We start from the raw sequence: 230,686 nt of genomic DNA on the forward strand, positions 1-230,686 counted from the left end.
AAAATAATCGCTCGTAAAATCGAGATAATTCCCGTATATTATAAACTTTGCTTTTGTTTAATCAACCAAAATCTTACAACTATGGTATATGGGTATATTCGTGTCAGCACGGACAAGCAAACGGTAGAAAATCAGCGTTTTGAGATCAATCGTTTCTGCGAGAACCACACGATGGTCGTTGACCGATGGATCGAGGAGACGATCTCCGGGAATAAGGATGTGGATAAACGGAAACTCGGTATCATTTTGGGTTCCATGCAGAAAGACGACATCCTGATTTGCGCCGAATTATCGAGGTTGGGCCGCAATCTGTTGATGATTATGGCCATCCTCAATCAATGTATGAAGCAGGAGGTGCAAGTATGGACGATCAAAGACAATTATCGTCTCGGCAGCGATATCAATTCCAAAGTGCTGGCTTTTGCATTCGGACTTTCTGCCGAGATCGAGCGCAATCTGATCTCGCAACGCACCAAAGAGGCATTGGCGCGTAAAAAAGCGGAAGGGGTCATCCTCGGTCGTCCCAAAGGAAGCAAATCCAAAATCCGGAAATTGACCGGGCGTGAAGCCGAAATTCAAGAATTGTTGGATAAACGAATTTCCAAAAGCGCGATCGCCCGTATTTTAGGGGTGCATCGACTGACTGTTGCCGGTTATCTCAAAACCATGCGAGCCAATTAAATAGATGAATCGACGTTGCGTATTTGCGCAACGTCGGTTCTATGATTAGGATTCGACATGTTTTTTGATTTCTGCAATGAATCGTTCGCCGAATCGCATATATGTACTGATAGTAATTCCTTTTATATCGATAAACTCTTCGCGGGTCAGCGGTCTGTCCGTTGCCAAGAGCACCAACACGGAATCGTACATGATGCGAGACGCTGCCACTCCGTTCTCTTGTGCGATTGTTTGTCTTAGAGTTCGCAACTTGGCGAGCAGTTGCATGTCGGTAAGTATGTCGCCATTCGCATCTACAAGCACTTTGAATCCGTCTTTCTCAATCATCCGTTCCGAATAACCGATTGTGTGTACCGCAGCACTTTTTCTCGCGGAACCCGTTTTCGCCGGAATCATCTCGGGAGCAGGCGAGTTCCCTGCGGAAGATTCAGGAATACGGAAGTAAGTAGGTCTATCTTTCGACGGATCTTCCATGCCGAAGTCGTCCTTTCTCCATGCACGATAATGTTCCTGACTGAGCAGTCGGCCGCATCCCGATTTATCCGGCTTATAATTCGTACATCCTAAAATATATTCCGTTCGTCCTTTCTTAACGACCAAATACCCATCTTTGCACCAGTCGCATTTCTGAATGGAAAGTTCGCCACCACGCTTATCGTTAGTCATAAATCCGCAGATTTCTTGATCGTTGGTGCAAATCCATAGTCTCAACCCATAATTCTTATTCCATCGCAGTTGCATCGGATAGCCGCAGATCGGGCAACGATCTTTCACGATGTTCGAGATGGAGAGGTCGGTTTTCAACTCTCCTTGCAACGTAACGTTGGGATAGCTTTTCGGATCACTCAACAGTTCCTTGATGAACTCCGAGGGGCGTTTTTCGGGAGTAACGATAAACACCCGATTCTTGGTTCGGGTCAGTGCTACATAGAACAACCGCCTCTCTTCGGCATAGTTATACGAGGTATCGTTCGATACGACCAAGTTAAGCACCGGATCGTCGTCCACTTTCGACGGGAAACCATAGATTTCATCCTTTGCATTGATGATAATTACGTTATCGGCACTCAACCCTTTCGAACTGTGGGCCGTCAAAAATTGGAGCTTGATTTTGTTCCCGTATTTTACCGAATAAACTTTCCCCGTTTTCTCGTCGTAGTTGAATTGTTTGGAATAGCAGAGATTCCTCGCGTCGAACCCATAGCGACCAATCAACAGGATGGATGCGATTCGGGATTTTCTTTCGGCCGCATTATACTCCAATATTTCTTCGATAGCTTTGTTTACTGCGATTCCCAGATAGTGGTATTTGCCGCCTTCCGGCCGCTCCTTTCCTTTATCGAAAGTTTCGACATACGGGTAAATGATAACCGGATTGATGATTCGCTTCGGAGAGACAAGCTCCTTTTTGATTTGCGCCGAATTTTTCTGTACGAATGTTCCGGCAATGTCGATTATCTCCTGAGCATTACGGTAAGTGCGTGTGATTTTCAACTCTTGCCCATAACCGACGGCTTCGCAAAATCGGGTGAACAGCGGTAGAATTGAGCCGCTGAAAGCATAGATCGACTGCCAGTCGTCGCCTACTGCCATGATTTTGGCATTGCACAACTGCGACAACTCTTTGATCAGGTTATAACGCTGCCGTGAAATGTCCTGATATTCGTCTACAATGATATATCTGTAATCGAGCTGTTCCTTGCCGACACGCTTTTGGCGTATCAACTCGGCAGACTCGTTTATCATGTCTTGGAAGTCGATGCAATGTTGCTCCTCCAATACCTTTTGGTACTCATAAAAGCATACTTTGCAGATGTCGAGAAACAACTTGGTGCGGACATTCTTATTCGCAGCCTTGAACTCTGCGAATTTCTCCAATCCATAGCCTTGCGTCTTGAAGTTGTTGATAAAGGTGCAGATCAAAAAGGTCAGCCGTGTAATGTATTTGCTCTCCTCCGTTTCAATCAGCTTTTTATAGACTTCCGCCGTCGAGCGTTTGTTCAGTTCATACCCGCGCGCAATAAGCTGTTCGCGCAGATGAAGCAGATAATCCCGACCGTCGGCATATTGCGAGTAGGTATATATCAAATCGGTCTTATGCTTCGCGTGCACTTGCTTTTTGTCGTCGATTCGAGAAACATACTTCTCTAACTCCTCTTGCGTATAACGATCGCTTCGATGATCTTCTGTAATTCCGAAATGTTCGATATACGAAATCTTGTCGCCTTGTTTTATGCGGAAGTCGGGCGTATAGGGCTTGTTCGCATCGAGGATAGGATACTGGTATATCGGCTCATATTCGTATTCTATCTGATACATATATAGAAAGTTAGCAATCCGCACTTCTTCCATCGACCGCAGTATTTCATTGTTCAATGTCTGCGTTTTCAAGGTCTTGCGATCGACGATTCGTTGAACGTATTCGTGCAGATTGCCTTTCAGGGTCGAATAGTCCGCTTTGGCAACGAACTGAAAATATTCGTTGAGTTTTTCACCTTCGTAGGGTGCAGTGAAATAGGAGCCGAAGAATAGAATCAATTTGTCTACGACCTCCGGATTACGCAGTACGGACGATTTCAGATAATTATTGATTACCGTGTACATATATCCGCCCTCGACAATTTTTTTGCGTTCTTCTTCACCTTGACGCAAAATCGTATAGCCGATGGAGTGAAACGTACTGATGGGACAAGGTATTCCCAAATTGCCGTTTATGCGTCCTCGGAGCTCCTCTACGGCCTTATTTGTAAAGGAGATGACCAAAATTTGAGTTGGATCAATGCCTCGTTTTTCTACAAGATACCGCACTTTGGCTGCTACCGTTGTGGTTTTGCCGGCTCCAGCTCCTGCGATGACCAACGTATGGTCTTCTTCCGAAAGCACCACTTCGCGTTGTTCACTGTCGAGGGATATAGCCGGATCACAGGCTTTAAGTATGTTATCAAGATAGGATTTCTCCGATTCGATATGGCGCGAAACATAGGCATCGTTATGTTTTCGGATAGTCGGCGATTCCGTTGCAAGGTCAGCCATTTCATCGAATTTCGCCCGAAAATAGCTAATGGCTTCCATATCGAGATTATGTTTGGCAGCATACTCGTTCAATATGTTCGACTGAACAAGAGTTGTATAAAATTGCGATAAGTCACGGTATTGTTCAACAAGGTCTTTGTAGTTGCTCCGCGCAATAAACCGATCTTGGGATAGCAAATCCTTGAATGCCTTGTTAAAAGACATGGCTCTGACGTATTCCACGGGGTAATTCTCCGAATTCGGATTCTTCGGAACCGTAGAACCGCTCTCTTGGTTTTGTCCAATATTTCTCAAAAAGTTTGCTATTCCCATTACTTTCAAAAACCGTTCGCTTTACAAAGATAGACATTAAATCGATTATTGTAATCATCATAATTGAGAATCAAGGTATATCCCTTATTTCAAGATAAAAACAATCGCTCCCCGGTACTACTGTCGGGGAGTGATTTATTGCCTTACATGGACGGCTTTGTGCCGTTTGTATTATTTCAGATCGCGGGCTTTGATACGTACAACTTTGCCATCGCGCACGATAACCAGTTCGCCGTCTTCTTTCCGGGCTTTCTCTACAAGGCGTTTGCGGGCCAACAGAATGCCCGCATTGATTTTCTCCTGCATCTGTTTGATTTCGATCTCACTCATTGTCCGCAATCTTTTTGTAGGATAACGTATCTTCTATATGGATTGTTGCATCTTTTTCGCCCGATGCAATGATTTTGATTTCACGTCGGCTGAACTATTGCTCTTCCATTGTAGTTTGCAGATTATCGGGAGCGGTCAAAAGGACAATGGCTGTTCGCGTATAGGATTTGTTGTTCGGTGTCGTGTATTCGGTAGGTCTATTCCTTTGGAGATCAGATCATCCTTTGTCTTATACGAGCATAGTTTTTCTATTATCTATTCATCACATTGGGAGAGCTTTTTTCTAACTTTCTCAGCGCGCCTTGCGATTCGGGATAGTGTCTGTTCGACCTTTTCGGGCGTAAATCCGTAGAAGGTTATATGAAACAGACAGCGTGCTGCAATTTCCGCATCGGACAGCTCGACACCTTCGTCCAGCACAATCTCTTTGCCAAGGTTGAGTGGCCAAGGGCAACTCTCGAAATCGTCCTCGTAGAGATCCATCTTGACACGAGGTTTTTCGTCGTAATGTTCCGCATCATAGTAATCCATATAGAACCGAACTGGCTTGTCCGTCTCCTCGGGCTGCATCTGTTGTAAGATGTCGTAAGACTTTTTACGCGTCTGTATTATTTGCCTAATCTTGTTTGGTTCGAACTCTATACCCGCAACAAACGCTCTAATTGCGGAGCGATGTCATCGAACGATACCTTTTGCAACAACTCTTTGAATTTCATACTTGTATTCCTTCGTGGTTAGTATCAACAAGCTATATATAATTCTTAAACAGATCGGATGACATATTTGTGAATCCTTTGATTGTTGACTGCAAAGATACTAAAAATAGAGGGATGGTAGATAAAAGCTATAAAAAATGGATTTGTATTGTCTGTTAAATTGCATTTGTACAATGTTGGTTCTTTAATGAACAAACCGTTTTGTTGCTCTTAATTAGGATACCGAAGCGGTTCAAAAAGTAACAGACTGGGTACTTGTGGTGCAAATGTGGTGCAAAACGGGAATAAAAAATCGCAACTTCGGTTTGCTGGGGTACCCCGGTGTTGATAGGTGCTTTTGGGGGTTGCCTGCAAGTGAGATGGGGTACTTATCTACTTGTATTCCAGTACCTATGTGTCCCAATGTTAAAAATGATGAGGCACCCTGACTGTGGATAGGGGTAGGTACCCACCTACCTACCCCAAAGGGTAGCGAGGGTACGGATTTCTACCCTCGATAAGGTGCAGGTATCGTTTTGAGTTTCGAGTATTAAGAGGACGACTCTTCGCTGTTGTCCTCGTCGATGCGCTTGATAGCTTGGGATGGAAGATGCAGACCTGGTAATCGTCCATGTACTCCGCCAATGGTATCTCGTACACTTCTAATAGCCCTGTTAGGCTTCGTACCCCTCGTAGTAGTAGGATTGTTCGATGCCTTTGAAGATCACTTCCCGGTCGGCTATGCGGTCGGTCAGGGCTGACGAGAGTAAAGCTCGCAGTTCGAGGTCGTTGATCGGGCTGCGTTCCATCGCCGAGAGGTAGGAATCCTTGTCGATCTGTTGCCAGTCCACAACCTTGCCGAGCCGGTTTTTCAGCATCATGTCGAGCCAGATGCGTGTCGCCCGGCCGTTGCCTTCCATAAAGGGGTGGGCGATGTTCATCTCCACGTACTTGGCAACGATTTCTTCGTAGGTGGTTTCCGGCATCCGTTCAATGACCGGCAGGATTTCATTCAGGTAAAGGCTGTTCGCAAAGCGAAACCCTCCTTTGGCTATGTTGAGCGTGCGGATTTTGCCCGCAAAGTCGTACAATCCGCCGAAAAGTGCTGCGTGAATGTCGCATAAGCCCTGCACCGTACCGATTTCGATACGGTCTATCGCTCCGCTCTCGAACAGAGCGCGGGCTTTTTCAAGGCTGGCAGCGTCGATTTCTTGCGTTTTCATCTTTTGTCGGTCGGGGTTTTCTATTCCAATGTTATGCCGCACTGGAAAGATGCCTGTGAGACAAAGGTAGTAAAAATTATGATTTTCTTGTTCGGAGAGGGATTCGCCGCGATGCAAAATCTCCGGAGTTGTGTCTAAATTGTGTACCTGGCCTAAAACGAATCAACCACCTGCATCGCTGCAAGTGGTTGATTTTGAGAGTGACACCGACAGGACTCAAACCTGTAACCTTCTGATCCGTAGTCAGATGCTCTATTCAATTAAGCTACGGTGCCGAATTGCGAATGCAAATGTAGGGCAAAAATCCGACATGCGCAAATAAATTGCGGAAAATTTTACGAAGATTTGCCTGCCGGGCTGCGGAATCCGCAAATAACCGTCGTTAAAACGTTTTAGCAGGCGCCGGGGCAATCCGAATGAAAGGCGGTGTTAAAACGTTTTAATGCAAGGTGCAATTATTTTATTTCGCGGTCGGGGTTCTCGCGCAGGAATTTCTCCCAACTTTGCGACCCCCCTTTCGAGGCCGCTTTCTTGCCGCCCCCGAGCCCTTTCACCCGGGCGTCGCCCAAGGCGGCGTTGAGCGGCGAAGCGGTCGTGTAGTAGTGGCACAGCGCCACGGCCATTCCGTCGGTGGCGTCCAGCCGTTTGGGCGGCTGGTCGATGGTCAGCGTCCGGCAGACGATGGCCGCCACCTGTTCCTTGGCCGAGGAGCCGCGCCCCGTAATCGCCTGCTTGATGCGCATCGGCGCGTATTCCGAAACGCTCAGCCCGCGGCTCAGCGCGGCGGCCATGGCGACCCCCTGCGCCCGTCCCAGCTTGAGCACGGATTGCACGTTCTCGCCGAAAAACGGAGCTTCGAGCGCCACCTCGCGCGGTTCGTACTGGTCGATAAGGGCTCCCACCCGCTCGAAAATATGGCGCAGCTTTTCGTAAGGGTCGGTCAGTTTGTGGAGGTCGATGTCGCCCAGCACCACGGCGCGGACCGTGCGGCCCTCGACCTCCAGCACACCGTAGCCCATGTAGTTGGTGCCAGGGTCGATGCCCATGATGCGGTATGACGGTCGGGATGCCAACGAACGTTCGCTATTTCTTCAGTTCTTCGATCGCCTTTTCGAGGTCGCGCACGCGCTTGTCCAGTTCCGGCAGACGCTTGAACACGGCCGACGAACGGTGATACTGCATGCCCGGGAGTGCCGGATAGCCGAAGCGGATTTCGCCGTCGGGCACGCTCTTGTCGATGCCGCTCTTGGAGCCCACCTGCACGCGGTTGCCTATCGTCACATGGTCCGCCACTCCCACCTGGCCCGCCAGGAAGCAGTTGCTGCCCACCTTCGAGGTGCCCGCAATGCCCGTCTGGGCCGACGAGACGGTGTTGGCACCGATTTCCACGTTGTGGCCTATCTGAATCAGATTGTCGAGCTTCACGCCGTGGCGGATGACGGTCGAATCGGTCTTGGCCCGGTCGATGCAGGTGTTGGCGCCGATTTCCACGTCGTCTTCGATGACGACGTTGCCCAGCTGGGGTATCTTGTCGAAACCGCCATCCGCATTGGGCATGAAGCCGAATCCGTCGGCTCCGATGACCGCCCCCGCGTGGAGGATGCAGCGGGCGCCCACCTTGCAGCCCTCGTAAATCTTCACGCCCGGATAGAGGGTCGTCCCCTCGCCGATTTCCACGCCGGCGCCGACATAGACCTGCGGATAAATCTGGCAGCCGGGGCCGATTTTCGCACCGTCTTCCACTACCGCGAAATCGCCGACGTAGCAGTTTTCGCCCACCGTCGCTTTCTCCGAGACTGCGGCGCGGCTGCTGATGCCCGTGCGGCGGGGTTTGGCCGCGTTGTACATTTCGAGCAGTTTCACGACGCAGGCGCCTGTGTTGTCGACCTTGATGAGGGTGGCGCTTACGGGTTGCGACGGCGTGAACGTGCGGTCTACCAGCACGATGCTGGCCTGGGTGGTATACAGAAAAGGTTCGTATTTCAGATTGGTCAGGTAGGCCAGCGAACCGGCCTTGCCTTGTTCGATGGACGACACGGTGTGCACGGCCGCCGCTTTGTCGCCGACGATTTCGCCGCCCAAGAACCCGGCGATCATCTCGGCTGTGAATTCCATTGCCATAGTATTATAAGTAGTTTGTAATGTCGATTCCGTCCGGCAGAAACTCCTCCACCGAGCGTCCGAACGCCAGCACTTCGCGCACGGTCGACGACGAGATGTCGGCCACGGCCGAGGGGGTGAACAGCATCACGGTCGTCAGCGCCGGGTAGATGCGGTGGTTCGTGGCTTCCATCGTGCGTTCGTACTCGAAGTCGGTGGTGTTGCGTACGCCGCGGATGATGGCGCAGGCACCGACCGCTTCGGCGAATTCGCCCGTCAGCCCCGTGTATACCCGTGCTTCGACACGCGGGTCGGCGGCATAGATGTCGTCGATGAGCCGTTTGCGGTTTTCGACCGTCAGCAGCCCTTGCTTGGCCGTGTTGTTGCCTATGCCGATTACGATGCGGTCGAACAGTTTCAGCGCATCGTCCACCAGCGCCGCATGGCCGCGTGTGAACGGGTCGAACGAGCCCGGGAAGATTGCGATTCTCTCCATGAAAACAAAGGTAGCGAAAAAATTAAAAATGAAAAATTAAGAATTGAAAATCATTCCGTGCAGGCAAATCTGTTTTTGCGAATGCAAGCTGCACCCTCCGAACAGAAGTCGTTGAAAATTGTTGCGGAATATTCCGAACCCGGCTTTTTGAACGTGACGGGCAATGTCCCGGAATGATTCTTAATTTTTCATTTTTAATTACCCGAACAGTTCCTCCATCGCCTTGGCGACGCGTTCGGCGATAAGGGCCATGTAGGGCATCCCCTCGAAGTGGGCCAGCGCCGTGATGCCCCGGTGGTCGGCGTAGAAAAGTTCGTCCATCCGGGGCAGCATTTCCCGCGCAAGGGGTTCTTCGCGCAGTTCCAGCCTTGCCGCTTCGATAGCCCGGAGGGCCAGGGTGCGTTCGACGCTCGGGGGGGCTGGCGTGGTGCAGACCGTCGTGCCGCGGACTGCAAAGAGCGGTGCGTCGTCGGCCGTGTGGCAGATGCCGTCGTGGTCGCAGCGGATTGCCGTTTCGGCGCCCGCGAGTTCGGCCTGACGGCGGGCCAGCAGCGCCGCGGTTTCGCGGGCCGAGGTCGGCAGTTCGGCCATCGGCAGGTCGTAGCAGACTGCGCAGGCGTCGGGCCGCAGGCTGCGCAGGGCATAGCCGTCGTAGTACGATACGCCGCCCCCGCACAGCCGTTCCGCTCCGTCAGCCGTGAGTTCGATGCGGACGAATCCCGAGACCGATTGTGGGTAGCGTTCGGCCTTGGCCGCGGCGGCGATGCGTGCTTCCAGCTGCCGGACGTCCGGCGCGTAGCGGCAGCCGAAGAGCGTCCGGGCCGCTTCCGTCAGCCGGGCCGCATGGGCTTCGACCAGCCGGGGCTGTCCGCCGCAGACGTGGACCGTCTGATAGAGAAAGAGTTCTGTCACAGCAGGAAGATTTTCAGCAGCAGTTCGCGCAGCAGTTCGCCCTCGGGTGCGCCGCCCGTGTTCAGCCCCTTGCTCTTGGCGTCGTATTCGCGCAGCAGCCCCAATATCTGGAATACCTTGCGGTTGTCCCACAGCGCGGCGTGCTGCTTGATTTCGTTGATTACGAAGGTGTTGTTCTTGCGCAGGGTGCGCATCAGTTCCGTGTCCTGCGGGAACGGCTGTCCTTTGTGGCGGGAGAGCCAGCGCAGGTAGTTGACCACGAACAGGTCGCGGAACTGGCCGAAGAGCGCCATGATGGTCAGCAGCAGCGGATTGTCCTTGGGATTGCGGGCGAAGTGGTCGGCAATCATCAGCGCACGGGCCATGTCGCGGGTCATCACCGCCTTGCAGAGCTCGAAGTTGTTGAAGTCTTTCGAGATGCCGATGTTGGCTTCGATGTCGGCGTCGGTTATCTTCGTCGTGCCGGCCGGCAGCGAGACCATGAGCTTTTGCAGTTCGTTGGCTATCTTCGAGATGTTCGTCCCGAGGTGGTCGCTCAGCATCGAGAGCGCCTTGGGGTCGATGCTCAGCCCTTTCTGCTTGGTGAACTGCTGGAGCCACGCCACGATTTCGTAGTCGCGCGGCTGGATGGATTCGAGCACCGCGCCGTTGGCCGTGCAGCCTTTGTAGAACGCCGAACGCTTGTCGACGCTCTTTTCCTTGTGGCAGATTATCAGTATCGTCGTCGGGGAGGGTTTCTGCGTGTAGAGCGAGAGTCTCTCGATGCCCCGCAGCTGCTGCGCTTCCTTGACGATGACTACCTGGTAGGAGCCCATCATGGGCATCTGGCGGCAGAGGTTGATGATCTGGCCCGTTTCCGAATCCTTGCCGTAGACGGTTATCTGGTTGAACGCGCGTTCCGCTTCGCCCAGCACGCCCGTCGCCAGCTGGTCGCACAGGGCGTCGATGAAGTAGCTTTCGTCGCCCATGAGCAGGTAGACGGGGGCATAGCGGCGGGCCGCCACGTCGGCGGTCAGACGTTCGTATTGGGCGACCGTGTCGCGGAAGCGGAGTGCGCTTTTGGCCATGTCAGACGATTTCTTTGGTGATTCGCAGCACGTTTTCGGTCCCGTCGGTCAGCCGGTAGCGGTCGTCGATGCGGCGGCCTACCAGCCAGACGATTTCGTCGCCCGAGACGAGGACGAACTGGCGCTGTTTCGCCGCCGCCGAGACCTTGGCGTCGGTCAGGAAGTCGCTCACTTTCTTGCGGCCCGTCATGCCGAAGGGCACGAACCAGTCGCCCTCCTGCCAGCGGCGCAGCGTGAGCGGGTATTGCAGTTTGTCGGCGTCGATCTGGGCTATGTGTTCCGGTACGCCGAAATCCTTCACGGCGTCGATGTCGGTCCATTCGTAGTAGAGGACCGCATTGCCGCAGTAGCTGCGCGCCGCGCCGTGCGCCACCTGGCATGTGCAGGGGTCGTCGTCGGCAATGGGCGCCACGGCGATGGCGCCCCGGTCGATGCAGGCCATCTTCGTGCGCGAGTAGAAGCGGCGGCCTGTCGCCTGTTGGTCGAGGGCCCGGCACAGTGCGTCGATGACGTCGCTCTTGAAGCCGTAGGCCGCCAGCAGTTCGTAGATGACGAATCCGCGCGGGAACGCCGGGTCGATGCGGTCCGGGCGGATGATGTCGATGCCGTTTTCCGAGGTCACCGCTTCGCCGCGGATGCGTTCGATGCCGTGGTCGATGAAGCGCTGGGCGTCGGTCAGACGGCCGATGTTGCGGCGCATCAGGGAGGTGAACGCCGGGTTGATTTCGCGGATGCGGGGCACGAGGCCCAGCCGGATTTTGTTGCGCAGGTACTTGGTCGAGCGGTTCGACGAATCTTCGCGGTAGGGTATCTTGTTGGCTACGGCATATTCGAGGATTTCCTTGCGCGAGGCGAACATCAGCGGGCGGACGATGCGTCCTGCCTGTTGCGAAATGCCCGTCAGCCCGCGCAGTCCCGTGCCGCGCAGCAGGTTGATGAAGAACGTTTCGATGGAGTCGTCGGCGTGGTGGGCCACCGCAACGGCCGTGTAGCCGTGTTCGAGCCGCAGCTCCTCGAACCATGCGTAGCGCAGGCGCCGCGCCGCCATTTCCATGGATTCGCCCGTGCGTTCCATCTCGGAGAGCGTGTCGAAGCGGCGGTTGTAGCACTCCACGCCCAGCCGGGCCGCTTCCTCGGCCACCAGCGTTTCGTCTTCGTCGCTTTCGGTGCCCCGCAGCTGGAAGTTGCAGTGCGCCACGCCCACCCGGTAGCCGCACCCGGTGAAAAGCCGCAGCATGACCATCGAATCCACACCGCCCGATACGGTCAGCAGCACCCGATCGTCGGGCGTCAGCAGTCCGTTCTCCTTTATATAATGTTCAAACGCTTCGGGAAGAGCCATGAATCGGTCAATTAAAAATTAAGAATGAAAAATTAAAAATTCCGCATTTCTGCTGTCGGGAGCCTCTGCAAGGAATCTGCGACGGCTGCGTTGCCCATAGCCGACAGGCGGGGCTTTCCATGTTAATTCTTAATTTTTCATTTTTAATTATAGAATGTTTACTTCCGTGTCGATTTCCACGCCGAATCTGTCGCGGACGGCGGTCTGTACCTTGCGGGCCAGCGCGATGACTTCGCTGCCCGTGGCGCCGCCCAGGTTCACCAGCACCAGCGCCTGCCGTTCGTGTACGCCTACGCGACCTTCGCGGTAGCCTTTCATCCCTGCCTTGTCGATCAGCCACCCGGCTGCCAGCTTCGCCTTGCCGGGTTCCTGCGCCGGGTAGAGCGGCATGTCGGGCCACTCCGTTTTCAGCCGTTCGGCTACGGGTTGGTCTACTACCGGGTTCTTGAAAAAGCTGCCCGCGTTGCCCAGTTCGGCCGTGTCGGGGAGTTTCGTGCGGCGGATGGCGATGATCGCTTCGCGGATGTTGCGCAGGGTCGCTCCGCCGCGGGCCGCCACTTCGCGTTCCACGTCGCCATAGCCTAAATGGGGCTGCGGCGTGCGTGTGAGGGCGATTTCGACGGCCGTAATGACAACGCGCCCTTTCAGCGCGTGCTTGAAGACGCTTTCGCGGTAGCCGAATTCGCAGTGCGCCGCATCGAGGGTCAGCATCGAGCCGCTCTCCACGCAGTACATTTCCACCCGTTCGATGACGTCCTTGGCTTCGCGGCCGTAGGCCCCGATGTTCTGCACCGGCGCCGCGCCCGCCTTGCCCGGTATGAGCGAGAGGTTTTCGATGCCCCACAGGCCGCGTCGGACGGCCCATTCCACCAGGTCGTCCCATTCGACGCCCGCGTCCACGCGTACGCGCACCCGCTCGCCGTCGTCTTCCGTCACTTCGATTTTCTGCGACACGGGGGTCAGCAGCAGTCCGTCGTAGTCGCACGTGAACAGCACGTTGTTGCCTCCCGCCAGCACCATCCAGCGGTCGGGTATTCCCGCCGCAAAAAGGGCCCGCAGGTCGTCGGCCGTCTCGAATTCGACCAGCCGCGCCGCCCGTTGCTTCACATGGAAGCTGTTGCGGCCGCTCAGGTCGGCCTGTTGAAATTCTTTGGTCATGATGCGCAAAGTTAGAAATAAATTTCGTATCTTCGACAGAAGATGTCGCCGATAAAGCCACCGATTGAAACCTAAATACCTTACAACCATGTTTTCACAAGAAGACCTCCAGCAGATCGCCGGGCATGGGCTGACGCCCGGAGCGGTCGAGCGGCAAATCGCCGATTTCCGGCGCGGTTTTCCCTTTCTCAGGGTCGTGCGGGCCGCTTCGCCCGGCGACGGCATTGCGGTGCTCGGCCCGGCGGCGGCCGATGCGGCCGTGGCCCGTTACGACGCGGCGGCCGCGTCGCGTTCCGTCGTGAAGTTCGTGCCCGCTTCGGGCGCCGCTACGCGCATGTTCAAGGAGCTGTTCGAGTTCGTCAACGACGATAAGCGCGGCAAGGGAATCGACACCCTGCTGCAAAATATCGGGCGTTTCGCGTTCTGGCCCGAGCTCAAGTCCGTGCTGCCCGAGGGGGCCGACGACAAGGCTGTTGTCGGCGCTATCGTGGGGCAGGGACTCGGCTACGGGTCCAAGCCCAAGGGGCTGGTGACGTTCCATGCCTATCCCGACGGGGCGCGCAAGGCTGTCGAGGAACATTTGGTCGAGGCGGCCGCCTATGCCGCTGCCGACGGCGTGGCCCGTATCCATTTCACCGTTTCGCCCGAGCACCGGGCGGGTTTCGAGGCGCTGTTGGCCGAGAAGGTCCCGGCCTATGCAAAACGTTTTGGCATCCGCTACGACATTTCGTTTTCGGTGCAGAAGCCCTCGACCGACACCATCGCCGTCAATCCCGACAACACGCCTTTCCGGCAGGACGACGGGCGACTGCTGTTCCGTCCTGCGGGTCACGGTGCGTTGATTGAGAATCTGAACGAAATCGACGCCGACTTGATTTTCATCAAGAACATCGACAACGTCACGACCGACGCCCTGCGCGCCGATACGGTCCGTTTCAAAAAGGTGCTGGCGGGCGTGCTGCTCGGGTTGCAGGAGCGGGCGTTCGCTTATCTCGAAGCGCTCGACGCCGGTACGGCCGATTCGGAGGAGGTCGCCGCATTCGTCCGCGAGGAGCTGTGCGTGAAGCTGCCCGAGCGTTACGATGCGGCTTTGCTGCGCAGCATCCTCGACCGTCCCATTCGTGTCTGCGGCATGGTCCGCAACGAGGGCGAACCGGGCGGCGGTCCGTTCTGGGTGGCCAATCCCGATGGCACCGAATCGCTCCAGATTGCCGAATCGAGCCAGATTGGGCCCGACGACATGCCGCTGATGAAGTCGGCGACCCACTTCAACCCGGTCGACCTGGTGTGCGGCGTGCGCAAGGCCGACGGCGGCAAATACGACCTGCGCAACTACACCGACCCCTCCACAGGCTTCATTTCGTCGAAGTCGTCGGGCGGCCGCGAGCTGCGCGCGCAGGAGTTGCCGGGGCTGTGGAACGGCGCGATGGCCCGCTGGAACACCGTCTTCGTCGACGTGCCCGTGTCGACCTTCTCGCCCGTCAAGGTGGTGCAGGACCTGCTGCGTCCTCAGCATCAGTAAGTTGCATGCGCTGTTAAGTCCGTGTCCCCGCGAAGCCGAAACCTCGCGGGGGCTTTTTTGTCGTTTTCGGGCGATTTGTTGGCGAAATGGGGATAAATTGTTCGCGGGGCGGCTTGTTGTTCTGAGAATCTTTATTAAATTTGTTGCGCGAATCGGAAAACGAAAATCAAAACAGATAAATCGCTATGGAAAACAAACTTCAACAGTTGACCCGGACGCTCTACGACGAGGGTTTGGAGAAGGGCCGCGCCGAAGCCGAGCGGCTGGTGGCCGAGGCCCGTGCCAAGGCCGACAAGATCGTGGCCGACGCCGATGCGCAGGCCGCGGAGATTCTCCGCAGGGCGCAGGCCAAGGCCGAGGACGTGGAGAAGAACACGCTGACCGAAATCGCGCTGGCCGGCAAGCAGGCCGTGGCCCGCATCAAGTCCGAAATCGCTTCGCTGATCGTCGCCAAGGCTGCCGGGGCGGGTGTCAAGGAAGCTGCCGTCGACCCTGCGTTCATCAAGGAGATGCTGCTCGCCGTGGCCAAGAACTGGAACGGTGCCGATGCCGGCAAGGTCGAACTGCAAGCCTTGTTGCCCGAGGGCGAGCGCGAGAAGCTCGACGCCGCTTTCGAGCAGAGCGCCAAGGAGCTGCTCGCCGCAGGCATCGAAGTGGGTTATTCCAAGGAGGTCCGCACCGGGTTCAAAGTCGGCGCCAAGGAGGGCGGCTACTACATTTCGTTCTCCGACGCCGACATGGAGGCCCTGCTGGGCGAGTACCTGCGCGAGAAAGTTTCCCGGATGCTGTTCAAGGCGTAGGCAAGATGTTCGCGACCAATTACTATACGCTCGTCGCCGGACTTCGCGAGTATGCGCTCGACGCCGATACCAAGGGGTTCGACGCGGCGGCCATCGTCGCCGAGATATTCGAGGCCCTCACGGAGCGCGATGCCCGGCAGGTGCGGCTGCTCGACGCCTACTACGACTGCGAGAACCTGGCCGCGCTGCGTGCCGGGCGTTCGGCGTTCGGTCCGCTGGGCAACCTTTCGCGCGAGGAGCTGGCCGAAGAGCTGAAGCGTCCCTCCCGGCTGCCCGAGGAGCTGGCCCGCGTGGTGCGTGCGTACAACGACCCCGAGGGCGAGGATGCCGAGACGGTCGATACCGCCCGGCGGTTCGAGAAGTCGCTCTTCGCGGCCTATTACGACCTTTGCGAACGCAAGGGCTGCCGCTTCCTGCGCGCATGGGCCGTGTTCGACCGCAACCTGCGCAACCTGACCGCCGCCGTGACGGCCCGGGCCGCCGGACGTCCCGTCGAGGAAGTCACCGTCGGCGGGGGCGACGTCGTCGAGCAATTGCAGCGCAGTTCGGCCGCCGACTTCGGTCTGCGGGGCGAGCTGGGCTATATCGACGCCGTGATCGCGGCCGTGGGCGACGAAGCCAACCTTGTGGAGAAGGAGCGCAAGATAGACCTTATCCGTTGGAACGAGGCGCTCGAACTCGCCACGTTCGATTATTTTGACATCAACGCCGTTCTTTCCTACCTGGTGCGGGTCAACATCGTGGCTCGCTGGACGCTGCTCGACCCTGTGCGCGGACGCGAAATGTTCGCCCGGCTGCTGGCCGAGCTGGACGGCAAGGAACTGATAGAAAAACAATAAAGCATACAAATGAAAACTACTGGACGTGTAAACGGCATCATCTCGAACATCGTCATCGTCAAGGCCGACGGACCCGTGGGCCAGAACGAGATATGTTACGTGTATGCCGGCGATACGAAGATGATGGCCGAGGTCATCAAGGTCATGGGCGATGCGGCCTATGTGCAGGTGTTCGACAGCACGCGCGGTCTGAAAATCGGCGACCGCGTCGAATTCGAGGGTCACATGCTCGAAGCGACGCTGGCTCCGGGTCTGCTGTCGCGCAACTACGACGGTCTGCAGAACGACCTCGAAAAGATGGACGGTCTGTTCATCGCCCGCGGTTCGATGACCGAGCCCGTCGATTTCGGGGCCGAGTGGGAGTTCGCGCCGCTGGCCAAGGAGGGCGACAAGGTGTCGGCCGCTTCGTGGCTCGGCGAGGTCAAGGAGCAGTGGCTCACCCATAAAATCATGGTGCCGTTCACGATGACCGACACCTATACGGTCAAGAGCGTCGCCGCCGCGGGCAAGTACAAGATTACCGACACGATGGCCGTGGTCGTCGACGCCGAGGGCCGCGAGCACAACATCACCATGGTGCAGAAATGGCCCGTCAAGCAGGCGGTCCGCTGTTATACCGAGAAGCCCCGCCCCTCCCGCGTCATGGAGACCGGCGTGCGCGCCATCGACACGTTCAATCCCATGGCCGAGGGCGGTACGGGCTTCATCCCCGGGCCGTTCGGCGCAGGCAAGACGGTGCTTCAGCACGCTATCTCCAAGCAGGCCGACGCCGACGTCATCATCATGGTGGCCTGCGGCGAGCGTGCCAACGAGGTGGTCGAAATCTTCAAGGAGTTTCCCGAGTTGGTCGACCCCCGCACGGGCCACAAGCTCATGGAGCGTACGATTATCATCTGCAACACCTCCAACATGCCCGTCGCCGCGCGCGAGGCGTCGGTCTACACGGGTATGACCATCGGCGAGTATTACCGCGCCATGGGGCTCAAGGTGCTTGTCATGGCCGACTCCACTTCGCGCTGGGCCCAGGCGCTGCGCGAGATGTCCAACCGTCTGGAGGAGCTGCCCGGTCAGGACGCTTTCCCGATGGACCTTTCGGCCATCATCTCCAACTTCTATTCGCGTGCAGGCTTGGTGAAGCTCAGCAACGGCGCCACAGGTTCCGTGACGTTCCTCGGAACGGTATCGCCCGCGGGCGGTAACCTCAAGGAGCCTGTCACCGAATCGACCAAGAAAGCGGCCCGCTGTTTCTACGCCCTTTCGCAGGGCCGCGCCGACTCGAAGCGCTACCCGGCCATCGACCCGCTGGAATCCTACTCCAAATATCTGGAGTATCCCGAAATCAGCCAGTACCTCGACGAGCACATCGGCAAGGGGTGGGTCGACATGGTCTATGCCGGCAAGACGATCGTGCAGCGCGGCAAGGAGGCCAACGACCAGATCAACATCCTCGGCGACGACGGCGTGCCCATCGAGTACCACGAGCGTTTCTGGAAATCGGAGCTCATCGACTTCGTCATCCTCCAGCAGGACGCTTTCGACGACATCGACGCCAACTGCCCCGTCGAGCGTCAGAAGATGATGTATGAGATGGTGCTCGGCATCTGCCGCAGGGATTTCCGCTTCGCCGACTTCGAGGAGTGCTCGCAGTTCTTCAAGGGGCTCATCAACCTTTTCCGCCAGATGAACTACTCCGAGTGGCAGTCGGAGAAGTTCAGCGGCTACAAGCAGCAGATCGAGCAGTATGTACTTGCCAAAACCGAATAAAGCCATGACAACACGCGCATTTCAGAAGATATATACCCGAATCGACAACATCACCAAAGCTACCGTCACACTCCGCGCTTCGGGCGTCGGCAACGACGAGTTGGCCACCGTCGGCGGCAAGCTCGCGCAGGTCGTCAAAATCATGGGCGAGAACGTCACCTTGCAGGTCTTCGCCGGTACGGAGGGCATCGCCACCGATTCGGAGGTGATGTTCCACGGCGAGCCGCCCAAGCTCAAGGTCTCGGACAACCTCGCCGGGCGTTTCTTCAACGCCTACGGCGAGCCTTTGGAGGGCGGCGAGGCCGTCGAGGGCGAAGCCCGCGAAATCGGCGGTCCGACGGTCAATCCGTTCAAGCGTATCCAGCCCTCGGAGCTCATCGCTACGGGTATCGCCGGCATCGACTTGAACAATACCATCGTTTCGGGTCAGAAGATTCCGTTCTTCGCCGACCCCGACCAGCCTTATAACGCCGTCATGGCCAATGTGGCCCTGCGCGCCAAGGCCGACAAAATCATCCTGGGCGGTATGGGTCTCACGAACGACGACTTCCTCTACTTCAAGTCGGTCTTCGAGAACGCCGGAGCCTTGGACCGCATCGTCTCGTTCGTCAACACCACCGAGAATCCGCCCGTCGAGCGTCTGCTCGTGCCCGACATGGCTTTGACCGCCGCCGAGTACTTCGCCGTCGACAAGGGCGAAAAGGTGTTGGTGCTGCTCACCGACATGACCCTCTACGCCGATGCGCTGGCCATCGTGTCGAACCGTATGGACCAGATTCCGTCGAAAGATTCGATGCCCGGTTCGCTCTACTCCGACCTGGCCAAGATCTACGAGAAGGCCGTGCAGCTGCCCAACGGCGGTTCGATCACCATCATCGCCGTGACCACCCTCTCGGGCGGCGACATCACCCACGCCATCCCCGACAACACGGGTTACATCACCGAGGGTCAGCTGTTCCTGCGCAACGACTCCGACACGGGCAAGGTCATCGTCGACCCGTTCCGTTCGCTGTCGCGTCTGAAGCAGCTTGTCATCGGCAAGAAGACCCGCGAGGACCATCCGCAGGTGATGAACGCCTGCGTGCGTCTCTATGCCGACGCCGCCAACGCCAAGACCAAGCTCGAAAACGGTTTCGACCTTTCGGACTACGATGAGCGTACGCTGAAGTTCGCCCACGACTATTCCGAGAAGTTGCTGGCCATCGACGTCAACATCGACATCACCGCGATGCTCGACACCGCGTGGGCCCTTTTCGCCGAGTACTTCTCGCCCGAGGAGGTCGCCATCAAGGAGGAGCTCATCAAGAAATACTGGAAAGCATAGCTTGCCATGGCCATCAAATTCCAATATAACAAAACTTCGCTCGGCGAACTCGGCAAGCAGCTCAAGATGCGGCAGAAGGCCCTTCCGACCATCAAAAGCAAGGAGTCGGCCCTGCGTTCCGAGGTCAAGAAGGCGAAGGATTCCGCGGGCGACTACCGCCGTCGGCTCGACGCCCTGAAAGCCGAGTACGACTACATGGCGGCGCTGTGGGGCGAGTTCGACGACGGGCTGGTGCGCATCGCCGACGTGGAGCTCTCGACGCAGAAAATCGCCGGCGTGCGGACGCCCGTGCTGACCGACGTGAAGTTCGAGGAGAAGCCCTACGACCTCTTCTCCGCTCCCGTGTGGTTCGCCGACGGCGTGGAGATTCTCAAGCGGCTGGCCCGTCTGGCCCTGGAGTTCGAGGTCTACGAGCGCAAGATGGAGCTTCTGGACTTCGCGCGGCGCAAGACCACGCAGAAGGTGAACCTCTACGAAAAGGTGCAGATTCCCGGTTACGAGGACGCCATCCGCAAGATCAAGCGCTTCATGGAGGACGAGGAGAACCTCTCCAAGTCGGCTCAGAAAATCGTCAAAACCAAACAGCAGCAGGCCGGGGAGGGCGCCACGTTATGATAGCAAGAATGTCGAAATACGACTTTGTGCTCTTTGCGGCACAGAGCGCCGATTTTGTCGATAGACTGCGCGACCTCGGGTTGGTCGACATCACCACCGCAGGGTGGGAGCCTTCCGAGGAGGACCGCCAGTTGCTTCTGGACATCGAAGCGGGTACCAAGGCGCTCGATTTCCTCAAGGCGTGGGCCGGAGAATCCGAGCACAAGCAGACCGGGGCGCAGCCCTATGCTTCGGGCGAGGAGACGTTCCGGCAGTATGCGGCCGCCCAGCGGGCCCTTGCCGCTTCACGGACCGAAATCGCGCGGCTCGAAAAGAGCGCCGAGGAGCTCCGGCCGTGGGGCGAGTTCGACGTGGCCCGCGTGCAGAAGCTCGCCGGGCAAGGAATCGTTCTGCGTTACTTCTCCGCTCAGCGCAATACCTACGACAAGATGTCGGCCGAGTGGTCGGAGCAGTACGCCGTTTCCGAAATCAACCGGACCGATTCGACCGTGTGGTTCATCGTGGTGGCTGCTCCCGGGCAGGAAATCAACCTCGATGCGCAGGAGATGAAGACGCCGCAGATGGACGTCCGGCAGGCCGAGGAGGCTATCGCCGCCGAGCAGGCCAAGGTCGTGGCGCTCGATGCGGAATTCGCCCGGGCTGCGGCTTCCCGCGAGTTGCTGGCGGCTTACGTCGCGTCGCTCAAGGAGCGGTTGCAGGGCGTCAAGGTCGAGGCTACGGCCCGGCAGGCGGCCGACGGCACGCTGGTCGTTATGGAGGGTTGGGCCGAGACGGAGACTTCCGCCAAGGTCGACGCCTTGTTGGAGGAGTATCCCAACGTGGTCTATATCAAGAGCGACCCCACACCTGAGGACAACACCCCGGTGAAGCTGAAAAACGGTTGGTTCGCGCGGATTTTCGAGCTCGTGGGCGACATGTACGCCCGGCCCAAGTACGGCACGCTCGACCTCACGCCGTTCTTCGCACCGTTCTACATGCTTTTCTTCGGCATCTGCCTGAACGATGCGGGTTACGGGTTGATTCTGCTCGGCATGGGGCTGTGGCTCCTCCGCAAGAATCCCAAGCCCGGCATGATGCGGCAGGCCGCGTGGTTCGCTACGATGTGCGCCGCGGCGACGATTCTGTTCGGATTGTTCTGCGGGTCGTTCTTCGGCATGAACCTCAAGGATTACTTCCCCTCGATTCCGTTCTTCGACTTCCAGGGGCAGTTCTTCTCCATCGCGCTGGCTATCGGCATGGTGCAGATTCTGTTCGGCATGCTGATAAGCGTGGTCGTGACGGCGCGGACGTTCGGCGTGCGCTATTCGTTGGGCACGATGGGGTGGTTCATCATCCTGCTGGCCGCTTCCGTCGCCGGAGGGCTTCCGATGCTCAACGAAAAGTGGGTCATTCCCGGCTTCACCACCTCGTCGGTGGCGTTCTACGTCGTGTTGGGAATCGGCGCCGTGCTGATGTTGTTCTTCAACACGCCCGGGCGCAATCCGCTGCTCAACCTCGGGTCGGGCGTGTGGAATTTCTACAACAATCTGACGGGGCTGCTCAGCGACGTGCTGTCGTACATCCGGCTTTTCGCCATCGGTTTGTCGGGCGGCGTGCTGGCGCTGGTGTTCAATTCGCTGGCCGAAGGATTCGTGCCCGACGGTGCCAATATCGTCGTGCGGATTCTTATCATGCTGCCGATTCTGCTGATCGGCCACGGCATCAACCTTTTCATGTCGACTATTTCATCGTTCGTACACCCGATGCGTCTGACGTTCGTCGAATTCTACAAGAACGCCGGCTTCGAGATGGCTACGCGCAACTTCGAGCCGCTTCAGAAAGTGAAAAGTGAAAAGTGAAAGGTGAAAGGTGAAAGGTGAAAAGCCGGCTTCCGCAGAAGGAGCGGGCGGCGCTTTCCGGAACTTGTTTCCGGGCGTATCGTTCCGACCGGGTGCGGCATCCGAAACAAAAAGACTGAAAATTCAATAACAAACAAAAAAATCATTCGATTATGGAAACAACAGCTTTGGTAATGGCCTACGTGGGCGTGGCTCTGATGGTAGGTCTGGCAGGTATCGCGTCGGCCGTGGGTACTTCGATCTGCGGTCAGGCGGCCGTCGGCGCCATGAAGAAGAACAACGGCGCGTTCGGTAGCTACATGATTCTCTCGGCGTTGCCCGGTTCGCAGGGTCTCTACGGTTTCGTCTGCTTCTTCATGGTGCAGGGTTTCTTGCAGAACCCCACGATGGTGCAGGCCGCAGCCGTGCTGGGTGCCGGTATCTTGGTAGGTATCGTCAACCTCGCCGCCGCGATTTTCCAGGGCAAGGTCTGCGCCAACGGTATCGCCGCCATCGGCAACGGCCACGACGTGATGGGTAAGACGCTGATTCTCGCCGCGTTCCCCGAGCTTTACGCCATTCTCACCGTCGCTGCTACGTTCCTCATCGCCAACATCGTGCGATAGGTCCGCTGTGCTACAATGAAATCCCGCAAGGCGTCGCCTTGCGGGATTTTTGTTGCCCGGGCCTGGTGTGGGTTAAAAGCAGCCGTGCAGATGCTGGACGCAGCGCACGGAGAGGGCCGCGGCCCGATTGGCGTTGTTCAGCGGGTTCACGTTGCCCGAGTTGAAGTTCAAGTAGCCCGCGTTGCGGTCGCCTGCGGCATAGGACGACGAGGAGTAGACGTAGCCGTTCGTGCCGACATTCGTCAAGGCTCCCGTCGAATTGTTGCGGTAGCCCGCAGCAGGCGGTCGGAGCAATCGCTGGAATGAATGGCAAAAAAATGAATAATGAATAGTTAATAGGGAATAATCAGCCAAGGCATAAGAGCAGTTCAATTATTCACTGTTCATTGTTAATTATTCATTAGCCCAAGTTTTCTGCCAGACTGGGATGTATAGCTGGCGGCGTGCCGTGACGTTTCAGCGGTTTGCTAAAACGTTTTAACGGCCCGGAAATCCCTGCCGCCAGCGGATTGCTGAATCTGCGAACCGCACTGGCACGACCCGTAGCCCGTGCCATTCCGGGTTCTCGGCTGCTTTTGGCGGATTGTGTAGCTGTTTATCTATCGTTAGAATATTTGTTTGAAGTCTATCGTTTTGGCGTAATATTTCGCCCCGCCCAAGGTCAGATGCTTGGTATCCTGACTGATGAGCTTATGATCCGGCGAGAAAGCGGCCACCGAGTTCTTGCCTACTGCCGATATGCTGAGCAAATCAATGTACTTGTCTTGCCACTCCGCTTTCAGAAGATCGTTTATGACGAAGAAGTTGGGATTGATCTTGATGGTCTGCTGGAAGTAGTCGGGCCGGTGCCTGTTCTTGTAGATGGTGCCGGTGCTGTTGCCGTAATTCTTGGTTCCGATACCCCAGACTTCCGCTTCGGGCCGCAGATTTTCCCAAACATAGTAGGGAACGTCGTGTTTCCAGCCGAAGATGAAGATGCGGTCGCTCCGGCGGATTCTGCCGATATGTTTTTTGTCGATCTGATAGGCGTATGACAGGTTTGCCTTGCCGGCCATTTCGGATTCGAGCAGAATGTTTACCCAATCTCTCGCGAAGCTGTTGCCGACGACGAGAACATTGATTTTTCCGTTGTCCTGGGGGAAATCGACGTCGTACGCATATACTCTGTCATTGTATTCGGCAAACATGCTTCTGGACACGTTGTCTTTCTGAACATATAGTTCCGGAATGTCGCGTACTACCCCGGCATGCAGATAGAGAGCCAAGGCAGCTCCGCTGGTCAGGACAAAGGCCAGCAGAAGTACGATTCTCGTTTGCAGGCATAATTTGACTTTCTGTTCTATCCAGCGATAGGTAATGTATGACAGTGTGGGTACTGCGATGACATAGACGAGAACGAAACGCAGCGAAAGGTCGGTCGAAATGTAATAACGATAGAATGCAAGTATCGGCTGATGCCAGATGAAGATGCTGTAGCTGATGATTCCGAGGGTGCAAAATATCCCCCCCCCGGCTTTTTGGAGCCAAGATACCAAGCAACTTTGCGTATTTTCGGAAACAAGGAAGAAGAGGGTCAGTACTACGGTTGTCAGCAATAAGATATTTTGAGGAATAAAGTAATCGCCTGTGTAGGCAGCGCCGCTGTCAAGATTGTATCCAACCGGCTGTTCGCCGATCTGAAACGCTCCGACAAATAGGATGAGCGATAAAATTGCGAAGCAAGCACCGCTAAGCGCTCCGTGCCGGTAGAGCCGCCCTTGCCGATGATCTGCGATCCACATGCCTGCAAGTCCTCCGAATGAGAGCTCGAAGAATCTGTAAGGCAGTAGGTAGAACCGGTCGCCCGTGCTTACTGAAGGATTAAGGTAAAGCAGCACCGAGAGGGTCGAAAGAGCCAGAAGCGTGATGACCGCATATTTGTCGAATCCGAACCCCATTTTTTTCGAGAGCCGTTTCACGGCCATTACGACCAGAGGGAAGAACAGATAGAACTCGAACAGAATGCCGAGGTACCAGGTGTGCATCAGTGGTTTGAATTCATTGACGGTCTCCCAATAGTTTCTTGTTGTAATGGATGCTAAAATGTTGTTCGAGAAAATATTGGTGGCCACTACCGATTGCGCCAGATTTTCGTAGTCGTCGGGCACCATGCCATAGTAGCCGGCCAAAAGCGAAAGGGCCGCTGCAAGGACTGCCAGCGGAAACAGACGGACCGTTCGTTTTTCCAAAAATGCAAAATAGCGAAATTGTCCGTTCGCTATATCACGAACGACTTTGGGTACGATCAGGAAGCCATTGATGACGAAGAACGCATCCACTCCGAGATAGCCGCTCGCAGAAATTCCCATGTGGTAGAGAACGACGGCCATGATTGCGAACCCTTTCAATAAGTCGAGGTCGCTTCTGTATGTTTTGCTAGGTCGGGTCATTATGGATTTTTGTTCCGCATCTGTCGGCTGTCCGGCGATTGTCAATATCGAACAAGTGCCCGAACGGATGCTAAATTATAGACAAAGGTAGCTAAAATTTAGGATAGTCTTCATAAAAGAACTATCGTTTGTGCGGCTGTTCTCGGATAAGTGGCGAAACGGTTATTTTGTTGTTCTTCGTACTGCCTTTTTTGCGCCATAGTGTGGAACCGGGGCATTTTTGAGCGATGTTTTTTTTGTTGCGGGCAGCAGCAGGTCGAAATCGAGCTGCCGTTTCTGGAGGTCGGCGCGCTTGATGCGGATGCGCACGGGGTCGCCCAGGGTCATGCGGAGCCCCGTCGAACGCCCGACTATCTCGTAGCGCTGTTCGTCGAAGTCGAAGAAGTCGCCCTCGACGTCGCGCAGGAACGACATGCCCTCGATATGCGTTTCGTCCAGCTCGACGTAGACGCCCCATTCGGTCAGCCCCGAGATATGGCCCTCGAACTCCTCGCCGATGCGCTCTTTCATGAATTCGACCATCTTGTATTTGATCGAGGCCCGTTCGGCTTCGGCGGCGATTACTTCGCGTTCCGACGCCCGCACGCAGAGTTCTTCGAGCGCCTGCTTGTCGGCCGACTTGCCGCCGCCGAGGTAGCGGGCAAGCAGGCGGTGGACCATCATGTCGGGGTAGCGGCGGATGGGCGAGGTGAAGTGGGTGTAGTAGGGGAAGGCCAGACCGTAGTGGCCGATGTTGTCGGTGGTGTAGAACGCCTTGGCCATCGAGCGCACGGCCATCGTCGTGACGGCGTTTTCTTCGGTCGAGCCTTTGATTTTTGCGAAGAGCTTGTTCATTTCGCGGGCGACGGCACGGCCTTTCGAGGCTTTGAAAAGGATGCCGAAGCGCAGGATGAACTGGCGGAAGCGGTCGAGCTTCTCCTCGCTCGGGGTGTCGTGGACGCGGTAGACCATCGTCCGGGGCGTCCTGCGGCCGTTGGCGTCGACGCGGTGGCTGCAAAATTCGGCGACACGGCGGTTGGCCAGCAGCATGAATTCCTCGATCATCTGGTTCGATTCCTTCTGTTCCTTGAAGCAGACGCCGATGGGGCGGCCCGTTTCGTCCAGCTGGAATTTCATTTCTTCGCGCTCGAAGCTGATGGCGCCGTTCCTGAAGCGCTGGCGGCGCAGTTCTTGGGCCAGCCGGTTGAGGGTCAGCACCTCCTCGGCATAGTCGCCGCGCCCCGTTTCGATGATTTCCTGCGCTTCGGCGTAGGTGAAACGGCGGTCGGAGTGGATGACCGTGCGGCCGAACCATTCGTCGAGAATGTCGAGATTCTCGTTGAGGGTGAAGACCGCCGAGAAGCAAAGGCTGTCTTCGTCGGGCCGCAGCGAGCAGAGTTCGTTGGAGAGCCGTTCGGGCAGCATCGGCACGGTGCGGTCGACCAGATAGACCGACGTGCCGCGTTCGACGGCTTCGTCGTCGATGACCGAGTGCGGCCGGACGTAGTGCGTCACGTCGGCGATGTGCACGCCGATTTCCCACACACCGTCGCGGACGCGGCGCACCGACAACGCGTCGTCGAAGTCCTTGGCGTCGGCCGGGTCGACGGTGAAAGTGGTCGTCGCGCGGAAGTCGCGCCGGGCAGCGATTTCCTGTTCGGTGATGCGGCCGTCGATGGTTTCGGCGGCGTGTTCGACCTCCGGCTCGAAGCGGTAGGGGAGTTCGTATTCGGAGAGAATGGCGTGCATCTCGGTGTCGTTCTGCCCGGCCATGCCCAGCACTTCGACCAGCTCGCCCACGGGGCTCTTGCTGCCGGGCTGCCAGTCGACGATGCGCACGACGACTTTTTCGCCCTCGCGCACGCCGGGGTTTTCGCGCTTGGAGAGGTAGATGTCCATCGGCATCTTGCGCGAATCGGCCCGCACGAATATCTGGTGGGCGCCCACCTCGGCCACGCCGACGTAGGGTTTGCGGCTGCGCTCGACGATGCGGGTGACTTCGCCCTCCAGCTTGCCGTTGTGGCCGCGGTGCATGACGACTATTTCGACCCGGTCGCCGTCGAGTGCGTTGGCCGTGTTGCGCTGGTTCACGAAGACGTCGCTTTCCAGCCCCTCGACCCGCACGTAGAGGGAGCCGCTGGCCGTCATGTCGGCGCGCCCCTCGTAGCGGGGCAGGTGGCAGCGCGTGAGGCGGTATTTCTCGCGGGCGCATTCTTCGACGATGCCTTCGTCGTAGAGCCGGTCGAGGACGGCCAGCGTTTCGCGTCGGCCCTCCTTGGTGGCGCCGCCCGAAGCCGACGCGAGGTGTTTGAGCGAAAACTTATTGTTGGGGAATTCGCGCAGCAGGCTCAGAATCATCGAAGCCCGGTCGCTGTTTTTCGTCCGTTTGGCAGGACGCTGTTTTTTTGTCTGTTTCATGGTTCGTTGAGAATTTGCAGGGCCAGGCTTCGCATGAAGTCCGTGCCCGCTTCGAGCGCCCGTTCGTCGGGCGCGAAAGTGCCCGTGTGGGGGCGTCCGGCCGCGGCGCCTACGCCCAGCCGGTAGAAAAGCGCAGGGTAGCGCCGGCAGTAGAATCCGAAATCCTCGGCCGTGGTGCGCAGGGGCAGCATTTCGGTGTGCAGTCCGAGCGCCGCGGCCTGCGCGGCGGCCAGTCCGACCAGCCGGGAATCGTTGACGACCGGGGGATAGCCGTGGTTGATGTCGACAGCCGTTTTCGTGCCGTGGCGGGCATCGGTGGCGGCGGCGAGTTCGGCGATGCGGCTGTGGGCGGCTGTGCGGTCGGCTTCGTCGAAAGTGCGGAGGGTCCCCTCCATGTATACCTCGTCGGGCACAACGTTGGTGGCGCCCGCCGCTTCGATGCGGCCGATGGAGAGTACGCGCTCCGGTTCGTTGAGGTCCAGCAGCGCCGTTGCGAGTTCGGCGGCGGCCGCTACGGGGTCTTTCAGCTGGCCGCGCAGAGCTCCGTGGCCGCCCGTCCCCTGCACGCAGAAGCGCAGTTCGTCGCTGGCGGCCATGTATTTCCCGGCGCGGAATCCGAGGGTCCCGACTTCCAGCTGCGGCTCCACATGTTCGCCGACGACGGCCCGGACGTCGCAGCCCTCGAACGGATTTTCGGCCAGCACCAGCGAAGCGCCGCCGGGGTTGCACTCCTCGCCGGGCTGGAACAGCCCGAAGACCGTGCCGCAGAAATCGGGTGCGGCGGCCAGCCGGAGCAGCGTCCCGTAGAGCACGGCGGCGTGCATGTCGTGGCCGCAGGCGTGCATGACCCCGGGATTCCCGGACGCGTAGGGCAGCCCGGTCCGCTCCTCGACGGGCAGGGCGTCGATGTCGGCCCGCAGCACCACGGTCCGGCGGTCGTCGCAGGGGATGCGGCCCTCGATGCGTGCAAGAACCCCCGTGCCGGCTATCGGACGATGTTCGATACCTGCGGCGGCCAGCTGCGCGGAAATGAAAGCCGCGGTCTCCCGCTCCCGGAACGAGAGCTCGGGGTGGGCGTGCAGATGACGGCGGAAAGCGACGGTATCCATTTTTCAAAAGACGGTTTTGGCGATTTCGATGATGTTTTCGGCCTTGCCCATCGGGTAGTAGTGGAGCACGGGTACGCCCGCGGCCTTGAGCTCGCGGCTTTGGGCGATGGCCCATTCGGTGCCGATGCGGCGCACGGCAGCTTTGTCGTCCTGGTGGGCCAGCACTTCGCGCCGGAGTTCCTCGGGGATGCGGCAGCCGAAGGTCTCGGGCAGCAGCGTGAGGTGGCGCACCGTGGAAAGCGGTTTGATGCCCGGGATGACAGGGACCGTAATCCCGGCTTCGCGGCAGCGGCGCACGAAGTCGAAGAAGCAGGCGTTGTCGTAGAACAGCTGGGTCACGATGTAGTCGGCTCCGGCGTCGATTTTGGCTTTGAGGAACTGCATGTCGGCTTCGGGCGACGGGGCTTCGGGATGGGTCTCGGGATAGCCTGCCACACCGACCGAGAACCGGGAGTGGTGGCACACCTCCACCTCGCCGTCGACGAATTCGCCGCGGTTCATGCCCGCAATCTGCCGCACGAGGCCGGCCGCGTGGGCGTGGCCCTGGGGGTGGGGCGCGAACCGCTCCTCGCTCTGCGACTTGTCGCCGCGCAGGGCCAGCACGCTGTGGAGCCCCAGGAAATCCATGTCGATCAGGGCGTCTTCGATGTCGTAGCGCGACAGGCCGCCGCAGATGAGGTGGGGCACCGTTTCGACGCCGTACTTCTTGCGGATGGCGGCCGAAATGCCCACCGTGCCGGGACGCCGCCGCACGACATGGCGCTCGGTCCGTCCGTCGGGCAAAAGGGTCTGTTTGAGCCCCTCGCGGTGGAACGTCACGTTGATGTAGGCCGGGTCGAACTCCACGAGCGGGTCGATGGCCGCGAAGGTGCCGCCCATGCCGTCTCCCTTGAGGGGCGGCAGGAGCTCGAACGCAAAGCGGGTTTTGTGCTGGGCCAGCGCGCTGTGGATGATGTCGGTTGCGTTCATAGGTTGTCGGGTATGACTTTGCGCAGCTCGTCGGGTTCGAGCCCGCGGCGCCGGGCGTAGTCGGCGAACTGCTCCTTGTCGACGGGTCCCACGGCGAAATAGTCGGCGTCGGCGAAAAAGAGCCCGCAGAGCGCTTCGCCGGGGTCGATCATGTGGTTTTCGGTGAGCTTCATGGCGGTGGTGACTTCGGCCGCGAGCAGGTCGAAGACCTCGCGTTTGAGCGTGTGGTCGGGCGACGCGGGGTAGCCGAAAGCCATGCGGCGGCCGCGGTAGCTGCCACGGACGACCTGCGCGGGGGCGGGCATCGGGTCGGTTTCGTAACCCCACATTCGGCGCCGGACGAAAAGGTGGACCGCCTCGGCGAAGGCTTCGGTCAGCCGGTCGGCCAGCAGTTTGGCCATGATGGCCGAATAGTCGTCGCCCGCGTCGCGGAACTTGGCGGCGAGTTCCTTGAGCCCGATGCCCGCCGTGAGGGCAAAGCAGCCTATCCAGTCGCCCGAGGGGGCGATGAAGTCGGCCAGCGAGCGGTTGTCGGCGCCGCGCGTCTGGTTGCGCAGCATGGCCAGCCGGTGTTCGCGCCCCTTGGGGTCGGTCACGACGATGTCGTCGCCCTCGGACCGGGCGGGGAAGATGCCGACGACGCCTTGGAGCGTCAGCAGCCGCTCATCGCGGATGCGGGCCAGCAGGGCCTGCGCGTCGGCGAAGAGCTTGCGCGCTTCGGCCCCCTTTTCGGGGTGGTCGAGCACCTCGGGATAGCGGCCCGGGAGGTCCCAGCCTGCGAAGAAGAAACTCCAGTCGATATAGGGTTCGGCGTCGGCCACGTCGAAGTCGGGGAAGACCATGCGCCCCGGGTGGAGCGGCACGACGGGCGTATGGACGGCGGCGGGCCTGTTTTTGCGCGCTTCGGCCAGCGGCAGCAGGTTTCGTGCCTTTTCGGCGCTGCGGAACTGCTCGCGCAGGGTCTCCTGCTCGCTGCGGATGCGGGCTTCGTAGGCGGCGCGGCCGGGACCGAGCAGCGAAGCGAGTATCTGTGTGTTGCGGCTGGCGTCGGGCGAGCGGACGACCGTGCCCGAATAGACCGGGGCGATGCGCACGGCTGTGTGCATGTCGGAGGTGGTGGCGCCACCGATAAGAACGGGGATGCGCGACCCGCGGCGCTCCAGCTCCTCGCAGACGTGCGCCATTTCGTCGAGCGAGGGGGTGATCAGACCGCTCAGACAGATGCAGTCGGCGCCCCATGCTTCGGCTTCGTCGGCGATGCGCTGCGGATCGACCATCACGCCCAGGTCACGGATGGCGTAGCCGTTGCAGGCCATGACGACTGAAACGATGTTCTTGCCGATGTCGTGAACGTCGCCTTTGACGGTGGCTATCAGCACCTTGCCCGCCGAGTGCGACTGCCCGGCGCTCTGCTCGATGTAGGGGGTGAGGGCTGCTACGGCGCGCTTCATCACGCGGGCCGTTTTGACCACCTGCGGCAGGAACATCTTGCCCTCGCCGAAAAGGGTGCCGACCTGCTCCATGGCGGGCATCAGCAGGCTGTCGATGACGGCCATGGGCGAACCCAGCCCGCGGCAGGCTTCGAGCGCGTCCTCCTCGATATGGTCGGCGATGCCCCGGAGCATGGCGTATCCGATTCGTTCCCGGAGCGTTCCGGCGCGCCATGCGTCGGTGGGCTGCGGTCTGGTTTCGGCGTCCTGCCGCACCTGCTGGGCATATTCGGCCAGCCGCTCGGCCGCATCGGGGCGGCGGCAGAGGATGACATCCTCGACCCGTTCCAGCAGCCCGGGCTCGATGTCGCTGTAGACCCGGAGCATCTGCGGATTGACGATGCCCATGTCCATTCCGGCGGCGATGGCGTGGCAGAGGAACGCCGAGTGCATCGCTTCGCGCACGGCGTTGTTGCCGCGGAACGCGAACGAGAGGTTCGACACCCCGCCCGAGACCTTGGCGTGGGGCAGATTCTGCTTGATCCACCGCGTGGCGTCAATGAACGCCTTGGCATAACCGTCGTGCTCGGCGATTCCGGTGGCGACGGCCAGGATGTTGGGGTCGAATACGATCTCTTCGGCCGGGAATCCGCTGGCTGTGAGCAGGTCGTAGGCGCGGCGGGCCACCTCGATTTTGCGCTCGTAGGTGTCGGCCTGCCCGCGCTCGTCGAAAAGCATCACGACGGCCGCGGCGCCGTAGCGGCGGATTTCGCGGGCCCGGCGCAGGAATTCCTCTTCGCCCTCCTTGAGCGAAACGGAGTTGACGATGGCTTTGCCCTGCGTGACTTCGAGCCCGGCCACGAGCACTTCCCACTTGGAGGAATCTATCATGACCGGCACGCGGGCGATTTCGGGCTCCGAAGCCATCAGGTTCAGGAACGTGCGCATGGCGGCCGGACCGTCTATCAGCCCGTCGTCCATGCAGACGTCGATGATCTGCGCCCCGGCTTCGACCTGCGCGCGCGCCACCGAAAGGGCTTCTTCGTAGTTGCCCTCGCGGATGAGCCGCGCGAACTTGGCCGAACCGGCCACGTTGGTCCGCTCGCCGACGTTGATGAAGTTGGCTTCGGGAACGATGCGCAGGGGCTCCAAGCCGCTCAATATGGTCTCGTGTCTGGGCGTGGGCAGGGGGCGCGGCGTGTAGCCGCCCACGATTTTCTGCAACTCGAAGATGTGTTCGGGCGTGGTGCCGCAGCAGCCGCCGACGATGTTGACCAGCCCGCGCCGGAGGTATTCGCCCACGTCCTCGGCGAACATGGCGGGTGTTTCGTCGTAGCCGCCCATGACGTTGGGCAGTCCGGCGTTGGGATGGGCCGAAATGCGGAACGGCGCCACGGCGGCCAGCCGCTCTAAGTAGGGCAGCATCTGTTTGGCTCCGTAGGCGCAGTTGAAGCCCACGGAGAGCAGCCGGGCGTGCGAGACCGAAGCGCAGAAAGCCTCGACGGTCTGCCCCGAGAGGGTGCGGCCGCTGGCGTCGGCCAACGTGCCCGAGAGCATGGCGGGAATGTCGCGGCCCAGCTCCTCGGAGAGCCGGTCGACCGCGTAGAGCGCCGCCTTGGCGTTGAGTGTGTCGAAGACCGTTTCGATAAGCAGGACATCGGCGCCGCCGTCCAGAAGACCGCGCGCCTGCTCGGTGTAGGCGTCGGCCAGCTGGCGGAACGTCACCTCGCGGGCCGCCGGATTGGCCACGTCGGCCGAGATGGAGGCGGTGCGGTTGGTGGGTCCCATCGACCCGGCGACGAACCGGGGTTTCCGGGGGTTGCGGGCCGTGAATTCGTCGGCCGCACTCCGGGCGAGGGCCGCCGCCGCGCGCGAAATCTCGCGGGCGTACTCCTCCAATCCGTAGTCCTTGAGCGAAATGGCGTTGGCGTTGAACGAATCGGTGGTCACGATGTCGGCGCCTGCCGCCAGGTATTTTTCGTGGACAGCCCTCACCGCTTCGGGCTGTGTGAGGACCAGCAGGTCGTTGCAGCCGCGCAGCCGCACGGGCCACTCGCGGAACCGCTCGCCGCGGTAATCTTCTTCGGTGAAACCGTATTGCTGAATCATCGTGCCCAACCCGCCGTCCAAGAGCAGGATGCGCGATTCCAGGAGCTGTTCGAGCGTCGCGGCCATGTTACTTGCGGATGATTTCGATTTCAAAAATCCGGCTCCAGTTCTTGCCCGTCACGAAGATGCGCTTGCCCTCGGCGTCGTAGGCGATGCCGTTGAGCACGTCGGTTTCGGGGCCGTGTTCGGATTCGGGCAGGATGCCTGCGAGGTCGACCACCCCCTCGACGATGCCCGTAGCCGGGTCGATGATGACGATTTGCTCGGTGGTGTAGACGTTGGCCCAGATTTTACCCTCGATCCACTCCAGTTCGTTGAGGTAGTCGACGGGCTGTCCCTTGTAGGTGACGGTCGTGCGCTTCTCGCGCCGGAAAGTCGCGGGGTCGACCGTATGGATGCGGGCCGAACCGTCGGACATGTAGAGCTTCTGCCCGTCGGTGGTCAGTCCCCATCCCTCGCCGGGGTAGCGGAAGTCGCGGAGCTTCCGCATGGTGGCCGCGTCGTAGACGTGGCAGGTGTTGGCGTGCCAGGTCAGCTGGTAGAGCCTGCCGTCGAGCAGGGCGATTCCCTCGCCGAACTCCGAACGCGGCAGGCGCGCCACCGTCCGGCTGCGGCCTGTGGCAAGGTCGGTCTTGCGGACGACCGACTGCCCGTACTGGCCCGTTCCCTCCCAAAGGATGCCGTCGGCGTACTGCAACCCCTGCGTGTAGGCGTCGGTGGGGTGGGGGTAGGCAGCCTTGATGCGGTAAGTGTATTCGGCGGGTTCGCTCTGCCGTGGGGCTGCCGGTGCGGCGGGCGCGGAGCCGCTGCGGGCGGCGCTGCCACCGCAGGCGGCCGGCAAAACAGCCAGCAGGGCGAACATGAAAGTGCTTTTCATCGGTTGAAGCTAATATAAATAATGTGCAAAGGTAAGGATAATCCGGTTAAGATTAGGTACGTTGCCATGGGAAAATGCGGACAAGTTCGCTTTTGCTTGGCTTTTGGTACATTGGCTTTGCCGAGACAGTGCGCCTCGGGAAAATGCAAACAAGTTTGCTTTTCCGCTCGGCTTTTAGTATCTTTGGCCCCGATTGCGAGGAAGAAACGAAAGAAAAATAGATACAATAACCTGACTATGAAGATCGTAAGAGAACAACGCGACGGGGGCAGCTCGCTGCTCCGCATCAAGGTCGGCGAAACCGACTACGCCCAGGAAGTGGAGAAGGCGCTGCGCGACTACCGCCGCAAGGCCAACATTCCGGGCTTCCGTCCCGGCATGGTGCCCATGGGAATCGTCAAGAAGATGTACGGCAAGGGCGTAGTGGCCGAGCAGTCGTACCGCATGGCGTCGAACGCCGCTTTCGACTACCTCCAGAAAGAGAAGATCGACTACCTGGGCGACGTCATCCCGTCGGACGAGCAGGGCGGTTTCGACTTCGAGAACGGCAAGGAATTCGAGTTCGTCTTCGAGTTCGGCGAAGCTCCCGAAATCAAGCTCGACCTGACCGACAAGGACAAGGTGACCTACAACCGCATCAAGGTCGACAAGAAGATGCACGACGACTACCGCTCGAACTTCCTGCGCCGCTTCGGCCGCCTGGTCGACACCGAGAAGGTGACCGCCGACGAAGCGCTGGGCGTGACGCTCGACAACGGCGACATGAACGTGGCCGATGCCTACGTGGGGCTTATCTCGATGTCGGAGGAGGAGCGCAAGCCTTTCATCGGCAAGAAGGTGGGCGACAAGATGGAGGTCAACATCAACGAACTCTACAAGAACCCGTCGCAGCGTGCCGCCGTACTTCAGGTCAAGCAGGACGAGCTGGAGGGCATCAAACCCGAATTCTCGCTCGAAATCACCAAAATCCGCAAGTTCGCCGAGCCGGAGCTGAACGAAGAGTTCTTCAAGATGGCTTTCCCGGGCGGCAACGTGGCCGACGAAGCCGGGCTGGACAAGTTCGTGGATGAAGAAATCGCCAAGGAGCTCGCCCGCGAAAGCGACTACCTGTTCACGCTTCAGCTGCGCGACTATCTGATTAAGAAAGCCGGGCTGAAGATGCCCGAGGAGTTCCTCAAGCGCTGGCTCTACACCATCAACGAGGGCAAGTTCACGATGGAGGAAATCGGCAAGGACTTCGACCAGTTCCTGAAGATGTTCACGTGGAACTACCTCCAGAAGCACTTCATCCAGACGGAGAAAATCGCCGTGTCGAAGGAAGAGGCCGTGGCCGAAGCCAAGGCGCTGGCCGCCGCGCAGTTCGCCCAGTACGGCATGCCCTCGGCGCCGGACGACATGCTGGCCGGCTACGCCGAAAAGATTCTCGCCGACAAGGACCAGGGACAGAAAATCTACGAGAAGCTGTTCGAGACGAAGGTCGTCGAAGCCGTCAAGGGCAAAGTCAAGGTGACGGAAAAGGCCGTTTCTGCCGACGATTTCGCCAAATTGGCAAAGGAGATTTAGTTTTTCGCAGGAAAAACCCATCTTCGGACTTTGCAGGCGTGATGTTTGCAAAGTCCTTTTTTTGAGTGTGAACCGTATATCCAAGCATTATGTCCGAATTCGAGAAATACGCCCGCGGGAAGTGCGGCATCAGTTCGCTGAAACTTCATGACTACCAGTCCGTCTGCGAGGCTTATGTGTCGCCTACCATCATCGAGGAGCGCCAGCTGAACATCGCTACGATGGACGTCTTTTCGCGGTTGATGATGGACCGCATCATCTTCCTCGGCGCCCCCATCTACGACGATGCCGCCAACATCATCCAGGCGCAGCTGCTCTTTCTGGAGTCGGTCGACCCCGAGAAAGACATTCAGATTTATATCAATTCGCCCGGCGGGTCGGTCTCGGCGGGGCTGGGCATCTACGATACCATGCAGCTCGTGGCGTCCGACGTGGCGACCATCTGCACCGGGCTCGCCGCTTCGATGGGCGCCGTGCTGCTCACGGCCGGGGCTCCCGGCAAGCGTTCGGCGCTGCCCCATTCGCGGGTGATGATCCACCAGCCGCTGGGCGGGGCGCAGGGGCAGGCCTCCGACATCGAGATCACGGCGCGCGAAATCATGAAGACCAAGCGCGAGCTGTACGAGATTCTTGCGGCCCATTCGGGCGTCTCGGTCAAGAAAATCGAGCGCGACGCCGACCGCGACTACTGGCTTTCGGCCCGCGAAGCCCGCGACTACGGGCTCATCGACGAAGTGCTCTCCAAACGTGAAAAACAATGACGCAAAACCGACACAACGGCCGCCACGGCGGCGATAACCCCAACGACTGCTGCTCGTTCTGCGGCGCGCGGCGCGACGACGTGGAGCTGATGTTCCAGGGCTCCGACGGTGCCAACATCTGCAACAAGTGCATCGAGAACGGCTACAAGATTCTGGAGGACAACAACCTTTTCGCCGAGCGGCACCAGGGTGCGGCGGCTCCGTTCCGCAGGGAGGACCTGCTGAAGCCTGCGCAAATCAAGGATTTCCTCGACCAGTACGTCATCGGGCAGGACGCCGCCAAGCGTTACCTTTCGGTGGCGGTCTACAACCATTATAAGCGCCTTTTGTTCCCCTCCAAGGAGAACGAGGTCGAAATCGACAAGTCGAATGTCGTGCTCGTAGGTCCTACGGGTACGGGCAAGACCCTCATGGCCCGGACCATCGCCCGGCTGCTGAAAGTGCCTTTCACCATCGTCGACGCTACGGTGCTCACCGAGGCCGGGTATGTCGGCGAGGACGTCGAGAGCATCCTCTCGCGGCTGTTGCAGGTAGCCGACTACAATGTGGAGCTGGCCGAGCGGGGCATCGTCTTCATCGACGAAATCGACAAGATAGCCCGCAAGGGCGACAACCCCTCCATCACGCGCGACGTTTCGGGCGAGGGCGTGCAGCAGGCGCTGCTCAAGCTCCTGGAGGGGACTGTGGTCAACGTGCCGCCGCAGGGCGGGCGCAAGCACCCCGACCAGAAATTCATCCAGGTCAACACGCGCAACATCCTCTTCATCTGCGGCGGGGCGTTCGACGGCATCGAACGCAAGATCGCCCAGCGGCTCAACACCCGGGCCGTGGGCTACGGCCGCAGCGAAAGTTCGCGCATCGACCGCAGCAACCTGATGCAGTACGTCACGCCGCAGGACCTCAAGTCGTTCGGGCTCATTCCCGAACTGGTGGGGCGTCTGCCGGTGCTGACCTACATGCAGCCGCTCGACCGCGAGGCCCTGCGCCGGATTCTGACCGAGCCCAAGAACGCCATCGTCAAGCAGTACGAGCGGCTCTTCGAGCTGGACGGCGTGAAGCTGAAGTTCGACGACGAGGCACTGGGCTACATCGTCGACAAGGCTGTGGAATTCAAGCTCGGAGCCCGCGGCCTGCGCTCGATTTGCGAAGCGGTCATGATGGACGCCATGTTCGACCTGCCTTCGGGCGACCAGTCGCGCTTCACGGTCACACGCCCCTACGCGACGCAAAAAATCGAGCAGGCGAATATCTGCCCGCTCAAACAGGTGGGATAGCCGCGGATTTATTGCCTTCACAAACCCCGGCAGGCTCAAATAAATTTGGTACTGCATCCGATTTGCGTTATCTTTGTTAGCGGAAAAATATCTAACAGCAATAATACCTATGTCTACGAATTCCAAACTTACGCGTGTCGCCGACAACATCCGTGTTCTGTCGGCCGCCATGGTCGAGAAAGCCAAGTCGGGGCACCCGGGCGGTGCCATGGGCGGTGCCGATTTCGTGGCCGTGCTCTTCACCGAGTTCCTGCGCTACGACCCCGACAACATGGCCTACCCCTACCGCGACCGGTTCTTTCTCGACCCGGGCCACATGTCGCCGATGCTCTATTCGACGCTGGCCCTGGCCGGGCATTATTCGGCCGAGGACCTGCAGTCGCTGCGGCAGTGGGGCAGCGTGACCCCCGGCCACCCCGAGGTGGATGTGATGCGCGGAGTGGAAAATACCTCCGGCCCGTTGGGGCAGGGGCATGCCATGGCGTTGGGCGCTGCCATTGCCGAGCGCTTCATGGTGGCCCGTTTCGGCGAGTGGATGGCCCACAAGACCTACGCCTATATCTCCGACGGCGGTGTCGAGGAGGAAATTTCGCAGGGGGTGGGCCGCATCGCCGGGCACCTGGGGCTCGCGAATTTCATCATGTACTACGATTCCAACAACATCCAGCTCTCGACCAAGGTCGAGGAGGTCGACACCGAGAACGTCGCCCAGAAGTACGAGGCTTGGGGTTGGAACGTGCTGACGGTCGACGGGCATGACATCGACAAGCTGCGCGAAGCGCTCGTCGTGGCCCATTCCGAGACCGAGCGGCCGACGCTCATCATCGGCCGCACGACGATGGGCAAGGGGGCTGTGGCCGCCGACGGGTCGTGCTACGAGGACAAGGTTTCGACCCACGGCCAGCCGCTGTCGGCCGCCGGAGCCGATCTGGCCGCCACCATCCGCAACCTCGGCGGCGACCCCGAGCAGCCGTTCGCGTTCTTCGAGGAGAGCCGCGAGGTGTTCGGCGCCCGCCGCGAAGCGCTCAAGACATGGGCCGCCGAGCAGGCCAAGGTCGAAAAGTCGTGGCGTCAGTCGCACAAGGAGCTGGCGCACAAGCTCGATAAGTTCCTCAAGGGCGAGTTGCCCGAAATCGACTACAAGGCGGTCGACATGAAAGCCGACGTCGCTACGCGTGCCGCTTCGGCGACCGTGCTGAGCCTCTATGGCGAGAAAGTCGAGAACATGATCGTCGCTTCGGCCGACCTCTCCAATTCGGACAAGACCGACGGTTTCCTTAAGAAGACCAAGGCTTTCACCAAGGGCGATTTCTCGGGCAAGTTCTTCCAGGCAGGTGTCTCGGAGCTGACGATGGCTTGCGTGATGAACGGTATGGCGCTGCACGGCGGTGTCATCCCCGCTTGCGGAACGTTCTTCGTCTTCTCCGACTACATGAAACCTGCCGTGCGTCTGGCGGCGTTGATGCGCCTGCACGTCGTCTATATCTGGACCCACGATTCGTTCCGCGTCGGCGAGGACGGTCCTACGCACCAGCCCATCGAGCACGAAGCGCAGATTCGCTTGATGGAGCATCTCAAGAACCACCACGGCGAGCGTTCGATGGTCGTTCTGCGTCCCGCCGACGGCGAGGAGACGCTGATGGCGTGGAAGACCGCCATCGAGGAGCACCGCCCCGTGGCGTTGGTGCTTTCGCGGCAGAATATCAAGAATCTGCCGACGCTCAGCAGCAAGACCCGCCGCGAGGAAGCCGCGCAGGTTTCCAAGGGCGGTTACGTGGTCATGGACGCCGCCAAACCTGCCGCCGTGTTGGTGGCTACCGGTTCGGAGGTCGCTACGCTCGTCGAGGGCGCCGAGCTGCTGGCCAGGGAGGGCATCGCCGTCCGCGTGGTCAACGTGCCGTCGGAGGGTCTTTTCCGCGACCAGCCCAAGTCTTACCAAGAAAGTGTGTTGCCCGCAGGTATCGTGCGTTATGGTCTGACTTCCGGCCTGCCCGTCAACCTGCTTGGTCTGGTCGGCGATTCCGGGTTCATCCATGGGCTCGACCACTTCGGTTTCTCGGCGCCTTACAAGGTGCTCGACGAGAAGTTCGGGTTCAACGGTGAAACCGTCGCCGCCGAAGTCAAGAATTTGTTGAAGAAGAAATAGCTCTTCGGCGGCAGCGTCTTTTTAGTGCCGCCGGGGTTGGAAGATAGTTCTTCGGCGGCAGCGTCTTTTTAGTGCCGCCGGGGTTGGAAGATTGGGTTTCGGCGGCAACATTTCTGGGTGCCGCCGATATTCCGGATAGTAAAATCCCGGGCCGTTGAGGTCCGGGATTTTTGTTCGCGTCAGCCTTGTGTCGGCTGTCATTCTGAGCGTTAGCGAAGAATCTAAAACGGGATGCCTACCACACGATAGGTTCCTTTCCTACCGAGCGGAGGTATTCATTGGCGCGCGAGAAGTGGCGGCAGCCGAAGAATCCGCGGTAGACCGAGAGCGGCGAGGGGTGCACGGCCTTGAGAATGCAGTTTCGGGCCGGGTCGGCAATGGCGCCCTTGCGTTGGGCGTAGCTGCCCCAAAGCATGTAGACGATTCCTTCCTTGCGTTCGTTGATGGCCCGTACCACCGCATCCGTAAAGGTCTCCCAGCCGTGGCCTGCGTGCGAGGCCGCTTCGTGGGCCCGCACCGTCAGTACGGCGTTGAGCAGCAGGACGCCCTGTTCGGCCCAGCGGTCGAGGTTGCCTGTCGGGGGTACGGGGGTTCCCGTGTCGTCGTGTACCTCTTGGAAGATATTTTGCAGCGAGGGCGGAAAGGGCACTCCGTCGCCTACCGAGAAGCAGAGCCCGTTGGCCTGCCCGGGGCCGTGGTAGGGGTCCTGCCCGATGATGACCACCTTGAGCCGCTCGAACGGGCATTTGTCGAACGCCCGGAAGATGTTGCTGCCGCGCGGGTAGATGCGGCGCAGGGCGTATTCCTGCCGTACGAAGTCGGTCAGTTCGCGGAAATAGGGTTTCTCGAATTCGGGTGCCAGCAGTTCTTTCCAGTCGGCGGCGATTTTCACGTCCATCTTCTGCGGGTTTGAAATTTCGGTAAATATACTGAAAAGTTCGCAGAATCCTGCTAACTTTGTCTTTGCAATCTTATTTCGCAGTCATGAAAAAATTCCTCCTCGTATTGTGCGCGTCGTTTGCGGCGGCGTGCAGTTGTTTTTCCGACCGGGAGCCCGAAGTGCGCAGCATCATCTACATGATCGGCGACGGCATGGGGTTGGCGCAGGTTTCGTTGTTGCAGATCGCCAGGGATTACGAGCCTACGGCGTTCGACCGTGCGCAGGGCGTCGCCTTGATTGCCACGCGGTCGGCCAACAACCGTGTGACCGATTCGGCGGCTGCGGGTACGGCGCTCAGCAGCGGCTGCAAGACCAACAATGCCTGGCTGGGGCTCGATACGGCCGGGCGGCGGCTGGTTCCCATCGCCGAGTGCGCCCGGCAGCAGGGTATGCGGACCGGACTGGTCGTCACCAGCCACCTCTACCATGCGACGCCCGCCGCGTTCTATGCCCATGTCGCCGACCGCGACAACGTGGCGGCCATTACGGCCGATATGACTGCCAGCGGCATCGACCTGTTGATGGGCGGCGGCCGCAAGGCCCTTTCCGAGCAGCTGCCCGAGGGAGGTTCGCGTCTCGACGAATTCCGGGCCCTGGGCTACCGTGTCGTGCTGGAGCCGGAGCAGATAGATACCTTGTCGGGGTTGCCTGTCGTGGCTGCTGTGGCCGACAAGCATCTGCCCGCCATTGCCGAGCGCGGCGACTACCTGCCGCAGGCTACCCGCAAGGCGCTCGAACTGCTTTCGGCCGACAACGACGAGGGTTTCTTCTTGATGGTCGAGGGGTCGCAAATCGACATGGCCTGCCACGGCCACGACGCTATCCGTTTGTTCAACGAGATGTGCGATTTCGAGCGGGCGGTCGCTGCGGCGATGGACTTTGCCGACAGCCATCCCGGTACGCTGGTCGTCGTCACGGCCGACCACGAGACGGGCGGGCTGACGCTTCCCAGCGGTGAATCGGATTTCACGCTGCCCGATTCGGGCGTGATGGTCGAATTCTCCACAGGCGGGCATTCGGCGTCGATGGTCCCCGTCTACCTCTACGGCACGGGTGCCGACCGCATCCGCGGGCTGATGGACAATACCGGATTGGCGAACCGTATCAAGCAGCTTATCGCCGAGCGCAGGTAGTCTTCCGCCGGATTCCGGCATGAATATAGCCCCGCATTGCTCGAAACAATGCGGGGGCTTGTCCTTACAGCCGGAAATTGAGCGGCAGCGTATATTTGATGTTTACTTTCCGCCCCTCTTGAACTCCGGGTGTCCAGCTTCCGGGCGGAATATGGCTCAGTACCCGAATTACTTCGTGCGTCAGCAGGTCGTGGGGGCTCGACAGCACTTCGATTTGGGTCATCGAACCGTTTTTCGTTACCACGAAACTTACCAAAACCGATCCGCTGATTCCTCGTTTCAAGGCTGCTTGGGGATATTTCATGTGCTGGAAAATCCATGTGCGGAACTTGTTGATGCCGCCACCCTGGAACTTCGGCATCGTCTCAGCCATCAGATAGAGTTCGTCTTCTTTCGATTCTTCGCTTTCGTCCCACGCGGGCGGTATCTTCGGTTTTTCCGTGGCGGCAAGCGTGTCGCAGATCATGTGCGGAGTACCCGACGGCATCCGGATTTCTGCCGCCCGAGCCGTGCAACTGCAAAACAGGCAGAGCAAGATTCCTGTCGACAATAGCAGGGCGTATCTGCCCGGGCGTTGGCCAATCATTATCATTTGTGAGTGTTTTTTTGCGGATGAATTCTCAGCTGCGGCGGGGCCATTCGCCGACCTCCATGTCGCGCATGTCGGCCCCGTCGACGGTGAGCCGGACGGCGGTGCGGACGCGGTGGAACCCGAACTCTCCGGCGGCACCGGGATTGACGGCGAGCAGCTGATAGACCGGGTCGTACATGACTTTGAGGATGTGCGAATGGCCTGCGATGAAGAGCTTGGGCCGCACGGTCTGGATGCGGGCGACGGCGCGGGGGTCGTAGTGACGCGGATAGCCGCCTATATGGGTCATCAGCACCTCCACCTCCTCGCAGCGGAAAGCGGCGAAATCGGGATAGACGCGGCGGGTCAGCCCGCCGTCTATATTGCCCGACACGGCGCGCAGGGGTTTGAATGCGGCGATTTCGTCGGCCAGCGCGAGCGACCCGATGTCGCCCGCATGCCAGATTTCGTCGACGTCGCGCAGGAATTCCCGCAGTTTGTCGTCGAACGTGCCGTGGGTGTCGGAGATGATGCCGATGCGTTTCATCCGGGTCAGAACGTGTAGTAGAAGCCGAACTTGAGGTCGGACGACGAGAATTTCAGTCCGAAACCGTCTCCCCAGCCGCCGTTGTAGAATTCATTGCAGTAGCCTAAGAATCCTGCATGGGCCAAGAATCTGAAACGGTCGTTGATTCTTATGCTCAGTCCGGGCTGGAATCCTATCCGGAATCCGGTCATGTCTCCGCAAGCTACGCTCAGCCCTCCATCGAGAAAAAGCGTCAGTCGCCCGGTGGTGTAGTATTTCCAACGCGCATAAGGTGCAAGTTCAAATACTATGACATCATCCAGACCTGCGAAACCTACGGAGGCGCCTACGGCCCATCGGCTATTGAAGTCGTAGCCTGCTTCAGGTGCTATGGCATAAGTGTTTTCTCCGGCGTCGTACCAATAACCGATTTGCCCGCCGACCCACCAGCCTTTGTCTTTGGGGGCAGGGGCGGGTTTTTCCTGTGCGGAGACGGTTCCGGCGGCCAGCAGCATGGCTGCGGCGAGCGATAGGGCAAGAAGTTTCTTCATGGTCGTTAAGTTTTGAGGTTCGGTTATTTGTATTTGTCTTTCCAGAGCTGCGCCATGCGTTCGGCGATTTTGGCTTCGGCGGCGTTCTGCGGGTCGGGTTCGTAGAATTTCGTGCCCGAAAGTCCCTCGGGCAGGAATTCCAGTTCGGCGAAATGGCCCTCGAAATCGTGGGCGTATTTGTAGCCCCTGCCGTAGCCTGCGCCGCTCATCAGTTTGGTGGAAGCGTTGCGCAGGTGGAGCGGTACGGGGCGGTTGGTCGTGTCGTGTTCGACCTGCGCAAGGGCCTTGTTGATAGCCATGTAGGCCGAATTGCTCTTGGGCGAGGTCGCTAAGTAGATGGTCGTTTCAGCCAGCGTGATGCGGGCTTCGGGCATTCCGATTTTGTGCACCGTGTCGAAGCAGGCGTTGGCCAGCAGCAGGGCGTTGGGGTTGGCCAGCCCGATGTCCTCCGACGCCAGAATGACCAGCCGCCGGGCGATGAAACGCGGTTCTTCGCCCCCGGCCAGCATCCGCGCGAGGTAGTAGATGGCGGCGTTGGGGTCGCTCCCGCGCACCGATTTGATGAAGGCTGAAATGACGTCGTAGTGCTGTTCGCCGTTCTTGTCGTAGAGAGCGATGTTCTGCTGGAGACAATCGGTGACGTATTGGTCCGTGATGGTTACCTCGCCGTCGGTGGCTCCTACTACGATGTCGAGGATGTTGAGCAGTTTGCGGGCATCGCCGCCCGAGAACCGGAACAGGGCTGCGGTTTCCTTGACTTCGATTTTGCGTTCCTTGAGTTCGGTGTCGGTTTGGAGCGCCCGGTCGAGGAGCGTTTGCAGATCCTTGTCTTCCAGCGATTTCAGAATGTAGACCTGGCAGCGACTCAGCAGCGGCGAGATAACCTCGAACGAGGGGTTTTCGGTTGTGGCGCCGATAAGGGTGACTACGCCTTGTTCAACGGCGCCCAGTAGCGAATCCTGCTGCGATTTGTTGAAGCGGTGGATTTCGTCGATGAAAAGAAACGGTGGCTTGCGGTCGAAAAACTGTTGTTTGCGGGCCGATTCGATGACCTCGCGTACTTCCTTCACCCCCGACGTCACAGCCGAAAGGGTGAAGAACGGCCGTTCCAGTTGTGTCGCGACGATTTTGGCAAGGGTGGTCTTTCCTACGCCCGGCGGGCCCCACAGGATGAACGACGGTACGTTGCCCGTCTCGAAGAATTTGCGGAATACGCCGTTCTTGCCCACAAGGTGTTCCTGCCCGATATATTCTTCGATGGTGCGGGGTCGCAGGCGTTCGGCTAAGGGTGCGGACATGGTTGGGGGCGGTTGATTCTTTTTACAAAGGTAGTGCAAGGCGAGAGGAAAAGCAAACGAAGTTTGCATTTTCCCGAGCCGCCGCCTACCTAAACCAAGCGCAGCGCAGGTAAAGTGCAAGGCGAGCGCAATGCCAAATTTATTTGAGCATTGCCGAGCCGTAGCCTGCCTAAACTGCCCCCCCCCGTTTTCTGTAAAGATAGCGCAGGCCGATGCAGTACCAAATGAATTTTGTGTTATCTTTGTTGGCAGAATCCGAATTCAAAAATCGCAATATCATGGAAACAAACATGCAGAAACCGGATAACAATCTGGTGTGGGCCATTTTGGCTACCGTTTTGTGCTGCCTGCCGTTCGGCATCGTGGCTATCATCAAGTCTACGCAGGTCGACAGCTTTTGGGCCGCCGGACGATACGACGAGGCCGTGCAGGCGGCCGCCGACGCCCGCAAATGGTGCTGGGTCAGCGTCATCGTCTCGGTTGTGGTTGTCGTGCTTTATTTTCTGCTGATTGCCGGCGTAGCCGGGTTGGCGGTGGTAGGCAGTCAGTTGTAGCCGTTCCCGTGTCCGGTTTGCGTCATTCCGGTCCGTTCAGCAAATGGGCGGTCGTAGGGCTCCTTGCAGGGCTTGCGGCCGCCTATTACTTCGTCGACCCGGCAGGTTCGGTCTGGATGCCCAAGTGTCCGTTCCGGTTGCTCACCGGGTTGGATTGTCCGGCATGCGGTACTCAGCGGGCGTTCCATGCCGTGCTGCACGGGCGTTGGGCCGAGGCCTGGGGCTGCAACCCTTTTCTCGTGGTCTCCCTGCCGTATCTTTGTCTCGTCGCCTATACGACTTTCCGCCCGCCCGGGCAGGGGTGGCTGCGTTTCGTCCAGCACCCTTACGTCGTCCGGACGTATGTCGTTTTGATTGTCCTTTGGTGGATTTTCCGGAATTTCTTTTTTAGTTAGTCGATCCTGCTGGTCAACAATTTGATGCTGCTTTGGGGACTGACGGACAGCGACTTGGCCGAAGCAGGCACGAGAACGGTTTCGCCCTGGCGGAGGGGCATGGCGGAGCCTTGGTCGTCGGTGAGCGTACCGGAGCCCTCGATGCACATGACCACGAGGAACGAATCGGTCGCCGCGAGGTCGATTTCGCAGGGGCGGGTCAGGTCGTAGAGCGTCGTGGTGAAGTAGGGGCAGGCGACCAGTTCGACGGGTCGGTCCTTGACCGCTTCGTAGCGCGTGCGGTAGTCGGCCTCCACCGAGTAGTCTATCGCTCCTTTGGCCTGTTCGGTGTGCAGTTCGCGCAGATTGCCGTTCGCATCGCGGCGGTTGAAGTCGTAGATGCGGTAGGTGATGTTGGAGGTCTGCTGGATTTCGGCGATGAACGACCCCGCGCCGATGGAGTGGATGCGGCCCGCCGGGAGGAAAAAGACGTCGCCGGGGTGTACTTCGTGGTCGGTCAGCAGGTCGGTGATGGTGTCGTCGGCCACGCTCTTTTCGTATTCGGCCGGGGTTACCTGGCGCGTGAATCCCGAGCGCAGGTGCGCCCCTTCGTCGGCCGCCACCACATACCACATTTCGGTCTTGCCTTTCGAGCGGTGGCGTTCCCATGCCAGCCGGTCGTCGGGGTGTACCTGGATCGAGAGGTCCTCGCGTGCGTCGATGAACTTGATAAGCAGCGGGAATTCGGTGCCGAAGCGTTCGTAGTTGCGGTTTCCCAGCAGTCGTTCCTTGTCGCGTGCGAGCAGTTCGGTCAGCGTCTTTCCGGCGTCCGGACCTTCGGCCACCACCGAGACGTCGCCTTCGACGCCCGAGAGTTCCCAGCTTTCGCCGATTTGCTTGCGGTCGGTGGCAATCTGTTTGTAGGTGGCGATTTTTTCGCCGCCCCAGAGGGGCGATTTGAGGATGGGGATGAATTTATACATGGTCGTTTGGTGTTTGCAGGTTAGGCCTGTGCCCCGAATTCCATCAGGTAGGCTTTGATGAAGGCGTCCAGTTCGCCGTCCATGACCGCTTCCACGGCCGAGGTCTGGCAGCCCGTGCGGTGGTCTTTCACCCGGCGGTCGTCGAAGACGTAGGAGCGGATTTGCGAGCCCCATTCGATTTTCTTCTTCGAGGCTTCGAGCGCCTGCTGGGTGGCCATGCGTTTGTCGAGTTCGCGTTGGTAGAGTTTCGAGCGCAGGATGCGCATGGCGTTTTCGCGGTTCATCAGCTGCGAGCGGGTCTCCATGTTTTCGATGAGGAATTCCACCGGTTCGCCCGTGTCGGGGTCCTTGCCGTGGTAGCGCAGGCGCACGGCCGTCTCAACTTTGTTGACGTTCTGCCCGCCCGCGCCCGACGAGCGGAACGTGTCCCATTCGATGTCGGAGGGGTTGACCGTGATTTCGATGGTGTCGTCCACGGCCGGCGACACGAAGACCGACGCAAAGGTCGTCTGCCGTTTGTTGTTGGCGTTGAACGGCGACAGCCGCACCATGCGGTGCACGCCGTTTTCGCTCTTCAGATAGCCGTAGGCGTATTCGCCCTCGAATTCGAGCGTGCACGACTTGACGCCCACTTCGTCGCCCGCCTGATAGTCGAGTACCTTGACCTTGTAGCCGTGGGCTTCGCCCCAGCGGGTGTACATGCGCAGGAGCATCGACGCCCAGTCGAGCGCTTCGGTGCCGCCCGCCCCGGCGTTGATGTCGAGAATGGCGCCCAGCTTGTCTTCATCGCGGCGCAGCATGTTGCGCATTTCGAGCTGTTCGATGCGTTCCAGGGTCCGGGCGTAGTGTTCGTCGAGTTCCGCTTCGCTCACCACCCCCTCTTTCACGAAGTCGGGCATCAGTTCGAGGTCTTCGACATCCTTGCGCACCGCGTCGTAGTCTTCGACCCACGCCTTGATGGCGGCTACCTTGCGCAGTTGTTCGCGCGCCGCGGCCGGGTCGTTCCAGAAGTCGGGTTCCTGGGTCTTCTCTTCTTCGTTGCGCAGGTCGATGCGTTTCTGTTCGATGTCCAGGCAGCGTTCCAGCACCTCCCGGCGGGTCCCGAGTTCCTTTATCTGTTCGGCAAGTATCATAAGTCCGTTTTCAAGTCGAGTTTCCGGGCCGCGAACCGCAGTATCAGTTCCGCCGTTGCTTCGATGCCCAGCACCGAGGTGTTGGCGCACAGGTCGTAGGTGGCGGCCGCACCCCATGTGCGCATGCTGTAATAGTTGTAGTAGTCGGCCCGGCGCGCATCGCCGTGGGCCATCGTCTGGCGTGCTTCGGCTTCGGTGCAGCCCGTGCGGCCGCAGATGCGGGCCACTCGGTCGGGGTCGTCGGCCGTGAGGAAGATGTTCAGCGAGCGCGGATGGTCGCGCAGGATGTAGTCGGCGCAGCGTCCTACGAAGATGGCCGGTTCGCGCGCCGCCACTTCGCGGATGACGTCGCTCTGTATCTTGAACAGCGCATCGCCCGACAGCACGTTGGCCGTGGTGTCGCCGTCGCCCGCGAAAGGTGCCCGCAGGTAGCCCAGCAGGGTGGCCAGCCGGTTGTGCGATTGCTTTTCGTCGGCCTGCTCGAAGATCTCGGGACAAAGGCCGCTCTCCTGCGCCGCCAGGTTGATGAGTTCCTTGTCGTAGAGTTTCACTCCTAAGCGGCGGGCCAGCGCTTCGCCGACCGATTTGCCGCCGCTGCCGATTTGCCGGCCGATATTGATTGCGAACGGTTGTTCCATCTTACTCTGCGTTTTGAGGTTGTGCCATCATCGCCCGGAACTTGCGCAGCTGGGCCGTCAGCATGAAGAACGTGACCACGGCGGCCAGCAGGTCCGAGAGCGGCATGGCGCACCAGACGCCCCAGCTCCCGTTCCACGGGGTCGCCGCGTCGAAGAATCCGGGCAGCAGCAGCAGGCCCGGCACCAAGAACAGCAGTTGGCGCGACAGCGACAGGAAGACCGCCTTGCCCGCCATGCCGATGCTTTGGAAAAAGTTGGTCGCGACCATCTGGAACCCGATGATGGGGAAGAACGCGAATACGAGCCGCATTCCCGTGGCCGAAAGGCGGATCAGTTCTTCGTCGGTCGTGAACAGCGAGGCGGCCGCTCCCGGCGCCAGTTCGGCGATAAGAAATCCCGTGGTCGTGATGCACGTGGCGCCCATGATCGTCAGCCGCAGTACGCGCAGCACCCGTTCGTATTGGCGTGCGCCGAAGTTGTAGCCCGCGATGGGCTGCATGCCTTGGTTGACGCCCATGACAATCATCACGAAGAAGAATCCCAGGCGGTTGACGATGCCGTAGGCGCCTATCATCAGGTCGCCGCCGTAGCGTTGCAGCCCTTTGTTTATAAGGATGACGATGAAGCACGCCGCGAGGTTCATCAGAAACGGCGACATGCCGATGGCCATGATGTCGCGCACGATGCGTTTCTTGAGCCGGTAGATGCCGCGGCTGAAATGGAGCAGTTCGCGTTTGTCCGAAAGGATGCGGAACTGCCATGCGAGCGACACGACCTGCGCCAGCACCGTGGCGATGGCGGCTCCGCGGATGCCCCAGCCGAAGCCGTAGATGAAAAGCGCATCGAGCACCGTGTTGATGATGACGGTGTTGATGGTCGCATACATGGATTGCTGGGGGTGGCCCGAGGCACGGAGCACGGCGTTGAGCCCTAAGTACATGTGGGTCACCACATTGCCCAGCAGGATGATGGTCATGTATTCGTGGGCGTAGCCTACCGTCGCTTCGCTGCCGCCGAAGAAGTAGAGAATCGGGTCGAGGAATGCCAGCACCACGGCGGCGAACGCCACACCGATGATGGCGTTGAGCACCACCACGTTGCCCAGCACACGCCGGGCCGTGTCGTAGTCGCGTTGTCCTAAGCGCATCGAAATCAGCGTCGCCGCGCCCACGCCCACCAGCGAGCCGAACGCCGCGGCGAGGTTCATCAGCGGGAACGTCAGCGCCAGCCCCGAAATGGCCAGCGGCCCTACCATCTGGCCGATGAAGATGCTGTCGACCATGTTGTAGAGCGACGACGCGGTCATCGCTATGACCGCCGGAACGGCGTATTGCAGCAGCAGTTTGCGGATGCGTTCCGTGCCTAATTCCGCAGCTGCCGACTTGAGTTCTGTCAATTTTCGATAATTAAGAATTAAAAATGAAAAATTAAAAATGATTTTTGATTCCTTTTGTCTGCGAACTTTTCGGCGGCAACGGCGATTTTTAATTTTTCATTCTTCATTTTTAATTTGGAATAATCGGGCCCCGTTTATTCCAGTTCCCAGTCGCTGCCGTCCTTGCGGTCCTTGACACGGATTCCCGCTGCGGCAAGTCCGTCGCGGATGCGGTCCGAGGCGGCCCAGTCCTTGGCGGCCCGGGCTTGCAGGCGTTCGGCCAGCAGCATCTCGACCAGCGGCGTCACATAGTCGCGGCCCGCGGCCGTTCCGGCGGCTTTTTCGTCTTTCAGCCCCAGGATGTCGAAAGCGTATCGGCGAACCGTCGCCGTCAGCGTCTCCAGGTCGGGTGCCGTTATCGTCTGCGCGCCGTCGGCCAGTTGGTTGATGATCCGTACCCAGTCGAACAGGGCCGAGATGACCATCGGCGAGTTCAGATCGTCGTCCATCGCCGCGCGGCAGCGTTTTTCCAGTTCCGACGGGTCGACCGTCGAGGTCGCCGCAGGTTTGATTCTGGCCAGCGCTTCGATGCCTTTCATCAGGCGGTCCAGCCCCTTTTCGGCGGCTTGCAGCGCTTCGTTCGAGAAGTCGAGCGTCGAGCGGTAGTGGGCTTGCAGCACGAAGAAGCGGATCGTCATCGGCGAATAGGCCTGCGCCAGCAGTTTGTGATTGCCCGTGAAGAGTTCTTCCAGCGTGATGAAGTTGCCCAGCGACTTGCCCATCTTCTGCCCGTTGATGGTAATCATGTTGTTGTGTACCCAATAGCGTGCCGAATCGTGGCCCAGGGCGGCCGTCGACTGGGCGATTTCGCATTCGTGGTGGGGGAACATCAGGTCCATGCCGCCGCCGTGGATGTCGAAGCGTTCGCCTAAGTAGCGGGTCGACATGGCCGAGCATTCCATGTGCCAGCCCGGGAATCCGTCGCTCCAGGGCGAGGGCCAGCGCATGATGTGTTCGGGCGAGGCCTTTTTCCACAGCGCGAAGTCGTAGGAGTGGCGCTTGTCGCTCTGGCCGTCCAGTTCGCGCGTGTTCGCCACGATGTCGTCCAGGTTGCGGCCCGACAGGCGGCCATAGTTGTGCTTGGCGTTGTATTTCTCCACGTCGAAGTAGACCGAGCCGTTCGATACGTAGGCGAAACCCTCGTCGAGGATGCGCTGTACGAAAGCTATCTGTTCGATGATATGGCCCGATGCGTGGGGTTCGATGGAGGGCGTTTCCACGTTGAGCGCTTCCATCGCCCGGTGGTAGCGTTCGGTGTAGTAGTGGGCCACTTCCATCGGTTCGAGCTGTTCCAGACGCGCTTTCTTGGCGATTTTGTCTTCGCCCTCGTCGGCGTCGTGTTCCAGGTGGCCGACGTCCGTGATGTTGCGCACGTAGCGGACTTTGTAGCCTGCCGCTTTCAGATAGCGGAATAGCAGGTCGAATGTCACGGCCGGGCGGGCATGGCCCAGGTGGGGGTCGCCGTAGACCGTGGGGCCGCACACATACATGCCCGCACGCCCCGGTACCAGCGGCTCGAATTCCTCCTTGCGCCGCGTGAGCGTATTGTAAAGCGTCAGTTTCGATTCCATCGTCGGAGATATTTTAGGCAAAATTAGCAATTTTCCGCCAATCTGAAAAATTTCGGCGGCCGGCTTCCGTTCGTATGTGCGGTCGGGTCTGCGGCATGCGGCTTTTCCCGCTTCGGCATGGTCCGTTCGGGCCGGGCTGCGCACTCGGCCTGCCGAAGGCCTTGCTATTCTCCGTTAATTGATTACTTTTGCAAGTCGGAAACATATTCTTCTCTTTCAATGAATCTTTTCAAACGTTGGAACAACCTCGTCGGCTGGGCGGTCTTCGCCGTCGCGGCCGTCGTCTACCTGCTGACCATGGAGCCCGTGTCGAGCCTGTGGGACTGCTCGGAGTTCATCGCCACTTCCTACAAGCTCGAGGTCGGCCACCCGCCCGGAGCTCCGCTGTTCATGATGCTCGCACGGCTGGCTACGCTTTTCGCGTTCGGCAATCCCGAGTACGTCGGCATGGCCGTCAACGCCATGAATTCCATCGCCAGCGCCTTCTGCATCCTTTTCCTTTTCTGGACCATCACCCACCTCGCCCGCAGGCTCGTCACGCGCGACGGCCGCGAGCTTTCGGCCGCCAACGTTTGGGCCGTGCTCGGCGCCGGAGCCGTCGGGGCGCTGGCCTACACCTTTACCGACACTTTCTGGTTTTCGGCCATCGAGGGCGAGGTCTACGCCCTCTCGTCCATGTTCACCGCGCTGGTCGTGTGGCTCATGCTCAAGTGGGAGGAGGAGGCCGACCAGCCTCACGCTTCGCGCTGGATCGTGCTGATTGCCTATCTGATGGGCCTTTCCATCGGCGTGCACATCCTCAACCTGCTGACCATCCCCGCGCTGGTCTTCATCTATTACTTCCGTACTACGCCGAGCGTCACCTGGCGCGGCCTGGTCGGCGCCACCTTGATAGCCGGGGCCATTCTGTTGGTCATCAACGGCATCATCATCCCCTATACGGTCTACGTCGGGGCCATGTTCGACCTCTTTTTCGTCAACACGTTCGGCCTGCCCGTCAATTCGGGCATGGTCTTCTTCGCGCTGGCGCTTATCGGCGGTCTGGGCTGGGCTTCATGGGCGACCCACAAGCGCGGCAAGGTGCTTTGGAACGTCGTCTTGCTTTCCACGACCATGATCCTCGTCGGGTTCTCGTCCTACGCGTCGGTCTCCATCCGCGCCGCCGCCAATCCGCCGATGAATTCCAACAAGCCCGACAACCCGCACGCGCTGCTTTCGGTGCTCAACCGCGACCAGTACGGCGACCGTCCGCTGCTCTACGGGGCTTATTATTCGGCGCCGCCTGCCGACTACAAGGAGAAGCACGTCTATTACCTCGACGAGGATGGCAAGTACAAGCCCGCCAGCATCATCACGGGCTACACCCATGCGCCCGAGTTCATGCACCTTTTCCCCCGCATGTGGAACCGTTCCAAGGGCGAAAAGGACTACAAGCAGTGGGCCGCCTACCGCACCAAGACCGACTACGTGCGCGACGACAGCGGCGAGCTTGTGCGCGATGCGCAGGGGCGGCCGCTCCGCCAGGAGGTCGTCGACTTCGGCCGCAAGCGCACGTTCGACGACGGTTACGGCTTGCAGACCATCGTCGAGCCCACGTTCGGCGAGAACCTCAGCTATTTCTTCAACTACCAGCTCTCCTACATGTACTGGCGTTATTTCCTCTGGAATTTCGTCGGGCGGCAGAGCGACATCCAGCCCTCGGCTTCCACCATCACCGACGGCAACTGGCTTTCGGGCATCCGTTTCATCGACGAGGCGTTCCTCGGGCCGCAGGACAACCTGCCGCGCGAGATTGCCGGGAACCGGGGCCGCAACACTTATTATTTCCTGCCGTTCATCCTCGGGCTGATAGGGCTCGTCTACCAGCTCAACCGCGACCAGCGCAATTTCTCGATTGTCATGTGGCTCTTCATCATGACGGGCATCGCATTGGTCGTCTACTTCAATTCGGCGCCCTCCGAGCCGCGCGAGCGCGACTACGTTTACGCCGGGTCGTTCTACGCGTTCTGCATCTGGATAGGCTTCGGCGTGTTGGCCGTGCGCGACTTCGTGGCATGGCTCACCAAGCGCAACAACGTCGCCGCCGCTGCCGTCGCTACGGCGGTCTGCATGGGCGTGCCGACGATTCTTGCTGCGCAGAACTGGGACGACCACGACCGTTCGGGCCGCTACATGGCCCGCGACATCGGCTGGAACTACCTCATGTCGACCCTGCCGAATTCCATCATCCTCAACTACGGCGACAACGACACCTTCCCCCTGTGGAACAACCAGGAGGTCTACGGCGTGCGGCCCGACGTGCGGATCATGAATACTTCGTACCTCGGCGGCGAGTGGTACATCGACGAGATGAAGACCCGGGCCAACGACGCGGCAGGCGTGCCGTTCTCGCTGCCCAAAAGCAAGTACACCTACAACAACGACTGGATTCCCGTCAACAACCGCATCGACCGCGCGGTGGAAATCGGGCAGGTCATCGACTTCATCCGCAGCGACGACCCGCGCACCAAAATCGCCCTCGAAGACGGTACGCAGACCGACTATATCCCCACCAAGCGCATTGCGCTCCCGGTCAACAAGGAGAATGCCCTCGCTGCGGGCATCGTCGCCGAGAAGGACCGCGACCTGATGGTCGACACCGTCTATATCAACCTGCGCAAGAGTGCGCTGGACAAGAGCCAGCTGATGATTCTCGACATGCTGGCCAATTTCGACTGGAAGCGGCCCATCTACATGACGCAGATCTACATCTTCCAGGACCTCGGCCTGCTCGACTACCTCCAGTTCGACGGTTACGCCTACCGTTTCGTGCCGATTCTCACTCCGGTGGATAATCCGTGGGAAATCGGCCGCGTCGACGTCGACTATGCCGTGCCGCTGTTGCGCGACACGTTCCGCTACGGCAATCTGGCCGACCCCGACGTCTACGTCGATTATTTCCTCCAGTACAATCTTTCGGCCTCGCATGCCCGCGACGCTTTCGCCCGGGTGGCCAAGGAGCTGCTGCGGCAGGAGCGGCCCGAAGAGGCCGTCGAATTGCTCGACCTGGGGCTTGAGCGGCTGCCGACTTCGCAGATACGTTTCACCGACACCAACACCTATCCGTTCCTGGAGGCTTACTACGCTGCCGGAGCGATGGGCGTCGAGGGAGCTGTCGAGAAAGGCGACGCCCTGCTGGAGGAGTACGCGCAGACCCTCATCGAGTATATCGAGTATTACCTGCGTTTCGAGGGCGTGCAGGGCGACATGGTTTCGTCCATCGTCGACGACAAGCTCGAAGAGCTGGGCGACCTCTATTACTTAGCGTCCTATGCCGGGCGCCGCGACATCATCGCTCAGCTGAATGCCTACTACCGCACGCTGGGCGTCTCCGAGGATAGCCTGGTCGACGTCGGCGACAAGCCCCGGCAGGCCGATTCCGTGCAGATAGGCAGCTAAAACGTTTTAGCACTTCTGAAAACGCACCGGACGGAATCCGGTGCGTTTTTCGTTCCCGCCCGCCGCCGCAAGAAAAGTCCGGCGGTTATAGGCGACTATTGCTTTTTATTTTGTATTTTTGCAGGCTGGAAAATCAAAAAACGCACACAATACGATGACGCAGGAAGAACTCTTCAAAAAGTTGGTCGCCCATTGCAAGGAGTACGGTTTCGTATTCCCGTCGAGCGAGATTTACGACGGGCTGGGCGCCGTCTACGACTACGGCCAGAACGGCGTGGAGCTCAAGAACAACATCAAGCGCTACTGGTGGGACTCGATGGTCAAGCTCCACGAGAACATCGTGGGCATCGACGCCGCGATCTTCATGCACCCCAAAACGTGGGAGGCTTCGGGCCACGTGGGCGCCTTCAACGACCCGCTGATCGACAACAAGGACTCGAAGAAGCGCTACCGCGCCGACGTGCTCGTCGAGGAGTGGATCGCCAAGCAGGACGAGAAGATCGAGAAGGAGGTTGAGAAGGCCCGCAAGCGCTTCGGCGAGCAGTTCGACGAGGCCAAGTACCGCGAGACGTCGCCCCGCGTCGCCGAGACGCTCGCCCGCCGCAACGAGATCCACGCCCGCTTCGCCGAGGCGCTCAACGCCAACGACCTGGCCGAACTGCGCCAGATCATCCTCGACTGCGAGATCGCGTGCCCCATCTCGGGCACGCGCAACTGGACCGAGGTGCGCCAGTTCAACCTCATGTTCTCCACGCAGATGGGCTCGACGGCCGACGGCGCCTCGACGATCTACCTGCGTCCCGAGACGGCGCAGGGCATCTTCGTCAACTTCCTCAACGTGCAGAAGACCGGCCGCATGAAGCTGCCGTTCGGTATCGCGCAGATCGGCAAGGCCTTCCGCAACGAGATCGTGGCCCGTCAGTTCATCTTCCGCATGCGCGAGTTCGAGCAGATGGAGATGCAGTTCTTCGTGCGTCCCGGCACCGAAATGGAGTGGTGGAACGAGTGGAAGAACACCCGTATGGCCTGGCACCGCGCCCTCGGTTTCGGCGACGACAACTACCGTTTCCACGACCACGACAAGCTGGCCCACTACGCCAACGCCGCTACCGACGTCGAGTACAATTTCCCGTTCGGCTTCAAGGAGGTCGAGGGCATCCATTCGCGTACCGATTTCGACTTGGGCAACCACCAGAAGTTCTCGGGCAAGAAAATCCAGTACTTCGACCCCGAGACGGGCGAAAGCTACGTGCCCTATGTCGTCGAGACGTCGATCGGCGTCGACCGCATGTTCCTGCAGGTCATGTCGGCGGCCTATACCGAGGAGCAGCTCGACGGCGGCGATTCGCGTGTGGTGCTGCGCCTGCCCGCGGCACTGGCTCCCGTCAAGGCGGCCATCCTGCCGCTCGTCAAGAAGGACGGCATGCCCGAAATCGCGCAGAAAATCGTCGATGAACTCAAATACGATTTCAACGTCGTTTACGACGAGAAGGATTCGGTCGGCAAGCGTTATCGCCGGCAGGATGCCATCGGTACGCCGTTCTGCATCACCGTCGACGGTCAGACCGCCGAGGACGGCACCGTGACGGTCCGCCACCGCGATTCGATGCAGCAGGAGCGTGTCCGTATCGACGCCCTCCACGCGATGGTCGAGGAGGAGTGTTCGTACCGCAAGCTCTTCAAGAAGCAGAACCTTTAGTGTCCCGTATTCTTGCCATAGACTACGGCACCAAGCGCACGGGCATTGCCGTGAGCGATTCCCTGCGGCTCATCGCCGGGGGGCTCGTGACTGTCGAAACCCGCCAGCTCGAAAGGTGGCTCGCAGACTATTTTGCCCGCGAGAACGTTGGTACGATAGTTTTGGGTAAGCCCGCCCGGATGGACGGCACGCCCTCCGAGACGTGGCGGTTTATCGAGCCGCTCGCCGCCCGGCTGCGGCAGGCATGGCCCGACAAGGAGGTGGTCTTCCACGACGAGCGGTTCACTTCGGTGCTGGCCCACCGCGCGGTGCTCGAAAGCGGCATCGGCAAGATGGCCCGCCGCGACAAGGCGTTGGTCGACAAGATTTCCGCCACGATTATTTTACAAAGTTACATGGATTCCCGCAAATGATTTATCCGATTGTCATCTATGGCGACGACGTGCTCCGCAAGGCCTGCGAGCCCGTTCCGGCCGATTATCCCGATTTGAAGAAGCTCATCGGCGACATGTTCGCGACCCTCGGCGAGGCCGGCGGGGTGGGGCTCGCCGCTCCGCAGATAGGCAAGAGCCTGCAGCTTTTCATCGTCGACTGCACCCCGTGGGCCGAGGACGATGCGTCGTGCGCCGATTTCAAGCGGGCGTTCGTCAATGCCGAAATCTACGCCTATTCCGACCAGACCAAGACCTACAACGAGGGTTGCCTGTCGTTTCCCGGGCTCTATGCCGACGTGCCGCGGGCGTTGTCGGTTCGCGTGCGTTACCTGGACGAGGATTTGAAGCCCCACGACGAGGAGTTCACGGGTTACAAGGCGTGGGTCATCCAGCACGAATTCGATCATACGCAGGGGCGGGTCTTCGTCGACCGCGTCGCTCCCTTGCGCCGCAACCTCCTCAAAGGCAAGTTGCTCAACCTCGCCAAAGGCAAGTTCCGCTGCGACTACAAAACGCGGTAGGCGATTTTCCGGCACAGCAAAAGCGGCTCCCCGAAAGGAGCCGCTTTCCGTTTATGCCGTTTATGCCGGCAGGTCCGGCATCAGAACTTGTAGGTCGCGCCCAAGCTGATGATGATGGGATTTTTCCAGTTCTTGTGGGTCTGAATCATCCACTTGAATCCGGCCGTGAGGTCCCAGTTGCGGGCTATCGAGAAGTCGGTGCCCGCACCCACGTTGATGCCGCACGACCAGTCGCCGATGTCGTTGGCGCTCAGACCCAGCTGCGGATAGAGTTTCCAGAAGCGGGCCGGGTGGAAGATGTATTGCATGTCGGCGCTGATGTCCACCGAGCAGTGTTTCTTGCAGAGGAACGTCACGGCGGGCTGTATGCGCCATACGTCCGAAATCGAGTAGCGGCTCACGGCGCCCACGCCGAAGATGGCTCCGTCGCCCCCCGTGTTGGTATAGACCCCGATCTGCGGACCGAGGGCCCATTTGCCTTTGTCCTGCGCCGAAGCGGCTCCCGCCATGCAGAGTGCGGCGACGACCGTAAGAAGAATCTTTTTCATTTGCGGTTATTTTAATTTGACAAAAAATGTGCGTCTTCTCTGTTTGCCTGCCAAATATATGGAAAAATCCCGGCGCGGCAAATTCTTTTCAACGAAGTGGCCAGTTTTGACAACGAATGGATTACGCAACACTCGTGCCGTCCTGCGCAAAAAAACGATGCCCGGACTTAAAACTCCGGGCACCGTTCGGTTCGACGAATGTTCCTTGCGGTCCTATTTCTGGTTCAGCGCTGCGTGGGCGGCCGCCAGGCGTGCGATGGGTACGCGGAACGGCGAGCAGCTCACGTAGTTCAGACCGGCGTAGTGGCAGAACTCGACCGACGAGGGTTCGCCGCCGTGTTCGCCGCAGATGCCGCACTTGAGGTTTTCGCGCGTGCCGCGGCCCTTGAAGACCGCTTCGCGGATCAGCTGGCCCACGCCGTTGCGGTCCAGAATCTGGAACGGGTCGTTCTTCAGAATGCCCTTTTCCAGGTAGACCGGCAGGAACTTCGAGATGTCGTCGCGCGAGAAGCCGAGGGTCATCTGCGTCAGGTCGTTGGTGCCGAACGAGAAGAACTGCGCCACTTCGGCGATTTGGTTGGCCGTCACGGCGGCGCGCGGCACTTCGATCATCGTGCCGACCATGTATTCGATCTTGTCGTTGCGTTCGGTGAATACCTGTTCGGCCGTCCGATCGATGATGTTCTTTTGGTAGCGCAATTCCTTGTGGTTGCCCACCAGCGGTACCATGATCTCCACGTGTACAGGGATGCCTGCCGCCTTGACGTTCATCGCGGCTTCGATGATGGCACGGGTCTGCATCTCCGTGATTTCCGGATAGGTGTTGCCCAGGCGGCAGCCGCGGTGGCCCAGCATCGGGTTGAATTCGGCCAGCGATTCGACCTTGGCTACGATTTTGGCCAGCGGTTCGTGCATCTCCTCGGCCATTTCCTTCTGGCCCTTTTCATCGTGCGGTACGAATTCGTGCAGGGGCGGGTCGAGCAGACGGACGGTCACCGGGTAGCCGTTCATCGCCTTGAACAGCCCCTCGAAGTCGCCGCGCTGCATGGGCAGCAGCTTGGCCAGCGCCACACGGCGGCCCGCTTCGTCGTCGGCCAGAATCATTTCGCGGATGGCCTTGATGCGGTCGCCCTCGAAGAACATGTGTTCCGTGCGGCAGAGACCGATACCTTCGGCACCGAATTCGAACGCCTGCGCCGCGTCTTTCGGCGTGTCGGCATTGGCGCGCACTTTCAGCACCGAGTACTTGCCGGCCAGTTCCATCAGTTTGCCGAAGTCGCCGCTCAGGTCGGCCGCCTTGGTGGCTACCTGCCCGAGGTACACTTCGCCCGTCGAGCCGTTGAGCGAAATCCAGTCGCCCTCCTTGACCGTGAAGCCGTTGACCTTGATGGTGCGGGCCTTGTAGTCGATTTCCAGTTCGCCGGCGCCCGATACGCAGCACTTGCCCATGCCGCGGGCTACGACGGCTGCGTGCGACGTCATGCCGCCGCGGGCCGTCAGAATGCCGGCGGCGTCGAGCATGCCCTTGAGGTCCTCGGGCGAGGTCTCGATACGCACCAGCACCGCTTTCTGTCCCGTCTTGGCCAGCACTTTCTCCGCATCGTCGGCGAAGAACACCACCGGACCCGTAGCGGCGCCCGGCGATGCGGGCAGACCCTTGGTGATGACCTGTGCCGTGGCAATGGCTTTCTTGTCGAATATCGGGTGCAGCAGTTCGTCGAGCTTGGCGGGTTCGCAGCGCAGGACGGCGGTCTTCTCGTCGATGAGCCCCTCGCGAAGCATGTCCATGGCGATTTTCACCATCGCGGCGCCCGTGCGTTTGCCGTTGCGGCACTGGAGCATCCACAGCTTGCCGTCCTGGATGGTGAATTCGATGTCCTGCATGTCGGTGAAGTACTGTTCCAGGTGGTGCTGGATCTCGTTCAGTTCCTTGTAGACTTCGGGCATCACCTCTTCCAGCGAGGGGTATTTCGACTTGCGTTCTTCTTCGCTGATGTTCTGTGCCTTGGCCCAGCGCTTCGAGCCCTCGACGGTGATTTGCTGCGGGGTGCGGATGCCGGCTACGACGTCTTCGCCCTGCGCGTTGATGAGGTATTCACCGTTGAAGATGTTTTCGCCCGTCGCGGCATCGCGCGAGAACGCCACGCCCGTCGCCGAGTTCTGGCCCATGTTGCCGAAGACCATGGCCTGCACCGACACGGCCGTGCCCCATTCGGCGGGGATGTTGTTGAGCTTGCGGTAGAGGATGGCGCGTTCGTTCATCCACGAGCCGAATACGGCGCAGATGGCGCCCCACAGCTGGTCCCACGGATTGGCCGGAAATTCTTCGCCGGTTTGTTTCTTGACAGCGGCCTTGAAGTTTCTGACCAGTTCCTTGAGGTCGTCGGTCGTCAGGTCGGTGTCGTTTTTCACACCGCGTTTCTTCTTCTGCTCGTCGATGATCTCCTCGAACGGGTCGTGGTCTTCCTTCGACACGGGTTTCATGCCCAGCACCACGTCGCCGTACATCTGGACGAAACGGCGGTACGAGTCCCACGCGAAGCGGGGGTTGCCCGTGCGCTTGGCCACGGCCTCGACGGCCTGGTCGTTCATGCCGAGGTTCAGAATCGTGTCCATCATGCCGGGCATCGACGCGCGGGCGCCCGAGCGGACCGACACCAGCAGCGGCATCTCCTTGTCGCCGAACTGCATGCCCGTCAGGCGTTCGATGTTCTTCATCGCCTTTTCGACTTCGGGGCGCAGCATTTCGATGACGGCCTGCTTGCCGTGCTGGTAGTATTCGGCGCACACCTCCGTGGTGATGGTGAAGCCCGGGGGTACGGGGATGCCGATGAGGTTCATTTCGGCCAGATTGGCACCCTTGCCGCCGAGCAGTTCGCGCATTTTGCCGTTTCCTTCGGCTTCCTTGTTGCCGAAGGTGTAGACTCGCTTAATGTCTGCCATAATTTTTCGTTGTATTGAGTTGTTCGATTGTTCGCGTTCGTGCCGTTTTTCGCGTCCCGGCAAAGCCCGGCCTGTCGAAAAGGTCCGGATTTCCCGTTGGGATTGCGAATATAACGATTTAATTCCGTTTTTCCAAATTCATTCCAAATAAACATATACGGGCAGGGCGTAGCTCGTGCCTCCCGCGTAGCGGCGGCGCTGATAGGTGGGCAGGGGCTGCGTTCGGGCCGGGTCGAGCAGGAAGCGCCGGATGTAGACTTCGGCGGCGGAGGTCCGCAGGGCCGTGTCGACGGCGATGCGGTCGCGCATCCGCCAGCCTGCGCGGCTGCGGACGTTGCCCCTGCCTGCCCGTTCGGCCCGGGCGTGCGCGTCGTGCAGCCCGTATTCTTCCAGTCCCCGGTCCGGCAGGCGCCCCATGACCACCAGCTTCGCGCCGGGCCGTTCGTCGCGCAGGTCGCCCACGACCCACCGGACCATCCGCTGTTCGCTGCACAGCACCAACCCGAGCGTGTCCGTCCGGAATCGCCGGGTGCGTCCTCGGCCGACAGGGCGGCGCAGAACGCCCTCGACGTAGAGGTAGCGGCGGCCCGGTTCGACGTAGTGCGGGAAAAAGCGGTCGCCGTAGTAGAGCAGGGCGAAATCCATGCCGTCCAGCGAGTTGAGGGTCCGGTGCAGATAGCTGTAATCGCTCTGGCAGGCCGCCGCGATGTCGCGGACGACCGCTTCGTTTTCGACGCTCCACAGGGCGATTATCGGCAGTCCCAGCGAATCGGCCAGCGCCGCTGTCCGGGCGATTTTGCGGCGGTAGCGTTCTGTGTTCCAGCGCAGGGCGCCCCGCGGCGTGTAGTCCGTGTCGTCGTAAAACAGCGAGGGGACGGTGTCGTAGAGGTGGTCGGCGTCGCAGTAGGCGATGCCCAGCGGCTGGGCCGTGGCGGTCGCCGCATGCAGGGCCAGCAGCAGAAGGGCGGTCCGCAGGAGGTTTCCCGGTGTGCGCATGGGTTATTCTGCGATCACTCCCGAGCCGACGAGTTCGTCGCCGTCGTACCACGCGGCGAACTGGCCCGGAGCGATGCCGCGCTGCGGTGTGTCGAACACCAGAAAGGCCCCTTCGTCGCGGATGTAAAGCGTCGCGTCCTGCAACGGTTGGCGGTAGCGTATGCGCACCCGGAACCTCGCCTTGCCGCCTGCCGGAATCGCCCGCGCAGGGTCCAGCCAATGGATTTCGCCCGGTTCGATGCGCAGTGCCGGGCGCCACAGACCCGGGTGGGCGTCGCCCTCGCCTACGTAGATGACGTTCGCGTCGACGTCGGTCGCCAGGATGAACAGCGATTCCTTGCGGCCCCCGATGCCCAGCCCTTTGCGTTGGCCGATGGTGTAGTAGTGGGCGCCGTTGTGGGTGCCTATCTTCTTGCCGTCGCGGACGGTGTAGCGCCACGGGGCTGCCAGCGCCGTCAGTTCTTCGGTCGTCGGTTCGCTCTCGGGCACGGCGGGGCGCAGTGCGAATTTGGGCCACGACGGGAGTATTTCGTGGATGTTGCCTGGTTTGGCGGCCAGCTTCTGTTGCAGGAAAACCGGCAGGTCGACCTTGCCCACGAAGCAGATGCCCTGCGAATCCTTGCGTTTGGCCGTGGCCAGGTGCTGTTCTTCGGCAATGCGCCGCACTTCGGGTTTCAGCAGTCCGCCCACCGGAAACAGCGCGTAGTGCAGCTGTTCCTGCGAGAGCTGGCACAGAAAATAGCTCTGGTCCTTGTTGGGGTCGGTCCCCGCCAGCAGTTTGCAGTGCGTGCGTCCGTCGGCGTCCGTCTCCTCGGCCTTGCGGCAGTAGTGGCCTGTCGCCACGTAGTCGGCGCCTAATTGGAGCGCTTCGCGCAGAAAGACGTCGAACTTGATTTCGCGGTTGCACAGCACGTCCGGATTGGGGGTGCGGCCGCGTTCGTACTCGGCGAACATGTAGTCGACCACGCGCGTGCGGTATTCGGCCGACAAATCGACCACGTGCAGCGGGATGTCCAGCCGCTTGGCCACCAGCTCGGCGAAAACCCGGTCGTCGTGCCACGGGCAGTCGCCCTCCAGGGTCCCCGTCGTGTCGTGCCAGTTGACCATGAAAAGACCGATGACTTCGTGTCCCTGCTCTTTCAGCAGCCACGCCGCCACCGACGAATCCACCCCGCCCGAAAGTCCTATCACTACGCGTGCCATGCTATTCCAACGTTAAAAGTCCGGCGGGCAGGACGAACCGGATGCGCCGCTCCCCGAAGTCAATGCGGGCTATGAATTCCTCCGCGGCGGGGACCAGTACGCGCCGGCCCTCGATTTCCAGCTCGAAGAGCGGATTGGCTTCGCTGTCGTAGTAGTCGGTCAGCGTGCCCGAGCACTTCCGGGGCGTTTCGCCCTCGTCTGCGGCGAGTTCTTCGGCTTCGGCCGCAAAGCCGATGAGGTCTTCGAGGTAGAATTCGTCGTCCTCCTCGTCGCTTTGTTCGATGCGGAATTCCAGCCCCAGCAGTTCCGAGGCCCGGCGGTCGGTGTCCAGGTCGGCGAACGCCGCCACGGCTCCCGTCTGCCCGCGCCGCTCGAAGCGTTCGCACCACAGCGGTACTTCCAGCGCGTCGACGGTGACCAGAAGCGGCACGGTTTCCGGGTCGAAATCCTCCGGAAATCCGGCGTAGAGCGACAGCATTACGCCGCCGTCCGTACCGAACAGTTTGTTGATTCTGCCTGCGGGGATTGTCATGGGAATGTCGTCTTTCGGGGGTTCTGCGGCGGCGGGGCCGCCTCCTGCGAATCGCAGTAAAACAAAACCCGGTAAATCTCCCGCGACGGGAAACTTACCGGGATTCGATATGAATTGAGTGTTCCGTTATTCGGCGGCGGGTGCTTCGGCTTCGGGAGCGGCCTCCTCGGCGGCAGGTGCTTCCTCTGCGCTTTCGGCAGCAGCGGCTTCTTCAGCTTCCTTGGCGGCAGCTTCGGCAGCGGCTTTCTTCTCGGCGATGGCCTTCGCACGGTCTTCGTTCACCTTGGCTTCGGCAGCCAGACGGGCTTTCTCGGCCGACTTGGCATCGGTAGCCAGCTTGTTGGTCTTGGCTTCGATCTTGCCGTTCTTGGCGTCGAGCCACTTGTTGAAGCGGGCTTCGGCTTCGGCCTCCGTGAAGGCGCCTTTGGCTACGCCGCCCAGCAGGTGCTTCTTGTAGAGTACACCCTTGTACGAGAGGATGGCCCGGCAGGTGTCGGTGGGTTGTGCGCCTTTGAGTAACCAACCCAATGCTTGCTCGAAGTTCAGGTCGATCGTAGCAGGATTCGTGTTGGGGTTGTAGGTGCCCAACTTCTCGATGAATTTACCATCACGTGGCGCTCTGCTATCTGCGGCAACGATGTGGTAGAAAGCGTAGCCTTTCTTACCGTGGCGTGCCAGACGAATTTTAACAGCCATTTGCTATAAAATTGTTTGATTTGGTTAATAAAACGCTCAGCCCTTCCGGGTTATCAGCCCGCAAATGTAGACAAAATATTCCGCCCGGCAAAATAAATCGTGCAAAAAAGAGGGTTGCGGGCGGCGAATCCGCTCCGGGAGCCGGAATTATGAAAAACTTTTCGTATCTTCGCACCGCCGGACCGATTGGTTCCGTAGCTCAGTTGGATAGAGCAACAGCCTTCTAAGCTGTGGGTCTTGGGTTCGAATCCCAACGGAATCACTTTTCTGCAATCTGCGACCGAGGTTTTCCCCGGTCGCTTTTTTGTCGGTATCCCGAATCAGCGATAGAACGTTCCCTCCCAGCTGGCTGTGTTGCCCGCCCCGTCGCGCACGGTCAGGCGGACGGTATGCCGGCTGTGGGTGGGCGGGGTGTCGAACGTGTGGAACAGCCGCCCCGTCATGGGGTAGCGTTCGCAGGGGACCCATTGGCCGTCGATGAGCAGCGTGTAGGCGGCGATTCCCGAAAAGTTGTCCGTCGCGCGAAATCCGATTGCGTCGCTTTGCGAGAGGTCGGCATCCTGTCTGAAGTTGGCCGTAATGCGGGGCGGTACCAGGTCGGCCACCACGAACAGCGGGTCGGAGGTGTAGGTCGACGCCGTCACGACACCTTCTTTGCAGGAACCTCCTACGTAGGCGGCCCGGCCTTGGGCCGTCCGGCGTGCAAGAACCGCGTGGGGACGCATCCGGGCGGGGATTTCGGTCCGAATCGAAACGCTCATCGTCTTCCGCAGGGGCGTGGCCGGAGGAAGTGTCCGGTAGGCGAGCGAAAGCGCTACGAGCCCCGTGTCGACCCGGGGTGCCGCCGTCTGTTCGGGGCGGCAGGCAAGAGTTTCGTGCAGGGCTCCGGCGGGTATTCGCGCGGTCATCTTCCCGCAGGTCAGGGTCGCGGCGTGCCCGGGCCGGACGATTCTTGCCAGCGTGTCGGCCGTGGCGCGGAACTCCTCCTCACGGCCCCGGATGTCGAATTCTATCTGCGAGCGGTTGCCGCTGTCGTCTTCGGCTTCGATGCGGATGCGGCGTAGCTGCCCGGGGACGGTGCGGATTATTCCGCGGTCGGTCATCGCCGTGTAGAAGCAGTCGGGGGCCGCTTCGGCCTGCGCCAGGCGGAACGCTTCGTTGCGCGTGGCTATCTGGATGGGGTAGTGGCTCACCGCGTCGCAGCAGCGCGACTGGGCGAACGTGAAGCCGTCCATCCGGTATTCGTAGTAGCGTTCGCCGTCGGCCCATGCCGTCACGCGCCACAGCCCGAAACGGTTGTGCACGCCGTTGCGGCGGTCGGTGATTTCCGCCACGAAATAGCCTTTGCGGCCTGCGCCGAGCGGTTCTTCGCGATTGAGCCGGTATGTTCCCTCGTGGCTGCGCACGGCCGTGTAGCTTTCCGGGGCCTTGCGTGCGCAAAGTCCGCCGGGCAGGGTGTCGATTTCGACGTAGTGGATTTTCACGATGCGCGGCGGCAGCGAATCCACCGGACGGATGATTCCCTCGCGCACCACGTTGTAGAGCCGTTGGGTCCGTGTGTCGCGGATCTCGAAATGGAGGTGCGGGCCCGACGACGAGCCGCTGTTGCCCGAGTAGCCGATTACCTCGCCTTGGCGGACGGGCAGTTTGCTGTGGCCGAAAAAGAGGTTGAGGCTGTTCTTGCCTTGGGCGCGGCGTTCCTGCGCGACGAGTTGTTCGATGTCGTCGCGGAAGCGTTGCAGATGGCCGTAGACGGCCGTCGTGCCGTTGTTCAGCGTCAGGTAGATGGCCCGTCCGTAGCCGCCGGGCGATACCGACAGGCGTGAAACATGGCCGTCGGCCACCGCCACCAGTTCCTTGCCCTCGGTGCCGCCCGTGCGGATGTCCACTCCCGCGTGGAAGTGGCCCGGGCGTATTTCGCCGAAGTTGGACGAGCAGGTGCCGTCGACGTCGCGGATGGGGTAGAGGTAGTCCGCCGGGTCGAGGGCCTGTCCCCGCGCTCCGGCCGTCAGTGCCGTCAGAAGCAGTATGGTCAGAAGTCGTCGCATGATTCCGTGTCGGCCACCAGCGCGGCGACCGTTTCGTGTACGGTTTCGTAGTCGTATCCCAGCCCGAGACCGTAGCGCATCAGTTTGTTTTTCAGTTCGTAGCGTGTTTCGCAGTGCAGCAGCCGGAGTTTGCGTTCGAGCTGCGTGCGCAGCCGTTCGGCCGTTCCCGTGCGGTCGGCCGCGCCGAGGGCTTCCTCGATGGTTTCGCGCGCCACTCCCTTGCGTTGCAGGGCTGCGCGGATTTTGTATTCGCCCCAGCCGCTCAGCCGCATCTTTTCGCGGACGAAAGCCCCCGCATAGCGGCTGTCGTCGATGAAGCGTTCGCTTACCAGCCGCGCCAGCACTCGTTCCGCATCGCCGTCGTTCAGCCCCCAGCCGTGCATCAGCCGCCGGGCGTCGCCCTCCGATTTCTCGGCCCGGGCACAGAGCCGCATCAGCGACGCCAGCGCCTGGTCGGGCGTCTTGGTCCGCCGGGCCGCCGGGTTCGGTTTCAGTTTAGGCGTGCGCATAGCATGCGGGGTTTTCCGTTCATATCTTCGCGCAGGCGGATTGCGCCGTAGCCCTCCTCCGCCAGCAGGCGGTCCAGCGCTCCGGCGGCCGTGTGGTAAATCTCGAAGTAGAGCTTCCCGCCCGGTTCCAGCATGCGACGTCCGGCCCGGGCGATGGCCCGGTAGAAGCGCAGCGGGTCGCCGTCGGGGACGAACAGCGCTTCGGCGGGTTCGTGGTCCCGCACGTTGGGGTGCATCGCCGCGCGGTCGCTCTGCGGTACGTAGGGCGGGTTGGAGACCACCACGTCGAACCGTTCCGGGAAGCGCTCGGCCAGTCCGTTCAGCGCATCGGCCTGCCGCAGGGTCACGGCCGCCCCGAGCGTCCGGCAGTTCTCGGCCGCTGTCGCCAGCGCTTTTTCGGAAATGTCGGCTCCGAACACCTCGGCGCCGGGCAGTTCCAGTGCCAGCGTCGCCGCTATGCAGCCGCTTCCGGTGCCGACGTCCAGTAGGCGGCGGGCCTGCCGTTCGTCGGCGGCGATCCACGCCGCGAGTTCCTCGGTTTCGGGGCGGGGTATCAGCACCCCCTCGCGCACGGCGAAGCGGCGGCCCGAAAATTCGGTGTGCCCTATTATATATTGTACGGGTTCTCCCGCGGCGAGCCGGGCGACCGTCTCTTCCAGCCCTTCGATTTCGAGCGGGGCGCCGGGGTCGGTCAGCAGGGCTGCGGCAGGCAGCTGCGCCAGCTCCGATATGCACAGCAGGGCGATGCTCCGGGCTTCGCGCGCGTCGTAAAGCGGGGTCAGCGCCGCCGCCGTCCGGTCGAGTATGTCGCGCCGTGTCGTCATCTGCGTAGGTCTGCCAGTGCGATGGCTACGGCCGCTTCGACGGCCGCGGCTCCCCGCAGGGCGATGCAGGCGTCGTGCCGTCCGCCGATGGCGAGCGGTTCCGTGCGGCCCGTCGTGCGGTTGTAGGTCGTCTGTTCGCGGGCGATGCTGGCCGTGGGCTTGAACGCGGCGCGGACCACCAGTTCGTTGCCGTTGGTCAGACCGCCGACGATGCCCCCTGCGTGGTTGGTCGCCGTGCGGCCCGCGGCGTCGAGAATCGGGTCGTTGTGCTCCGAGCCCCGCATCCGTGCCGCGGCGAATCCGCTGCCGAATTCCACCCCCTTGACGCCCGGTATGGCGAAGAGCAGGTGGGCCGTCAGGCTCTCGGCCGAATCGAAGAAAGGTTCGCCCCAGCCTGCCGGGATGCCCTCGGCGCGGCATTCGACTATGCCGCCCACCGAATCGCCGTGGGCCGCGGCCGCGCGTACGATTTCGCCGAACCGGGCCGGGTCGGTGCAGCCGCCGATTTCGGCGACGTGCGTGGCGAAGCGGACCGTTTCGGGCAGCAGTTTCTTGGCCACCGCCCCTGCGGCCACAAGGGCCAGGGTCAGCCGTCCCGAGAAATGGCCGCCGCCCCGGGGGTCGTTGAAGCCGCCGGAGCGTTCCCATGCCACGCGGTCGGCGTGCGAGGGGCGGTCGTGGCCCGTGAGGGCCTCATAGTCGTCCGGGCGTGTGTCGCTGTTGGCGAATACGAGGGTCAGCGGGGCTCCGGTGGTGTAGCCTTTATAGATGCCCGCTACGATTTGCGGCTCGTCCTTTTCTTGGCGCGGGGTGGTTCCTGCGGTGCCACAGGAGCGGCGCCGGGCCAGGTCGGCGGCGAAGTCGTCGGCCGAAAGGGCCATGCCCGCAGGCACGCCGTCTATCGTCAGCCCGATTTGCGGGCCGTGCGATTCGCCCCAGAGGGCCAGCCGGAATTGCGTGCCGAACCGGTTCATGCCTTGAGGGTTTTCAGGTCGCCGAAAAATCCGGGGTAGCTTTTGGCCACGCATCCGGCGTCTTCTATCGTCACGGGTCCTGCGGCCCGCAGAGCCGCTACCGCCAGCGACATGGCCATGCGGTGGTCGCCGTGGCTCCGGACCGCGGCCGTACGGATTTCGCCGCCGCGGATGCGCATCGTGTCCTCCTCGCTGAGGTCGACTTCGATGCCCAGCCGTCCGTATTCTTCGCGGATGGCTTCGGCGCGGTTGCATTCCTTGTGCTGCAGGCGCGAGGTGCCGTGCAGGACGCTCACGCCGTCGGCCGCCGCAGCCAGCGCGGCCAGCGCCGGGAAAAGGTCGGGGCAGTGGGTGGCGTCGAACTCGAATCCGCGCAGGGGCCGCCGTGCCGCCGTGATGGAGTGCGGTTCGTCGATGACGGCCGCGCCTGCCCGCACGAGTGCTTCGCAGATGGCCGTGTCGGCTTGTTTGGAGAGCATCGAGACGTTGCGCACGGTCACTTCGCCGGCCGTCGCGCCCGCCACCAGGAGCATCGCAGCAGCGCTCCAGTCGCCTTCGACGGCGAAGTCGGTGCCGCGGTAGCGTTGGCCGCCGGGGATGTAGAATTCGCGGTAGTCGTTGTGGCAGATTTCCACGCCGAACCGGGCGGCGGTGTCTATGGTCATGTCCAGGTAGGGGATCGAGACGGCCCGACGCACATGGAGGGTCGTGTCTTCGGCGGCCAGCGGCAGGGCCAGCAGCAGCCCCGTGATGAATTGCGACGAGACCGAGCCGTCGGCTTCGGCCGTGCCGCCGCACAGAGGGCCGCAGACTTCCATCGGCAGGTATCCGCCGTGGTCCTCCACCCGCACGCCCAATTGCCGGAGCGGCCCGACCATCATCTCCATCGGGCGGCCCAGCAGCGATTTTTCGCCCTCGATTCGGACGGGCGTGCCGCAGAGCGCGGCGATGGGGGTGAAAAGGCGGGTCGCCAACCCCGATTCGCCGACCTCCAGCACCCGGCTGCGGGGGTGCAGCCCGCCGCGGATCAGAAGCGTATGTTCGTCGGTGTGCGTTACTTCGGCGCCCAGCGTTTCGATGCAGCGCAGGGCCGAACGGGTGTCGTCGCAGTATTCGATGTTGTGCAGCACGGTCCGCTCCTCCGAGAGCAGCGATGCCGCCAGGGCGCGCTGGGCATAGCTCTTCGAGCAGGGGGGCGTCAGCGCGCCTCGGACGCTCCCCGGAGGCAGGGTGATCTCCATCACTCGCGCCCTCCCCGGTTTTTCATCTCCTGGGTCAGCTGGTGGCTGCGCTTGAGCTCGAAGTTCTGGCCTAAGTAGACCTTGCGCACCATCGGGTCGGCGGCCAGTTCTTCGGCCGAGCCGGTTTTGAGTATCTTCCCTTCGTAGAGCAGGTAGGTGCGGTCGGTGATGGCCAGCGTCTCGTCCACGTTGTGGTCGGTGATGATGACGCCTATGTTCTTGTGCTTGAGCGTCGCCACGATCGACTGGATGTCTTCCACCGCTATGGGGTCCACACCCGCGAACGGTTCGTCCAGCAGGATGAACGCCGGGTTTATCGCCACCGCGCGCGCGATTTCGGTCCGGCGCCGTTCGCCGCCCGAAAGCTGGATGCCCAGGCTTTTGCGGACCTTTTGCAGGCGGAATTCTTCGATCAGCGCCTCGACCCGTTCGTTCTGGTATTCCTTGGTGTAGTCGGTCATTTCCAGCACCGCCCGGATGTTCTGTTCGACGGTCAGCCGGCGGAAGACCGAGGCTTCCTGCGCCAGGTAGCCCACGCCCAGCTGGGCCCGGCGGTAGACCGGCAGCGAGGTCAGTTCGCTGACCTGCTTTTCGTCGTTTTCCAGGAAGATGCGCCCCTCGTTGGGCTTTATCAGTCCCACGATCATGTAGAAGGTCGTGGTCTTGCCCGCTCCGTTGGGCCCCAGCAGGCCCACGATTTCGCCTTGGTTGACGTCTATCGAGACATGGTTGACCACGGTGCGCGATTTGTATTTCTTGACGAGTTCGCTGGTATAAAGGCGCATGACGGTTTTGTGAATAAAATTTTTTACAAAGTTATGATTTTTTCCGAAAAAATTTTTATCTTTACATTGGATTTTCGGATTTAACGTACAATGACGGCTCAATGAAACAGTTCGACGCATCCCTGCTGCACGCCAAGCTCAAGGAATACTTCGGCTTCTCCTCCTTCAAGGGCAACCAGGAGGCGGTCATCCGCAACGTCTTGGAGCGCAAGGATACTTTCGTGCTGATGCCCACCGGCGGCGGGAAATCGCTGTGCTACCAGCTGCCCGCCCTGTTGATGGAGGGGGTCGCCATCGTCATCTCGCCGCTGATCGCCCTGATGAAGAACCAGGTCGATTCCATGCGTACGTTCTCCGCCGAGTCGGGCGTCGCCCATTTCCTCAATTCGTCGCTCAACAAGACCGCCGTCCAGCAGGTCCGGGCCGACGTCCTGGCCGGGAAAACCAAGTTGCTCTACTTCGCGCCCGAATCCCTCACCAAGGAGGACAATGTCGCGTTCCTGCGTAAAATCAAGATTTCGTTCTACGCCATCGACGAGGCCCACTGCATTTCCGAGTGGGGCCACGACTTCCGGCCCGAGTACCGCCGTATCCGGCCCATCATCAACGAGATTGGCAGTGCGCCGCTCATCGCTCTGACCGCCACGGCCACTCCCAAGGTGCAGCTGGACATCCAGAAGAACCTGGGCATGTCCGACGCCGCCGTGTTCAAGTCGTCGTTCAACCGCCCCAACCTCTATTACGAAATCCGGCCCAAGCACGACGTCGACCGCGAAATCATCCGTTTCATCAAGCAGAACGAGGGTAAGAGCGGCATCATCTATTGTCTTAGCCGCAAGAAGGTCGAGGAGCTCACCGAGCTGTTGATCGCCAACGGCATCAAGGCCCGGGCTTACCACGCCGGGATGGACGCCGCCACCCGTGCGGGCAACCAGGACGATTTTCTCATGGAGCGGGTCGACGTCATCGTCGCCACCATCGCGTTCGGCATGGGCATCGACAAGCCCGACGTGCGCTACGTCATCCATTACGACATTCCCAAGTCGCTCGAGGGTTATTACCAGGAGACCGGGCGCGCAGGCCGCGACGGCGGCGAGGGGCATTGCCTTACCTTTTATAGTTATAAGGACATCCAGAAGCTCGAAAAGTTCATGCAGGGCAAGCCCGTCGCCGAGCAGGAAATCGGCAAGCTGCTGCTCGTCGAGACCGTCTCCTACGCCGAAAGTTCCATGTGCCGCCGCAAGACCTTGCTCCATTACTTCGGCGAGGAGTATGCCGAGGAGAACTGCCAGAACTGCGACAACTGCCGCAATCCCAAGCCGCAGGTCGACGCCAAGGCTGCGCTTCGCATGGCGCTCGAAGCCCTGCGCGACATCGGCGACAAGTTCAAGTCCGATTACCTGGTCTCCGTCCTCATCGGCAAGAATACCGCGCTCATCAAGAGTTACGGCCATAATAAGTCGAAGTGGTTCGGCGCCGGCGAGGAGCACGACGCCCGCTTCTGGGGGGCCGTCATCCGGCAGGCGCTCATCCTGGGGCTCGTCGACAAGAACATCGAGAACTACGGTTTGATTTCCATCAATCCCAAGGGCGAGCAGTTCATTACCATGCCGTTCCCTGTCAATATCACCCTCGACCACAATTACGACCAGGAGGAAAAAGAGGCCGTCGCCGAGGTCCCCATGGGCAAGGGCGGTGCGGCCGACGAGGAGCTTTTCTCCATGCTCAAGGACTTGCGCAAGAAGGTTGCCAAGAAGCACGACTTGCCGCCGTTCGTCATCTTCCAGGACCCGTCGCTCGAAGACATGGCCGTGCAGTATCCCGTCACCCTCGAGGAGATGCAGAACATCACCGGCGTCGGCGTCGGCAAGGCCCGCAAGTTCGGCGAGGAGTTCGTGCGGCTCATCAAGGCCTATGTCGAGGAGAAGGAGATCATCCGCCCGCAGGACATGGTCGTCAAGGGAGTGGCCAGCAAGTCGGGCAACAAGATTTTCATCATCCAGTCCATCGACCGCAAGATGGATTTCGAGGACATCGCCCGGGCGCGCGACCTGGATTTCGACGAGTTGCTCACCGAAATCGAGGGCATCGTCAATTCGGGTACCCGGCTCGACATCTCCTATTATATCCGCGAGTTCATGGACGAGGACAAGGCCGACGACATCTACCTCTATTTCCGGGAGGATGCCGAGAGCGATTCGCTCGACGACGCACTCGCCGAACTGGGGTCCGACTATACCGAGGAGGAGATACGCCTCGTTCGCATCAAGTTCATGTGCGAGCAGGGTAACTGACAAATACGGTTTTGCCTATGAACAAGAAGACTTTTACGCTCGCTTTGTTGTTTTTCTGTCTGACGGCGGTGTGGTTCGGAATCAGTCTTTATTGGTTCTTCACGTGCCGTTCGTGCGTCGGTTGGTTCGACTTGTTGATTGCCGTCTGTTTCGTCGGCGCCGGGGCCGGGATGACCGTCCACGAGTTCCGCAAGAAGAAGCGCATCCACCTCGACGAGGCCAACAGGCATCAGATTCCTTAGGGTAGCTTATGAGCAAGACTTTCTTTTGGCAGGCGGTCCGCTTGGTCGTCATGGTGTTGGCCGTCGCCGGTATCATCTACGCCCTTGAGTTCATGCACGGCGGTATCGCCGTCTGGTTTTGGGTAGCGCTTCTGGGCGTCGGGTTCTTTGGGTTGCTCGTTTCGTTCCGCGCAGCCCGCCGTCGTTCCATCCGGCAGCAGAGCTTCGGGGCCCGCCGCCACAGAAAATCCTGCCGCCGATGACCGAAGTCAGAGCCAAAAAAGCGTTGGGGCAGCATTTTCTCGTCGACCTCAATATTGCGCGCAAGATTTGCGATGCGCTTTCGGGCGGTACGGCCGAAGCGCCCGCCACGGTGCTGGAGGTCGGCTGCGGCATGGGGGTGCTCACGCAGTTTCTGTTGCAGCGCGGCGACCTGACGACTTACGGGGCCGAGATAGACACCGAGAGCGTCGATTACCTGCACGACCGTTTCCCCGCTTTCGCTCCGCGGCTTATTGCGGGCGATTTCCTCAAGATGGATTTGCGCGCGGCGTTCCCCGACGTTTCGGCGCTCCGCATCATCGGCAATTTCCCGTACAATATTTCGTCGCAGATTTTTTTCAAGATTCTGGAGCACCGCGATTTCGTGCCCGAGTGCGTCGGCATGATTCAGAAAGAGGTCGCTGTGCGTCTGGCCGAGCCGCCCGGGTCCAAGGAGTACGGGATTCTGTCGGTGCTCTTGCAGGCGTGGTACGACATCGAGTACCTCTTCACGGTCAGCGAGTCGGTTTTCAATCCGCCGCCCAAGGTCAAAAGCGCTGTCATCCGGTTGCGGCGCAACGGCGTTGCGCAGCTCGATTGCGACGAGCGGCTGTTCGTCCGCGTCGTCAAGGCGTCGTTCGGGCAGCGGCGCAAGATGATTCGCAACTCCCTCCGTGCCGCGTTCGGTGATTTCGGCGGTGCCGAGCATCCTTTCTTCACCTCACGCGCCGAGCAGCTTTCCGTCGGCCAGTTCGTCGAGCTGACCAACTGGGTAAGCGAACATGTAATTAAAAATTAAGAATTAAAAATGGATGTGCCGTTCGGAGATGCAGTTCAGGCATCTTTTATAGTTTGAGGTTTAGATAACAACGCGAACAGCCCCCCCCCGATTTTTAATTTTTCATTTTTAATTCCCGTTTTCTCCCGCCACCACCGTCACCAAGTCTTCCCGGGCCAGGTATTTTTGCGCCAGCCGCTGGACGTCGGCGGGGGTCATCGTGCGGATGCGGCGCAAGTTTTCGTCGATGACGCTGTTGTCCGTTCCGCAGAGGATGTTCTCTATCGTCACGTCGGCTATGCCGAACGGGCCGTCGAGTATGCGCATCATCTCGCCCGCCATGATGTTCTTCACCAGCGTCAGTTCTTCTTCGTCCATCGGTTCTGTCCGCAGGCGTTCGATTTCGGCGTATATTTCGCTCAGGGCCGCTTGCGTCGCTTCGGTCCCCACTTGCGTCGCTATGGCCAGATAGCCCGCCCGGTCGAAGTTCACCATCGCCGCCACCACTCCGTAGGTGTAGCCGTGGCGTTCGCGCAGGTTCTGCATCAGGCGCGAGCCGAAGTAGCCGCCCAGCGCCGCCGCCACGACCTGCATCCCCACGAAATCGGGGTGTTCACGGCCGAACAGCAGCCTGCCGATGCGAATCGACGACTGGACCGCTCCCGCGTGTGCGACTTTGACTTCGTGGGTCGTCTGCGGCGCAGGGAATTCCGGCAGGGCCTTCGCCCCGTGCGGTATCTGTTCCGCAATGGCCGCCACTGCATGCCGTTCGTCGTCGGTAATCCGGCCGCTGCATACCACAAAGCAGTTTTCGGCCGTGTAGTGCGTGCGGTAGAACGTTTCGACGTCGGCCCGCGTCAGCGTGTCGTAGAGTGCTCCGTCGTACGATATGCCGTAGGGGTGCCGTTCGCCGAACAGCGCCCGCGCAAAGGCTTCGCGCGCCCGGACATCCACTTTCTGGCGGTCGATCAGCAGCCGCTGCTTGCGTTTGGCGCAGTAGGTGCGCAGTTCTTCTTCCGGAAATACGGGGTGCAGCAGGATTTCGGCCGCTGCTTCCAGCGTCTCGCGGTAGAATTTCGAGAGGGTCGCAAAACTGATGTAGGCGTAGTCGCGGTCCAGGTTGACATCGTACCACGAGCCGTAGTAGTCCAGCCGTTCGGCCAGTTCGCGGGCCGTGAAGCGCCGGGTTCCTTCGGCCAGCAGGTTGGCCGTCGTCGAGGCCGAGAACGGGACCCGTTGTACCGACGGCCCCGCACGGAATACGAACGTCACGCGCAGGACCTCGAAATCGTTGGCCGGGAGTGTGTAGAGCGCCATGCCGTTCGGCAGCACGCGTTTTTCGGCGGCCTCTATTTCCACGGCCGAGGGGATGGTCAGGGGCGGTTGTGTCATTTGGCGCGGTAGATTAGGGTGGAGCTTCGTTCCGGGCGGAACGTGCGGCGGCTGAAGTCGAGAATGCTGTCGGCCGTCACGGCGCCGTAGGCGTCGACTTCGCGGTTCGCGAGTTCCGCATCGCCCAGCATTTCGTAGAATCCTAAGTTCATCGCCTTGTTCATGACGTTCAGTTCGCCGAACAGCGTGTTCGCCTCGAACTTGTTCTTCACTTTCTGCATTTCGCGGGCTTCGGCCGGTATGCGGCAGAGCGTTTCGATTTCTTCCCGGAACGCTTCTTCGGCCTGCTCGGGCGTCGTCTGCGGCAGCAGTTGCCCCGTGAAGATGAAAAGCCCCGGGTCCAGGTCGCCCGTGATGTAGGCGTTCACCGACGAGAGCAGGCGCCGTTGCTTGACCAGCCGCGTGTAGAGCCGCGACGAGTCGCCGCCTGACAGCAGGTCCGACACCAAATCGGCCGTGTAGAAGTCGGGCGACAGGCGGCCGCCCATCGGATAGGCCACGGTCACCGTCGTCGCCGGGACGTCGCGCTGCACTTCTTCGCGCCGGGCTTCCGTCTGCGGCGGTTCCTGCGGGATGGGGCAGGGGGCTGCCGGCCGGTCCGGCAGGTCGCCGAACCATTTTTCGGCCAGCGCCAGCATCCGTTCTTCTTCTATGTCGGCCGACATGGACAATATCGCGTTCGACGGGTGGTAGTGCGTCCGGTAGAATTCCCGCACGTCGTCGAGCGTTGCCTGCGCTATGTGGTCCGGCGTCAGTCCGATGGCCGCCCAGCGGTAGGGGTGTGTCTTGTAGGCCAGCGCCCGCAGCAGCAGCGTCTGGTCGCCGTAGGGTTGGTTCAGATAGCGTTGGCGGTATTCTTCGATGACCACCTTTTTCTCCGTTCCGAGTTTCTCGGGCGTGATGTCCAGCCCTTCGATGCGGTCGCTTTCGAGCCACAGCGCCGTTTCGATGTTGGCCGCCGGGAGGGTCATGTAGAAGTCCGTGTAGTCGTTGTTCGTAAAGGCGTTGTTGTCGCCCGAGGCCATCTGCACCGGCAGGTCGAAGTTCTCCACGCTGCGCGTGCCGCGGAACATCAGGTGCTCGAACAGGTGGGCGAAGCCCGTGCGCCCGGGGTTTTCGTTGCGCGCCCCTACTTTGTAGAGTATGTTCACGGCCGCCAGTTTCGACTGCCGGTCGCGGTTCGCCAGCACGGTCAGTCCGTTGGCCAGCGTTTTTCGGCGATAGGGAATCATGGAGGACAAAGGTAGCACTTTTCGCTCCAAAAATCGGAATATTGCAGTTCGGATGCCAAAATTTACAGGTTATTTGTACGATTGTGGGGGTCGTTTTTCGTCCGAATTCCGTACCTTTGTCTGCGTCTTGGATACTATGTTCCGGCAGAGGCAAACGATGGTTTGTTTCTGCACTCGACTTTCCGTATCTTTGGCTTCGCCGAAGATACTTCCGCCTCGGAAATGCTCAAATAAATTTGGCATTCCGCCCGGCTTATTCGTGTCTTTGACTTCGCCGAAGATACTGCGCCTCGGCAAAAAAATCGAATGAATTCGTTTTTTTGCTCTCGGCTTATTCGTATCTTTGCATCGCATGTTCCGGAACCGCGGTTCCGGGGCTGTAAAACGTATTCGGAAATACACACAAATATATATTTTCTAAATTCAATTCAATATGGCAGAAAAGAAATTCATTACGTGCGATGGCAACTACGCTGCGGCTCATGTGGCTTACATGTTCTCGGAGGTTGCGGCGATTTACCCCATCACGCCTTCTTCGACCATGGCCGAGCTCGTCGACGAGTGGGCCGCCCAGGGCCGCAGGAACATCTTCGGCGAGACGGTGAAGGTCGTCGAGATGCAGTCGGAGGCCGGTGCCGCCGGCGCCGTTCACGGTTCGTTGCAGAGCGGCGCCCTCACTTCGACGTTCACCGCGTCGCAGGGCCTGTTGCTCATGATCCCCAATATGTACAAGATTTCGGGCGAGCTGCTCCCCGGCGTCTTCCACGTTTCGGCCCGTGCGCTCGCCGCCCAGTCGCTCTCCATCTTCGGCGACCACCAGGACGTCATGGCTGCCCGGCAGACCGGCTTCGCCATGCTCGCCACCTCGTCGGTGCAGGAGGTCATGGACCTCGCCGGTATCGCCCATATCGTGTCGCTCAAGGCGCGTGTGCCGTTCCTCCATTTCTTCGACGGGTTCCGCACTTCGCATGAGATTCAGAAAATCGAGCTCATCGACGAGGCCGCCCTCACCGCCATGCTCGACCGCGACGCGCTCAAGGAGTTCCGCCGCCGCGCCCTCAATCCCGAGCATCCCGTCACGCGCGGTACGGCCCAGAATCCCGACATCTACTTCCAGACCCGCGAGGCGGCCAACAAGTTCTACGACGCCGTGCCCGACATGGTCAGCGACGCCATGAAGCAGATTTCGCAGATTACCGGACGCGAGTACAAGCCTTTCACCTACTACGGTGCTCCCGATGCCGAGAACGTCGTCGTCGCCATGGGTTCCGTCACCGAGACCCTCAAGGAGACCATCGACTTCCTCCTCAAGCAGGGCAAGAAGGTCGGTCTTATCACCGTTCACCTCTACCGTCCTTTCTCCGAGAAGTATTTCTTCAACGTCGTGCCCGCTTCCGTCAAGCGCGTCTGCGTGCTCGACCGCACCAAGGAGCCCGGCGCCGAGGGCGAGCCTCTGTACCTCGACGTCAAGTCGATGTTCTACGGCAAGCAGCTTCAGCCCATGATCATCGGCGGCCGCTACGGTCTTTCGTCCAAGGACACTACGCCCGCCCAGATGCTCGCCGTCTTCGAGAACCTGGCCGCCGCTCAGCCCAAGGACCACTTCACCGTCGGCATCAACGACGACGTGACCAACCTGTCGCTGCCCGTCGGCGAGGAGATTTCGCTCGCCAAGCCCGGTACGTTCGAGGCCCTCTTCTTCGGTCTGGGCGCCGACGGTACGGTGGGTGCCAACAAGAACTCCATCAAGATCATCGGCGGTACCACCAACAAGTATTGCCAGGCTTATTTCTCGTACGATTCCAAGAAGTCGGGCGGTTACACGTCGTCGCACCTGCGTTTCGGCGACCTGCCCATCACTTCGCCCTATCTGGTCACTACGCCCGACTTCGTGGCTTGCCACGTGCCGTCGTACGTCGACAAGTACGATGTGCTGAAGGGTCTCAAGAAGGGCGGTTCGTTCCTCTTGAACTCCGTGCACGACGCCGAGACCACCTGCAAGACCCTGCCCGACCACATGAAGGCTTACCTGGCGAAGAACAACATCAATTTCTACATCATCAACGCCACGAAGATCGCCGCCGAGCTCGGCCTGGGTTCGCGTACCAATACCATCATGCAGTCGGCGTTCTTCAAAATCGCCAACGTCATTCCGTTCGAGAAGGCCGTCGAGGAGATGAAGCACGCCATCCTCAAGTCCTACGGCAAGAAGGGCGAGGACATCGTCAACATGAACTATGCGGCTGTCGACGCCGGCGGTGACGCCGTGGTCAAAATCGACGTGCCCGCCGAGTGGGCTTCCATCGAGGTCAAGGCCGCCGCACAGAGCGTCGACATGTCGCGTCCCGAGTTCGTCCGCAGCATCGTCGACCCCATCAACGCTCTCAAGGGCGACGACCTGCCCGTGTCGGCTTTCAACGGCCGCGAGGACGGTACGTGGGACAACGGTACGGCCGCCTACGAGAAGCGCGGCATCGCCGTCAACGTTCCCGAGTGGCAGATCGACAATTGTATCCAGTGCAACCAGTGCGCCTATGTCTGCCCCCACGCTGCCATCCGTCCGTTCCTCGCCACCGAGGCCGAGGCTGCCGCTTCGGGTGCCGAGTGGAAGCAGGGCCTGGGCGAAACCAAGGAGTACAAGTTCCGTATCCAGGTGTCGCCGCTCGACTGTACGGGTTGCAACAACTGCGTCGACGTCTGCCCCGCCAAGGAGAAGGCACTGGTCATGAAGCCGCTCGAATCGCAGATGAAGCAGGCCGCAAATTGGGATTACATCACCAAGAATATCGGTTACAAGGAGGTCGTCGACAAGACCAAGTCCGTCAAGAACCTCCAGTTCGCACAGCCCTTGTTCGAGTTCTCGGGTGCTTGCGCCGGCTGCGGCGAAACGCCTTATATCAAGGCCATTTCGCAGCTCTTCGGTGACAAGATGATGGTGGCCAACGCTACGGGTTGTACCTCCATCTACTCCGGTTCGGCTCCCTCGACGCCTTACTGCACCAATGCCAAGGGTCAGGGTCCCGCCTGGGCCAACTCGCTCTTCGAGGACAACGCCGAGTTCGGTCTCGGTATGCACGTCGGTATCGAGAAGCTCCGCGACCGTATCCAGGCTGCCATGGAGGAGGCTATCGCCAACTGCACCAAGTGCTCCGACGAGCTCAAGGGCGTCATGAAGGAGTGGATCGCCGCCCGCGGTTCGTCGTCCGCTTCGGCCGAGGTTTCCGCACGGCTCGTTCCCATGATGGAGGCCTGCGGCTGCGATTACTGCTGCAAGATTCTCGAAATGAAAGATTGGCTCGTCAAGAAGTCGCAGTGGATCATCGGCGGCGACGGCTGGGGCTACGACATCGGTTACGGCGGTGTCGACCACGTGCTCGCTTCGGGCCAGGATGTCAACATCCTCGTCGTCGACACGGAGGTTTACTCCAACACCGGCGGTCAGTCGTCCAAGTCGACGCCCGTGGGTGCCGTTGCCAAGTTCGCTTCGAGCGGCAAGCGTATCCGCAAGAAAGACCTCGGCGCCATGGCCATGACCTACGGTTATGTCTACGTCGCCCAGGTTTCGATCGGCGCTTCGCAGCAGCAGCTCTTCAACGTCTTGAAGGAGGCCGAGGCTTATCCCGGTCCGTCGCTCGTCATCGCCTACGCTCCCTGTATCAACCACGGTATCAAGGGCGGCATGACCCGCACGCAGACCGTCGGCAAGGAGGCTGTGGCCTGCGGTTACTGGCACCTGTGGCACTACAATCCCCAGCTTGAGGAGCAGGGCAAGAATCCGTTCGTGCTCGATTCCAAGGAGCCCGACTGGTCGAAGTTCCAGGACTTCCTCAAGAAGGAGGTGCGTTACACTTCGCTCCAGAAAGCGTTCCCCGCCGAGGCCGAGGAGCTGTTCCAGGCCGCCGAGCAGAATGCCAAGTGGCGTTACAACGGCTATAAGCGCCTTTCCGCAATCGAATACTAATCGTTCGGTTGCCGACTTTTCCGACCGCGGTCCCGTGAGGGGGCCGCGGTCTTTTTTGTTCGTTGCCGGAAAATAAGTTATCTTTGCATTCCCGTCGGCATGGCCCGTGATTTGCCGTGTTGCCGGGTAATCGAATTCTAAAACAGAAAGCTATGAAAAAGATTCTGGCAGCCGCTGCGCTGTTTTTCGCGATGACCGCCTGCTGCGGCGCGCACAATGACAAACCGCTGGAAGGCACCGTTTGGAAGCTCACCTCCATGGAGGGTATCCCCGCTTCGGCCATCGACAGCGAGGAGGACGCCTTCACCTTGATTTTCAACGGCGAGGAAATGCTCGTCAGCGGCCGTACCAATTGCAACCGCTTCTTCGGCAGCTATAACGCCGCCGACGGTGCTTTGGCATTCGGCAACATGGGTATGACCCGGATGGCTTGCCCCGACATGCAGTACGAGGACGCTTTCGCGCAGATGCTCGACAAGGTCGACGGGTTCAGCATCAAAGGCGAAACCCTCACGCTCTTCGGTCAGCAGCAGAAGCTCGCTTCGTTCAAGGCCATCGAGCTCAAGAACGATATGGCTCAATAACCGTGCTTCTCGGCCGTGTTTCCACGGCTCCATACCTTTTATATAAAGCGCCGTTTCCCGGCGCTTTTTTCGTGTTCGCTCCTCGCCCTCTTGTCATTCTGAGGACTTCTCCTCCGTCATTCTGAGGAAAGGCATCGCCTTGACGAAGAATCTATAAATTTTGTCATTCCGAAGCGTCAGCGAGAAATCTGCCGTTTCGTCATTGCGAGAGCCTTTAGGCCCGTGGCACCCGACGAACGAAACATGCGCAGAGACCGCTTGCGGGCTATGCCATGCAAGGAGGAGGCCAACAAGCGTAGCGCAGTTAATCTGAAGAGAACTAATAAAAAGTGCATTAAATTCAATAAATTATTGTTTAATGTAGATGATTTTATTATATTTGAAACGAATAACAAACCTTGATTTTTTTAGGTTATGAAAAACACTATTGGTAACATTGCAGTAATTCTGTCAATGTTATCTCTTATCTCCTGTTCGCAGGATGTGGGCGTGGAAGAAGATTATCTTCCGAAAACCCGAACTGTCGAGATGGATGAATACGACGCCAAGGTCTTTTTGATGAATCATCTTCAACTGGATGAATCCGAGAAAATTTATTTCTTGGACATCGATCAGACCGAAGCAGAAAAGGCCGGCATCCCTACAAAAGTCTATAAGCAAGCAATCGAAGACATTACGAGTACGAACCGGATTATCAAAGAAACAATCGAAAACAACAAGTCGGTTGTTCTGACGTCTCCGGCAGCATTGCGAGGAGAATCTGCGAATGTCCGAAACAACATCGTTCCTTATGCTTCTTTTCCATCCGGCAGATTGTCTGTTGATGGAAATGGCGAAGTAGCTCGCGCTTCTTTTTGGCTCCTTATGAACAGGCCGGTGTCAGTTTTCTATGTTTGGCAAAATCCGCGACGGTTTGTATATTCAAATGTCAAACAATCGCTTTATAGTGGATATTAATAGAATACGTATTTTCGTAAAAAGCAGGAACTTTCGGGTTCCTGCTTTTTGTTAGCCAAAATCTATATTTGTCAGAAATAATTAGCATATCTTTCCGAGCCGCAGGCGATGAAAGCCTCCCTCCCCCTCCAATAAAAAAAGACTTCCGGAGAAATCCGGAAGTCTTCTTATCGGTTTTCGCTTGCTTATTCGGCCAGCGGGGTGATGCTTACATAGGATTTGCCTTCGCCTTTCTTGCAGAAAGCCACCGTGCCGTCTACCAGTGCGAACAGCGTGTGGTCCTTGCCCATGCCGACGTTCTCGCCCGGGTTGTGCACCGTGCCGCGCTGACGGACGATGATGTTGCCAGCCTTTGCGAATTGACCGCCGAACAATTTGATGCCGAGCCGTTTGCTTTCCGACTCGCGGCCGTTCTTGGAACTACCTACACCTTTCTTGTGTGCCATGTTGATTCGGTTTTTTGAAGGTTATGCAACGATTTCCTCTACAAGGATCTGCGTCAGATACTGGCGATGACCGTTGCATTTCTGGTATCCCGTGCGACGCTTTTTCTTGAAGACCAGGACCTTGTCGTCCTTCAGGTGCTTCAGGATCTTGCACTTTACCGTGGCGCCTTTCACTACAGGTGCGCCGACTTTGACCTGACCGTCGTTGTCTGTGAGCAGGACCTTGTCGAAACTTACGGACGAGTTTTCTTCGCCCTGAAGACGGTGAACATAAAGTTTCCGACCTTTTTCAGCCTTGAATTGCTGACCTGCAATCTCTACTATAACGTACATCGAATGCGTTTGGTTATGTTTGATAACATAATTCAGGGTGCAAATATACGCATTTTTATCGTATAAGCAACACTCCCGGGAACTTTTTTTCCGCGTCCCGGGCTCTGGCACGGTTTTGGGCTTCGCTGTTGCCGTTCCGGCCTGTTCCGGAGAGTTGCTATGCCACGGATATTGATTGCTTCCGACGACGAGTTCGCTCGCGAATTGGTCCGCCTTGCGCTCGCAGGGGTGGACGCCGAAGTGCGGTGCGCCGGGTGCGGCGCCGAGTTGGAGCGTTTGTGCGCCCGCGTGTTGTTCGACATGGTCATCGTGCTGCGGACCGCTCCCTTTTTCTGCGGGCGCGAGTTGATCGGGCGCTTGCGGCCCGAGGGGTTGCGGCGGCCCGTCGTCTACGTCCTCTCGTGGCAGCAGTGCGAGCAGACGGTCCTCGCTCTGTTGGAGTGCGGCGTCGACCAGTACCTTACTTTTCCCGTCAGTTTGCAGCGGTTGCGGGCCAAGGTCGTCAGCGACCTTGCGGTCAATGGGTTATGAATTTGCTTTTGATTGTCTGTTCGGTTTGTTCCGGCGCGGCCGTCGTCGGGTTGTCGGCCTTGTGGGCCGTCGAAACCTTGAAGGCCCGGCGGCAGGGCGGTTTCCGCAGTGTTCTCCAGCGGCGTTACCTCCATATCGTCATGTCCGCCTTGTATTCCGGCCGGGGCGCCGTGCCGCGGTTCCCCATGTTGCGGCGCGTCGGGTCACGGCTCGTGTTGGCCGAAACGCTGGCCGGGGTCGTTTCCATGACTTACGGACTCGACGTCGGGCTGCTGCGGCAGGTCGTCGCGCGTTACGGGCTCGACAGGTGGCTGTTGCGGCGCGTGCGCTTCGCCCAGGGTTACCGGCGGGCGCGTTACCTCGCTTTGTTGGCTGTCCTGCCCGTCGGCGAGGGGATTCCTCCCCGCATGGCACGTTACGGGCGTAGCCGCAACCGTTACGTCCGGTTCTTCGCCTTGATGACCCGCGTCTCTGCCGAGCCCCTCGCGGCTTTGCGTCGTTTGGCCGACTATGCCGGGCCTTTTTCCGATACCGAGGTGGCCGAAATCATGACTTGGCTGCGGCGCGGCGCGCTGCCCGTCGCTTACGAGCCGCTCGTCGCTTCGCCGTCGTTCAACCTGCGGCGGGTGGGTTTGAGCGTCGTCCGGCAGTTCGGCATCGAGGAGGCCGAGCCGTTGTTGCTGCATTTGCTCGACGGCGAGGAGCCTTACGCGTCGGGTGCCGAGGCGCTTTTTACGCTGTGTGCGTTGCATCGCCCGTTGGTCCGCCGCGAGGTTTCCCGGTGCGTGGCCCGCTTGAACCCGTCCCAGCGGCGCGCGCTGATGCGCTACATGGCGCAGTGCAGTTACTCTCCGCAGGTGCTGTCGCGGCTTTTCGACGATTCCGAATCCGCTTATTACGACACCATCGTGCGGTCTTATAAACGATGCCTGGTATGATTGCGGCGGTTGTTTGTTTCGTGTCGCTGGCCGCCGTCGCCGGGGCCTGCTGGCTGGTTTTGCCCCTCTTGCGGGCGCGTAACAAGCGGTTGCTGGCTGCGCGTATGTTCGGCACCTCCTGCGACGCTTCCGGGACCATCGGTTTCTCGCTCCTTTGCAGCGGCGTGCGGCGGCTCTCGCAGATCGAGAACTTGCTCTCGTCCGAGTACGTCCGTTCGGAAGTCGTCGTCGTGGCCGATGCGTCGCTCCGGCGTGCTTTCTTTGAATCGCTGATAGCCCGTTACCGGATGATTCGCGTCGAATACCTGCCCTCCGACGAATTTCCCGTGCAGCATGTCCGCAGTATGTGGCGGTCGCGCCGGCGGTGTTTTCGGCGGTTGGTGCTGCTCGACCGTTCCGAGGATACTTCGGCCGACGATTGGAACGCTGCCGCTTCGGTCGCTTCCTACGATTGGCTGATTCCCGTGCGCGACGGGCAGTATCTGTTGCCGGGGGTGCTCGAACGGCTCTCGGTCGAGGCGGGGCAGGGGCATCCCGGTGCCGTCGGGGCGCTGCGTTCGTGGGTCGGCGGTTCGTTCGCGCTTCTGAGCCGTGACGCCGTCGCTGTGGCAGGCGGATTCGGCCCCGGGTTTCTGCGGAAGATTCCGCGCCACGCCCGCCGTTGGCTGTGGGAGCCGTTTTTCTATCGGCCCGAGTTCCGCCGGGGGAGTTCGCGGTGGCGGTTCCTGGGGGTGGCGGCACTCGGCTGTGCGATCTTCGCGGCGCTTTGGTATGGCTGGTGGGTGTTGGCGGCGCTTCTGCTCGCCGGGGCTGTCGCTCTGTGTGCCGTCGCCTGTGCGGGGCTTCTGCTCGCCGATATGGCAGGCCGGAAAGTGCCGTGTAAAATTGATGTGAAAAATTTCACAGAATGGTGAATTTTCCGTATCTTTACGATGGCAACCCCGAAAACCGACCTTAAACCCTCTGTCTCGATGATAAACGACAAGGTGAGGATGTACCTGCTTCCTCCGCTTTTCAATGCGGCCGTGCGTGCCGGAGCCTCCATCATGCAGGTCTACAAGAACCGCGACGATTACGACATAAGCCTCAAGAGCGACCGTACCCCCATCACCATCGCCGACCGCCTGGCCCACAAGGTCATCCGCGAGTACCTCGGGCCCACGCGCATTCCCGTGCTGAGCGAGGAGGGGCGCGAGATGCTTTACGACGAGCGCCGCAACTGGGAGCTTTACTGGTTGGTCGATCCGCTCGACGGCACGGTCGAGTTCATCAAGGGCAACAACGAGTTCACGGTCAATATCGCCCTCATGGAGAACAACGTCTGCATGGGGGCCGTGATTTACGTGCCGTTTTACGAAAAGATGTACGTTGCCGGGCGCAATGCCGGAACTTTCCTCAAAGAGCATGTCGTACCCGACGCCGCGGCCGATTATTCCTACGAGCGTATCGTCGAGGGTTTCCGGCCGCTGCCTTTGGCCGGGCCGCCATCCCGGCCGTTGCGCGTCGCCGTCTCGCGGTCGCACCAGACTCCCGAGACCCACGAGCATATCGCCCGTCTGCGCGAGCGTTTCCCCGACCTGGAGGTCGTCGAGCAGGGCAGTTCCTACAAGTTCTGCATGTTGGCCGAGGGGCAGGCCGATTATTACGTGCGCACTACCCGCACTTTCGAGTGGGACACCGCAGCCGGGGAGCTGATTCTCGCCGAGGCGGGCGGTTCCACCCGTTCGCTTCCCGACGGCCGGGCCCTGCGTTACAACGAGGAGGACCTCCGCAATCCCTGGTTCGTCTGCCGTTCCAAGTTCTGCAAGGTCTGAATCGTTCTCCGTCCGGTTTTTCCGAAAAAGCAGCCCCGTGTAGATGCTGGACGCAGCGTACGGAGAGGCCGAGCGCCCGTCCCGAGAACCCGTTCAGCGGATTGACGTTCCCCGAGTTGAAGTTCAGCCCGGCGGGCGACTTGCTGCCCGCAGCGTAGGACGACGACGACCAGTAGTCGCCTTCCGTGCCGACGCCCGTCAAGGCTCCCGCGTCGCGTGTGCGGTAGCCCGCAGCAGTCGCTTTTCAGCAATCGCTCGGATGAATGACAGAAAAAGTACTCAATGAATAATTAATAATGAATAGTGGATAATTATTCCTTATTAACTATTCATTATTCACTAAAGTTTGTTTTCTGTCAGACTGGGGTGCACAGCTGACGGCAGTTAAAACGTTTCAGCAGCTTGTTAAAACGTTTCAGCGCTCCGGTGGAAATCCCGAAGCGCCGTTGCGTCAGCGGATTGCTGAATCTACCTTACCTCGCTGGCACGCACCGTAGCCCGTGCCATTCCGGGTCGGGGCTGCTTTATTTCTGGCGGAAATAGATTTGCATCGGCACGCCCGAGAAGTCCCAGCGTTCGCGCATGTTGTTTTCGAGGAACCGCCGGTAGGGTTCCTTGATGTACTGCGGCAGGTTGACGAAGAACGCGAACTGCGGCGTCGGGGTCGGGAGCTGCGTCACGTACTTGATTTTGATGTACTTGCCTTTGGTCGCAGGGGGCGGGTAGTTCTCGATGAGCGGCAGCATGTGTTCGTTCAGTTCCGAGGTCGCTATGCGGCGTTTGCGCGCCTGGTGGACCTGCATGGCTGTTTGCAGTACGTCGAGGATGCGTTGTTTGTTGAGTACCGACGTGAAGATGATGGGGATGTCGTTGAACGGCGCCAGCTTCTTCTTCAGAAACTCGGTCCATTCCTTCATCGTGTTGCTGCCCTTTTCGATGAGGTCCCATTTGTTGACCACGATGACGCAGCCTTTGCGGTTGCGGACGATGAGGTTGTGGATGTTGAGGTCCTGCGATTCGAGCCCCTGCTGTGCGTCGAGCATCAGGATGCAGACGTCCGAGTTCTCGATGGCGCGGATGGAGCGCATGACCGAGTAGAATTCGAGGTCTTCCATCGTCTTGCCTTTTTTGCGCATGCCGGCCGTGTCGACCAGGTAGAAGTCCATCCCGAATTTGTTGTAGCGCGTGTGGATCGAGTCGCGCGTGGTGCCCGCTATCGAGGTCACGATGTTGCGTTCTTCGCCTAAGAGCGCGTTGGTCAGCGACGACTTGCCTACGTTGGGACGGCCTACGATGGTGATGCGGGGCAGTTCGTCGTTCTCGTCGGCCGTCGGGTCTTCCGGCAGCGTTTCCAGAATGGCGTCCATCAGGTCGCCCGTGCCGCTTCCCGACATGGAGCTGATGCAGTAGGGGTCGCCCAGTCCCAGCGCATAGAATTCGTGCGACGAGTACATCTGGTCGTTGTTGTCGACCTTGTTGCAGACCAGGAACACTTTCTTGTTGCTCCGGCGCAGGATGTCGGCCATGAGCGCGTCGAGGTCGGTGATGCCCGTCGAGACTTCCACCAGGAACAGGATTACATCGGCTTCGTCGATGGCCAGCAGCACCTGACGGCGGATTTCGTCCTCGAAGATGTCTTCGGAGTTGACCGTGTAGCCGCCCGTGTCGATGACCGAGAATTCCTTGCCGTTCCAGTCGGTCTTGCCGTAGTGGCGGTCGCGCGTGGTGCCGGCCGTCGCGTCCACGATGGCTTTGCGTTGGCCGACCAGCCGGTTGAAAAGGGTGCTCTTGCCCACGTTCGGGCGTCCGACGATTGCTACGAGGCTCATGTTGTCTCCTTGACTTTTGCGGTTTCGAGGGGCAAAGATAGGGAAATTAAAAATTAAGAATGAAAAATCGGGAATCAAAAAGCGAAATCCGGGGAACAATTTTTAATTCTTAATTTTTCATTTTTAATTTTTAATTTTTAATTTTTAATTTTTAATTCTTTATCCTAAGTTCATGTTGAAGATGCCTTGTTGTTCGGCATGTCCGGCCTGTACGGGGTAGACCAGTACGAAGCTGTGGTCCGCCATGTTTTCGTCCAGGTAGGCCGGGATGCGGTACATGCCCGCCTGGTAGGAGATGCGGTCGCGGCGGCTCATGACGACCCACAGACAGTCGTCGTTGCGCAGTTCGGGCAGCAGGGCTGCGGGGTTGTCCCAGGTTTCTTCGCAGACGGCGTATTGTGCGATGTCTTTGCGGCGGCGACGGCCCCGCAGGTGTTCGACGGTTGTTTTCGGGGCGTGGAAAATCAGTTGGGCTCCCGTGTCGTGGGCCAGGTGGCGGATGCGCAGGAGCCATGCCTGGAATCCCGCTTCCAGCTCCGCCTTGCGCGGGACCACTACGTGGTGGCGCCGGATGGTCGGGAGCGGCTGGGCCGAATGATAGATGAACGTCGTCACGGCGCATTGCGCCAGCACGGCTTGCAGGGTCTTGCCCAGCGCGGCGGTCGTCGCGGCGGTCGGTATGCCCGGAATCTGCACGTTGGGCCCCGGCGAATTCTCGTGCATGCCCAGCACCAGGTCCGTGATGTTGCGTTCGCGCACGGCGCTCACGATGGCGTTCACCGTGTTCACATCGTAGCGCAGCAGGCTGTGCATGTGGATGTCGGCCGCGGCCGCGGCCGTCACGGCTGTTTCGAGCAGGCTCTGCGAGCGTTTTTTCAGTTCGGGGTCGTCGCTCTGGTTGTCGATGACGTTCAGCGCGTAGAGACTGCGGTACTTCTGCTTGGTCAGCGCGATGCTCAGCCCCACCAGCTCGGCGATTTTTTCCTGGCGCGACACCGGGATCAGCACGTGTTCGCCCGTCGTGCGTTCACCCGGCCCCTGCGCCCCTTTGATGGCGATGTTGTGGGCGCCGCGCTGCGAGGCGAAGGTCGAAATCGTGCAGGTCGCCAGTATCATCAGAATCGTGCCGTTGAGCACCGCTTCGTTCAGCAGGCGGATGGGTTCGCCCTCGGGCGTGCGGCCCAATACCACGTTGTAGCCCACCATCACTGCCGCCAGCGTCGCCGCCACATGGGCGCTGCTCAGTCCGAAGAGCAGCGTGCGCTGGTCGCGGCTCAGCCGGAAGGTCTTCTGCGTCAGGCAGGCCGCTATGTATTTGGCCGCCGTCACCATGACGATCATGACGATGCTCACTTCGATGCTCTCCCAGCTCTTGAAGAACGCGCGGTAGTCGATGAGCATCCCCACGCCTATCAGAAAGAACGGGATGAAGATGGCGTTGCCCACGAATTCGATGCGGTTCATCAGCGGCGAGGTCCCGGGAATGAGCCGGTTCATGGCCAGTCCCGCCAGGAAGGCGCCGATGATGGGTTCGAGCCCCGCCAGCTGGGCGAGGTAGGCTCCTAAGAATACCATGACCAGCACGAATACGTATTGCGAAACGTTGTCGCTGCACCGTTTGAAGAACCAGCGGCCGATGAGCGGGAACAGCAGCAGAATCGCCGCCACGCACGCCACGACCGAAGCGCCGAAGCGGTACCAGAATCCCGTGTCGGCCTGGCCCGTCGCGAGCCCCACCACCACCGTCAGCACCATCAGCGCCAGGATGTCGGTGATGATCGTGCCGCCTACGGCAATAGTCACGGCCCGGTCGCGCGTGATGCCCAGCCGGCTCACGATGGGGTAGGCGATAAGCGTCTGCGACGCGAAAAGTCCCGCCAGCAGGATGGACGAGTAGAGCGAATACCCTAAAATATAATGGCCCGCCACGATGCCGAACAGCATGGGTACCGCGAAGGTGTAGAGCCCGAATACCGCGCTGCGCCAGCCGTTGCGCTTGAAGTCGTTCATGTCCATCTCCAGCCCCGAGAGGAACATGATGTACAGCAGGCCCGCCGTGCCCGACAGAATGATGCTGCTGTCGCGCAGCACGAGGTTGAACCCGTTGGGCCCGATGACGGCCCCGGCGATGATGAGCCCCAGCAGATAGGGGATTTTCAGCCGGTTGAGCAGCAGCGGCGCGCCCAGCACGATGGCCATGATGAGCATGAACTTGAGAATCGGGTCCTCGAGCGGCAGGGTAATCAGCGGTAGGATGGTTTGCGGTGTCATTCGGTATGGGCGGGCCGGGCGCCGTGGGCCGGCGCGTCCCGCGTTGTCGGAGACAAATATAGCGATAATTGCCGGAACCGCCGCGTCCGCAGGGCGGAAAAATGCGTCGTTGCGCAGCTTCGCCGGACCTTTCCGGCCGGATTTTTGGGTGGTCCGGTACGGGCCGCAGGGCGGATGCCGCAATTTTTTCGGGCTTCGCAGGGTGGTTTTTCCGAAAAAAATGTAACTTTGAATTTCCTAAACGGTTGAAATGAACGACGAAAAGGTAAGCAAACGCCTGCTGGCGCCCGTTCTGGCGGGTTTTTTCATCATGGGATTCTGCGACATCGTGGCTCCCATCAGCGGGCGCATCGCCGCCGGGTTTCCCGCGGCCCGGCAGGAGGCTGTGAGTTTTCTGCCGACGATGGTTTTTCTGTGGTTTCTGGTGCTCTCGGCGCCCGTCGCCGCATTGATGAACCGCATCGGGCGCAAGGCCACCGCTTTGTTGGGCTACGCCTTTACCTGCGTGGGGCTGCTGGTGCCGTTCTTCGCCGGGGAGGGTTGCACGCTGGGCTGGTACTTCGCCGGATTCGGTTTGCTGGGCATCGGCAACACCATCGTGCAGGTGGCGGTCAACCCGTTGCTGGCGACCATCGTTCCCGGCGGGCGGATGACCAGTTATCTGACCGTCGGGCAGATTTTCCGCAACACTTCGCTGCTGTTGCTCGCTCCCATCGTCACCGCGCTTGTCGCCGCCACGGGGTCGTGGCGCTGGCTCCTGCCGATTTATGCCGTGCTGACCGTCGTGGGGGGCGTGTGGTTGCAGCTGACCGCCGTTCCCGAGCCGCAGAGCCGGACCCGCGCCGCCGGGTTGGCCGACTGCTTCCGTTTGCTGCGCAATCCGGCCGTGCTGCTCGCTACGCTGGGCGTCGCCTGTTTCATCGCGGCCGACGTCGGCATCGGGTTCCTCTCCGTGCGGCTTATCGACAACCCCTCGTCCATCCTCACCACCACCGGATTTTACGCCTGCCGCATTGTCGGCACGCTCGTCGGCGCGTGGGTGCTGCTGCGTTATTCCGATGTGAAATACCTGCGCTGGAACATGGCCGGGGCGCTGGCGTTGGTCGTCCTGTTGCTTTTCGTGCGCAACGAGGCCGCGATTTATGCCGCCGTCGGCTTGCTGGGCTTCGCCATGGCCTGCGTCTTCGCCACTTTCTACGCCGTGGCCACCAAGGCCGAGCCCGACCATGCCAACGGAGTGGCCGGACTGATGATCATGGCCATTTCGGCCGGGGCGCTGTCGGGGCCCGTCTGCGGAGCCCTCGTCCGCGCGGCGGGCAATCCTCACATGGGGATGCTTTTCGTCGCCGCCTGCATCGCCTACATGCTTTGGGCGGCATTCAGACTGCGAATTAAAAATTAAGAATTAAGAATGAAAAATGCGATTCCAAGGCACAAGCCGAAGAATCCGTAAAATATCAGTTGCAAAGTTCATCGTTTATGTTACGCAGAATCTTCTTCACTCTTTTGTTCGCTTCGGCGGCCGCAGCCGCTTCGGCCCAGCCGCTCAAAGTGGAGTACGGGGCCGTGGCCGGTATCAACGTCCCCGACTACAAGACCAACATGGCGACCACCGACATCAAGAACAAGCTCGGTTGGCAGGTGGGTATCGTCACTTCGCTCAAATTCGGCTGGGTGTCGCTCGACCCGCAGATTTTCTACGTGCGGCAGGGGTTGCGCATCAAGCCCGAGGGGAGCGACGAAATCGACCTCAAGTCCAATTCGGTCGACATCCCCGTGCTGGTGGCGTTCCGGCCCATCCGTTTCCTGCGCATCTTCGCCGGTCCGGTCTTCACGGTGGTCAACAGCTGCAAGCAGAAGCAAGAGGGCGACCGGCTCGATTTCGGGCGCGTGCGTCCTACGCTCTCTTATTCGGCCGGGGTCGGGGCCACGCTTCTGAAGCACCTGACCATCGACCTGCGCTACAACGGCCAGTTCAAGGGCAAGAGCAACGTCGTTCTGCCCGACGGCAGCCAACTCGACAAGCTGCGCACCTACAACGTTGCGCTCAACGTCGGTTACCTCTTTTAGCCCATGACCGAGGTCGGCAGGGAAATTCCGGTCGAGGGGGTCGACCCCCGCGAGCTCTACGGCCCGCAGAACGTCTATCTGGACCAGATCAAGGCGCTGCATCCGTCGCTGCGGATCGTCGCGCGCGGCTCCACGCTCAAGGTCCTCGGTTCCGACGCCGAGACGGCGCAGTTCCGCAAGCGGTTCGAGGGCTTCACGGCCTATTACCTCAAGTACGGGCACGTTTCGGCGCAGGTCGTCGACCAGTGTTTCGCCGGGTCGTCCCTCTCGCACGAGGGGCCCATCGACAAGGACGTCATCGTCTACGGCAACAACGGCAACATCGTCCGGGCCCGGACGGTCAACCAGCAGCGGCTGGTCGAGCTGTTCGGTCATAACGACCTGCTGTTCGCCGTGGGGCCTGCCGGGTCGGGCAAGACCTATACCGCCATCGCGTTGGCCGTGCGGGCGCTCAAGGAGCGGCAGGTGCGGCGCATCATTCTGACGCGTCCGGCCGTCGAGGCGGGCGAGAAGCTGGGCTTCCTGCCCGGCGACATGAAAGAGAAGCTCGACCCCTACCTTCAGCCGCTCTACGATGCTTTGAACGACATGATTCCGCCTGCGCGGCTTCAGAAACTCATGGAGGAGGGCGCTGTGCAGATCGCGCCGCTGGCCTACATGCGCGGCCGCACGCTCGACAATGCGTTCGTCATCCTCGACGAGGCGCAGAACACCACCTTGTCGCAAATCAAGATGTTCCTTACCCGCATGGGGCGCAACGCGCGCTTCATCGTCACGGGCGACGTCACGCAGATCGACCTGCCGCACAAGACCGACAGCGGCCTGGTCCGGGCCATGGAGATTCTGCGTTCCGTCCGGGGAATCGGCATCGTCGAGTTCGACCGCCGCGACATCGTGCGTCACGAGCTCGTCAAGCAGATCGTCGAGGCGTTCGACCGCTCGGCGAAAAACGAAGAATGAATTGTAAAACCGATACCTTTATGGACAGAAACTTATCCGCGCTCCAACCCGCGCTCGTCTGGAAGCATTTCGCCGAAATCGTCCGCATCCCGCGCCCCTCGTCGCACGAGGAGCAAATCCGCCGTTATGTTCTCGATTTCGCCCGTTCGCTCGGGCTCGAATGCCGCGAGGACGAGGCCCACAACATCTATGTCCGCAAGCCCGCGTCGCCCGGCATGGAGAACCGCAAGGGGGTGATTTTGCAGGCCCACCTCGACATGGTGCCGCAGAAGAACAACGACAAGCAATTCGATTTCACGACCGATCCTATCGACGCCTATATCGACGGCGGGTGGGTCACGGCCGACGGCACGACCCTGGGCGCCGACAACGGTATCGGGGCGGCGGCCATCATGGCTGTCCTTGAGGACGATACGCTCGTTCACGGACCTCTCGAAGCGCTCTTCACCGCGACCGAGGAGACCGGCATGGACGGAGCTTTCGGGTTGAAAGCCGGGCTTTTGCAGGGCGACATCCTGCTGAACCTCGATTCCGAGACCGAGGGCGAGCTGTACGTCGGCTGTGCCGGCGGTCTGGACGCCAACATGACTTTCCGTTACGCCGAGGTTCCTGCGCCTGCGGGCGATTTCAAGGCGGCCCGGCTCTCGGTCAAGGGGCTCAAGGGCGGCCATTCGGGCATCCAGATTGTCGCCCAGCGCGCCAACGCCAACAAGTTGCTTTTCCGGTTGCTCAACGCCCAGGCTGAGAAGTTCGGGGTCGTGCTCGCGTCGGTCGACGGCGGCGGTCTGCGCAACGCCATCCCGCGCGAAGCCGAAGCCGTCGTGCTGATTCCTGCGGCTGGCCATAAGGCTTTCGCCGATGCGGTGGCCGCCTACGAAAAGACCGTCATCGCCGAGTTCGAGGGAATCGAGGATTCCATCGCGGTCCGGCTCGACGCGTGCGATGCGCCCGCCGGGGTCATCCCGGCCGATGCGGCGTCGAAGCTCGTCAAGGCCGTGGTCGGCTGTCCCGACGGCGTGGTGCGCATGTCGGTGGCCATGCCGGGGCTCGTGCAGACTTCGACCAACCTTGCGCGCGTGGTTTCCGACGGCAGGAGCATCCGATTGCAGTGCCTGCTCCGCAGCTCGGTCCGCAGCGAGAAGGAAGCGCTGGGCCAGGCCATCGCCGCCGTCTTTGCGCTCGCCGGGGCCGAAACCGAACTTACGGGCAGCTACGACGGCTGGAATCCCGACATGAAGTCGCCCATTCTCAAGGCGATGACCGCTTCCTACGAACAGCTCTACGGCCGCAAACCTGCTGTTACGGCCATCCACGCCGGACTGGAGTGCGGCATCATCGGCAGCAACTATCCGGGGCTCGACATGATTTCGTTCGGCCCGACGATTTGCTATCCTCACTCGCCCGACGAGAAGGTGGAGATCGCTTCGGTCGGGAAGTTCTACGATTTTCTGGTGCGCACGCTGGCCAACATCCCTCAAAAGTAGCGTTCGGTGGAGAGCTCCGCGAACAAATGGTTCACCATCGTCAATCCCGTGGCCGGAGGGGGCCGCGGGCTCGACCATTTCCCGCAGATTTCCAAGCATCTGCGCGATGCGCACATCCTCTGCGAACCCGTCTTCACGGAACATAAGTTCCACGCCACGGAGCTCACCGTCACGGCCATGCGCGAGGGTTACCGACGTATCATCGTCGTCGGGGGCGACGGCACGCTCCACGAGGTGGTCAACGGGCTCTTCATCCAGCAGGAGGTGCGGCCCGACAAGGTTCTTGTGGCGGTTATCGCCGTGGGCACGGGCAACGACTGGGTCCGCACGTTCGGCATTTCCAACCGTTACTACGACGCTGTGGAGGCCATCCGCGAGGAACATTCTTTTTTGCAGGACGTCGGCGTGGTCTCCTACGAGGAGGCGCAGTACCGCCAGTGCCGCTATATCGCCAACGTCGCCGGGGCCGGGTTCGACGCCCATGTCATCCGCAAGCTCACCCATCTGAAGAAAAAGGGCCACAAGAGCCATTGGCGCTATACGTGGCGGCTCGTGCGCTCTTATTTCGGCTACAAGTCCACAGGCGTCAAGGTGTGGGTCGACGACAAGCTGATTTACAACGACCTGCTTTTTTCGGTCGCCATCGGCATCTGCAAGTACAACGGCGGCGGCATGCAGCCCCTGCCCGAGGCGGTCGCCGACGACGGGATGCTCGACCTGTCGCTCATCCGGCCCATCCATTTCTGGCATATCCTGTTCCGCTTCCGCTATCTGTTCAACGGCGGCATCTACCGCATCCGCCATGTGCTCCAGGCACGCGGCAGCCGCATCCGCATCGAATCATCGCCCGAAGTGTCGGTCGAGGTCGACGGCGAGTTGTTGGGCGAAACCCCTTTGGAGTTTTCGGTGCTCCACAAGGCTGTCCGCATCGTCGTCGGCGCCGATTTCTACAAGGCGCACGCCGGAAATCAATGAATAATTAATAATGAATAGTTAATGATTTTTGCAGTATCCAACCAATTATTCACTATTCATTTTTCGGATTGCGGGTTGTTCGACGATGCCCGTACAGCAATACGGCGGGACCTCTCCAAGAGAGGTCCCGCCGTTCTGTTTTCGGCTGCGGTCGTTCAGTCGACGGTCTCTATTACGTCCACTTCCGTTACCGTCCAGTTGAACAGGTCGTTGGCGCACTGGCTTTCGATGCGGCGGATATGCGAGGTATCGGTCGTGTCGGCCAGCACGGCGTTGAAGAACTGCGTCATCGTCTGGTAGGTGCTGTTGACCTTGTAGGCGAAGCAGTTGTAGAACTGGCGCTGCTGTTCGTGGTCGAGCCCCGCAGGCAGTACGCCCTGCGCTACCAGGTAGGGGTAGGGATAGATATGGCGCATGTTGCGTGCGTCGGCGTTCAGTTCGTCGACGATGGCCGTCACGACCACCATGTCCACCGTGTCGTTGACGCCGGGCATCTGTACGAAGGTCGTGTATACGGGATAGTCGGCTTCCAGGTCGGTGGCCACACCGTCCGTGAAGACCACGTATTCGTCGTCCGTCAGGTCGTTCAGATAGGCCATCTGGCGGTAGTCGCGCAGGGCTTCGCGCATGGCCTTGCGTTCTTCGTGGTTCCATTGGCGGCGTTGCGAGCAGCCCATGAATCCCGCAGCCGCTACGGCCAGCAGGGATGCGCTGAGGAGAATTTTTTTCATTGTTGCCTCGGTTTTTGGTTTTACTTTCCTGCCGTCAGCAATCCGTGTGCCAAAAAATGCTTATTTTTGCCGTATGGACGTTCTGACTTTCCGCGACTACTGCCTGTCGCTGCCCCTGACGGAGGAGAGCACTCCGTTCGACGAAACCACGCTGGTCTACAAGATCGGCGGCAAGATGTACGCCTGCGCCGACATGGTCGATTTCCGGGTCGTCGCCGTGAAGTGCGAGCCCGACGAGGCGCTGCGCCTGCGCGAGTTGTACGCCGAGGTCGGCCCGGCGCGTCATTTCAACAAGCAGCATTGGAACGGCCTGCGCACCGACGGCGACTTGCCCGATGCGTTCCTGCGCGAGCAGATACGCAATTCCTACCGGCTGGTCCTGCGGCAGAATGTCACGCCCAAGGCCCTGCGCGACGAGATTTCGGCTTACGTCGAGCAGCACGGACTGCCCGAATAACGATTTTCGCTCTACAAAACAGCGGCCCGTCCTCCGGAGGACGGGCCGCTTCGTTCATTGGGCTGCCGCCTGCCGCCGCCAGCGCACGTAGCCCGCTACGGCCAGCACCGAATAGAGGGCGTAAAGCCCGGCCGTGACGGGGATGCCCTTGTACAGATAGAGCCCGACGGTCACCGCATCGACCGCAAGCCATACGAGCCATTGTTCGGCCCATTTGCGCGACAGCATCCAGTAGGCTACGATGCAGAGCGCCGTGGTGAGGCTGTCCCAGAACGGCACCGTGCTGTTGGTGAAGCGTACCAGCAGCCAGTAGATCGCCGCATGCAGCCCCGCATAGGCGACTGCCAGCAGGGGCAGTTTCCGCAGCGGCGTGCGGCTGATGGCCAAGGCCGCCGATTTCTTGCGCGGTGCGTTGCGCCACACGGCCCAGCCGTAGAGCCCGGCCAGCACGTAGTATGCCTGCATCGAGCAGTCGGCGTAAAGCCCGGCCTTGTAGTAGAGCACGCCGTGCACCACGGGCATCACGAGCCCCACGATCCACAGCCGGATGTCGGCGCGGTATTCCAGCCACAGGTAGAGCAGCCCGAGCGCCGTCCCGGCGATTTGCAGCAGCAGTTTCCAGTCCATCACTTAGAATCTGACGGTTACGTTGGCCAGTACGTGCAGCGGCGCCTGCGGGAAGTAGTAGGTTGCGTCGACCCGCCGGCCGTCCTCCATGTAGGAATAGCCGTAGCCGTTGCTTTCGTATTGCTGGTCGAAGAGGTTGTAGAGCATCACGCCGAAACGCACGCTCCGCATCTTGCCTGCGCGCAGGGTGTAGCCCAGATTCAGATTCGTGACGCAGTAGGCGTCCATCGAATGCACGTCGACTTGTTCGTTGGTGAAATATTGTTTGCTCACGTAGTTCGTGCGGAGCACGGCCTCGAATCCGCGCACATGGAAGTCCAGGAACGCCCCCGCAATCCAGTCGGGCGAGTAGGCCAGTCTCTTGGTCCCGAGGTCCTGCCCGTAGGTCGGGCTGCCGGCCATCCGGTCGATGTAGTGGCGGAGTTCGTTGCGGCTCCATGTGGCGTTGCCGCCCAGCGTCAGCCAGCGGGTCGCCTGCCAGGCGGCCGAGAGTTCCGCACCGTAGCGGTAGCTCTCCGGGATGTTGATGTTCAGCGCATCGCCGCCGTCGTTGACCATGCCCGTGGGTACCAGTTGGTCCTTGTAGTCCATATAGTAGAGGTTCGCCCCCACGGTCAGGCGCGGCGCACGGTAGGTGTAGCCCAGTTCGTAGTCGCAGAGCAGTTCCGACGAGGGATAGCCGCCGTCGTCCGAGAACATGTAGCGGTCGGTGAAGTCGTTGCGCGTCGGTTCTTTCTGCGCCACGGCGAACGACGCGTAGAGCGTGTGGCGTCCGGCGAAACGGTAGCTCAGCCCCACGTGCGGGTTGACGAAGTGGTATTGCTTGTCGACGTCGATGGGCTGCATTTCAGAGGTGTTCCAGTCGTAGTTGTCGTTGGTGCCCCAAGCCTTGTAGCTCACATAGCGGTATTGCAGGTCGGCAAAAAGGTCCAGCCCCTCGGTCACCGTCCAGTTCGCACGGACAAAAAGATTGGCGTCGTGCTTGTCGACGTCGTTGTCGTACCAGCGGCCGACGATTTCGGAGGGCTGCATGCCGTCGACCCAGTCGAGCGTGCCCCAGTGGGGACAGCTATAATAGCTGTACGAGCCGCCGAACGTCAGGGCCAGCCGCTGCGACGCGTAGTTGGCCGCCGCCTGCACGCCGCCCAGGTGGTTGCGCATGATTTTCCGGCGGATCAGGTCGGCCTGGTCCGGGCCTTCGAGGTTGTTGTAGCCTACGATCCAGGCGTCGTCCTTGTATTGTTTGTAGAAGCCGTAGCCGTAGGTGTAGAAGCCCGTGGCGTTCATCGTCCACCTGTCGTTGAAGCGATGGCTGAACAGCAGCTGGTTGTTGATTTGCAGGTAGTTGTCGGTCTGGTCGGCATAGTAGTCCACATGCGTTCCGTCGGCCAGCACGAACGGCCCGTCGGAGGTGAGGTACTGGCCGCTGGTGTGGTAGCGGCGGCCGTAGAGGGCCATTTCTTCCTTGGTCGCGCCGTTGTAGGTCAGATAGGTTTTGGCCTTGCCGCCGAACGACACGAGCTTCAGCATCGTGTTGCCGCTGTAATATCCGGCCTGGAACATGTAGGACTTCAGGTCCGTCGAGCCGCGGTCGATGTAGCCGTCCGAGCCGATGTGGGTGAGCCGCGCGTCGAGCGCCCAATGGCCGCCCAGCAGACCCGAGGAGAGCTGTACCGCCTGTTTGTTGGTGTTGTAGGAGCCGTAGGAGAGCGCCGCCGTGCCGCCGAAGTCGGTCGAAAGCGCTTCGGTGGTCATGTTGACGGCGCCGCCGAACGCTCCGGTGCCGTTGGTCGAAATGCCCGCGCCGCGCTGAATCTGCATGTCGCCCACGGACGAAACGAGGTCGGGCGTGTCGTACCAGTACATCGAATGCGAGTCGGGGTTGTTCAGCGACACGCCGTTGATGGTGACGCTGAGCCGCTGGGCGTCCGTGCCGCGCAGGCGCACCGACGTGCCGCCGATGCCGATGCCCGTTTCGTTGGTGGCGATCACCGAGGGCGAGAGGGCCAGCAGCGACGGGATGTCGAAGCCGAAATTGTTGCGGGCGATTTCGTCCTGCGTCAGCTGCGAATAGGCCACGGGGGTCGATTCGGTGGCCCGCGTGGCCGTCACTTCGATTTCCTGCAAGCGGTACATGCGCAGCGAATCTTCCGGCCGTGCCGTGTCGGTGGACCGTTCTTCGCGGATTTCGCCGCCCGGCAGCTGTCCGGAGCGGTTCGATGCGCCGTTCATGGCGTTTGCTGTGCCGCACAACGCAAGCACGGCGATGGGTAGTAGATACCTTTTCATGTTGAACCTTTTTAGAAAGTTAACGAACAGAAAAGGGGTATGCGGTGTTGATTACGCTTTGTCCCGGTCTCGGCATTACCCGTATCCGGTTCTATGGGTATAATCTCAGCCTGATAGTAAGGCACCCCTTTGGATTGTCGGGTGCAAAGGTAGAATTAAAAATCAAGAATTAAAAATCAAGAAAGATGTTTTCTTCCGAGCCGCCGCCTCGGTAATTCCGTTGCTAAAACGTTTTAGCAGTCAGTGAACGTTCGCTGCCGAAAAAAAACATTCCGGAGCCGCTGCCCCGGAATGTTTGTCAGTTGCAAGTATGCGGAGGAATCATTTCTTCCACAGCCGCGACATCTCTTCGAGCGTCTTACCCTTGGTTTCGGGCACCCAGCGCCATACGAACAGCGCCGAGAGCAGCGACATCAGGGCATAGATGCAGTAGGTGCCGCCCACGCTCCACGCGCTCAGCGTCGGGAAAGTCGCCGAAACGAGGAAGTTGGAGATCCATTGTGCCGCCACGGCGATGGCCACGGCCTGCGAGCGGATGGTGTTGGGGAAGATTTCGGCAATCAGCACCCAGCAGATCGGGCCCCACGACATCATGAACGACGCCGTGTAGATGATGATGAAGACCAGCGCCGCCGTGCCTATCGAGTCGGTGAACGAGAGCGCCGCCAGCGCGGCCATGCCTATCATCATGCCCGCCGAGCCGATGATAAGCAGCGGTTTGCGGCCCATCTTGTCGACCGTGAAGATGGCCACGACCGTGAAAATGATGTTCACGACGCCCATCACGACCGTCTGAATCATCGACGTGTCGCCCGACGCACCCATGTTCTCGAAGATGCGCGGTGCATAGTAGAGCACGACGTTGATGCCCACGGCCTGCTGGAAGAACGACAGCAGAATGCCGATTACGACCACCGCAACGCCATAGGCGAAGATGTGGTCGCGTTTTTCGTGGACCGTCGCCTTGATTTCGTCCAGAATCGAGCGGGCTTCGGCCGCGCCGTTGATATGGGCCAGAATCGAGTAGGCTTTTTCGTCACGGCCGCGGAGCGCCAGAAAGCGCGGGGTCTCGGGGATGAAAAGCACCAGCAGGCCGAACAGCCCGGCCGGGAACGCTTCGCTCACGAACATGCGGCGCCAGCCGATGGCGTCCATCGCCGTCTGGATGGCTTCGGCCGTCTCGCCCAGCGAGTTGCGGATGAGGTAGTTGACGAAGTAGACCACCAGCATGCCGAAGATGATGGCGAACTGGTTGCACGAAACGAGCGTGCCGCGGATTCGGGCGGGCGATATTTCGGCGATGTACATCGGGCAGACGGCCGAGGCCAGTCCGACGCCCACGCCGCCCAGGATGCGGTAGAAGTTGAAGACCACCAGCAGCGTTTTCGACGCTTCGCCGTAGGGCAGTATCCCGCTTTCGGGCCACCACGAGCCGAGAGCCGAAATGAAGAACAGGATCGCCGCTGTCAGCAGCGAGCGTTTGCGGCCGAAGCGCGAGGCCAGCAAGCCCGAAATCGCGCCGCCGATGACGCAGCCTAAAAGGGCGCTCGACGCCGTCAATCCGTGCCAGCCCGCGGTGTAGAGCTCGCCCAGACCGCTGAGGAAGAAGTTTTCGAGGGCTTTCTCGGCGCCCGACACCACGGCGGTGTCGTAGCCGAAGAGCAGGCCGCCGATGATCGCCACCAGTACGATGGAGAGCAGGTACGTGCGGCTGCCGTGTTCTGTGTTTGAAGTCATTGGTTTCGAGGTTGGTGTATGAAAATGTCGGCCGACGGCGGTGAGCCGTCGGCCGACACGGGATTCCGGTTTAGATGTACATGTTCAGGATGGCTTCGTAGAGTTCCTGCTTGCCGCTGTGCTGGGCGGGTTCGTGGGTGCGTGCGTATTCGGCCGCCTGTTCGAGCGTCAGTTTGCCCTCCTCGAACGCCTTGCCCTCGCCCTTGTCGTAGGAGGCGTAGCGCTCGGCGAGCATCTTTTCGTAGGGCGAGTTTTCCAGCAGGTCGGCTGCGATGAGCAGCGCCCGGGCCATCACGTCCATCGCGGCGATGTGGGCGATGAAGAGGTCTTCGGGGTCGGTCGAGTTGCGGCGCGTCTTGGCGTCGAAGTTCGTGCCGCCGCCTTGCAGACCGCCGCCGCGCACGATGACCATCATGGCCTGCACCATTTCGTAGAGGTCGATGGGGAACTGGTCGGTGTCCCAGCCGTTCTGGTAGTCGCCGCGGTTGGCGTCGATGGAGCCCAGCATGCCCGCGTCGACGGCGCATTGCAGTTCGTGCTCGAAGGTGTGACCGGCCAGCGTGGCGTGGTTCACCTCGATGTTGACCTTGAAATCTTTGTCCAGGCCGTGGGCGCGCAGGAAGCCGATGACCGTCTCGGTGTCGACGTCGTACTGGTGCTTCATGGGCTCCATGGGCTTGGGTTCGATCAGGAAGTTGCCCTTGAAACCTTTCGAGCGGGCATAGTCGCGGGCCATCGTCAGCATCCGGGCCATGTGTTCCTTTTCGCGCTTCATGTCGGTGTTGAGCAGCGACATGTAGCCCTCGCGGCCGCCCCAGAAGACGTAGTTCTCGCCGCCCAGCTCGATGGTCGCGTCGATGGCGTTCTTGATTTGCAGCATCGCGCGGGCCGCCGTGTCGAAGTCGGGGTTGGTCGAAGCACCGTTCATGTAGCGGGCGTTCGAGAAGACGTTGGCCGTGCCCCACAGCAGTTTGATGCCCGTCTCGGCCTGCTTTTGCTTGGCGTAGGCTACGATTTCGCGCAGGTTGGCCTCGTACTTCGCGGGGTCGGGGTCTTCGTCCACCAGGTCCACGTCATGGAAGCAGTAGTATTCGATGCCCATCTTTTGCATGAACTCGAATCCGGCGTCCATCTTGGCCTTGGCGCGTTCGATGGGGCAGGCCGCTTCGTTCCACGCGAACTGCTTCGTGCCGCCGCCGAACTGGTCGGCGCCTTCGGCGCAGAGGGTGTGCCACCACGCCATCGAGAAGCGCAGCCAGTCCTTCATCTTGCGCCCCTTGACCACGCGTTCGGGTTCATAGTAGCGGAATGCCATCGGGTTCTTCGAGGACGTGCCCTCGAAAGCGATTTTGCCCACGGTGGGGAAATACTGTTTTGCCATAGTCGTAAAAGTTTTTGTGTTGTTTTATTGCGTATTTGTCCTTGATTGTGAATTCTTAATTATGAATTGTGAATTATGAAAGTCGCATTTCGAGCGCTTGTTTCCAGCGTTCGTAGCTTGCTTCCAGCGCTTCGCGGTCGGCAGCTTCGGGTTCGATGACTTCCAGTCGCTTGAGCGACGCGAAGGCTTCTTCGCGCGACTTGTAGAGCCCGGCGCCCAGGGCTGCTCCGCGGGCCGCGCCCAAGGCTCCGTCGGTGTCGAACAGTTCGATGCGCGCCCCCGTCAGCGTCGCCAGCGTCCGGCGGAAGAGCGGCGAGAGGAACAGGTTGGCCCGTCCGGCGCGGATGACATCGGGCCGCAGGCCCAGCGAACGCATGATGTCGATGCCGTAGCGGAACGAGCAGGCGATTCCCTCCTGGGCCGCACGCAGCAGGTGGGCCGTCGTGTGGCGGTTGAGGTCGATGCCTTCGATGGCCGTGCCCGTGCAGCGGTTTTCCAGCATCCGTTCCGCGCCGTTGCCGAACGGCAGCATCAGCAGTCCGTCGCAGCCCGCCGGGGCTTGTTCGGCCAGCGAGTTCATTTCTGCGTAGCTTATCTTTTCCTGGGCGATGTGGCGGCGTACCCACGAGTTGAGGATACCCGTGCCGTTGATGCACAGCAAGATGCCGTAGCGGGGATTGGCCGCCGTGTGGTTCACGTGCACGAAGGTGTTCACGCGCGATTTCGGGTCGGCTTTCGGGGTGTCGACCACGCCGTAGACCACGCCGCTCGTGCCGCCCGTCGCTGCGATTTCGCCGGCTTCCATGACGTTGAGCGAAAACGCGTTGTTGGGTTGGTCGCCCGCGCGGTAGCTTATCGGCGTTCCGGCCGGAATGCCCAGCGCTGCTTCCGCCGCCTTGTCGGTGCGGGCGCCGATGCCTATCGAGAGACCCGCGTCGGGAATCATCGTGCGGGGGATGCCGTAGTAGTCGGCCACGAAGTCGGCGCGGCGCTCCTCCTTGAAGTCCCAGAGTATCTGTTCCGAAAGTCCGCTTTCGGTGGTGCCGATTTCGCCCGAAAGACGATAGGCGATGTAGTCGCCCGGGAGCATGAAGCGGTCGATGCGGCCGAAAAGCTCCGGTTCGTTGCGCTTGACCCACGCCAGTTTCGATGCCGTGAAGTTGCCCGGCGAGTTGAGCGCATGCGAAAGGCAGTAGTCGCGGCCGATCCCCTCCAGCGCTTCGGCGCCGATTTCCACGGCCCGCGAATCGCACCAGATGATGGCCTTGCGCAGCGGCCGGCCCGCCTTGTCGAGACACACGAGCCCGTGCATCTGGTAGGTGATGCCGATGGCGCGGACGTCGCTCATAGGGTATTGGGCGGCTATCTGGCGGATTCCTTCCGTGGCGTAGCGCCACCACATTTCGGGGTCCTGCTCGGCCCAGCCCGACCGCAGCGCGTCGATGGGCATCTCCTGCGAGGGATTGGTCGACGAGGCGACGCAGCGCCCGGTTTCGACGTCCAAAAGCGAGACCTTGACCGACGAGGAACCGATGTCTATGCCTAAAGTAGTTTTCATGGATATATGGGTGTTTTTCAGTATCGCCAGTTGTTCAGAAAGCCCAGCCGCATCTTCTCCTTCTGGGCCTTGCGGTAGGCCGCCTTGTCGAACGTGTAGTAGCGTGCGGGCTTGTGGGCCACGCCCTGCTCGCGTTCGTCGGTCAGCGTCAGGAAGCCCGACGCCAGCATCTTCTTGCGGAAGTTGCGGTTGTCGATTTCGATGCCCAGCACGGCCGAATAGAGGTTCTGCAACTCGCGGATGGTGAACTTGCGGGGCAGGAGCTCGAACGCCACGGGCGACTGCTGCATGTCGCGGCACAGGTACCAGAGCGCCGACGAAAGAATCTGCTTGTGGTCCATGGCCAGCCGCTGGATGGATTCGACTTCGACCCATTGGGCCCGCTTCTCGGTCGTGTAGGCGACCACCCGGCGGTCGAGCTTGACCAGCGCATAGTAGCCCACCGTCACCACGCGTTCGGTGTTGATGCCGTGGCTGCGGTTGATCCACTCCAGTTCCTTGCCCGTCACGCGGGCGGGATCGGAGAAGATTTCCATCTGCTTGAGGTAGATTTCCCGCAGTCCCGTCGCTTCGGCCAGCACCCGGCTGGCGGCCGCGGGGAGCGTCTCGTTTTCCAGAATCATGGCGCCCGGCAGCTTGAGCCGGTCCAGATGGGTCCCGGGGTCGTAGTCGCGGCGCTCCACAAGCAGGACTTTGAGCAGCCGGCCGTCGAAGCCGAATACGGCGCAGTCGACCGAAAGCGATTGGTTCATCTGAACGGACATGGCGGGGCGGTTAGGGTGGTGTGGTTGCGATTGTAAAATTAGGTATTATTCCGCGCAATGGCAATTGTTAGTGTCGGTTTTACGCTAAGTCTCCGCCGCTTCGCCTTTGCACCTCTTTGCGGGCTCGCTTTTCATAGGGTCTGTTTTACGCTAACTATGCTCCGGGATGAAAAACGAACGGCGTGTTAAAACGTTTTAGCAGAAGAGCCGGACGGGTAGCGGCGCAACAAAAAAGAGAACCCAGGGGCTCTCTTTTCGCTTAGTACGTTCCGAAGCGGAACACGATTTTCTGACAATACAATTCGTCGGGCCCGAGCAGCGGCGACGGGAATTCGGGCCGGTTCACCGCGTCGGGGAAGTTCTGACACTCGATGGCCACCCCGGCGTAGTCGTCGTAGCGGCCGCCCGACTTGCTTTCGGGAGTGCTGCCCGCCAGCCAGTTGCCCGTGTAGAGCATGACGCTGGGCTGCGACGAGAGGATTTCGACCTGCCGCCCCGTTTGGGGGTCGCGCAGGCAGCCCACCTCGCCCAATATGTTGGGGTGCCAGCCGTCGATGGCGAACGGGTGGTCGTAGCCGTGGAAGTCGCGGATATGGTTGAAATCGGCGTCGATGCCGTCGCGCAGCGGGCGGAAGTGGCGGAAATCCTGCGGAGTGTCTGCGACGGCCAGGAGCTGTCCCGTGGGCAGCTGGCGCGCAGTCATTTCCGGCACGCGGCTGCTGTTGAGCCGCAGTTCGTGGTCGAGCACGGAGCCGCTCGCTTCGCCCGCGAGGTTGAAATAGATGTGGCTCGTGAGGTTCACCGGGGTCGTCCGGCTGGTGCGGGCCAGGTAGGTGATTTCCAGCGCATGGTCGTCGTCGAAGTCGAAGATGGCTTCGACGTTCAGCTCGCCCGGATAGCCCTGGTCGCCCTCCTCCGAAAGCAGGTTCATCACCACGCGGTTGGTCTCCACGCGGCTCTCCCATACGCGGTCGGCGAAGCCTTTCTTGCCGCCGTGCAGGTGGTTGCCGCGGTCGTTGCGTTCGAGCGTATGGCTCTCGCCGTCGACGGTCATGCGGCCGTCGGCTATGCGGTTGGCCACGCGTCCCACCGTCTTGCCGCAGAACGGGCTGTCCGCGAAGTAACCTTCGGGGTGCTTGTAGCCCAGCACCACGTCGGCCATCCGGCCCTCGCGGTCGGGCACGCTCACCGCCACCACGGTAGCCCCGTAGTTCGTGAGCTTCACCTCGGCGCCGCGGGCGCTGCGCATGGTGTAGAGAACGATGGCTTCGCCCTCGGGCGTCATGCCCCACAGGTGCTGTTCGATGTCGGTCATCAGTCGGCAGGATGCAGGGTCGTCAGAATGCGGTCGATGCGCCGCAGGCACTCCTCCTTGCCGATGAACGACGTCACGTCGTACATGCCGGGGCCCTTGCCTGCGCCCACGAGCGCCAGCCGCAGGGTGTTCATGACCTGCCCCATGCCGTAGCCCTTTTCTTCGATCCACGCATGGACGATGCGTTCGGTGTTTTCCAGCGAGAAGTCGCCGATGGCGGCCAGCACCTCGCGCAGTTCGCGCAGGATGGCCGGGTTGTCGCCTTTCCAGTATTTGCGGGTCTGCTTTTCTTCGTATTCCGTCGGCGCCACGAAGAAGAACGACGTGAGGTCCCACAGGTCGGTGATGAACGTGGCGCGCTCCTTCATGATTCCTGCGGCGCGTCCGGCCAGCCCGTCGGAGACCTCGATGCCGTGTTCGCGCAGAATCGGCTGGTAGAGCGCGGCCAGCTCGGCGTCGCTCTTGCGGTGCATGTACTGCGCATTGAACCACTTGGCTTTGTCGGGCTGGAAACGGGCGCCCGACTTGGAGACGCGTTCGAGCGAGAAGTTCGCAATAAGCTCGTCCATCGTGAACAGCTCCTGCTCGGTACCCGGGTTCCAGCCCAGCAGGGCCAGCATGTTGATGAACGCTTCGGGGAAATAACCGTCCTCGCGGTAGCCGCGGGCCGTTTCGCCCGTCGCGGGCGACTTCCAGAAGAGCGGGAAGACTGGGAACCCCATCTTGTCGCCGTCGCGCTTCGAGAGCTTGCCGCCGCCCGTGGGCTTCAACAGCAGCGGCAGGTGGGCGAATGCGGGCTGCGTGTCGCTCCAGCCGAACGCCTTATATAAAAGGTAGTGGAGCGGCAGCGAGGGCAGCCATTCTTCGCCGCGGATGACGTGCGAAACCTCCATCAGATGGTCGTCGACGATGTTGGCCAAGTGGTAGGTCGGCAGCGCGTCGGCCGATTTGTAGAGCACCTTGTCGTCGAGCGTCGAGGTGTTGACCTCGACATGGCCGCGGATCAGGTCGTCCATCCGGACGATTTCGTTCTCGGGCATCTTGAAGCGGATGACCCACTGGTCGCCGCGGTCGATGCGGGCCCGGACTTCGTCGGCGGGAAGCGCCAGTGAAGTGGCGAGCTTTTCGCGCACGGCGTAGTTGTAGGCGAACGCTTCGCCGCGGGCTTCGGCCTCGTGGCGCAGGGCGTCGAGCTCCTCGGCCGAATCGAACGCGTAGTAAGCCCAGCCTGCTTCGACGAGCTGCAAGGCGTATTTCAGATAGATTTCGCGCCGCTCGCTCTGGCGGTAGGGGGCGTGGGGTCCGCCGACACCGACGCCCTCGTCGATTTCGATGCCGCACCACTTGAGCGCGTCCATGATATACTGCTCGGCTCCCGGCACGAAGCGCTGCGAATCGGTGTCTTCGATGCGCAGAATCATCGTACCCTTGTGCTGGCGGGCGAAAAGATAGTTGTAGAGCGCCGTGCGGACGCCGCCGATGTGCAGCGGGCCCGTGGGGCTGGGGGCAAAACGAACTCTTACGGGTTTCTCCATTTCAAAAGAGGTGAAAGGTGGAAAGTGAAAGGTGAAAGGTGAAAGTGGGGGCTGCTAAAACGTTTTAGCTGCCGGTTTTCACTTGATTCTGTATTCGATCCGCATGGTGATGCGGGCTTTCTTGTTGCGCGACGAGGTGTTGAACGAACCTCCGGCCGAGAACTCCTCGTTGGAATTGGCGCCCGTAATCTGGAACACGCCCATGCGGGCCGAGGCCACGCGGCCGATTCTGGCTCCGGCGTTGTCGGCGATCTTCTCAGCGCGCGTGCGTGCGTCGGCCGAAGCGGTTTCGATGAGGCCCATCTTCACGTCGTCGAGTTTGGTGTAGTAGTAGTCGGGTGCGTAGGCTTCGATGGAGACCCCCTGGGCAATCAGCGACGAAATCTCGCGCGAAATGGTCTCGACCTTTTCCACCTCTTTGGATTCGACGGTGAAGCGCTGACGCAGCGCATAGCCCGAGAAACGCTGCCCGGCCCAGTTGCCGTTGGCGTTGTAGACGGGCGAGAACTGCTTGTCGACATTGACGAACTCGAAGACCACGGCTTCGGCGGGCAGGCCTTTCGCGGTGAGGTACTGCTGAACCTTGGCCTTGCTGGCTTCGATTTCGGCGTAGCCCGCGGCGGCGTTCTGCGCTTCGGCGGTCAGCGTGCCCGACCACACGATCAGGTCGGACGAGAATTCGGTTTCGCCCAGCCCCGTCACGACGATGGTGTCCTGCGAACGGAACTTGTAGGTGTAGGCGCGGCCCAGCACAAAGGCGCAGGCGAGGGCTGCAACGGCAATGACGATGTACTTTTTCATGACGTTATGTGTTTTTGGTTCTTATACGTTGAACAGGAAGTGCATGATGTCGCCGTCCTGCACGATGTATTCCTTGCCCTCGATGCCGATTTTGCCCGCGTCGCGGCAGGCTTTTTCCGAACCCAGCGACACGTAGTCGGCGTACTTGATGACCTCGGCGCGGATGAACCCTTTCTCGAAATCGGTGTGGATGACGCCCGCCGTCTGGGGAGCCTTCATCCCGCGCGAGTAGGTCCATGCCCGGGTCTCGTCGGCACCGGTGGTGAAGAACGTTTCGAGGCTGAGCAATTTGTAGGCCGATTTTATCAGACGCGCCACGCCCGATTCCTTGAGCCCGAGGTCTTCGAGGAAGAGCTGCCGCTCCTCGTAGCTCTCCAGCTCGGCGATGTCGGCTTCGGTCGCCGCCGCGATAATCAGCATTTCGGCCTTTTCGTCGGCGATGGCCGCACGCACCGCTTCGGTGTGGGCGTTGCCCGTGGCAGCGCTCTTTTCGTCGACGTTGCAGACATAGAGCACCGGCTTGTCGGTCAGCAGGTTGAGGTCGGCCACCAGCTTGCGGTCCTCCTTGTCGAGCTCGACCGTGCGGGCCGAAAGGCCCTGTTCCAGCACCGACTTGTATTGCAGCAGGAGTTCGACCTGCCGCTTGGCGTTCTTGTCGCCGCCCGAGGTGGCCTGCTTCTGCGTCTTGGCGAGCCGGGCTTCGATCGTTTCGAGGTCCTTGAGCTGGAGCTCCGTGTCGATGATTCCCTTGTCGCGCACCGGGTCTATCGAACCGTCGACATGGGTGATGTTGCCGTTGTCGAAGCAGCGCAGCACGTGGATGATGGCGTGCGTGTTGCGGATGTTGCCCAGGAACTTGTTGCCCAGGCCTTCGCCTTTCGAGGCGCCTTTGACCAGCCCGGCGATGTCGACGATTTCGATGGTCGTCGGGACCACCCGCTTGGGATTGTCGATTTCGGCCAGCCGGACAAGCCGCTCGTCGGGCACCGTGATGACGCCCACGTTGGGCTCGATGGTGCAGAACGGGAAGTTGGCCGCCTGCGCCTTGGCGTTGGACAGGCAGTTGAAAAGGGTCGATTTACCTACGTTGGGCAGTCCTACGATGCCGCATTGAAGTGCCATGCGATTGTTGTTTGCGTTTTGAAGTGCAAAGATACGAATTTCAGGTAAAAGTTGAAAGGTGAAAAGTGAAAGGTGTTTTGAAAATATCTTCGGCAGAGCCGTAATGCGAATTTTTCCGGCGTGCGGTCGTCTTTGCGGACAAAATTCGGGGCGTGCGGCCGCCCGGGCCGAAATAATCGGTTCATTCCTTGATTCAAAACGCATTATTGCCTATCTTTGCACGGGGTTTGTCTTCGCCGCAAAGGCGGCGCGGCGGCCCGCCTGCGAAGCAAAACAGAAGTACGATGAATCTGAAAGAGATAAGGAACGAACTGCGGAAACTTTCGGCCTTGGCCGAGGGGTGGTCTTCGTTGCAGGAGATCGCTCCCGTGGAGCGGGACATGGCGCTCGAAAAGCTGCGCGACCTCTACGAGGCGCTGCGTTTCAGTCTGGTACCCCGTTCGGTCGTCGGCAGGGTGCTGCCCCAGCGGGCGGCTTCCGAGGCGCCGCACCGCGCATCGCGGGTCGTGGCTCCGGGCGTGAGGGTCGCTCCTTACGACGAGGAGGATTCCGAGTTCGAGATGGTCGATCTGAGCGAGGTCCTTTCGCTCGGAGAGGAGGAGCCCGAAGTTTCTGCCCGGGAGGAAGCGGTGTATGCTGCGGAAAGTGCGGCACGTCGCGTCCCTGCGCCCGAAGAAGAACCCGAAGACGCATACGAGGAGGGGCCCGAAATCATCGAGTTCGAGCCCGAACCCGAGCATTCCCGGCCTGCCCGCCGCCCCGTTCGGCGGCCCGTTCGCCAGCCGGAACCCGAACCGTTTTCCGAGGAGTTCCCCGCAGAAGCGGAGCCTGCTCCGGAACCTTTCGAGGAGCCTTTTGTGGAACCGGAGGAGCCGATACGGCGGCATGCCGCCGCGGCCGAAGAACCGATTCCGCATCCGCACGCCGGGCATCCGCATACCGGGCAATCGCATGCCGGACAGCCGCCTGTTGCAGAGCCTGCCGCCCGGCCGACAGCCGCCGGGCAGCCGCAATACTCCCAGCCCTCGCAGCCCGAACCCGTTGCGGCCCAGCCTGCACAACCTTCCGAGCCCGAATCCGAACCTGCGCCTACGCTGTTCGGGGACGAAGACGAGGCCACCCTGCGCCATCGCCACAAGCAGCGTGTCATCCGGGCGCTCTATGATTCGACGCCTGCCGCATCCCCCGCAACTCCGCAGACGGAACCGAAAGCCGCGCCGAAACCGGCTGCTGAGCCGATTGCACCCGTCGAGAAACCGGCGGCTCCCGAACCCGAACCGATTGTTCCTGCCGAAGAACCGGAATCGCTGCAAGCCGGGCCCGAAACCGAAATCGTGCTGCTCGACGCTCTGACCGAAGAGCCGGTCAAGGCGCACCGCGCCGATGCCGAAGCGCCGGAGGAATCCGCGCCGCAGGTTCTGGGCGAGGTCATCAACCACGACATGCAGACCCTGGCCGATACGATTGCGCCGCTCGGAAACGGCTCCGGCCGCTATGCCGCGCCCATTTCGGACCTGCGGCAGGCCATCGGCATCAACGACAAGTTCCTGATGATCCGCGACCTGTTCGGCGGCGACGGGGCTCTTTTCGACAGCACTATCGAAGCGCTCAATGCGCAGGAGACCCTCGACGACTGCATGATTTACATAGCCGAGCATTTCGCGTGGAACTCCGAATCCGACAGCGCGGCGCTCATCATGGAGCTGCTCGAACGCAAATTCGCTTAGCTCCATGGCCAAACTCTATATCGTTCCCACGCCGATAGGCAATCTGGACGACATTACGCTGCGGGCCGTCGGGGTACTGCGCGAGGTGGATTTCGTGCTGGCCGAGGATACGCGGACCACGTCGTTTCTGCTTCGTCACCTCGGCATCGAGAAGAAACTCCATTCGCATCATAAGTTCAACGAACACGCCACCGTGCGGATGGTTGCCGAGAGCATCGCCGCCGGACGCAGTGCCGCTTTGGTCTCCGACGCCGGGACGCCCGGTATCTCCGACCCCGGGTTTCTGCTCGTGCGGACCTGCGTCGAGCAGGGCATCGAGGTCGAGACGCTTCCGGGCGCCACGGCCGCCATTCCGGCCTTGATTCAGAGCGGGTTTCCCTGCGACCGTTTCTGCTTCGAGGGATTCCTGCCTCAGAAAAAGGGGCGGACCAAGCACTTGCAGGCGCTCGCCGACGAGGAGCGGACGATGATATTCTACGAATCGCCCTACCGCGTGGTCAAGTGCCTGGAGCAGCTGGCCGAGGTCTTCGGGCCGGAGCGGAGGGTGTCGGTTTCGCGCGAGCTGACCAAGAAGTTCGAGCAGACCGTGCGCGGCAGCGTGGCCGAGGTGCTGGCCCATTTCCGGGCCAACGAACCCAAGGGCGAGTTCGTCATCGTGCTCGCCGGACGCCCCAAGCCCGGACGCCGGGAGGAGGCGGAGGATTGATCTGACTTTTTGTAAAATGGCATATACGAACAACAACGATACGCACGCCCGGCGGCCTTTCGTCGCCGAGCAGTTCCGGGTCTGGGGCAAGTTCCTGCGCGACCGTTTCAGTCTCGACGAGGACAAGGCCCAGCGCGACGAGGTGGTGGCCGCCATTGCCAAGGGGGTCGAGTTCCGCGGCGTCAATCTGTGGGTGCTGATTTTCGCCACGATGATAGCCTCGCTGGGGCTCAATATCAATTCGGCCGCCGTCATCATCGGCGCCATGCTCGTCTCGCCCATCATGGGTCCCATCATGGGGGCCGGGCTGGCCTTGGGCATCAACGACTTCGAGCTGCTTAAGAAGTCGTTGCGCAACTTGTCGCTGATGTTCATCGTGGCCATCGTCACCTCGACCCTCTATTTCCTTGTTTCGCCCCTGTCGGCCAACAGCAGCGAACTGCTGGCCCGGACCACGCCCTCGATTTACGACGTGCTGATAGCGCTGTTCGGCGGCCTGGCCGGGATGGTCGCCCAGACGCGGCAGGACCGCACTTCGACGGTTATTCCCGGTGTGGCCATTGCCACGGCGCTCATCCCGCCCCTGTGTACCGCAGGATTCGGCATCGCCACCGGGCAGTCGCGGTTTTTCTTCGGCGCGTTCTATCTTTTCTTTATCAATTCGGTCTTCATCGCGATGGCGACCTACCTGGTCGTCCGCTTCCTCAAATACCAGAAGAAGGCTTTCCTCGACCCCGTGCGCGAGCGGAACGTCAAGCGCTCGATGCTCGTCATTTCGCTTGTCACGTTCGTGCCCAGCGTCGTCATCGGCGTGCAGATGGTGCGGGTGTCGGTCTTCGAGGCGATGGCCGACAAGTATGTTGAGCGGGTCTTCGCCTTTCCCCATACGCGGGTCATCGAGGCCAACATGGAGTATGCCCGTCGCGGCGAACCGTCGCGCATCGAGCTGCTGCTGGTGGGCGAGCCGCTCGGCGACGAAGTCATCGACAACGCCCGGGCCCAGCTGCCGGGCTACGGGCTCGACAAAACCGAACTGATTGTCCGGCAGGCTTCTTCGGCCGACAGGGTCGATGTGGCGTCGCTCCAACAAAGCTATTCGGAACTGCTCGACGAGAAGAACCGCCGTATCGAACGGATGAACGCCCTGCTGGACCGCTACAAGGTTACCAACGTCGAAGTGGAGGACATCTCGCGCGAAGCGGGGGCCATGATGCGCAACATAGGCACCATATCGCTCACCAAGGGCATCACGTTCGATGTCGACGGCACCCCGCGCGACACGTCGGTGGTCTGCGTGGTCCGGCCCGCCGACCCGGTCGACACCATCGACCGTCAGACCCTCTCGCGCTGGCTGCGCATCCGCACCAAGGTCGATAACCTCAAACTCTTCGTCGAACCCTGAGCCGCGCCATGGAAACACCGAAGCTGAATCTGTTCCAGCGGCTGTGGCTGGAAATCCTATGGGGCGGAATGCGGCTCTTCGCCATGCTGCCCTATTGGTTCAAGTACTACGTCGTCGAGAACCTGTTTTTCTGCCTGCTCTACTACGTGCTGCGCTACCGCCGCCAGGTCGTGTGGGACAACCTGCGCAATTCGTTCCCGGAGAAGTCCGAGCGCGAACTCTGGATTATCCGTCGCCGGTTCTACCGCACGCTGGCCGAGATATTCGTCGACACGGTCGACCTGGCCCACAAGAGCACGGCGCGGGCCCGCGAAATGCTGGTCATAGCAGACTGCGAGGAGCAGGCACGGCGGGTGCACGGCCACGACTGGATTGCCATGCTGGCTCACTTCGGGTGCTGGGAATATTGTTCGTATTGGGGCCTTTTCGAGCCCTCGCAGATGGTCGTGGCGGTCTATCATCCGCTGCGCAGCCCGGTGATGGAATGTCTCTATCAGCGCCTGCGCAACTCGTCGTATGCCACTACCGTGGCGATGCACGACTGCGTGCGGTTCTACCTGCGCCATCGCGCGACGGGCATCGAGGGCAAGAACATGGTGCTCGGGCTGATTGCCGACCAGAATCCGCCGCGGCGGCCCAACAGCCATTGGTTCCGTTTCCTCAATCAGGATACGATTTTCTTCGACGGCGGCGAAAAGCTGGCCCGGAGGTTCCGGCTTCCGGTCTATTTCGTCCGGATGGACCGGTTGCAGCGGGGCCGTTACCGGATGTCGTTCGAGCTGCTTTACGACGGTGCGGAGGAGGTGGCCGAAAACGAAATCACCGAACGCTATGTCCGGGCTCTGGAGCAGATGATCCGTGAACGGCCCGAACTTTGGATGTGGTCGCACCGCCGCTGGAAGCACAAGCGCTGAAATGCCCTCCGTCAAAATCGTCATACTCAACTGGAACGGTACCGCGCACCTGCGCCGCTACCTCCCGAGCGTCGTTGCGGCGGCTCCCGGGGGCGTCGGCGTGGTCGTGGCCGACAACGGTTCGACGGACGGTTCGGCGGAGATGCTGCGACGCGAATTCCCGTCGGTCGAGGTGTTGCAGCTCGACCGCAACTATGGGTTTGCCGAAGGCTACAACCGGGCGTTGGCGCAGGTCGAAGCCGATTATTATGTGTTGTTGAATTCCGACGTCGAGACCCCTGCCGGGTGGCTCGCGCCGCTGGTGGAGTGTCTCGAACGCAATCCCGGCGTGGCGGCCGCTGCCCCCAAGCTGCTGTCCGACACCGACCGCAGCCGGTTCGAGTATGCCGGGGCGTCGGGCGGTTACGTAGATTATCTGGGCTATCCTTTCTGCCGCGGGCGCATCCTGCGTACCGTCGAGCGCGACGAGGGGCAGTACGACGATGAACGCGACGTTTTTTGGGTGAGCGGGGCGGCGTTCTGTTGCCGGGCTTCGGTTTTCCATGCGCTGGGCGGCTTCGACGCCGACTTTTTCGCCCACATGGAGGAGATCGACCTGTGCTGGCGGATGCAGCTGGCGGGCTGGCGGGTGCGCATCGTGCCGCAGAGCTCGGTCTATCACCTCGGGGGCGGGACGCTGACGGCCGATTCTCCGGCCAAGGTTTTCTACAACCATCGCAACAATCTGGCGATGCTCTACAAGTGCGCCGCACCGGGTCAGCGCCTGCTGGCGGCTGTCGTGCGGCCTTGGCTCGACCTGCTGGCGGCCTTGTCGTATTTGGCGCAGGGACGGTACGACAATTTCCGCGCTGTCTTCCGGGCGTGGCGCGATTTCTTGAAATGGCATCCCGCGTTGGTCGCCAAACGGCGCGCTGTCAGCAAGTCGCGCGTGCCGCAGCCTTGTGTCCGCATCTTCCGCGGTTCCGTGCTCCTGCGCTATTTCTTGGGCCGTCGCACGTTCGGCAATCTGATGGAAAAGTAACGCGGTTTTCCGGATGTGCCGGACGGCATGTCCGGGATTCCGGAGAACGAAAACGGCCGCCCCATGGGGCGGCCGCTGCAATATATATAGGTATTGCTATTTGTTGATTTTGGCCCAGGAATCCTTGAGGGTCACGGTGCGGTTGAACACGAGGTGCCCAGGCGCCGAATCGGTATCGGGGCAGAAGTAGCCGACGCGCTCGAACTGCACGGCCCGACCGACGGGGATGTCGCGCAGCGAGGGCTCCAGGTAACCCGTTACCTTGACCATGGATTCGGGGTTGAGGTTGTCCTCCCATGTTTGGCCCTCCTCGACGTCGTCGGGGTTTTCCTTGGTGAAAAGCGGGTTGAACAGGCGGATTTCCGCTTCGGCGGCGTCCTTGACCGACACCCAGTGGATAACCCCCTTGACACGGCGGCCGTCGCTCGACGAACCGCCCCCGGACATGGGGTCGTAGGTGCAGCGCAGCTCCGTGATGTTGCCCTCGGCGTCCTTGACGACCTCTTCGCACTTGATGAGATACGAGTAGCGCAGGCGCACCTCGCCGCCCGGCTGAAGCCGGAAGAACTTCTTGGGCGGGTTCTCCATGAAGTCGTCGCGCTCGATGTAGATTTCGCGCGAGAAGGGCACCTTGCGTGTGCCGGCCGCTTCGTTTTCGGGGTTGTTGACCGCCTCGAAAAGCTCGGTCCGCCCCTCCTCGTAGTTGGTGATGACCACCTTCAGCGGGTTGAGCACGGCCATGCGGCGTTCGGCGACCTTGTTGAGGTCCTCGCGGACGCAGTATTCCAGCTTGCCCAGGTCGATGACGTTGTCGCGCTTGGCGACGCCCACCATTTCGGCGAAGCTGCGCACCGACGCGGGGGTGTAGCCCTTGCGGCGCAGGGCGCAGATGGTCGGCATGCGGGGGTCGTCCCAGCCCATGACGGCGCCTTCCTGCACGAGTTTCAGCAGCTTGCGCTTCGACATCATCGTGTAGGTGAGGTTCAGCCGCGCGAACTCGTACTGATGCGAGGGGAAGATGTCGAGCGCCTGGATGAACCAGTCGTAGAGCGGACGGTGCACGTCGAATTCCAGCGTGCAGATGGAGTGGGTGATCTTCTCGATGGAATCGCTCTGTCCGTGGGCGTAGTCGTACATGGGGTAGATGCACCATTTGCTGCCCGTGCGGTGGTGCTCGGCGTGGATGATGCGGTACATGATGGGGTCGCGGAAGAGCATGTTGGGGTGAGCCATGTCGATTTTGGCCCGCAGCACCTTCGAGCCGTCGGGGAACTCGCCGTTCTTCATGCGCACGAAGAGGTCGAGGTTTTCGCTGACCGAACGGTTGCGCCACGGCGATTCCGTGCCGGGCACGGAGACCGTACCGCGGTTTTCGCGGATTTGCTCCTGCGTCTGGTCATCGACGTAGGCCAGTCCTTTCTTGATGAGCTCGACGGCCCAGTCGTAGAGCTGGTCGAAGTAGTCCGACGCATAGCGTTCGACGGCCCAGTCGAAGCCGAGCCACCGGATGTCGCGCTTGATGGAATCGACGTACTCGACATCCTCCTTGACGGGGTTGGTGTCGTCGAAGCGCAGGTTGCACTTGCCGCCGTATTTCTTGGCCAGCCCGAAGTTGATGCAGATGCTCTTGGCATGGCCGATATGCAGATAGCCGTTGGGCTCGGGCGGGAAGCGGGTCTGTACGCGCCCGTCGCCTTTGGCAATCGACTCTTCGATGATTTCTTCGAGGAAGTTCAGCGACTTCTCCCGGGGTTCGGTGTTTTCTGCTGCCATTATCTTAGTGCTTCTTTTTGGTTCCTATGTTGAAGAGTTTTTCGATGTCTACCGAGAGCTTCACCACTTGTTGGGTGCCGAGCCCCGTGCCGTCGTAGTGGAACACCATGCCGGCCTCGACCCCCAAGGTGCCCTTGAAGAACGTGCGGTCGTAGCCCACCCACGTGCGGTTGTAGATATGCTTGGTGGTGGCGTAGAAACTTTCGCCCGCATAGAGCCCGTCCTGCCCGTAGGTCAGTCCGGTCGCCGGGTTGGCCGCGTAGTTGCGCAGCGGCTGGAGATTCTCGCCCAGGTAGAGGTTGTTTTCGATTTTGATGCCCCATTTGCGGATCGTGATGTCCAGCTGTCCGCCGCAGGGCTTGCGCCAGAGGTGGTCGACGCTGCGGCCGCGCTGCGGGGCGAAGAGGAAGTTAGCCCGGATGTCGAAGTCGAGATAAGCGTTGAACTCCCAGCCTGCGTAGGGATTGAGCAGCAGGTTGTCGGTCACGTTTTCGTTGCCCTTGCGTCCTGCGAAGTGGAACATCGAGAAGGCATAGCCGAAGTAGAATCCCCGGTCGGCGGTGTAGCGGCCGGCCGAGAGGATGCGGAACATTTCGCGCGAGGCGTGCGAATACATGCCCTCCCAGTCGATGGCCATTTCGACGTAGGTCTTCGGGCGCGAGGCCGGCTGGTAACGCCCCATGAAACCCGACAGCCGGTTGTGGTAGTAGGCCGTCGAATCGCTGAAAAAGGCGCGCGAGTAGTCGCCCATCAGTTCCTTGCGGTCGAAAATACCCGCATTGGCCTGCACGTTTTTCGTGTTGAACTGATAGTAGAGAATCGGGCGCGCCTTGGACAAGAATTTCGTGTCGTCGCCGAAGTTCTGCAACAGGTCGGCACCCACGATCAGGCGGTTTTTCTGCTGCCACTCCACGCCGATGCGGGGCGAGAGCCGGGCGCTGAAGAGCGTCTGGGGTTCGCCGAATTCGTTGGGGGCGTATTCGCGGTTGTCGAAGCGTGTGGAGAAGTCGGCTCCGACAATCAGATTCTGCGCATAGGCCCCCCCCCGCAGGGTAAGGGCGAGGACGAGCAGCAGCGCGGTCTTTTTCAGGGTCATGGAACGATGCGTTTTGAACCCCCAAAAATAGATAAAATATTTTTTATTTGTTACTTTTGGCCCCGAAAACAGCGTGCCGGAGAACGTTATGCGAAAAATTACGAACGAAGAACTGGGGCGTCCGACGCCCGAAGAATATGCCGCCAAGGAAAAACTGCCCGTGCGGGTGGTGCTCGACAACGTGCGTTCGGCGCAGAACGTCGGGTCGTTTTTCCGCACGGGCGACGCCTTTGCGGTGGAACATGTGGCCCTGTGCGGCATTACGGCCGTGCCGCCTGCCCGCGAAATCCACAAAACCGCCCTGGGGGCCGAACTGACCGTGCCGTGGAGCTATCATGCTTCGACCGCGGAATGCGTGCGGCAGTTGCGCGACGAGGGCTACGAAGTGCTCGCCGTCGAGCAGGTCGAGGGGGCTGCGATGCTCGATGCGTTCTGCCCGGAACCCGGGCGGCGCTATGCGCTGGTCTTCGGCAACGAAGTGGAGGGTGTGGCGCAGGAGGTTGTAGACCTTTGCCACGGAGCTCTCGAAATCCCGCAGTTCGGGGTCAAGCACTCCATCAACGTCGCGGTTTCGGGCGGGGTGGTGCTGTGGCGCTTCTTCGAGAAGCTGAAAAATTAAGGGTTGAAAATCGTTGTTCTTTGTCATTCTGAGCGTTAGCGAAGAATCTTGTTTTTCGTCGGGACGGATTCTTTGTCGCGTGCTCCTCAGAATGACGCTTTTCCCCGCTTTTTTCGCCCTGCCGGTATGCGCCGCAAATTTTTCATTTTTGATTCTTAATTCTATCTTTGCCGCCTGTTCAGAAACCCAAATCCGAATAAAATGTCAGTAGAAAGCACTCTGAGGGCCGTGACGACCTACCGTCTCACGGAGATGAAGCAGCGGGGCGAGAAGATCGCCATGCTCACGTCCTATGATTATTCGATGGCCAAGATTGTCGATGCCGCGGGCATCGACGTCATTTTGGTGGGCGATTCGGCCGCCAACGTCATGGCGGGCTACGAAACCACGCTGCCCATCACGCTCGATATGATGATTTACCACGCGCGGTCGGTCGTGCGGGCCGTGGAGCGGGCGCTGGTCGTCGTCGACCTGCCGTTCGGCACCTATCAGGGCAACTCGAAGGTGGCCCTCGATTCGGCCGTGCGCATCATGAAGGAGACCGAGGCCGACGCCGTGAAGATGGAGGGCGGCGAGGAAATCCTCGAGTCGGTGCAGCGCATCCTGTCGGCCGGAATCCCGGTCATGGCGCACCTCGGGCTCACGCCCCAGTCGATTCACAAGTTCGGGACCTACACGGTCCGGGCCAAGGAGGAAGCCGAAGCCGAGAAGCTGGTGCGCGACGCCCATCTGCTCAGCGATGCCGGGTGCTTCGCCTGCGTGCTGGAGAAGATTCCCGCCGCGCTGGCCGCCCGCGTGTCGCAGGAAATCCAGATTCCGACCATCGGCATCGGTGCCGGGGGCGCGTGCGACGGGCAGGTGCTTGTCATCCACGACATGCTGGGCATCAACAAAGATTTTTCTCCCCGCTTCCTGCGCCGCTATGCCGACCTGCATACGGTCATGACCGACGCTGTGACGGGCTATATCCGCGACGTCAAGGAAGGCGATTTCCCCAACGAGAAAGAACAATACTGAGTAAAGGTGAAAGGTGAGAGGTGAAAGGTGAAAGGTGAAAAGTGAAAAGTGAGAGGTGAAACGTTGTTCACGGTTCGCTGTTCGCCTTTTTGTCGGGCGGTTTGTTGAATCGGCTGCCGACAGCTCACGGGACCTTTGGGTGTTTGAAAAACGCGTTGCTTCGGCAGCGCGTTTTTTTTGCGGTTTCGGATCGAGCGGCCCGATGATGGCGGACGTGCGTTTCGGATGACAAAATGTTGATAAAAAACGGACGGAATGCCGCGCAGTTTTAGGCCGTTCGGAAAAAAATGCTTACTTTTGCAGGCAACAAAAATCCGCGTTCTTATGTCGTTTGTCAATGAAAGGGTCCAGCCCGAGGGTCTTACCTTCGACGACGTGCTGCTGGTACCCGCCTATTCGGAAGTGTTGCCGCGGGAGGTCCGCATCGGGACCCGTTTCTCGCGTAATATCAAGCTCAACATCCCCATCGTGTCCGCTGCCATGGACACCGTGACCGAAGCGCCGCTGGCCATCGCGCTGGCACGCGAGGGCGGCATCGGCGTCATCCATAAGAACATGTCCATCGCCGAGCAGGCGGCCCATGTGCGCCGCGTCAAGCGCGCCGAGAACGGCATGATTTACGACCCCGTGACCATTTCGCGCGACAACACCGTGGGCGATGCCCTCGACCTGATGGCCGAGAACAAAATCGGCGGTATCCCGGTCGTCGACGGCGACCGCAGGCTCATCGGCATCGTCACCAACCGCGACCTGCGTTTCCAGCGCGACATGCAGCGTTCCATCGGCGAGGTCATGACCCCCGGCGACCGATTGATTACGACCCGCAAGACCGAGCTGGAGCACGCTTCCGAGGTGCTGCTCGACAACAAAATCGAGAAGCTGCCCGTCGTGGACGACGGGGGCCGTCTGGTGGGGCTGATTACCTATAAGGACATTACCAAGGTGCAGGACCATCCCAACGCCTGCAAGGATGCCAAGGGGCGTCTGCGCGTGGCGGCCGGGGTGGGGATTACGCCCGACGTCATGGAGCGCGTGGCCGCCCTCGTGGCCGAGGATGTCGACGCCGTGGTGCTCGATTCGGCGCACGGCCATTCCAAGAATATCGTCGATGCGCTCCGGCAAATCAAGGCCGCCTATCCGTCGCTCGACGTCGTGGTGGGCAACATCGCCACCGCCGAAGCCGCCCGGTTCCTGGTCGAGGCGGGCGCCGACGGCATCAAGGTCGGCATCGGTCCCGGTTCGATCTGCACCACGCGCATCATCGCCGGGGTCGGCGTGCCGCAGCTGTCGGCCATCTATGCCGCTTCGACGGTCGCCAGGCAGGCGGGTGTGCCCGTCATTGCCGACGGCGGTCTGCGCTATTCGGGCGACATCGTCAAGGCGCTGGCTGCGGGCGGCGACTGCGTGATGATAGGCTCGATGTTCGCCGGGACGGAGGAAGCGCCGGGCGAGACGATCATCTACAACGGCCGCAAGTTCAAGTCCTACCGCGGCATGGGCTCCATCGACGCCATGAAGGCCGGGTCGGCCGACCGCTACTTCCAGAAGGGCTGCGAGGGCAACATCAACAAGCTCGTGCCCGAGGGCATCGTGGCGCGCGTGCCGTTCAAGGGGTCGCTCAATGAGACGGTCTACCAGCTCGTGGGCGGCATCCGTTCGGGCATGGGCTACTGCGGCGCGGCCGACATCCCGGCGTTGCAGCAGGCGCAGTTCATCCGCATTTCCGCTTCGGGCATGCAGGAGAGCCATCCGCACGACGTGACCATCACGCGCGAGGCCCCCAACTATTCGAGCGAACGGTAGGAATCGGTATGATGACCAGTGAAATAGCCGCCTGCGGGCTCTTCTGCGGGGCCTGTCCGCAGAAAAGCAGGGGGAAGTGCCCCGGCTGCCGCGACTACGAAAAGGCCGTGTGGTGCAAGGTGCGCAAATGTTGTCTGGAGCACGGTTGGCAGAGTTGCGCCGACTGCACGACGACGACTTCCGACAAGTGCAAGGTGTTCAACAACTTCTACGCGAAGCTCTTTTCTTTCATCTTCCGTTCCGACCGGCAGGGGTGCGTCGGCCGCATCCGCGAGGTGGGTTACGAGGCGTTCGCTGAGGAGATGCGGCTGGCCGGGCGCATGAACCGGCCCGTGACGAAGAAATAGACACGCGGAGCATGGCCGGAGGCGCCGGACCGCATCCGGCGGCGGGTTCCGAACCGGATTCTTCGGAACCGCCGATAGTTATTTGAAAAACAAACGACGATCATAGATGGAAAAGATCCTTATCCTCGACTTCGGGTCGCAGTATACGCAGCTTATCGCGCGGCGCGTGCGCGAGCTGAACGTCTATTGCGAAATCCATCCGTTCAACAAGGTTCCGGCGCTCGACGCGTCGGTGCGGGGTGTCATCCTTTCGGGCAGCCCCTATTCCGTGCGCGACGAGCACGCGCCGGCTCCCGACCTCGGGCAGATAAAGGGCCGTCTGCCGCTCTTGGGCGTCTGCTACGGGGCGCAGTACCTGGCTTCGGCCTTCGGCGGCGAGGTGCAGCCCGCACCCAGCCGCGAGTACGGCCGGGCGATGCTGACGGTGGGCGATGCCGCCGACCCGCTGATGGCGGGACTGCCCGCCAGGACGCAGGTGTGGATGTCGCACGGCGATACGATCACTTCGGTGCCCGCGTCGTATCGGCTGATTGCCGGGACGGAGGATGTGCGCGTAGCGGCGTTCCGTGTCGAGGGCGAGCCGACGTGGGGCATTCAGTTCCACCCCGAGGTCTACCATTCGACCGACGGCACGCAGCTGCTGAAGAATTTCGTCGTGGGCATCTGCGGCTGCTCGCAAAGCTGGACTTCGGAAAGTTTCGTCGAGACCACCGTGCGCGAACTGCGCGAGAAGCTGGGCGGCGACAAGGTGGTGCTGGGCCTTTCGGGCGGCGTCGATTCGTCGGTGGCGGCCGTGCTGCTGCACAAGGCCATCGGGCGGAACCTCTACTGCATCTTCGTCGATTCGGGACTGCTGCGCAAGAACGAATTCGAGGAGGTGCTCGAATCCTATAAGAACATGGGGCTCAACGTCAAGGGGGTCAAGGCCGGGGCCAAGTTCCTGGGCGACCTGGCGGGCGTGAGCGACCCCGAAGGCAAGCGCAAAATCATCGGCCGCGACTTCGTGGAGGTCTTCAACGACGAGGCGCAGCGCATCGCCGACGTGAAGTGGCTGGCGCAGGGGACCATTTACCCCGACGTCATCGAATCGTGCTCGGTCAACGGTCCGTCGGCCACCATCAAGTCGCACCACAACGTGGGCGGCCTGCCCGAGAAGATGAATCTGCGTATTGTCGAGCCGCTGCGGCTGCTGTTCAAGGACGAGGTGCGCCGTGTGGGCCGTTCGCTGGGCATTTCCGAGCAGCTCATCGGGCGCCATCCGTTTCCGGGGCCGGGGCTTGCCATCCGCATCCTGGGCGACATTACGCCCGAAAAGGTCGAGATTCTCCAGAACGTGGACAAAATCTATATCGACGCCCTGCGCGCTGCGGGCCTTTACGACAAGGTCTGGCAGGCGGGAGCTATTCTGCTGCCCGTCAAGAGCGTGGGGGTCATGGGCGACGAACGCACCTACGAGAGCTGCGTGGCGCTGCGTGCCGTGACTTCGACCGACGGCATGACGGCCGACTGGGTGCACCTGCCCTATGAATTCCTGGCCGACGTGTCGAACGAAATCATCAACCGCGTGCACGGCGTCAACCGCGTAGTCTACGACATCTCCTCCAAACCGCCCGCAACCATCGAGTGGGAATGATGACCGATTTCGCTGCCATCGACTTCGAGACGGCCAACCGCCACCGGGCGAGCGTCTGTTCGGTGGGGGCGGTCGTGGTGCGCGGCGGCGAGGTGGTCGATTCGTTTTACAGCCTGATCCGCCCGCGCCCCAACTATTACAGCCCTTTCACCACGGCGATTCACGGTCTGTGCTGTGCCGATACCGACGAGGCGCCCGAATTCGAGGAGGTATGGCGCGCCCTGGCGCCCCGCATCGAGGGGCTGCCGCTGGTGGCGCACAACGCCCCTTTCGACGAGGGGTGCCTGCGGGCGGCGCTGGACCTCTACGACCTGCCGTGGCCGGGCTATGAGTTTTTCTGCACCTGCCGGGCGGCGCGCCGGTTTTTCGGGCGGCAGCTTCCCAACCACCAGCTGCACACCGTAGCCGCGGCCTGCGGATACGATTTGCGGCATCACCACCACGCACTGGCCGATGCCGAAGCCTGCGCGCATATCGCATTGAAAATCCTTTAGATGTCGATCCCCAGCTGGAGAGCGAAAAACCAGCGGGAATAGGTGTTCTTGGCCGCGTGGCTGCGATGGTTGTAGGAGATGTCGGCCTGCACTTTCAGCGCGTGCCCCACGATGTAGCGCGAAACGGCTGCGGTGGTCTGGCTGCGGCGTTCGTATCCGGCACGGTCCTGCACTTCGGGACGGGGAAAGAGCATCGAACTGCGCAGGGAGACCTCCCATTTGCGGCGGATGATGTAGCCGGCCTGCGCGTTGAAGCCCCAGCCCGTATAAATCCAGGTGCGGGCTTCGTCGTCGAAAACAGGGTCGGAGCAGGTCCGGCCCATGAAGTCGGCGCAGAACGAGAATCCCCGGTATTTGAGCAGGAAATCGGCGTACCAGCTGCCGAAATTGCGGCTTGCGCCGTCGGGCAGGAGATCGCCGCTCTGGCCGTGCGTGCGGACCGCCTTGTGGTTGTAGGAATAGGCGCCCGCCAGCAGTATCTTGACCTGCTCCTCGTGGGCCAGGTCGCCCTCGAACGATTCGCCCTTCTCCTTGAACCGCCCCAGCGGATAGAATTCCAGCCGCCTTGTGTAGACCAGCCCGCCGTTGGACGAACGGCCCCAATTGCGCCCCTCGCCCAAGGTGACGGAGCTTTTGGCCGAAAAGGTGAACCCGTCGCCGCGGGGCAGGTCGTAGCGGATGAAGATGCCGAAATCGCGGTCGGCGCCGAATTCGCGGTTGACGATGCTGCGGTCGACGAACTGCAGCACGCCCGACGAGGTGATTTGGGCGCGTCCTGCCTGTATCTTGGTCTGTCCCAGCCCGAAACTCCAGGCCGGAGCCGGGCGGTAGTAGAGTATGGCGTCGCTGATGATGTTGGAGTTGCTGCGGGCGTTGGCGGCGTGGCCCGTGAATCCCAGCTGGATGGAGTAAACCAGCTTCGGCGAGTAGACGTATCCGTCGAACTTGACTTGCAGGCGCTTGATGCGGGCCTCGATTTCGTCCAGCCCGAAACTGCGGTTGAACGAGAGTGCCACAAGGTCCTGCATCCGCAGCCGCATGGTGAGCGAAAACCCCTCGCCGGGCGAACGGTAGGTGATGCCCTTGCCGATTTCGAGGGCCCGTTTGGTGGGCACCGGGCCGGAGGTGTGTGCCGATGTCGCGGTCGGCGGTGCGATTGCGGGGTGCGGCGGGGCGTCCGGTACGGTCTCGGGAGCCTGTCCCGCCGCCGTGCCGCAAAACAACCCTAAGCATAGTAATACGGAAACTGTTTTCCGGAGGTCTGTCTGCATGCCGAATCCCGGTGCAATTACTGTGCAGGTTTTGCCGGGGTTCTTGAGCGAGAGGGGTATATTAGCGAGAAATATTTGTTTGCAAGAACGAAATTGACCTCGCTGTGCTCGGTCTTTCTCTTTGCCGCCGCAGGCGAAGAACGGGAATCGAAGTGCGCAGCACTCGCGGGGCGACCTATAAAATCGAATATCTCTTCGCCCCGCAACTCGTGTGGTTGTGAGAACCTTGTGAAAAAAACTTGCGATGAGCGCAGCGAATAAAGAATTATCGGCACCAGCATAGGAAAAGCGATTTTCCTGTGGCTGGGCCGATAAAAAAGGCAGAACGAAGTTCTGCCGTCGCAAGTTTTTAGAATTTGCGGAGAGAACGAGATTCGAACTCGTGGTACGGATTACTCCGTACGTCGGTTTAGCAAACCGGTGGTTTCAGCCACTCACCCATCTCTCCGGTCACCCCGGGCGCATTGCCGTACCCGAAAAGGTGTGCAAATATAGAATCTTTTTGGCAAACGACCAAGAAATGCCGCCAAAATTTCTATATTTGTCCTGCCTGAAAAGCGGGAAAAGATGAAAAGAATGTTTCGCAACCTGTTATTGCTATCGGCGGTGGGGGTGGTTCTGCCCCTGCGGGCGCAGCAGCTGGTGTCGGTGCCGGAAGGTCCGGTGGAGTGCCCCGATACGATGGTAATCCCTCCGAAGCCTCCGGTCGTAAGGCATCCGGTGCGGGCCGCGGCGGAGCGGCGGTCGCTGGCGGAGATGCTGCGCCGCGCTGAGACGCAGTTCGGTGTGCGGATTCGCTGCAAGAAGTTTTCGCCCGACACGGTGCGGGTGGCCTTTGCCGATTGGCGCTGGCGCCCCTATTCGCTCGGCGAGACCCTCGACAACCTGCTCGACCCGCTCGACCTGGTGTGGAGCGGCGACCGGAAGATTACGGTCCAGCCCTACGAATATTATCGCCGCACTCCGGCCGACGGCGCGAAACTGCTGGCGTGGCTTTCGGCGCAGTATGCCGACCGGGAGCAGTGGGAGCGGCGCAGGGATGTTTTGCTCGCCGACGCGAAAAAGGCGCTGGCGCTCGAACCTTTCGTCCGGGGGCTTGTTGCGGAGCCCGACGTGCGGCTGGGGCGGAAAGTCCGTCACGACGGTTATACAACCCAGAATTATGCGCTCGAAACCTTGCCGGGGCTTTATGTCTGCGGTACCGTCTATGCGCCGACGGGCGGTAAAAGGCATCCGCTTGTCGTTTCGCCTGCGGGCCATTGGGAGGGCGGCCGCTATCGTCCCGACCAGCAGCTGCGCATGGCGACTTTCGCCCGCATGGGGGCCGTGGCGGTCGACATGGATATTGTCGGCTGGGGGGATTCGGAGCGTCAGATCGGCCGCGATGCCCATACGGCGCCTTATGCCATGCAGCTGCAGGTGCTGTGGTCGAAAGCCGTGACGGATTGGCTCGTGGCCTCGCGCCGCGACATAGATACGGCCCGCATGGCCGCCACGGGCGGTTCCGGCGGAGCTACGCATGCGTTGCTGCTGGCATTGGCCGACGGCCGTTTTGCCGCCTTGGCGCCCGTGGTGCACCTCGTGTCGCACTTCGACGGCGGATGCCCGTGCGAAAGCGGCCGCCCGGTGACGCTGGCCGGGGGCGGGAGCTGCACGCCCGAACTGCTGGCGGCGGCGATGGCTCCGCGCCCTGTGCTGACGGTGAGCGACGGCGGCGACTGGACAGCGACCTATCCGGAACTGGAGTATCCTTTCCTGCGCCGGATATGGGAATTTTACGGGGCGGGGGAGCAGGTGCGCAACGTGCACTTGCCCGACGAACGCCACGACTACGGCCCGAACAAACGCCGGGCGGTCTATGAATTTTTCGCCGACGCGCTGGGGCTCGACCTTTCGCAGGCCGACGAATCGCGCGTGGAGCTCCTGCCCGAAGCGGCGCTGCAAAGTTTCGCCGACGGTCTGCCTGCCGGGGCGATCCGTTCCTGCGAAGAACTGAATCGAACAATCAACAATCTACGATAGTATGAAATCTCTTTTTCTGTTGTTGGCGGCGTGCGCCGTGTCCGGTGCTGCGGAAGCCAAGACCGTAAGCGTGCATTATCGCCTTTCGGCTCCCTACGGCGGCGGCTCGACGTGGGCCGTGGTGCGCGATATTCCGGCCAATGTCCAGGGGGCGACGGTCTACATGCCCAAGACGACCTACGAGGGCGAGTACCTCTATTCTCCGACCGAAATCGTGGAGGTGCCCTCGCAGCTGGACGACCTGGACGGCGACGGCCGTTTCGACGAACTGGTTTTTGCGGTCGGGCTCAATTGTGACGAGCCTGTGGAGGCTTGGGTCGAGTATTCGACGGAGCCGATCGTGCACGATTACAAGCCGTTGGTCAACGCGCAGATGTGGTGGAAGAATCCCGACAAGACGCTTACGGAGAAGTCGCAGCTTGCCTCGGACAAGGACGACATGTACCATAAGCTCCACCACCACGGTCCGGCCTTTGAATCCGAATATGCCGCCTACCGCATCTATTTCGACAAGAAACAGAGCATCGACACCTACGGCAAGAAGCGTCCGGGGCTGGAACTGCGCGAAACAATGTGGTATCCGACCGACGAGCAGCTCGCGGCGGGCTGCGGCCACGACAATCTGCGTGTCTTCGGAACGGTGTCGGTGGGGGCGCTCAAGGGCTGGAATCCCGAGAAGCGCCGCATGGAGCATATCGTCGGCATGCGCCGCCGCGAAGCGACCATCCGTGCCTACGGCCCTCTGCGCACGGTGGTCGACATGCGGGTCGAGGGCTGGAACTACGGCGGCCGCGAAATCGACATGACGTCGCGCTACATTCTCTACGGCGACGGTTCGGTCGTCAAGGCCGAAAACTACATTTCGGGTGCGGGCGCCGATTCGCTGGAGTTCACTACGGGAATCATGAAGATGCGCGACAACCGAACGGCGGTTTGGTATAATCGCGAGGGAGCGTACATGTATCCGGATTGCTGGACGATGCAGAGCGTCGGATGCGACTACCCCGAAAACGACACGCTCCGCTGGGAACGCGAAACGGTGGGGCTGGCCCTGTGGGTTCCGGCCCGGCATGTGGTGTCGCAGACCGACGATTCGCGCAACTACCTCTTTCAGGTGCGGCCCGTGGAGGGGCGCATCGACTATTGGTTCGTCATGGGGTGGCGCAAGAGCGAGGAGAACGGTTTGGCCGATGACTTCGAGACGACGTTCGGGGTCAACTACACTTCGTTCGAGTTTCCGATTCCGGGCAACTATCCCTATGCCGAAGTGATCGTCGAGCGGCTCGAATAGCCCTCTTGCGGGCTGTGGCGAGGGAAAAGGCGAAAGGCCGCATCGGTGAAAAGTCCGTGTTTTGCGTCAAAAATTCCTATTGCGTCCTGCCGCCTTTGCGTACATTTGTACAACAAGCCGACGAAACGATTACGAATCCATAAAATCTACCTTATTATTATGAATCTGAAACATCTGTTGATGCTTCCGGCAGCTGCGGCCCTCGCCGCCGGCTGCTGCTCGTCCGGTGCCCGGAGCGGTTCCCTGCCTGCGGAGATGCCTTTCGAGATGCCTGCCGTCGTGCAGCCTGCCATCCCGGCGCGTTCGGTGAGCGTGGCCGATTTCGGCGCTTCGGGCGACGCCCATACGCTTGCGACCGGGGCCTTTGCGGCCGCCATCGACGCCCTCGCGGAGCAGGGCGGCGGCCGCGTGGTGGTTCCGGCGGGCGTGTGGTACACGGGACCCATCGTGCTGAAAGACAATATCGAGCTGCACCTGGAGCAGAACTCCATGATTGTGTTCAGCGATGACAAGTCGCTCTATCCGCTCGTGCAGATTACTTTCGAGGGGCTCAATACGTGGCGCTGCCAGTCGCCCATTTCGGCCACCCATGCCAAGAATATCGCCATTACCGGCTTCGGCGTCATCGACGGCAACGGCGACGCGTGGCGCGCCGTGAAACGCGGCAAGCTCACCGCCGGGCAGTGGAACGCCAAGGTCAGGAGCGGCGGCATCGTCTCCGAGGACGGCAATACGTGGTATCCGTCGGAGAGTTTCCGCTTCGGTGCGACGTCGGGTTCGGACCAGAACGTCTCGACCTGGGCCCGCACGCGCGAGGATTTCGAGAAGATGAAGGACTTTCTGCGTCCGGTGCTGGTGGCGTTCCACCACTGCGAGAACGTGCTGCTCGAAGGGGTGACCTTTCAGAATTCGCCCTGCTGGCATATCCATCCGGCCATGTGCACCAATCTGACGGTGCGCAACATTACGGTCCGCTGTCCGGACTATGCGCAGAACGGCGACGGCATCGACATCGAATCGTGCAAGAACGTGGTGCTGACGGGTTCGCGCTTCGACGTGGGCGACGACGGCATCTGCATCAAGAGCGGCAAGGACAAGGCCGGGCGCGACCGCGGCATTCCGTGCGAGAACATCTATGTGAACGACTGCATCGTCTTCCACGGCCATGGCGGTTTCGTGGTGGGCAGCGAGATGTCGGGCGGCGTGAAGAACGTGCTGGTTTCCGACTGCACGTTCTCGGGTACGGACGTGGGACTGCGTTTCAAGTCGACGCGCGGCCGCGGCGGAGTGGTCGAGAACATCCATATCCGCAACATCGCCATGAACAACATTTTGCAGGACGCCCTGCTGTTCGACCTTTTCTACGGGGGCAAGTCGGCGTCGGAAGCCGCCGAAGAGGGCGGCGAGCCGACCGACATGGCGCTCAGACCTGCGGACGAGACGACCCCCGCGTTCCGCAACATCCATATCCGGGACGTGTGGTGCCGCGGTGCCCGTCGGGCCATGTACTTCAACGGGCTGCCCGAGATGAACGTCGAGCAGGTCGTGGTCGAGAATGCGTGGATGCAGGCCCGGACCGGCGCCCAGATTTGCGAGTCGACCGACGTCGTGCTGCGCAACGTGACGGTGGTGCCCGAGAAAGGTGCTGCGTTGATTCTCAATAATGTAAAGGATTTCCGGGCCGAGGATTTCTCCTGCCCCGCCGGGCTGAAATGCGCGCTGACCGTGACCGGAAGCCGCAACCGCAATGTGCGGGTTGCTTCGGAGGAGATCGACGCCGCCAATGCCTGCCTTTCTGCCAGGTCTGCGGCTGCCGTGACCATCGAATAGCGGCCGTTTCGGCTTTGCGGCCGAAGCACCCGAACGAAGATAAATAAGCAAGACGAGTGAGGGGGCTCCCTCACTCGTCGTATAACCGTTCCTACCATGAAATTGAAACATATCCTGCCGATCCTGCTGTTCGTCTGCGCGGTGCAGGGCGCCGGAGCGGCGGAAGCCGTGGCCGATACGCTGCGCGTCTACCTCGTCGGCGATTCGACGTGCGCCACCAAGAAGCTCGACAAGCAGAATCCCGAACGCGGGTGGGGCCACATGTTCCAGCCGCTGTTCGACGAAGCGGTAGTCGTCGAGAACCACGCCACCAACGGCCGTTCGACCAAGTCGTTCCGCGCCGAGGGGCGGTGGGCGCGCGTCTGCGACAGGCTGCGACCGGGCGATTACGTATTCATCCAGTTTGGTCACAACGATCAGAAAATCAACGATTCGACGCGCTATTCGACGCCTGCGCAATATGCCGAAAACCTGCGGCGCTATGTGCACGAAGCGCGTGCGAAAGGGGCGACGCCCGTGCTGCTGACGCCGATTGTCCGCCGCCATTTCGTCGACGGCGTGCTGACCGACACCCACACTGATTATCCCGATGCGATGCGCCGGGTGGCTGCCGAGGAGGGCGTTGTGCTGATCGACATGGAGCCCGCGACCCGTGAGTGGGTGGCTTCGTTGGGCGACGAGGCGTCGAAAGCGTATTACATGTGGGTGGCGCCGGGCCGCTGTCCGCTCTATCCCGACGGACGGCAGGACGATACCCATCTGAATGTCCGCGGCGCGCACGAGGTTGCGCGCATGGTGGCCGAGCGCCTTTGTGAGCAGCTCCCCGAGCTGGGGCAGCACTATCGTCCGGCCGATTTCGTGGTCGCCAAGGACGGTTCGGGCGACTTCTTCACCGTGGGCGAAGCCGTTGCCGCCATTCCCGATTACTGCGGCGCGAAAACCCGCATCGTCGTTTGCGGGGGGCTTTACCGCGAGAAGATAGCCGTCCCTGCGTCCAAACGCAACGTGGTGCTCGAAGGGCGCGGCGATGCGACGGTTTCGTGGGGCGCCTATGCCTCGCAGACCGGGCCTACGGGCCATCCGACCGGCACTTCCGGTTCGTCGACTGTCTACTTCGGCGGCGACGGCTGGGAGGTGCGCAGCCTGACGTTCGGGAACACGGCCGGACGCGTCGGGCAGGCGGTGGCGGTGCAGTGCCTGGGTACCGGACTGCATTTTTACAACTGCCGTTTCCTCGGCAACCAGGATACGCTCTACCTACACGGCCGGGGCAACTGCGACGGCCGGAAGGTCGACGGCAATTCGGTCTGCATCTTCGAGGATTGCTACGTGGAGGGGACGACCGACTTCATTTTCGGCTCGGCCGCGGCGCTGTTCGTCCGGTGCGAAATCCGCTCCAAGGCCGATTCCTACATAACGGCCGCTTCGACCTGCATGGGGCAGTCCGCGGGTTTCGTCTTCCTGCAATGCAGGCTCACGGCCGACGAGGGGGTGGATGCCTGCTACTTGGGCCGTCCGTGGCGCGACCATGCGCAGACCTGCTTTCTGTCCTGCGAATTGGGCGCCCATATCCGGCCTGCCGGGTGGCACGACTGGAACAAGCCTCACGCCCGCAAGACGGTGCGCTACGGAGAATTCGGCTGCACGGGCCCCGGCGCTTCAGCGGCCGGACGGGTGAAGTGGGCGCGGAAAATGAACTCCGGCGATGCCGCCGAAGCCCTCCGCTTCTTCGGGCTGCCGGACGGGTTCGCCCGGCGATAAATTTCGTAATTTTGCAACGATGAAACGGCTTTTGATTTTGCTGCTGCTCTGCTGCGGAGCGCCGCGCGTCGGCGCGTCCGAGCCGCCGCAGTGCCTTTTTCAGTTCTACACCACCTTCGACGGGCTCACGCACGACCGCATCGCCGACATCTACACCGATTCGCGGGGCTTCGTGTGGGTCTGCACGTGGTACGGGGTAAGCCGTTTCGACGGGTATGCGTTCCGCAACTTCAACGCCGTGCCCGGCGATTTCTCGCCGCTGTCGCACCACCGTTTCGTCTCGGTGAGCGAGGACGCCAACGGCCACTTGTGGTTCACGACCTACAATCTGCATGTCTACCGTTTCAACCGCTTCACGGAGCAGTTCGAGGACGTCGCGGCCCTCATCGAGGGGTTCGACGCCAAGCACTACCGGACGACCCACTGCCTGCACGACCGTGAGGGCGGCACGTGGGTGGCCATCGCCGGACAGGGCGTGGTGCGGTTCGCCGGGCGGGCCGACGCTTCGCCCGTGCGGGTCGATGCGCTGCTGGACGAGCCTGTGCTGGGCGGCGACGTCACGGCCATGTTCATCGACGCGGGCGGCGCGGCCTGGATTGCCGCGGCCGACGGCCAACTTAACCGGGTGGCGGCGGACGACCGCCGGCGTGTCCGCACCGTGTGCGAACTTCCGGCCCCGGCGTTCGACTTTGCGGCCGATTCGGCGGGGGTCTACTGCGCCACGTCGCGGGGAGTGGTCCGGGCGGACCTCCGGAGCGGCAAGGCAGAGCGGCTGGCTGGCGGCAGCAACATGCTCACGGCCATCGCCGCCGATTCCGTCCGCCGCGAAATCTACGTCGGGTCGCGTTCGGGCGAGCTCTACCGCGTGGCGGGCGGCCGCCTGGCACCCCTGGCCCCGCGGGGGCCCAAACCCCGCCGCATCCGCAGTCTGACGGCCGATTCGCACGGAGTGGTGTGGGTCACAACGACCGAGGCGGGCATCACGCGCTACAACCCGGCTACCGACGACTACAAACATTTCGAGCAGGAACCTTATACGGTCTCTTACAACCTCGACACGCTGACCCGCATTGCCGAGGGCGGGGGACGCCTTTGGGTGAAGATGAACAAATACGGTTTCGGCTACTACGACCGCAAGAAGGACTGCATCGAACCGTTTTACAACGACCCCCGGCGCCCCGACTGCCAGATGACCAACGCCGTGGTCCGCTTCGACGTGCAGGACGATGTGCTGTGGCTCTCGACCTATTACGAGCGCGGCCTGCGCAAAGCCGTGCTGCTGGAGCAGCCCGCCGAGGTCTTCACGCTCGATTCGCCGGGCGGCACCTCCTTTTCGGGCGAAATCCGTGCGCTGCTCAGCGACAGCCGGGGACGGGTGTGGGTCGGCACGCGCGACGGCGAACTGATTGCCTATGGCGGGAACGGGCGGCCGCTCTACCGGCTGCCGCTCAGGAATCCCGGCATGATTTACGCCCTGCGCGAAGACCGGGCGGGCCGTATCTGGGTGGGAACCAAGGGCGAGGGGCTCTACAAGCTGACCCCGCGCGGCGAGGGGTTCGCCGTGACCCATTATGTTCACTCCGAAACCGACCCCTATTCGCTCAACGACGACCGGGTCTACTCGGTCGAGGAAGACGACCGCGGCCGCATCTGGGTGGCGACCTACGGCGGCGGCATCAACGTGCTGGACGACCCGCAGGGCGACCGTTTCATCCATGCGGGCAATCAGCTGACGCACTATCCGCTGGACGAGGCGGGGCGCGTGCGGTGGCTGCTGTTCGACCGTCCGGACCGCATGTTCGCCGCGACGGTCGACGGACTGCTGATTTTCGACCCGGGAGCGGGCTACAAGCAGATGCGTTTCCGGCTGGTGCAGAAGATTCCGGGCGACGCGTCGTCGCTGGGCAACAACGACATCATCCACATGCTCAAGGATTCGCAGGAACGTATCTGGCTGGCGACCTACGGCGGCGGGCTCAACTGCATCGAGCGCTACGATGCCGACGGGACGCCGCGCTTCCGGTGCTACGACCTGTCGGACGGACTGCCGAGCAATATCTGCATGGCCATCGCCGAGGACAGGCAGGGCGACCTGTGGGTGTCGACCCACAACGCCGTGTTGCGCTTTCGTGTCGGGCGGGGCAGTTTCGACGCCTACAATCTTTACGACCGGATGCGCAACGCCATTCTGAGCGAAGCCACGGCGCTGACCTTGCCCGACGGCAGCGTGCTGTTCGGCGGCGGACGCCGTATTTACCGTTTCGAGCCGGACCGCATCCGTTCGGCCCCGGCCGACTGCAATCTGCGCTTTACGTCGCTCGACGTGCGGAACAAGCCGGTGACTGCCGGGCCCCGTTCGCCGCTCGACGTCGCGGCACCCGAAGCGCGGGAAATCGTTCTTCCGCATGACTATGCCAACTTCCGGGTGGGCTTCGCGGCGCTGAACCATGCGGTGCAGCATGCCGTTCGCTACATGTACAAGCTGGAGGGCTACGACAGCGACTGGAACCTTTCGGGCGCTGTCAACCGGGCCTCCTATTCCAATGTTCCTGCGGGCCGTTATACGCTCCATGTCAAGGCGTTCGTAGGTCATGCCGATACGGCCGGAGAGGGCATCCGGCTGGGCATCGAAATTCTCCCCCCCCCTTGGTTATCGTGGTGGGCCAAGACGCTCTACGTACTGCTGGCGCTCGGAATCGCGTTCGTATGCCTGCGGGTCTTCGGATCGGTGGTGCGCATGCGCCGCGCCGCGAGCGTCGAACAGGACATGACCGACCTGAAACTGCGCTTCTTTACCGACATATCGCACGAACTGCGGACGCCGCTGACGCTGATATTGGGCGGCATCGAGGACGTACAGCGTCACGACCAACTCTCGCCGCGCGGCGAAAACAGCCTGACGCTGGCCCACCGAAATGCCAAACGGATGCTGACGCTTATCAACCAGCTGCTCGACTTCCGCAAGATTGTCAAGGAAAAGATGGAGCTGAAGATTTCGCGCGTCGACCTGGTGCCTGTGGTCGAGGATGCGCTCGACGATTTCCGCGAAATGGCGGCCGAGCGGCGAATCGAGCTGCTTTTCACCGTCTCGCGGCGCTCGGTGCTGGTGTGGGTCGACACGGAGCGCATCGAGAGCGTCATCTACAACCTGCTTTCCAATGCGCTGAAATTCACCCCTGCGGGCGGCAAAATCGAGGTCATCATCGCTCAGCGCGACGCCGAGGACTGTGTGACCCTCACCGTGCGCGACACGGGCATAGGCATCCCGCGCGACAAGCAGAATCATATTTTCGAGCGTTTCGTGCAGGCGTCGCGCGCCGTCGACAGCAACATGAAGGGTTCGGGCATCGGTCTTTCGCTCTGCCGCGAAATCGTGGCGCTGCATCATGGCGAAATATCGGTGGAGAGCACCCCGGGCGAGGGGTCGGCCTTTACGGTGAAACTCAAGACGGGCAACGCCCATTTCGGAATGGAGCAGATCGACTTTTCGGGGTCGGCGGGGCCCGACGGCAAGGCTGCCTACATGGTCAGCGACTTCACGTCGGTCGACAGTCAGCGCCGGACCGACGTGCGGCCGCCTGCCGATGCGCAGAAAATCCTGCTCGTCGAGGACAACCGCGAACTGCGCGTCTTCATCTATAATAGTCTCATTGATACCTATGCCGTCATTGAGGCGGACGACGGGGTGGAGGCGCTGGAGAAAATCCGCACCGAAATGCCCGACGTCATCGTGACCGACCTGATGATGCCCCACATGGACGGAATCGAGCTGATCGACAAGGTGCGCCACGACTTCACGATGAGCCACATTCCCATCGTCATGCTGACGGCCCGCCATTCGCCCGACGACCGGCTGAAAGCCATGGAATTCGGCGCGGACGGCTACATCACCAAGCCGTTCAGCATCGAACTGCTGCTGGCCCGTATCGACAACCTGCTCACGCGGCGCCGGACGCTTTTCGAGAAGTACTCCGCCCAGTCGGCCCGCAACAAGATTGCCGAACTGGTGGTGGAAGACGTGGTGGTGACCGACCGCGACGAAGAGTTCCTGAAGGAGGTGATGTCGTGGCTGAGCAAGAATATCGAAAATTCCGACCTGACCATCGACCAGCTGGCGTCGCACCTCGGGCTGGGGCGCACGACCATGTACAACAAGCTCAAGAGCCTGACGGGCAAGTCGCCTGTCGAACTGCTCAAGGAATACCGCATCACCAAGGCCAAGCTGCTGCTGCACACGGGGCAGTTCTCCGTGTCGGAAGTGGCCTACAAGGTGGGATTTTCGGATCCGGGCTATTTCAGCCGCTGTTTCCGCGAGCAGTTCCACATGTCGCCCGCCGAGTATCTGAAAACCCACAATCTCAAACAAAACCAAGACCCCAAATAAGATGAAACGAACCTTGTTCTTTGCGCTTTCTGCGCTGCTGCTTGCCGCTGCTGCCTGCTCGGGACGTCGCAGCCTGCTCGATTCGCCCGTACCGCTGGCCGTGCGGATGGCCGAAAGCGAAATCGCCCGCAACCCGTCGGCTACGTCGCTCGACGGAATCGCCCCGGGCAAAATCAAGTGGAACTACACGACAGGGCTTGAACTGCTGGCCATGATCGACGCGGCCGACGCTTACGACCGCCCCGATTTCTACGAGTATGCCCGGCGCTATTACGATACCATCGTGCGGCCCGACGCGTCGGTGCTGACCTACAAGAAAGAGAAGTACAATCTCGACCATATCTGCCCCGGCCGGCCCCTTTTCATCCTGGCCGAGCGTACGGGCGAGGCACGTTACGCCCAGGTTCTCGACACGCTTTTCTGCCAGTTGCAGGAGCATCCCCGCAACGACGACGGGGGATTCTGGCACAAGCTGGCCTATCCGCACCAGATGTGGCTCGACGGCCTTTATATGGCCGAACCGTTCTATGCCGAATATGCGGTGCGCAAGATGGGCGGAAGCGAGCTGTTCGGGAAACTGAAAGCCGATGTCGTCAGCCAGTTCGTATTGGTCGGCAAGCATACTTATGACCCGGCGACGGGACTTTATCGCCACGCCTGCGACGTTTCGCGCCAGATGTTCTGGTGCGACAAGACCTCCGGACAGACGCCCCACGCATGGGGCCGCGCGATGGGGTGGTACGCCATGGCCCTTGTCGAGACGCTGCAATATTTCGGCGTGGACGAGACGACGCAGCCTATGGCCGATATTCTGAATCATATTTACGAGGTGCTTCCCAAGTTCGCCGACCCCGAAACGGGCATGTGGTACCAGGTGCTGGACCAGCCCGGCCGCGACGGCAACTACCTGGAAGCCACGGGTTCCATTATGTTCGTTTACGCCATGCTGAAAGGCGTCCGGCTGGGCTATCTTCCTGCTGAGATGCAGGAGGAGGCGATGCGGCTGTACGAACGTTTCGTGGAGCGTTTCGTGTGGGAAAACGAGGACGGTACGATTTCCATAACCGACTGCTGTGCTGTGGCCGGGCTCGGCGGAAAGGACATGCGCGACGGTTCGTTCGACTACTATATCTCCGAGCCCATCATCGAGAACGACTGCAAGGGCGTAGGCCCCTTTATCTGGGCTTCGATGGAATACGACCGCGCCCGGGGACGGCTGACGAAAAAGTAGGCGGGGCACTTTGCCCGCTCTCGCGGATATGAAAACCGCCCCGGAATTCCGGGGCGGTTTTATGGTTTGAAAAGTTGAGCCGCTATAAGATATAGCGGATGTCCTCGGCCCGATAGGCGGCGGGCAGATGGTGGTTGTCGACCAGCACCGTGGGAGTTTCGGCGATGCCGATACGCTGGCAATATGCGATTTGCGCCTCCAAGTCCTTGCGGGCCATGGGGTGGACGGTCGCGTCGGACGGCAGGGTGCGGGTTTTGTACCAGCCTGCGATCAGACGGTCGGTCTCGGGCCATGTATCCTGGATTCCGGAAGAAACGATCCGCAAGGCCGCGTCGTAGGAACGGCTGTCGCCTTTGTTGACTAAGAAAATCAGGTCGATACGGCAATTCTGCACCGAGGAAATCGCCCGGTGTACCTTTGCGCAGCTGGGACACGCGGGGTTCATGATGACGGTCAGCGTATGGTCGGCTTCCGCGTAGTTGCTGATAGGCTTGGCCTCCTCGGTATCCGTCTCCATCTTGGGCTGCTGGGCCAGCAGATACCAAAAAGTTTCGGGCGAATTCAGCAACTTTTCGTGCGTGTATTTCAGCTGTTCGGCTTCGCTCTCTTTTTCGGCCGTATCGGTACGTTGCCGGAACGTCAGCAGTCCCAAAGCGGAAAGAAGCCCGAGGGTAACCCAGTCGATGGCTTCGTGTGACCGCAGGACGGTCCAGCCGACCAGCGCGGAAAAGATTCCTGTTACCCAATAACGGGCTTTCCGGTCGATGTGGTCGAGACACTGCCGAAAGAAATAGGCGATGCGGGCCTCGACCCTTGTCCGCTCGTCCTTGCTGACCATCAGCACATTGCCGTCCCAGATGTCGCGGAACTGCTCGAAAGAGAGGACGGAACTCTGCCCCGATGCGTCCCGAAGCAGAATACGCTGCGTAATTTCGTCCGTTTTCTCAACCAGGAAGAACGGGAATTCGTCGTGCCCGGCCATGATAATGACGGGTTTGCCGAGGGCCGTGAACTGGTTGAACTGCAGCCGGCAGATTCTGTTCGGCACCCGCAATTCGTCCAGCGTGTCGCAGAGCGCCCGGATGCTGTGCGGCAGGGGATGCCTCTCATAAATAGTCCGAATCCGCAGTTCGCTGATCCGGATGCCGACACGGGACAACAAAAGATAAAGCAGATAGGACATATTCCGTAGTTTTAGGTTATTGCAATAACAATCTTTCCCGGCGGCATTCGTTCCCGTCCGGGGGAAAATTGGCTGCGGCAAATGTTTGCCGCAGCCATGAAAACATGAAAGAGGAAGCCTTGCGGCCGACTAATTGCGGCTATACTCTCCGTAACCCTTGAAACCGGCTCCTTCCAGTTCAATCCGATAAAAATCGGGGTCGGTCGGTACAATGAGGATGGTCATCGGCTCGAAATCCGTGTTGCAGGTGCAGGCGCTCACGACCTGACCGCAGGAATTCGTTACCGTAACGACCACTTCGCCTACCGGATCATCGAAATAGAAAGCCAATTGGTCAGCGAACAATTCGGCCGTAATAGACGGTTGAGGTACTTCTGAGCGAGGACGTAAATTGGGATCGTGACCTCCAATAAAATTTAGATCAACTTTTGTTTTTTCAGTTTCATCCGGCCCTTTATATTTAGTAGCTCCAAATGTATTAATCCCATTGCTCAAAAATAAGCTTAAGATAAGGATCACGATTTTCTTCATCTTTTATTTGATTTAGATTAGTAAAATTTCCAGTTGCAAAAGTAGTAGTTCGGGACGAAATATGCTACCGAATTCTGTTAAATTTGATATGATAGGGCCTTTTGTAAATGCTTAGCTATAAGTTGTTTGTAAATATATAATCATATAGCTGGATTTTGATTTGCTTTATTTATATGTAATATGCTGAATATTAATATATTACATTGCTTGATATTCGGTTTTTTAGTTATATTATTTGTATCTTGTTGATTTATAGCTTATTGCTTTTTATTATATATTTTGGCCTAATTCTTTCATTGTATGAAGAATGTGATTTTCCAAGTTTTCAGTCTGATTGACCAATCCTAATTTGTGCCGGATTTTACTCCGCATGGTATAAATGCTGTAGACATTCGTATGGTTGTAGAGAATACGGATGCTTTCTGCCGAGAAGCCCAAACAGATAAAACCGCAATAACATAGTTCATGCAGCGAAAGCGCCGGATAATTGTTTTGCAAATGGTCGATGATTCCATGGCATGATATGTTGGCGATGGCAATGACGTCTTCTGCCAGTTCGCGGTTTTTGCCGGATGCAACTTTGATATGTTCCTTGAAATGCTTGTAAAAGTTATCCATGTTTTTCTCGTAGAGCGAAGCCCATTCCAGGAGTTGCTGCAAACTTCTGATCCGGTTGCCTAACAGAGCGAACAAAGCTTGCGACTGCTCGTCCTGTACATGGATGTTCTTTCTGATTTCATTGTATTGCTCCGTCAGTCGGGCATAGTGCTCGTTTCCTTCCTCCACATAACGTTTATACTCTGCGATTTTCCGGTTCTTTTTCCGTAAGGTTCTTCTATGGGAAGCGATAAGAACGCTGCAGCCGCTTAGAATAATAAGAGCGATTAATGCGAAAGAGGCTATTTCATATCGGTGAATAAGTTGTAATGTTGAATATTCTTTTTCTAAGTTTTCAGTTGTGTATCTTTGTTCGTAGTATTGTAGTAAATTATTTTGAAAAATAGTATTGAGAGAATCGGAATATCGGATGTATAATTGTTTATATTCTAATGCTTTTTTGTCATTTTTCGATAGACTCTCTATTTGAGACATGACGGAAAGTATACCTACGTTAAAGTTGGTAATTTCCGGGCATTGCAAATAATAATTGTGATAATACCAACGGGCCGAATCAAGATTTTTCTCCAGAAAATAAGTATAACCGACTGTGGGATAATGGTTGAACGGAATTTTCCCATCGGTATATTTCTCATATAGTTTGAATAAATCATGTTTGTAGGATGACGAGGTTACGCTGTCTGATAGCATTTGTACTCCTCCTAAGGATGACATGATACCTAATAGAGAACTAACATCATTGGCCTGGATAGCGATTTCTTTGGCTTCGGACAAACAAGCGAGAGCTTCGGGCTTTTTGTCGATAAGGCTGAGCGAAACGCCTTTCCGCCGCATGGCATAGAGCAGGTAGAATGTTTGACCGGTATTCTTGAAAGCGTCGACGGCTTCGGAATAGGCCGTCGCGGCATCGCTGAAGCAGAATTGTTCGTAGTAGAGGTTGCCGAGATAGGTGTAAATCAGCGCCTTCATCCGGTCATCGTCGGTTTTGACGACGTGTTCGCGTGCCATAAGCAGCGCCTTGATGGCTGTTCCCGATTCGGCGGCATTGCCTTTGACTACTGCGTAATAGTAGTGGGCTTTCGCCCGTTCGATGTCGTTGCCGCGGCGCGAGTAGTAGCGAACCGCTTGGTCGACAAGCGAATCGTTGTCTACGTCGATATAGTTTTTGTCGAGAGCCTGCGACAGCAGCAGCGCATGGCGGGCTTTCTTTTCGGGTGTTGCGAGGGCCCGGCGGTCCATCGAGCTGAGAATCTCCAGTGCGCTGTCCGGATGGTCGATCATCAGCGCGTCTGCGCGGTCCAGCTGTTGTTTGATATGTCTCTGACCGCCGCAGGCCACGGCCAGCATTGCAAGGAACAATAGGGCTAAAGATTTCTTCATGGTACTAAAGTCTGTAATCCTACTTAATACAAAGATACGAAAAGTCGAGTGCAGAAGCAAACGCCGTATGATTATGCCGAGACGGAGTATCTTCGACGAAGTCAAAGATAGAAAACATATCGGTCTTTTTCAGCTATCGGCATCGCTTTTATTTGCGATTCATTGATAGGTTTGCGGGATTCTTCGGTTTGAAACCCTTTCAGAGAGCACACAGAAGCCGAATAATAACGGAAAAACGGGCTGCCGAAACCGGCAGCCCGTTTTTGCAAAACGACTTTACGTATACGGATTTATTCGTAATACGTATATTTGATGCTGAAGAAACGCAGTCCGTTGCCCGAAGGATAAACATAAACCGGAGTTGCTCCGCTGACCTCTATCTCGAATTCGCAGGTCGTAGGTGCGTTCGACGACGTGCCGCCGACCTGGGTGAAGGTTTCGCCGTTGACGGTAACGCTTACCAGGCGGGTCGCATCTTCGGAAGAACCGGTATTCGATGCCACAACCGTCAGCTTACCCGAGGCGGGAGCCGTAAAGTAGCACGACCGGTCGCCGTTGGCCTTGCCGCTGCCGCCCCATTGGATGAATTTTTTGGATTCTCCGTTGACGGAGGCTGTTCCGTATTTGGTCTTGGAGCCGGTCAGAATCGTGAGACCGTTCCATACCAAATCGGGAATCGTTCCAGTAAGCGAGCCATCGGTGCCCATCTTGTCGCCGATGGCGGTGAAGCTCGGGTCGTCGCAGTCCCATACCAGTTCTTTCTGCGTCGGGCCGGCATCCGGATCGACATAGGTATATTCAAATTGCTTGTAGCGAATACCGCCGCTCGTGTAGATGTAGACTACATCGTTGGCTTTGAGTTCCTCTCCGTCGAAGATGACGACTTCCTTGATGCCTTTGCCGACAAGTTTGCCGGTCAGAATCTTCTCTCCTTCGTTGATATTTGCGGTTATGGTGAGCTCGGTTTCATCGGTCGTGCTTCCGCTCGGGTTCGCTCCGGTTACTTTCAGCGTGCCCGATCCGTTTTTCGGTACCACGAACGATACACGGCGCGAGTTTATTTTGCCGCCACCGCCGGTACGCAGGAACAAGCCGTCGGCTCCGCGGTCTTCAACTTTCAGCGTGCCGCCCAGCGATTCGATATGCAGACCGTTGAAATAGGTGTCTGCGGCATTGTTGTCGGTCGTTCCGATGGCCGCCTTGGCATCTGCGAATGCTTCGTCGTCGAAGTTCCATTTGAGCGAAACCAGACCGCCTGCGATAACCTTTTTAATTTTGAACTTGGCTTCACCCGCTTCGGACGGCGTGTACTTGGTCGAAGTGGAGGTCGGCTGGGCTACTACCGAAATCGTGTATTCGCCGGCGGCCAGCGCGGCAATCGTTGCGGCAGGAATTTCAAACGCGGGTTCGGTGACGTCCGTCGTCGAGCCGTTGAACGTTACGGTGTATTTTTCGGCGTGGGCATTGCGTTCCCAGGTCGCGGTAACAGCCTGCTGGGTTCCCTCATCGATGCTGGTTTCATTAAGCGTCAGCACAGGGGTAGCCAGTGCTGTGACCGTATTCTCCGGGGTGGTGTCCTTGGTCCAGGCGATACGGGTGAACGACGTGTTGGCTGAGCCGGGCAGTACGTAGATGCTGTTTACACCGACGAGGTCGCCCAATACTACCTTGTGGGGTTTGCCGTCGGCGATAATCGAGTAGGTGTCGCCGCCTGCAACGATCTGAACCGTCGAGGTGACGCTCTTGCCCTGTGCAGTCATTTCGATGGACCCGTACCCGTCGGCCTTGAACTCGAATGCGCTGGCGGTCGGTACGCCCTTGTTGGTGATGGTCGCAGCCTGGGCGAAAGAGATGCCCGTGCTCATGACGATTTCGGCAGGGCCGTAGATACGGATGTTCTCGATAATCGTTTGGTTTTCGACCGTTTCGGTGTCGAACTTGGTCTTGTCGGTGAAGTCCCAGGCGGCAGCTTCGGCGATGGGTTCCAGTTCGGTCGGACGTACCACTACGGGTGCCGATGCGTTCCACCAGCGCGGGTCGCCCGCCTTGTTGGCGGCGATGGCACCGTTTTTCAGATACAGCTTGCCTGCGATGGAGTTGGTGCAGGGGTCTTCTGTAAGCATCATACCTCCCTCGGCCAAAGCCAGTTCCTGGGTAAGCGCCTGGCCGTTCAGGTCTTTGGACTTTTGGTTGAGGAAGAAATTTTTCCCGTTCTTGTCCGTGGTGCCGACATTATAGAAATAGTTGCCTGCGCAAATGGGGGCGATATTCGTCTCCTTGGTGCCGGTCAGTTTGACCCATTGCTTGCCGTCCTGCTCGGGCACTTCGTTGGGGTGGTTTTCGTTGAGGAAAACGCACTTGGTCAGATTGACGGCCGCAGGCGTGAATTTCTGCAACTCGAAAATGCCGGAGTTGTTCGACGAGCTGATTGTCGCCGTAACCTGGTTGAACGTGCAGTTGGCAACGTTGACCGTGCCGACCGAACCTCCCTCGCGGCAGCGGAGGAACGTGCGGGCGCATGCGTAGAACGTGGAATTCTTGATCTCTATCGTGCCGTATTTGCTGCCGGCCTTGATACGCAGGTCGATGAAGTCGCCGCCGGCCGAGCCGATGGGGTTGATGTCGTGGGCATAGATGCCGTCATAAATCAGGTTTTCGACGTTGAACTTGTCGGCTCCGCTCCAAAGGCCCTTGGTGAAGCCCGTGAATTCGCAGTTGATGAATTCGGCATTGCCGAGCGTCGCGCCCGTAGTTATGAAGTAGCCGCATTCGTTGCCGCCGTCGATCAGCACATCTTCAAAATGGATGTTCGTATTTTCGCCGGTCACCTTGAACGAACCTTTCACTACGGGTTTCGCTCCCTCGGGGCTCGATTCGCCGTAGATTTCCAGCCCGTAAGCGAACGTGTAGGGGTCGAATTCCGGGCTGTCTGCCGGTTTGGTCATGTTGCTGGTCAGGTCGTATGTTTCGCCTCCGTTGTAGGCAAGCAGGAGTTTCAGATCGCCTGTCGCGCCCGTAATGGCTGCGGCGAAATCGGCGCTGTTCTCGATTTTCGTAGTCCCCTCGGTGCTGGGACGGGTATAGGCCGTGAAGTGGCCGCGCGAACCCGACTTGCCGAACAGCAGCGTGAACTTGTAGTTGGTGCCGGGTTCGAGGTTTTCGATTTTGGCTTCGCAGGCGCTGATCTGTTCGTCGCTGAGCGGCATGACCGTAGCCGTAGCACCCTCGACCGGAACCACCAGCTCGTAGCGGATGGAGGTCAGGTCTTTCGGGTCTTTGGCATTTTGGTCCCACTGCACGGTCACCGTCGTTTCGGTACGTTCCTTGGCTTTGGGGTTGAGTGCCGAGCGGACGGCCGACGTCGAAACGGCTTCGACCAGATAAGCCCAGCGCGAGCTCTCGATTTTGGCGCTGACGCCCTGCACACGTGCCCAGAATGTCTTGTCGACAGCCAGGTTCTTGACCGTGAAAGGCACGCCGTCCTTGGCCACTTCGATGGTTTGATAGGCGTTGCTCGAATCGAAGTTTTCGGGCATTTCGTATATCTCGACTTCCTTGCCGTCTTCTTCTTTGATGGTGGGAACGGCCTCGAAGAGTTCCAGAATGTAGGCGTCGGCGTTCGACACGGCGCTCCACGAGAATTTGATGTCCGTGCCGACCGCAGCGTCGACGTCCGCCTCGAAGTTCAGCGGGGTCAGCACGCGGGTGTACGGAATCTCGTTCATGGCTTCATCGACGTCCGAGCAGGAAGCGGCGAACGCACCCGCGCAGAGCATGAGCCCGAATTTCAGATTTCTGAATATCTTTTTCATAATTGTACTGTATGATGCTTAACCGATTTATTTCTGCGGGTAACCGAAGTCGTTGACCAGCGAGCCCTGCGCATTGCTGAGGTTGTGGGCGAACAGAGGCCACGTCGAACGCGGATAGGGGTCGTCGTAGTCGTTGAAGTAGAAGTACATCCAGCGGTAGGAAGTTTCGGCTTCCCAGAGTGACGGATCCGCCTGGCAGAAGACGCCCTGCGAAAGGAAGTCGAGCCGGTTCCAGCCGCCGTTGTCCGCTTCGCTGTTGTAGTCCGCGGGGGTCTTGGCGATTTCGTCCTTTTCCAGGCCGAAGATTTCGATGCCCTGTCCTTTTTGACGCCAGAAAGCATAGTAGGTCGGGAACGTGGTCAGCACGTTTTTGCCGCTCTTGTCCTTGAAATCCTTGGGTTCGGTCAGCTTGGCGTAGTCAGCATAGGCTCCGCGCATGTAGGCCAGGTCTTTCAGGTCGTTCTTGGCTTCGTCCAGCTTGATTTTGAGCAGGCCCCAGCGGATGAGGTCCTGTTTGCGGAGGAACTCGCCTGCGAATTCCAGCGCGCGCTCGTCGATGATGGCTTTCATGATGGTGCCTTCGGTCTTGCAGTCGTTGATGGCGGCGTCATCGCTGCTGGCGGCCGAACCGATGGTCAGCGCGTCGACATAGGCGTCGACCATGCCTTCGTTGCCTTTGTAGGCACGTTTGCGGACTTCCTTGAGGTAGCGTTGAGCCCGGCTCAGATCACCTTCCCAGGCAGCCAGTTCGGCGGCCATAAGATAGATGTCGGCATAGCGCATGACGATGGGTTTGCAGCCGTCGCCCGTACCGCCCGGATAGTTGTTCATCCATTCGTAGCGATACTTGCCCCAATAGAAGCTCGTGGCGTTGCGCATCTCCCAGCCGCCTTTGGTTCCGTCTTCGTTCTCGACGTCCTGGCTCCAGCGCATGGGCACGCAGGTGATGTCGCGGCGGGTGTCCTGTTTCTCGTATTTCCACCACAGCGTGGGGTTGGGGCCCGTCTGGCCGCCTTTCGACGACTTGTCGCCGATGAAAGGCGAGTTGGCGGTGTGGGGGTAGGCGTGGGCGTAGTTCCAGCGGCCGCGGGCATCGCCGAACGGCTGCACGTAAATCACTTCGCGGGAGCCGCTCACGTGCGAGAAGTCGTTGAATTTGTGCCACAGCTGCTCGAAGTCGGATTCGAGAGCCAGCGAGCCGCTGCCGATGACGTCTTCCAGGTGCCGCAGCGCCTTGGGATAGAGTTCGGCCTTGGACATTTCCTGCTTGGTCGAGAGACGCAGTGAACCGAAGTTGCCGGTTCCGGTCTTGCCGTCGTCGGGACGCCATGCGTAACCTGCGGCGTTGAGTGCGATACGGGCGTAGAGACCTTTGGCGAAAGCCTTGTTGATGCGGTCGGTACGCATGGTCTGCGTTGCTTCATAAGGCCAGTAGAGCATGGGGATGGCTTCCTCGAGGTCGGCCAGCATGGCCTTGTAGAGGTCGTCGCGCTCGGCCTTGGGGTCGTAGAGCGTGGCGGAAGTCAGCGGTTCGAGGTGCAGAGGCACTTCGCCCCACATCTTGATAAGTTCGTAGTAGAAGAACGCACGGTAGGTGAGCGATTCGCCCAGCAGATAGGCCATGTCGCGGTTGTGGGCGACGTTGCCGTACTGCTTCAGTCCCTGGATGGCAAGGTTGGCGCGCTCGATACCGATCATGATCTCGTTATAACCGTTGTTGGTGGTGTTCAACGAACTGTTATCGGTCTTTGTATCGTATTCGGCGAGGTTGCGTTCGTCGACTTTGGCGCCCGAAGCCGTCGACCCCGTTTTGAGCTCGATGTCGGTGTTGTAGCCGTACATGTGGTTCAGACGGGCGTTGTAGGAGTTGGTGTGGGCGAAGATTTCGCTGATGCCGAGTACCGTGTATTCGGCCGTGGTGTAGTTGGCGAATACCTTGGAGGCGTCGAACGACGACTGCGTTTCGACTTCCAGTATGTCGTTCAGACACGAGGTCGCCAAACCTCCCATCAGCAAGAGCGTGGAAATGCTGTATAATATCTTTTTCATATAGGTATGTCTTCTTGAAGTTTTTCAGGCTTTTAGAACGAGAGGTTGAGACCGAATACCCACGAGCGGCTCTTCGGGAACGCCGAGTAGTCGACGCCAGGGGTCAGCGGGGTCGCACGGCGCGTGTCGACCTCGGGGTCGTAGCCCGTGTAGGGGGTCAGGCAGAAGAGGTTGGTGCCCGTTGCGTATACGCGTACGCGGGTCAGCCGGATTTTGCGGGTCAGGTGTTCCGGAACGGTGTAGCCGATCGTCAGCGACGCCAGACGCAGGAACGAACCGTCTTCGATGGCCCAGCTCTGAGCGACGCGTTTGGTCGAGTAGGGGGTCCACATGGTTTTGCCTGCGTTCATCTGTGCCAGCAGGGCGGGGTCGTTCACCAGTTCGCCCGTCGCCCAGTCGATGTTGGTCCAGCGGTTGGAGGGCGCCATGGTGTTCAGTACGTTCTGACCCTGCGTGGTCTTCGTGGTCGAGAATTCGATTTTGTTAGCGTTGTAGATTTCGTTGCCGTAGGAATAGGTGAAGTTGGCGGCAACGTCGAAGCCGTAGGCATAGGCCGTCAGCGAGAAACCGCCGGTGAAGAGCGGCTGCGTGTTGCCGATGCGCGTGATGTCGTTGGTCGTAATCTTCGTGGGGTCGTCGTCGCTCACCTTGGCCAGACGGGGCGCACCCGGACGCAGGCCGTAGTCTTTGCCGAGGATGTCTTCGCTGCTGGCGATACCTTCTTTCAGGGTCCAGGTCTTGCCGTCGTAGTCGAAGTCGTCGACGGTGTACATGCCTTGGCTGACATAGCCGTAGATGTCGCCCAGCGGACGGCCTTTCTTTACGATGTAATCGTAGCCGATTTCGGTCGAGAACATACCTGCCGAGGCGGTGATCTGGTCCAGACCGCCCAGGTCGACTACTTCGTTCTTGTTGAACGAGATGTTGGCGTCGAAGTTGATGCCCCACTTCTCCTTGCGGACCAGCGCGGCGCCCAGCGTTACTTCGATACCGCGGTTCTGCACCTCACCGAGGTTGCGGTATTGTTCCGAGTAGCCGCCCGTGACGGGGAACTTGATCAGCAGGTCCTTGGTGTTCGATTGGTAGAGTTCGACGCTACCGGTCAGACGGCTGTTCCAGAATCCGAAGTCGATACCGATGTTGTGCGAGTAGGTCGTCTCCCACTTCAGGTCGGGATTCGACATCGTCGTGTCGTTGGACCAGATGACCGAACCTTGCGAAATCCACGAGGTCTGCGATGCGCTGAAAAGCGTCTGGGTCTGACCCGAGGGGATGTTGTTGTTGCCGGCCGTACCGAAGCTGTAACGGATTTTGAGGTTGTCGATCCACGTTGCGTCCTTGAGCCATTCCTCGCCCGAGAGACGCCACGAAGCGGCTACCGAGGGGAAATAGCCCCATTGGTTGCCCTTGGCGAACTTCGACGAGCCGTCGGCACGCATCGTGGCCGATACCATGTATTTGCCTTTGTAGTCGTAGTTCGCGCGGCCGAAGAACGAGAAAAGAATGTCGTCGTTGGCGTATTTGTTGGCTACCGACAGCGGGTGCTCGCCCGAGGCCATGAATTTCCAGGCCATGTTCGAGTCGAAGAAGTCGGGCAGACCCTCGACTACGGTGTTCATCGTGTTCTGGCTCGTGCGGAGATACTCCATGCCGACCAGCAAGTTCAGATTGTGGTCCTTGGGCAGCAGTTTCTTGAAGTCGTACTGCAAGGTGTTGGTGTTGCGGATTTTATCGCGGTAGATGCCTTCCCACTCGGCCAGCGGCTTGTTCTGATAGCCCGCCGACGCGTAGCGCGATGCGTAGGACGAAATGCCGTAGAAGCGGTCCTTGACTTGTTTGTAGTCGTCCAGACCGGCTTCGATGCGCAGACGCAGGTTGTCGATGATTTCCCATTGGAAGGCGGCGTTGGCGTTCCACGTCGTGCGGTTGTAGCGCGAATCGTTTTCGCGGACGGCCTGGATGGGATGTACGTAGTTGTTGTAGTCGTCGGGGTTGTCTTCTTCAATGATGGCCGCATAGCGCGGAATCGGCGAGTAGACAATGGCGTTCTTCAGTCGCGAGTTGCCCGACTGCGAGCCGCGGTCGTTGAGACCGTTGGCGCCCGAGCCCGTCACATGAACATCCGAATAGCGCACGTTCACGTCGATGGACACACGCTTCACGGGTTTGAACTGGCCTTTGAAGCTGAGGTTGTTGCGTTTGTAGTCCGAGCCGATCATGATGGTCTTCTCGTCGTGGTGCGAGTAGCTGGCCGTCCACTTGTATTTGTCGCCGTTGCCCGATACCGAAAGGTTGTGATCGAATACCGTACCCGTGCGGCCGAACACCTGTTCCACCCAGTCGTTGGCCGGCATGTTGCGGTAGAGGTCCATGTCTTCCCAGGTGCCGTAGTTGGGTGTGTAGTAGCTCTTCGTGTTGCCTTTGAGTACCGAATATTCGTATTGCGTGCGCACGAAGTCATAGGTGTTCTGCGGAACCAGCGCATCCTTGTTGGCCATGTTTTTCACACCGCCGTAGATGTTGTAGTTGACCGTTATGCGGCCCGATTCGCCGCTCTTGGTCGTGACGATGATTACACCGTTGGCACCGCGCGAACCGTAGATGGCCGTCGAGAAAGCGTCTTTCAGCACGTCGATGGACTGGATGTCCGAAGCCGGAATGTCCGAGATGCTCTCCACCGGGAATCCGTCGACAATGTAGAGGGGCGAGCTGTCCTGCGTGATGGAGCCCGTACCGCGTACACGGATGCGGACGTCGGCGTCGGGGTCGCCCTCGGTTGCGGTCACCTGCACACCGGCCATACGGCCCGACATGGCTTCGCTCACCGAGGCTACCGGCATCTGGGTCAGCGCTTCGCTGTTGATGGACGATACCGAGCCCACTACGTCGCGGCGTTTCACGGTGGCATAACCTACCACCACCACGTCGTCCAGCTGGTTCGAGCTTTCCGAGAGGGTCACTTCGTAGTCGGTCTGCGAGGGTTGGAGCGTCACATAGCTGTCGTCATAGCCGATGAAGCTCACCCGGAGCTGCTTGGCCGAGGCCGGGACTTCGATCCGGAACTTGCCGTTCAGGTCAGTGCTCACACCGAGCGTCGTCCCTTCCACCACGACCGATGCGGCCAGCACGGGCCCCATGGAATCCTTGACGGTGCCGGTGACGGTCCGGCTTTGGGCCGAAGCGCTCCCTGCCGCCAAAGAAACGAACGCCAAAACGAGCGCCAAGCGTAGTGCCGCCGTCTTGGTGAAAGAGTAGAATTTCTCTGTCATAGTCAGAAGTTTTTAGTTAGAGTTTTGGAAAATTTTTATCAATTCGTCGGGTTTCGGTTAACGAAATTAAGGATTCCGGTTCCGGTGGGCAGGTAAATTTTATCAATTGTCTGGTAGATTTTGTCAGCCCTGCCATGACAGACGGACACTCCGTCGGCCGGACAGAGTAGCCGGACGGTGCGTATCTCGTTCGTTTTTAGTCCTTAACTTCGTTTCGGCGACCAAAAACAGGCCGCGGCATCGGCAAAGACAAATTAAATAAATGTCTTTGCCGATGCCGGACCCGGTTCTTACTTGATTTCGGCGTAGGTGCCTGTCGCAGTCTGCGCTTTGGTGATGTCTTTCACCAGGTAGTGGAGGTAGATTTCCAGATTGGTGTAGAGACCTTGCGGGTCGAGCGTCTTTTCGTTGCCGTCGGCCTTGTTGTCGCTGTCCAGACCGAACAGGTCTTCATAGTAGTCCGGTATGCCGTCGCCGTCGGTGTCCTTGATGCGGTCTATCTCTTCTTGGGTAGCCGTCAGCGTCGGATAGCCGCCCTTGTCATTCTGTGAGTCGATGATGCCGTTCCAACTTCTTTTCATGCCTTTGGCGTTGGTCGTAGTGGTATTTTCTCCCGAGGAGCCTGTGCCGTTCTTCACATCGTTCAAAACTCGGCGGTCGGCGTCATCCTTCCGGAGCGAAGCACCGCAGTATTGAACCAGTATATTGAATGCTTCGTCGGCCGTGTGGGTCGTCACGCTGCAAGCTTTTCCGTCGGGGATGGTCTTGACCGGATAGTTCGTGGTATTCCATACCGGGGCCCAAGGGCAGCTACCGCCTTTGCCGCTCGTTGTGCCTGCGATGAATCCGTTTTGGTTGTTGGCTGTAGCCTTTCTGCTGTCGAGATTCGATGCTGTCGAAGGGTCAAGTACGTTGCTGTTGCCGTTGGTGAAGATTTTCGGATTGCCGATGACGCATTTTTCTTCGGTCAGGTTGACGCCGTTTCCGTCATAATAGGTATCGGCCGAGCAGAAATAGTCGCGGTGGCAAGCCTTGTTGCCGCTCTCGATGTTCTTACCCGTGTTTTTGTCGTATTTGTAGCTCGGGCCGCATCCGTTGATCGACGCAGGACCCCACTTGTAATAGTTGCCTACGAAGTTCATCGTAATGTCCACACCTCCGTATGCAGGATAGTTGCAGAAGTTGTAGACTACGTTGTTGCGGAAGTCGAGCAGCCGGTCGGTCCGGTTGATTCCTTTGGCTTTGGCGGTTGCGCCGGGCGTCGGACCGTCGCCGTATTGTTCGGGGCTGTCCAGACGCGGGTTGCGCGAATCGTGGTGGGCCAGAATGTTGTGGTGGAACGACGCCGGAGCACCGCCCCAGATGCCGCCGTAGCCGTGCGAACCCTTGCCGTGGCCGCCGTTGCGGAGCGATTCGTAGGCCAGACAGTATTGCATCGTCATGTTGCGGTTTACATAGAACGAGACGCATTCGTCGGTCGACCACGATAGTGAACAGTGGTCGATGATGATGTTCTGCATGTAGCGGCCGCCCAGTGCGTCCGTTCCGTCGTCGCCGTGTTCATCGCCCGGACGGATACGCAGGTATCGGATGATTACGTTGTCGGCGTTCACTTCCATGCCGCATCCTTTGATGCAGATACCGTCGCCCGGGGCTGTCTGTCCGGCTATGGTCAGATTGCCGTTGGCGATTTTGAGCGTTGATTTCAGCTCGATGGTTCCCGCTACGTCGAAGACGATGGTTCGGGCTCCTGCTCTGCCGATGGCATCGCGCAGCGAGCCTGCGCCGCTGTCGTTCAGGTTCGTGACGTGGATCACCTGTCCGCCGCGGCCGCCCGTGGTGAACATGCCCGCGCCCTCGGCTCCGGGGAACGCGCGGATTATCCCGTCCTGTTCGTGTTCGGGCAGTTCGGCGTCAAAGCCGATGGCTGCCGACGACTTGGTACGGAACTTGACCGGTGCCGATTCGTCGGAATCGCTCATGTAGGGGTCTGTTTCGTCCGCTACGGCACGAAGCGTGAAATAGTAGTCGGTCAGTTCTTTCAGTTCGCCCAAGGTCACGTTCGTCTCGGTAGTTTCGCCCTCTTTCACGGGGGTGCTCTCTACCGTTGCTTCGTAAAGTTTGTAGGCGTATTTCTTCGCTTTCGCGATGTTGGGCCAGTTGACGGTGGCCGATACCGCCGTGCGGTTGCTCACGGTCGCCGTCGGGGTGGCCAGTTTTTCGTGCGCCCGGGTCTTGAAGCTCACGTATGCCGACCACGGCGAGTCGGTCTTGCCCGTTTCTTTCGAGACGGTCATCGCCCGGAAGCGGTATTCGGTGCCTTCGGCCAGGTCGTCGAACGTGACGCTCAGCGCCGTTTCCGAGCCATCCTTGATGATTTCGCCGCTCTTGTCGGCCAGTTGGTACTTGTAGCTGCCCGCTCCCTCGACCTCCTGCCATTCGAGCGTCGCCGAGGTGTCGGTCAGTGTTTTCGTGTCTACGGCGGGTTTCGGAGCCGGGAGCATGTTGCTCGATGCGGTCACATACTCCGACCACTCCGAATCCTTGAATTCCGAGTTGGGGCGTGCTTTCGACATGACGCGGACCGAGTAGAGCGTCTCCTCCTTCATCGTGAACGAGTAGGCCGCGGCGAAGACGGTGCCGGTTTCGACCGTTTCGTCAGCGTCGTTTTTCACTTCCCAGCCGTATTGGTGGGCGTTTTCCACAGCGCTCCAGCGTACCGTCGCCGTGTCGCCGTCTACCGTGACTACCGGGGACGGGGCCGCAAGCGGGGTTCCTCCGTTCATGGGGTCGGTCCCGTCCGAGCCGCACCCTGCCAGCAGGGCCAGCATGCAGGCTCCGAAGAGCCGTTCGATCAGTTTTTTCATAGATTCCTAATAGGTTATTTGTTTGTTTTGTGTTTCGTCCGGAGATTCGCAGAAGTTCGGGCGGCGCCCGGTTGGTTCGGTTTCGCCCTCGGCCCGGGAGCCTTTCAGCTGTACAAAATTATTTATCGCTCCGGCCCGGATATTGGATTTTTTGACGTAAAACCGGGACTTTTTAACGGCGCTCCGAAAGGGCCGCACCTATATATTATATGGTATCGTCGGACGGGGTTCCGTTTTCGGCTGTCGCCGGGGCGCAATTCCGTTTCGGCCGTGCGTTGTTCCGGCCGCAGATTTGCTCGGCCTTATTATGAAATTGCGAATTCATTTCGTACCTTTGCATGTTATTCCGTAGCTATGGCAGAAAACGAAAAAGAGTTGCTGGAGCATATCGGCGGGCAGGAGTACAAGTACGGCTTCACCACGCAGATCGACACCGAGCTCATCCGCAAGGGGCTCGACGAGGAGGTCGTGCGCCTGATTTCCGCCAAGAAAGGCGAGCCGGAGTGGATGACCGAGCGGCGCGTGGCGGCTTTCCGTCATTGGCTTACGCTCGAGCCTCCCACGTGGGCCCACCTGACCATACCCCAAATAGATTTCCAGGATATTATCTACTATGCGGCTCCCAAGCCCAAGAAGCAGTTGGAGTCGATGGACGAGGTCGACCCCGAGCTGAAGCGCACGTTCGACAAGTTGGGCATCCCTTTAGAGGAGCAGATGGCCTTGGCCGGCGTCGCCGTCGATGCCGTCATGGATTCCGTTTCGGTGAAGACCACTTTCAAGGAGACCCTCGCCGGGATGGGCATCGTCTTCTGTTCGATCTCCGAGGCGCTGCGCGATTATCCCGACCTGGTGCGCAAGTACCTCGGGAGCGTCGTGCCCTATACCGATAATTTCTATGCCGCATTGAACGCCGCCGTCTTCTCCGACGGGTCGTTCTGCTACATTCCCAAGGGGGTGCGGTGTCCCATGGAGCTCTCCACTTATTTCCGTATCAATGCGGCCGGCACCGGGCAGTTCGAGCGTACGCTCATCGTCGCCGACGAGGGGGCCTACGTCAGTTATTTAGAGGGTTGCACGGCGCCGCAGCGCGACGAGAACCAGTTGCACGCTGCCGTCGTGGAGATCGTCGTCGAGAAGAACGCCGAGGTGAAGTATTCCACCGTTCAGAACTGGTATCCCGGCGACCGCGAGGGCAGGGGGGGCATCTATAACTTCGTCACCAAGCGCGGCATCTGCCGCGAGAACGCGCGTCTTTCGTGGACGCAGGTCGAAACCGGTTCGGCCATTACGTGGAAATATCCCAGCTGCATCCTCGCGGGCGACAATTCCGTCGGCGAGTTCTACTCCGTCGCTATGACCAACAACCGTCAGCAGGCCGACACCGGTACCAAGATGATTCACATAGGGCGCAATACCCGCAGCCGCATCGTCTCCAAGGGCATTTCGGCCGGTCGCAGCCAAAATTCCTATCGCGGACTCGTCCGCGTGGGCAAGGGGGCCGAGGGGGCGCGCAACTATTCGCAGTGCGATTCGCTGCTCATCGGCGACAGGTGCGGGGCGCATACGTTCCCCGTCATCGATTGCCGCAACCGTTCGGCGGTCGTCGAGCACGAGGCCACCACCTCGAAGATTTCCGACGACCAGTTGTTCTATTGCAACCAGCGCGGGCTCTCGACCGAGGATGCCGTCGGGCTTATCGTCAACGGCTATGCCCGCGAGGTGTTGGCCAAGTTGCCCATGGAGTTTGCCGTCGAGGCGCAAAAATTGTTGGCTCTCAGTCTGGAGGGTTCGGTAGGATGATGCGGGACTCGGAGATGAAAATCGTCGTGTTGAACGGAAGCCCGCGCCGCGGGGGCGTGGTGTCGCAGATGCTGGGGCATGTTGCGGCCCATCTGCCGGAGCAGTGCCGGGCCGAGGAGTTCTTCGTCCACGACTTGCAGGTAAAGCCTTGCACGGGGTGCATGCGCTGCCGCACGCTCGGACGCTGCGTGCTCCCGGAAGACGATGCGCACCGTGTTGCCGAATTGTTGCGCGATGCCGACGCGCTCGTCGTCGGATCGCCTTGTTATTGGGGTAATATGACGGGCGAATTGAAAGTGTTGTTCGACCGGGTGGTCTATGTGATGATGGGCGAGCGGGAGAACGGAATACCCGTGCCGTTGCACCGGGGCAAACGGGCCGTCGTGGTCTCTGCCTGCAATACGGTGTGGCCGTTCAACGTTTGGTTCGGCCAGACCGGCGGTGTGTTCCGTTCCGTGCGCGAGATTCTCAAGTGGAGCGGCTACAAGGTGGTCGGCACCCTGGCCAAGGGCGGTTGCCGCAAGCAGGGCGGGCTGACGCCGCGGGAGATAATGAAATGTAAGAAATTGGCAAAAAAGATATGTTGAGCGTTAAGAATTTACATGCGTCGGTCGACGGCAAGGAGATTTTGCGGGGCATCGACCTCGAAGTCCGGGCCGGCGAGGTGCATGCCATCATGGGGCCTAATGGTTCGGGCAAGTCGACGCTGGCTTCGGTGCTGGCCGGAAACGAGAAGTTTACCGTCACGGAAGGTTCCGCTACTTTCTTGGGGCAGGATTTGCTGGCTATGTCCATCGAGGACCGGGCACGGGCAGGGCTTTTCCTCGGGTTCCAGTATCCCGTCGAGATTCCCGGCGTCACCATGGCCAATTTCATGAAGCTGGCCGTCAACGAGCAGCGCAAGTTCCGCGGCCAGGAGCCTTTGTCCGCCGCCGAGTTCCTCAAGCTCATGCGCGAGAAAAGCGCCGTGGTCGAACTGGACGCCAAGCTCACGTCGCGCGCCGTCAACGAGGGGTTCTCGGGCGGCGAGAAGAAGAAGAACGAGATTTTCCAGATGGCCATGCTCGACCCCAAGCTGGCCATCCTCGACGAGACCGATTCGGGGCTCGACATCGACGCCCTGCGTATCGTCGCTACGGGCGTCACCAAGCTGCATACGCCGCAGAACGCCACGGTGGTCATCACCCATTATCAGCGGCTGTTGGATTATATCGTCCCCGACGTGGTGCATGTCCTCTATAAGGGCCGCATTATCCACTCAGGCGACAAGACGTTGGCCCTCAAGCTCGAAAAGGAGGGTTACGACTGGCTGATAAACGAGTATAAGGAGTAATGGCCGCCCTTACCGATATTCTCAGCGGGTTCCGGTCCGTCGGGAGCGAACGGCTCCGCATCGGGGACGATTCCGACGCAGTGCAGCCTTTCGTCGCCGTCGATTCCGCGAAGTTGCGCGTCGAGGTCGCTGCCGGGGTTTCGGCGCGGCTTGTCGTCGTGCACGAAAAGCCGTTGGCTTCGTCGCTCTCTTTCCTGTTGGAGCGCGGGGCGCAGTTGGAGGTCACCGAGGTCTTTCTGGGCGAGGCTTTCGCCGAGGTCCGGACGGTCCAGGCGGCCGACAGTTCGTGTTGCCTGACAGCCGTACAGCTGGCCGGCGCCAACGTTTCCTATCGGATAGACCTCGACGGTGCGCATGCCGCCAGCAGGGTGGGCGGGCTTTTTCTCGCCGCCGAGAGCGAGCATTGCGTCATGGAGCTGCGCACGGCGCACAACGTGCCGGACTGCACGAGCGATTCGCTCATGAAGGGTATCGCAGGCGGCGATGCCGTCGGCGAGTTCCGAGGGCTGGTCTACGTTGCTCCCGATGCCCAGCGGACCGATGCCCGCCAGCAGAGCCGCAACATCCTGTTGAGCGAAACGGCCCGCATCGATGCCAAGCCCCAGCTTGAAATCTATGCCGACGACGTCAAGTGTTCGCACGGCGCCACGGTGGGGCAAATGGATGCCGAAGCCATTCTCTACATGCGGCAGCGCGGATTGAGCCTGGCGCAGGCGCGGCGGTTGCAGATAGAGGGTTTCGCAGGCGACGTCGTGCGCCGTTGCGGAATCGGCGAGTTGGGCGAGGCGCTCATGGAGGCCGTCGCCCGTAAAATGGAAACCATGTAGCCATGTTCAGCGTCGACGACATACGCCGGGAGTTCCCGGTGCTCGGCCGCGAGGTCTACGGCAAGCCGCTTGTCTATCTGGACAGCGGCGCGACGGCGCAGAAGCCGTTGCAGGTGCTTGACACCGTCGACCGGCTCATGCGGGAACAGAACGCCAACATCCACCGCGGCGTACATTTCCTTTCGGAGGAGATGACCGAGTTCTACGAGGGTGCCCGCGCCCGCATTGCAGGGTGGCTCGGTGCCGCCGAGAAGGAGGAGATCATCTTCACTTCGGGTGCCACCGCGTCGCTCAATACCGTGGCTTACGCATGGGGCGACAAGTTCGTCGGGCCGGGCGACAACATCGTCGTCAGCGAGTTGGAGCACCATTCCAACATCGTTCCGTGGCAGCTGCTCGCCGAGCGCAAGGGGGCCGAAATCCGGGTCCTGCCGTTCGACGACGAGGGTGCGTTAAGAACCGACCTCCTGCCGTCGCTTATCGACAGCCGAACCCGCGCCGTCGCCGTTACGCAGGCATCCAACACATTGGGCACCCGGCCCGACCTGCGGCCCGTGGTCGACGCGGCGCACGCCGCCGGGGCTATCGTCGTGGTCGACGGGTGCCAGGGGGCCGTCCACGGCGGGGTCGACGTCCGGACGCTGGACTGCGACTTCTATGCTTTTTCCGGCCACAAGCTCTACGGACCTACCGGCATCGGCGTGCTCTACGGCAAGCGGGCCCTGCTCGAATCCATGCCCCCGTTCATGGGGGGCGGCGACATGGTCGACCGGGTGACTTTCGCCCGCACCACGTTCGCTCCCGTGCCGCTCAAGTTCGAGGCCGGCACGGCCAATTTCATCGGCGCCATCGGGTTGGGCGAGGCCGTGGCGTTCATGCAGCGGTTCGACCCGGCCGAAATCGAAGCCCACGAAAGCGCCTTGCTGCGACACGCCGAAGCGCGCCTGCGCGAAATCGACGGCCTGCGTATCTACGGCAGCGCGCCCGGCAAATGCGCCATCGTCTCGTTCAACGTCGAGGGGGTGCATCCCTACGACATGGGGATGATCCTCGACAAGCTCGGCATCGCCGTGCGCACGGGCCAGCATTGCGCCGAGCCCGTCATGGACCATTTCGGCGTCACCGGCATGTGCCGCGCGTCGTTGGCCCTCTACAACACTCTCGCCGAAGTCGATGCCTTGGCCGACGGGGTGCGGCGCGCCGTGCGGATGCTGCGCTGACCCGATATACCTTATATATAATAAAGGAAGAATCCCCCATGTTTATCGTTCTCGAAGGTCTGGACGGCGCCGGCAAGTCGACGCAGATAGCTCTTTTGCGCGACTTTTTCGCACGGCAGGGCGTCGAAAGCGCCTATATCCATTTCCCGCGTTTCGACGCGCCCGTCTACGGCGAGCTGATAGCCCGTTTTCTGCGGGGCGAGTTCGGCAGCGCCGGGCAGGTCGATCCTTATCTGGTGGCGCTGCTCTTCGCAGGCGACCGGGCCGACGCCGCGCCGCAGATTCGGGAGTGGATCGCCGCGGGCAAGGCCGTTATTCTCGACCGTTACGTCTTCTCGAACGTGGGGTACCAGTGCGCCAAGCTGCCTCAGGGCGACGGGCGCCGTCGGCTGGCCCGGTGGATTCTCGACCTTGAGTTCGGGCGCAATGCCTTGCCGCGCCCCGATTTGTCGCTCTTTCTCGACGTTCCGTTCGCCTTTACCGAGCGCAAGCTCACCGCCGTGCGCGAGGGCGACGACCGCAGTTATTTGCAGGGTGCCGACGACATCCACGAGGCGTCGCTCGCCTTGCAGCGCAGCGTCCGCGAGGTCTATCTCGACGTCGCCGCTTCCGACCCCGCCTTGCAGGTCGTCGATTGCAGCGATGCGTGCGGCGGCATGGCCGCGCCCGAGACGATTTTCGCCCGGATATGCGATTTGTTGAACCCTCTGCTCCACGCCGATGCGAAGTAACCGGATTTTCAAGTTGTTCGCCCATGTGTGCCGGCTGGTGCTGGCTTGCACTTTCATCTTCTCGGGTTTCACCAAGGTGATCGACCCGTGGGGTACTTCGCTCAAAGTCAACGAGTATCTATCCATCTACGGGTTGGAGCAGCTGCAGGGGGCCAGCATGGCCTTTTCCATCTGGTTGTGCGGCGCCGAGCTGATGATGGGCTGCATGTTGCTTTTCAAGGTGCGCATCCGGCTGATTTCGATTTTCGCCTTGTTGTCGATGTCGTTCTTCACCGTGCTCACCCTGCTCAGCGCGACGCTCATTCCCGTCGAGGATTGCGGGTGTTTCGGCGAGGCCGTCAAGCTCACGCCGTGGCAGACTTTCTTCAAGAATCTGCTTCTCCTGCCTTTGGCGCTGGTCGTCTGGTGGCGTTACAGGCCCGACAAGGTTTTCGCATTCAACGCCGTCGAGATCGCGTTGACATGTTCGTTCTTCATCATGTCCATGTATTTGGGCTATTATTGTTATCGGCATCTGCCGCTCATCGACTTTTTGCCCTACAAGGTCGGGGTCAATATCCGCGAAGCGATGCAGGCCGCCGAGGCCGAGACCGATGCGGCGGAGACCGTACTCGTCTATCGCAACCTCCGTTCGGGCAAGGTGCGCGAGTTTTCGCTCGACGATACCGAGTGGCAGAACGGCGACGAGTGGGAGTGGGTCGACACCCGTACTTCGGGCGGCTTCTCTTCCGTGCGGCTGATTATCGGCGAGTTCGCCTTGCACGATGCCGACGGCGATGCCACGGAGCAGGTGCTTTCCACGCCCGGGCGGCTTTATATGTTGTGCGTCACGCGCTTCGACCGCCTTTCGCGGCGTTGCGCACGGCGCATGGAGGCGCTGGCCGCCGCTGCTGCCGTCGAGGGGGCACAGGTCGTCTGCCTGACACCCGATCCGCTTTACGGCCGGAAGTGGCATGCGTTCGGCGGGCAGCAGGTGCGCTGTTACAACATCGACGCTTCGACCATGAAAACCATGCTTCGGGCCAGCAACGGGTTGGTCGTCCTCGACGACGGAACCATCTCGGCTAAAATGAATTGTCGGGATATTCGTCCGTAGGGGCCGCCGGGTGCGTGTGGTATGAAAGTTGACTTCCGCAGGGGAAGTCAGCTTTTTTCGTATGCGTATTTTCCCCGTTTTGTTTCTCTTGTTGGTTTCGGCCGGGTGCGGCCGTCGGTCGGCCGTTCCCGCCGCGGCCGTGCGTCCGGTCAAGGTCGCCGAGGCTTCCGGCGCCGGGTTTCTGCGTAAGGATTTCGCAGGGATGGCCACGCCCGACGATGCCGTGACCCTCGCTTTCAAGCTCTCGGGCCAGCTCACGGAGTTGCCCGTGGCGCAGGGCGAGCGGGTGCGGCGGGGTACTTTGTTGGCCGAGCTCGACCCCCGCGACGTCGAGTTGCAGGTGTCGGCCACCCGTTCCGCGTTCGAGGAGGCCCGTTCGCAGCAGCAGCGCATGGAGCGGCTGCTGGCCCACGAGGCCGTTTCGCGGCAGGATGCCGAGGCGGCCCGCACCCGTTTCGCGCAGGCCCGGGCGGCTTACAACAATGCGCTCGACCTGCTCAAGGATACCAAGCTCAAGGCTCCTTTCGCGGGCGTCATCGAGGACACTTACGTCGACAATTACGAGCGGGTGCAGGCTGGGCAGGCCATTCTCCGGTTGGTCGATCCGCATACCACCACCGTCAAGTTCACCATGCCCGAGCGCGGGCTCGCCGCGCTGGCCGATTCCTCGACCCGTTTCGAGGTCGTGTTCGACAACTTCCGCGGCATCCGTTTCGCCGCCCGGCTCAAGGATTACGCCCGCACTTCGTCCGATGCGTCGGGTTTTCCCGTTTCGCTCACGTTGAGCGGGACCGATACGCTCCGTTACGACATTTCGCCCGGCATGTCGTGCACCGTCACCATGTTTTCGGCCGACCCCGTGCCCGACGCCGTGTCGGTTCCCCTGTCGGCCATCTATGCCCCTACCGAGGGCGGCACTTACGTGTGGGTCGTCGGGCCCGACAGCCGGGTCGAGCGACGGACGGTCACGCTCGGCGAGTTGTTCGGCAGCGACCGCGTCGTCATCGACAGCGGGGTGGTTCCGGGCGAAACGGTCGTCACGGCTGGGGTGTATCAGCTGCATGCCGGCGACGAGGTGCGGATTCTGAAATGATACGGCCATGACCCTCCCCGAATATTCGCTGCGTTATCCGAAAGTCGTCTGGTTCTTTCTGCTTGTGCTGTTGGCGGGCGGTGTCGCCGGGTTCTTCACGTTGGGCAAGAAGGAGGATTCGGTTTTCGTCATCAAAAGCGCGTCGCTCGTCTGCTCCTATCCCGGAGCCGACCCGCTGGAGGTCGAATCGCTCATCACCGAGCCCATCGAGCGCGAGGTGCAGTCGATGCGCCGCGTCCACAAGGTCACTTCCGAATCCTATTACGGGCTCTCGAAGATTCTCGTCGAGCTCGATCCCGCCACTTCCGCGCGCGAGATTCCGCAGCTTTGGGACGAGCTGCGCCGCAAGGTGCTCAACGTCCAGCCGCGTCTGCCCGCCGGGGCTTCGCCCATCACCGTGGCCGACGATTTCGGCGATGTCTACGGCATTTATTACGCCCTCTCGGTCGACGAGGGGTTCACGTGGAGCGAGCTGCGCGAGCAGGCGCAGCGGCTCAAAACCTTGCTCGTCACCGTCGACGGCGTGCAGAAAGTCGCTCTGTTCGGCGAGCAGAAGCCTGTCGTCAACGTCTATGTCGGATTGGCGTCGTTGGCCAATTTCTCCATCCGGCCCGAGACCATCGTTTCTACCATCCGCCAGCAGAACGCCGTGATCGGCAGCGGCGAGAAGCAGGCCGGCGCGCTCGAAATCCGCATCATCGAGGAGGGTTCCTACCGCAGTCTCGACGACATCGCCGACCAGCTCCTGATTTCTTCTTCGGGCAAGCAGTATCGGTTGGGCGACGTCGCGCGCGTGGAGCGGGGCTACGCCGAGCCGCCGCAGACCCTCATGCGCGTCAACGGCCGCCGGGCCATCGGCATCGGCATTTCGACCGATGCGCAGGCCGATGTCGTGAAGACCGGCGACCGCATCGGCCGCGTCCTCGACGCCGAGACGGCCCGGATGCCCGTGGGTATGGAGCTCACCGTTCTCTATCCCGAGAACCGCATCGCCCGTGAGGCCAATACGACGTTTCTTATCAATCTGGCCGAATCGGTCGCCATCGTCATCGCCATCATCATGCTCGTCATGGGGTTCCGCGCCGGGGTGCTGATCGGCAGTTCGCTGCTCTTTTCCATCGGCGGAACGCTGCTTCTGATGCAGTTTCTCGGCGAGGGGCTCAACCGTACTTCGCTGGCTGGGTTCATCATCGCCATGGGCATGTTGGTCGACAACGCCATCGTCGTCACCGACAACGCCCAGCAGGCGATGCTTCGGGGTGTCGAGCGCAGCCGCGCCATGATCGACGCCGCCATCGCTCCCCGCTGGAGTTTGCTGGGGGCTACCTTGATTGCCATCTTCTCGTTCCTGCCCCTCTACCTCGCTCCGTCGTCCGTCGCCGAAATCGTCAAGCCGCTTTTCGTCGTGCTGGCTTTGTCGCTGTTGCTCAGCTGGGTGCTCGCGTTGACGCAAACCCCGCTGTTCGGCAATTTCATGCTGCGGGTCAAGCCCCGCGAGGGCAATCCCTACGACAGCCGTTTTTACCGGGCGTTCGACCGGCTGCTGGGGCGGCTGCTGCGCTGGCGGTGGGGCGTCATCGTCGGGGTGGTCGCTTTTTTCGTCGTGTCGCTCGTGGTCATGGGGCTTATGCCGCAGAACTTCTTCCCCGCGCTCGACAAGCCTTATTTCCGGGCCGACGTCTTGCTGCCCGAGGGGTTCGGCATCCGCGAGACCGAGCGCAGCCTGCTGCGGATGGAGCGGTGGCTCCGCGAGCAGCCCGAGGTGAAGAACGTCTCGATGACCATGGGTTCCACTCCGCCGCGCTACTATCTCGCCAGCAGCGCCGTTTCGCTCCGTCCCAACTTCGGCAATATCCTCGTGGAGCTGCACGACAAGAAGCAGACGGCCGCCGTCGAGGAGCGTTTCGACGCTTATGTCTCGGCGGAGTTTCCCGATGTCTGGCTCCGGTCGTCGCTCTTCAAGCTCTCGCCCGTGCCCGATGCCGCCATCGAGTTCGGGTTCATCGGCAACGACATCGACACGCTCTGCCGTCTGACCGCCGAGGCCGAGCGAATCATGTGGCATACGCCGGGAGCCGTGCGTATCCGCAACAGTTGGGGCAACCGCCAGCCTGCCTGGATGCCCGTCTATTCGCAGATGAAGGGGCAGCGCATCGGCATCGGCCGCAGCCAAATGGCGCAGGGAATCACCATCGCCACCCAGGGTTATACGCTCGGCGAGTACCGCGAGGGCGACCTGTTCATGCCCATCCTGCTCAAGGACGAGAACATCGGTGCCTACAACCTCACCAACTTGCAGGCCCTGCCCATTTTCAACCCCTCCGGGCGCGTCTTTTCGCTCGGGCAGGCCGTCGAGGATTTCCGTTTCGGGTTCCGCCAGGGGGTCATCAGACGCTTCGACCGCCAGCGCGTCATGAAAGCGCAGTGCGACCCCGGACGCGGGGTCAATACCATGCGGCTGTTCGCCGCCCTGCGCGATTCCGTCGCCCGGCAGGTGGTGCTGCCCGAGGGTTATTCGATGAAAGTTTTCGGCGAGCAGGAGAGCCAGCAGGAGTCCAACGAAGCGTTGGCCCGGTACATGCCCTTGACTTTGGTGCTGATTCTCATCGTGTTGCTGCTGTTGTTCCGCAATTACCGTGAGCCGGCGGTCATCCTGTTGATGATTCCCCTTATCTTCATCGGGGTCGTGCTCGGGCTGGCTGTTTCGGGCAAGGTCTTCAACTTCTTTTCGTTGCTCGGCCTGCTCGGGCTCGTGGGTATGAATATCAAGAACGCCGTGGTCCTCGTCGAGCAGATCGGCGTGCTGCGAAGCGGCGGGGCCACGCCTTACGACGCGGTCGTATCGGCCGCCCGCAGCCGTATCGTTCCGGTCGCCATGGCTTCGGGCACCACCATTCTGGGCATGCTGCCCTTGCTGTTCGATTCCATGTTCGGCGCCATGGCCGCCACCATCATGGGCGGGCTTTTCGTGGCTACGCTTCTGACCGTCTGCGTGCTGCCCGTCGTCTATGCCGTGTTCTACAACATTCGCCAGTCATGAAACGTTTGCTTTTCCTTTTCGGGGCATGCCTTTCGTCGCCCCTCGCTGCCCAAACTCCGCTCGACGATTATCGGCAGACCGTTGTCGATTATAGCTGGCAGCTCAAGGCCGCCGCGGCCCGGAGCGAAGCGGCCGTTCAGACGCTCGGGCAGGCGCGCACGGGTTATCTGCCGCGGCTGGCCATGGAGGGGAGTTTCTCCGCCAACGTACACCATTACGACGGCGTGGAACATTGGACGTTCAGTCTTTTGCCGCAGTTGGTGCAGACCGTCTACGGCGGCGGTTCGGTCAGGGCCGGGGTCGACTATGCCGCGGCGGGTTACGATGCGGCGCTCTGCGACGAGGAGTTTTCGCGGCTGCAGGTGCTCTATGCGGCCGATTATGCTTATTGGAACCTCTCGGCGCTCAATCTCTACGCCGCTGCCATGCGGCAGTATGTTGCGCTGATCGTCTCGCTCAAGGAGGTTGTCGACTGGCGTTTCAAGGAGGGATATATCGCCAAGGGCGATGTGCTGATGACCGATGCCCGGTTGAGCGAAGCCCGTTATCAGTTGGTCACGGCCGAGCAGCGCGCCGAGGTGGCGCTGCATAATTTCAATATTTTGCGGGGTGCCGCTGCGGCCGACAGCGTGCGGTTGGCCGACAGCATCCGCGATTCGCTTCCGCTTCCGCAGCGGGTGCCTTTCGGCGAGGCGCTTTCGCTGCGGCCCGATTATGCCGCCGCCGCGTTCAGGGCGGCGCAGGCCGAGGCCGGGGTGCGGGTCGCACGGGCGCCTTTCAATCCGCAGATAAACGTCGGGTTGGGCGGTTCGTGGAAGCCTTATACGCCCAACCGCACCGGCGCTACCGTGGTCGACGGTTCGGTTTTCGTCAATCTTTCGGTGCCGATCTTCCATGGCGGCGAGCGGCGCAGGGCCATGGGTGCCGCGCGGGCCCGACAGCTCGAAAGCGAGTGGAACGCTGCGCAGATTCGCGACGACATCGAGCGCGAGGAGATGAACGGGTGGACGGCCATCGTCCAGAGCCGTGCGCAGGTCGATGCGTCGGAACGGAGCCTGCGCATCGCCGCCGAGAATCTCGAAATCAGCACCTATTCCTACCGCGAGGGGCTGGTTACGATTCTCGACGTCCTGCAGGCGCAGCTCAGCTGGATTCAGCTCTATACCAACGACCTCACGGCGCGTTACAATTACGCCCTCGCCATTTCCGATTATCGGCGCATCACCGCGGCCGAATAGCGTCGCTGTCCCGTGAGGCCGTCGGGCCGGGGTTATCTTGCCGGTTCCGGTTCGGTGCTCACGATGGCCGTTTCGTGCGATACGGGGGCTATGCGGCGCAGCATCTGCGTCAGTCCGCAGTATTTGTCGTGCGTGAGCGCAATGGCCCGGCTCGCTTTTTCCTGGTCGTCGCCCGTGGCGCATTCGACGTTGTAGACTACATGGAACGAGCGGAACATACTTTCGGGCAGCACTTCGTCGGTGTTCAGGTCGCCCGAGTAGCTTATTTCCAGTCCCTTGGGTTTCATGTGCATCTTTTGCATCAGGTGCATCGCCGTGCGGCCCGAGCATTGCGCCGCCGCATGGAGCAGCAGTTCCTTGGGGTTCATCTCGTCGCATTGCGGCCCGTCGATGGCCCGGAATTTCCCTTCTTCGGTCAGTCGTACCGTTACTTTTTCAATCATTTTCTTTCGTGTTTTAGTGGTGCGTTTCCCTGCACCGGGCAAATTCCGTTCCCGGAAGGCCGGACAAACAGGTAAAATATTTATCTTTGTACCCGGTTAACTGCTGCTTCGGCGGGCGGTTTCCGGTCGCGGCGGCTTTTGCCCCTGCGGACCCGGATGCCCGCACCGCACGGGCGGCTCATTTGGTTACGGTTCCTATGCGAAAATTTCTTTTGCTGCTGGCTTTTTCGGCGTGCGGTTTCTCCGGCGCCGCGGCCGCACCCGGTTCTCCGCGCGAGTTCATCGTCCGCGGGCACGAGTTGTTCGATCTGGGGCGGTGGAGCGAGGCGCGGCACGAATATTTGGCTGCGCGCGACGCGTTGCGTCCCGGGCAGCGGGGCGATGCCGAGGAGATCGACTTCTTCCTGGCCGCCTGCGCCGTCGAGTTGGGCAGCGACGATGCCGAGGGGGCTTTGATGCGCTTTGCGGCCGAGTATCCCCGTTCCGTCTTCAACAACAACGTCCACTTTGCGCTCGGGTCGTTCTATTGCGCCAAGGGCGAAACCCTCTTGGCCCGCGAGGTTTTCCGCAAGACCGATTACAAGGCGCTGAGCGCTTCGCGGCGCGAGCAGTTCGACATCCGCATGGGGTGCGTCGAGTTCGCCGACGGCAATTACGATTTGGCTTACGGTCATTTCGACCGCATCGGTCCGCGCAGCCGGTACTTCGACCACGCGCTTTATTACAAGGCTTATATCGACTACGCCTGCGAGCGTTCGGGACGTGCCAAGAAGGGCTTTTTGCAGTTGGAGCAGAGCGATGCCTACCGCGAGCTGATTCCTTATTACCTGCTTCAGATCGAGTTCCGCGAGGGGAATTACCAGTATGTCGTCGGGCGGGGCGAGGAGTTGGCCCGGCGTTCCGTGCCCGAGCGGCGGGCGGAGTTGGAGCGCATCATCGCCGAGTCGTGGTTCCGGCTCGAAGATTATTCGCAGGCCATCGCGCACCTCGAATTGCTCCGTCAGTCGGGCGGCGAGTTCGACCGCGAAGCCAATTATCTCATGGGTTTCTCGCTCTACCGTACCACCCGTTATCCCGAGGCCGCTGAGTGGTTGCGCAAGGCGTGCGGCCCCGAGGACGCGCTCACGCAGAATGCGTCGTACCATCTGGCCGACTGTTATCTGCGGGCCGGCGACAAGCAGAGTGCCATGCAGTCGTTCGCCATGGCCAACGACGAGCGGTTCAACGCCGTCATCGCCGAGGACGCCTTGTTCAATTACGCCAAGTTGCAGTACGAGTTGGGCGGCGGGGCTTTCAACGGCGCCATCAACATGCTCACCAAATATGTCGAGCGGCATCCCTCGTCGGCCCGTGCCAACGAAGCGCGGACGCTGCTGATAGCCGCCTATTACAATTCGCGCGATTACGATGCGGCTTACAATGCCATCAAGGCTTCGCCTGCGGGCGATTCCGAGGTGCGGACCGCCTTGCAGAAAATCGCTTACTTCCGTGGGCTGAAGGCTTACGCCGACGGGAATCTGACCGAGGCACAGCGTTGTCTCGAGGAGTCGGCGGCCGTGGGTGTCAGTTCCAAATATACCGCGCTCAACAACTTCTGGCAGGGTGAAATCGCCTTTGCCCGGGGCGACAAGGCGGTAGCCGCCGCCAAGTACAACGCCTATCTCAAGCGCGCTCCGCAGTCCGGCCGGGAGTATGCTTTCGCGTGGTACAACCTCGGTTACTGCGCTTTTTCGCGCGGGCAGCTCTCGTCCGCTGGCGAGGCGTTCGCCAAGTTCCTCCGTTTCCATAAGGCCCGGGACCGTTACCGGGCCGATGCCCACAACCGCCAGGGCGATATTTGTTATGCCGAGCGGCTGTTCGAGGCTGCGGTCGAGGAGTACGAAAAGGCCATCGCCATCAATACCGCGCCCGAGAAGCATTATGCCGCCTACAAGCGCGCCATTACGTTCGGTTTGCAGGGGCTCACGGACCAGAAGCTCCGGGCGCTCCGGCAGATTGCCGACGCCCGAACGGGCGAGTATGCCGATGCCGCTTCCTGCGAGTTGGGCCGTTCCTACATCGTCATGGAGCGTTACGCCGAGGGGGCCCGGCAGCTCGAAAAGTTCCTCGCCGATTATCCCGCTTCGCCCCATCGCGTGCAGGCTTGTTCCGACCTCGGGCTCGCTTACCTCAATCTGGGCGACCGTAAGAAGTCGCTGCACTTCTACGAGTTGGTCGTCACGTCGGCGCCCCATTCTCCCGAGGCCCGCGAAGCTCTGCGGGGTATCCGCGAGATTTACGTTTCCGAGGGCGATGTCGACGGTTATTTCAAGTATGCCGCCGAGGCGGGTATGGAGAGCGACGTGACTTCCATTTCGCGCGATTCGCTTTCGTTCGCCGCCGCGCAGAAGCTCTATCTGACCAACCGCCACGAGGTCGCCGCCCGTTCGCTGCGCAGTTATGTGCGCAGTTATCCCAAGGGCAGTTACCGGGCCGATGCCCTTTATTATCTGAGCGATTGTTACCTCCGGCTCGGTCAGCGCAAGGAGGCCATAAGTTCCCTTTCGGAGTTGGCCGCTCTGGGTACCAACAAGTATAGCGTCACCGTTTTGGAGCGCCTTTCCGAGATGACTTGGGCCGACCGTCAGTACGACAAGGCCGCCACGGCCTATCGCAAGCTCTACGACGTCGCGCCCACGGCCGCCGACCGACAGAAAGCCATGACCGGTTACGTCCGGGCTACGGTCGCTCTCGGCGATCCCGCCAAAATCGCCGACATGGCGGCCGACGTCTGCGCCCGTTCCGATGCCGGAGCCGTGGCCTTGCGCGAAGCGCGTTTCGCGTGGGCCGAGCAGTTGCGGACCGACAAGCGGCGCGACGAGGCGGCGAAGCTCTACAAGACGCTTTCTGCCGACGTTCAGACCCGCGAGGGGTCGGCCGCGGCTTATTATCTGATCGAGGATACCTTCGCCGCAGGCGACATGGACCGGGCCGAGAAGGAGATTTTCGCCTTTTCCGAGCGTGAGCCGCAGGCTTACTGGCTCGCCAAGGCTTATATCCTGTTGGGCGACGTCTACGCCCGGCGCGGCGACGACTTCCAGGCCCGCGCTACCTGGCAGAGCGTGGCCGACGGTTATTCGCCTGCCGACGACGGCGTGGTGGCCGAAGCCAGGGCCCGGATTCAAAAAATGAACTGACCATGAAAAAATGCTTCATAGCCGCCGCCTGCATCGCGGCTTCGCTCGGGACTGCTTCGGCGCAGGTCGAAAAGGTGGTCGAGGTGACCAAGACTTACGTGCCCGGGTTGCAGAGCGCCGTCAAGCTCCCGGTCCAGCCCGACATGACCGATACGGTGCTCATGTATCCCGACATCGACTATTCCATCGCGCCGCTGTCCATCGAGACTTCGTTCCGCACGCGGCCCATCCGCCCCGCTTCGGTCACTTATTGGGAGTTCAACCGTCCGCGGAGGTGCTACCTCAAGGCCGGGGCGGGGTACCCGCTCAATTCCGAGCTCGATTTCTACGTTTCGTCGCAGAACCACGATACCGGTTACGCGTTGGGTTACCTCAACCACGCGGGGCGTTATGCCAACATCCGCAACGATTTCGGTTCGGTCTGGAATTCCATCCGCATGACCAACCGTGTCGGTGCTGCCGCAGGGTATTATGTCGGCAAGCATGTTTTCGAGGGCGAGCTCTCCTATGAAAATCGTTTGTTCCATCGCTATGGCCGTCACATCCCCGTCGGCGTGGCTTTCACGGACCTGCCGTCGGCCGGGGCGGTCGTCGATTACGGCGATGCCGACCTCAAGCTGCGTATCGGCGACGATTTTATCGATTTGAGCCGGTTCAATTTCGAGGTCGCGCTCGCAGGGGGTATCTTCTTCGACCATTCGGACGTCGCCCGGCGGGCCAGCCAGAATCATCTCGGGGCTTCGGGGCGTTTGGCCCGGGCGTTCGGCAAGCATTGGTTTTCGCTCACGGCCGGGTACGACCGTTTCGACGGGCGCAAGAATCTGAAAGGCGAGCGGCAGCAGCAGATTCAGGCCGGGGTGCGTTACGGCCACGACGGCGAGGTGCTGCGGCTGGAGGTCGGCGCCGATTACTACCACGACAACAAGAAAGGGGCGGAGAATCAGAACTATATCCTGCCTTTCGCACGCGTCCATTTCACCCTCGGGGCCCGCGAGTTCAAGCCTTTTGTCGAGGCCGACGGCAAGGTTCGCGAGAACAGTTTCCGTTCGCTCACGCGGCAGAACCCCTACGTCGCAGGCGGGGTGCAGACCGACGACGGGCGGGGGCTTTGGCTCGACAAAAGTTCGGTCGACTACAACGCGCGGCTCGGTTTGGGCGGTACGCTTTGGCGCAACCGCTTCGATTACCGCGTCTATGTCGGCTTTTCCATCCGCGACCACCATGTTTATTGGTACGGCGAGTTGGCCGCCGACCGTCAGAAAGAGGGCTTTTCGGGGGCTTTGATGCCCGTCCAGTCGCGGCAGACCGTCTCTTCGCTGCACGGCGAAATCATCTATCGGCCCGTCAGTCAGCTGCGCATCGACCTCGGCGTGCACGGGTTCATCTATAACGACGAGCCTTTGCGGTTCGACGGCCGGCGCATCGGGCTCGGCAACGGCGAGCCGCAGTTCCGGGCCGACGGAGCCGTGAGGTACCAGGGGCGGAAGATCGCTTTCGGAATCCGAGCCCTCGCCGAGAGCAAACGGCTGTGGACCATGTTCATTTCCCGCAACGGCGAACATTCGGCCGGGCGTTACGTCGTGCCGTTCGCCGTCGACCTCGGGGCCGATTTCGAGTGGAAGATTTCGGGCCGCGTCGCCGTTTTCGTCGAGGGCCGTAATTTGCTCGACCGCAAGCTCTACGAATATCCTTGGTATCCCGAGTACCGCGTCAATTTCACCGCAGGGGCCAAGGTCGTATTTTAGCCCGCTTCCTTATAGCGTCAAAGGCGGAATTCCCGAGGGAATTCCGCCTTTGCGTATGGGCATGAAAAAAGGGTGAGCTACTTATATCGCACCGCTGCGACCGCATACCCTTGCTCGATTCCTCGCCTGGGGGATTCTGCAGGAGCTGGTCGTATAAGACTCACCCGACCGCAAAAGTAGGAAAATTTTATATCTTTGCAAAAAATCCGCGGACAATGCGTAAAAAAATCTTTTTCATCCTGGCGGCTTGCGGCGCGGCGGTTCTGCTCGCTGGGGCGGTCGTCTTCTTCCAGTTCAAGGGCAATGCCGTGCGCGCCGAAAGCGAGCTCTTCGTCAGTGCGCAGGCCGATTACGGGCAGCTTGACGATTCGCTGATGCCCCGTATCAGGCACCGCGCCGCGTTCAGGTTCTACGCCCGCCGAATCGGTTTGGCCGACAGCTTCAAGCCGGGTCATTACGTCCTCAGCCGCGGTATGAACGTCATCCGTATCGCCCGCATGCTCAAGCTCGGGTTGGAAACTCCCGTCCGGGTCACCATCAACAACGTGCGCACTCCCGCCCAGCTGGCTCAGAAGCTCTCCCGTCAGCTCGACGCCGATTCCGCCGCCTTGATGCAGGTTTTCACTTCTCCCGAGCAGGCCGCCAAGGTCGGTTTCGACAGCGTCACGTTCTTTTCCATGTTCATCCCCGATTCCTACGAGTTCTATTGGACCGTCTCGCCCGAAGAGTTCGTGCGCGGTATGAAGCGGGAGTACGAGCGCTTTTGGACACCCCGGCGCGATTCGCTGCGCAGGCGCAGCGGGCTGAGCAGGCTGGAGGTCTTGACCTTGGCTTCCATCGTCTACGAGGAGACCCGGCAGTCCGACGAAATGCCCCGCGTCGCCGGGGTCTACGTCAACCGGCTCAACCGCGGGATTCCGCTCCAGGCCGATCCTACCGTCAAGTACGCCATGCAGGATTTCACCCTCCGGCGTATCCTCTACAAGCACCTCCGATTCCCCTCGCCTTACAATACCTATATTAATAGGGGCCTCCCGCCGTCGCCCATCTGCATGCCCGGCAAGAACGCCATCGACGCCGTGCTCAATTTCGAGAAGCACGATTTCATCTTCTTCTGCGCCCGGCCCGAGTTCGACGGTTACCACAATTTCGCCCGCACGTTCGACGAGCATATGAGGAACGCCCGTGCTTACAGCGCCGAGCTCAACCGGCGCAATATCAGGTGACCGGCGGTTCGGTCGACTGAAAAAGCCCGCCTGGAAAGGCGGGCTTTTCGGTTCGGCCGCGGGCGGGCTTCTATTTCCGGACGGTGTCGGAATTTTGGTTGTAGGCTTTCGCCACACACTTCCATTCGCCGTCAATTTTCAGCAGCAGGAGATAGTCGGTGAAGTCGATGCGGCCTCCCCAGCCCTCTTCGAGCACGCGGACGACGGCGAGCGTCTCCTCGACGGCCACAACGTCGATGCGGGCCTTGAACTCCTCGCCGCCGCTGACGCTGTCGACGTTGCGGTAGAATTGTTCGATGGAGCCGCGTTCCAACGCTCCGTCGAGAAAGCCGAACAGCACGGCATCGTCGGTGAAGAGTTCGCGTGCATGGCTGCTGTCGCCCTCGGCCACGCTTCTGACAAATTTCATGGCGGCCGCCTCGACAGCCTCGTATTCCTGGATCGGATTGCGCATGGAGATTGTGTTTTTTGGAGTTTTATGGCTGCAAAGTTAACGGGTGCCGCCGACCGGTGCAAGTACCGAAAAATGATTCGGATACTGAAAAAATTATCGGTATACTTCCCGTATGGAGGAATATCATTATTTTTGTGTCGTAACCCGATTGAACGGCTATGTACGAAAGAAAAATACCCGTCGACCTGAGTTGTCCTCTGCGGCTGACCATGAGTCTGATCAATTCAAAATGGAAGTCGTGCATCCTCGATGAACTGCGGCACGGACCGATGCGCCCCAGCGAACTGCATAAAGCGCTGCCGGAAGCGGCGCCCCGCGTGTTGGATCTCCAACTCAAAGAACTGGCGGAAGACGGTCTGGTTGCGAAAACCATCTTCGCGGAACTTCCGCCGCGTTCGGAATATGCCATCACCGGGCTGGGGCGGTCGCTGCTGCCGATCATAGATGCCATGATTGCCTGGGGTGCGGAGAATCGGCTGCTGTTCAAACGGAAATTTGGGAAAACCGACTGACCGATAGGTTGTCATGTTTGCACCGGCGGGGCATTGTCGTGTTCGGCAGGCGGGCGGACGTTGCTGCAAAGCGTTTTATTTACCGATAGTTGCCCGTTTTTCGCCGTTTTTTACCTATATTTGTCGGCGATGCTTTGTAAAATCTACGGACAGAATCCTTCGGAGCGGGAATTGCAGCGGGTCGTCGGTGCGCTCGGCAGCGACGGCATCGTCATCTATCCCACCGACAGCGTCTACGCTTTCGGCTGTTCGTTGCGTTCGGTCAAGGCCATCGAGCGGCTGCGGCGGCTGAAGGGGAAGAACGAGTTCGCCCTCGTCTTCGCCGACCTTGCGCAGGTCGCCGAGTTCTGCCGCGTCGACAACGCCGCGTTCCGGATTTTGCGGCGCAATCTGCCCGGTCCCTTTACTTTCGTCTTGCCCGCTTCGTCGCGCGTGCCCGACAAGACGCTCGGCAGGCGCAAGACCATCGGCGTGCGGATTCCTGCCCATCCCGTCGCCCGGGCGGTCGTCGGGGCGTTGGGGTGCCCGTTGGTCACGGCTTCGGTCCGCGTGGACGACGAGGTCACGGAATACATGACCGACCCCGAGTTGCTCCACGAGCGTTTCGGCCGCGAGGTTTCGTTGGTCGTCGACGGCGGGGTGGGGGACCTCGTCCCGACTACGGTCGTCGATCTCTCGGACGGCGAGCCCGAAATCCTGCGCGAGGGCAAGGGCGAGTTGCAGTAGTGCATTTATGTAAATTCAGATATTCGACATGAAAAATTCTTTTTGGGGCGATGCCGCCCTTTACGGTGCTTTTCTCGGTTTGGCCGAAATCGGTTTCGTTACGTTGAACCTTGTTTGTCCTTTCAAGGGGCTCGGTCTGTTGCATTTCGTCGTCTTCGTCGCTTTGTTGGTGGTCTTCACCCGGCGCCGGGTCCGGCTTTACGCTTCGGAGGAGCTGGGTTACAGCTACGGCGAGTGCCTGTTGTATATTTTGTGCATGTCGCTTTTCGCCGGGGTGCTCGTAGGGGCTTATACGGCTCTCGCCGCCAATTTCTTCTTCCCCGAAAAGTACCAGGCTTTGGTCGACCAGTCGCTTTCCGTGCTCTCGCAGACCGGGGTTTATAGCACCGACATGCTCCGGCAGATGCAGTCCATGATGCGGCGGATGATTTTCTCGCCGCTTTGGGTGCTCTTTTCCAATGTTTTCGGCTATGCTTTGAAGGGTACTTTCTTCGGGTTGTTCGTCGCGGCTTTCACCAAGCGCAATCCCTCCATGTTCGGTCCCGAGCACACTTCCGGCCATGAGTAATCCCGATATTTCGGTCGTCGTTCCTCTCTACAACGAGGAGCAGTCGCTGCCCGAGCTCGCCGCGTGGATCGACCGCGTGGCCCGCGACCACGGCCTTTCCTACGAAATTATCTTCGTTGACGACGGTTCGTCCGACGGTTCGTGGGACGTCATCGGACAGCTCCGGCAGCAGTTTCCCGCCGTCCGGGCCATCGGTTTCGCCCGCAATTACGGCAAGTCGGCCGCGCTCTTTTGCGGGTTCGAGGCCGCGCAGGGCGAGGTCGTCTTCACCATGGACGCCGATTTGCAGGATTCGCCCGACGAGATTCCCGCCATGCGGCGCATGATCCTCGACGAGGGCTACGACCTTGTCTCCGGGTGGAAAAAGAAGCGTTTCGACCCCGTCGGCAAGCGGTGGCCCAGCAAGTTCTTCAATTGGACCGCGCGCGTTGCGTCGGGTATCCGGCTCCACGATTTCAATTGCGGTCTCAAGGCTTACCGCCGCAAGGTCGTCAAGTCCATCGAGGTCTACGGCGAGATGCACCGTTTCATCCCCATTCTCGCCCGCAAGGCCGGGTTCCGCCGCATCGGCGAGAAGGTCGTCGAGCACCGTCCCCGCAAGTACGGGCAGTCCAAGTTCGGGCTCGAACGCATGCTCAAGGGTTACCTCGACCTCATCACCGTCTTGTTCATGTCCCATTTCGGGCGGTCGCCCATGTATTTCTTCGGCGGGCTCGGCACCCTCATGTTCCTTTTCGGCGGCGGCACTACCGTGTGGGTCATCGCCGCCAAGCTGTGGAAGCAGGCCCATGGTCTGCCGCTCCGGCCCGTCGCCGACCAGCCGCTGTTCTACCTCGCCATGTTGGCGGTAGTCCTCGGTGTCCAGCTCTTTTTGGCCGGGTTTCTGGGCGAGCTCATCAACCGCGGTTCTTCCGACCGCAACAAGTATCTGATCGATAAAAATATGTAGTTATGATACAGCGTATTCAGACCCTTTATCTGTTCATCGTCTCGGCGCTCATGGCCGTCACGCTCTTCGTGCCGTTGGCTTGGTTCGCAGGCGATGCCGGGGAGTTCCGGCTCTGCGCCTTTGCGCTCCGCGAGGTCGGCGGCCAGGCCGTTCAGCCGACCCTCTACATGGGAGTGCTCCTCGCCGTTGCGTGTGCCTTGCCTTTGGTCACTCTCTTTTTGTTCCGGCGGCGGTTGCTTCAGTTCCGGCTGTGCGTCGCCGAGGCCGTCCTGCTGGTCGGGGCCGCCGTCATGGAGGGGGTCTACTATTTCCTCAGCTGGCGGGTCTTCTCCGGGCTGACATTCCATTTGCAGGGTGTCTATGTCTCCATCGCATTGCCCGTCGTCTGCCTTGTTTTCGTGTGGCTCGCCGCCCGCGCCATTTTGCACGACGAGTTGCTCGTCCGCGCTGCCGACCGCATCCGTTGAGGGGCGTTTTCTCCGTTTCGCACCGGTTCGTTTCCGCGAACCGGTGTTTTTTTTGCCCGCCCGGTCCTTTTCCGATATAAAAAAGGTGGCAGGAACTTTGTTCCTAAATAAAAAAAAATTATCTTTGAGGTAGTTTTCTCAGGCCGGGTGCCGAGCTCCGTTTTCGGGTGCTTTGCCAGGGCCGGGAAACCTATATGAATGTGAACAATATTGTTATTATGTAATGGTATTGGTCGTGTGAACGGAATCCTCAAATTGTTTTATTAAAAATTGCGTGTTTATGAAAAATTTTAATTTCTGGCGTTCGCTGTTTTTCGCAGCGTTGGCAGTTGTCGGGTTCGCCGCCTGTTCGGACGACGATGACAACGGCGGAAACAACAATGGCGAAGCTTCGCTTACGGTCAACGGCAAGCAGTCCACGACTATCGGCGTAAAGGCTGCCGCCGGCGATACCGAGGCTGTCGAGGTCGTTTCGTCCAATCCGTGGACCCTCGCTTTCGAGACCGAGCAGGATTGGTGCGTGCCCAGCGTTACGGCTGCCAAGGGCGGTACTTCGTCGCTCAAGTTCACGGTCACCGCTTTGCCCGAGGGCGTCGAGGAGCGTTCCGCTACGGCTATCCTTTCGTCTAACGGCGAGATTCTCGGCGTGCCTTATACGGTCACGGCCAAGGTTACCGTGCGTCAGTCGCCCTCCGGTTCGGCTACTCCCGATACCAACGTCGCTGCCGTTCGCGCCTTGCTTGTAGCCATGAATCCCACTTCGACCAAGACCGACGTCACCGCCGATATCGGCGCTATGACCCTCACGGGTATCGTCGTTTCCAATTCGGAGGGTAAGAACACCGGCAGCGATTGGAATATCGCCATTCAGGATGGTGCCGCCGTTAAGAATTCCGGTCTGACCATTTCCTGCTCGAAGTTCCAGTCCGCTTCCTACGCTCCCGGTACGTGCGTCACGGTTGCTTTGACCGGTGCGCAGGTGCAGCTTTACAACGGGTTGCTCCAGCTCAACATTGCCGACGCTGCCGCCGAGGCTGTCAAGACGGTTTCCACCGACGCTCCGGAACCTGTTGTTATCGCTCCCGATGCTTTGTTCGATTACGAATCCATGCTCGTGCAGGTCGACAATTGCTATCCTACTGCTGGTTATGGTGCAGGTTGGAATACTTCGACCAACAAGGGCAACGTCAATTTCGCTACCGCCGACGGACAGGCTTTCGTTTGCCGCACCGGTTCCAAGGCCGTTTTCAAGGATCAGACCGTTCCCGAGAAAATGGGTTCGTTGGTCGGCATCGCAGGGCGTTACAATAACGATAAGCAGATTTCGCCCCGTACTATCGACGACATCAAGCTCACCGAGGCTATTCCCGAGCCCGAGTATACCGAGACAACTATTGCCGGCTTGACTGCAGGCAACCGCGAAATCAAGGATGCTACCATCGTCGGCGTTCATCAGCAGGCCGTTATGCTTGCTCAGAACAACGACGGTACGGTCAATTACGTGCTTGCTTTCAACAATGCCTGGAAAACGCAGGATGCCAATCCGTTTATTTCGGATGTGGACAAGACGGCTTCCATCAAGGGTATTGCCGCACAGCGTTACGGTCTGTGGCAGTTCTCCGACTTTACGATTACGCCGGGTGCCGCCTCGTCGCTCGTATTGCCCGAGCCTGCAAATTTCGATGCAGCTGCTATCGCAACGTATACTTCCGAAATCGCTGCCGATGTGAACAAGGCTGCGTATAAGTATATCAAGATGACGGGTACGCTTACCATCGAGGTGGGTGCTTCCTATAATACCTACAGACTTCTCGTTCCCGGTTGCCCGACCGAAATCCAGTTCGCCTACGGTCTGAATTCTTATTTCGACGGCCGTGCTTCGGGCGACGTGGTCGACGTGACCGGTTTCGCTCTGGGTTACGATTCGTCGAACAGCCGCATGAACGTCTTGCTTCGTTCGATTAAAGAGAATACTTCGGCACCTTCGTTGCTCTTCACTACGGAGCCCAAAGTTTTCGCCGGTAGTACTCCCGAAGTTCAGAAGCTCAATTTCGTAGCTAAAAATATTCCGAGCGACCAGCTTGTTACCTTTGCATTCTCCGGTACCGATGCCGATAAGTTCAATGTCGAAGCCCAAGATGCTACTTCTGTCACCATCAAGGCTGTCGGCGACAATGCCAGCGGAGCCCCCTATACCGCAAAGCTCGTTGCGTCTTGGAATGGTACGACTTTGGCTGAACTCGCTGTCGAGCAGGAAGCCCAATTGCCTGACGGTGCAAAAGAAGCTACTGTCGTTTGTGCCAATTTGGGTTATGCAAATCAGTTTAAAGTGACATCCATTACTGGCTTCGAACCTTTGGCTTTCTCTATTTCTAAAGCAAGTGGCACAACAGATCCTGCGTTCTATACCTCTACTGGTGCCATCCGCTTCTATGCTGGTACTACGCTTACTATTTCCGGTGCAACTATTCTGAAAGTAGAGTTTACCTTCGTTACGGGTAATTATAATAATTGGAAAACTGTTTCTACGGGTACGTACAGCGGTTCCGAATGGACGGGTGAGGCCCCCGAAGTGGTCTTTACGTCTGACCCGAATAAAAATAGCAAGGGCAAATACGAGCAGACGCGTGTTTTGACGATTAAAGTGACTTATAAAGAATAAGTTTTAAATCGTTTCTACCCTAAACCCAACTCTTGGCGGGAGTAATATCCCGTCAAGAGTTTGGTTTCTTTGAAACTCTTTTTTCTCTTTCGTAATTTCCCGGAATGTCTCTTTTCAAGAATTTCCATTTGCCCGCGTGGTTGTTTGCGGGTGTTCTTTTCCTTTTCGCGGGATGCGGCGGGAGCGATGACGATTCTCTTATCGTCGTGCGGCTCGACGCAGAGACCGTGAATTGCAACACTACATCGAACAGAATCATCGCCGTCGGCGACGCCATGACGTTCGTCGCCACCATCCTCTCGCAGGACGTCGGCGATGCTTGGTGTTCGTTTTCTTCGTTCGATACATTGATCGAACCCCAGTTCTCCAAATCGGGTCTCGTCGGTGTTCCGATGAACCTCTACCTCCTCCGCAACGAGACCGACCAGGTCCGCGAGGCGCTCATCCGCGTAACGTTCGCCAACGGTTTCAGCGCCGATCTCACTTTAAGGCAGGGTGCTTTTTCGCCTACCGCCGACTTCGACCGTCAGTGGGGCGAGCAGCCTTTCTTCCGCGAGGGCGATACTTATATATATAAGACTTATTATACCACCCTTATCCGCGGCGGGTACGTCCGTAATTACTCCGTTTGTTACGATACCCAGAAGCGCGTTTCCCATTGGGTCGCTTATCCTTTGACCCGTAATTACGTCGAGCCTGCCGTCACTCGTACCAACGCCTGGTCTTACGACCCCAACACTCAGTTGCCCGAAATTCCCGTTCAGTACCAGTTCAACGTTGCGAATACTTACGGTACAGGCGATGCCCGCGGTCACCAGCTCCCCTCGGCCGACCGTTACAGCAATAAGGAAACCAATGCCATGACTTTCTATTCGACCAACATTATGCCCCAGAATTCCGATTTCAACGAAGGGGTGTGGGTCGACCTCGAAAATAAAATCCGTGATGTAAGAGCCCGTAACAGCAGGGATACGATTTTTGTCGTGACCGGCACCTATTTCGCCGGCAATCGTTACATTACGGCCCGCGACGGCACCAGAATCGGTTATCCGTCCAATTGTTGGAAGGTCTTGCTGCGCGGTTCCGGCGGCAAGGCTGTTTGGGATTGTTCTGCCGACGAGCTCTACGGCATCGGGTTCTGGTTCGCCAACGATGCTTCCAATACCGCGTCGTTGCGGAGTTACGCCACTTCCATCGCCGACATCGAGCGCAAAACCGGGTTCGCGTTCTTCCGCAACATCCCCGCCGGGGCTGCCGACGCCGTCAAGGCGCAGAACCGTCCCTCCGATTGGAGCCTATAAAATTATTCAATATCATCCGTCATGAAGAAAATCCTTTTCACCGGTCTGTTCGTCGTCTTGTTCGCGGCAGGCATCGCGCAGAAGCCGTACAAAATCGTCTTCTACAACTTCGAGAACCTTTTCGATACGGTCCGCGATCCCGACATCTTCGACGAGGAGTTCACTCCCGGGGGGCTCAAAAACTGGAATTCGGCCAAGTACAACAAGAAAATCGCCAACCTTGAGCGCGTCTTGTTCGACATCGCTGCCGCGGACCGTGATTTCCCCATCGTCATCGGCGTCTCCGAGATAGAGAACCGCAACGTCATGGAGGACGTCATCGCGCAGCCCAAGTTGGCCCCGGCCAATTATCGCATCGTCCATTTCGATTCGCCCGACGCACGTGGCGTCGACGTCGGTTTTTATTATCGGCCCGACAGGTTCAAGTTGGAGGGCAGCGCGCCCATTCCGTTCCACATGCCCGAGTTGCCAAACTTCCGTACGCGCGACTTCGTCACCATGTGGGGGACCATCGACGGCGAGCCCTTTTTCTTCCTCGTCAGCCATTGGCCCTCGCGTCTCGGGGGCAAGGAGGCTTCCGACCCCAAGCGTTTCGCCGCCGCCCGTCAGGTGCGGGCCATCGTCGATTCCGTCCAGCAGGCCAATCCCGCTACCAAGGTCGTTGTCATGGGCGACCTGAACGACGACGCTACCGACGACAGCATCGTCATCGGTCTGAGTGCCAAGGGCAAAATCAAGGATTTGCAGCCCGGCGACATGTTCAATCCCTATATCGCCTTGCTCAAGGCCGGTTACGGTACGTTGGCTTATCGCGATGCGTGGAACCTCTTCGACAACATCATCGTCTCCGGCAACCTCGTCGATGCGCCCGCCGGGACCCTGCGTTTGCTTTCCGTCGGTACTTCCAAGTTCTACGGCGGCATCTTCCGGCGGCCTTACATGCTCCAGCGCGAGGGTCAGTACAAGGGTTATCCCCTGCGTACGTTCGTCGGCAACAATTTCCAGGGCGGGTTCAGCGACCACTTCCCCGTCTTCATCTATATCGGCAAACAACAGTGCAAACAATAACCTTATGAAACTGAAATCTTTACTTCTCCTTCTCTTCGCTGCGGCCGTTTGTTCCGGCGCGTATGCGCAGGACGGCGGTATCCGTGGCAAGGTCGTTTCGCGCGGCAGCCGCGAGGCGTTGGGCAACGTGCGTGTCACGCTCGAATCCACCGGGTTGTCCGCCGTCACCGACAGCAACGGTAATTTCGTCTTCGAGAACCTCCCGCAGGGCGATTACCGCGTCGCGTTCGAGGCTCCCGAGTTCGAGGAGCTCGAGTTGCGCGTCCGCGTCGGGCAGAACATGCGCGATTTGTCCGCGGTCGTCGTCTCGCCGTTGATGACTTCCGACGGTTTCGACGATTCGGTCTTCGCCGAGTTCGACAGCGATTCTTCGGCTTCCGACGAGCAGGCCCTGCCGTCGTCGCTTTCTTCGTCCAAGGACCTCTTCAACAGCGTCGCTTCGTATCGTTTTTCCGAGATGCGTTTCAATGTCCGGGGTTACGATTCGCAGTATTCCGACATCTACCTCAACGGTATCCGCTTCAACGACGCCATGACCGGTTACGGCCCTTGGTCTTTGTGGAGCGGTCTCAACGACGCTACCCGCAACCAGAATACCGTCGCCGGGCTCGCTTCGTCCGATTTCGGTATCGGGGGCATCGCCGGTATGACCAACGTCAACGCGCGTGCTTCCCAGATGCGTAAGGGTTTGCGCGTCAGCGTCTCCAACGGCAATCAGATGTATCGTTTCCGCGCCATGGTCTCCTATGCTTCCGGACAGTTGGACAACGGATGGTCTTACGGTGTTTCCGTCGGTACGCGCCAGGGGGGCAACGGTTACGTCGACGGGGTGTATTACAATTCCTATTCGTATTTCCTCTCCGTCGAGAAGCTCTTCCGCGACAGCCATCGGTTGGCCCTCACCGCTTTCGCTTCGCCTTCGGAGCGCGGTGCCCAGCAGGCTTCGACCGACGAGGCTTACCGGCTCTTCGGCAGCAACTATTACAATCCCAACGTCGGGTACCAGGACGGTAAGCTGCGCAATTCCCGCGTTCGCAATACTCACGAGCCTGTCGTCATGCTCAATTATACGTGGGATGCTTCCGAGCGTACCCGTTTGAACGCCGCCACCGCCCTGCGTTTCGGTAAGAACGGTTATTCCGCTCTTACTTGGAAGGACGCCAGCGATCCCCGCGGCGATTACTACCGTTATCTGCCTTCGTCGCTCCTCAGCCAGATCGTTCCCGGCGTCACGTCGCCCGAGACCGAGTACGAGTACCGTTTCCGCGCCCAGCAGCTCGCGCAGAATTTCACCGGTATGTTGCAGTACGACCGTTTCTTCCGCGAGAACCGTTTCATCGACAATACCTTGGCCGACCAGTTCGCTTCCAGCACGGACGAGCAGTTCAAGAATACCATCGGGACCCAGTTCCGTTCCAACCTCATCCTCGAGGAGCGCCACACCGACCAGCTCGACTATAACCTCGCGCTCGACGTCAACCATCAGATTCGCAATAATATGCAGATTGTCGCCGGGGCCAACCTCCGCGTCAACCGTACTTGGTATTACGACGAGGTGAAAGACCTGCTCGGCGGCGATTATTGGTACGACATCGACAAGTTCGCCGAGCGCGACATGTCGCACAGCGCCGTCAATTACCAGAACGATTTGGATTATTATTACCAGACCGGCCACGCCCGCATCGCCCGCGTGGGGGACAAAATCAGTTACAATTACCGCGCTCACCTGCTCGAAACCAGCGCCTGGGCGCTCTATACCTACGCTGTCGGCGGGTTCTCGATGAATGTCGGCGGTAAGGTCGGTTATTCGTCCATGCACCGCGAGGGTCTGTGGCGCAAGGGTCTGTTCCCCAACAATTCGTTCGGCGATTCCAAGACGCTCGATTTCCTCATTTACAGCGGTAAGCTCAATCTGTCGTACCGTTTCTCCGGCGCCCATTCGCTCGAAGCCGGGGTCGCTTTCATGCAGAACGCCCCCAAGTTCGTCAATTCGTTCGTCTCGCCCCGTACCCGCAATACGACTACGCCGGGCGTTTCCGCCGAGCGGATTTTCGGTACCGACCTTACCTATAACCTCAACCTGCCTTATATCAAGGCGCGGGTTTCGGGTTATTACTCCGCCATGACCGACCAGACCAAGGTCATTTCGTTCTACGACGACGTCGAGCGTTCGTTCACCAACTTCGCCATGAGCGGTATCGACAAGCGTTATTACGGTGTCGAAGCTGCCGTCTCCGTGCCTATCTGGAATGGTATTTCCGCTGTCGGCGCCGTCAGCTGGGGCGATTACACCTATACTTCCAACCCCGACTTCATCCAGACCATCGACAACAGCGAGGTCGTCGCCCGTGGCGACCGCGTCAATTGGAAGGGCATGCACGTCGAGAGTTCGCCGCAGCTGGCCCTCAACGTCGGGCTCGATTACCGCGGCCCGCGCAATTGGTTCGCGTCGGTCAATTTCAATTACTACGACAATCTCTACCTCTCGATGAACCCGTTGTACCGTACTTCTCAGGCGACGCAGTATTATTCCAACATCATCGCCAGCGAGGTCAACAAGCCCGACATGGACATCGCCAAAATCAAGACTGCGGCCAAGGGTATCGAGGAGATGCGGGCCCAGGAGAAGTTCGGCGGGTTCTTCACGCTCAGCGCCAGCGTCGGCAAGAATTGGTACATCCGCCGTCAGTACATGTTGGGTTTCAGCCTCGAGGTCAAGAACATCCTCAACGACCAGGACATCCGCACCGGCGGTTACGAGCAGATGCGTCTGCGCCGCGTCCGCACTCCGGAGGGTGTCAAGTTCTCCCGCTTCGATTCCAAGTATTTCTACATGCTCGGGACCAATTATTATCTGAACGTCTATTTCCGTTTCTAACCTCGTTTAGCGATTCTGCATTATGAAAATCAATAAGTTATTTTTCGTCGCGGTGTTCGGCATCCTGTGCGCGGGGTGTTACAACGATTTCGATACGCCCGCTCCCGCCAAGGTCTGGACCGACGAGGACATGGCGTCGCTCGGGCTCGAACCCATTTCCATCAAGGAGATGAAGAACGTTTTCATCAACGAGTTCGGTTCGTTAGACAATACCGGTTCCAACGGTAGTTGGTCCGATACCAAGACCGTCAAGCTCGGGGCCCCCTCGACGCCCATCGAGGAGGGTTTTTCCAATATAAAGTTCCGCGAGGACATCGGCAACCGTTATATCAAGGGCAAGGTCATTTCCAGCGATGCGCAGGGCAATGTCTACAAGTCGCTCTACATCGACGACGGCACCGCCGCCATCGAGCTCAAGCTCTGCGGTACGCTCTACACTACTTTCAAGCTCAACCTCGGGACCATGGAAAGTACGTGGGTCTACGTCAAGCTCCGTGATTTCTACCTCGGTAATTACCGGATGATGCTTTCGCTGGGCGATGCTCCCTCCAATGCGCTCAATACGGGTCTGGCCGATAAGTATTACGCCAATTCCAATTTCGAGAGCGTCGATATGTGGGCCAACCTCAACAATCCCACTTTCAACCGCGTGCTCGCGGGTGGTCCTTGTCAGTTGGATGCTACCAATATCAAGGTTGTCAATTCGTCCAATTACAACGAGTTGGGGCAGGACGATTACGGGCGTCTGATTCGTTTCGAGGGCGTTACGATTCGTTATGCTGGCGTCAAATATCAGGACTTGCAGCTTGATGAACAGGGCAATCCGATTATGAATCCCGTCTACGGGAAGTTCATTGCCGAGGGTGGCAAGCCTATCTTCGATCGGCAGGGTGCAGTCTGGTATTATAACAAGGCTCATGAGCTTGAGCAGCTTCTTGACGAGAATGATAAGCCGGTCTATGAGTATTTGTGGACCGATGATATTGAGAAGCCAACTATCGGCGACAATCCCTATCCTAATTGGATCGTTACCGATTCGGGTTCGCCCGTCTTCAGTGCTTGGTATCATTGGGCTTACAGCCGCGAGAACGTCAGTCTTTACGGTTCGGTGCTTATGATGTTGAATACCGAAGCTACGGCCACCAACGTTGCTGGTGTTTATGGTATCCGCACCAGCGGTTATTCGCGTTTCGCCATGCGGCCGATTCCCGCAGACGGTAGTGTGGGCAATGTATTGGGTATCTATAGTATCTATTCCAAGAGCGCTACCTATCCTTACGCGCAGTACCAGATTACCGTCAACCGCATCGAGGACCTCGAATTCCCCGAGGAGTCGTTGCTCTCGCAGGAGTGGATCGACCACAATACGCCCGACGCTTCCTACAATCCGCCCGTCAAGGACGGCAGCGGCGAGTACGACGAGTAGTTCCGTTTTCCAGGGATTGCGGTCTTTCCGCCGCGTTCCCGTTTTCTCCAAGAGGTGCCCGAAGGGCACCTCTTTTTTCGTGTTCTTATCTTTCCGCCCATCCCGACCGCCTCGTCCTGTTGCCCCTTCTTCTGCTATTCCGGATTCTCATCCACGTCATCCCGGATGCCCCCTCCTTGTCATTCTGGGTACCCTTCCCCTCTTTGTCATTCTGAGCGCAGCGAAGAATCTGTTTTCCTGCCCTGTCATTGCCGGAAGCAAAGGTGCGGGCGCCGTCGTAAATATTTTTCGTCTCTCGCTGTCGGATTCGCCGTAAAATCGTTACCTTTGTCTCCGGCAGTCTCTCTCGGGGTTGCCGACATTCGGACTTAAAGCGCATCGGCTTTACTTTCTTACTGATGAAACTTGGCGGTTTTTGACGGTGTAGGAGTAGCAAGGTTGGTGCTCGCGTCGTTTTTCGGCGTGGGCATTCGTATTGTTCTCTACACCGGGTACGCCAAGACCTCATCAGTGGATCATGCGAAGTGTTCCACGCTTTTTGTTGTCCGGGAAACGATGAACCTAATCCGAATTCGATGAAGATTCTTGTTTGTTTGCTGGCCTTCGCGTGTCTGTGGGCGCCCGGCCGTTCCTTCGCCGCGCAGCGCGACAGCCTCGGGCACGGTCGTTTGGCCGTCGCTGCCGTTCCTTTGATCATGGGCGGTGCTGCCATGACTTTCTGCGACCGCGATTTCCGCGATTTGCGCAATAGTTACGCCGTCGGGTTCCGCCACGATTACGACGATTATCTCCAGTACGCGCCTTTGGCGTTCGCTTGGGGATTGAAGGCTTGTGGCGTCAGGAGCCGCAGTTCTTGGGGGCGGATGATCGTCTCCAACGCCTTTTCCGCCGCTTTGATGGCTGCCATGGTCAATTCGCTCAAATATTCCGTGCGGGCCGAGCGCCCCGACGGCTCCACCCGCAATTCTTTTCCGTCGGGGCATGCCGCTACGGCTTTCATGGCTGCCTCTATTCTCCATAAGGAGTTCGGCCATCGCAGTCCGTGGTTCAGCGTCGGGGGGTACGTTGCCGCCGCCGCTACCGGCATCACGCGCCAGCTCAACAACCGCCATTGGATGAGCGACATCATGGTCGGCGCAGGCATCGGTATCCTCTCCGTCGAGTTGGGTTATCTCTTCGCCGATTTGATTTACCGGGAGCGGGGTATTGCCGACATCGGTTCTTTCCCCGATTTCGACCGTTTCCGGCGGCCGTCGTTCCTTTCGTTGCACGCCGGGGCTACTACCGCTTTGGGAAGTTATACCGTCTTGTCCGGCAGGGAGGTCCGTTTCGCAGGCGGCCCTACGGTCGGGGTTCGCGGCGCTTGGTTCGCGACGCCTTACGTCGGGGTCGGCGGGCGGCTCGCCGTCGGCAGCATGCGGTTGGCCATCGACTCGGAGGCGCAGAACGAGTTGCAGTATGGGGCGTCGGTCGCCGTCGGGCCTTGTTTTTCCTATCCGCTCACGGCCCGTTGCGCTGTCGGGTCGCATTTGTCCGGCGGATACGAGTATTTCAAGCGGATGCGCAGTTCGTTCGGCGATTTGGGCGACCGCGGCGGTGCGTCGATAGGAACCGGGGTTTCCGTGACTTGCGTTGCCACGACAGGTTTCGGCGTGCGGTTTTCGGTCGATTACGACCTTGTCTCGCCCGTGCTCCGCGGGTCCGAGGAGTGCCTGCATAAGCTGACCGTCGGCATGGAGGTCTGCACGCTTTTCTGAGCAATCGCTGTCTGCTAAGCCCGGCAAAACATCGGTGGATAGTTCCCATAGCAAAACGTCCGCCGCTCGATCGAGCGGCGGACGTCTCTTTTTAGCCGTGTATGTTCGTTATTCGGCCTGTTCCGGGCGCATGACTACCTTCACAAGGTTGCCATCGCTGAGTATCTTCTTCGCCAGGGCTTGTATGTCGGCGTTGGTCAGTTCGCGCAGCGCCTTTTCGTAGCCGGCCAGATAGTCTTCGCCCGAAGTGTACTTCGCGCGGATGTAGCGCATCCATTGGTGGTTCTGTTCAAGGCTGTTCTTCCAGCTCTTGAGCATGAATTCGCGGGTCTTCTCGACGTCTTCGGTCAGCGGGCCTTCGGCCGCTATCTTCTCGATTTCCGCCATCACGATTCCCAGCAGTTCGTCCGCCATCTCTTCGTTGGTGTCGAATGCGATGTTCAGTTTGTAGGTCTCGTTGGGCAGGTATTCGGTGCCGCCGTAGACTTGTACGCCGTAGGTGCCGCCCTTTTCCTCGCGGATCGAAACTAAGTAGCGGGCGTCGAGCGCCTGCGTCAGGAAGGTCAGCGCCAGTCGGTTCTTGAACGTGTAGGGCATCTCGCCCGAGAAGAGGTAGTGTACCGATACCTTGGGCTGCTGCATCGGCGCGCGGAAGTCTTCGGTCACTTCGCCCTTGACCGGGGCGCTGTGGTCGTCGATGGCTTCGGCTTTCGTCTTCGTCACGGGCAGCGAGCCGATGTATTTCTCGGCCAGCGGTTTCAGCGTCGCAGGGTCTATGTTGCCCACAAACGTGAACGTGAAGTTGTTGGCGCCCGCGTAGAGTTTGTCATGAATCACGGGCAGCATCCCGAACTCGAAGCCGTCCATTACTTCGACGGTCGTCATCCGGCGGCGGGGGTTGTTGCCGTAGGCTGCGTCCAGGTAGCGTTTTTCCATGACGAAGTCGGGGTTCGATTCCGCATTTTCCAGCTGCGAGCGCAGCATCTTCATCAGCGTCGCGTAGTCCGTCTCGTCGTAGCGCGGTTGTACGAAGTTCAGATAGAGCAGTTGGAGCATCGTCTCGATGTCTTTCGGCGAGCACACTCCGTTGATTTGGGTCTGGTAGTTGTCTACGCCGAGTTCCACCGACGCCGAGATGCCTGCCAGTTGTTTGCGCAGGTCCGAGGCCGAGAATTTGCCCGTGCCCATCATCGAGACGTAGACGGGCAGCCATTCGGCCATCGGCAGTTCTGCGTCGGTCAGCAGCGAAAGACCGCCTTCCGATACCGCGTTCATGCGTACTTCGTCGGCTTTGTAGGTCGTGGGTTTCACCACAATCTTCACTCCGTTCTTCAGCGTCCATTCCGTCGTGCCGTAGGCCGCGTCTTCAACCGTTTTCTTCACCGGCGAGCCTTTCAGCTTGGTGCCTGCGGGCAGCAGCGGTTCTTTCACGGCCGTGTCTTCGTAGGCTTCCAGTTCCGAGTCCGTCACCCGGTCGCGGATGGCCAGTATCTCGGCTTCGGTCGGGGTCTCAAGACCTTCTTTTTCCGGGGCCGTGATGACGATTACTTGGTTCGCCGGCGTTATGAGGTGCTGTGCTATCGCGTTCACCGCATTTACGTCGATGGATTTCAGCAGCATGCTGTCGATCTGCCATTCGGTCTCGGCCGCAGGCATCGGCGTGTTCTTGCTGAAGTTGTCCAGGTAGATGTCCACATATTCCGCGTTCGTGCGGTCGTTGCGGTTCGTGTACTTGCGTTCCGCGCTGCGCAGCAGGTTGTTCTGTGCGCGCTCGAATTCGCCTTGCGTGAAGCCGAAGCGGCGCACTTTCTCCATTTCGCCGTAGATGGCCTCGAAGCCTTCGGGCAGTTTGCCGTCCTGCGTCATCACCACGAACACTGTCACGTTCATCGTCGGGATTACGCCCAGGATGTCGCCTGCGCTCATGCCGCCGCCAAGGAACGGCGCGTCGGGTTTCATCGCGATTTCTTGCAGCCGCGCGTTGGTCATCGACGACATGTAGGCCTGCGCTACGTCAAGCATTTCGGCCTGCACCGTGTTGTTGAGTTCCTTGGGCAGGGCTTCGCGCTTGATGAACAGCTGGATGCGCGAGCCTTGCATTTCCGGGTCGGTCGTGATGCTCACGATGGGTGCTTCGTTGTCCGGTACCGTGATTTTCTCCTTGTGCGAAGCGTTCGCTTCCGGAGCCGGTATGTCGCTCATGAGTTTCTTCACCTTGGCTTCGACGGCGTCCACATCCACGTCGCCCACTACGATGACTGCCTGGTAGTCCGGGCGGTACCATTGGTGGTAGAAGTCGCGCAGCGCCTGGTGGTCGAAGCTCTTCAGATAGTCCAGATAGCCGATCAGATTGCGGTGTTCGTATTTCGAGCCTTTGCCCAGGGCCTTGATCATCGCCATCATCGAGCGCCATTGGGCACCGTCGCGCGTGCGGAGTTCTTCGCAGATTACGCCGCGTTCCGCGTCGATTTCGTCGCCTTCGAGTGCAATGAAGTGCGACCAGTCGTGCAGAATCAGCAGCGCCGAGTCGATCACTCCTTCGCGGGCCGTCGGCACGTCCTTGATTTGGTAGGTCGTGTGGTCCCAGCCCGTCGCGGCGTTCAGGTTGTAGCCGAATTTCACGCCCACGGTCTCCAGGTATTCCGTCAGCATCTTGCCCGGCAGGTTCTTCGTGCCGTTGAACGCCATGTGTTCGAGGAAGTGGGCCAGACCTTGCTGGTCGTCGTTTTCCTGAATGGCGCCTACGTCATGCAGAATGTAGAAGTCTGCCTGTCCCTTCGGTTTTTCGTTGTGGCGGATGTAGTAGGTCATGCCGTTTTCCAGCTTGCCCGTGCGCACCGCTTTGTCGGCCGGAATCGGTGCCATCATGCCCGGTTGGGCCGCCATGCTTCCCGCGGTGAGCACCGCAAGCAGCAGGAACATCAGTTTTTTCTTCATACTCTTTTCTTTTTTTAGGAAGATTGTTTCGTTGCAGGTTCTTCCGGGCGGTATTCGATGATGTCGCCCGGTTGGCAGTCCAGTTCGCGGCAGATCGCTTCGAGGGTCGAGAAGCGGATCGCCTTGGCCTTGCCGTTCTTGAGAATCGAGAGGTTCGCCGGGGTGATTTCCACGCGTTCGGCCAGTTCGCCGAGCGAAATCTTGCGGCGCGCCATCATCACGTCGATGTTGATGATTATAGCCATTTTCCCCCCCCCTTTCATAGCCATACGGATTGTCATGGTCGTTCAGATGGTTAGTTTCTGTTCTTCGCTCAGGTTCTGCCCGATGGCGAACACTTCCGCCGCGAAGATTATCAGGATGCCGATGATGATTGTCGAGTAGGAGAGATGGAACGCCGTGTCGACGGTGTACTGGCTTCCCGCCAGCAGTTCGGCCGCCCGGCGGTTCATCGTCCACACGACCAGTCCGTCCATCAGTTCCGTCGCTATGGCCAGTCCGCCGATGGCACGCAGGTACCATACGTTGCGTTTGTCCAGCGTGCGTTCTTCGCGGATCGAGCGGCGTACGGAGTTTATAATCAGGAACATCAGCGCGATTATCGTCAGATAGGCCAGCAGGGTCAGCATCACCGAGACATAAATCCAGCCGCTGCCGCCCAGCGAGCGGAAAGCCAGCCCTATTATCGACGTCCCGGGTGCTTCCTGTTCCACTACAAGCCCGATTTTGCGGATTTTCGTGTCGATTTTCACGTTCGGGTTTTCCGGCAGGGCAAGGACGTTTTCGGGGCTTTCGTCAATAGTAATGTTTTCAAGCATGTAGATAAGCCGCGGCGTTCCCGAGCCCCAATTGCGGGCCAGGTTCATGCCTATTTCGTCACCGTCGGCGTAGCCCCGGTTGAATCCGGGCAGGAATTCCAGCGCAAGCCCCGCCGTCAGCGCAATGAAGAACGCTATGTAGATGGCCAGCAGGCGTTGCAGGAACGGTTTCTTGTTCTGCATGTTCCGTGTGTTTTGGTTCTGCGGTCCGCGTGCGGACCCTTCGACAGCAAAGATACGATTTATTTCTGAAAAACAAATAATATTTATCGTTTTTCGATAAAATAGGGTTCGCAGTCATAAAAAAAGACGGTCGGACGACCGTCTTCGTTAGTCCCGAGACCGGTTCCGTCATTCGGCGTTGTCTTTCAGCTGGCGCCAGTACGAGGCTTTCAGCGCCATCGAGACCGAGGCTATCGCAACGATTGCCACCAGCGTCACTATGAACGTGATGGCTTTTACGCCTATCGCTCCGCAGACGGCTCCGCATATTCCGGTTGCAATCACCGCCGCTGTGCCGAATATCAGACTGATGAAGAACATCGTCCATTTGCTGCCGTAGGTCGCTGTGTTCGACGCGCGGAGCGCTTCGATGGGGTTTTTGCCTTTTTCCAGCAGATAGTAGTAGGCCAGCGACCACGACAGGGCCAGTACGATGCCCGGGATGAACAGGAACAGCATCGCCGCATAGATGCCCATGATCTGCAGTATCGAGGTCAGCAGAAATTCGCCCATGCAGCGGCGGTATTTGCTGTCGAAGATTCCCAGCGGGTTGATGACGCTGCCTTTGGCCAGTTCCGCAGGCAGCAGCGTAATGGCGATGGTGGTGCCTACGTTCAGATAGGGTATCCATATCGTCACCAGCCACAGCGCCACGGCCGCCATAATCGACGGGGCGTTCTTCACTCCGATAGTCAGCGCATCGTTGAGCGTCTCCGCAAAGTTGAGTTTCTTGGGTTCCAGAAGTTCCATAAGCATTTGTTTAAGGGAGGGTTTTCTGCCGCTAAGTTACGAAAAAAACACTACCTTTGTATATCCTTATCCCGCAAAGTCATGCAGGCACAGAAGTCTCTCTATTCTTATCGTATCGAGCCGCAGGAGGTCGATTTCACCTTGCGGGCGACTATTCCCGCGTTAGGTTCCGCCGTGCTCAATACCGCAGGCACCGATGCCCACGGCAAGGGTTTCGGCGTCGATGCCTTGAATGCCGACAACCATTCGTGGGTCCTTTCGCGCATCGCGTTCGAGTTCGACAGCCGCCCCGCGCAGTACGCCGATTACACCGTCGCCACGTGGATCAGCGATTACGGGCGTGTGCTTTCCACGCGTAATTTCGTCCTCTCCGACGCCGAGGGGCACGAGTTCGGGCGCGCCGTTTCGCAGTGGGCCATGATCGACTTGGCTTCCCGCGCCGCGGTCGACCTTTCGTGGGTAGGCGACGCCCATGCCGACGCCATCGTCGACGCGCCGCCCCCGGCCGCCATGCCGCGTAAAATCCGGGCCGTCGAGCCGTCGGTCGTGTGCGAGCACAAGGTCGTTTACAGCGACATCGACTTCAACCGCCATGTCAATACCATGCGTTACATCGAGATGATGCTCGACATGCTGCCCGTCGAAAGGCTCACTTCCGAAGCTCCCGTGCGGCTCGACGTCCATTTCCTCAGGGAGTGCCGTCTCGGGCAGACTTTGACCGTCGGGGCCGAGTTCCGCGACGAGGGGGCTTTGTTCGAGATCGGCAGCGGCGAAGGGGCCGTGGCCGTGCGGGCCGCCGTCGAGTGGAAATAGTCGTCGCTCAGTCAGATACATGGAACGGGTTTTGCAGCGTCGTTGCAAAACCTTTTTCATACTTATGGAAACCACCGAAGTCAAGAGCAAGTACAAGGTCAGCATCGACCTGTTGAACGACGCCGTGGGCAAGGAGATCGCCACGTCGCTCCAGTACATGTATTTCCACACCCGGTTCGAGGATGCCCGTTACCGGTATCTGTCGCGTATCATGCGCGAGATTTCGATTGCCGAGATGCGGCATATCGAGGAGTTTTCCGACCGTATTCTCTTTCTCGAAGGCGACGTCGACATGAACGCCGCGTTCCGCACCCGGCAGATTACCGACGTCAAGGAGATGCTTCAGTTCGCCGTGCAGTTGGAGGAGAGTACCATCGACAGTTACAACCAGGCTTCGCGTATCGCCGCCGAGCACAACGATGCCGTCACTCACAAGATGTTCCAGGACATCATCGTCGAGGAGGAGCAGCACCTCGATACGTTCCGCACCGAGTTGCAGAACCTCACCGATTACGGCGAGGAGTACCTCGCGCTCCAGTCCGCCGCCGGCAGCAAGCACACCGCCCGCGCCCTGCACCACCATTCCCACGACGAGTAGCGCCGGCTGCCCGTTTCGTCGCGGAGCCTCCCCCGGGAGGTTCCGTTTTTGTTTTCGGTTCGGCCGCACCCAAATTTATTTGGCATTGCCCTCGCCTTGCGTTATCTTTGTCATAGAGTAAGCACGCATTCGCTATGAAAATCACCATCCTTGGCCCTGCCCATCCTTACCGGGGCGGGTTGGCTTCCATCATGGAGACCATGGCCCGGACGTTCCGGCGGCGGGGCGACGAGGTGTCGGTCCGCACCTTCACCCTGCAATATCCCTCCCTGCTTTTTCCCGGTAAAAGCCAGACGGTCGACACTCCGCCGCCCGGCGATTTGTCCATCGTCCGGTGCGTCAATACGGTCAGTCCTTTCAGTTGGTGGCGGGTCGGGCGACAGCTGCGGCGCGAGCGGCCCGATTTCGTCCTGTTGAAGTATTGGACGCCTTTCATGGCGCCGTGTTTCGGTACCATCGCCCGAATCGCACGCGGCAACGGCCATACGAAAGTCTTGTGTCAGATCGACAACGTCGAGCCCCACGAGCATCATGCGGTCGACAAGCCGTTCAACCGTTTCTTCCTCCGGTCCGTCGACGGGTTCGTTTACATGTCCGAGCAGGTCCGCCGCGAGCTCGCGGCCTATACCGACGCTCCGGCGCTCTTTTCGCCCCATCCGTTGTTCGAGCATTTCGGCGGCCGCGTCGACCGCTGCGAGGCTTGTGTGAGGTTGGGGCTCGACCCGGCCGTGGGTTACGCCCTCTTTTTCGGGCTCATCCGCGATTACAAGGGGTTGGATTTGTTGTTGGATGCGTGGGCCCGGCTTCGGCGCGAGGGGCGCATCGGCGGCAGGAAGCTGATTGTCGCCGGAGAGTTCTATACTTCGCCCGAGCCTTATCTGGCGCAGATCGCCGCGCTCGGATTGCAGGACGAGGTCATTCTCCACGACCGTTTCATTCCCGACGCCGAGGTGAAATACTATTTTTCGGCGGCCGATTGCGTCGTCCAGCCTTACAAGACCGCTACTCAGAGCGGCGTCACGCAGATTGCTTACCAGTTCTGTACGCCCATGATTGTCACGGACGTCGGCGGGCTCGCCGAAATCGTGCCCGACGGTCGGGTGGGCTGCGTCTGCCCGCCCTCGGCCGAGGGGGTGGCCGACGCTATCGAGCGTATCTACGCACCCGGGGTCTTGGAGCGGTTTCGCGAGAATTGCATCGAGGAACGGCGCCGTTTTTCGTGGGAGGAGATGTGCAGCCGCATTGCCGAGCTTTATAATATGGTGCGGTAGCCGCTAAGCAAGCCGTTACGAAAAAGCCGGGAACCTTTCCGCAAGGTTCCCGGCTCGTTTTTGTCCGCCCCGTTTATTTCTTGATGTTGGGCAGTTCCAGACCGTAGCCTTTCTTCCGGTCTTCGAGTTTCAGATAGAAGCTGAATATGAACGCCAGCACCCCGAACGACGAGAAAATCATCATCGGCGTCGTGTAGCCGCCCGTCGCGTCGAGTACCTTGCCGATGAGCAGCGGCACCAGACACAGGCCGATGTTCTGTATCCAGAATATCAGGCAGTAGGCCGAGCCCAGTATCTTTTCGTCGATGATTTTCGGTACGCTCGGCCACAGCGCCGCCGGTACCAGCGAGAACGATACGCCGAGTGTCACCACCAGCGTCAGCGCCAGCCATTGCGACGGGAAGAGCGGCAGCAGGAACGCAAAGCACAGGTGGCAGCCCGTCATGATGATGGCGCCTATCATCAGCATCGTCGCCCCCTTGCCGCGGAAGTCCAGCAGCGCCCCCAGGAACGGCGTCAGAATCATCGCCAGTATCGGGAAGCAGCTGAACAGCCGCGCGGCCGATTCGGCGTCCACGCCCAGCGTCACCTCCAGGTAGTTCGGGGCATAGCGCTGGAACGGGAATATCGCCGAGTAGTAGAGTACGCACAGCAGGGCCACCAGCCAGAACATCTTGCTCGAAAATATCTGTCCGAGGTCTGAAATGTGGAATTCTTCGTCCGACGATTTTTCTTCTTTCAGTTCCCCGGCCGCTATCAGCTGTTTGTCCAGTTGCTTGTCCATCACGACGAATACTGCGTAGCACAGCATGCCGATGACAAGCAGCGCCGTGCAGAAGCCTACCGGGGCCACGATGGATTGGTCGAATTTGTTCGAGATCATCGGGGCCAGCCACATCACCGCAAAGACGCCCAGCCGCGCGATGGCCATTTCAAGGCCCATCGCCAGCGCCATTTCCTTGCCCTGGAACCATTTGGCTATGGCTTTCGAGACGGTCGTGCCCGCCATTTCGCATCCGCAGCCGAAGATCATGAAGCCCAGCGAGGCCATCTTCGCGCTGCCCGGGAACGAGGTCCACCAGCTGTCGAGCCAGCCGCAGAGCTGCGTCGTCTGGAACCAGTCCGTGATGCCCACGAACTTGACCGTCGCGCCCAGCACCATCAGTCCCGCCGACAGCAGGCCCGTGAAGCGGATGCCCATCTTGTCGAGGATGATGCCCGCAAATATCAGGAAAAATACGAATACGTTCAGGAAGTACTCCGACGCCGCATAGGTGCCGAACGTCGAACTGTCCCAGCCGCGGGCCGTTTCGACCAGCGATTTGAGCGGCGACATCACGTCCACGAACATGTAGCCGAAGAACATCATCGACGCGATCAGTATCAGCGCCGTCCAGCGTGCTGCCGCCGAATCGTTGAGTTTGCGTTGGATTGTTGCTGTCATTTGTTATCTTTTTGGATGTTAGTTCTTTGCATGGGGTGCATGGCGTTTGAGTATTTCGTAGGCTTCTTCGATGCCCAGTTCGCCCGCTTTCGAGAGGTCCAGACACCCTTTGCGCGTGTCTTTCATGTAGAGTTGGACGATTCCGCGGTTGTAGTAGGCTTCCGCGAACCACGGGTTCAGTCCGATGGCCTTGGTGTAGTCCTCGAACGCTTCCGGCAGGTTGCCCGACAGGGCCCGCAGGTTCGCCCGGTTGTAGTAGGCGTGGGCGAATTCGGGGTAGAGTTTGGCCGCCTTGTTCAGGTCGGCTATCGCCTCGTCGTAGCTGTAAGTACGTTTCGGGTTGTTGTTCAGCCGGTTCGCCGGGTCCGCGTCTATCGTGATGCGTTGGTACGAGTTGTCTATCGACGATATGAAGTCGATCATTTCGGCCCGCGTCGTCGAGCGGTTCAGATAGAGGAACGGGTTGGTCGGGTTCATCTCGATGGCCGACGAGTAGGTGTTCACCGAGTTGGTGTATTGTTTGATCTGCGATTGGGTCACGCCGCGTTCAAAGTAGTCTTTCCACGTCGGGTCGGCCGTTTTCAGCCGTTCCGTGCAGCGTTTGTCGAGCAGCAGCAGCGTGTCGGGGTGCAGGTCGCTCACACGGCACGAGAGCACCAGATAGGGGTTGCCGATGCTGCGGCGGAAGTCTTCGACCCGTTGCTGGTGGTGGCGTGCGGGTTTGGGCAGCGTGTCGGGGCGCATCAGCGTGAATTTGAACAGCGGCAGCAGGCGCATTTCGTCGCGGCCGCCCGTGCGGCCCGCCATCTTGTCGAAGTCGGCGCCGGCCGGCCGGGTGTCGAACGACAGCAGGCGGTCGAAGCGCTGCGTCGTGTCGGCGTATATCGAGTAGGTGCTGTCGTTCAGGCGCGTGCGGTATTCCGCTATCTTGCGTTGCGCTGTGTTGCGGTCGGCGCGGGCTCCCTTGGGGTCGCGCAGCAGTTCGCGCAGGCGGCCGCGGTAGATGTAGGCGTTCGCGAAGTCCGGGTAGAGCCGGATGGCCGAGGTGTAGTCTTCGACCGCTTTTTCGATTTCGCCCAATTGGGTGTGAACCCCCGCACGGTTGTAGTAGACCAGTACGTTGTTCGGCGAGTAGGCCGCTACCCGGTCGTAGTCTTCCAGCGCTCGGTTGTAGTCGCCCACCTGCGCGCGCAGCATCGCCCGGTTGAAGTAGGCCAGCGAGTTGAGCGTGTCGAGTTCGATTACTTTGTCGAAGTCGGCCAGCGCCTGCGTCGGACGGTTCGTCGACGAGTAGACCAGCGCACGGTTGAAGTAGGAGAGCAGGTAGGCCGAATCGCAGGCGATGGCTTTGTCGAAGTCGGCTTCCGCTTCCCGGTAGCGGCGTTGGTGCATGTAGAGGTCGCCGCGTTGGTTGTAGCCGTTGGGGTTTTCGCGGTTGGTGCGGATCGCCATGTCGAAATTTTCGTAGGCGCGCAGCGTGTCTTTCAGATGCAGGTAGCTCAGCCCCCGGCAGATGAAGGCGTCGGCCACCTTGTTTTCCTGGCGGATGAATTTGTCGAAGTCTTCGATGGCTTCGGTGAATTGTTGGTTCAGCAGGCGCGTCACGCCCCGGCTGTAATAGGGTCCCGGCAGGTCGGGCCGCAGGTCGATGGCTTCGCGGAAATCTTGCAGCGCGTCGTCGTAGTTGCCCAGTCGCGAGCGCGTCACCGCACGGTAGGTGTAGGCTTGGGTGTAGACCGGGTTTTTGGCGATGGCCGTCGTGAAGTCCGCTTCGGCGCCTATCAGGTCGTCCAGGTTGTACTTCGCTATTCCGCGCAGGAAGTAGCCTTCGTAGGCGTCTTCATCGAACCGCAGCAGGGTGTTGAGCGTGCGGATGGCTTCGCGGTAGTTGTTGTCCATCATGCAGCGCTGGCCCATCCAGAAGAAATACTCCCGGTTGTACTGCGCCCGGGCCCGCAGGCCGCTCAGCAGCGCCATGCCCAGCATGATGAATGTGATGATTTTCCGCATCTTATTCGTACAACGTGTTTTTCCGGCGTTTTATTTTCTTGCCGGTCATCGGCCAATTTTTAATTATGAATTATTCCTGTTCGTACCCGAAGCGGCGCAGCTGCCGCGGGTTGTTGCGCCAGTCGTCGTTCACCTTGACGAACAGTTGCAGGAATACTTTCTTCTCTAAGAATTGTTCCAGGTCTTCGCGCGCCGCCTGGCCTACGCGCTTGAGTTTTTCGCCCTTGTGGCCGATAAGTATCCCTTTCTGCGATTCGCGCGACACATAAATCGTCGCCGCTATGCGGTCGATGGCCGGTTCTTCCTTGTAGCTGTCGATTTCGATTTCGCAGCAGTAGGGTATCTCCTTGTCGTAGTTGCGCAGGATTTTTTCGCGGATTATTTCCGACGCGAAGAAGCGCAGGGTCTTGTCCGTCAGCGTCTCTTTCGGATAGAACGCCGGGCCTTCGGGCAGCCGGTCCAATATCGTCTTGAAAAGTCCTTCGATGTTGAATCGTTCCTTGGCCGACGCCGGGACTATCTGCGCTTCGGGCAGTGCCGCGTGCCATTTTTCGACCAGCGCTTCCAGCGCTTCGGGCGTCGTGAGGTCTATCTTGTTCACCACTACGATGGTCGGTATCCCGCTCCGCGCTATTTTGCCTACGATTTCTTCCGAGCGGTCGCCTTGTTCCACCGTGTCCGTCACATACAGAATCACGTCGGCGTCGGTCAGGGCTCCCGTCACGAATTTCATCATCGACTCCTGTAGTTTGTAGCTCGGTTTCAGAATTCCCGGCGTGTCCGAGTAGACGATTTGGAAGTCGTCGCCCGAGACTACGCCCATGATGCGGTGGCGCGTCGTCTGCGCTTTCGAGGTGATGATCGAGAGTTTTTCGCCCACCAGCGCGTTCATCAGCGTCGATTTCCCTACGTTGGGGTTGCCTATGATGTTTACAAAGCCCGATTTGTGCATTTCCTTATCTCGCGTTTTTATCTTCCAAAGGTAGTTATTTTCTGCGGATTTTTCTTATTCGGCCTTAAAAATGGCGGCTTTCCCCATCGCAGGAAAAGCCGCCGTTTCTTGTCGGTCCGGTCGTTTACCTCCGCATCATCCCGCCCGGGAATTTGGGCATCCGCAGGTTGCCGCCCGCCACGGTCTTCATCATCTTGCGCGTCTGCTCGAATTGTTTCATCAGCCGGTTCACATCGGCCATCGTCGTGCCGCTGCCCTTGGCTATGCGTTCGCGGCGGCGGGCATTGATGATTTCGGGCTGTGCTCGTTCGGCCGGGGTCATCGAGCCGATGATCGCCTCGGTCTGTTTGAATACGTCGTCCGGTATGTCTATGTCCTTGAGTGCCTTGCCCATGCCCGGCAGCATCGAGGCTATGTCTTTCAGATTGCCCATCTTCTTCACCTGTTGGATTTGGGCGATGAAGTCGTTGAAGTCGAATTGGTTCTTGACGATTTTCTTCTTCAGTCTCCGGGCTTCTTCTTCGTCGAATTGTTCCTGCGCGCGTTCTACCAGCGACACCACGTCGCCCATGCCCAGAATGCGGTCGGCCATGCGTTCCGGGTGGAATACTTGCAGGGCGTCCATCTTCTCGCCGCTCGATATGAATTTCAGCGGTTTGTCCACCACCGAGCGGATCGAAATCGCCGCACCGCCGCGCGTGTCGCCGTCCAGCTTGGTCAGTACCACGCCGTCGAAATCCAGCCGGTCGTTGAATTCCTTGGCCGTGTTCACAGCGTCCTGGCCCGTCATCGCATCTACTACGAACAGCGTCTCCGAGGGATTCACCGCCGCCTTGATGGCCGTTATCTCTTCCATCATCGCCTCGTCCACCGCCAAGCGGCCCGCCGTGTCGACGATTACCGCGTTGTGGCCTTTCTGCCGAGCGTGTTTGATGGCGTTCTGCGCTATTTCGACCGGGTTTTTGTTGCCTTCTTCCGTGTAGACTTCCACACCGATTTGCTGGCCCAGCACTTTCAGCTGGTCGATGGCCGCAGGGCGGTAGACGTCGCCTGCAACCAGCAGTACCTGACGCCCTTTCTTGTTCTTGAGCAGCGCCGCCAGCTTGCCCGAGAAAGTCGTTTTACCCGAGCCTTGCAGACCCGCAATCAGTATCACCGCAGGCGTGCCTTCCAGCTTCACGTCCGTCGCCGTGCCGCCCATCAGCAGGGCCAGTTCGTCGCGGACTATCTTGGTCATCATCTGCCCCGGCTTCACCGCCGTCAGTACGTTCTGACCCAGCGCCTTTTGCTTCACCGTGTCGGTGAAGGTCTTCGCTACCTTGTAGTTCACGTCGGCGTCGATGAGCGCACGGCGGATTTCCTTGAGCGTCTCCGCTACGTTGATTTCCGTGATGCGGCCTTCGCCTTTGAGTATCTTGAACGACCGTTCGAGTTTGTCTGTCAGGTTTTCAAACATGGTTTTCCCAATTTGGCTTCAAAGGTAAGCAGAAAATCGTACGCCTGCAAATCCGCTCCGGACTTTACAGCAGGCCCGCTTCGTAGTAGGCTACGATCTGTTCGATGATGCGGTCTTCGCCCTCCTTGTCGTAGGCCGACTTGAGGTCCTGCCCGAAGATTTTCGAGATGCCCTGCCAGAATCCCGCCACGAATCCGCCGCGGAATTCGCGCAGTACGTCGTAGGCCGTGCGGTCGGTTTCGCGGTCGATAAGTTTCAGCAGTACGCGCCCTTGCGTGCGGGTCATGTGTTTCAGTACGGGCGTGTATTCGTCCTTGATTTCGTCGTAGACTTGTTTGATGTAGGCTTTCTGTTCCTTTTTCGTCGGCAGGCGCAGCAGTTCGGCTTCCATTTCGGCCATCTTGGCCCGGGCGGTTTTCGCTATCGGGTAGACTTTCTTCACCGCGTCGACCAGTCGGCGGTAGCGGCGCAGGTCGGCCGGGCGTTGGAAAACGGGGACGGGCGCCACATGGATCAGCGGCGTCGAGTCGCCCTGTTCCACGGTCCATTCCTGGTAAAGATAGCCGCGGCCCCCTTGCGCCCGGAGTTCCGGCTGCGCGGCGCACAGCACGCACAAAAGCAGCAGCAGCTTTTTCATGGTCCGTAAATTTAGTTATCTTTGTCGGGCTGTCCGCGCCGTGCATCTTCGGCGGCGCGGGCCGGTCCATGCAAAAATAATCAATTCGTTCCCAATACGGAAATCATCATGTTGGAAAAAGGACTTACGGCCGTCAGCCGCACGACGGTGACGCCGCAGAATACCGCCGCCGCCATGGGTTCGGGCGACATGCCCGTTTTCGCCACGCCCGCCATGGTCGCGCTGATGGAGAACGCCGCCATGTTGGCAGTCGCCGGGGCGTTGCCCGAGGGGGCCACTACCGTCGGCGCCGAGATGAACGTCACCCATATCAAGCCCTCCGGTCTCGGCACCGAGGTCATCGCTTCGGCCGTCGTCACGGAGGTCGACGAGAGGAAAATCACCTTCACCGTCGGGGCCCGCGACGCCGAGGGGCTTATCGGCGAGGGTACCCACGTGCGTTTCGTCGTCGACCGCGCGCGGTTCCTCGCCAAGGTCCGGTAGGTTACAGACCTGCCAGGTGCTGGAGCCAGATTGCCAGCATGCCCGCCAAGTAGCCCGCCAGTACCAGCGGCGATATTTTGCGCAGGTACCATCCGAATTCGATTTTTTCAAGTCCCATCGCCACCACGCCTGCCGCCGAGCCGATGATAAGCAGGCTGCCGCCCACTCCGGCGCAGTACGAAAGCAGGTGCCAGAACAGGCCGTCGGTTACGAAGCCTTGCATGAATGCCGGGTCGGCGCTCGCCGCTGCCGTCGCGGCGTCCGCCACCGGGTACATGCCCATGCAGGCCGCTACCAGCGGTACGTTGTCGACGACCGACGACAGGATGCCGATCAGTCCTGCAATGGCGTAGGGTTCATGCAGGTGCTTGTCGAACCATTGGGCCATCCCCGTCAGGATGCCTGCGCTCTGAAGCACTCCCACCGCCATCAGAATTCCCAGGAAAAACAGAATCGTCGGCATGTCGATGTGCTTGACCACTTTCGACACGCGGTTCTGGATAGATTCCTCCATGTCGCGTTTGCGGTCGTAGAGGATTTCGGTCAGCGCCCAGTTTGCGCCCAGGGCGATAATCATCCCCATGTAGGGCGGCAGTCCCGTCAGTTCCTTGAAGACAGGTACGAACAGCAGTCCCGCTACTCCCGTCACCAGTATCGTGTGGCTCATGCGGCTGTCCACTCCTTGCGGCAGGGGCGCCGCTGCGGGTTCCGTCGTCGCCGCCGTTTCGCCCCGGCTTACGTAGCGCATCGCTATCGCCGTCGGCACCGCCACCGAGACCAGCGACGGCAGCAGCAGTCCGTACATCAGCGGCCCGGCCGTGACGTTGCCCCGCATCCACAGCATGATCGTCGTCACGTCGCCGATGGGCGACCACGCGCCGCCGCTGTTGGCCGCCGCCACAATCAGTGCGGCGAATATCCACCTTTCGCGGCGGTCGTCGATAATCCGGCGCAGAAGCATGATCATGATGATGGCCGTGGTCATGTTGTCCAGCACGGCCGACATGAAGAACGTGATGACCACCAGCAGCCACAGCAGCCGTCGTTTGCTGCGGGTCCGGATGCGCGACGTGATGACGTTGAATCCGCCGTGGGTGTCTATCAGGTCCACGATGGTCATCGCGCCGATAAGATAGACCAGTATTTCGCACGTGCTGCCCAGCTGGGCGGTCAGCTGCGCGCCGATTTGCGGGTCGTGGCCCGCCAGGCTGAATATGGCCCACAGCGCGCCGCACATCAGCAGCGCCACGGCCGATTTGTTGATTCCGATTTTGTGTTCCAGCGCGATGAGCAGGTAGCCCGCGCAGAAAATCGCGATGAGGGTTGCAAGCATGGTTCAGGATTTCGGGGGTGCGTGATTTCGGATGCGTTTCTTGGATATTGCGTTTTTTTGATTACCTTTGCAACTGCTTTCGAGCAGCGATTGAGCTGTGGTGTAATGGTAACACAGCAGATTTTGGTTCTGTCGTTCCAGGTTCGAGTCCTGGCAGCTCAACTCCTTTCAGCAGAAGCGGAGACCCGGCGTCGGGTCTCCGCTTCGTTTTCGGGCCGGAACTGTCAATAGTTCTTTTTGCCCTGCAGGCGGTCGGCGGTCTTGTCGACAGCCTGGCCGATTTTGTCGGCGGTCTTTTCCGCGCCCTGCTTGATGTTGTCGCCTACCTTGCGGGCCGTGTTGCCCATGCGGTCGGCAGCGTTTTCCACGCCGTTTTTCATCTTGTCGGCGGTCTGTTCGGTCTTGTTCTTGCAGTCGGTGGCCTGGTTGAGTTTGTCGCCGAACTGTTTTTCGGTTTGCCGGTTTTCCCAGCTGTTCTTCGTGTCGTTCATTGTCTTGATTTTTTACCGTTCAACATGTTTTCTTCGTCGGGTGATCATCGAGACGATCCACAGCAGAACGACAGCTCCGGCAATCGAGGTCAGGAAGCTGCCCAGCGTGCCTACGGGTACCCACCCGAACCACGAGAAGATCCAGCCTCCCAGCACACCGCCGATCAGACCTACGATCAGATTGATGACGAGGCCCGAGCCGTCGCCCTTGACGATCAGGTTGGCGATCCATCCGGCCGCCAGACCGATTAAGAGATACCACAGAAAATACATAGTTTTCGTTTTTTTGACTTAACGTCTGCTTCGTTGCAAATTCCGTTCCCCAATTCGCCGGACGGGTAAAAATACAGGGGCAATACGTGCCCCGCCCCGATGGATTCATTCTCCATCGGGGCGGGTGAACGTGTTGATACCTTGCGGAACAGACAGGGCCGCCCAGCGGGCGGCCCTATTATCAGAGGTGTTTATTCTTCGTGGCCTGCTTCTTCCAATGCTTTGGCCAGTTGGTCGGGGCACGAGGTGCCGCGGCCGCGGCAGTCGATGCCTTTGAGGCGGGCGACGGCTTCTTCGGCGCGCATTCCGCGCACCAGCGCCGCAATACCCTGCGTGTTGCCGTGACAGCCGCCCGTGAAAGCTACGTGGCGGATTACGCCGTCTTCAAGTTCGATGTCCACTTGTTTCGAGCAGGTGCCTGCGCAGGCATAACTTATTTTCTTGTTCATGTCGTGCCGTGCGGATGGCTTATTTCTGTTGGTTGCTGTTGTCGGCCACCACCATGTTCTTGTCGATGCGCAGGGTCACATCGCTGTCCACTTCGATAAGCAGCGAGGTCTCTTTCACTTCCTTGACCGTGCCATAGATTCCGCCTGCCGTGATTACCTTGTCGCCTTTTTTCAGTCCGTCGCGGAACGCCTGCATCTGTTTGCGGCGTTTGGCTTCGGGGCGCCACATGAAGAGCCACAGCACCAGCACCATCAGGCCGATCATGATCAGGAAGCTGTATTGCTGGAAAAATCCGGGTTGGGGTTCGGCGGGCATCGCCTGGAGGAAATTCATCATAACTCTTTTTTGTTTTGTTGTTTCTGGTTTTGCTTGGGCAAATATAACAATATTTTCGGGATTTCCCGAAATCCGCACCCCCTCATCGGCGATTCCGGGTACAGATTCACCCGTTCGGAACAGTCGGTATCCCTTTGCCGGATACGGGTGCAAGCGGCTCGTTTCCCAAGTGTGGCCTGCCGCTAAAAATATATTCGGTTTGTAATCGTTTGTTTGTCAGTTGTTTGCTCGGTTTCGACTTCTGCGTTCGCGGTTCCCCGGCGGAATTTTTTTGGTAACTTGCTTGAAATGCGTTACATTTGTTGACAAATTGCACTTTCCGCCGCTCTCCGGGGCGGGTCCGTGCGGAAGGTCTGAAGCGGGTGTTTCGGGCCGGATTCCGCCGCGGAGCCGTCCGGTTGGCGGAATAGTTGCAGGTTACCTAAGTCGAACCGTATACCGTGCTGCGGCCTATGAGCCAGATTTTTCTGACATACAAGGGACTCTTGCCTTTGATTCCGTTCGTCGTGGCGTTTCTGTCGGTGTGCTGGATTCACCCGCGGCTGGTCAAGCTGGCTTACCTCAAGGGGATTGTCGACAATCCCGATTTCCGCAAGCTGCAGCGCAGTCCCGTTCCCGTGCTGGGCGGCTGCGCCGTCTTCTTCGGCATTTCGCTGGGGTTGGGCATCGTCAGCCCGTTCTTCGATTCTTCGCAGCTGCCGATCATCATGGCGGCCATGACCCTGATGCTTTATATCGGGACCATGGACGATATTCTGAATCTGTCGCCGGGGTTCCGTTTCTTCGTCGAGGTGCTTTGTTTGGTGCTGCTCGTCGTCGCAGGCGGTTTCAGTATCAGCCATTTCCATGGGCTTTGGGGTATCGGCGCCATCCCGTGCTGGTGGTGCAGCGCGCTGCTCACGGTCTTCGCCGCCGTCGGCATCATCAACGCCATCAACCTCATCGACGGGGTTAACGGCCTTTCGTCGGGTTATTGCATCATGGCGTGTCTGATTTTCGGCACTTTTTTCTTCTTCGCAGGCGATTTGGTCATGGTCCTGCTCGCCATCGTCTGCGTCGGGGCTTTGATTCCGTTCTTCTTCCACAACGTTTTCGGCAAGAGTTCGCGGATGTTCATCGGCGACGGCGGTACGCTCGTCATGGGGTTGGTCATGTCGATTTTCGTCATCCATACTCTGGACGCCCGGTCGTTGGGTGCGGTTTTCGCCGCCAGGGGATTCGGGCTCATCCCGTTCACGCTCGCCGTGTTGTCGGTGCCCGTGTTCGATACCCTGCGCGTCATGTCGGCGCGCGTGCGGCGGCATGTTTCGCCGTTCCATCCCGACAAGACGCACCTTCATCATTTGTTCATCGACCTCGGGTTTTCGCATATCGGCACCACGTTCTGCATCCTTTCGCTCAACGCCGCGGTCGTCGTGTGCCTTTGGGCCTTGTATGCCGCGGGGGCTTCGGTCGAGGTGCAGCTCTATGCCGTCGTCGCGCTGAGTTTCCTGGTCACTTTCGGGCTCTATTATTTCGTGCGATGGAACGAGCGGCGCAGGAATCGTTTCTACCGCTTCCTGTTGCGGTTGGGCCGGGTCTCGCAGTTCGAGCGGCGGGGCGTCTTCCTTTGGTTCCAGCATCTTCTCGACCGGATATGACAGTTTCAGGCAGGTTGCTTCGGCGCCTGCTTTTTTGTTGGCCGTCAGCGCATCCGGCAGGGCGGTTCCAGGCCGCAGGCGTCCAGCAGGTCCGTGTCGCGGAACAGGGTTTCGGCCGCTCCGTCGGCTGCGATTTCTCCGTCGCGCAGGACAATCATCCGGGGGCAGAGTTCCCTTGCCATTTCCATGTCGTGGGTGGCTACCAGCATCGTGTGGCTAAAACGTTTTAGCAGTTCGAGCGTCTGCCGCCGGGCCCGCGGGTCGAGGTCCGAGGTGGGTTCGTCCAGCACCAGCACCGAGGGTTCCATGGCCAGCACCGTGGCGATTGCCGCGCTGCGTTTCTGCCCGCCCGAGAGGCGGCAGGGCGATTCCTTGCGCAGGTGCAGGGCGCCCACGGATTCGAGCGCCGCCGTGACGCGGGCTTCGATTTCTTCCGGCGTCAGTCCCATGTTCGCCGGGCCGAACGCCACGTCTTCTTCCACGGTCGGCATGAACAGCTGGTGGTCGGGGTTCTGAAAGACCAGTCCCACCGTTTGCCGCACTATCGGCAGCGTGCGGGGCGTCAGGCCGATTCCGCCGACCGACACTTCGCCGTCGGTGGGCAGCAGCAGTCCCGCCGCAAGCAGCAGCAGGGTCGATTTCCCTGTGCCGTTCGCGCCCACGAGGGCGACTTTTTCGCCGTGCGTAATGCGCAGCGAAACGCCGTGCAGCGCTTCGTGGCCGCCCGGATAGCGGTAGCCGACGCGGTCGAATTGCAGGTAGTGGTGGCTCATCGGAAAAGACGTGTCAGGGTTTCTACCGGATAGCTCCAGCGCGCGGCGATCAGTGCAAGGCTCCAGCCCGTCAGAAAGGCGGTGTCGGCGCGTCGCCAGCGCGGCTTCCCGGCCGTGCAGTCGGGTATGCGTCCCGTGAAGCCGCGGGCCAGCATCGCCCGGTGTATCTGTTCGGCCCGGTCGAAGGTGTGCAGCAGCAGTTGCCCCACCAGCGTGCCCCACACCCGCAGGGCGGGGTGTTTGCGGCCGAAGCTGCGGGCGTCGCAGGCCCGCGACATGGCCAGCGCTTCTTCGAGCAGAACCCGCAGGTAGCGGTAGACGAACAGCAGCTGTACCGTCAGAAAGCGGGGGATTCCTGATTGCTGCATGGCCCGGCAGAGGGCGTAGAATCCCGTGGTGCCTATCAGCACCAGCAGCGCCGCCATCGAGAGGATGCCCCGCAGCAGAATCGCGGCGAATTCGATGCCGCCCTCCGTTACGGTCAGCGTTCCTATCCGCAGAGCCGGGGTGCGGTCGTAGAGCAGGTTGAAGATGCCTATCAGCGCCACGAACGGCAGTACCGCCAGCGAGCGGCGCAGGAGCGGCCCGAGCCGCATGCCGCCCAGCGTCGCCGTCGCCATCGGAAAGAGCGCATAGAGCAGGATTTCCGACAGCTGCGGGAGCGGCACCGACAGCATCGTCACCAAATAGACCGTCGTCGCAAGCAGTTTCGCCCGGGCGTCGAGCCGGTGCATCGGGCTCTCCGTCCGGGCGTTCCGTTCCAGCGCGTCGAGTGCGCAGAGGGCATTTTGCAGGCTGTTTTTCATGCCCTTTTGCGTCGCGTGCGCAGCAGCTGCGTGCCGCCCCATGCGGCCAGCAGCAGCACGCCGCAGCCCACCAGCCCGGCCGTCGTGGTGCCGTAGTCGGGCAGGGCGGCGGTGGTCTCCTGAATGGCGGCGGCCGTGCGGTGCAGGTCGTCGGGCGCCGGGGCCATTTCGGCGGTTCCGGCCGTTCGGCTTAGCGACCATTCCAGCCCGTCGGGCTGCGACGAAGCGAGCCACGAGAACGAACCGCCCACGAGCAGCGCCGCCACGGCGATGGCCGCCAGCGTTCGGACGAAACGGCGCTTGGCCGGCTGCTCCTGCGGTTCGGTTCCGGCCAGCAGTTCCGGGCGGTAGCGTCTCACCGCGCAGAGCAGGGCTCCCGTAGCGAGCCCCTCGCCGATACCGATGGCTAAGTGGATGGGAAGCATGAAAAGCAGGAATTTCCCGATGGGCAGCGCCGTGATGGCCGAGGCTTCGGTCTCCAGCGTCACGGCCAGCGCGCCCAGTTCGAGCCCCGCCACCGATGCCAGCACCGACACCGCGAAAATCCGGCCCGGCGTGGCGTCCGGACGCATCAGGGGCTTGAATACGAGCGGATAGGCCACCAGACACGAGAGTACCGCCATGTTGAATATGTTGCAGCCCAGGGCCAGAAATCCGCCGTCGGCGAAAAGCAGGCATTGCAGAATCAGCACCGACGAGAGGGTGAGCAGCGCCGCCCACGGTCCCAATATCGCCGAGAGCAGGATGCCGCCTACGATATGGCCGCTCGACCCGGTGCCCGGAACGGCGAAGTTAATCATCTGCGCCGCAAAGACGAAGGCTCCCATGACCCCCATCAGCGGCACGATGCGTTCGCTGTGCAGCGCATCGGTGTGCAGTCCGCTCCGCGCCGGGCGCAGTTTGCGGACCGCCGTGCCCAGCAGCACCAGCGAAGCGGCTCCCGCGACGGCAGCCACCGTCGGCGAGACCAAAGCGTCGGACATGTGCATGGTGTCCTATTTTTTGGGTGTGCGGCGCGGCTCGAAAAGCGGCCGGGGTGCCAGGTGGGTCTTGCGGGCCGGGTCCCAGTCGGTGTGGTCGGGGCGTTCGGTCTCGTCGAAGCGGATCAGCGGCAGCAGGAACAGCCATGTCGTCAGGCAGAAAGGCGCGGTCAGCGTCGGGATGCCCAGCGGCGCAAGCATGACGTTCATACCCGCCTGCACGAATACCGTCACGACGATTCCCAGCAGCGCCCACACGGCCGAACGGCGGTTGGGCTTGTAGAAGACCGTGCCCAAAGCTATGGCCGTCAGCACGGGGCTGAATCCGTAGAGCCCGCCCGCGATTCCGCTGCCCGAAGCCTCGAACAGGATCGCTACCAGCAGCGCCACGGCCGAACCGACGGCTGCCCACAGCGCGGCGCGGGCGCTGCTCAGCAGCAGCCCGATCAGAAACAGCAGTCCCGTCACCCACGAATCGACCAGGAACACCTGCCCGAGGCCTTTGAGCCAGTAGACGATCAGGTGGCCCAGCCGCAGGTTTTCGCCCGACGCGAAAAGCGTCGGCAGCGTCGGGTCGCTCAGATGGGTGGGCGGCATCCCGTGCATGGCGCGCGCCGCCAGCAGAAAGAGCCACGTGCAGAAGACGAACGGGAAAGTCAGCGAGTTGACTTTCCACGGCGCCATCACGTTGTTGAATCCCGTGCGTACCCAGGTCGTCATCGCCGCACAGAGTATCAGCGCCAGCCACATCCAGAAGGTGTTGCCCAGGAACGTGGGGAAGGCGCAGCCTACGAGCACTCCGTTGAAGCCCCACAGCCCTTGCGTGCCGTCGTCTTCCGGGAGCCGCAGCAGCCTGCCCGTCAGCGTGGAGACCGCCACCGCGACGAGTGCGCCCCACGCTACGATGCCCGTGCGGTTGGCGCACGAGCCCCAGATGATGCCTGTCAGAAACAGCAGGCCGGTCCATGCGCTGGGCTGGAACATGACCTGCCCCATGCCGCGCAGCATTTTCTTGAGAAGGCCGACTCCGGCGTGGGCCGTCGGCGCAGAGAGAGTTGTTGCCATAGTTTATAAGTCGTTTAATCGGTTATCGCCACGGAAATTCTTCCGGCAGCGGGCGGTGTTTGACTTCTTCGCGCACCGTCGAGCAGAACCGGCGGACCAGTTTCTTGACCGGGCCCGTTTCGTCGCCCAGTGCTTTGTAGAGCAGTCCGCATCCGTTGGGCAGGCGGGTGATTCCGGCCGCCGTGCGGGTTGCGTCGTCGACGAAGGCTTCCGTGCGGGCGTAGATGCGTTCGGCTTCGTCGGGCGGCGTCAGCACAATGGCGTTGGCGAAGACGTCGTAGCCGCCCATCACGCCCAAGGCCGCCGGCGGCTCAGACGCCGGGCGGATGACGAACTTTTCGCGGAACAGCCGTTCGCCGTCGGGGCGTTCGGCCTGCGTCGTCACGGAAAGCACGTCGTAGGCGAAGCGTTCGCCGCGGTCGAAGTATTTGCGGCCGCTCATGTAGATTTCGGCATAGAAAAGCGTCGCCGTGGGGTCTATGCGGATCGTCGTGTCGGCGATGAAACGCGTGTGGCGGCACGGAATCGTCGGCTCGGGCAGGTATTCCAGATAGGCGTCCGCTTCCAGCTCGAAGCACTGCCGGAGCCCCGAATAGTTGTAGCGCATTTCGGCCAGCTTGGTGGCCGCTCCCGTCGAGAGGTGGGCATAGGCGCCCTTGCGGACTGCGAAATGTTGGCGGTAGCGGTCGCCGTCGACATTGGGACCTCCCGACGAAAGGATGTAGACGCACGGCATTTCGGGCATCCCCTCGTCGAAGTAGAGTTCCTGCTGGACGATGAGCGGCGCCCGGCGGTCGAGGTCGCGCATGATGGAGCGCCCCTGGCCGTCGAGCTCGAAACCTAAATAGAGGTAGCCCGTCTTCCCGGGGGTCCCTACCGGCATGGCTTTCGGCTCGGCCAGGTAGGGGGCCATTTCTTTGGCGGCGGAGAAGTCCATCGCTTCAGACCATTGCGGTTTCGAGTTCGGGTTCCTCGTGGCGTTCGACGTCGAACAGGGCCATGCGGCGGATGAGTTCCACCAGTTCCTCGATGCCCTCGCCCGTCATGCAGTTCGTGAAGACGAACGGTTTGCCGGGGCGCATCCGCTCCGAATCGACGCGCATGACCTCCAGGTCGGCATGTACGTAGGGCGCCAGGTCGGTCTTGTTGATGACCAGGATGTCCGACTGCGAAATGCCCGGGCCGTCCTTGCGGGGGATTTTGTCGCCCGCGGCCACGTCGATGACGTAGATGAAGAAGTCCACCAGCGCCGGGCTGAAGGTGAGGGTCAGGTTGTCGCCGCCCGATTCGATGAGCACCACGTCGCCGTCCGGGAAGCGGGCTTCCATCTCCTCGACGGCCGCGATGTTCATCGAGGGGTCTTCGCGCACGGCCGTGTGGGGGCAGGCGCCTGTCTCCACGCCGATGATGCGTTCCTCGACCAGGATGCCCTTGAGCATCTTGCGCACGTGTTTGGCGTCTTCGGTCGTCACGATGTCGTTCGTGATGACCAGCACTTTGTAGCCCATTCCCAGCAGGCGGGGCGTGATGGCTTCGATGAGGGCCGTTTTGCCGGAGCCGACGGGTCCGCCGATTCCGATTCTGCATGTGTTGTTCATTGGTTCAGGTGTTTTGTCAGTTCATGAAAAGTCGTTTGGTTCCTTTTTCGTGCAGCGAGGCCAGGATGTCGGTCTGCGGCGCGAAAGCGTTCATGTCGCAGTAGTCCGCTCCGGCCGCTTCGGCATAGAGCGCTTCGGTTTCGGCCGAAAGCCGGAACAGAATGCGCTGCGTGTCGTAGTGCGACACGCGGACGCAGCGCAGCGCGGCGTTCAGCACCGTGCCGATGGCGCCGTATTGGTGCGAGCAGAAAAGTTCGCGTTCGCCTATGCCGTTGGCCGCGAAGACGATGCCTTGGGCCGCAGGGTAGCTGCCGGGCGTGCGTCCGGCTTCGATTTCGGCCAGCCAGCGGGCCGCGGTCGGGTCGTCGGCGATGCGGGTGAAAAGCTCGGCCAGTTTCTTGCCCATGCGGCAGGTCATCTGGCGGGCTTCGGCGTTCAGCTTGCAGAGGATGGCCTGCGTGTCGGCTTCGACGATGCCCTCGAAATCCTTGCGCAGGTAGCTGCGATGGGCGTGCAGTGCCGCCACGCCGTCGGTCAGGGCCGCCTGCCGGGCGATGCAGCGGGCGTAGGCTTCGAGCGTGGGTGCATCGTGCACGAGCCCCGTGTCGGCGGCCGTCTCCAGTCCGTTGGAAAACGAGAAGGTGCCGACCGGAAAGGCCGAGTCGGTGAGTGCCATCAGCCGCATCAGCAGCGCGGCGCGGTCAGGCGTGGGCATGATGGTGGTGGTGGTCCGTTTCGTTTTCGTGGTTGGCACCGCCGAACAGCCGGCGGATTTCGTGGGGCGCGAGGTAGGGGATCACTTCCGAGCCCGGCTGGAACGAGCAGTGGACGTGTTCGATGCGGTGGGTGCGCATGACGCTGTCCATCACTTTCTTGTCGACCGTCAGCGGAACGTAGACTTTCGTGCCTTTGACGACGGCGGGCCAATGCTGGTTGCCGATGGCGTGGCCCAGTTCGAGGGCGATGTGGATGATTTCCTCGGGCCGTTCGGACGCGAGTTCGCCGAGGTCGGCCACCAGCACGTCGTTGAGCCGGATGCGGAGCGCCACCATGCGGTTGGCGTCGGCGTCGTATTCCAGGATGTCGCCGTCGAGCAGCTGGGAATGGCGTTCGAGGGCCACGGCATATTCGCTGCCGCGGTCGCCGGGCGCTACGAAACGGCTTTTCTGGGCCGTCCATTGGTCGAGTTCGACGGTTTCGATGTCGGCTTCGGCGGCACGTTCGGCCCACTCGGGCGCGTGCAGGTTGCCGACGATTGCGGAGTAGATTTTCATGGGCAGGAGTGTTTTGTTGAGAGGTGGAGAAAAAGTCCGGTTCCGGAACCATGCGTTTCCGGAACCGGGCGCAGCGTCAGCTGAACCAGTAGAGCTGGCTCAGCGGGAATTCGCGGGCGGGCTTGACATAGGCGCGGACGCCGTTGACCAGCACGTCGAACGTTTCGGGATTGACGTCGATTTGCGGCATGCCCCCGTTGCGGACCATGTCGAACTTGGTGATCTGGCGCGTGCGGCGCACAGGCAGTACCATGCGGTCGAGCGAAAGCCGTTGCTTGATGCCGCTTTCGCAGGCGGCGTTCGAGACGAACGAAATGCAGGTCTTGGGCAGCGCACGGCCCCAGGCGCCGAACATCGGCCGATAGTAGCACGGCTGCGGCGTGGGCAGCGATGCGTTGGGGTCGCCCATGTTGGCCCAGTTGATGACCCCGCCCTTGATGACCATCTTGGGCTTGGCGCCGAAGAAGTGGGGTTCCCACAGCACCAGGTCGGCGATTTTGCCTTTCTCGACCGAGCCTAAGTAGTCCGACACGCCGAACGTGATGGCCGGGTTGATCGTGATCTTGGCCAGGTAGCGCAGCACGCGGAAGTTGTCGTTGCCCTCGGCGTCTTCGGCCAGTTTGCCGCAGGCGTTTTTCATGAACGACGCGGTCTGGAACGTGCGCATGAACGATTCGCCGATGCGGCCCATGGCCTGCGAGTCGGACGACACCATGGAGAGCACGCCCAGGTCGTGGAGCACGTTTTCGGCAGCCTGCGTCTCGGGGCGTACGCGGCTTTCGGCGAACGCCACGTCCGACGGGATTTTGGGGTTGAGGTTGTGGCACACCATGATCATGTCGAAGAGCTCGGCCTGCGAGTTGATGCCGAACGGCAGCGTGGGGTTGGTCGACGACGGCAGTACGTAGGGCATCGAAGCGACCTTCAGCAGGTCGGGCGCATGGCCGCCGCCCGCACCTTCGGTGTGGTAGGTGTGGATCGTGCGTCCGTCCATGGCGGCGATGGTGTCTTCGACGTAGCCGCCTTCGTTGAGGGTGTCGGTGTGGATGGCCACCTGCACGTCGTAGCGGTCGGCGACGTCGAGCGCCGCACGGATGGCCGCCGGGGTCGAGCCCCAGTCTTCGTGGACCTTCAGTCCGCAGACGCCCGCTTCGATTTGTTCTTCGATGGACTGGGCCACCGAGCAGTTGCCCTTGCCGAGCATGCCCACGTTGACAGGCAGCGTTTCGAGCGATTCGAGCATGCGTTCGGTGTTCCACTTGCCCGAGGTGATGGTCGTGCCGTTGGTTCCGTCGGTGGGGCCGATGCCGCCGCCGAAGAGGGTGGTGATGCCGTTGCTCAGCGACGCGTAGGCCTGCTGGGGCGAAATCAGGTGGACATGGCCGTCGATACCTCCGGCCGTGAGGATGAGGTGTTCGCCCGAAATGGCGTCGGTGGCCGCTCCCGTAATCAGGTCGGGGTGCACGCCGTGCATGGTGTTGGGGTTGCCCGACTTGCCGATGCCCGCGATTCTGCCGTCCTTGATGCCGACGTCGGCTTTGACCACGCCCAGAATCGGGTCGATGATCGTGACGTTCGTGATGACGATGTCGAGCGCCCCTTCCTTGGCGGTCATCGTGTTGGCCAGCCCCATGCCGTCGCGCAGGGTCTTGCCGCCGCCGTAGACCACTTCGTCGCCGTATTCGCGGAGGTCCTTTTCGATCTCCACGTAGAGGTCGGTGTCGCCCAGCCGGATTTTGTCGCCGACGGTCGGACCGAACAGGTTGTTGTATTCCTGACGTGAAATTGTTGCCATGTTGCTATTTTTTTGCGTTGTTGTCGTTGTGCGGAGCTGCGGCCTGCTGTTTCTTGTAGGCGGCTTCGGCTTCCTTTTCGGCGATTTCCTTGAATCCGGCCAGACGGACCTTGCGCACGGCCTTGAGCCGCGCCGGGAAGTAGGTCGGGGCGTCTTCGTCGCCCGTGTAGCCCATGACCAGCCCGTTGAAGCCGATGATGCGGCGCTTGCCGGCGTAGGCGACTGCCTCGACTTCTTTCTGGTCGCCCGGCTCGAAGCGGATGGCCGTGGTGGCGGGGATGTTCAGATGGCAGCCGAACGCGGCGTCGCGGTCGAATTCCAGGTAGCGGTTGACCTCGAAGAAATGGAAGTGCGAACCCACCTGAATGGGACGGTCGCCCGTATTGCGGACCACGAGTTTGACGGTTTTGCGTCCTGTGTTGTATTCGATAGGGTCTGTAGCCAGTAGCACTCCGCCCACAGGGACGGGCTGCGCGGGCTTGAACCCCGGTTGGTTCGGATAGAGCCCTGCGGCCTGCCGCTGGTCGGCAGCCGGGGCGGATTTTGCGGTATTGTCCATGATTCGGCTTTTTTAGGTTATTTGATGGGGTGGTGGATGCTCACCAGGCGCGATCCGTCGGTGAAGACGGCTTCGACCTGCAGCAGGTCGACCATGTCGGCCACACCGTCCATGACGTCGCTCTTGCGCAGGACGCTGGCTGCGGCGGTCATCACTTCCTCGACGGTCTTGCCCGCCCGCGCTTCTTCGAGCGCCGTGGAGGTGATGTAGGCCACGGCTTCCGGATAGTTGAGCTTGAGCCCTTTCTTCATGCGTCGTTCGGCAATCATGCCCAACGAAAGGAGCATCAGTTTGTCGATCTCTTTCGGTGATAAGTGCATAGTTGTTGTGTTTTTTTGAGGATTACGGCACCCGCCGCCCTGCGTTCGCGGGGAGACCGACGGCACGTCTTCGCGCTCAGTTCAAAGAATATGCCAGGACGGCGAATGCGGCTGCGGCCCGGAATTTGCTAACTTTGCGGCAAATTTTCTCAGAATTATGTTTCGAGCAATGCTTATTGCAGGATTAGGAGGCTTCGTCGGCACCTGCCTGCGTTTTCTGACTGGAAAAATCTTCCACTTCGCGGGGGCCGAAGCCTTTCCGTGGGGAACCTTCACGGTCAACTTGATCGGCAGCTTCGTCATCGGCATCTTCTTCGGGATGGCCGAGAAGACGCACTTGATTTCGCCGTCGATGAACGTGTTCCTCATCACGGGATTCTGCGGCGGCTTCACCACCTTTTCGTCGTTTTCCGACGACATGTACCTGCTTTTGCAGCACAAGCAGTGGCTCGGGTTCGGGCTCTACGTGGGGCTCAGTTTCGTGCTGGGTCTGTTGCTCGTGTGGCTCGGCAGATCGTTGATTAAAACGATTTAGCAAGCAGTGCCAAAACGAAAACGGGCTATTCGGTATGTGCCGAATAGCCCGTTTTGCCGTATGCGTACCGTTATTTACGCGCTATATAGAAAAGGTCGAAGCTCTCGTCGCTGACGGGTCCGAGCCGATAGTCGTCCATAAGGATGGAGGTAGTCAGTTCGGTGTTCTCCTTGAGTAGCTTGCGGCGGTTGATGCGGTTGAGGATGTCATAGGGAACCTGGAGCAGGCGCCGCGGCAGACGGTGCTGGAGGTCGAAAATATCCAGCCGGGCCATCCGCTCCACGCTCCGGCGGTTCTGCTCGTAGTAGGCCATGACCTTGTGGTTGCCGGAGACGCCCAGCATTTCGACCTCTGCGAAGATGCCGAGCAGTTCGCGCAGCTGACAGGCCGTATATTCGCGCACATGCCACGGATTGCGCGTGAGCGACATGGGGGCGTTGGGCGTGGTGACGATGAACCGTCCGCCGGGACGCAGCACCCGGTATATTTCGCGGACGAACTCCGCATCCTGCTTGATGTGCTCGATGACTTGGAACGAAATCACGCAGTCGAACTCCCCGTCGGCGAAAGGCAGCGGCGGTACGGCGGTTTGCCGGAACACAACGCCGGGAAAGTGGGCGAAGTCGACGGGCGGAAGGTGCTTGTCGACGGTGACGAAACGTGCGGCCTTGGGCGCCACGGCTTCGATGCCGTAGCCCGACCCGGTGCCGATTTCGAGCACGTCGCCCCCGATGCGTTCGGCGGCGGCATGGTAGGCCAGCAGCGAGCGCTGGAACACGAAATTGTCGGAAGCCTCGCGCGACACGCGTTCGGCGGTCTGGACCTTTGCCATTATTTGCGGATTTGGATGCCCCGGTCGTTCATCTCGACGGTGCCTTGCTTGAGCAGCATGCCGACCGACCGCTTGAATGTTTTCTTGCTCATGGCCGTGAGCCGCCGGACCTCCTCGGGGGCGCTGTCGTCGTTGAGCGGCAGGTGACCGCTGTTCTGCCGGAGCAGTTCGAGCAGCGTTTGGGCCGAATCCCTGACTTGTGCGAATCCCTGCTGCTGGAGCGTGACGTCGATACGGTTGTCCTCGGTGATGCGGCGCACGAAACCCCGCAGGCGGTCGCCGACGGCGACGGGCCGGAAAATCTGGTCGCGGTATATCATGCCCCAATGGCGGCTGTTGACGATGACCCGGTAGCCGATGGGGCTTTCGGAAGCGACGAGCAGCCCGACCTCCTCGCGCGGACGGACCGTAATCTGGTCGTTGTCGATGAAAGCCTTGAGCTTGTTGGTGGCCACGCAGCGCCCCGTGACGCTGTCTTCGTAAAGGTAGACCACGTAACTGTGGCCCGCGAGAATGCCGCCCTGCTGGTTGCGGTTGGGCAGGAAAAGGTCCTTGCCCACGAGCCCCCAATCGAGGAACGCGCCGTGCACCGTCTTGTCGACGACCTTCAGGAACCCGGCTTCGCCGACGCGCAGGAGGGGAGTCTCGGTCGTAGCTACGAGACGGTCTTCCGAATCGTGGTAGACGAAGACTTCCTTGCGGTCGCCGGGCTTGTCGGTGAGCGAGACGTAGCGGTTGGGAAGCAGCACTTCGTCGTGCTCTTCGTTTTCGAGGTAAAGCCCGTAGTCGGAGATGCGGCTGACGGTGAGGGTGTGGGTGCGGCCTGCTTTGAGCATGGTGGAGTCGGTTTGCCGGCAAAAGTACGCTTTATTTCGTTGCGGCGCAACTTTCCGGCGAATTCGCTGCGGCGGAAAGTTGGCGGATGGGGAAAAATAATTACCTTTGGATGACAAAAAAGCATTTTATGAAAATACGCATAGCCCTTTGCCAGGTAGACATGGAGTGGGAACATACGGCCCGCAATCTGGAACGGCTGGAACCCGTCGTCGCGGCGGCCGAAGCCGACGTGGTGGTGCTGCCCGAGATGTTTGCGACGGGGTTCAAGCTGCGGCCCGCCGTGGTGGCCGAACCGCAGGACGGACTGGTGGTCACAACGATGCGCCGCTGGGCCGCGACTTATAAGAAAGCGGTGGTAGGGAGCGCCGTCATCGCGGAGGAGGGCACCTACCGCAACCGCATGTTTTTTGTGAAGCCCTCGGGCGAAACCCAATGGTACGACAAGCGCCACTTGTTCCGTCCGGGTGGCGAGGGCCGCGACTACACGCCGGGCGACAAACGCGTGGTGGTGGAGTACATGGGATTCCGCTTCCTGCTGCAAATCTGCTACGACCTGCGCTTCCCGGTGTGGAGCCGCAGCCGGGGCGACTACGATGCCATCATCTACTGCGCCTCGTGGGACAACAAACGGCGCGACGCGTGGTGCGCCCTGCTGCGGGCGCGGGCCATCGAGAACCAATGCTACGTAATCGGCGTGAACCGGGTGGGGACCGACCCCGACGCGGTGTATATCGGCGACTCGCAGGCGCTGGACTACCTGGGCCGCACGATAGCGGGTGCCGACAGCGGCGAATGGACGATGGCCGTGACGCTCGACCTGGAGCAGCAGCGCGCGTTCCGCGAATCGTTCCCGGCATGGCAGGATGCCGACGATTTCCGGCTGGAACCTTGAGAAGTTCGGCCGGATTGTGCTATCTTTGCCGCTTGGCGGCTCCGGAGCCAATAAACCGGGGCTGCGGTACGTTTCTCTGCCGATGAAAGAAGATACGATCAAAATACTGGGTGCCCGGGTCCACAACCTCAAGAATGTCGACCTCGAAATTCCGCGGCGCAAGTTGGTGGTGGTGACGGGACTGAGCGGTTCGGGCAAGTCGTCGCTGGCGTTCGACACCATCTATGCCGAGGGCCAGCGCCGCTACATGGAGACGCTGTCGACCTATGCGCGGCAGTTCGTGGGGACGATGGAGCGGCCCGACGTGGACAAGATTACGGGACTGAGCCCGGTGGTGGCCATCGAGCAGAAGACCACCAACAAGAACCCCCGCTCGACGGTGGGCACGGTGACCGAAATCAACGACTTTCTGCGTCTGCTCTATGCGCGCGCCTCGCGTGCCTATTCGCCGGTCACGGGCGAGGAGATGGTCCACTATTCGGACGACCAGATAGCCGGCCTGATAAGCAAGGACTTTGCGGGGCGGAAAATAGCCCTGCTGGCACCCGTGGTCAAAGGCCGCAAGGGCCACTACCGCGAACTTTTCGAGACGCTGGCCAAGAAAGGCTACCTCTATGCCCGCATCGACGGCGAAATCCGCGAAATATCGGCGGGAATGCGGCTGGACCGCTATAAAATCCACACCATCGACCTGGTGGTGGACCGGATGACCGTGAGCGACGACGCCCGCGACCGCATCATGACCTCGCTTAAGGAAGCGCTTCGCCAAGGCAAGGGAACGATGGCGCTGTACGACTACGGCACCGACGAACAGCGCTTCTATTCGCGCCACCTGATGTGTCCCTCGACGGGAGTGGCGTTCGAGGACCCGGCGCCGCACACCTTTTCGTTCAACTCGCCCAAGGGGGCCTGCCCCCACTGCAACGGACTGGGCGAGGAAGCGGTCTTCGACCTGGCGAAAATCATCCCCGACAAACGCCTTTCGATTCGCGAGGGGGCGGTCGAACCGCTGGGCAAGTATCACAACAACATGCTTTTCGCGACGCTCGAAATGCTGGGGCGCCGCTATGATTTCACGCTCGACGACCCGATGGAGACCCTCTCCGACGCGGCGCTTCATGCCTTGCTGTACGGCGATTCGGAGCCGCTGACCGTGGACCTTTCGCAGTTCAGCGCGCCCTCGGGCGGGCGGCAGTTCCTGTCGTGGGAGGGGGTGGCCGAATTCATCGGCCGCAGCGAAGACGACGAGACGGCCCGCGGCCGCAAGTGGCGCGAACAATTCCTGGTCTATAAGACCTGCTCGGCGTGCGGCGGCTCGCGGTTGAGGTCCGAAGCGTTGCAATTCCGCATCGGCGGCAAGAACATAGCCGAAGTGTCGGCCATGTCGATCGACGAATTCGCCGGGTGGGTGGACCGCATGGAAGAGATGATGTCCGAACGCGAGTGGCGCATAGCGCAGGAAGTGGTCAAGGAGATCCGCGAGCGGCTGCGCTTCCTGCGCGAAGTGGGGCTGGGCTATCTGTCGCTGGCCCGCTCGTCGCGGTCGCTGTCGGGCGGCGAAAGCCAGCGCATCCGGCTGGCGACGCAGATAGGCTCGAAGCTGGTGAACGTGCTCTATATTCTGGACGAACCCTCCATCGGTCTGCATCAGCGCGATAACCAGCGGCTTATCCGCAGCCTGGAAGAACTTCGCGACGCGGGCAACTCGGTCATCGTGGTGGAGCACGACGAGGAGATGATGCGTGCGGCCGACTTCATTGTGGACGTGGGTCCCAAGGCCGGGCGTCGGGGCGGCCACATCGTAGCGGCGGGCACGCCGGACGACATCTTGAAGTCCGATTCGGTGACGGCCGACTATCTGACGGGCCGCCGCCGCATCGAAATCCCCGAAAAACTGCGCGAGGGCACGGGCGAAAGCATCGTAATCCGGGGCGCACGGGGCAACAACCTGAAAAACATAGACGCCGAATTCCCGCTGGGCAAACTGATTTGCGTGACGGGAGTGAGCGGTTCGGGCAAGTCGACCCTTGTGAACGAAACGTTGCGCCCGATTCTTGCTAAAACGTTTTATAGAGCGCTGGACCGTCCGCTGGAATACGATGCCATCGAGGGCATCGAACATGTGGACAAATTGGTGGTGGTCGACCAGTCGCCCATCGGCCGCACGCCGCGCTCGAATCCGGCGACCTACTCCAACGTGTTCACCGACATCCGCAAGCTGTTCGAGCTGACGCCCGATGCGCAGATACGCGGTTTCAAGGCGGGGCGTTTCTCGTTCAACGTCAAGGGCGGCCGCTGCGAAGAATGCCGCGGAGCGGGGGTGCAGACCATCGAAATGAACTTCCTGCCGGACGTCTATGTGACCTGCAAGGCGTGCGGCGGCCACCGCTACAACCGCGAGACCTTGGAGGTGAAGTACAAGGGCAAGTCGATAGACGACGTGCTGAACATGACGGTCAACATGGCGGTGGAATTCTTCGAGAACATACCGAACATCTACCAGAAACTGCGCGCCATACAGGAAGTGGGGCTGGGCTATCTGACGCTCGGGCAGCCCTGCACGACCCTCTCGGGCGGCGAGAGCCAGCGCATCAAACTGGCGTCGGAACTCTCCAAACGCGACACGGGCCGCACGCTCTACATTCTGGACGAACCGACGACGGGCCTGCATTTCGAGGACATCCGCCTGCTGCTGGAGGTGCTCAACAAGCTGGTGGACCGGGGCAATACGGTCATCGTCATCGAGCACAACCTCGACGTGGTCAAGGTTGCCGACCATATCATCGACATCGGCCCCGAGGGCGGTGTCGGCGGCGGCGAGGTCGTCGCCACGGGTACGCCCCACGAAGTGGCGCAGTGTTCCCGCAGCCACACCGGGCAGTTCTTGAAAAAGATGGGGCTGTAAAAAGGTGAAAGGCGAGGAGAAACGCGAGAGACGAGCGGTGAAAAGTAAGGAGCGGGCCTGCTGAAGCGAAACTGCGGCGGAGCGTTGGCACCGAAATTGCAGAGAGTCTGTAATCAAACCAATTACAGCCATGAAAAAAGCAGTGATAATCCTGAGCGGCCTGCTGCTGTGCGCCGCCGCGGCGACGGTGATCGGCCAGAAGAAGATGCTTTCGCCCAAGGAAGAACGCCGCGAAGTCCGCGAAAAACGCCGTGCGGAACGCATTGCGAACTACGAGAAGATGATGGACTCGCTGGTTCTCTCGCGCAACTTCCAGTTCAATCCCCAGACGATGCAGCGCCAGCCGGCGGGCCCCATGCGCCAGATTGTCAACCCCTCGTTCAACGTAGGCATCTGGGACGGCACGGCCGACATCTGTCTGCCCTATATCAAAGGCTACGTACCGCCTTACTACACGACGGTAATCAACTATACGGTATCGGACCTGCAAGGCTACACGACCGAACAGACCCACGAAGGGTGGATGGTGACGTTCAACACGTCGCTCTATTCGGCGGGGACCTACACCTTCACGTTCGAGATATTCTCCCGCACGGGCGGTGCCAATCTGACGATCAGCAACCCGTGGTACAACCCGGTGCAGTATACGGGTTCGATTTCGCAGCTCTACTGACATGAAGTTTCTTTGCCTGCCCGGCGCCGTGCTGCTTGCAGCCGGTGCCGTTTTTGCGCAGACGCCGGAATTCTCGATAGGCACGGCCGCGGCGGACAGCGTACCGCAGACTACCGTGGTGCCGGTACAGGAGGCGCCTGTGCATATCGTGGAGCACACGACGGTCTACGAAAAGCCGACGGGCCGCATGACCCGTCCGGAGCGCCGGGCCTACCATGCCGAACGGTATGCTGCGCGGATAGATTCGCTGGTGCAGTCGCGCAACTATCTGTTCTATCCCAACTCGATGCAGCAACAGCCCGGGGGACTGATGCGGTCGATTTATGCCGATTACTTTTACTTCGGGCTGCTGACGGACCGGGTGGAAGTGCATCTGCCTACGGAGACGGGCGTGACGCAGTATGTGTGGACGCTCAATTTCGACGCCGGACCCATCCGCGACTATCGGACGGTGCACACGCAATACGGCTGGGGCGTTTCGTTTGCGTTCAATGACGGAGACGACGCCTACCAGGCCGAACTGGCCGTGTCGACCGTGACGGGAGAGACGATTCTGCTGCTCACGACGCCCGATGCGACGATGCGCTACGTAGGCTGGCTGTGGGACTAAACTTTGTAAATCAGCGCGACGGCCGAAACGGAAACACCCTCTTCGCGCCCCTCGAAACCGAGATGCTCTGTGGTCGTAGCTTTGACCGAAACCCGGTCATCGTCTACACCCATAGCACCGGCGAGCGCGCTGCACATGGCGCCGATGAAGGGCCGCAGCTTGGGCCGCTGCATGCGGACGGTGCAGTCGACGTTGCTGATTTCAAACCCCTTTTGACGGAGAAGCGCGGCGACGCGCTGTAACAGAATCTTGGAATCTATGCCCGCGTAATCGGCGGAGGTGTCGGGAAAATGCTCGCCGATGTCGCCCAGGGCGGCGGCACCCAGCAAGGCGTCGCAGATGGCGTGAATCGCCACGTCTCCGTCCGAATGGGCGACGAACCCTTTGGCGAAAGGAATTTCGACCCCTCCCAACACCAGCTTCAAGCCGTCGGCCAGCGCGTGCACGTCGTAGCCGTGTCCTATTCTGAAATCCATATCCGGAGTTTTTGATGCCCGAAGTTACGAAAAATTCCCGGTCCGCCAACCGTCCGCCAACGAAAACGCCGTGCCCCTTTCGGGGCACGGCGTTTTGCGTAAGCGAGAGGACAGCCTATCGGTTGGCGTACATGTCGTTGTAATAGTTTTCGTAGGCCCCCGAAGTGATGTTGTCGAGCCACGGCTGGTTGTCGAGGTACCACCGCACGGTCTTCTCGATGCCCTCCTCGAATTGGAGCGAGGGTTCCCAACCCAGTTCGCGCTGGAGCTTGCGGGAGTCGATGGCGTAGCGCATGTCGTGTCCGGCACGGTCGGTGACGTAGGTAATCAAGTCGAGCGACGCCCCCTCGGGATTGCCCAGCAGACGGTCGACGGTGCGGATAAGGACCTTGACGATGTCGATGTTCTTCCACTCGTTGAAACCGCCGATGTTGTAGGTCTCGGCAACCTTGCCGCGGTGGAAAATGGTGTCGATGGCGCGGGCATGGTCTTCGACGTAGAGCCAGTCGCGGACGTTCTCGCCGCGGCCGTAGACGGGAAGCGGACGGCGGTGGCGGATGTTGTTGATGAACAGGGGTATCAGCTTCTCGGGAAACTGATAGGGTCCGTAATTGTTGGAGCAGTTGGTGACGATGGTCGGCATGCCGTAGGTGTCGTGGAACGCCCGCACGAAGTGGTCGGACGAAGCCTTGGACGCCGAGTAGGGCGAATGGGGATTGTACTTGGTGGTCTCGACGAAGAATTCTTCGCCGTAGGGGCCCCGGCCGTCGGCGTCGCCCTCGGGGCGGGTGAGCTCCAGCGCACCGTAGACCTCGTCGGTCGAAATATGGTAAAACAGCTTGTCCTCGTACTTTGCGGGCGACGATTCCCAATGGACCTTGGCGGCCTGGAGCAGCGAAAGGGTCCCCATGACGTTGGTACGGGCGAACGTGAACGGGTCCTTGATGGAACGGTCCACGTGGCTCTCGGCGGCGAGGTGGATGACCCCGTCGACGGAGTATTCCTGCATGAGGGCGAGCATGCGGTCGAAATCGACGATGTCGGCCTTGACGAAGAGGTAGTTGGGGCACGCCTCGATGTCGGCCAGGTTGGCCAGGTTGCCGGCGTAGGTGAGTTTGTCGACGTTGATGATGCGGTAGTCGGGATATTTCCGGACGAAAAGCCGGACGACGTGCGAGCCGATGAACCCGGCGCCCCCGGTGACGATGATATTGCGCTTGAAATTCATGGTTATGAATTCTGTTCGGTTAAGTTGCTGATACACACTCGGAGCGAATCGGTCCAATAGGGAATCCGCACGCCGAAAGTCTGCTTGAAAAGGGTTTTGTCGAGGACCGAGTAGGAGGGTCGGACGACCTTGGAGGGGAATTCCGAGGAATGGCACGGCTGGATGTCGCACGCGGTATGCCCGGCGATTTCGGCAATCATGCGGGTGAAGTCGTACCACGAACAGACACCCTCGTTGGAATAGTGGTAGACGCCTGTACGGCCCTCGAACTTGCGGTTCTCCATGATGTCGAAGATGGCTGCCGCGAGGTCGTAGGCGTAGGTGGGGGTTCCGGTCTGGTCGAAGACGACTTTCAGCTCGGGCTTGTCGGCGGTGAGGGCGAGCATGGTTTTGACGAAGTTCTTGCCGAATTCGCTGTAAAGCCAGGCGGTGCGGATGATAAGGTGCCGGCACCCCGATTCGATGACGGCCTGCTCGCCGAGCAACTTGGTGCGGCCGTAGACCCCGGTGGGGTTGGTCGGCTGCTGTTCGGTGCAGGGGGTGTTGTTGAGGTTGCCGCCGAAAACGTAGTCGGTCGAAATGTGGACGAGAAGCCCGCCGACCTTGTTCATGGCGACAGCAAGATTTCTGACGGCCGAAGCGTTGAGCAGCTCGGCGAGGGCGGCATCGTCCTCGGCCTTGTCGACGTTGGTATAGGCGGCGCAATTGATGATGGCCTCGATATGCTCGTTCTGCACGGTTTGCAGCACGGCGTCGGCGTCGGTGATGTCGAGCTCGGCGACGTCGGTGAAGAGGTAACGGTCCTTGGAATGCTGTGCGACGAGACGGAGCTCACTGCCCAACTGGCCGTTGGCTCCGGTGACCAGGATATTCATAGGTAGAGGTTTTCAGCGTAATCGAACGGCGGCTCGATGTCGGCGAGCCGGGGATGGCAGGCATCCTTGTCGGAGAGAACCGCATCGGCGGCGGGAATGCGCCAGTCGATGCCCAAGGCGGGATCGTCCCAGGCAATGGCCCCCTCGGACTGCGGGGCGTAGAAATTGTCGCATTTGTACTGGAACACGGCCCGCGGCGAAAGCACGGAAAAACCGTGGGCGAACCCGCGGGGAATGAAGAACTGACGGTGGTTGTCGGCCGTGAGCTCGACGGCGACGTACTTGCCGAACGTGGGCGACCCGCGGCGGATGTCGACGGCGACGTCGAGCACGGCCCCTTCGATGACGCGGACCAACTTGGACTGGGCGTGGGGCGGTTTCTGGAAATGCAGGCCGCGCAGAACGCCGTAGGACGAGCAACTTTCGTTGTCCTGCACGAAACGGACGGTGCGGACCTTGTCGCAGAACTCGCGCTCCGAATAACTCTCGAAGAAATAACCGCGGGCGTCGCGGAAGATACGGGGTTCGAGGATGACAACGCCCTCGATGTCGGTGCGGATGACTTCCATGGTCAATCAAGATTGGTATATTGGGTCCGGTCGAGCTCGTCGACCACCTTCAACAGATATTTGCCGTATTCGTTCTTGAGCATGGGCTGTGCGAGCTCAATCATCCGCTCGCGCGAAATCCAGCCCTGCCGGTAGGCGATGCCCTCCAGGCAGCCGATTTTCAGCCCCTGCCGCTTTTCGAGCACCTCGACGTAGATCGAAGCCTCGGCGAGTGAATCGTGGGTGCCCGTATCGAGCCAGGCGAAGCCGCGCGGGAGGGTCCGGACCTTGAGCTGCCCGTCTTGAAGGAACTGCTGGTTGACGGTGGTGATTTCGAGCTCGCCGCGCGCGGAGGGCTTGATGCAAGCCGCGACGTCGACGACCTTGTTGGGGTAGAAATAAAGACCTACGACGGCATAATTGGACTTGGGCTGCCGGGGCTTCTCCTCGATGGAAAGGCAGTTGCCGGCCGCGTCGAACTCGGCGACGCCGTAACGCTCGGGGTCGTCGACCCAATAACCGAAGACCGTAGCCTTATTCTCCTTTTCGACGGCGTCGACCGCTTCGCGGAGAATCTGCGAGAACCCGGCGCCGTGGAAGATGTTGTCGCCGAGGACCAGGCAGACCGAATCGCTGCCGATGAACTCCCGGCCGATGATGAATGCCTGGGCCAGGCCGTCGGGCGAGGGCTGTTCGGCATAGGAGAAGCGCACGCCGTAATCGCTGCCGTCGCCCAGGAGCCGCCGGAACGCGGGCAGGTCGTGGGGCGTGGAGATGATGAGGATGTCGCGGATGCCGGCCAGCATCAGCGTCGAAATGGGGTAGTAGACCATCGGCTTGTCGTAGATGGGGAGCATCTGCTTGCTCACGCCCTTGGTGATGGGGTAGAGCCGCGTCCCCGACCCTCCGGCCAGAACGATTCCTTTCATAGAACTTATGCCGTTTTGAATGTGATGTTGTCGGTACGGATAATAATAGAAATGATTCCTATTCGGATTCTTTCAATATATGTTTGACCCAGGATGTGATAGAATACTTATCATAAATATCCTTGTTCACCTCCGTATAGGGCGTATTTAAGAAGCCGTTCGGAACAACCGGATTGTTTCGGTCTACGACCAGGATATTGTTGGGATTGTAAAAATCGTAGTTTCTGATGTCCTGGTTGGTTGTTATTAATTTTCTTTTCGCCCCCAAAGTTTCCAGACACCGCAAGGTCAGCCCTATTTGCTTAGGATGCTGAACGTCCATGACGATCCGGCTTCTTCGATACAAATCGAGCAAGGACTTTTTTGACAAAGGCACGAAATGTACCGCCTTGGATGAAATCCCTCGCATTTCCCGGTTCTGAAATTTGTATTTGTAGAACATGATTTTCCCTTGAAAGAAAAAATAAGTGAAGCATTTTCCTCCGAAGGCTTTTATTTGTTCTGTTATGGAAGTGACGAACCGGAAACGGTCGCTGTGGGTAGTGCCGACGAACAGACAATCGTAGTCGTACGGACCGGGGTATGTTCCGACCTCCTTGTATTCGTCGAAATAAAAGAGCGGCAGAAACGAAAATCCCATTTTTTCGCAATCCGAACGGTCGAACGAAAAAACACGGTCGAACCGCCCCGACAGATTGACGGCATTGGGATTGTTGGCGATGGAATCCCAATAATACATGATGGTTCGGGCTTCCGGATGCAATCGGAACAGAAAGTCGAGATTGTGCCGGGAGAAAGATTCCCCCTTGATGAAAAAGATATAATCGTATTTCTTGTCCTTGGTCGTCTCGATTATTTTTTTGTGGTAACGGTTGATATATCCGGCGATTAGATTGCGGTTAATACGAATGAGCGCCTTGACGATGAAGCTGTTTGCAGGGCGTTCGTCGTAGAAATCGACGGTCGCACCGAGGGCCTCCATAGTCTGGGTGATGTTCTCGGGAATCCCGAAAGTACGGGCGGACAGGAACAGAATTCTTTTGTTCTTCAGCGGCATATTCCGTTATTTATATAACCCTTTGTCCTTCATTTCCCGGATAGAAAGCTCGTAGTTGTCCTGCTGGACGGGCTGACGGTCGACCCAGCGGGTAAATTGCTGGATTCCGGCATCGAACGACCACTTGGGCTCGAAGCCGAGCATCTTTCTGGCAAGGGAAATATCCGCATAGTTATGGCGTATGTCCCCCAGCCGGTAATTGCCGCTGACGGTAACGGGGACATCCACACCGTAACACTTTTTCAAAGTATTGGCGACCGTAAGCACATCCGTAGCGACACCTGTCCCGATGTTGAACGCATGACCGGATATTCCCGGAACGGTCAACCCAAGAATCGTAGCATCGACAACATCGTCGATATAGACGAAATCCCGGGATTCCTTTCCGTCCTCGAAAATATTGATTCCGTTTCCGTTCTTGATGCGGGTGGAGAAGATGGAGAGTATGCCTGTGTAGGGATTGGAAAGCGATTGCCCGGGGCCATAGACATTCTGATAACGGAACGAGACGGATTCGATGCCGAGACTTTTGCAGACCATGTGCACCAACTGCCCCTGCACCTGCTTGGTGATGCCGTAGACGGACCCCGGATGGATTGCGGAATCTTCGGTGGTTCCTACGAGCTTGAGAGGCTGGCTGCATCCCGGATATTTTACCTCGAAATCGCCGTTTGCCATGGTTTCTTCCGGCCGTTCTTCCGGATAGACGAACGTACCCAACTCGTCGCTCCAATAACGTCCCTCGCCGTATATGGCCCGCGATTCCGCAACGACGACCCGTTTTACCCGGTGGGGCTCGTTGGCGAGAATGTCCAATAATAGGGCGGTACCTCCGATGTTGACTTCCACATATTTCTGAATTTCATACATGGATTGTCCGGTTCCGGTTTCCGCTGCCAGATGCAGGACGAGGTCTACTCCTTCGAGCGCTGTTTGCCAATCCTGCCGGCTGGTAACAGAACCTTTGATGAACCGGACTTTTTCCCGGATGTTTTGGTACAAAGGAGATGTCGTTTCGGGGGTCTGTCCATGAATCTGCGGCGACAGATTGTCGAGAACCACAACCTCATGTCCTTGCGAAACAAGTTTGAGTGCAGTATTGGAGCCGATGAAGCCGGCTCCGCCGGTGATGAGTATTTTTGACATTCGAGTTGAGTTGTTTGGAATCGGGAGTGCCGGTGCTGTTCGCTGGCTATCTCCGGATTTTTATGCAAATTGTGAAGATAAAGATAATGAAACTTTGGCTTGCAAGCAAAAAACTTATGGAATCCGAAGAAAATTATATGGAATCAGGAATCGGTCTTTTCCCAGCGTTTTATCTCAAAGTTATACTTTTTTATCACTTTCGCAGGAGAACCTGCGGCAATGGTATAATCGGGAAGGTCGCCGCAGACAACAGAATGGGCTCCCACAATACAACCCTCTCCGATTGTCACCCCGGGCATGATGAAAACGCCTTCGCCCAACCATGCGTTGGCTCCGATTGTGACGGGGGCCGTATGATATGGCCGGTCGATGGGCGGAACAGTCGGGGGCGTATCCTTTTCCGAACCCTTATAATAGCCGTGGCTGCTGTCGGAAATATATATGTGGCTCGCCATTAAGGTATTGTCTCCGATTACGACCTTTTCCATAGCGGAAATGTGCACATAGTCGTTGATTTGTACGTTGTTCCCGAATATGATTTTTTTGTCGCGGTTTCCGTTGGTGGAAAAGGCCTCGATTCTGCAACCTACTCCGGTAGTCAGATTGCTGCCTAAGTCCACGAATTCCCCCCCCCTTAAATCGAGCGGGAAACGTATCAGACGGGCTTTCGGCGATAATAGTTTCGTACGCAGAAGCCAAAAGGCTAATTGCAGCTTTTGGCGGAATGAGTAGCTGTTTTTCGGCATTGGACAAGTCGTTGAATTACAAGTAGCAGCAATTTGATGCGGTAACTTATTTGTTTGGAC

General features: G+C 59.9%; 193 protein-coding genes, 4 tRNA genes and 1 other RNA gene (1 of these 198 cut by a window edge). 90 read left to right on the forward strand and 108 right to left on the reverse strand.

Going from position 1 to position 230,686, the window contains the following annotated elements:
- Positions 1-81: 81 nt before the first annotated feature.
- Complete coding sequence (locus tag QVG21_RS00005) at positions 82-681, forward strand: master DNA invertase Mpi family serine-type recombinase (RefSeq protein WP_287921408.1); 600 nt, start codon at positions 82-84, stop codon at positions 679-681.
- A 45-nt stretch (positions 682-726) separates the two neighbouring features.
- Here the strand turns inward: QVG21_RS00005 and QVG21_RS00010 are convergent, their stop codons facing one another.
- The 12 genes from QVG21_RS00010 to murB form a co-directional block, all read right to left on the reverse strand.
- Positions 727-3,753 carry a UvrD-helicase domain-containing protein gene (locus tag QVG21_RS00010; protein WP_287920837.1) on the reverse strand — a complete coding sequence of 1,009 codons (3,027 nt, stop codon included), beginning with the start codon at positions 3,751-3,753 and terminating at the stop codon, positions 727-729.
- 444 nt (positions 3,754-4,197) lie between these two features.
- A complete protein-coding gene (locus QVG21_RS00015) occupies positions 4,198-4,356 on the reverse strand; it encodes a DUF8506 family protein (protein ID WP_287920839.1) in 159 nt (52 codons plus the stop codon).
- A 255-nt stretch (positions 4,357-4,611) separates the two neighbouring features.
- A complete protein-coding gene (locus tag QVG21_RS00020; protein ID WP_325362675.1) occupies positions 4,612-4,926 on the reverse strand; it encodes a DUF6557 family protein in 315 nt (104 codons plus the stop codon).
- Positions 4,927-5,725: 799 nt separating this feature from the next.
- Positions 5,726-6,274 carry a protein adenylyltransferase Fic gene (gene fic, locus QVG21_RS00025; RefSeq protein WP_287920842.1) on the reverse strand — a complete coding sequence of 183 codons (549 nt, stop codon included), beginning with the start codon at positions 6,272-6,274 and terminating at the stop codon, positions 5,726-5,728.
- 201 nt (positions 6,275-6,475) lie between these two features.
- Positions 6,476-6,549: transfer RNA gene (locus QVG21_RS00030), tRNA-Arg, on the reverse strand.
- A 180-nt stretch (positions 6,550-6,729) separates the two neighbouring features.
- Complete coding sequence (ruvC, locus tag QVG21_RS00035) at positions 6,730-7,320, reverse strand: crossover junction endodeoxyribonuclease RuvC (protein ID WP_287921411.1); 591 nt, start codon at positions 7,318-7,320, stop codon at positions 6,730-6,732.
- Between the two features lie 37 nt (positions 7,321-7,357).
- Positions 7,358-8,389 carry a UDP-3-O-(3-hydroxymyristoyl)glucosamine N-acyltransferase gene (gene lpxD, locus QVG21_RS00040; protein ID WP_287921412.1) on the reverse strand — a complete coding sequence of 344 codons (1,032 nt, stop codon included), beginning with the start codon at positions 8,387-8,389 and terminating at the stop codon, positions 7,358-7,360.
- A gap of 10 nt (positions 8,390-8,399) precedes the next feature.
- Positions 8,400-8,870: a pantetheine-phosphate adenylyltransferase gene (gene coaD / locus QVG21_RS00045; protein WP_287920844.1), complete on the reverse strand. Its 471-nt coding sequence runs from the start codon at positions 8,868-8,870 to the stop codon at positions 8,400-8,402.
- 198 nt (positions 8,871-9,068) lie between these two features.
- Entirely contained in the window at positions 9,069-9,782 is a 714-nt protein-coding gene (locus QVG21_RS00050; RefSeq protein WP_287920846.1) for an aminotransferase class IV, read from the reverse strand.
- Positions 9,779-10,849 carry a DNA polymerase III subunit delta gene (holA, locus tag QVG21_RS00055; RefSeq protein ID WP_287920848.1) on the reverse strand — a complete coding sequence of 357 codons (1,071 nt, stop codon included), beginning with the start codon at positions 10,847-10,849 and terminating at the stop codon, positions 9,779-9,781. The genes QVG21_RS00050 and holA overlap by 4 nt, the downstream gene beginning before the upstream one ends.
- A gap of 1 nt (position 10,850) precedes the next feature.
- Complete coding sequence (tilS, locus tag QVG21_RS00060; protein WP_287920850.1) at positions 10,851-12,191, reverse strand: tRNA lysidine(34) synthetase TilS; 1,341 nt, start codon at positions 12,189-12,191, stop codon at positions 10,851-10,853.
- A 147-nt stretch (positions 12,192-12,338) separates the two neighbouring features.
- The gene (murB, locus tag QVG21_RS00065) at positions 12,339-13,349 is read right to left on the reverse strand and encodes a UDP-N-acetylmuramate dehydrogenase (protein ID WP_287920852.1); all 1,011 of its coding nucleotides are present in this window, start codon (positions 13,347-13,349) and stop codon (positions 12,339-12,341) included.
- Positions 13,350-13,437: 88 nt separating this feature from the next.
- On the opposite strand from murB, the gene QVG21_RS00070 reads away from it, so the two are divergent.
- The 8 genes from QVG21_RS00070 (at position 13,438) to QVG21_RS00105 (ending at position 22,656) form a co-directional block, all read left to right on the forward strand.
- Entirely contained in the window at positions 13,438-14,871 is a 1,434-nt protein-coding gene (locus tag QVG21_RS00070) for a DUF4301 family protein (protein ID WP_287920854.1), read from the forward strand.
- A gap of 185 nt (positions 14,872-15,056) precedes the next feature.
- Positions 15,057-15,671 (forward strand): hypothetical protein, encoded by a 615-nt coding sequence (locus QVG21_RS00075; protein ID WP_287920856.1) that lies wholly within the window; start codon positions 15,057-15,059, stop codon positions 15,669-15,671.
- Between the two features lie 5 nt (positions 15,672-15,676).
- A complete protein-coding gene (locus tag QVG21_RS00080; RefSeq protein ID WP_287920859.1) occupies positions 15,677-16,510 on the forward strand; it encodes a DUF2764 family protein in 834 nt (277 codons plus the stop codon).
- Positions 16,511-16,519: 9 nt separating this feature from the next.
- The gene (locus QVG21_RS00085) at positions 16,520-18,274 is read left to right on the forward strand and encodes a V-type ATP synthase subunit A (protein ID WP_287920861.1); all 1,755 of its coding nucleotides are present in this window, start codon (positions 16,520-16,522) and stop codon (positions 18,272-18,274) included.
- Positions 18,275-18,278: 4 nt separating this feature from the next.
- Entirely contained in the window at positions 18,279-19,598 is a 1,320-nt protein-coding gene (locus QVG21_RS00090) for a V-type ATP synthase subunit B (RefSeq protein ID WP_251214331.1), read from the forward strand.
- A 6-nt stretch (positions 19,599-19,604) separates the two neighbouring features.
- Positions 19,605-20,213: a V-type ATP synthase subunit D gene (locus QVG21_RS00095; RefSeq protein WP_251214332.1), complete on the forward strand. Its 609-nt coding sequence runs from the start codon at positions 19,605-19,607 to the stop codon at positions 20,211-20,213.
- Positions 20,214-20,221: 8 nt separating this feature from the next.
- The gene (locus QVG21_RS00100) at positions 20,222-22,051 is read left to right on the forward strand and encodes a V-type ATP synthase subunit I (RefSeq protein ID WP_287920868.1); all 1,830 of its coding nucleotides are present in this window, start codon (positions 20,222-20,224) and stop codon (positions 22,049-22,051) included.
- Positions 22,052-22,224: 173 nt separating this feature from the next.
- On the forward strand, positions 22,225-22,656 hold the full coding sequence (locus QVG21_RS00105) for an ATP synthase subunit C-like protein (protein ID WP_251214393.1): 432 nt from the start codon (positions 22,225-22,227) through the stop codon (positions 22,654-22,656).
- A gap of 72 nt (positions 22,657-22,728) precedes the next feature.
- On the opposite strand, the gene QVG21_RS00110 is transcribed toward QVG21_RS00105, so the two are convergent.
- From QVG21_RS00110 to QVG21_RS00140, 7 genes are all read right to left on the reverse strand, one after another.
- Complete coding sequence (locus QVG21_RS00110; protein WP_287920871.1) at positions 22,729-22,950, reverse strand: fibrobacter succinogenes major paralogous domain-containing protein; 222 nt, start codon at positions 22,948-22,950, stop codon at positions 22,729-22,731.
- Between the two features lie 311 nt (positions 22,951-23,261).
- Positions 23,262-25,085, reverse strand: a complete 1,824-nt coding sequence (locus QVG21_RS00115; protein WP_287920873.1) for an acyltransferase family protein — start codon at positions 25,083-25,085, stop codon at positions 23,262-23,264.
- A 162-nt stretch (positions 25,086-25,247) separates the two neighbouring features.
- Positions 25,248-27,482: a ribonuclease R gene (rnr, locus tag QVG21_RS00120; RefSeq protein ID WP_287920877.1), complete on the reverse strand. Its 2,235-nt coding sequence runs from the start codon at positions 27,480-27,482 to the stop codon at positions 25,248-25,250.
- Positions 27,479-28,591 carry a M20 family metallopeptidase gene (locus QVG21_RS00125; RefSeq protein WP_287920880.1) on the reverse strand — a complete coding sequence of 371 codons (1,113 nt, stop codon included), beginning with the start codon at positions 28,589-28,591 and terminating at the stop codon, positions 27,479-27,481. Before QVG21_RS00125 ends, rnr begins: the two co-directional genes overlap by 4 nt.
- A 3-nt stretch (positions 28,592-28,594) precedes the next feature.
- On the reverse strand, positions 28,595-29,560 hold the full coding sequence (locus tag QVG21_RS00130) for a methylenetetrahydrofolate reductase (RefSeq protein ID WP_287920882.1): 966 nt from the start codon (positions 29,558-29,560) through the stop codon (positions 28,595-28,597).
- On the reverse strand, positions 29,557-33,165 hold the full coding sequence (metH, locus tag QVG21_RS00135) for a methionine synthase (RefSeq protein ID WP_287920885.1): 3,609 nt from the start codon (positions 33,163-33,165) through the stop codon (positions 29,557-29,559). Before metH ends, QVG21_RS00130 begins: the two co-directional genes overlap by 4 nt.
- 1 nt (position 33,166) lies before the next feature.
- Positions 33,167-33,976, reverse strand: coding sequence for a glutaminyl-peptide cyclotransferase (locus QVG21_RS00140; RefSeq protein WP_287920888.1), 810 nt, complete (start codon positions 33,974-33,976; stop codon positions 33,167-33,169).
- Positions 33,977-34,213: 237 nt separating this feature from the next.
- On the opposite strand from QVG21_RS00140, the gene QVG21_RS00145 reads away from it, so the two are divergent.
- From QVG21_RS00145 to QVG21_RS00160, 4 genes are all read left to right on the forward strand, one after another.
- A complete protein-coding gene (locus QVG21_RS00145) occupies positions 34,214-35,539 on the forward strand; it encodes a trigger factor (RefSeq protein ID WP_251214341.1) in 1,326 nt (441 codons plus the stop codon).
- Positions 35,540-35,628: 89 nt separating this feature from the next.
- Complete coding sequence (gene clpP / locus QVG21_RS00150) at positions 35,629-36,300, forward strand: ATP-dependent Clp endopeptidase proteolytic subunit ClpP (protein WP_251214342.1); 672 nt, start codon at positions 35,629-35,631, stop codon at positions 36,298-36,300.
- A complete protein-coding gene (clpX, locus tag QVG21_RS00155) occupies positions 36,297-37,574 on the forward strand; it encodes an ATP-dependent Clp protease ATP-binding subunit ClpX (protein WP_275556998.1) in 1,278 nt (425 codons plus the stop codon). The genes clpP and clpX overlap by 4 nt, the downstream gene beginning before the upstream one ends.
- 109 nt (positions 37,575-37,683) lie before the next feature.
- Positions 37,684-39,720: a transketolase family protein gene (locus QVG21_RS00160; protein WP_287920897.1), complete on the forward strand. Its 2,037-nt coding sequence runs from the start codon at positions 37,684-37,686 to the stop codon at positions 39,718-39,720.
- Between the two features lie 235 nt (positions 39,721-39,955).
- Here the strand turns inward: QVG21_RS00160 and ung are convergent, their stop codons facing one another.
- Entirely contained in the window at positions 39,956-40,618 is a 663-nt protein-coding gene (gene ung / locus QVG21_RS00165; RefSeq protein WP_287920900.1) for a uracil-DNA glycosylase, read from the reverse strand.
- Positions 40,619-40,704: 86 nt separating this feature from the next.
- Between ung and QVG21_RS00170 the strand changes: the two genes are divergently transcribed.
- On the forward strand, positions 40,705-41,793 hold the full coding sequence (locus QVG21_RS00170) for an alkaline phosphatase (protein WP_287920902.1): 1,089 nt from the start codon (positions 40,705-40,707) through the stop codon (positions 41,791-41,793).
- A 64-nt stretch (positions 41,794-41,857) separates the two neighbouring features.
- On the opposite strand, the gene QVG21_RS00175 is transcribed toward QVG21_RS00170, so the two are convergent.
- The 4 genes from QVG21_RS00175 to QVG21_RS00190 form a co-directional block, all read right to left on the reverse strand.
- Positions 41,858-42,280: an energy transducer TonB gene (locus tag QVG21_RS00175; protein ID WP_287920904.1), complete on the reverse strand. Its 423-nt coding sequence runs from the start codon at positions 42,278-42,280 to the stop codon at positions 41,858-41,860.
- A gap of 133 nt (positions 42,281-42,413) precedes the next feature.
- Positions 42,414-42,911, reverse strand: coding sequence for a metallophosphoesterase family protein (locus QVG21_RS00180; RefSeq protein ID WP_287920906.1), 498 nt, complete (start codon positions 42,909-42,911; stop codon positions 42,414-42,416).
- 5 nt (positions 42,912-42,916) lie between these two features.
- Entirely contained in the window at positions 42,917-43,441 is a 525-nt protein-coding gene (locus QVG21_RS00185; RefSeq protein ID WP_251214348.1) for a putative outer membrane beta-barrel protein, read from the reverse strand.
- A gap of 23 nt (positions 43,442-43,464) precedes the next feature.
- Positions 43,465-44,739: a replication-associated recombination protein A gene (locus tag QVG21_RS00190; protein ID WP_287920909.1), complete on the reverse strand. Its 1,275-nt coding sequence runs from the start codon at positions 44,737-44,739 to the stop codon at positions 43,465-43,467.
- A 278-nt stretch (positions 44,740-45,017) separates the two neighbouring features.
- On the opposite strand from QVG21_RS00190, the gene QVG21_RS00195 reads away from it, so the two are divergent.
- Both QVG21_RS00195 and QVG21_RS00200 read left to right on the forward strand, forming a co-directional pair.
- A complete protein-coding gene (locus tag QVG21_RS00195; RefSeq protein WP_287920912.1) occupies positions 45,018-45,293 on the forward strand; it encodes a CD225/dispanin family protein in 276 nt (91 codons plus the stop codon).
- A gap of 17 nt (positions 45,294-45,310) precedes the next feature.
- Positions 45,311-45,688, forward strand: coding sequence for a DUF2752 domain-containing protein (locus tag QVG21_RS00200; RefSeq protein WP_287920914.1), 378 nt, complete (start codon positions 45,311-45,313; stop codon positions 45,686-45,688).
- On the opposite strand, the gene QVG21_RS00205 is transcribed toward QVG21_RS00200, so the two are convergent.
- The 5 genes from QVG21_RS00205 to cysS all read right to left on the reverse strand — a co-directional run bounded on the left by QVG21_RS00205 (position 45,685) and on the right by cysS (position 51,427).
- Complete coding sequence (locus tag QVG21_RS00205; protein WP_287920917.1) at positions 45,685-46,650, reverse strand: type I phosphomannose isomerase catalytic subunit; 966 nt, start codon at positions 46,648-46,650, stop codon at positions 45,685-45,687. The two genes, QVG21_RS00200 and QVG21_RS00205, sit on opposite strands and share 4 nt — an antisense overlap.
- 20 nt (positions 46,651-46,670) lie before the next feature.
- Positions 46,671-47,783 carry a peptide chain release factor 2 gene (prfB, locus tag QVG21_RS00210; RefSeq protein ID WP_251214353.1) on the reverse strand — a complete coding sequence of 371 codons (1,113 nt, stop codon included), beginning with the start codon at positions 47,781-47,783 and terminating at the stop codon, positions 46,671-46,673.
- Positions 47,780-48,421, reverse strand: a complete 642-nt coding sequence (locus QVG21_RS00215) for a cytidylate kinase-like family protein (RefSeq protein ID WP_287920921.1) — start codon at positions 48,419-48,421, stop codon at positions 47,780-47,782. The genes prfB and QVG21_RS00215 overlap by 4 nt, the downstream gene beginning before the upstream one ends.
- 1 nt (position 48,422) lies before the next feature.
- Positions 48,423-49,817 (reverse strand): MATE family efflux transporter, encoded by a 1,395-nt coding sequence (locus QVG21_RS00220; protein WP_287920924.1) that lies wholly within the window; start codon positions 49,815-49,817, stop codon positions 48,423-48,425.
- 134 nt (positions 49,818-49,951) lie between these two features.
- Positions 49,952-51,427, reverse strand: coding sequence for a cysteine--tRNA ligase (gene cysS, locus QVG21_RS00225; RefSeq protein ID WP_287920927.1), 1,476 nt, complete (start codon positions 51,425-51,427; stop codon positions 49,952-49,954).
- A 219-nt stretch (positions 51,428-51,646) separates the two neighbouring features.
- Between cysS and QVG21_RS00230 the strand changes: the two genes are divergently transcribed.
- The 4 genes from QVG21_RS00230 (at position 51,647) to def (ending at position 57,519) form a co-directional block, all read left to right on the forward strand.
- On the forward strand, positions 51,647-54,865 hold the full coding sequence (locus tag QVG21_RS00230) for a glycosyltransferase family 117 protein (protein ID WP_287920930.1): 3,219 nt from the start codon (positions 51,647-51,649) through the stop codon (positions 54,863-54,865).
- A gap of 154 nt (positions 54,866-55,019) precedes the next feature.
- Complete coding sequence (locus QVG21_RS00235; RefSeq protein WP_287920932.1) at positions 55,020-56,564, forward strand: glycine--tRNA ligase; 1,545 nt, start codon at positions 55,020-55,022, stop codon at positions 56,562-56,564.
- Positions 56,564-56,977 carry a Holliday junction resolvase RuvX gene (gene ruvX, locus QVG21_RS00240; protein ID WP_287920934.1) on the forward strand — a complete coding sequence of 138 codons (414 nt, stop codon included), beginning with the start codon at positions 56,564-56,566 and terminating at the stop codon, positions 56,975-56,977. The genes QVG21_RS00235 and ruvX overlap by 1 nt, the downstream gene beginning before the upstream one ends.
- Positions 56,974-57,519 carry a peptide deformylase gene (def, locus tag QVG21_RS00245; RefSeq protein WP_287920937.1) on the forward strand — a complete coding sequence of 182 codons (546 nt, stop codon included), beginning with the start codon at positions 56,974-56,976 and terminating at the stop codon, positions 57,517-57,519. The genes ruvX and def overlap by 4 nt, the downstream gene beginning before the upstream one ends.
- A gap of 80 nt (positions 57,520-57,599) precedes the next feature.
- On the opposite strand, the gene QVG21_RS00250 is transcribed toward def, so the two are convergent.
- From QVG21_RS00250 to QVG21_RS00275, 6 genes are all read right to left on the reverse strand, one after another.
- Positions 57,600-58,067 (reverse strand): outer membrane beta-barrel protein, encoded by a 468-nt coding sequence (locus QVG21_RS00250; RefSeq protein ID WP_287920940.1) that lies wholly within the window; start codon positions 58,065-58,067, stop codon positions 57,600-57,602.
- A 213-nt stretch (positions 58,068-58,280) separates the two neighbouring features.
- Positions 58,281-61,010: a pyruvate, phosphate dikinase gene (gene ppdK / locus QVG21_RS00255; RefSeq protein ID WP_287920943.1), complete on the reverse strand. Its 2,730-nt coding sequence runs from the start codon at positions 61,008-61,010 to the stop codon at positions 58,281-58,283.
- Positions 61,011-61,148: 138 nt separating this feature from the next.
- Entirely contained in the window at positions 61,149-62,006 is an 858-nt protein-coding gene (locus tag QVG21_RS00260) for an endonuclease/exonuclease/phosphatase family protein (RefSeq protein WP_287920945.1), read from the reverse strand.
- A 3-nt stretch (positions 62,007-62,009) separates the two neighbouring features.
- Entirely contained in the window at positions 62,010-63,209 is a 1,200-nt protein-coding gene (gene mnmA / locus QVG21_RS00265; protein ID WP_287920948.1) for a tRNA 2-thiouridine(34) synthase MnmA, read from the reverse strand.
- A gap of 1 nt (position 63,210) precedes the next feature.
- The gene (locus QVG21_RS00270; protein WP_287920951.1) at positions 63,211-63,741 is read right to left on the reverse strand and encodes a ribosome maturation factor RimM; all 531 of its coding nucleotides are present in this window, start codon (positions 63,739-63,741) and stop codon (positions 63,211-63,213) included.
- 126 nt (positions 63,742-63,867) lie between these two features.
- A complete protein-coding gene (locus QVG21_RS00275) occupies positions 63,868-64,437 on the reverse strand; it encodes a 30S ribosomal protein S16 (protein WP_251214366.1) in 570 nt (189 codons plus the stop codon).
- Positions 64,438-64,625: 188 nt separating this feature from the next.
- Between QVG21_RS00275 and QVG21_RS00280 the strand changes: the two genes are divergently transcribed.
- Positions 64,626-64,699, forward strand: a tRNA-Arg gene (locus QVG21_RS00280).
- 58 nt (positions 64,700-64,757) lie between these two features.
- On the opposite strand, the gene QVG21_RS00285 is transcribed toward QVG21_RS00280, so the two are convergent.
- The 6 genes from QVG21_RS00285 to lptB are packed head-to-tail and all read right to left on the reverse strand — an operon-like array spanning position 64,758 to position 70,818.
- Complete coding sequence (locus QVG21_RS00285; protein WP_287920955.1) at positions 64,758-66,485, reverse strand: M23 family metallopeptidase; 1,728 nt, start codon at positions 66,483-66,485, stop codon at positions 64,758-64,760.
- Complete coding sequence (locus tag QVG21_RS00290) at positions 66,470-66,994, reverse strand: regulatory protein RecX (RefSeq protein WP_287920957.1); 525 nt, start codon at positions 66,992-66,994, stop codon at positions 66,470-66,472. The genes QVG21_RS00285 and QVG21_RS00290 overlap by 16 nt, the downstream gene beginning before the upstream one ends.
- Complete coding sequence (prmC, locus tag QVG21_RS00295) at positions 66,976-67,818, reverse strand: peptide chain release factor N(5)-glutamine methyltransferase (RefSeq protein ID WP_287920960.1); 843 nt, start codon at positions 67,816-67,818, stop codon at positions 66,976-66,978. Before prmC ends, QVG21_RS00290 begins: the two co-directional genes overlap by 19 nt.
- The gene (locus QVG21_RS00300; RefSeq protein ID WP_287920963.1) at positions 67,815-68,792 is read right to left on the reverse strand and encodes a chorismate synthase; all 978 of its coding nucleotides are present in this window, start codon (positions 68,790-68,792) and stop codon (positions 67,815-67,817) included. The genes prmC and QVG21_RS00300 overlap by 4 nt, the downstream gene beginning before the upstream one ends.
- Positions 68,789-70,033, reverse strand: coding sequence for a 3-phosphoshikimate 1-carboxyvinyltransferase (aroA, locus tag QVG21_RS00305; RefSeq protein ID WP_287921414.1), 1,245 nt, complete (start codon positions 70,031-70,033; stop codon positions 68,789-68,791). The genes QVG21_RS00300 and aroA overlap by 4 nt, the downstream gene beginning before the upstream one ends.
- Positions 70,033-70,818 carry an LPS export ABC transporter ATP-binding protein gene (gene lptB / locus QVG21_RS00310; protein WP_251214371.1) on the reverse strand — a complete coding sequence of 262 codons (786 nt, stop codon included), beginning with the start codon at positions 70,816-70,818 and terminating at the stop codon, positions 70,033-70,035. The genes aroA and lptB overlap by 1 nt, the downstream gene beginning before the upstream one ends.
- 101 nt (positions 70,819-70,919) lie before the next feature.
- Here lptB and recQ point away from each other — a divergent pair, with 101 nt between their 5' ends.
- The 4 genes from recQ to rsmA are packed head-to-tail and all read left to right on the forward strand — an operon-like array spanning position 70,920 to position 74,393.
- The gene (gene recQ, locus QVG21_RS00315) at positions 70,920-73,112 is read left to right on the forward strand and encodes a DNA helicase RecQ (protein ID WP_287920967.1); all 2,193 of its coding nucleotides are present in this window, start codon (positions 70,920-70,922) and stop codon (positions 73,110-73,112) included.
- A gap of 17 nt (positions 73,113-73,129) precedes the next feature.
- Positions 73,130-73,354 carry a hypothetical protein gene (locus tag QVG21_RS00320; protein ID WP_251214373.1) on the forward strand — a complete coding sequence of 75 codons (225 nt, stop codon included), beginning with the start codon at positions 73,130-73,132 and terminating at the stop codon, positions 73,352-73,354.
- An 8-nt stretch (positions 73,355-73,362) separates the two neighbouring features.
- Entirely contained in the window at positions 73,363-73,596 is a 234-nt protein-coding gene (locus tag QVG21_RS00325) for a hypothetical protein (protein ID WP_287920970.1), read from the forward strand.
- A complete protein-coding gene (gene rsmA / locus QVG21_RS00330; RefSeq protein ID WP_251214375.1) occupies positions 73,593-74,393 on the forward strand; it encodes a 16S rRNA (adenine(1518)-N(6)/adenine(1519)-N(6))-dimethyltransferase RsmA in 801 nt (266 codons plus the stop codon). Before QVG21_RS00325 ends, rsmA begins: the two co-directional genes overlap by 4 nt.
- A gap of 108 nt (positions 74,394-74,501) precedes the next feature.
- Here the strand turns inward: rsmA and QVG21_RS00335 are convergent, their stop codons facing one another.
- Entirely contained in the window at positions 74,502-75,764 is a 1,263-nt protein-coding gene (locus QVG21_RS00335) for a M16 family metallopeptidase (protein ID WP_287920974.1), read from the reverse strand.
- On the reverse strand, positions 75,761-76,996 hold the full coding sequence (locus QVG21_RS00340) for a M16 family metallopeptidase (protein WP_287921417.1): 1,236 nt from the start codon (positions 76,994-76,996) through the stop codon (positions 75,761-75,763). The genes QVG21_RS00335 and QVG21_RS00340 overlap by 4 nt, the downstream gene beginning before the upstream one ends.
- Before the next feature lie 433 nt (positions 76,997-77,429).
- On the opposite strand from QVG21_RS00340, the gene nifJ reads away from it, so the two are divergent.
- From nifJ to QVG21_RS00355, 3 genes are all read left to right on the forward strand, one after another.
- The gene (nifJ, locus tag QVG21_RS00345; RefSeq protein ID WP_287920976.1) at positions 77,430-80,957 is read left to right on the forward strand and encodes a pyruvate:ferredoxin (flavodoxin) oxidoreductase; all 3,528 of its coding nucleotides are present in this window, start codon (positions 77,430-77,432) and stop codon (positions 80,955-80,957) included.
- A gap of 152 nt (positions 80,958-81,109) precedes the next feature.
- Positions 81,110-81,541 (forward strand): META domain-containing protein, encoded by a 432-nt coding sequence (locus QVG21_RS00350; RefSeq protein WP_287920978.1) that lies wholly within the window; start codon positions 81,110-81,112, stop codon positions 81,539-81,541.
- 414 nt (positions 81,542-81,955) lie between these two features.
- On the forward strand, positions 81,956-82,498 hold the full coding sequence (locus QVG21_RS00355; RefSeq protein WP_287920980.1) for a hypothetical protein: 543 nt from the start codon (positions 81,956-81,958) through the stop codon (positions 82,496-82,498).
- Positions 82,499-82,683: 185 nt separating this feature from the next.
- On the opposite strand, the gene rpmA is transcribed toward QVG21_RS00355, so the two are convergent.
- Both rpmA and rplU read right to left on the reverse strand, forming a co-directional pair.
- Positions 82,684-82,944 carry a 50S ribosomal protein L27 gene (gene rpmA, locus QVG21_RS00360; protein WP_251214380.1) on the reverse strand — a complete coding sequence of 87 codons (261 nt, stop codon included), beginning with the start codon at positions 82,942-82,944 and terminating at the stop codon, positions 82,684-82,686.
- A gap of 21 nt (positions 82,945-82,965) precedes the next feature.
- The gene (rplU, locus tag QVG21_RS00365) at positions 82,966-83,277 is read right to left on the reverse strand and encodes a 50S ribosomal protein L21 (RefSeq protein WP_251214381.1); all 312 of its coding nucleotides are present in this window, start codon (positions 83,275-83,277) and stop codon (positions 82,966-82,968) included.
- Positions 83,278-83,436: 159 nt separating this feature from the next.
- Here rplU and QVG21_RS00370 point away from each other — a divergent pair, with 159 nt between their 5' ends.
- The 4 genes from QVG21_RS00370 to cysQ are packed head-to-tail and all read left to right on the forward strand — an operon-like array spanning position 83,437 to position 86,560.
- The gene (locus QVG21_RS00370) at positions 83,437-83,808 is read left to right on the forward strand and encodes a response regulator (protein ID WP_251214382.1); all 372 of its coding nucleotides are present in this window, start codon (positions 83,437-83,439) and stop codon (positions 83,806-83,808) included.
- On the forward strand, positions 83,805-84,746 hold the full coding sequence (locus QVG21_RS00375) for a hypothetical protein (RefSeq protein ID WP_287920983.1): 942 nt from the start codon (positions 83,805-83,807) through the stop codon (positions 84,744-84,746). The genes QVG21_RS00370 and QVG21_RS00375 overlap by 4 nt, the downstream gene beginning before the upstream one ends.
- Positions 84,743-85,660 (forward strand): hypothetical protein, encoded by a 918-nt coding sequence (locus QVG21_RS00380; protein ID WP_287920985.1) that lies wholly within the window; start codon positions 84,743-84,745, stop codon positions 85,658-85,660. The genes QVG21_RS00375 and QVG21_RS00380 overlap by 4 nt, the downstream gene beginning before the upstream one ends.
- A gap of 57 nt (positions 85,661-85,717) precedes the next feature.
- Positions 85,718-86,560 carry a 3'(2'),5'-bisphosphate nucleotidase CysQ gene (cysQ, locus tag QVG21_RS00385; RefSeq protein ID WP_287921420.1) on the forward strand — a complete coding sequence of 281 codons (843 nt, stop codon included), beginning with the start codon at positions 85,718-85,720 and terminating at the stop codon, positions 86,558-86,560.
- A 524-nt stretch (positions 86,561-87,084) separates the two neighbouring features.
- On the opposite strand, the gene der is transcribed toward cysQ, so the two are convergent.
- The gene (gene der, locus QVG21_RS00390) at positions 87,085-88,389 is read right to left on the reverse strand and encodes a ribosome biogenesis GTPase Der (protein WP_287920988.1); all 1,305 of its coding nucleotides are present in this window, start codon (positions 88,387-88,389) and stop codon (positions 87,085-87,087) included.
- 159 nt (positions 88,390-88,548) lie between these two features.
- Positions 88,549-90,660, reverse strand: a complete 2,112-nt coding sequence (locus QVG21_RS00395; RefSeq protein ID WP_287920990.1) for a cation:proton antiporter — start codon at positions 90,658-90,660, stop codon at positions 88,549-88,551.
- Between the two features lie 250 nt (positions 90,661-90,910).
- Between QVG21_RS00395 and QVG21_RS00400 the strand changes: the two genes are divergently transcribed.
- From QVG21_RS00400 to QVG21_RS00420, 5 genes are all read left to right on the forward strand, one after another.
- Positions 90,911-92,062 (forward strand): MFS transporter, encoded by a 1,152-nt coding sequence (locus QVG21_RS00400; RefSeq protein ID WP_287920993.1) that lies wholly within the window; start codon positions 90,911-90,913, stop codon positions 92,060-92,062.
- 77 nt (positions 92,063-92,139) lie between these two features.
- A complete protein-coding gene (locus tag QVG21_RS00405) occupies positions 92,140-92,730 on the forward strand; it encodes an outer membrane beta-barrel protein (protein WP_287920996.1) in 591 nt (196 codons plus the stop codon).
- Between the two features lie 3 nt (positions 92,731-92,733).
- Entirely contained in the window at positions 92,734-93,690 is a 957-nt protein-coding gene (locus QVG21_RS00410) for a PhoH family protein (RefSeq protein ID WP_251214707.1), read from the forward strand.
- Positions 93,691-93,710: 20 nt separating this feature from the next.
- Positions 93,711-95,174, forward strand: a complete 1,464-nt coding sequence (locus QVG21_RS00415) for an aminoacyl-histidine dipeptidase (protein WP_287921000.1) — start codon at positions 93,711-93,713, stop codon at positions 95,172-95,174.
- A gap of 6 nt (positions 95,175-95,180) precedes the next feature.
- Complete coding sequence (locus QVG21_RS00420; RefSeq protein WP_287921003.1) at positions 95,181-96,149, forward strand: diacylglycerol/lipid kinase family protein; 969 nt, start codon at positions 95,181-95,183, stop codon at positions 96,147-96,149.
- Between the two features lie 155 nt (positions 96,150-96,304).
- Here QVG21_RS00420 and QVG21_RS00425 read toward each other — a convergent pair whose 3' ends face one another.
- Entirely contained in the window at positions 96,305-96,880 is a 576-nt protein-coding gene (locus tag QVG21_RS00425; protein ID WP_287921006.1) for a hypothetical protein, read from the reverse strand.
- Positions 96,881-96,953: 73 nt separating this feature from the next.
- Between QVG21_RS00425 and QVG21_RS00430 the strand changes: the two genes are divergently transcribed.
- Positions 96,954-97,337, forward strand: coding sequence for an MmcQ/YjbR family DNA-binding protein (locus tag QVG21_RS00430; protein WP_251214711.1), 384 nt, complete (start codon positions 96,954-96,956; stop codon positions 97,335-97,337).
- Between the two features lie 54 nt (positions 97,338-97,391).
- Here the strand turns inward: QVG21_RS00430 and pnuC are convergent, their stop codons facing one another.
- From pnuC to ychF, 10 genes are all read right to left on the reverse strand, one after another.
- Positions 97,392-97,964: a nicotinamide riboside transporter PnuC gene (pnuC, locus tag QVG21_RS00435; RefSeq protein WP_287921423.1), complete on the reverse strand. Its 573-nt coding sequence runs from the start codon at positions 97,962-97,964 to the stop codon at positions 97,392-97,394.
- Between the two features lie 3 nt (positions 97,965-97,967).
- Complete coding sequence (locus QVG21_RS00440) at positions 97,968-100,253, reverse strand: TonB-dependent receptor (RefSeq protein WP_287921011.1); 2,286 nt, start codon at positions 100,251-100,253, stop codon at positions 97,968-97,970.
- Positions 100,254-100,574: 321 nt separating this feature from the next.
- Positions 100,575-101,990 (reverse strand): D-xylose transporter XylE, encoded by a 1,416-nt coding sequence (gene xylE, locus QVG21_RS00445; protein ID WP_287921013.1) that lies wholly within the window; start codon positions 101,988-101,990, stop codon positions 100,575-100,577.
- Between the two features lie 70 nt (positions 101,991-102,060).
- Positions 102,061-103,371, reverse strand: a complete 1,311-nt coding sequence (gene xylA, locus QVG21_RS00450) for a xylose isomerase (protein ID WP_251214715.1) — start codon at positions 103,369-103,371, stop codon at positions 102,061-102,063.
- Positions 103,372-103,444: 73 nt separating this feature from the next.
- Positions 103,445-104,929 (reverse strand): xylulokinase, encoded by a 1,485-nt coding sequence (locus QVG21_RS00455; RefSeq protein WP_287921018.1) that lies wholly within the window; start codon positions 104,927-104,929, stop codon positions 103,445-103,447.
- 17 nt (positions 104,930-104,946) lie between these two features.
- Complete coding sequence (locus QVG21_RS00460) at positions 104,947-105,693, reverse strand: NUDIX hydrolase (RefSeq protein ID WP_251214717.1); 747 nt, start codon at positions 105,691-105,693, stop codon at positions 104,947-104,949.
- Between the two features lie 259 nt (positions 105,694-105,952).
- Complete coding sequence (locus QVG21_RS00465; protein WP_287921023.1) at positions 105,953-107,008, reverse strand: aldose epimerase family protein; 1,056 nt, start codon at positions 107,006-107,008, stop codon at positions 105,953-105,955.
- On the reverse strand, positions 107,008-108,543 hold the full coding sequence (gltX, locus tag QVG21_RS00470) for a glutamate--tRNA ligase (RefSeq protein ID WP_287921025.1): 1,536 nt from the start codon (positions 108,541-108,543) through the stop codon (positions 107,008-107,010). Before gltX ends, QVG21_RS00465 begins: the two co-directional genes overlap by 1 nt.
- A 78-nt stretch (positions 108,544-108,621) precedes the next feature.
- The gene (locus QVG21_RS00475) at positions 108,622-109,344 is read right to left on the reverse strand and encodes an SIMPL domain-containing protein (RefSeq protein ID WP_251214720.1); all 723 of its coding nucleotides are present in this window, start codon (positions 109,342-109,344) and stop codon (positions 108,622-108,624) included.
- 21 nt (positions 109,345-109,365) lie between these two features.
- Positions 109,366-110,466, reverse strand: coding sequence for a redox-regulated ATPase YchF (ychF, locus tag QVG21_RS00480; RefSeq protein WP_287921029.1), 1,101 nt, complete (start codon positions 110,464-110,466; stop codon positions 109,366-109,368).
- Between the two features lie 284 nt (positions 110,467-110,750).
- Between ychF and QVG21_RS00485 the strand changes: the two genes are divergently transcribed.
- The 5 genes from QVG21_RS00485 to QVG21_RS00505 are packed head-to-tail and all read left to right on the forward strand — an operon-like array spanning position 110,751 to position 116,236.
- Positions 110,751-112,193, forward strand: a complete 1,443-nt coding sequence (locus tag QVG21_RS00485; protein ID WP_287921032.1) for a DUF8457 domain-containing protein — start codon at positions 110,751-110,753, stop codon at positions 112,191-112,193.
- A 4-nt stretch (positions 112,194-112,197) separates the two neighbouring features.
- Positions 112,198-112,899, forward strand: a complete 702-nt coding sequence (rsmI, locus tag QVG21_RS00490) for a 16S rRNA (cytidine(1402)-2'-O)-methyltransferase (protein ID WP_251214723.1) — start codon at positions 112,198-112,200, stop codon at positions 112,897-112,899.
- A 16-nt stretch (positions 112,900-112,915) separates the two neighbouring features.
- On the forward strand, positions 112,916-114,301 hold the full coding sequence (locus QVG21_RS00495) for a TIGR00341 family protein (protein ID WP_287921037.1): 1,386 nt from the start codon (positions 112,916-112,918) through the stop codon (positions 114,299-114,301).
- An 8-nt stretch (positions 114,302-114,309) separates the two neighbouring features.
- Positions 114,310-115,215: a lysophospholipid acyltransferase family protein gene (locus tag QVG21_RS00500; RefSeq protein ID WP_251214725.1), complete on the forward strand. Its 906-nt coding sequence runs from the start codon at positions 114,310-114,312 to the stop codon at positions 115,213-115,215.
- A gap of 1 nt (position 115,216) precedes the next feature.
- Positions 115,217-116,236, forward strand: a complete 1,020-nt coding sequence (locus tag QVG21_RS00505; RefSeq protein ID WP_287921041.1) for a glycosyltransferase family 2 protein — start codon at positions 115,217-115,219, stop codon at positions 116,234-116,236.
- Between the two features lie 96 nt (positions 116,237-116,332).
- On the opposite strand, the gene QVG21_RS00510 is transcribed toward QVG21_RS00505, so the two are convergent.
- Positions 116,333-118,009 (reverse strand): glutamine--tRNA ligase/YqeY domain fusion protein, encoded by a 1,677-nt coding sequence (locus QVG21_RS00510; RefSeq protein WP_287921044.1) that lies wholly within the window; start codon positions 118,007-118,009, stop codon positions 116,333-116,335.
- A gap of 4 nt (positions 118,010-118,013) precedes the next feature.
- Entirely contained in the window at positions 118,014-119,105 is a 1,092-nt protein-coding gene (locus QVG21_RS00515; protein ID WP_287921047.1) for a lipid A deacylase, read from the reverse strand.
- A gap of 88 nt (positions 119,106-119,193) precedes the next feature.
- Here QVG21_RS00515 and QVG21_RS00520 point away from each other — a divergent pair, with 88 nt between their 5' ends.
- The 6 genes from QVG21_RS00520 (at position 119,194) to QVG21_RS00545 (ending at position 125,018) form a co-directional block, all read left to right on the forward strand.
- On the forward strand, positions 119,194-119,724 hold the full coding sequence (locus tag QVG21_RS00520; RefSeq protein WP_251214729.1) for a TrmH family RNA methyltransferase: 531 nt from the start codon (positions 119,194-119,196) through the stop codon (positions 119,722-119,724).
- A 201-nt stretch (positions 119,725-119,925) separates the two neighbouring features.
- Complete coding sequence (gene panB, locus QVG21_RS00525; RefSeq protein WP_287921052.1) at positions 119,926-120,741, forward strand: 3-methyl-2-oxobutanoate hydroxymethyltransferase; 816 nt, start codon at positions 119,926-119,928, stop codon at positions 120,739-120,741.
- Positions 120,742-121,065: 324 nt separating this feature from the next.
- Positions 121,066-122,544, forward strand: a complete 1,479-nt coding sequence (gene guaB, locus QVG21_RS00530; protein WP_251214731.1) for an IMP dehydrogenase — start codon at positions 121,066-121,068, stop codon at positions 122,542-122,544.
- A gap of 8 nt (positions 122,545-122,552) precedes the next feature.
- Entirely contained in the window at positions 122,553-122,891 is a 339-nt protein-coding gene (locus QVG21_RS00535) for a DUF3795 domain-containing protein (RefSeq protein ID WP_369808775.1), read from the forward strand.
- 106 nt (positions 122,892-122,997) lie between these two features.
- Positions 122,998-124,524 (forward strand): glutamine-hydrolyzing GMP synthase, encoded by a 1,527-nt coding sequence (gene guaA, locus QVG21_RS00540; RefSeq protein ID WP_287921055.1) that lies wholly within the window; start codon positions 122,998-123,000, stop codon positions 124,522-124,524.
- Positions 124,524-125,018 (forward strand): 3'-5' exonuclease, encoded by a 495-nt coding sequence (locus QVG21_RS00545; RefSeq protein ID WP_287921425.1) that lies wholly within the window; start codon positions 124,524-124,526, stop codon positions 125,016-125,018. The genes guaA and QVG21_RS00545 overlap by 1 nt, the downstream gene beginning before the upstream one ends.
- Here the strand turns inward: QVG21_RS00545 and QVG21_RS00550 are convergent.
- Both QVG21_RS00550 and QVG21_RS00555 read right to left on the reverse strand, forming a co-directional pair.
- On the reverse strand, positions 125,015-126,133 hold the full coding sequence (locus tag QVG21_RS00550) for a porin (protein WP_287921058.1): 1,119 nt from the start codon (positions 126,131-126,133) through the stop codon (positions 125,015-125,017). The two genes, QVG21_RS00545 and QVG21_RS00550, sit on opposite strands and share 4 nt — an antisense overlap.
- Positions 126,134-126,648: 515 nt before the next feature.
- Positions 126,649-126,737 (reverse strand) — tRNA-Ser (locus QVG21_RS00555).
- Positions 126,738-126,856: 119 nt separating this feature from the next.
- Between QVG21_RS00555 and QVG21_RS00560 the strand changes: the two genes are divergently transcribed.
- The 6 genes from QVG21_RS00560 (at position 126,857) to QVG21_RS00585 (ending at position 138,808) form a co-directional block, all read left to right on the forward strand.
- Complete coding sequence (locus tag QVG21_RS00560) at positions 126,857-128,311, forward strand: alpha/beta hydrolase family protein (RefSeq protein ID WP_287921061.1); 1,455 nt, start codon at positions 126,857-126,859, stop codon at positions 128,309-128,311.
- A 1-nt stretch (position 128,312) separates the two neighbouring features.
- A complete protein-coding gene (locus QVG21_RS00565; protein WP_287921064.1) occupies positions 128,313-129,602 on the forward strand; it encodes a DUF4861 family protein in 1,290 nt (429 codons plus the stop codon).
- A 159-nt stretch (positions 129,603-129,761) separates the two neighbouring features.
- The gene (locus QVG21_RS00570; RefSeq protein WP_287921066.1) at positions 129,762-131,432 is read left to right on the forward strand and encodes a glycoside hydrolase family 28 protein; all 1,671 of its coding nucleotides are present in this window, start codon (positions 129,762-129,764) and stop codon (positions 131,430-131,432) included.
- 96 nt (positions 131,433-131,528) lie between these two features.
- Complete coding sequence (locus tag QVG21_RS00575) at positions 131,529-133,193, forward strand: pectinesterase family protein (RefSeq protein WP_287921069.1); 1,665 nt, start codon at positions 131,529-131,531, stop codon at positions 133,191-133,193.
- 19 nt (positions 133,194-133,212) lie between these two features.
- On the forward strand, positions 133,213-137,577 hold the full coding sequence (locus tag QVG21_RS00580) for a two-component regulator propeller domain-containing protein (RefSeq protein WP_287921072.1): 4,365 nt from the start codon (positions 133,213-133,215) through the stop codon (positions 137,575-137,577).
- Between the two features lies 1 nt (position 137,578).
- The gene (locus QVG21_RS00585) at positions 137,579-138,808 is read left to right on the forward strand and encodes a glycoside hydrolase family 88/105 protein (RefSeq protein WP_287921075.1); all 1,230 of its coding nucleotides are present in this window, start codon (positions 137,579-137,581) and stop codon (positions 138,806-138,808) included.
- 82 nt (positions 138,809-138,890) lie between these two features.
- On the opposite strand, the gene QVG21_RS00590 is transcribed toward QVG21_RS00585, so the two are convergent.
- From QVG21_RS00590 to QVG21_RS00620, 7 genes are all read right to left on the reverse strand, one after another.
- Complete coding sequence (locus QVG21_RS00590; RefSeq protein ID WP_287921078.1) at positions 138,891-139,991, reverse strand: cysteine peptidase family C39 domain-containing protein; 1,101 nt, start codon at positions 139,989-139,991, stop codon at positions 138,891-138,893.
- 129 nt (positions 139,992-140,120) lie between these two features.
- Positions 140,121-140,522 (reverse strand): hypothetical protein, encoded by a 402-nt coding sequence (locus QVG21_RS00595; RefSeq protein ID WP_287921080.1) that lies wholly within the window; start codon positions 140,520-140,522, stop codon positions 140,121-140,123.
- Between the two features lie 270 nt (positions 140,523-140,792).
- Positions 140,793-142,520 carry a hypothetical protein gene (locus QVG21_RS00600; RefSeq protein ID WP_287921083.1) on the reverse strand — a complete coding sequence of 576 codons (1,728 nt, stop codon included), beginning with the start codon at positions 142,518-142,520 and terminating at the stop codon, positions 140,793-140,795.
- A gap of 290 nt (positions 142,521-142,810) precedes the next feature.
- On the reverse strand, positions 142,811-146,332 hold the full coding sequence (locus QVG21_RS00605; protein ID WP_287921085.1) for a fibronectin type III domain-containing protein: 3,522 nt from the start codon (positions 146,330-146,332) through the stop codon (positions 142,811-142,813).
- Between the two features lie 27 nt (positions 146,333-146,359).
- Positions 146,360-148,381 carry a RagB/SusD family nutrient uptake outer membrane protein gene (locus QVG21_RS00610; protein WP_287921087.1) on the reverse strand — a complete coding sequence of 674 codons (2,022 nt, stop codon included), beginning with the start codon at positions 148,379-148,381 and terminating at the stop codon, positions 146,360-146,362.
- 32 nt (positions 148,382-148,413) lie between these two features.
- Complete coding sequence (locus tag QVG21_RS00615; protein ID WP_287921090.1) at positions 148,414-151,650, reverse strand: SusC/RagA family TonB-linked outer membrane protein; 3,237 nt, start codon at positions 151,648-151,650, stop codon at positions 148,414-148,416.
- A gap of 290 nt (positions 151,651-151,940) precedes the next feature.
- A complete protein-coding gene (locus QVG21_RS00620; protein WP_287921093.1) occupies positions 151,941-154,517 on the reverse strand; it encodes a fibronectin type III domain-containing protein in 2,577 nt (858 codons plus the stop codon).
- Between the two features lie 354 nt (positions 154,518-154,871).
- Here QVG21_RS00620 and sufB point away from each other — a divergent pair, with 354 nt between their 5' ends.
- The 10 genes from sufB to QVG21_RS00670 all read left to right on the forward strand — a co-directional run bounded on the left by sufB (position 154,872) and on the right by QVG21_RS00670 (position 166,895).
- On the forward strand, positions 154,872-156,317 hold the full coding sequence (gene sufB / locus QVG21_RS00625; protein ID WP_287921096.1) for a Fe-S cluster assembly protein SufB: 1,446 nt from the start codon (positions 154,872-154,874) through the stop codon (positions 156,315-156,317).
- A 14-nt stretch (positions 156,318-156,331) separates the two neighbouring features.
- Positions 156,332-156,904 carry a flavodoxin family protein gene (locus QVG21_RS00630; RefSeq protein ID WP_251214749.1) on the forward strand — a complete coding sequence of 191 codons (573 nt, stop codon included), beginning with the start codon at positions 156,332-156,334 and terminating at the stop codon, positions 156,902-156,904.
- Positions 156,898-157,650: a Fe-S cluster assembly ATPase SufC gene (gene sufC, locus QVG21_RS00635; RefSeq protein ID WP_287921100.1), complete on the forward strand. Its 753-nt coding sequence runs from the start codon at positions 156,898-156,900 to the stop codon at positions 157,648-157,650. Before QVG21_RS00630 ends, sufC begins: the two co-directional genes overlap by 7 nt.
- On the forward strand, positions 157,650-158,477 hold the full coding sequence (locus tag QVG21_RS00640; protein WP_287921102.1) for a SufD family Fe-S cluster assembly protein: 828 nt from the start codon (positions 157,650-157,652) through the stop codon (positions 158,475-158,477). Before sufC ends, QVG21_RS00640 begins: the two co-directional genes overlap by 1 nt.
- A 2-nt stretch (positions 158,478-158,479) precedes the next feature.
- Positions 158,480-159,697, forward strand: a complete 1,218-nt coding sequence (locus QVG21_RS00645; protein ID WP_287921104.1) for an aminotransferase class V-fold PLP-dependent enzyme — start codon at positions 158,480-158,482, stop codon at positions 159,695-159,697.
- Between the two features lie 38 nt (positions 159,698-159,735).
- Positions 159,736-160,428, forward strand: coding sequence for a dTMP kinase (gene tmk, locus QVG21_RS00650; RefSeq protein ID WP_251214753.1), 693 nt, complete (start codon positions 159,736-159,738; stop codon positions 160,426-160,428).
- Positions 160,418-161,524, forward strand: a complete 1,107-nt coding sequence (locus tag QVG21_RS00655) for a BT_3928 family protein (protein ID WP_287921109.1) — start codon at positions 160,418-160,420, stop codon at positions 161,522-161,524. Before tmk ends, QVG21_RS00655 begins: the two co-directional genes overlap by 11 nt.
- A 79-nt stretch (positions 161,525-161,603) precedes the next feature.
- The gene (locus tag QVG21_RS00660) at positions 161,604-162,617 is read left to right on the forward strand and encodes an efflux RND transporter periplasmic adaptor subunit (RefSeq protein ID WP_287921112.1); all 1,014 of its coding nucleotides are present in this window, start codon (positions 161,604-161,606) and stop codon (positions 162,615-162,617) included.
- 7 nt (positions 162,618-162,624) lie between these two features.
- A complete protein-coding gene (locus tag QVG21_RS00665) occupies positions 162,625-165,657 on the forward strand; it encodes an efflux RND transporter permease subunit (RefSeq protein ID WP_287921115.1) in 3,033 nt (1,010 codons plus the stop codon).
- The gene (locus QVG21_RS00670) at positions 165,654-166,895 is read left to right on the forward strand and encodes a TolC family protein (RefSeq protein ID WP_287921117.1); all 1,242 of its coding nucleotides are present in this window, start codon (positions 165,654-165,656) and stop codon (positions 166,893-166,895) included. Before QVG21_RS00665 ends, QVG21_RS00670 begins: the two co-directional genes overlap by 4 nt.
- Positions 166,896-166,927: 32 nt before the next feature.
- On the opposite strand, the gene QVG21_RS00675 is transcribed toward QVG21_RS00670, so the two are convergent.
- The gene (locus QVG21_RS00675; RefSeq protein ID WP_287921119.1) at positions 166,928-167,338 is read right to left on the reverse strand and encodes an OsmC family protein; all 411 of its coding nucleotides are present in this window, start codon (positions 167,336-167,338) and stop codon (positions 166,928-166,930) included.
- A 197-nt stretch (positions 167,339-167,535) separates the two neighbouring features.
- Between QVG21_RS00675 and QVG21_RS00680 the strand changes: the two genes are divergently transcribed.
- Together QVG21_RS00680 and QVG21_RS00685 are read left to right on the forward strand one after the other, a co-directional pair.
- Positions 167,536-170,514, forward strand: a complete 2,979-nt coding sequence (locus tag QVG21_RS00680) for a tetratricopeptide repeat protein (protein WP_287921122.1) — start codon at positions 167,536-167,538, stop codon at positions 170,512-170,514.
- 2 nt (positions 170,515-170,516) lie between these two features.
- The gene (locus tag QVG21_RS00685) at positions 170,517-172,259 is read left to right on the forward strand and encodes a TonB-dependent receptor (RefSeq protein WP_287921125.1); all 1,743 of its coding nucleotides are present in this window, start codon (positions 170,517-170,519) and stop codon (positions 172,257-172,259) included.
- 68 nt (positions 172,260-172,327) lie between these two features.
- Here the strand turns inward: QVG21_RS00685 and ffs are convergent.
- Positions 172,328-172,425: signal recognition particle sRNA small type (gene ffs, locus QVG21_RS00690), an RNA gene on the reverse strand.
- A gap of 49 nt (positions 172,426-172,474) precedes the next feature.
- On the opposite strand from ffs, the gene mltG reads away from it, so the two are divergent.
- Positions 172,475-173,485, forward strand: a complete 1,011-nt coding sequence (gene mltG, locus QVG21_RS00695; RefSeq protein ID WP_287921128.1) for an endolytic transglycosylase MltG — start codon at positions 172,475-172,477, stop codon at positions 173,483-173,485.
- 70 nt (positions 173,486-173,555) lie between these two features.
- Here the strand turns inward: mltG and QVG21_RS00700 are convergent, their stop codons facing one another.
- The gene (locus QVG21_RS00700; RefSeq protein ID WP_287921130.1) at positions 173,556-173,939 is read right to left on the reverse strand and encodes a nuclear transport factor 2 family protein; all 384 of its coding nucleotides are present in this window, start codon (positions 173,937-173,939) and stop codon (positions 173,556-173,558) included.
- Positions 173,940-174,097: 158 nt separating this feature from the next.
- On the opposite strand from QVG21_RS00700, the gene QVG21_RS00705 reads away from it, so the two are divergent.
- The 11 genes from QVG21_RS00705 (at position 174,098) to QVG21_RS00755 (ending at position 188,253) form a co-directional block, all read left to right on the forward strand.
- Complete coding sequence (locus tag QVG21_RS00705) at positions 174,098-174,451, forward strand: winged helix-turn-helix transcriptional regulator (RefSeq protein ID WP_287921132.1); 354 nt, start codon at positions 174,098-174,100, stop codon at positions 174,449-174,451.
- Positions 174,452-174,580: 129 nt separating this feature from the next.
- A complete protein-coding gene (locus QVG21_RS00710; protein ID WP_287921134.1) occupies positions 174,581-175,177 on the forward strand; it encodes an L-threonylcarbamoyladenylate synthase in 597 nt (198 codons plus the stop codon).
- A gap of 28 nt (positions 175,178-175,205) precedes the next feature.
- Positions 175,206-175,745: a DUF4199 domain-containing protein gene (locus tag QVG21_RS00715; RefSeq protein WP_287921137.1), complete on the forward strand. Its 540-nt coding sequence runs from the start codon at positions 175,206-175,208 to the stop codon at positions 175,743-175,745.
- Positions 175,738-176,694, forward strand: a complete 957-nt coding sequence (locus tag QVG21_RS00720) for a glycosyltransferase family 2 protein (RefSeq protein ID WP_287921140.1) — start codon at positions 175,738-175,740, stop codon at positions 176,692-176,694. Before QVG21_RS00715 ends, QVG21_RS00720 begins: the two co-directional genes overlap by 8 nt.
- A gap of 2 nt (positions 176,695-176,696) precedes the next feature.
- Positions 176,697-177,161, forward strand: a complete 465-nt coding sequence (locus QVG21_RS00725) for a DUF4293 domain-containing protein (protein ID WP_251214767.1) — start codon at positions 176,697-176,699, stop codon at positions 177,159-177,161.
- A 280-nt stretch (positions 177,162-177,441) separates the two neighbouring features.
- Positions 177,442-179,823 (forward strand): DUF5689 domain-containing protein, encoded by a 2,382-nt coding sequence (locus QVG21_RS00730; protein WP_287921144.1) that lies wholly within the window; start codon positions 177,442-177,444, stop codon positions 179,821-179,823.
- Between the two features lie 104 nt (positions 179,824-179,927).
- Positions 179,928-181,124, forward strand: coding sequence for a DNA/RNA non-specific endonuclease (locus tag QVG21_RS00735; RefSeq protein WP_287921146.1), 1,197 nt, complete (start codon positions 179,928-179,930; stop codon positions 181,122-181,124).
- 21 nt (positions 181,125-181,145) lie between these two features.
- Complete coding sequence (locus tag QVG21_RS00740; protein ID WP_287921148.1) at positions 181,146-182,192, forward strand: endonuclease/exonuclease/phosphatase family protein; 1,047 nt, start codon at positions 181,146-181,148, stop codon at positions 182,190-182,192.
- A 4-nt stretch (positions 182,193-182,196) separates the two neighbouring features.
- Positions 182,197-185,070 carry a TonB-dependent receptor gene (locus QVG21_RS00745; RefSeq protein WP_287921150.1) on the forward strand — a complete coding sequence of 958 codons (2,874 nt, stop codon included), beginning with the start codon at positions 182,197-182,199 and terminating at the stop codon, positions 185,068-185,070.
- Positions 185,071-185,092: 22 nt separating this feature from the next.
- The gene (locus tag QVG21_RS00750; protein ID WP_287921153.1) at positions 185,093-186,496 is read left to right on the forward strand and encodes a DUF5689 domain-containing protein; all 1,404 of its coding nucleotides are present in this window, start codon (positions 185,093-185,095) and stop codon (positions 186,494-186,496) included.
- A gap of 575 nt (positions 186,497-187,071) precedes the next feature.
- Positions 187,072-188,253 carry a phosphatase PAP2 family protein gene (locus QVG21_RS00755; protein WP_287921156.1) on the forward strand — a complete coding sequence of 394 codons (1,182 nt, stop codon included), beginning with the start codon at positions 187,072-187,074 and terminating at the stop codon, positions 188,251-188,253.
- 108 nt (positions 188,254-188,361) lie between these two features.
- Here the strand turns inward: QVG21_RS00755 and QVG21_RS00760 are convergent, their stop codons facing one another.
- The 4 genes from QVG21_RS00760 to QVG21_RS00775 form a co-directional block, all read right to left on the reverse strand.
- Positions 188,362-191,190: a M16 family metallopeptidase gene (locus tag QVG21_RS00760; RefSeq protein WP_287921159.1), complete on the reverse strand. Its 2,829-nt coding sequence runs from the start codon at positions 191,188-191,190 to the stop codon at positions 188,362-188,364.
- 14 nt (positions 191,191-191,204) lie between these two features.
- Positions 191,205-191,435 carry a helix-turn-helix domain-containing protein gene (locus QVG21_RS00765; protein ID WP_251213529.1) on the reverse strand — a complete coding sequence of 77 codons (231 nt, stop codon included), beginning with the start codon at positions 191,433-191,435 and terminating at the stop codon, positions 191,205-191,207.
- Between the two features lie 42 nt (positions 191,436-191,477).
- The gene (locus QVG21_RS00770; RefSeq protein ID WP_251213530.1) at positions 191,478-192,191 is read right to left on the reverse strand and encodes a DUF2975 domain-containing protein; all 714 of its coding nucleotides are present in this window, start codon (positions 192,189-192,191) and stop codon (positions 191,478-191,480) included.
- A 168-nt stretch (positions 192,192-192,359) separates the two neighbouring features.
- A complete protein-coding gene (locus tag QVG21_RS00775; RefSeq protein WP_370527329.1) occupies positions 192,360-192,971 on the reverse strand; it encodes a hypothetical protein in 612 nt (203 codons plus the stop codon).
- Positions 192,972-193,061: 90 nt separating this feature from the next.
- Here QVG21_RS00775 and QVG21_RS00780 point away from each other — a divergent pair, with 90 nt between their 5' ends.
- The 3 genes from QVG21_RS00780 to QVG21_RS00790 all read left to right on the forward strand — a co-directional run bounded on the left by QVG21_RS00780 (position 193,062) and on the right by QVG21_RS00790 (position 195,662).
- Positions 193,062-193,793 carry an acyl-[acyl-carrier-protein] thioesterase gene (locus tag QVG21_RS00780; protein ID WP_287921173.1) on the forward strand — a complete coding sequence of 244 codons (732 nt, stop codon included), beginning with the start codon at positions 193,062-193,064 and terminating at the stop codon, positions 193,791-193,793.
- Between the two features lie 64 nt (positions 193,794-193,857).
- Positions 193,858-194,391: a ferritin-like domain-containing protein gene (locus tag QVG21_RS00785; RefSeq protein ID WP_287921174.1), complete on the forward strand. Its 534-nt coding sequence runs from the start codon at positions 193,858-193,860 to the stop codon at positions 194,389-194,391.
- 134 nt (positions 194,392-194,525) lie between these two features.
- Complete coding sequence (locus tag QVG21_RS00790) at positions 194,526-195,662, forward strand: glycosyltransferase (RefSeq protein WP_287921176.1); 1,137 nt, start codon at positions 194,526-194,528, stop codon at positions 195,660-195,662.
- Positions 195,663-195,735: 73 nt separating this feature from the next.
- Here the strand turns inward: QVG21_RS00790 and QVG21_RS00795 are convergent, their stop codons facing one another.
- The 5 genes from QVG21_RS00795 to QVG21_RS00815 all read right to left on the reverse strand — a co-directional run bounded on the left by QVG21_RS00795 (position 195,736) and on the right by QVG21_RS00815 (position 202,161).
- Entirely contained in the window at positions 195,736-197,106 is a 1,371-nt protein-coding gene (locus QVG21_RS00795) for an MFS transporter (protein ID WP_251213535.1), read from the reverse strand.
- A gap of 18 nt (positions 197,107-197,124) precedes the next feature.
- A complete protein-coding gene (locus QVG21_RS00800) occupies positions 197,125-199,116 on the reverse strand; it encodes a tetratricopeptide repeat protein (RefSeq protein WP_287921179.1) in 1,992 nt (663 codons plus the stop codon).
- Between the two features lie 70 nt (positions 199,117-199,186).
- Positions 199,187-200,068: a GTPase Era gene (gene era, locus QVG21_RS00805; RefSeq protein WP_287921181.1), complete on the reverse strand. Its 882-nt coding sequence runs from the start codon at positions 200,066-200,068 to the stop codon at positions 199,187-199,189.
- Positions 200,069-200,192: 124 nt separating this feature from the next.
- Entirely contained in the window at positions 200,193-201,524 is a 1,332-nt protein-coding gene (gene ffh, locus QVG21_RS00810; RefSeq protein ID WP_287921183.1) for a signal recognition particle protein, read from the reverse strand.
- Between the two features lie 64 nt (positions 201,525-201,588).
- Positions 201,589-202,161, reverse strand: a complete 573-nt coding sequence (locus tag QVG21_RS00815) for a DUF4294 domain-containing protein (RefSeq protein WP_287921185.1) — start codon at positions 202,159-202,161, stop codon at positions 201,589-201,591.
- A gap of 108 nt (positions 202,162-202,269) precedes the next feature.
- Between QVG21_RS00815 and QVG21_RS00820 the strand changes: the two genes are divergently transcribed.
- Positions 202,270-202,644 carry a thioesterase family protein gene (locus QVG21_RS00820; protein WP_287921187.1) on the forward strand — a complete coding sequence of 125 codons (375 nt, stop codon included), beginning with the start codon at positions 202,270-202,272 and terminating at the stop codon, positions 202,642-202,644.
- Between the two features lies 1 nt (position 202,645).
- Here the strand turns inward: QVG21_RS00820 and nhaD are convergent, their stop codons facing one another.
- The gene (gene nhaD / locus QVG21_RS00825) at positions 202,646-203,977 is read right to left on the reverse strand and encodes a sodium:proton antiporter NhaD (RefSeq protein WP_251213543.1); all 1,332 of its coding nucleotides are present in this window, start codon (positions 203,975-203,977) and stop codon (positions 202,646-202,648) included.
- 91 nt (positions 203,978-204,068) lie between these two features.
- Between nhaD and QVG21_RS00830 the strand changes: the two genes are divergently transcribed.
- Positions 204,069-204,139 (forward strand) — tRNA-Gln (locus QVG21_RS00830).
- A 62-nt stretch (positions 204,140-204,201) separates the two neighbouring features.
- Here QVG21_RS00830 and QVG21_RS00835 read toward each other — a convergent pair.
- The 4 genes from QVG21_RS00835 to yajC form a co-directional block, all read right to left on the reverse strand.
- Positions 204,202-204,468 carry a hypothetical protein gene (locus tag QVG21_RS00835; protein WP_251213544.1) on the reverse strand — a complete coding sequence of 89 codons (267 nt, stop codon included), beginning with the start codon at positions 204,466-204,468 and terminating at the stop codon, positions 204,202-204,204.
- 12 nt (positions 204,469-204,480) lie between these two features.
- Positions 204,481-204,741: a GlsB/YeaQ/YmgE family stress response membrane protein gene (locus tag QVG21_RS00840; RefSeq protein WP_251213545.1), complete on the reverse strand. Its 261-nt coding sequence runs from the start codon at positions 204,739-204,741 to the stop codon at positions 204,481-204,483.
- 191 nt (positions 204,742-204,932) lie between these two features.
- Positions 204,933-205,190 (reverse strand): TIGR03905 family TSCPD domain-containing protein, encoded by a 258-nt coding sequence (locus tag QVG21_RS00845; protein WP_251213546.1) that lies wholly within the window; start codon positions 205,188-205,190, stop codon positions 204,933-204,935.
- A 19-nt stretch (positions 205,191-205,209) separates the two neighbouring features.
- Entirely contained in the window at positions 205,210-205,527 is a 318-nt protein-coding gene (gene yajC / locus QVG21_RS00850; protein WP_251213547.1) for a preprotein translocase subunit YajC, read from the reverse strand.
- A 452-nt stretch (positions 205,528-205,979) separates the two neighbouring features.
- On the opposite strand from yajC, the gene QVG21_RS00855 reads away from it, so the two are divergent.
- The gene (locus QVG21_RS00855; RefSeq protein WP_287921191.1) at positions 205,980-207,167 is read left to right on the forward strand and encodes a glycosyltransferase family 4 protein; all 1,188 of its coding nucleotides are present in this window, start codon (positions 205,980-205,982) and stop codon (positions 207,165-207,167) included.
- Positions 207,168-207,211: 44 nt separating this feature from the next.
- Here the strand turns inward: QVG21_RS00855 and QVG21_RS00860 are convergent, their stop codons facing one another.
- From QVG21_RS00860 to QVG21_RS00910, 11 genes are all read right to left on the reverse strand, one after another.
- Complete coding sequence (locus tag QVG21_RS00860; RefSeq protein ID WP_287921193.1) at positions 207,212-207,940, reverse strand: energy-coupling factor ABC transporter ATP-binding protein; 729 nt, start codon at positions 207,938-207,940, stop codon at positions 207,212-207,214.
- Positions 207,937-208,746: a cobalt ECF transporter T component CbiQ gene (gene cbiQ, locus QVG21_RS00865; RefSeq protein ID WP_287921195.1), complete on the reverse strand. Its 810-nt coding sequence runs from the start codon at positions 208,744-208,746 to the stop codon at positions 207,937-207,939. The genes QVG21_RS00860 and cbiQ overlap by 4 nt, the downstream gene beginning before the upstream one ends.
- Positions 208,743-209,735 carry an energy-coupling factor ABC transporter permease gene (locus QVG21_RS00870; RefSeq protein ID WP_287921196.1) on the reverse strand — a complete coding sequence of 331 codons (993 nt, stop codon included), beginning with the start codon at positions 209,733-209,735 and terminating at the stop codon, positions 208,743-208,745. Before QVG21_RS00870 ends, cbiQ begins: the two co-directional genes overlap by 4 nt.
- A 6-nt stretch (positions 209,736-209,741) precedes the next feature.
- A complete protein-coding gene (gene yut / locus QVG21_RS00875) occupies positions 209,742-210,791 on the reverse strand; it encodes an urea transporter (protein ID WP_287921197.1) in 1,050 nt (349 codons plus the stop codon).
- A 22-nt stretch (positions 210,792-210,813) separates the two neighbouring features.
- Positions 210,814-211,728 (reverse strand): urease accessory protein UreD, encoded by a 915-nt coding sequence (locus tag QVG21_RS00880; protein ID WP_287921198.1) that lies wholly within the window; start codon positions 211,726-211,728, stop codon positions 210,814-210,816.
- Positions 211,729-211,732: 4 nt separating this feature from the next.
- Positions 211,733-212,389: an urease accessory protein UreG gene (ureG, locus tag QVG21_RS00885; RefSeq protein ID WP_251213554.1), complete on the reverse strand. Its 657-nt coding sequence runs from the start codon at positions 212,387-212,389 to the stop codon at positions 211,733-211,735.
- A 16-nt stretch (positions 212,390-212,405) separates the two neighbouring features.
- Positions 212,406-213,143, reverse strand: coding sequence for an urease accessory protein UreF (locus QVG21_RS00890; RefSeq protein ID WP_287921200.1), 738 nt, complete (start codon positions 213,141-213,143; stop codon positions 212,406-212,408).
- Positions 213,091-213,663, reverse strand: a complete 573-nt coding sequence (locus QVG21_RS00895) for an urease accessory protein UreE (RefSeq protein WP_287921202.1) — start codon at positions 213,661-213,663, stop codon at positions 213,091-213,093. Before QVG21_RS00895 ends, QVG21_RS00890 begins: the two co-directional genes overlap by 53 nt.
- A gap of 76 nt (positions 213,664-213,739) precedes the next feature.
- Positions 213,740-215,458, reverse strand: a complete 1,719-nt coding sequence (locus QVG21_RS00900; protein WP_251213557.1) for an urease subunit alpha — start codon at positions 215,456-215,458, stop codon at positions 213,740-213,742.
- A 4-nt stretch (positions 215,459-215,462) separates the two neighbouring features.
- The gene (locus QVG21_RS08310; protein WP_275556991.1) at positions 215,463-216,017 is read right to left on the reverse strand and encodes an urease subunit beta; all 555 of its coding nucleotides are present in this window, start codon (positions 216,015-216,017) and stop codon (positions 215,463-215,465) included.
- A gap of 17 nt (positions 216,018-216,034) precedes the next feature.
- Positions 216,035-216,337, reverse strand: coding sequence for an urease subunit gamma (locus tag QVG21_RS00910; RefSeq protein WP_251213558.1), 303 nt, complete (start codon positions 216,335-216,337; stop codon positions 216,035-216,037).
- 157 nt (positions 216,338-216,494) lie between these two features.
- Here QVG21_RS00910 and crcB point away from each other — a divergent pair, with 157 nt between their 5' ends.
- Entirely contained in the window at positions 216,495-216,872 is a 378-nt protein-coding gene (gene crcB / locus QVG21_RS00915) for a fluoride efflux transporter CrcB (RefSeq protein ID WP_251213559.1), read from the forward strand.
- 70 nt (positions 216,873-216,942) lie between these two features.
- On the opposite strand, the gene QVG21_RS00920 is transcribed toward crcB, so the two are convergent.
- Positions 216,943-217,704, reverse strand: coding sequence for a class I SAM-dependent methyltransferase (locus QVG21_RS00920; protein ID WP_287921204.1), 762 nt, complete (start codon positions 217,702-217,704; stop codon positions 216,943-216,945).
- Positions 217,704-218,540: a CvfB family protein gene (locus tag QVG21_RS00925; RefSeq protein WP_287921206.1), complete on the reverse strand. Its 837-nt coding sequence runs from the start codon at positions 218,538-218,540 to the stop codon at positions 217,704-217,706. Before QVG21_RS00925 ends, QVG21_RS00920 begins: the two co-directional genes overlap by 1 nt.
- Positions 218,541-218,668: 128 nt before the next feature.
- On the opposite strand from QVG21_RS00925, the gene QVG21_RS00930 reads away from it, so the two are divergent.
- The 4 genes from QVG21_RS00930 (at position 218,669) to QVG21_RS00945 (ending at position 223,621) form a co-directional block, all read left to right on the forward strand.
- The gene (locus QVG21_RS00930; protein ID WP_287921208.1) at positions 218,669-219,433 is read left to right on the forward strand and encodes a nitrilase-related carbon-nitrogen hydrolase; all 765 of its coding nucleotides are present in this window, start codon (positions 218,669-218,671) and stop codon (positions 219,431-219,433) included.
- 82 nt (positions 219,434-219,515) lie between these two features.
- Positions 219,516-222,338 carry an excinuclease ABC subunit UvrA gene (uvrA, locus tag QVG21_RS00935; RefSeq protein WP_287921210.1) on the forward strand — a complete coding sequence of 941 codons (2,823 nt, stop codon included), beginning with the start codon at positions 219,516-219,518 and terminating at the stop codon, positions 222,336-222,338.
- Positions 222,339-222,468: 130 nt separating this feature from the next.
- Positions 222,469-223,011, forward strand: a complete 543-nt coding sequence (locus QVG21_RS00940) for a DUF4251 domain-containing protein (RefSeq protein ID WP_251213566.1) — start codon at positions 222,469-222,471, stop codon at positions 223,009-223,011.
- Between the two features lies 1 nt (position 223,012).
- Entirely contained in the window at positions 223,013-223,621 is a 609-nt protein-coding gene (locus tag QVG21_RS00945; RefSeq protein WP_287921212.1) for a DUF4251 domain-containing protein, read from the forward strand.
- On the opposite strand, the gene ispF is transcribed toward QVG21_RS00945, so the two are convergent.
- From ispF to QVG21_RS00990, 9 genes are all read right to left on the reverse strand, one after another.
- Positions 223,618-224,097 carry a 2-C-methyl-D-erythritol 2,4-cyclodiphosphate synthase gene (gene ispF, locus QVG21_RS00950; protein WP_287921214.1) on the reverse strand — a complete coding sequence of 160 codons (480 nt, stop codon included), beginning with the start codon at positions 224,095-224,097 and terminating at the stop codon, positions 223,618-223,620. The two genes, QVG21_RS00945 and ispF, sit on opposite strands and share 4 nt — an antisense overlap.
- A gap of 115 nt (positions 224,098-224,212) precedes the next feature.
- Complete coding sequence (gene rfbB / locus QVG21_RS00955) at positions 224,213-225,325, reverse strand: dTDP-glucose 4,6-dehydratase (RefSeq protein WP_251213569.1); 1,113 nt, start codon at positions 225,323-225,325, stop codon at positions 224,213-224,215.
- A gap of 2 nt (positions 225,326-225,327) precedes the next feature.
- Positions 225,328-226,200, reverse strand: coding sequence for a dTDP-4-dehydrorhamnose reductase (rfbD, locus tag QVG21_RS00960; protein ID WP_287921216.1), 873 nt, complete (start codon positions 226,198-226,200; stop codon positions 225,328-225,330).
- Positions 226,197-226,769: a dTDP-4-dehydrorhamnose 3,5-epimerase gene (gene rfbC / locus QVG21_RS00965; protein ID WP_287921218.1), complete on the reverse strand. Its 573-nt coding sequence runs from the start codon at positions 226,767-226,769 to the stop codon at positions 226,197-226,199. The genes rfbD and rfbC overlap by 4 nt, the downstream gene beginning before the upstream one ends.
- 2 nt (positions 226,770-226,771) lie before the next feature.
- Complete coding sequence (gene rfbA / locus QVG21_RS00970) at positions 226,772-227,677, reverse strand: glucose-1-phosphate thymidylyltransferase RfbA (protein WP_287921220.1); 906 nt, start codon at positions 227,675-227,677, stop codon at positions 226,772-226,774.
- A gap of 58 nt (positions 227,678-227,735) precedes the next feature.
- The gene (locus tag QVG21_RS00975; protein WP_287921222.1) at positions 227,736-228,734 is read right to left on the reverse strand and encodes a WaaS/CpsH family glycosyltransferase; all 999 of its coding nucleotides are present in this window, start codon (positions 228,732-228,734) and stop codon (positions 227,736-227,738) included.
- A 6-nt stretch (positions 228,735-228,740) separates the two neighbouring features.
- A complete protein-coding gene (locus tag QVG21_RS00980) occupies positions 228,741-229,880 on the reverse strand; it encodes an NAD-dependent epimerase/dehydratase family protein (RefSeq protein WP_287921224.1) in 1,140 nt (379 codons plus the stop codon).
- Between the two features lie 143 nt (positions 229,881-230,023).
- A complete protein-coding gene (locus QVG21_RS00985) occupies positions 230,024-230,626 on the reverse strand; it encodes an LbetaH domain-containing protein (RefSeq protein WP_287921226.1) in 603 nt (200 codons plus the stop codon).
- Positions 230,584-230,686, reverse strand: partial view of a glycosyltransferase family 2 protein gene (locus QVG21_RS00990; protein ID WP_287921228.1) — the 3' end only. It continues 626 nt past the right edge of the window; the window shows 103 of its 729 coding nt (coding positions 627-729); its start codon lies beyond the right edge, outside the window; it ends in the stop codon at positions 230,584-230,586. The genes QVG21_RS00985 and QVG21_RS00990 overlap by 43 nt, the downstream gene beginning before the upstream one ends.

This window comes from Alistipes sp. UBA6068 (assembly GCF_949428155.1).
Lineage (GTDB): Bacteria > Bacteroidota > Bacteroidia > Bacteroidales > Rikenellaceae > Alistipes > Alistipes muris.

Coding starts and splice junctions, on each gene's coding strand:
- tmk (WP_251214753.1), top strand. CDS start 159,736: ATGTTTATCGTTCTCGAAGGTCTGGACGGCGCCGGCAAGTCGACGCAG.
- uvrA (WP_287921210.1), top strand. CDS start 219,516: ATGAAAGAAGATACGATCAAAATACTGGGTGCCCGGGTCCACAACCTC.
- sufC (WP_287921100.1), top strand. CDS start 156,898: ATGTTGAGCGTTAAGAATTTACATGCGTCGGTCGACGGCAAGGAGATT.
- QVG21_RS00785 (WP_287921174.1), top strand. CDS start 193,858: ATGGAAACCACCGAAGTCAAGAGCAAGTACAAGGTCAGCATCGACCTG.
- QVG21_RS00925 (WP_287921206.1), bottom strand. CDS start 218,540: ATGCTCAAAGCAGGCCGCACCCACACCCTCACCGTCAGCCGCATCTCC.
- cysQ (WP_287921420.1), top strand. CDS start 85,718: ATGATAAACGACAAGGTGAGGATGTACCTGCTTCCTCCGCTTTTCAAT.
- QVG21_RS00680 (WP_287921122.1), top strand. CDS start 167,536: ATGCGAAAATTTCTTTTGCTGCTGGCTTTTTCGGCGTGCGGTTTCTCC.
- QVG21_RS08310 (WP_275556991.1), bottom strand. CDS start 216,017: ATGGACAATACCGCAAAATCCGCCCCGGCTGCCGACCAGCGGCAGGCC.
- QVG21_RS00870 (WP_287921196.1), bottom strand. CDS start 209,735: ATGCACATGTCCGACGCTTTGGTCTCGCCGACGGTGGCTGCCGTCGCG.
- QVG21_RS00250 (WP_287920940.1), bottom strand. CDS start 58,067: ATGAAAAAGATTCTTCTTACGGTCGTCGCCGCACTCTGCATGGCGGGA.
- QVG21_RS00770 (WP_251213530.1), bottom strand. CDS start 192,191: ATGCAGAACAAGAAACCGTTCCTGCAACGCCTGCTGGCCATCTACATA.
- QVG21_RS00755 (WP_287921156.1), top strand. CDS start 187,072: ATGAAGATTCTTGTTTGTTTGCTGGCCTTCGCGTGTCTGTGGGCGCCC.
- QVG21_RS00735 (WP_287921146.1), top strand. CDS start 179,928: ATGTCTCTTTTCAAGAATTTCCATTTGCCCGCGTGGTTGTTTGCGGGT.
- QVG21_RS00075 (WP_287920856.1), top strand. CDS start 15,057: ATGGAAAACAAACTTCAACAGTTGACCCGGACGCTCTACGACGAGGGT.
- QVG21_RS00415 (WP_287921000.1), top strand. CDS start 93,711: ATGGACAGAAACTTATCCGCGCTCCAACCCGCGCTCGTCTGGAAGCAT.
- QVG21_RS00195 (WP_287920912.1), top strand. CDS start 45,018: ATGGAAACAAACATGCAGAAACCGGATAACAATCTGGTGTGGGCCATT.
- rsmI (WP_251214723.1), top strand. CDS start 112,198: ATGGCCAAACTCTATATCGTTCCCACGCCGATAGGCAATCTGGACGAC.
- crcB (WP_251213559.1), top strand. CDS start 216,495: ATGTTTCGAGCAATGCTTATTGCAGGATTAGGAGGCTTCGTCGGCACC.
- QVG21_RS00750 (WP_287921153.1), top strand. CDS start 185,093: ATGAAAATCAATAAGTTATTTTTCGTCGCGGTGTTCGGCATCCTGTGC.
- QVG21_RS00745 (WP_287921150.1), top strand. CDS start 182,197: ATGAAACTGAAATCTTTACTTCTCCTTCTCTTCGCTGCGGCCGTTTGT.
- QVG21_RS00640 (WP_287921102.1), top strand. CDS start 157,650: ATGGCCGCCCTTACCGATATTCTCAGCGGGTTCCGGTCCGTCGGGAGC.
- QVG21_RS00440 (WP_287921011.1), bottom strand. CDS start 100,253: ATGAAAAGGTATCTACTACCCATCGCCGTGCTTGCGTTGTGCGGCACA.
- QVG21_RS00335 (WP_287920974.1), bottom strand. CDS start 75,764: ATGACACAACCGCCCCTGACCATCCCCTCGGCCGTGGAAATAGAGGCC.
- QVG21_RS00670 (WP_287921117.1), top strand. CDS start 165,654: ATGAAACGTTTGCTTTTCCTTTTCGGGGCATGCCTTTCGTCGCCCCTC.
- QVG21_RS00790 (WP_287921176.1), top strand. CDS start 194,526: ATGAAAATCACCATCCTTGGCCCTGCCCATCCTTACCGGGGCGGGTTG.
- QVG21_RS00010 (WP_287920837.1), bottom strand. CDS start 3,753: ATGGAAGCCATTAGCTATTTTCGGGCGAAATTCGATGAAATGGCTGAC.
- panB (WP_287921052.1), top strand. CDS start 119,926: ATGTCAGTAGAAAGCACTCTGAGGGCCGTGACGACCTACCGTCTCACG.
- yut (WP_287921197.1), bottom strand. CDS start 210,791: ATGGCAACAACTCTCTCTGCGCCGACGGCCCACGCCGGAGTCGGCCTT.
- QVG21_RS00160 (WP_287920897.1), top strand. CDS start 37,684: ATGTCTACGAATTCCAAACTTACGCGTGTCGCCGACAACATCCGTGTT.
- QVG21_RS00815 (WP_287921185.1), bottom strand. CDS start 202,161: ATGAAAAAGCTGCTGCTGCTTTTGTGCGTGCTGTGCGCCGCGCAGCCG.
- QVG21_RS00780 (WP_287921173.1), top strand. CDS start 193,062: ATGCAGGCACAGAAGTCTCTCTATTCTTATCGTATCGAGCCGCAGGAG.
- QVG21_RS00270 (WP_287920951.1), bottom strand. CDS start 63,741: ATGACAATCCCCGCAGGCAGAATCAACAAACTGTTCGGTACGGACGGC.
- QVG21_RS00425 (WP_287921006.1), bottom strand. CDS start 96,880: ATGAAAAAAATTCTCCTCAGCGCATCCCTGCTGGCCGTAGCGGCTGCG.
- QVG21_RS00765 (WP_251213529.1), bottom strand. CDS start 191,435: ATGGCTATAATCATCAACATCGACGTGATGATGGCGCGCCGCAAGATT.
- QVG21_RS00585 (WP_287921075.1), top strand. CDS start 137,579: ATGAAACGAACCTTGTTCTTTGCGCTTTCTGCGCTGCTGCTTGCCGCT.
- QVG21_RS00275 (WP_251214366.1), bottom strand. CDS start 64,437: ATGGCTGTTAAAATTCGTCTGGCACGCCACGGTAAGAAAGGCTACGCT.
- QVG21_RS00740 (WP_287921148.1), top strand. CDS start 181,146: ATGAAGAAAATCCTTTTCACCGGTCTGTTCGTCGTCTTGTTCGCGGCA.
- QVG21_RS00920 (WP_287921204.1), bottom strand. CDS start 217,704: ATGGCAAAGGTCCAGACCGCCGAACGCGTGTCGCGCGAGGCTTCCGAC.
- era (WP_287921181.1), bottom strand. CDS start 200,068: ATGCACAAATCGGGCTTTGTAAACATCATAGGCAACCCCAACGTAGGG.
- murB (WP_287920852.1), bottom strand. CDS start 13,349: ATGACCAAAGAATTTCAACAGGCCGACCTGAGCGGCCGCAACAGCTTC.
- QVG21_RS00505 (WP_287921041.1), top strand. CDS start 115,217: ATGCCCTCCGTCAAAATCGTCATACTCAACTGGAACGGTACCGCGCAC.
- metH (WP_287920885.1), bottom strand. CDS start 33,165: ATGGCCGCGACGCTCGAACAGCTCCTGGAATCGCGCATCCTGCTCTTG.
- QVG21_RS00140 (WP_287920888.1), bottom strand. CDS start 33,976: ATGAAAAGCACTTTCATGTTCGCCCTGCTGGCTGTTTTGCCGGCCGCC.
- QVG21_RS00760 (WP_287921159.1), bottom strand. CDS start 191,190: ATGAAGAAAAAACTGATGTTCCTGCTGCTTGCGGTGCTCACCGCGGGA.
- QVG21_RS00630 (WP_251214749.1), top strand. CDS start 156,332: ATGAAAATCGTCGTGTTGAACGGAAGCCCGCGCCGCGGGGGCGTGGTG.
- QVG21_RS00015 (WP_287920839.1), bottom strand. CDS start 4,356: ATGAGTGAGATCGAAATCAAACAGATGCAGGAGAAAATCAATGCGGGC.
- holA (WP_287920848.1), bottom strand. CDS start 10,849: ATGGCCAAAAGCGCACTCCGCTTCCGCGACACGGTCGCCCAATACGAA.
- QVG21_RS00340 (WP_287921417.1), bottom strand. CDS start 76,996: ATGATTCCCTATCGCCGAAAAACGCTGGCCAACGGACTGACCGTGCTG.
- QVG21_RS00800 (WP_287921179.1), bottom strand. CDS start 199,116: ATGCGGAAAATCATCACATTCATCATGCTGGGCATGGCGCTGCTGAGC.
- QVG21_RS00860 (WP_287921193.1), bottom strand. CDS start 207,940: ATGAGCCACCACTACCTGCAATTCGACCGCGTCGGCTACCGCTATCCG.
- QVG21_RS00980 (WP_287921224.1), bottom strand. CDS start 229,880: ATGTCAAAAATACTCATCACCGGCGGAGCCGGCTTCATCGGCTCCAAT.
- ppdK (WP_287920943.1), bottom strand. CDS start 61,010: ATGGCAGACATTAAGCGAGTCTACACCTTCGGCAACAAGGAAGCCGAA.
- pnuC (WP_287921423.1), bottom strand. CDS start 97,964: ATGGACTGGAAACTGCTGCTGCAAATCGCCGGGACGGCGCTCGGGCTG.
- QVG21_RS00395 (WP_287920990.1), bottom strand. CDS start 90,660: ATGACACCGCAAACCATCCTACCGCTGATTACCCTGCCGCTCGAGGAC.
- sufB (WP_287921096.1), top strand. CDS start 154,872: ATGGCAGAAAACGAAAAAGAGTTGCTGGAGCATATCGGCGGGCAGGAG.
- QVG21_RS00485 (WP_287921032.1), top strand. CDS start 110,751: ATGAATCTGAAAGAGATAAGGAACGAACTGCGGAAACTTTCGGCCTTG.
- QVG21_RS00190 (WP_287920909.1), bottom strand. CDS start 44,739: ATGTCCGCACCCTTAGCCGAACGCCTGCGACCCCGCACCATCGAAGAA.
- QVG21_RS00570 (WP_287921066.1), top strand. CDS start 129,762: ATGAATCTGAAACATCTGTTGATGCTTCCGGCAGCTGCGGCCCTCGCC.
- QVG21_RS00795 (WP_251213535.1), bottom strand. CDS start 197,106: ATGACAGCAACAATCCAACGCAAACTCAACGATTCGGCGGCAGCACGC.
- QVG21_RS00665 (WP_287921115.1), top strand. CDS start 162,625: ATGACCCTCCCCGAATATTCGCTGCGTTATCCGAAAGTCGTCTGGTTC.
- QVG21_RS00460 (WP_251214717.1), bottom strand. CDS start 105,693: ATGTCCGTTCAGATGAACCAATCGCTTTCGGTCGACTGCGCCGTATTC.
- QVG21_RS00945 (WP_287921212.1), top strand. CDS start 223,013: ATGAAGTTTCTTTGCCTGCCCGGCGCCGTGCTGCTTGCAGCCGGTGCC.
- mnmA (WP_287920948.1), bottom strand. CDS start 63,209: ATGGCACGCGTAGTGATAGGACTTTCGGGCGGGGTGGATTCGTCGGTG.
- QVG21_RS00380 (WP_287920985.1), top strand. CDS start 84,743: ATGATTGCGGCGGTTGTTTGTTTCGTGTCGCTGGCCGCCGTCGCCGGG.
- lpxD (WP_287921412.1), bottom strand. CDS start 8,389: ATGGAATTCACAGCCGAGATGATCGCCGGGTTCTTGGGCGGCGAAATC.
- rplU (WP_251214381.1), bottom strand. CDS start 83,277: ATGTACGTTATAGTAGAGATTGCAGGTCAGCAATTCAAGGCTGAAAAA.
- QVG21_RS00370 (WP_251214382.1), top strand. CDS start 83,437: ATGCCACGGATATTGATTGCTTCCGACGACGAGTTCGCTCGCGAATTG.
- QVG21_RS00145 (WP_251214341.1), top strand. CDS start 34,214: ATGAAGATCGTAAGAGAACAACGCGACGGGGGCAGCTCGCTGCTCCGC.
- rfbD (WP_287921216.1), bottom strand. CDS start 226,200: ATGAATATCCTGGTCACCGGAGCCAACGGCCAGTTGGGCAGTGAGCTC.
- yajC (WP_251213547.1), bottom strand. CDS start 205,527: ATGATGAATTTCCTCCAGGCGATGCCCGCCGAACCCCAACCCGGATTT.
- QVG21_RS00320 (WP_251214373.1), top strand. CDS start 73,130: ATGAACAAGAAGACTTTTACGCTCGCTTTGTTGTTTTTCTGTCTGACG.
- clpP (WP_251214342.1), top strand. CDS start 35,629: ATGTCCGAATTCGAGAAATACGCCCGCGGGAAGTGCGGCATCAGTTCG.
- QVG21_RS00125 (WP_287920880.1), bottom strand. CDS start 28,591: ATGGATACCGTCGCTTTCCGCCGTCATCTGCACGCCCACCCCGAGCTC.
- QVG21_RS00595 (WP_287921080.1), bottom strand. CDS start 140,522: ATGAAGAAAATCGTGATCCTTATCTTAAGCTTATTTTTGAGCAATGGG.
- mltG (WP_287921128.1), top strand. CDS start 172,475: ATGCGTAAAAAAATCTTTTTCATCCTGGCGGCTTGCGGCGCGGCGGTT.
- QVG21_RS00930 (WP_287921208.1), top strand. CDS start 218,669: ATGAAAATACGCATAGCCCTTTGCCAGGTAGACATGGAGTGGGAACAT.
- QVG21_RS00705 (WP_287921132.1), top strand. CDS start 174,098: ATGTACGAAAGAAAAATACCCGTCGACCTGAGTTGTCCTCTGCGGCTG.
- guaB (WP_251214731.1), top strand. CDS start 121,066: ATGTCGTTTGTCAATGAAAGGGTCCAGCCCGAGGGTCTTACCTTCGAC.
- QVG21_RS00170 (WP_287920902.1), top strand. CDS start 40,705: ATGAAAAAATTCCTCCTCGTATTGTGCGCGTCGTTTGCGGCGGCGTGC.
- QVG21_RS00645 (WP_287921104.1), top strand. CDS start 158,480: ATGTTCAGCGTCGACGACATACGCCGGGAGTTCCCGGTGCTCGGCCGC.
- QVG21_RS00205 (WP_287920917.1), bottom strand. CDS start 46,650: ATGTATAAATTCATCCCCATCCTCAAATCGCCCCTCTGGGGCGGCGAA.
- QVG21_RS00515 (WP_287921047.1), bottom strand. CDS start 119,105: ATGACCCTGAAAAAGACCGCGCTGCTGCTCGTCCTCGCCCTTACCCTG.
- QVG21_RS00900 (WP_251213557.1), bottom strand. CDS start 215,458: ATGGCAACAATTTCACGTCAGGAATACAACAACCTGTTCGGTCCGACC.
- QVG21_RS00230 (WP_287920930.1), top strand. CDS start 51,647: ATGAATCTTTTCAAACGTTGGAACAACCTCGTCGGCTGGGCGGTCTTC.
- QVG21_RS00105 (WP_251214393.1), top strand. CDS start 22,225: ATGGCCTACGTGGGCGTGGCTCTGATGGTAGGTCTGGCAGGTATCGCG.
- QVG21_RS00700 (WP_287921130.1), bottom strand. CDS start 173,939: ATGCGCAATCCGATCCAGGAATACGAGGCTGTCGAGGCGGCCGCCATG.
- QVG21_RS00080 (WP_287920859.1), top strand. CDS start 15,677: ATGTTCGCGACCAATTACTATACGCTCGTCGCCGGACTTCGCGAGTAT.
- QVG21_RS00100 (WP_287920868.1), top strand. CDS start 20,222: ATGTCGAAATACGACTTTGTGCTCTTTGCGGCACAGAGCGCCGATTTT.
- der (WP_287920988.1), bottom strand. CDS start 88,389: ATGAGCCTCGTAGCAATCGTCGGACGCCCGAACGTGGGCAAGAGCACC.
- QVG21_RS00655 (WP_287921109.1), top strand. CDS start 160,418: ATGCGAAGTAACCGGATTTTCAAGTTGTTCGCCCATGTGTGCCGGCTG.
- QVG21_RS00325 (WP_287920970.1), top strand. CDS start 73,363: ATGAGCAAGACTTTCTTTTGGCAGGCGGTCCGCTTGGTCGTCATGGTG.
- QVG21_RS00085 (WP_287920861.1), top strand. CDS start 16,520: ATGAAAACTACTGGACGTGTAAACGGCATCATCTCGAACATCGTCATC.
- QVG21_RS00475 (WP_251214720.1), bottom strand. CDS start 109,344: ATGAAAAAGTACATCGTCATTGCCGTTGCAGCCCTCGCCTGCGCCTTT.
- QVG21_RS00375 (WP_287920983.1), top strand. CDS start 83,805: ATGAATTTGCTTTTGATTGTCTGTTCGGTTTGTTCCGGCGCGGCCGTC.
- prmC (WP_287920960.1), bottom strand. CDS start 67,818: ATGACGACACGGCGCGACATACTCGACCGGACGGCGGCGGCGCTGACC.
- QVG21_RS00575 (WP_287921069.1), top strand. CDS start 131,529: ATGAAATTGAAACATATCCTGCCGATCCTGCTGTTCGTCTGCGCGGTG.
- QVG21_RS00715 (WP_287921137.1), top strand. CDS start 175,206: ATGAAAAATTCTTTTTGGGGCGATGCCGCCCTTTACGGTGCTTTTCTC.
- QVG21_RS00020 (WP_325362675.1), bottom strand. CDS start 4,926: ATGCAGCCCGAGGAGACGGACAAGCCAGTTCGGTTCTATATGGATTAC.
- tilS (WP_287920850.1), bottom strand. CDS start 12,191: ATGGCTCTTCCCGAAGCGTTTGAACATTATATAAAGGAGAACGGACTG.
- QVG21_RS00095 (WP_251214332.1), top strand. CDS start 19,605: ATGGCCATCAAATTCCAATATAACAAAACTTCGCTCGGCGAACTCGGC.
- QVG21_RS00615 (WP_287921090.1), bottom strand. CDS start 151,650: ATGACAGAGAAATTCTACTCTTTCACCAAGACGGCGGCACTACGCTTG.
- lptB (WP_251214371.1), bottom strand. CDS start 70,818: ATGCGCCTTTATACCAGCGAACTCGTCAAGAAATACAAATCGCGCACC.
- QVG21_RS00620 (WP_287921093.1), bottom strand. CDS start 154,517: ATGAAAAAACTGATCGAACGGCTCTTCGGAGCCTGCATGCTGGCCCTG.
- ung (WP_287920900.1), bottom strand. CDS start 40,618: ATGGACGTGAAAATCGCCGCCGACTGGAAAGAACTGCTGGCACCCGAA.
- ureG (WP_251213554.1), bottom strand. CDS start 212,389: ATGAACAACACATGCAGAATCGGAATCGGCGGACCCGTCGGCTCCGGC.
- cysS (WP_287920927.1), bottom strand. CDS start 51,427: ATGGAATCGAAACTGACGCTTTACAATACGCTCACGCGGCGCAAGGAG.
- QVG21_RS00350 (WP_287920978.1), top strand. CDS start 81,110: ATGAAAAAGATTCTGGCAGCCGCTGCGCTGTTTTTCGCGATGACCGCC.
- QVG21_RS00410 (WP_251214707.1), top strand. CDS start 92,734: ATGACCGAGGTCGGCAGGGAAATTCCGGTCGAGGGGGTCGACCCCCGC.
- QVG21_RS00260 (WP_287920945.1), bottom strand. CDS start 62,006: ATGCGCACACCGGGAAACCTCCTGCGGACCGCCCTTCTGCTGCTGGCC.
- rpmA (WP_251214380.1), bottom strand. CDS start 82,944: ATGGCACACAAGAAAGGTGTAGGTAGTTCCAAGAACGGCCGCGAGTCG.
- QVG21_RS00130 (WP_287920882.1), bottom strand. CDS start 29,560: ATGAACGCAACCGACATCATCCACAGCGCGCTGGCCCAGCACAAAACC.
- QVG21_RS00400 (WP_287920993.1), top strand. CDS start 90,911: ATGAACGACGAAAAGGTAAGCAAACGCCTGCTGGCGCCCGTTCTGGCG.
- QVG21_RS00455 (WP_287921018.1), bottom strand. CDS start 104,929: ATGAAAACTACTTTAGGCATAGACATCGGTTCCTCGTCGGTCAAGGTC.
- ffh (WP_287921183.1), bottom strand. CDS start 201,524: ATGTTTGAAAACCTGACAGACAAACTCGAACGGTCGTTCAAGATACTC.
- guaA (WP_287921055.1), top strand. CDS start 122,998: ATGGAAAAGATCCTTATCCTCGACTTCGGGTCGCAGTATACGCAGCTT.
- QVG21_RS00215 (WP_287920921.1), bottom strand. CDS start 48,421: ATGGAACAACCGTTCGCAATCAATATCGGCCGGCAAATCGGCAGCGGC.
- QVG21_RS00090 (WP_251214331.1), top strand. CDS start 18,279: ATGACAACACGCGCATTTCAGAAGATATATACCCGAATCGACAACATC.
- rnr (WP_287920877.1), bottom strand. CDS start 27,482: ATGAAACAGACAAAAAAACAGCGTCCTGCCAAACGGACGAAAAACAGC.
- QVG21_RS00940 (WP_251213566.1), top strand. CDS start 222,469: ATGAAAAAAGCAGTGATAATCCTGAGCGGCCTGCTGCTGTGCGCCGCC.
- QVG21_RS00235 (WP_287920932.1), top strand. CDS start 55,020: ATGACGCAGGAAGAACTCTTCAAAAAGTTGGTCGCCCATTGCAAGGAG.
- xylA (WP_251214715.1), bottom strand. CDS start 103,371: ATGGCAAAACAGTATTTCCCCACCGTGGGCAAAATCGCTTTCGAGGGC.
- recQ (WP_287920967.1), top strand. CDS start 70,920: ATGAAACAGTTCGACGCATCCCTGCTGCACGCCAAGCTCAAGGAATAC.
- ychF (WP_287921029.1), bottom strand. CDS start 110,466: ATGGCACTTCAATGCGGCATCGTAGGACTGCCCAACGTAGGTAAATCG.
- QVG21_RS00820 (WP_287921187.1), top strand. CDS start 202,270: ATGTTGGAAAAAGGACTTACGGCCGTCAGCCGCACGACGGTGACGCCG.
- QVG21_RS00545 (WP_287921425.1), top strand. CDS start 124,524: ATGACCGATTTCGCTGCCATCGACTTCGAGACGGCCAACCGCCACCGG.
- QVG21_RS00495 (WP_287921037.1), top strand. CDS start 112,916: ATGGCATATACGAACAACAACGATACGCACGCCCGGCGGCCTTTCGTC.
- QVG21_RS00300 (WP_287920963.1), bottom strand. CDS start 68,792: ATGAACCGGTTCGGCACGCAATTCCGGCTGGCCCTCTGGGGCGAATCG.
- gltX (WP_287921025.1), bottom strand. CDS start 108,543: ATGGAGAAACCCGTAAGAGTTCGTTTTGCCCCCAGCCCCACGGGCCCG.
- def (WP_287920937.1), top strand. CDS start 56,974: ATGATTTATCCGATTGTCATCTATGGCGACGACGTGCTCCGCAAGGCC.
- QVG21_RS00285 (WP_287920955.1), bottom strand. CDS start 66,485: ATGCGACGACTTCTGACCATACTGCTTCTGACGGCACTGACGGCCGGA.
- clpX (WP_275556998.1), top strand. CDS start 36,297: ATGACGCAAAACCGACACAACGGCCGCCACGGCGGCGATAACCCCAAC.
- coaD (WP_287920844.1), bottom strand. CDS start 8,870: ATGGAGAGAATCGCAATCTTCCCGGGCTCGTTCGACCCGTTCACACGC.
- QVG21_RS00840 (WP_251213545.1), bottom strand. CDS start 204,741: ATGTATTTTCTGTGGTATCTCTTAATCGGTCTGGCGGCCGGATGGATC.
- nhaD (WP_251213543.1), bottom strand. CDS start 203,977: ATGCTTGCAACCCTCATCGCGATTTTCTGCGCGGGCTACCTGCTCATC.
- QVG21_RS00590 (WP_287921078.1), bottom strand. CDS start 139,991: ATGTCCTATCTGCTTTATCTTTTGTTGTCCCGTGTCGGCATCCGGATC.
- prfB (WP_251214353.1), bottom strand. CDS start 47,783: ATGATACTTGCCGAACAGATAAAGGAACTCGGGACCCGCCGGGAGGTG.
- ruvC (WP_287921411.1), bottom strand. CDS start 7,320: ATGGGCATCGACCCTGGCACCAACTACATGGGCTACGGTGTGCTGGAG.
- QVG21_RS00520 (WP_251214729.1), top strand. CDS start 119,194: ATGCGAAAAATTACGAACGAAGAACTGGGGCGTCCGACGCCCGAAGAA.
- QVG21_RS00675 (WP_287921119.1), bottom strand. CDS start 167,338: ATGATTGAAAAAGTAACGGTACGACTGACCGAAGAAGGGAAATTCCGG.
- QVG21_RS00725 (WP_251214767.1), top strand. CDS start 176,697: ATGATACAGCGTATTCAGACCCTTTATCTGTTCATCGTCTCGGCGCTC.
- QVG21_RS00835 (WP_251213544.1), bottom strand. CDS start 204,468: ATGAACGACACGAAGAACAGCTGGGAAAACCGGCAAACCGAAAAACAG.
- QVG21_RS00175 (WP_287920904.1), bottom strand. CDS start 42,280: ATGCCGTCGGGTACTCCGCACATGATCTGCGACACGCTTGCCGCCACG.
- fic (WP_287920842.1), bottom strand. CDS start 6,274: ATGAAAACGCAAGAAATCGACGCTGCCAGCCTTGAAAAAGCCCGCGCT.
- nifJ (WP_287920976.1), top strand. CDS start 77,430: ATGGCAGAAAAGAAATTCATTACGTGCGATGGCAACTACGCTGCGGCT.
- QVG21_RS00880 (WP_287921198.1), bottom strand. CDS start 211,728: ATGGACTTCTCCGCCGCCAAAGAAATGGCCCCCTACCTGGCCGAGCCG.
- QVG21_RS00975 (WP_287921222.1), bottom strand. CDS start 228,734: ATGCCGCTGAAGAACAAAAGAATTCTGTTCCTGTCCGCCCGTACTTTC.
- QVG21_RS00180 (WP_287920906.1), bottom strand. CDS start 42,911: ATGAAACGCATCGGCATCATCTCCGACACCCACGGCACGTTCGACGAC.
- QVG21_RS00985 (WP_287921226.1), bottom strand. CDS start 230,626: ATGCCGAAAAACAGCTACTCATTCCGCCAAAAGCTGCAATTAGCCTTT.
- QVG21_RS00910 (WP_251213558.1), bottom strand. CDS start 216,337: ATGCACTTATCACCGAAAGAGATCGACAAACTGATGCTCCTTTCGTTG.
- QVG21_RS00510 (WP_287921044.1), bottom strand. CDS start 118,009: ATGGCAGCAGAAAACACCGAACCCCGGGAGAAGTCGCTGAACTTCCTC.
- QVG21_RS00560 (WP_287921061.1), top strand. CDS start 126,857: ATGAAAAGAATGTTTCGCAACCTGTTATTGCTATCGGCGGTGGGGGTG.
- QVG21_RS00685 (WP_287921125.1), top strand. CDS start 170,517: ATGAAAAAATGCTTCATAGCCGCCGCCTGCATCGCGGCTTCGCTCGGG.
- QVG21_RS00185 (WP_251214348.1), bottom strand. CDS start 43,441: ATGAAGAAACTTCTTGCCCTATCGCTCGCCGCAGCCATGCTGCTGGCC.
- QVG21_RS00405 (WP_287920996.1), top strand. CDS start 92,140: ATGTTACGCAGAATCTTCTTCACTCTTTTGTTCGCTTCGGCGGCCGCA.
- QVG21_RS00535 (WP_369808775.1), top strand. CDS start 122,553: ATGATGACCAGTGAAATAGCCGCCTGCGGGCTCTTCTGCGGGGCCTGT.
- QVG21_RS00610 (WP_287921087.1), bottom strand. CDS start 148,381: ATGAAAAAGATATTATACAGCATTTCCACGCTCTTGCTGATGGGAGGT.
- rfbC (WP_287921218.1), bottom strand. CDS start 226,769: ATGGAAGTCATCCGCACCGACATCGAGGGCGTTGTCATCCTCGAACCC.
- rfbB (WP_251213569.1), bottom strand. CDS start 225,325: ATGAATTTCAAGCGCAATATCATCGTCACCGGGGGCGCCGGGTTCATC.
- QVG21_RS00355 (WP_287920980.1), top strand. CDS start 81,956: ATGAAAAACACTATTGGTAACATTGCAGTAATTCTGTCAATGTTATCT.
- QVG21_RS00070 (WP_287920854.1), top strand. CDS start 13,438: ATGTTTTCACAAGAAGACCTCCAGCAGATCGCCGGGCATGGGCTGACG.
- rfbA (WP_287921220.1), bottom strand. CDS start 227,677: ATGAAAGGAATCGTTCTGGCCGGAGGGTCGGGGACGCGGCTCTACCCC.
- QVG21_RS00855 (WP_287921191.1), top strand. CDS start 205,980: ATGAGCCAGATTTTTCTGACATACAAGGGACTCTTGCCTTTGATTCCG.
- QVG21_RS00465 (WP_287921023.1), bottom strand. CDS start 107,008: ATGACCGACATCGAACAGCACCTGTGGGGCATGACGCCCGAGGGCGAA.
- rsmA (WP_251214375.1), top strand. CDS start 73,593: ATGACCGAAGTCAGAGCCAAAAAAGCGTTGGGGCAGCATTTTCTCGTC.
- cbiQ (WP_287921195.1), bottom strand. CDS start 208,746: ATGAAAAACAGCCTGCAAAATGCCCTCTGCGCACTCGACGCGCTGGAA.
- QVG21_RS00605 (WP_287921085.1), bottom strand. CDS start 146,332: ATGAAAAAGATATTCAGAAATCTGAAATTCGGGCTCATGCTCTGCGCG.
- QVG21_RS00720 (WP_287921140.1), top strand. CDS start 175,738: ATGAGTAATCCCGATATTTCGGTCGTCGTTCCTCTCTACAACGAGGAG.
- QVG21_RS00430 (WP_251214711.1), top strand. CDS start 96,954: ATGGACGTTCTGACTTTCCGCGACTACTGCCTGTCGCTGCCCCTGACG.
- QVG21_RS00580 (WP_287921072.1), top strand. CDS start 133,213: ATGAAACGGCTTTTGATTTTGCTGCTGCTCTGCTGCGGAGCGCCGCGC.
- QVG21_RS00600 (WP_287921083.1), bottom strand. CDS start 142,520: ATGAAGAAATCTTTAGCCCTATTGTTCCTTGCAATGCTGGCCGTGGCC.
- QVG21_RS00710 (WP_287921134.1), top strand. CDS start 174,581: ATGCTTTGTAAAATCTACGGACAGAATCCTTCGGAGCGGGAATTGCAG.
- QVG21_RS00730 (WP_287921144.1), top strand. CDS start 177,442: ATGAAAAATTTTAATTTCTGGCGTTCGCTGTTTTTCGCAGCGTTGGCA.
- ispF (WP_287921214.1), bottom strand. CDS start 224,097: ATGGATTTCAGAATAGGACACGGCTACGACGTGCACGCGCTGGCCGAC.
- QVG21_RS00005 (WP_287921408.1), top strand. CDS start 82: ATGGTATATGGGTATATTCGTGTCAGCACGGACAAGCAAACGGTAGAA.
- QVG21_RS00895 (WP_287921202.1), bottom strand. CDS start 213,663: ATGAAAATCTACTCCGCAATCGTCGGCAACCTGCACGCGCCCGAGTGG.
- QVG21_RS00845 (WP_251213546.1), bottom strand. CDS start 205,190: ATGAACAAGAAAATAAGTTATGCCTGCGCAGGCACCTGCTCGAAACAA.
- QVG21_RS00500 (WP_251214725.1), top strand. CDS start 114,310: ATGGAAACACCGAAGCTGAATCTGTTCCAGCGGCTGTGGCTGGAAATC.
- xylE (WP_287921013.1), bottom strand. CDS start 101,990: ATGACTTCAAACACAGAACACGGCAGCCGCACGTACCTGCTCTCCATC.
- QVG21_RS00565 (WP_287921064.1), top strand. CDS start 128,313: ATGAAATCTCTTTTTCTGTTGTTGGCGGCGTGCGCCGTGTCCGGTGCT.
- QVG21_RS00115 (WP_287920873.1), bottom strand. CDS start 25,085: ATGACCCGACCTAGCAAAACATACAGAAGCGACCTCGACTTATTGAAA.
- aroA (WP_287921414.1), bottom strand. CDS start 70,033: ATGGAGATCACCCTGCCTCCGGGGAGCGTCCGAGGCGCGCTGACGCCC.
- QVG21_RS00290 (WP_287920957.1), bottom strand. CDS start 66,994: ATGCGCACGCCTAAACTGAAACCGAACCCGGCGGCCCGGCGGACCAAG.